The sequence below is a fragment of the Klebsiella sp. RC2 genome, from assembly GCF_014192815.1.
In the GTDB taxonomy this organism is placed as follows: Bacteria; Pseudomonadota; Gammaproteobacteria; order Enterobacterales; family Enterobacteriaceae; genus Klebsiella; species Klebsiella variicola.
The window spans coordinates 569,428-794,716 of the sequence record NZ_JACHYL010000003.1 but is presented as its reverse complement, the minus strand read 5'-3'; the positions used below and the strand labels follow the sequence as shown (position 1 = coordinate 794,716).

General features: G+C 56.4%; 224 protein-coding genes, 10 pseudogenes and 1 other annotated feature (2 of these 235 running past the window's edge). Of the genes and pseudogenes, 110 read left to right on the top strand and 124 right to left on the bottom strand.

The features are described 5' to 3' along the window. On the bottom strand, positions 1 to 259 hold the beginning of the coding sequence (locus FHW76_RS13440) for a sigma-54-dependent Fis family transcriptional regulator (RefSeq protein WP_012968554.1). It extends 1,730 nt beyond the left edge of the window; 259 of the gene's 1,989 nt are visible here — the first part of the coding sequence; it begins with the start codon at positions 257 to 259; the stop codon falls past the left edge of the window. Between the two features lie 203 nt (positions 260 to 462). Between FHW76_RS13440 and FHW76_RS13435 the strand changes: the two genes are divergently transcribed. The 4 genes from FHW76_RS13435 to iolE all read left to right on the top strand — a co-directional run bounded on the left by FHW76_RS13435 (position 463) and on the right by iolE (position 4,719). Next, positions 463 to 1,914 (top strand): sugar porter family MFS transporter, encoded by a 1,452-nt coding sequence (locus FHW76_RS13435; protein ID WP_023339910.1) that lies wholly within the window; start codon positions 463 to 465, stop codon positions 1,912 to 1,914. A gap of 32 nt (positions 1,915 to 1,946) precedes the next feature. Continuing rightward, positions 1,947 to 2,954, top strand: a complete 1,008-nt coding sequence (locus FHW76_RS13430; protein WP_012968552.1) for a Gfo/Idh/MocA family oxidoreductase — start codon at positions 1,947 to 1,949, stop codon at positions 2,952 to 2,954. A 10-nt stretch (positions 2,955 to 2,964) separates the two neighbouring features. Continuing rightward, positions 2,965 to 3,744, top strand: a complete 780-nt coding sequence (locus tag FHW76_RS13425; protein WP_012968551.1) for a TIM barrel protein — start codon at positions 2,965 to 2,967, stop codon at positions 3,742 to 3,744. A gap of 78 nt (positions 3,745 to 3,822) precedes the next feature. Next, entirely contained in the window at positions 3,823 to 4,719 is an 897-nt protein-coding gene (gene iolE / locus FHW76_RS13420; RefSeq protein ID WP_012968550.1) for a myo-inosose-2 dehydratase, read from the top strand. 94 nt (positions 4,720 to 4,813) lie between these two features. Here iolE and FHW76_RS13415 read toward each other — a convergent pair whose 3' ends face one another. Beyond that, positions 4,814 to 5,467, bottom strand: coding sequence for a GntR family transcriptional regulator (locus tag FHW76_RS13415; protein ID WP_012968549.1), 654 nt, complete (start codon positions 5,465 to 5,467; stop codon positions 4,814 to 4,816). An 84-nt stretch (positions 5,468 to 5,551) separates the two neighbouring features. Here FHW76_RS13415 and FHW76_RS13410 point away from each other — a divergent pair, with 84 nt between their 5' ends. The 5 genes and pseudogenes from FHW76_RS13410 to FHW76_RS13390 form a co-directional block, all read left to right on the top strand. After that, on the top strand, positions 5,552 to 6,754 hold the full coding sequence (locus tag FHW76_RS13410; protein WP_012968548.1) for an MFS transporter: 1,203 nt from the start codon (positions 5,552 to 5,554) through the stop codon (positions 6,752 to 6,754). An 87-nt stretch (positions 6,755 to 6,841) separates the two neighbouring features. Next, positions 6,842 to 7,454: pseudogene (locus FHW76_RS13405) on the top strand (isochorismatase family cysteine hydrolase). 56 nt (positions 7,455 to 7,510) lie between these two features. Next, positions 7,511 to 7,778 (top strand): annotated as a pseudogene (locus FHW76_RS13400) (DUF4113 domain-containing protein); the annotation flags it as partial. Between the two features lie 326 nt (positions 7,779 to 8,104). Next, positions 8,105 to 9,655: an amidase gene (locus tag FHW76_RS13395; protein ID WP_100751354.1), complete on the top strand. Its 1,551-nt coding sequence runs from the start codon at positions 8,105 to 8,107 to the stop codon at positions 9,653 to 9,655. 66 nt (positions 9,656 to 9,721) lie between these two features. Further along, positions 9,722 to 10,214 (top strand): annotated as a pseudogene (locus tag FHW76_RS13390) (helix-turn-helix domain-containing protein); the annotation flags it as partial. A gap of 30 nt (positions 10,215 to 10,244) precedes the next feature. On the opposite strand, the pseudogene FHW76_RS13385 reads toward FHW76_RS13390, so the two are convergent. Next, a pseudogene (locus FHW76_RS13385) lies at positions 10,245 to 10,532 on the bottom strand (SOS response-associated peptidase family protein); the annotation flags it as partial. Here FHW76_RS13385 and FHW76_RS26680 point away from each other — a divergent pair. Continuing rightward, positions 10,532 to 10,633 (top strand): annotated as a pseudogene (locus tag FHW76_RS26680) (hypothetical protein); the annotation flags it as partial. The pseudogenes FHW76_RS13385 and FHW76_RS26680 overlap by 1 nt on opposite strands. 465 nt (positions 10,634 to 11,098) lie before the next feature. Then, a pseudogene (locus FHW76_RS13380) lies at positions 11,099 to 11,538 on the top strand (GNAT family N-acetyltransferase). A 116-nt stretch (positions 11,539 to 11,654) separates the two neighbouring features. On the opposite strand, the gene FHW76_RS13375 reads toward FHW76_RS13380, so the two are convergent. The 4 genes from FHW76_RS13375 to FHW76_RS13360 all read right to left on the bottom strand — a co-directional run bounded on the left by FHW76_RS13375 (position 11,655) and on the right by FHW76_RS13360 (position 13,761). Continuing rightward, on the bottom strand, positions 11,655 to 12,368 hold the full coding sequence (locus tag FHW76_RS13375; RefSeq protein ID WP_012968544.1) for a helix-turn-helix transcriptional regulator: 714 nt from the start codon (positions 12,366 to 12,368) through the stop codon (positions 11,655 to 11,657). Next, entirely contained in the window at positions 12,365 to 12,757 is a 393-nt protein-coding gene (locus tag FHW76_RS13370) for an amino acid-binding protein (protein ID WP_012542152.1), read from the bottom strand. Before FHW76_RS13370 ends, FHW76_RS13375 begins: the two co-directional genes overlap by 4 nt. Beyond that, entirely contained in the window at positions 12,750 to 13,073 is a 324-nt protein-coding gene (locus FHW76_RS13365; RefSeq protein WP_008807712.1) for an antibiotic biosynthesis monooxygenase, read from the bottom strand. The genes FHW76_RS13370 and FHW76_RS13365 overlap by 8 nt, the downstream gene beginning before the upstream one ends. A gap of 256 nt (positions 13,074 to 13,329) precedes the next feature. Beyond that, positions 13,330 to 13,761, bottom strand: coding sequence for a VOC family protein (locus tag FHW76_RS13360; protein WP_012968543.1), 432 nt, complete (start codon positions 13,759 to 13,761; stop codon positions 13,330 to 13,332). A gap of 97 nt (positions 13,762 to 13,858) precedes the next feature. Here FHW76_RS13360 and FHW76_RS13355 point away from each other — a divergent pair, with 97 nt between their 5' ends. Then, positions 13,859 to 14,476, top strand: coding sequence for a TetR/AcrR family transcriptional regulator (locus FHW76_RS13355; protein WP_197735273.1), 618 nt, complete (start codon positions 13,859 to 13,861; stop codon positions 14,474 to 14,476). A 117-nt stretch (positions 14,477 to 14,593) separates the two neighbouring features. On the opposite strand, the gene FHW76_RS13350 is transcribed toward FHW76_RS13355, so the two are convergent. Next, the gene (locus FHW76_RS13350) at positions 14,594 to 15,067 is read right to left on the bottom strand and encodes an OsmC family protein (protein ID WP_012968541.1); all 474 of its coding nucleotides are present in this window, start codon (positions 15,065 to 15,067) and stop codon (positions 14,594 to 14,596) included. Positions 15,068 to 15,389: 322 nt separating this feature from the next. Here FHW76_RS13350 and FHW76_RS13345 point away from each other — a divergent pair, with 322 nt between their 5' ends. Continuing rightward, complete coding sequence (locus FHW76_RS13345) at positions 15,390 to 15,935, top strand: cysteine hydrolase family protein (RefSeq protein WP_012968540.1); 546 nt, start codon at positions 15,390 to 15,392, stop codon at positions 15,933 to 15,935. A gap of 54 nt (positions 15,936 to 15,989) precedes the next feature. Here the strand turns inward: FHW76_RS13345 and FHW76_RS13340 are convergent, their stop codons facing one another. Together FHW76_RS13340 and FHW76_RS13335 are read right to left on the bottom strand one after the other, a co-directional pair. Then, positions 15,990 to 16,217: a DUF1272 domain-containing protein gene (locus FHW76_RS13340; RefSeq protein WP_012542149.1), complete on the bottom strand. Its 228-nt coding sequence runs from the start codon at positions 16,215 to 16,217 to the stop codon at positions 15,990 to 15,992. A 107-nt stretch (positions 16,218 to 16,324) separates the two neighbouring features. Next, positions 16,325 to 17,518 (bottom strand): zinc-dependent alcohol dehydrogenase, encoded by a 1,194-nt coding sequence (locus FHW76_RS13335; RefSeq protein WP_008807708.1) that lies wholly within the window; start codon positions 17,516 to 17,518, stop codon positions 16,325 to 16,327. A gap of 611 nt (positions 17,519 to 18,129) precedes the next feature. Here FHW76_RS13335 and FHW76_RS13330 point away from each other — a divergent pair. The 6 genes from FHW76_RS13330 (at position 18,130) to cydB (ending at position 22,805) form a co-directional block, all read left to right on the top strand. Then, positions 18,130 to 18,315 (top strand): general stress protein, encoded by a 186-nt coding sequence (locus FHW76_RS13330; protein WP_004150795.1) that lies wholly within the window; start codon positions 18,130 to 18,132, stop codon positions 18,313 to 18,315. 89 nt (positions 18,316 to 18,404) lie between these two features. Then, the gene (locus tag FHW76_RS13325; protein WP_008807707.1) at positions 18,405 to 18,899 is read left to right on the top strand and encodes a ferritin-like domain-containing protein; all 495 of its coding nucleotides are present in this window, start codon (positions 18,405 to 18,407) and stop codon (positions 18,897 to 18,899) included. A 26-nt stretch (positions 18,900 to 18,925) separates the two neighbouring features. Continuing rightward, positions 18,926 to 19,432, top strand: coding sequence for a ferritin-like domain-containing protein (locus tag FHW76_RS13320; protein ID WP_008807706.1), 507 nt, complete (start codon positions 18,926 to 18,928; stop codon positions 19,430 to 19,432). Positions 19,433 to 19,448: 16 nt separating this feature from the next. Further along, positions 19,449 to 20,336 (top strand): manganese catalase family protein, encoded by an 888-nt coding sequence (locus FHW76_RS13315; RefSeq protein WP_012542146.1) that lies wholly within the window; start codon positions 19,449 to 19,451, stop codon positions 20,334 to 20,336. A gap of 55 nt (positions 20,337 to 20,391) precedes the next feature. Further along, positions 20,392 to 21,798, top strand: coding sequence for a cytochrome ubiquinol oxidase subunit I (locus tag FHW76_RS13310; protein ID WP_012542145.1), 1,407 nt, complete (start codon positions 20,392 to 20,394; stop codon positions 21,796 to 21,798). After that, on the top strand, positions 21,795 to 22,805 hold the full coding sequence (gene cydB, locus FHW76_RS13305; RefSeq protein ID WP_008807703.1) for a cytochrome d ubiquinol oxidase subunit II: 1,011 nt from the start codon (positions 21,795 to 21,797) through the stop codon (positions 22,803 to 22,805). Before FHW76_RS13310 ends, cydB begins: the two co-directional genes overlap by 4 nt. Here the strand turns inward: cydB and FHW76_RS13300 are convergent. Genes FHW76_RS13300 through FHW76_RS13290 form a run of 3 tightly spaced genes read right to left on the bottom strand, consistent with a single transcriptional unit; the run spans position 22,799 to position 25,972 of the window. Beyond that, positions 22,799 to 23,719, bottom strand: coding sequence for an HlyD family secretion protein (locus FHW76_RS13300; protein ID WP_022066226.1), 921 nt, complete (start codon positions 23,717 to 23,719; stop codon positions 22,799 to 22,801). The genes cydB and FHW76_RS13300 overlap by 7 nt on opposite strands. Continuing rightward, positions 23,716 to 23,928, bottom strand: a complete 213-nt coding sequence (locus FHW76_RS13295; RefSeq protein ID WP_012968537.1) for a DUF1656 domain-containing protein — start codon at positions 23,926 to 23,928, stop codon at positions 23,716 to 23,718. The genes FHW76_RS13300 and FHW76_RS13295 overlap by 4 nt, the downstream gene beginning before the upstream one ends. Beyond that, positions 23,921 to 25,972 (bottom strand): FUSC family protein, encoded by a 2,052-nt coding sequence (locus FHW76_RS13290; protein WP_155011867.1) that lies wholly within the window; start codon positions 25,970 to 25,972, stop codon positions 23,921 to 23,923. Before FHW76_RS13290 ends, FHW76_RS13295 begins: the two co-directional genes overlap by 8 nt. A gap of 77 nt (positions 25,973 to 26,049) precedes the next feature. Between FHW76_RS13290 and FHW76_RS13285 the strand changes: the two genes are divergently transcribed. Further along, entirely contained in the window at positions 26,050 to 26,844 is a 795-nt protein-coding gene (locus FHW76_RS13285; RefSeq protein ID WP_049138997.1) for a helix-turn-helix domain-containing protein, read from the top strand. 58 nt (positions 26,845 to 26,902) lie between these two features. Here the strand turns inward: FHW76_RS13285 and FHW76_RS13280 are convergent, their stop codons facing one another. Then, positions 26,903 to 27,100, bottom strand: coding sequence for a hypothetical protein (locus FHW76_RS13280; protein ID WP_004140506.1), 198 nt, complete (start codon positions 27,098 to 27,100; stop codon positions 26,903 to 26,905). A 572-nt stretch (positions 27,101 to 27,672) separates the two neighbouring features. Here FHW76_RS13280 and FHW76_RS13275 point away from each other — a divergent pair. Then, positions 27,673 to 28,305: a helix-turn-helix domain-containing protein gene (locus tag FHW76_RS13275; protein ID WP_012542137.1), complete on the top strand. Its 633-nt coding sequence runs from the start codon at positions 27,673 to 27,675 to the stop codon at positions 28,303 to 28,305. Here the strand turns inward: FHW76_RS13275 and FHW76_RS13270 are convergent. After that, positions 28,284 to 28,472 carry a hypothetical protein gene (locus FHW76_RS13270; protein WP_032691162.1) on the bottom strand — a complete coding sequence of 63 codons (189 nt, stop codon included), beginning with the start codon at positions 28,470 to 28,472 and terminating at the stop codon, positions 28,284 to 28,286. The genes FHW76_RS13275 and FHW76_RS13270 overlap by 22 nt on opposite strands. Before the next feature lie 467 nt (positions 28,473 to 28,939). Between FHW76_RS13270 and FHW76_RS13265 the strand changes: the two genes are divergently transcribed. Together FHW76_RS13265 and FHW76_RS13260 are read left to right on the top strand one after the other, a co-directional pair. Beyond that, positions 28,940 to 29,626, top strand: coding sequence for an EAL domain-containing protein (locus FHW76_RS13265; protein ID WP_080928812.1), 687 nt, complete (start codon positions 28,940 to 28,942; stop codon positions 29,624 to 29,626). Positions 29,627 to 29,755: 129 nt separating this feature from the next. Continuing rightward, complete coding sequence (locus tag FHW76_RS13260; protein ID WP_012542134.1) at positions 29,756 to 30,166, top strand: Spy/CpxP family protein refolding chaperone; 411 nt, start codon at positions 29,756 to 29,758, stop codon at positions 30,164 to 30,166. Positions 30,167 to 30,241: 75 nt separating this feature from the next. Here the strand turns inward: FHW76_RS13260 and FHW76_RS13255 are convergent, their stop codons facing one another. Further along, the gene (locus tag FHW76_RS13255; RefSeq protein WP_012542133.1) at positions 30,242 to 31,744 is read right to left on the bottom strand and encodes a UbiD family decarboxylase; all 1,503 of its coding nucleotides are present in this window, start codon (positions 31,742 to 31,744) and stop codon (positions 30,242 to 30,244) included. Between the two features lie 120 nt (positions 31,745 to 31,864). Between FHW76_RS13255 and FHW76_RS13250 the strand changes: the two genes are divergently transcribed. After that, positions 31,865 to 32,755, top strand: coding sequence for a LysR substrate-binding domain-containing protein (locus FHW76_RS13250; RefSeq protein ID WP_008807694.1), 891 nt, complete (start codon positions 31,865 to 31,867; stop codon positions 32,753 to 32,755). A gap of 6 nt (positions 32,756 to 32,761) precedes the next feature. Here FHW76_RS13250 and FHW76_RS13245 read toward each other — a convergent pair whose 3' ends face one another. Then, positions 32,762 to 34,546, bottom strand: coding sequence for a sensor domain-containing diguanylate cyclase (locus FHW76_RS13245; protein WP_060619136.1), 1,785 nt, complete (start codon positions 34,544 to 34,546; stop codon positions 32,762 to 32,764). A 73-nt stretch (positions 34,547 to 34,619) separates the two neighbouring features. Continuing rightward, positions 34,620 to 35,828: an HD domain-containing phosphohydrolase gene (locus FHW76_RS13240; RefSeq protein WP_032730065.1), complete on the bottom strand. Its 1,209-nt coding sequence runs from the start codon at positions 35,826 to 35,828 to the stop codon at positions 34,620 to 34,622. Positions 35,829 to 36,136: 308 nt separating this feature from the next. On the opposite strand from FHW76_RS13240, the gene fraE reads away from it, so the two are divergent. From fraE to FHW76_RS13220, 4 genes are all read left to right on the top strand, one after another. Next, on the top strand, positions 36,137 to 37,180 hold the full coding sequence (gene fraE / locus FHW76_RS13235; protein WP_012542131.1) for a fructose-asparagine asparaginase: 1,044 nt from the start codon (positions 36,137 to 36,139) through the stop codon (positions 37,178 to 37,180). A gap of 658 nt (positions 37,181 to 37,838) precedes the next feature. Next, a complete protein-coding gene (gene lpxP, locus FHW76_RS13230) occupies positions 37,839 to 38,753 on the top strand; it encodes a kdo(2)-lipid IV(A) palmitoleoyltransferase (protein WP_008807690.1) in 915 nt (304 codons plus the stop codon). Positions 38,754 to 38,842: 89 nt separating this feature from the next. Beyond that, positions 38,843 to 39,481 carry a leucine efflux protein LeuE gene (gene leuE, locus FHW76_RS13225; RefSeq protein WP_004203730.1) on the top strand — a complete coding sequence of 213 codons (639 nt, stop codon included), beginning with the start codon at positions 38,843 to 38,845 and terminating at the stop codon, positions 39,479 to 39,481. A 130-nt stretch (positions 39,482 to 39,611) separates the two neighbouring features. Further along, on the top strand, positions 39,612 to 39,875 hold the full coding sequence (locus FHW76_RS13220) for a DUF2534 family protein (protein WP_004203731.1): 264 nt from the start codon (positions 39,612 to 39,614) through the stop codon (positions 39,873 to 39,875). A gap of 59 nt (positions 39,876 to 39,934) precedes the next feature. Here FHW76_RS13220 and FHW76_RS13215 read toward each other — a convergent pair whose 3' ends face one another. From FHW76_RS13215 to FHW76_RS13195, 6 genes and pseudogenes are all read right to left on the bottom strand, one after another. Next, on the bottom strand, positions 39,935 to 40,060 hold the full coding sequence (locus FHW76_RS13215; RefSeq protein ID WP_012542130.1) for a hypothetical protein: 126 nt from the start codon (positions 40,058 to 40,060) through the stop codon (positions 39,935 to 39,937). A 119-nt stretch (positions 40,061 to 40,179) separates the two neighbouring features. Then, positions 40,180 to 40,254 carry a protein YoaJ gene (gene yoaJ, locus FHW76_RS26675; protein ID WP_004892898.1) on the bottom strand — a complete coding sequence of 25 codons (75 nt, stop codon included), beginning with the start codon at positions 40,252 to 40,254 and terminating at the stop codon, positions 40,180 to 40,182. Further along, positions 40,254 to 40,355 (bottom strand): YoaK family small membrane protein, encoded by a 102-nt coding sequence (locus FHW76_RS13205; protein WP_004150782.1) that lies wholly within the window; start codon positions 40,353 to 40,355, stop codon positions 40,254 to 40,256. Before FHW76_RS13205 ends, yoaJ begins: the two co-directional genes overlap by 1 nt. Positions 40,356 to 40,412: 57 nt before the next feature. Continuing rightward, a complete protein-coding gene (locus tag FHW76_RS13200) occupies positions 40,413 to 41,426 on the bottom strand; it encodes a diguanylate cyclase (RefSeq protein ID WP_023322387.1) in 1,014 nt (337 codons plus the stop codon). A gap of 268 nt (positions 41,427 to 41,694) precedes the next feature. Continuing rightward, a pseudogene (locus FHW76_RS26670) lies at positions 41,695 to 41,837 on the bottom strand (site-specific integrase); the annotation flags it as partial. A 197-nt stretch (positions 41,838 to 42,034) separates the two neighbouring features. Then, entirely contained in the window at positions 42,035 to 44,644 is a 2,610-nt protein-coding gene (locus tag FHW76_RS13195; RefSeq protein ID WP_064176534.1) for an SIR2 family protein, read from the bottom strand. Positions 44,645 to 45,255: 611 nt separating this feature from the next. On the opposite strand from FHW76_RS13195, the gene FHW76_RS13190 reads away from it, so the two are divergent. The 3 genes from FHW76_RS13190 to FHW76_RS13180 all read left to right on the top strand — a co-directional run bounded on the left by FHW76_RS13190 (position 45,256) and on the right by FHW76_RS13180 (position 47,160). Beyond that, positions 45,256 to 46,050, top strand: coding sequence for a competence protein CoiA family protein (locus tag FHW76_RS13190; RefSeq protein WP_141651187.1), 795 nt, complete (start codon positions 45,256 to 45,258; stop codon positions 46,048 to 46,050). Between the two features lie 353 nt (positions 46,051 to 46,403). Then, positions 46,404 to 46,655, top strand: a complete 252-nt coding sequence (locus FHW76_RS13185) for an ogr/Delta-like zinc finger family protein (protein ID WP_072045770.1) — start codon at positions 46,404 to 46,406, stop codon at positions 46,653 to 46,655. Between the two features lie 265 nt (positions 46,656 to 46,920). Further along, a complete protein-coding gene (locus FHW76_RS13180; RefSeq protein ID WP_016160701.1) occupies positions 46,921 to 47,160 on the top strand; it encodes a DUF333 domain-containing protein in 240 nt (79 codons plus the stop codon). Here FHW76_RS13180 and FHW76_RS13175 read toward each other — a convergent pair. Next, positions 47,150 to 47,488, bottom strand: coding sequence for a DUF488 domain-containing protein (locus FHW76_RS13175; RefSeq protein WP_075203370.1), 339 nt, complete (start codon positions 47,486 to 47,488; stop codon positions 47,150 to 47,152). The two genes, FHW76_RS13180 and FHW76_RS13175, sit on opposite strands and share 11 nt — an antisense overlap. 4 nt (positions 47,489 to 47,492) lie before the next feature. Next, the gene (locus tag FHW76_RS13170) at positions 47,493 to 48,002 is read right to left on the bottom strand and encodes a DUF523 domain-containing protein (protein ID WP_012968516.1); all 510 of its coding nucleotides are present in this window, start codon (positions 48,000 to 48,002) and stop codon (positions 47,493 to 47,495) included. Positions 48,003 to 48,147: 145 nt separating this feature from the next. Between FHW76_RS13170 and FHW76_RS13165 the strand changes: the two genes are divergently transcribed. After that, positions 48,148 to 48,840 (top strand): CTP synthase, encoded by a 693-nt coding sequence (locus FHW76_RS13165; protein ID WP_110209394.1) that lies wholly within the window; start codon positions 48,148 to 48,150, stop codon positions 48,838 to 48,840. A 31-nt stretch (positions 48,841 to 48,871) separates the two neighbouring features. On the opposite strand, the gene FHW76_RS13160 is transcribed toward FHW76_RS13165, so the two are convergent. Further along, complete coding sequence (locus FHW76_RS13160) at positions 48,872 to 50,047, bottom strand: CynX/NimT family MFS transporter (protein ID WP_180254808.1); 1,176 nt, start codon at positions 50,045 to 50,047, stop codon at positions 48,872 to 48,874. Between the two features lie 106 nt (positions 50,048 to 50,153). Between FHW76_RS13160 and FHW76_RS13155 the strand changes: the two genes are divergently transcribed. After that, the gene (locus FHW76_RS13155; protein ID WP_008807682.1) at positions 50,154 to 50,948 is read left to right on the top strand and encodes a helix-turn-helix domain-containing protein; all 795 of its coding nucleotides are present in this window, start codon (positions 50,154 to 50,156) and stop codon (positions 50,946 to 50,948) included. Here the strand turns inward: FHW76_RS13155 and FHW76_RS13150 are convergent. The 3 genes and pseudogenes from FHW76_RS13150 to FHW76_RS26460 form a co-directional block, all read right to left on the bottom strand. Next, entirely contained in the window at positions 50,932 to 51,378 is a 447-nt protein-coding gene (locus FHW76_RS13150; RefSeq protein WP_012968512.1) for a DUF441 domain-containing protein, read from the bottom strand. The genes FHW76_RS13155 and FHW76_RS13150 overlap by 17 nt on opposite strands. A 117-nt stretch (positions 51,379 to 51,495) precedes the next feature. Next, positions 51,496 to 51,996, bottom strand: coding sequence for a YbaK/prolyl-tRNA synthetase associated domain-containing protein (locus FHW76_RS13145; protein ID WP_008807680.1), 501 nt, complete (start codon positions 51,994 to 51,996; stop codon positions 51,496 to 51,498). Positions 51,997 to 52,091: 95 nt separating this feature from the next. Next, positions 52,092 to 52,251 (bottom strand): annotated as a pseudogene (locus tag FHW76_RS26460) (hypothetical protein). On the opposite strand from FHW76_RS26460, the gene FHW76_RS13140 reads away from it, so the two are divergent. Beyond that, complete coding sequence (locus FHW76_RS13140) at positions 52,246 to 53,382, top strand: glycosyltransferase family 9 protein (protein ID WP_180254809.1); 1,137 nt, start codon at positions 52,246 to 52,248, stop codon at positions 53,380 to 53,382. The pseudogene FHW76_RS26460 and the gene FHW76_RS13140 overlap by 6 nt on opposite strands. A 171-nt stretch (positions 53,383 to 53,553) precedes the next feature. On the opposite strand, the gene FHW76_RS13135 is transcribed toward FHW76_RS13140, so the two are convergent. The 3 genes from FHW76_RS13135 to umuD form a co-directional block, all read right to left on the bottom strand. After that, positions 53,554 to 53,796 carry a DinI family protein gene (locus FHW76_RS13135; RefSeq protein ID WP_004203750.1) on the bottom strand — a complete coding sequence of 81 codons (243 nt, stop codon included), beginning with the start codon at positions 53,794 to 53,796 and terminating at the stop codon, positions 53,554 to 53,556. A 263-nt stretch (positions 53,797 to 54,059) separates the two neighbouring features. Next, positions 54,060 to 55,322, bottom strand: coding sequence for a translesion error-prone DNA polymerase V subunit UmuC (umuC, locus tag FHW76_RS13130; RefSeq protein WP_183476765.1), 1,263 nt, complete (start codon positions 55,320 to 55,322; stop codon positions 54,060 to 54,062). Between the two features lie 2 nt (positions 55,323 to 55,324). After that, positions 55,325 to 55,744 (bottom strand): translesion error-prone DNA polymerase V autoproteolytic subunit, encoded by a 420-nt coding sequence (umuD, locus tag FHW76_RS13125; protein ID WP_008807676.1) that lies wholly within the window; start codon positions 55,742 to 55,744, stop codon positions 55,325 to 55,327. Positions 55,745 to 56,237: 493 nt separating this feature from the next. On the opposite strand from umuD, the gene FHW76_RS13120 reads away from it, so the two are divergent. Then, positions 56,238 to 57,014, top strand: coding sequence for a BPL-N domain-containing protein (locus FHW76_RS13120; protein WP_016160704.1), 777 nt, complete (start codon positions 56,238 to 56,240; stop codon positions 57,012 to 57,014). Between the two features lie 26 nt (positions 57,015 to 57,040). On the opposite strand, the gene FHW76_RS13115 is transcribed toward FHW76_RS13120, so the two are convergent. Further along, positions 57,041 to 57,628 carry a TetR/AcrR family transcriptional regulator gene (locus FHW76_RS13115; RefSeq protein ID WP_022065835.1) on the bottom strand — a complete coding sequence of 196 codons (588 nt, stop codon included), beginning with the start codon at positions 57,626 to 57,628 and terminating at the stop codon, positions 57,041 to 57,043. A gap of 386 nt (positions 57,629 to 58,014) precedes the next feature. Next, entirely contained in the window at positions 58,015 to 59,223 is a 1,209-nt protein-coding gene (locus FHW76_RS13110) for a pyridoxal phosphate-dependent aminotransferase (protein ID WP_044612786.1), read from the bottom strand. 68 nt (positions 59,224 to 59,291) lie between these two features. Here FHW76_RS13110 and FHW76_RS26595 point away from each other — a divergent pair, with 68 nt between their 5' ends. Further along, entirely contained in the window at positions 59,292 to 60,389 is a 1,098-nt protein-coding gene (locus FHW76_RS26595; RefSeq protein ID WP_023322392.1) for a glutamine amidotransferase-related protein, read from the top strand. Here FHW76_RS26595 and FHW76_RS13100 read toward each other — a convergent pair. The 7 genes from FHW76_RS13100 to FHW76_RS13070 are packed head-to-tail and all read right to left on the bottom strand — an operon-like array spanning position 60,373 to position 67,051. Further along, entirely contained in the window at positions 60,373 to 61,296 is a 924-nt protein-coding gene (locus tag FHW76_RS13100) for a dihydrodipicolinate synthase family protein (RefSeq protein WP_023297410.1), read from the bottom strand. The genes FHW76_RS26595 and FHW76_RS13100 overlap by 17 nt on opposite strands. A gap of 10 nt (positions 61,297 to 61,306) precedes the next feature. Next, positions 61,307 to 62,476: a Xaa-Pro peptidase family protein gene (locus FHW76_RS13095; RefSeq protein ID WP_032732796.1), complete on the bottom strand. Its 1,170-nt coding sequence runs from the start codon at positions 62,474 to 62,476 to the stop codon at positions 61,307 to 61,309. After that, positions 62,463 to 63,563 (bottom strand): mandelate racemase/muconate lactonizing enzyme family protein, encoded by a 1,101-nt coding sequence (locus FHW76_RS13090; protein ID WP_023297412.1) that lies wholly within the window; start codon positions 63,561 to 63,563, stop codon positions 62,463 to 62,465. Before FHW76_RS13090 ends, FHW76_RS13095 begins: the two co-directional genes overlap by 14 nt. After that, the gene (locus FHW76_RS13085) at positions 63,560 to 64,735 is read right to left on the bottom strand and encodes a M20 family metallopeptidase (protein ID WP_008807667.1); all 1,176 of its coding nucleotides are present in this window, start codon (positions 64,733 to 64,735) and stop codon (positions 63,560 to 63,562) included. Before FHW76_RS13085 ends, FHW76_RS13090 begins: the two co-directional genes overlap by 4 nt. A gap of 13 nt (positions 64,736 to 64,748) precedes the next feature. Next, on the bottom strand, positions 64,749 to 65,489 hold the full coding sequence (locus FHW76_RS13080; protein ID WP_064171146.1) for an amino acid ABC transporter ATP-binding protein: 741 nt from the start codon (positions 65,487 to 65,489) through the stop codon (positions 64,749 to 64,751). Beyond that, positions 65,486 to 66,211: an amino acid ABC transporter permease gene (locus FHW76_RS13075; RefSeq protein WP_008807665.1), complete on the bottom strand. Its 726-nt coding sequence runs from the start codon at positions 66,209 to 66,211 to the stop codon at positions 65,486 to 65,488. The genes FHW76_RS13080 and FHW76_RS13075 overlap by 4 nt, the downstream gene beginning before the upstream one ends. Before the next feature lie 27 nt (positions 66,212 to 66,238). Continuing rightward, complete coding sequence (locus tag FHW76_RS13070) at positions 66,239 to 67,051, bottom strand: ABC transporter substrate-binding protein (protein WP_012968501.1); 813 nt, start codon at positions 67,049 to 67,051, stop codon at positions 66,239 to 66,241. Positions 67,052 to 67,243: 192 nt separating this feature from the next. On the opposite strand from FHW76_RS13070, the gene FHW76_RS13065 reads away from it, so the two are divergent. Beyond that, on the top strand, positions 67,244 to 68,140 hold the full coding sequence (locus FHW76_RS13065) for a GntR family transcriptional regulator (protein WP_012542124.1): 897 nt from the start codon (positions 67,244 to 67,246) through the stop codon (positions 68,138 to 68,140). Between the two features lie 51 nt (positions 68,141 to 68,191). Further along, the gene (locus FHW76_RS13060; RefSeq protein ID WP_012968500.1) at positions 68,192 to 68,977 is read left to right on the top strand and encodes an SDR family oxidoreductase; all 786 of its coding nucleotides are present in this window, start codon (positions 68,192 to 68,194) and stop codon (positions 68,975 to 68,977) included. Positions 68,978 to 69,099: 122 nt separating this feature from the next. On the opposite strand, the gene FHW76_RS13055 is transcribed toward FHW76_RS13060, so the two are convergent. After that, complete coding sequence (locus tag FHW76_RS13055) at positions 69,100 to 70,542, bottom strand: DHA2 family efflux MFS transporter permease subunit (protein ID WP_183476758.1); 1,443 nt, start codon at positions 70,540 to 70,542, stop codon at positions 69,100 to 69,102. Between the two features lie 165 nt (positions 70,543 to 70,707). Here FHW76_RS13055 and FHW76_RS13050 point away from each other — a divergent pair, with 165 nt between their 5' ends. After that, positions 70,708 to 71,295: a TetR/AcrR family transcriptional regulator C-terminal domain-containing protein gene (locus FHW76_RS13050; protein ID WP_012542120.1), complete on the top strand. Its 588-nt coding sequence runs from the start codon at positions 70,708 to 70,710 to the stop codon at positions 71,293 to 71,295. A gap of 143 nt (positions 71,296 to 71,438) precedes the next feature. Here the strand turns inward: FHW76_RS13050 and FHW76_RS13045 are convergent, their stop codons facing one another. From FHW76_RS13045 to FHW76_RS13015, 7 genes are all read right to left on the bottom strand, one after another. Further along, entirely contained in the window at positions 71,439 to 72,572 is a 1,134-nt protein-coding gene (locus FHW76_RS13045; RefSeq protein ID WP_183476755.1) for an NAD(P)/FAD-dependent oxidoreductase, read from the bottom strand. Between the two features lie 325 nt (positions 72,573 to 72,897). Beyond that, entirely contained in the window at positions 72,898 to 73,242 is a 345-nt protein-coding gene (locus FHW76_RS13040; protein ID WP_060619130.1) for an SLOG family protein, read from the bottom strand. Between the two features lie 65 nt (positions 73,243 to 73,307). Further along, a complete protein-coding gene (locus FHW76_RS13035) occupies positions 73,308 to 74,960 on the bottom strand; it encodes a Na/Pi cotransporter family protein (RefSeq protein WP_072122599.1) in 1,653 nt (550 codons plus the stop codon). Between the two features lie 14 nt (positions 74,961 to 74,974). After that, the gene (locus FHW76_RS13030) at positions 74,975 to 75,199 is read right to left on the bottom strand and encodes a hypothetical protein (RefSeq protein ID WP_012968495.1); all 225 of its coding nucleotides are present in this window, start codon (positions 75,197 to 75,199) and stop codon (positions 74,975 to 74,977) included. A gap of 75 nt (positions 75,200 to 75,274) precedes the next feature. Then, complete coding sequence (gene mgtA, locus FHW76_RS13025; RefSeq protein WP_012968494.1) at positions 75,275 to 77,968, bottom strand: magnesium-translocating P-type ATPase; 2,694 nt, start codon at positions 77,966 to 77,968, stop codon at positions 75,275 to 75,277. Positions 77,969 to 78,285: 317 nt separating this feature from the next. After that, positions 78,286 to 78,531 (bottom strand): hypothetical protein, encoded by a 246-nt coding sequence (locus FHW76_RS13020; RefSeq protein WP_012968493.1) that lies wholly within the window; start codon positions 78,529 to 78,531, stop codon positions 78,286 to 78,288. Between the two features lie 400 nt (positions 78,532 to 78,931). Beyond that, positions 78,932 to 79,837, bottom strand: coding sequence for a LysR family transcriptional regulator (locus FHW76_RS13015; protein WP_155011863.1), 906 nt, complete (start codon positions 79,835 to 79,837; stop codon positions 78,932 to 78,934). A gap of 167 nt (positions 79,838 to 80,004) precedes the next feature. On the opposite strand from FHW76_RS13015, the gene FHW76_RS13010 reads away from it, so the two are divergent. After that, on the top strand, positions 80,005 to 80,754 hold the full coding sequence (locus FHW76_RS13010) for an SDR family oxidoreductase (RefSeq protein ID WP_012968491.1): 750 nt from the start codon (positions 80,005 to 80,007) through the stop codon (positions 80,752 to 80,754). Positions 80,755 to 80,843: 89 nt separating this feature from the next. Here the strand turns inward: FHW76_RS13010 and FHW76_RS13005 are convergent, their stop codons facing one another. Both FHW76_RS13005 and FHW76_RS13000 read right to left on the bottom strand, forming a co-directional pair. Next, positions 80,844 to 81,437 (bottom strand): ester cyclase, encoded by a 594-nt coding sequence (locus tag FHW76_RS13005; RefSeq protein ID WP_012968490.1) that lies wholly within the window; start codon positions 81,435 to 81,437, stop codon positions 80,844 to 80,846. 2 nt (positions 81,438 to 81,439) lie between these two features. Then, entirely contained in the window at positions 81,440 to 82,549 is a 1,110-nt protein-coding gene (locus FHW76_RS13000) for an alkene reductase (protein ID WP_012968489.1), read from the bottom strand. 100 nt (positions 82,550 to 82,649) lie between these two features. On the opposite strand from FHW76_RS13000, the gene FHW76_RS12995 reads away from it, so the two are divergent. After that, a complete protein-coding gene (locus tag FHW76_RS12995; RefSeq protein ID WP_012968488.1) occupies positions 82,650 to 83,585 on the top strand; it encodes a LysR family transcriptional regulator in 936 nt (311 codons plus the stop codon). Between the two features lie 13 nt (positions 83,586 to 83,598). Here FHW76_RS12995 and FHW76_RS12990 read toward each other — a convergent pair whose 3' ends face one another. Beyond that, positions 83,599 to 84,429, bottom strand: a complete 831-nt coding sequence (locus tag FHW76_RS12990) for an oxidoreductase (RefSeq protein ID WP_012968487.1) — start codon at positions 84,427 to 84,429, stop codon at positions 83,599 to 83,601. A gap of 102 nt (positions 84,430 to 84,531) precedes the next feature. Then, complete coding sequence (locus FHW76_RS12985) at positions 84,532 to 85,539, bottom strand: AraC family transcriptional regulator (protein WP_012968486.1); 1,008 nt, start codon at positions 85,537 to 85,539, stop codon at positions 84,532 to 84,534. 226 nt (positions 85,540 to 85,765) lie between these two features. On the opposite strand from FHW76_RS12985, the gene FHW76_RS12980 reads away from it, so the two are divergent. The 7 genes from FHW76_RS12980 (at position 85,766) to FHW76_RS12950 (ending at position 91,982) form a co-directional block, all read left to right on the top strand. Beyond that, a complete protein-coding gene (locus FHW76_RS12980; protein ID WP_008807647.1) occupies positions 85,766 to 86,623 on the top strand; it encodes a MurR/RpiR family transcriptional regulator in 858 nt (285 codons plus the stop codon). A gap of 128 nt (positions 86,624 to 86,751) precedes the next feature. Continuing rightward, positions 86,752 to 88,080: an aspartate aminotransferase family protein gene (locus FHW76_RS12975; protein WP_012968485.1), complete on the top strand. Its 1,329-nt coding sequence runs from the start codon at positions 86,752 to 86,754 to the stop codon at positions 88,078 to 88,080. Further along, complete coding sequence (locus tag FHW76_RS12970) at positions 88,077 to 88,631, top strand: carboxymuconolactone decarboxylase family protein (protein ID WP_012968484.1); 555 nt, start codon at positions 88,077 to 88,079, stop codon at positions 88,629 to 88,631. The genes FHW76_RS12975 and FHW76_RS12970 overlap by 4 nt, the downstream gene beginning before the upstream one ends. Before the next feature lie 127 nt (positions 88,632 to 88,758). Then, positions 88,759 to 89,511 carry a glutamine ABC transporter substrate-binding protein GlnH gene (gene glnH / locus FHW76_RS12965; RefSeq protein WP_008807644.1) on the top strand — a complete coding sequence of 251 codons (753 nt, stop codon included), beginning with the start codon at positions 88,759 to 88,761 and terminating at the stop codon, positions 89,509 to 89,511. Between the two features lie 51 nt (positions 89,512 to 89,562). Further along, positions 89,563 to 90,219 (top strand): glutamine ABC transporter permease GlnP, encoded by a 657-nt coding sequence (gene glnP, locus FHW76_RS12960; RefSeq protein ID WP_012542106.1) that lies wholly within the window; start codon positions 89,563 to 89,565, stop codon positions 90,217 to 90,219. 2 nt (positions 90,220 to 90,221) lie between these two features. Beyond that, on the top strand, positions 90,222 to 90,944 hold the full coding sequence (gene glnQ / locus FHW76_RS12955; protein ID WP_012542105.1) for a glutamine ABC transporter ATP-binding protein GlnQ: 723 nt from the start codon (positions 90,222 to 90,224) through the stop codon (positions 90,942 to 90,944). Between the two features lie 21 nt (positions 90,945 to 90,965). After that, positions 90,966 to 91,982 (top strand): C45 family peptidase, encoded by a 1,017-nt coding sequence (locus FHW76_RS12950; protein ID WP_109956229.1) that lies wholly within the window; start codon positions 90,966 to 90,968, stop codon positions 91,980 to 91,982. Here FHW76_RS12950 and FHW76_RS12945 read toward each other — a convergent pair. Beyond that, positions 91,979 to 93,169 carry an MFS transporter gene (locus tag FHW76_RS12945; protein ID WP_109956230.1) on the bottom strand — a complete coding sequence of 397 codons (1,191 nt, stop codon included), beginning with the start codon at positions 93,167 to 93,169 and terminating at the stop codon, positions 91,979 to 91,981. The two genes, FHW76_RS12950 and FHW76_RS12945, sit on opposite strands and share 4 nt — an antisense overlap. Before the next feature lie 175 nt (positions 93,170 to 93,344). Here FHW76_RS12945 and FHW76_RS12940 point away from each other — a divergent pair, with 175 nt between their 5' ends. Next, complete coding sequence (locus FHW76_RS12940; protein ID WP_032739609.1) at positions 93,345 to 94,226, top strand: LysR family transcriptional regulator; 882 nt, start codon at positions 93,345 to 93,347, stop codon at positions 94,224 to 94,226. A gap of 9 nt (positions 94,227 to 94,235) precedes the next feature. On the opposite strand, the gene FHW76_RS12935 is transcribed toward FHW76_RS12940, so the two are convergent. Next, complete coding sequence (locus FHW76_RS12935; RefSeq protein ID WP_016160734.1) at positions 94,236 to 95,288, bottom strand: SDR family oxidoreductase; 1,053 nt, start codon at positions 95,286 to 95,288, stop codon at positions 94,236 to 94,238. Between the two features lie 97 nt (positions 95,289 to 95,385). Here FHW76_RS12935 and FHW76_RS12930 point away from each other — a divergent pair, with 97 nt between their 5' ends. Both FHW76_RS12930 and FHW76_RS12925 read left to right on the top strand, forming a co-directional pair. Then, positions 95,386 to 96,273 (top strand): LysR family transcriptional regulator, encoded by an 888-nt coding sequence (locus FHW76_RS12930; protein WP_050887687.1) that lies wholly within the window; start codon positions 95,386 to 95,388, stop codon positions 96,271 to 96,273. A gap of 105 nt (positions 96,274 to 96,378) precedes the next feature. After that, positions 96,379 to 96,690: a hypothetical protein gene (locus FHW76_RS12925; protein ID WP_012968478.1), complete on the top strand. Its 312-nt coding sequence runs from the start codon at positions 96,379 to 96,381 to the stop codon at positions 96,688 to 96,690. Positions 96,691 to 96,811: 121 nt separating this feature from the next. Here the strand turns inward: FHW76_RS12925 and FHW76_RS12920 are convergent, their stop codons facing one another. Then, positions 96,812 to 97,294 (bottom strand): glutathione peroxidase, encoded by a 483-nt coding sequence (locus FHW76_RS12920; protein WP_012542099.1) that lies wholly within the window; start codon positions 97,292 to 97,294, stop codon positions 96,812 to 96,814. A 158-nt stretch (positions 97,295 to 97,452) separates the two neighbouring features. Here FHW76_RS12920 and FHW76_RS12915 point away from each other — a divergent pair, with 158 nt between their 5' ends. Then, positions 97,453 to 98,016, top strand: coding sequence for a hypothetical protein (locus FHW76_RS12915; protein ID WP_008807634.1), 564 nt, complete (start codon positions 97,453 to 97,455; stop codon positions 98,014 to 98,016). A 45-nt stretch (positions 98,017 to 98,061) separates the two neighbouring features. Here the strand turns inward: FHW76_RS12915 and FHW76_RS12910 are convergent, their stop codons facing one another. Together FHW76_RS12910 and yeaG are read right to left on the bottom strand one after the other, a co-directional pair. Continuing rightward, positions 98,062 to 99,345, bottom strand: coding sequence for a YeaH/YhbH family protein (locus FHW76_RS12910; RefSeq protein ID WP_012968476.1), 1,284 nt, complete (start codon positions 99,343 to 99,345; stop codon positions 98,062 to 98,064). 85 nt (positions 99,346 to 99,430) lie between these two features. After that, positions 99,431 to 101,365, bottom strand: a complete 1,935-nt coding sequence (yeaG, locus tag FHW76_RS12905) for a protein kinase YeaG (protein ID WP_008807632.1) — start codon at positions 101,363 to 101,365, stop codon at positions 99,431 to 99,433. Between the two features lie 416 nt (positions 101,366 to 101,781). On the opposite strand from yeaG, the gene FHW76_RS12900 reads away from it, so the two are divergent. Then, the gene (locus tag FHW76_RS12900) at positions 101,782 to 102,528 is read left to right on the top strand and encodes a MipA/OmpV family protein (protein WP_008807631.1); all 747 of its coding nucleotides are present in this window, start codon (positions 101,782 to 101,784) and stop codon (positions 102,526 to 102,528) included. A 94-nt stretch (positions 102,529 to 102,622) separates the two neighbouring features. Further along, the gene (locus tag FHW76_RS12895) at positions 102,623 to 103,474 is read left to right on the top strand and encodes an aldo/keto reductase (protein ID WP_369823078.1); all 852 of its coding nucleotides are present in this window, start codon (positions 102,623 to 102,625) and stop codon (positions 103,472 to 103,474) included. 55 nt (positions 103,475 to 103,529) lie between these two features. Here the strand turns inward: FHW76_RS12895 and FHW76_RS12890 are convergent, their stop codons facing one another. Both FHW76_RS12890 and gapA read right to left on the bottom strand, forming a co-directional pair. Then, a complete protein-coding gene (locus tag FHW76_RS12890; protein WP_110209401.1) occupies positions 103,530 to 104,414 on the bottom strand; it encodes a D-hexose-6-phosphate mutarotase in 885 nt (294 codons plus the stop codon). 74 nt (positions 104,415 to 104,488) lie between these two features. Then, a complete protein-coding gene (gene gapA, locus FHW76_RS12885) occupies positions 104,489 to 105,484 on the bottom strand; it encodes a glyceraldehyde-3-phosphate dehydrogenase (protein ID WP_008807628.1) in 996 nt (331 codons plus the stop codon). A 337-nt stretch (positions 105,485 to 105,821) separates the two neighbouring features. Here gapA and msrB point away from each other — a divergent pair, with 337 nt between their 5' ends. Next, a complete protein-coding gene (gene msrB, locus FHW76_RS12880) occupies positions 105,822 to 106,235 on the top strand; it encodes a peptide-methionine (R)-S-oxide reductase MsrB (RefSeq protein ID WP_008807627.1) in 414 nt (137 codons plus the stop codon). Between the two features lie 43 nt (positions 106,236 to 106,278). Next, entirely contained in the window at positions 106,279 to 106,557 is a 279-nt protein-coding gene (locus FHW76_RS12875; protein WP_004203787.1) for a YeaC family protein, read from the top strand. 96 nt (positions 106,558 to 106,653) lie between these two features. Here the strand turns inward: FHW76_RS12875 and yajD are convergent, their stop codons facing one another. The 5 genes from yajD to sppA all read right to left on the bottom strand — a co-directional run bounded on the left by yajD (position 106,654) and on the right by sppA (position 112,232). Beyond that, positions 106,654 to 106,998, bottom strand: coding sequence for an HNH nuclease YajD (yajD, locus tag FHW76_RS12870; protein ID WP_002901254.1), 345 nt, complete (start codon positions 106,996 to 106,998; stop codon positions 106,654 to 106,656). 147 nt (positions 106,999 to 107,145) lie between these two features. Beyond that, positions 107,146 to 108,399 (bottom strand): glycoside hydrolase family 18 protein, encoded by a 1,254-nt coding sequence (locus FHW76_RS12865; protein WP_008807626.1) that lies wholly within the window; start codon positions 108,397 to 108,399, stop codon positions 107,146 to 107,148. 170 nt (positions 108,400 to 108,569) lie between these two features. After that, the gene (gene pncA / locus FHW76_RS12860) at positions 108,570 to 109,211 is read right to left on the bottom strand and encodes a bifunctional nicotinamidase/pyrazinamidase (RefSeq protein WP_012968473.1); all 642 of its coding nucleotides are present in this window, start codon (positions 109,209 to 109,211) and stop codon (positions 108,570 to 108,572) included. Between the two features lie 9 nt (positions 109,212 to 109,220). Next, complete coding sequence (gene ansA / locus FHW76_RS12855; protein ID WP_008807624.1) at positions 109,221 to 110,240, bottom strand: asparaginase; 1,020 nt, start codon at positions 110,238 to 110,240, stop codon at positions 109,221 to 109,223. 138 nt (positions 110,241 to 110,378) lie between these two features. Beyond that, positions 110,379 to 112,232, bottom strand: coding sequence for a signal peptide peptidase SppA (sppA, locus tag FHW76_RS12850; protein WP_008807623.1), 1,854 nt, complete (start codon positions 112,230 to 112,232; stop codon positions 110,379 to 110,381). Between the two features lie 165 nt (positions 112,233 to 112,397). On the opposite strand from sppA, the gene FHW76_RS12845 reads away from it, so the two are divergent. Continuing rightward, positions 112,398 to 112,949, top strand: a complete 552-nt coding sequence (locus FHW76_RS12845) for an NAD(P)H nitroreductase (RefSeq protein WP_008807622.1) — start codon at positions 112,398 to 112,400, stop codon at positions 112,947 to 112,949. Between the two features lie 735 nt (positions 112,950 to 113,684). Here the strand turns inward: FHW76_RS12845 and phoC are convergent. Beyond that, a complete protein-coding gene (gene phoC, locus FHW76_RS12840; RefSeq protein WP_008807621.1) occupies positions 113,685 to 114,431 on the bottom strand; it encodes an acid phosphatase PhoC in 747 nt (248 codons plus the stop codon). Positions 114,432 to 114,656: 225 nt separating this feature from the next. Here phoC and selD point away from each other — a divergent pair, with 225 nt between their 5' ends. The 3 genes from selD (at position 114,657) to FHW76_RS12825 (ending at position 118,802) form a co-directional block, all read left to right on the top strand. Then, complete coding sequence (gene selD / locus FHW76_RS12835; RefSeq protein WP_012542093.1) at positions 114,657 to 115,700, top strand: selenide, water dikinase SelD; 1,044 nt, start codon at positions 114,657 to 114,659, stop codon at positions 115,698 to 115,700. Between the two features lie 4 nt (positions 115,701 to 115,704). After that, positions 115,705 to 117,651: a DNA topoisomerase III gene (locus tag FHW76_RS12830; RefSeq protein ID WP_023297427.1), complete on the top strand. Its 1,947-nt coding sequence runs from the start codon at positions 115,705 to 115,707 to the stop codon at positions 117,649 to 117,651. Between the two features lie 170 nt (positions 117,652 to 117,821). Continuing rightward, positions 117,822 to 118,802, top strand: a complete 981-nt coding sequence (locus tag FHW76_RS12825; protein WP_012968472.1) for an NAD(P)H-quinone oxidoreductase — start codon at positions 117,822 to 117,824, stop codon at positions 118,800 to 118,802. A 43-nt stretch (positions 118,803 to 118,845) separates the two neighbouring features. Here FHW76_RS12825 and gdhA read toward each other — a convergent pair whose 3' ends face one another. Then, positions 118,846 to 120,189 (bottom strand): NADP-specific glutamate dehydrogenase, encoded by a 1,344-nt coding sequence (gdhA, locus tag FHW76_RS12820; protein ID WP_008807617.1) that lies wholly within the window; start codon positions 120,187 to 120,189, stop codon positions 118,846 to 118,848. Positions 120,190 to 120,371: 182 nt separating this feature from the next. Beyond that, a complete protein-coding gene (locus FHW76_RS12815; RefSeq protein ID WP_016160747.1) occupies positions 120,372 to 120,782 on the bottom strand; it encodes a pyrimidine (deoxy)nucleoside triphosphate diphosphatase in 411 nt (136 codons plus the stop codon). Positions 120,783 to 120,868: 86 nt separating this feature from the next. Here FHW76_RS12815 and FHW76_RS12810 point away from each other — a divergent pair, with 86 nt between their 5' ends. Beyond that, complete coding sequence (locus tag FHW76_RS12810) at positions 120,869 to 121,483, top strand: CDP-alcohol phosphatidyltransferase family protein (protein ID WP_032735328.1); 615 nt, start codon at positions 120,869 to 120,871, stop codon at positions 121,481 to 121,483. Positions 121,484 to 121,534: 51 nt separating this feature from the next. Here the strand turns inward: FHW76_RS12810 and FHW76_RS12805 are convergent, their stop codons facing one another. From FHW76_RS12805 to xthA, 8 genes and pseudogenes are all read right to left on the bottom strand, one after another. Next, entirely contained in the window at positions 121,535 to 122,842 is a 1,308-nt protein-coding gene (locus tag FHW76_RS12805; protein ID WP_183476753.1) for a sulfurtransferase, read from the bottom strand. 93 nt (positions 122,843 to 122,935) lie between these two features. Then, on the bottom strand, positions 122,936 to 123,568 hold the full coding sequence (locus tag FHW76_RS12800) for an ATP-binding cassette domain-containing protein (protein ID WP_032735332.1): 633 nt from the start codon (positions 123,566 to 123,568) through the stop codon (positions 122,936 to 122,938). Continuing rightward, a pseudogene (locus tag FHW76_RS12795) lies at positions 123,568 to 125,110 on the bottom strand (ABC transporter permease subunit). Before FHW76_RS12795 ends, FHW76_RS12800 begins: the two are co-directional and overlap by 1 nt. Then, entirely contained in the window at positions 125,083 to 126,261 is a 1,179-nt protein-coding gene (locus tag FHW76_RS12790; RefSeq protein WP_012542085.1) for an ABC transporter substrate-binding protein, read from the bottom strand. Before FHW76_RS12790 ends, FHW76_RS12795 begins: the two are co-directional and overlap by 28 nt. A 2-nt stretch (positions 126,262 to 126,263) precedes the next feature. Next, positions 126,264 to 126,824, bottom strand: a complete 561-nt coding sequence (locus FHW76_RS12785; RefSeq protein WP_008807736.1) for a carboxymuconolactone decarboxylase family protein — start codon at positions 126,822 to 126,824, stop codon at positions 126,264 to 126,266. After that, positions 126,821 to 127,531, bottom strand: a complete 711-nt coding sequence (locus tag FHW76_RS12780) for a TVP38/TMEM64 family protein (protein ID WP_055323424.1) — start codon at positions 127,529 to 127,531, stop codon at positions 126,821 to 126,823. The genes FHW76_RS12785 and FHW76_RS12780 overlap by 4 nt, the downstream gene beginning before the upstream one ends. Next, the gene (locus FHW76_RS12775; RefSeq protein ID WP_016160754.1) at positions 127,518 to 128,174 is read right to left on the bottom strand and encodes a TVP38/TMEM64 family protein; all 657 of its coding nucleotides are present in this window, start codon (positions 128,172 to 128,174) and stop codon (positions 127,518 to 127,520) included. Before FHW76_RS12775 ends, FHW76_RS12780 begins: the two co-directional genes overlap by 14 nt. A gap of 213 nt (positions 128,175 to 128,387) precedes the next feature. Continuing rightward, positions 128,388 to 129,194 carry an exodeoxyribonuclease III gene (xthA, locus tag FHW76_RS12770; protein ID WP_012542081.1) on the bottom strand — a complete coding sequence of 269 codons (807 nt, stop codon included), beginning with the start codon at positions 129,192 to 129,194 and terminating at the stop codon, positions 128,388 to 128,390. 438 nt (positions 129,195 to 129,632) lie between these two features. Here xthA and FHW76_RS12765 point away from each other — a divergent pair, with 438 nt between their 5' ends. The 6 genes from FHW76_RS12765 (at position 129,633) to spy (ending at position 136,485) form a co-directional block, all read left to right on the top strand. Further along, the gene (locus tag FHW76_RS12765; protein ID WP_008807740.1) at positions 129,633 to 130,853 is read left to right on the top strand and encodes an aspartate aminotransferase family protein; all 1,221 of its coding nucleotides are present in this window, start codon (positions 129,633 to 129,635) and stop codon (positions 130,851 to 130,853) included. After that, a complete protein-coding gene (gene astA / locus FHW76_RS12760) occupies positions 130,850 to 131,884 on the top strand; it encodes an arginine N-succinyltransferase (RefSeq protein WP_002901491.1) in 1,035 nt (344 codons plus the stop codon). Before FHW76_RS12765 ends, astA begins: the two co-directional genes overlap by 4 nt. Then, complete coding sequence (gene astD / locus FHW76_RS12755) at positions 131,881 to 133,359, top strand: succinylglutamate-semialdehyde dehydrogenase (RefSeq protein ID WP_012968462.1); 1,479 nt, start codon at positions 131,881 to 131,883, stop codon at positions 133,357 to 133,359. Before astA ends, astD begins: the two co-directional genes overlap by 4 nt. Then, positions 133,356 to 134,681, top strand: coding sequence for an N-succinylarginine dihydrolase (gene astB, locus FHW76_RS12750; protein ID WP_183476751.1), 1,326 nt, complete (start codon positions 133,356 to 133,358; stop codon positions 134,679 to 134,681). Before astD ends, astB begins: the two co-directional genes overlap by 4 nt. A 9-nt stretch (positions 134,682 to 134,690) precedes the next feature. Continuing rightward, positions 134,691 to 135,656, top strand: coding sequence for a succinylglutamate desuccinylase (gene astE, locus FHW76_RS12745; RefSeq protein WP_022065123.1), 966 nt, complete (start codon positions 134,691 to 134,693; stop codon positions 135,654 to 135,656). Between the two features lie 343 nt (positions 135,657 to 135,999). Then, positions 136,000 to 136,485: an ATP-independent periplasmic protein-refolding chaperone Spy gene (gene spy, locus FHW76_RS12740; protein ID WP_008807744.1), complete on the top strand. Its 486-nt coding sequence runs from the start codon at positions 136,000 to 136,002 to the stop codon at positions 136,483 to 136,485. An 88-nt stretch (positions 136,486 to 136,573) separates the two neighbouring features. On the opposite strand, the gene cho is transcribed toward spy, so the two are convergent. Next, positions 136,574 to 137,437, bottom strand: a complete 864-nt coding sequence (gene cho / locus FHW76_RS12735) for an excinuclease Cho (RefSeq protein WP_022065122.1) — start codon at positions 137,435 to 137,437, stop codon at positions 136,574 to 136,576. A 98-nt stretch (positions 137,438 to 137,535) separates the two neighbouring features. Next, positions 137,536 to 138,363: an ammonia-dependent NAD(+) synthetase gene (nadE, locus tag FHW76_RS12730; RefSeq protein ID WP_008807746.1), complete on the bottom strand. Its 828-nt coding sequence runs from the start codon at positions 138,361 to 138,363 to the stop codon at positions 137,536 to 137,538. A 282-nt stretch (positions 138,364 to 138,645) separates the two neighbouring features. Between nadE and osmE the strand changes: the two genes are divergently transcribed. From osmE to chbG, 8 genes are all read left to right on the top strand, one after another. Further along, positions 138,646 to 138,984: an osmotically-inducible lipoprotein OsmE gene (osmE, locus tag FHW76_RS12725; RefSeq protein ID WP_008807747.1), complete on the top strand. Its 339-nt coding sequence runs from the start codon at positions 138,646 to 138,648 to the stop codon at positions 138,982 to 138,984. A gap of 278 nt (positions 138,985 to 139,262) precedes the next feature. Continuing rightward, on the top strand, positions 139,263 to 139,583 hold the full coding sequence (gene chbB, locus FHW76_RS12720; protein ID WP_002901547.1) for a PTS N,N'-diacetylchitobiose transporter subunit IIB: 321 nt from the start codon (positions 139,263 to 139,265) through the stop codon (positions 139,581 to 139,583). A gap of 19 nt (positions 139,584 to 139,602) precedes the next feature. Then, positions 139,603 to 139,719 carry a hypothetical protein gene (locus tag FHW76_RS12715; protein ID WP_012542074.1) on the top strand — a complete coding sequence of 39 codons (117 nt, stop codon included), beginning with the start codon at positions 139,603 to 139,605 and terminating at the stop codon, positions 139,717 to 139,719. 11 nt (positions 139,720 to 139,730) lie between these two features. After that, complete coding sequence (gene chbC, locus FHW76_RS12710; protein WP_008807749.1) at positions 139,731 to 141,089, top strand: PTS N,N'-diacetylchitobiose transporter subunit IIC; 1,359 nt, start codon at positions 139,731 to 139,733, stop codon at positions 141,087 to 141,089. A 53-nt stretch (positions 141,090 to 141,142) separates the two neighbouring features. Then, entirely contained in the window at positions 141,143 to 141,490 is a 348-nt protein-coding gene (gene chbA / locus FHW76_RS12705; protein ID WP_183476749.1) for a PTS N,N'-diacetylchitobiose transporter subunit IIA, read from the top strand. Between the two features lie 27 nt (positions 141,491 to 141,517). Next, a complete protein-coding gene (chbR, locus tag FHW76_RS12700; protein WP_012968458.1) occupies positions 141,518 to 142,342 on the top strand; it encodes a transcriptional regulator ChbR in 825 nt (274 codons plus the stop codon). Positions 142,343 to 142,452: 110 nt separating this feature from the next. After that, positions 142,453 to 143,799, top strand: coding sequence for a 6-phospho-beta-glucosidase (locus FHW76_RS12695; protein ID WP_008807751.1), 1,347 nt, complete (start codon positions 142,453 to 142,455; stop codon positions 143,797 to 143,799). A gap of 12 nt (positions 143,800 to 143,811) precedes the next feature. After that, entirely contained in the window at positions 143,812 to 144,570 is a 759-nt protein-coding gene (gene chbG, locus FHW76_RS12690) for a chitin disaccharide deacetylase (protein ID WP_012542072.1), read from the top strand. Positions 144,571 to 144,627: 57 nt separating this feature from the next. Here chbG and katE read toward each other — a convergent pair whose 3' ends face one another. Continuing rightward, positions 144,628 to 146,886 (bottom strand): catalase HPII, encoded by a 2,259-nt coding sequence (gene katE, locus FHW76_RS12685; protein WP_183476747.1) that lies wholly within the window; start codon positions 146,884 to 146,886, stop codon positions 144,628 to 144,630. Between the two features lie 205 nt (positions 146,887 to 147,091). On the opposite strand from katE, the gene cedA reads away from it, so the two are divergent. Continuing rightward, positions 147,092 to 147,331, top strand: coding sequence for a cell division activator CedA (gene cedA / locus FHW76_RS12680; RefSeq protein WP_004151919.1), 240 nt, complete (start codon positions 147,092 to 147,094; stop codon positions 147,329 to 147,331). 57 nt (positions 147,332 to 147,388) lie between these two features. Here the strand turns inward: cedA and FHW76_RS12675 are convergent, their stop codons facing one another. The 4 genes from FHW76_RS12675 to hxpB form a co-directional block, all read right to left on the bottom strand. Next, a complete protein-coding gene (locus FHW76_RS12675) occupies positions 147,389 to 148,780 on the bottom strand; it encodes an L-cystine transporter (RefSeq protein ID WP_008807755.1) in 1,392 nt (463 codons plus the stop codon). A 135-nt stretch (positions 148,781 to 148,915) separates the two neighbouring features. Further along, the gene (locus tag FHW76_RS12670; RefSeq protein WP_002901611.1) at positions 148,916 to 149,506 is read right to left on the bottom strand and encodes a metal-dependent hydrolase; all 591 of its coding nucleotides are present in this window, start codon (positions 149,504 to 149,506) and stop codon (positions 148,916 to 148,918) included. A gap of 91 nt (positions 149,507 to 149,597) precedes the next feature. Beyond that, a complete protein-coding gene (kduD, locus tag FHW76_RS12665; protein ID WP_022065120.1) occupies positions 149,598 to 150,359 on the bottom strand; it encodes a 2-dehydro-3-deoxy-D-gluconate 5-dehydrogenase KduD in 762 nt (253 codons plus the stop codon). Positions 150,360 to 150,508: 149 nt separating this feature from the next. Further along, on the bottom strand, positions 150,509 to 151,177 hold the full coding sequence (hxpB, locus tag FHW76_RS12660; protein ID WP_012968454.1) for a hexitol phosphatase HxpB: 669 nt from the start codon (positions 151,175 to 151,177) through the stop codon (positions 150,509 to 150,511). A 188-nt stretch (positions 151,178 to 151,365) separates the two neighbouring features. Here hxpB and FHW76_RS12655 point away from each other — a divergent pair, with 188 nt between their 5' ends. Continuing rightward, positions 151,366 to 151,902, top strand: a complete 537-nt coding sequence (locus FHW76_RS12655; RefSeq protein WP_008807758.1) for a YniB family protein — start codon at positions 151,366 to 151,368, stop codon at positions 151,900 to 151,902. Positions 151,903 to 151,931: 29 nt separating this feature from the next. Here FHW76_RS12655 and yciA read toward each other — a convergent pair whose 3' ends face one another. The 5 genes from yciA to FHW76_RS12630 all read right to left on the bottom strand — a co-directional run bounded on the left by yciA (position 151,932) and on the right by FHW76_RS12630 (position 156,661). Continuing rightward, the gene (gene yciA, locus FHW76_RS12650) at positions 151,932 to 152,330 is read right to left on the bottom strand and encodes an acyl-CoA thioester hydrolase YciA (RefSeq protein WP_008807759.1); all 399 of its coding nucleotides are present in this window, start codon (positions 152,328 to 152,330) and stop codon (positions 151,932 to 151,934) included. 99 nt (positions 152,331 to 152,429) lie between these two features. Continuing rightward, positions 152,430 to 154,613: a TonB-dependent siderophore receptor gene (locus tag FHW76_RS12645; protein WP_048965033.1), complete on the bottom strand. Its 2,184-nt coding sequence runs from the start codon at positions 154,611 to 154,613 to the stop codon at positions 152,430 to 152,432. 271 nt (positions 154,614 to 154,884) lie between these two features. Further along, complete coding sequence (locus FHW76_RS12640; RefSeq protein ID WP_008807761.1) at positions 154,885 to 155,424, bottom strand: septation protein A; 540 nt, start codon at positions 155,422 to 155,424, stop codon at positions 154,885 to 154,887. Between the two features lie 54 nt (positions 155,425 to 155,478). Beyond that, a complete protein-coding gene (locus tag FHW76_RS12635; protein WP_008807762.1) occupies positions 155,479 to 156,222 on the bottom strand; it encodes a YciC family protein in 744 nt (247 codons plus the stop codon). Positions 156,223 to 156,247: 25 nt separating this feature from the next. Beyond that, a complete protein-coding gene (locus FHW76_RS12630; RefSeq protein ID WP_110216884.1) occupies positions 156,248 to 156,661 on the bottom strand; it encodes a YkgJ family cysteine cluster protein in 414 nt (137 codons plus the stop codon). A 268-nt stretch (positions 156,662 to 156,929) separates the two neighbouring features. Between FHW76_RS12630 and ompW the strand changes: the two genes are divergently transcribed. Continuing rightward, positions 156,930 to 157,568 (top strand): outer membrane protein OmpW, encoded by a 639-nt coding sequence (gene ompW / locus FHW76_RS12625; protein ID WP_012542066.1) that lies wholly within the window; start codon positions 156,930 to 156,932, stop codon positions 157,566 to 157,568. Between the two features lie 84 nt (positions 157,569 to 157,652). Here the strand turns inward: ompW and ybiX are convergent, their stop codons facing one another. The 3 genes from ybiX to FHW76_RS12610 form a co-directional block, all read right to left on the bottom strand. Beyond that, positions 157,653 to 158,330 (bottom strand): PKHD-type hydroxylase YbiX, encoded by a 678-nt coding sequence (ybiX, locus tag FHW76_RS12620; protein WP_008807765.1) that lies wholly within the window; start codon positions 158,328 to 158,330, stop codon positions 157,653 to 157,655. Positions 158,331 to 158,378: 48 nt separating this feature from the next. Then, the gene (locus FHW76_RS12615; protein WP_407043409.1) at positions 158,379 to 160,697 is read right to left on the bottom strand and encodes a catecholate siderophore receptor Fiu; all 2,319 of its coding nucleotides are present in this window, start codon (positions 160,695 to 160,697) and stop codon (positions 158,379 to 158,381) included. Positions 160,698 to 161,365: 668 nt separating this feature from the next. Then, on the bottom strand, positions 161,366 to 162,313 hold the full coding sequence (locus tag FHW76_RS12610; protein WP_008807768.1) for a zinc-binding alcohol dehydrogenase family protein: 948 nt from the start codon (positions 162,311 to 162,313) through the stop codon (positions 161,366 to 161,368). 74 nt (positions 162,314 to 162,387) lie between these two features. On the opposite strand from FHW76_RS12610, the gene FHW76_RS12605 reads away from it, so the two are divergent. Next, positions 162,388 to 162,846 carry a MarR family winged helix-turn-helix transcriptional regulator gene (locus FHW76_RS12605; protein ID WP_040975836.1) on the top strand — a complete coding sequence of 153 codons (459 nt, stop codon included), beginning with the start codon at positions 162,388 to 162,390 and terminating at the stop codon, positions 162,844 to 162,846. 43 nt (positions 162,847 to 162,889) lie between these two features. Here the strand turns inward: FHW76_RS12605 and FHW76_RS12600 are convergent, their stop codons facing one another. Then, positions 162,890 to 163,798 (bottom strand): LysR family transcriptional regulator, encoded by a 909-nt coding sequence (locus tag FHW76_RS12600; RefSeq protein ID WP_012542062.1) that lies wholly within the window; start codon positions 163,796 to 163,798, stop codon positions 162,890 to 162,892. Positions 163,799 to 163,926: 128 nt separating this feature from the next. Between FHW76_RS12600 and FHW76_RS12595 the strand changes: the two genes are divergently transcribed. The 3 genes from FHW76_RS12595 to FHW76_RS12585 are packed head-to-tail and all read left to right on the top strand — an operon-like array spanning position 163,927 to position 167,602. After that, a complete protein-coding gene (locus FHW76_RS12595) occupies positions 163,927 to 165,237 on the top strand; it encodes an MFS transporter (RefSeq protein ID WP_032701181.1) in 1,311 nt (436 codons plus the stop codon). A 14-nt stretch (positions 165,238 to 165,251) separates the two neighbouring features. Continuing rightward, complete coding sequence (locus tag FHW76_RS12590; RefSeq protein ID WP_064170172.1) at positions 165,252 to 166,340, top strand: tartrate dehydrogenase; 1,089 nt, start codon at positions 165,252 to 165,254, stop codon at positions 166,338 to 166,340. Between the two features lie 2 nt (positions 166,341 to 166,342). Then, a complete protein-coding gene (locus FHW76_RS12585; protein WP_023339993.1) occupies positions 166,343 to 167,602 on the top strand; it encodes a glycerate kinase in 1,260 nt (419 codons plus the stop codon). Between the two features lie 218 nt (positions 167,603 to 167,820). On the opposite strand, the gene trpA is transcribed toward FHW76_RS12585, so the two are convergent. The 5 genes from trpA to FHW76_RS12560 are packed head-to-tail and all read right to left on the bottom strand — an operon-like array spanning position 167,821 to position 174,352. Further along, the gene (gene trpA, locus FHW76_RS12580; RefSeq protein ID WP_002901728.1) at positions 167,821 to 168,630 is read right to left on the bottom strand and encodes a tryptophan synthase subunit alpha; all 810 of its coding nucleotides are present in this window, start codon (positions 168,628 to 168,630) and stop codon (positions 167,821 to 167,823) included. Continuing rightward, a complete protein-coding gene (gene trpB / locus FHW76_RS12575; protein ID WP_012542059.1) occupies positions 168,630 to 169,823 on the bottom strand; it encodes a tryptophan synthase subunit beta in 1,194 nt (397 codons plus the stop codon). The genes trpA and trpB overlap by 1 nt, the downstream gene beginning before the upstream one ends. Before the next feature lie 9 nt (positions 169,824 to 169,832). Continuing rightward, complete coding sequence (trpCF, locus tag FHW76_RS12570; RefSeq protein ID WP_012968448.1) at positions 169,833 to 171,191, bottom strand: bifunctional indole-3-glycerol-phosphate synthase TrpC/phosphoribosylanthranilate isomerase TrpF; 1,359 nt, start codon at positions 171,189 to 171,191, stop codon at positions 169,833 to 169,835. A gap of 3 nt (positions 171,192 to 171,194) precedes the next feature. Beyond that, on the bottom strand, positions 171,195 to 172,790 hold the full coding sequence (gene trpD / locus FHW76_RS12565; protein WP_110209407.1) for a bifunctional anthranilate synthase glutamate amidotransferase component TrpG/anthranilate phosphoribosyltransferase TrpD: 1,596 nt from the start codon (positions 172,788 to 172,790) through the stop codon (positions 171,195 to 171,197). Then, complete coding sequence (locus FHW76_RS12560; RefSeq protein ID WP_012542057.1) at positions 172,790 to 174,352, bottom strand: anthranilate synthase component 1; 1,563 nt, start codon at positions 174,350 to 174,352, stop codon at positions 172,790 to 172,792. The genes trpD and FHW76_RS12560 overlap by 1 nt, the downstream gene beginning before the upstream one ends. Positions 174,353 to 174,386: 34 nt before the next feature. Beyond that, positions 174,387 to 174,482 (bottom strand) — a sequence feature (Trp leader region). 159 nt (positions 174,483 to 174,641) lie between these two features. On the opposite strand from FHW76_RS12560, the gene rnm reads away from it, so the two are divergent. Then, positions 174,642 to 175,505: an RNase RNM gene (gene rnm / locus FHW76_RS12555; protein WP_110209408.1), complete on the top strand. Its 864-nt coding sequence runs from the start codon at positions 174,642 to 174,644 to the stop codon at positions 175,503 to 175,505. A 16-nt stretch (positions 175,506 to 175,521) separates the two neighbouring features. Next, positions 175,522 to 176,142, top strand: coding sequence for an L-threonylcarbamoyladenylate synthase (locus FHW76_RS12550; RefSeq protein WP_008807778.1), 621 nt, complete (start codon positions 175,522 to 175,524; stop codon positions 176,140 to 176,142). A 21-nt stretch (positions 176,143 to 176,163) separates the two neighbouring features. On the opposite strand, the gene FHW76_RS12545 is transcribed toward FHW76_RS12550, so the two are convergent. After that, a complete protein-coding gene (locus FHW76_RS12545; protein WP_023339994.1) occupies positions 176,164 to 177,072 on the bottom strand; it encodes a DMT family transporter in 909 nt (302 codons plus the stop codon). 111 nt (positions 177,073 to 177,183) lie between these two features. On the opposite strand from FHW76_RS12545, the gene gcvA reads away from it, so the two are divergent. After that, on the top strand, positions 177,184 to 178,083 hold the full coding sequence (gene gcvA / locus FHW76_RS12540; protein WP_183476777.1) for a transcriptional regulator GcvA: 900 nt from the start codon (positions 177,184 to 177,186) through the stop codon (positions 178,081 to 178,083). 929 nt (positions 178,084 to 179,012) lie between these two features. On the opposite strand, the gene FHW76_RS12535 is transcribed toward gcvA, so the two are convergent. From FHW76_RS12535 to FHW76_RS26450, 3 genes are all read right to left on the bottom strand, one after another. Further along, on the bottom strand, positions 179,013 to 180,389 hold the full coding sequence (locus FHW76_RS12535) for a PAAR domain-containing protein (protein WP_040167183.1): 1,377 nt from the start codon (positions 180,387 to 180,389) through the stop codon (positions 179,013 to 179,015). Then, positions 180,389 to 180,895, bottom strand: a complete 507-nt coding sequence (locus tag FHW76_RS12530; RefSeq protein WP_004190748.1) for a PAAR domain-containing protein — start codon at positions 180,893 to 180,895, stop codon at positions 180,389 to 180,391. Before FHW76_RS12530 ends, FHW76_RS12535 begins: the two co-directional genes overlap by 1 nt. 102 nt (positions 180,896 to 180,997) lie before the next feature. Next, entirely contained in the window at positions 180,998 to 181,231 is a 234-nt protein-coding gene (locus tag FHW76_RS26450; RefSeq protein WP_071527864.1) for a hypothetical protein, read from the bottom strand. A gap of 147 nt (positions 181,232 to 181,378) precedes the next feature. Between FHW76_RS26450 and rluB the strand changes: the two genes are divergently transcribed. Beyond that, the gene (gene rluB, locus FHW76_RS12525; protein WP_008807781.1) at positions 181,379 to 182,281 is read left to right on the top strand and encodes a 23S rRNA pseudouridine(2605) synthase RluB; all 903 of its coding nucleotides are present in this window, start codon (positions 181,379 to 181,381) and stop codon (positions 182,279 to 182,281) included. A 60-nt stretch (positions 182,282 to 182,341) separates the two neighbouring features. On the opposite strand, the gene cobO is transcribed toward rluB, so the two are convergent. Together cobO and FHW76_RS12515 are read right to left on the bottom strand one after the other, a co-directional pair. Next, entirely contained in the window at positions 182,342 to 182,932 is a 591-nt protein-coding gene (gene cobO / locus FHW76_RS12520) for a cob(I)yrinic acid a,c-diamide adenosyltransferase (RefSeq protein WP_002901749.1), read from the bottom strand. Beyond that, positions 182,929 to 183,690 (bottom strand): YciK family oxidoreductase, encoded by a 762-nt coding sequence (locus FHW76_RS12515; protein WP_012542052.1) that lies wholly within the window; start codon positions 183,688 to 183,690, stop codon positions 182,929 to 182,931. The genes cobO and FHW76_RS12515 overlap by 4 nt, the downstream gene beginning before the upstream one ends. A 255-nt stretch (positions 183,691 to 183,945) precedes the next feature. Here FHW76_RS12515 and sohB point away from each other — a divergent pair, with 255 nt between their 5' ends. Continuing rightward, positions 183,946 to 184,992 (top strand): protease SohB, encoded by a 1,047-nt coding sequence (sohB, locus tag FHW76_RS12510; protein ID WP_008807783.1) that lies wholly within the window; start codon positions 183,946 to 183,948, stop codon positions 184,990 to 184,992. 47 nt (positions 184,993 to 185,039) lie between these two features. On the opposite strand, the gene FHW76_RS12505 is transcribed toward sohB, so the two are convergent. Further along, positions 185,040 to 185,291 (bottom strand): YciN family protein, encoded by a 252-nt coding sequence (locus tag FHW76_RS12505; protein ID WP_002901761.1) that lies wholly within the window; start codon positions 185,289 to 185,291, stop codon positions 185,040 to 185,042. A 406-nt stretch (positions 185,292 to 185,697) separates the two neighbouring features. On the opposite strand from FHW76_RS12505, the gene topA reads away from it, so the two are divergent. From topA to acnA, 4 genes are all read left to right on the top strand, one after another. Next, complete coding sequence (gene topA / locus FHW76_RS12500; protein WP_008807785.1) at positions 185,698 to 188,295, top strand: type I DNA topoisomerase; 2,598 nt, start codon at positions 185,698 to 185,700, stop codon at positions 188,293 to 188,295. Positions 188,296 to 188,636: 341 nt separating this feature from the next. Then, a complete protein-coding gene (cysB, locus tag FHW76_RS12495) occupies positions 188,637 to 189,611 on the top strand; it encodes an HTH-type transcriptional regulator CysB (RefSeq protein ID WP_008807786.1) in 975 nt (324 codons plus the stop codon). A 245-nt stretch (positions 189,612 to 189,856) separates the two neighbouring features. After that, on the top strand, positions 189,857 to 190,024 hold the full coding sequence (locus FHW76_RS12490; protein ID WP_002901776.1) for a YmiA family putative membrane protein: 168 nt from the start codon (positions 189,857 to 189,859) through the stop codon (positions 190,022 to 190,024). A 390-nt stretch (positions 190,025 to 190,414) separates the two neighbouring features. Further along, positions 190,415 to 193,087, top strand: coding sequence for an aconitate hydratase AcnA (acnA, locus tag FHW76_RS12485; protein ID WP_022065863.1), 2,673 nt, complete (start codon positions 190,415 to 190,417; stop codon positions 193,085 to 193,087). A gap of 46 nt (positions 193,088 to 193,133) precedes the next feature. Here the strand turns inward: acnA and ribA are convergent, their stop codons facing one another. Then, positions 193,134 to 193,736 carry a GTP cyclohydrolase II gene (gene ribA / locus FHW76_RS12480; RefSeq protein WP_008807788.1) on the bottom strand — a complete coding sequence of 201 codons (603 nt, stop codon included), beginning with the start codon at positions 193,734 to 193,736 and terminating at the stop codon, positions 193,134 to 193,136. A 163-nt stretch (positions 193,737 to 193,899) separates the two neighbouring features. On the opposite strand from ribA, the gene pgpB reads away from it, so the two are divergent. The 5 genes from pgpB to yciH all read left to right on the top strand — a co-directional run bounded on the left by pgpB (position 193,900) and on the right by yciH (position 197,543). Continuing rightward, complete coding sequence (pgpB, locus tag FHW76_RS12475; RefSeq protein ID WP_008807789.1) at positions 193,900 to 194,667, top strand: phosphatidylglycerophosphatase B; 768 nt, start codon at positions 193,900 to 193,902, stop codon at positions 194,665 to 194,667. Positions 194,668 to 194,803: 136 nt separating this feature from the next. Next, a complete protein-coding gene (locus FHW76_RS12470; protein ID WP_012542047.1) occupies positions 194,804 to 195,112 on the top strand; it encodes a LapA family protein in 309 nt (102 codons plus the stop codon). Positions 195,113 to 195,118: 6 nt separating this feature from the next. Beyond that, positions 195,119 to 196,288 (top strand): lipopolysaccharide assembly protein LapB, encoded by a 1,170-nt coding sequence (gene lapB / locus FHW76_RS12465; protein WP_012968442.1) that lies wholly within the window; start codon positions 195,119 to 195,121, stop codon positions 196,286 to 196,288. Positions 196,289 to 196,479: 191 nt separating this feature from the next. After that, complete coding sequence (gene pyrF, locus FHW76_RS12460; RefSeq protein WP_023297452.1) at positions 196,480 to 197,217, top strand: orotidine-5'-phosphate decarboxylase; 738 nt, start codon at positions 196,480 to 196,482, stop codon at positions 197,215 to 197,217. Continuing rightward, the gene (gene yciH, locus FHW76_RS12455; protein ID WP_008807792.1) at positions 197,217 to 197,543 is read left to right on the top strand and encodes a stress response translation initiation inhibitor YciH; all 327 of its coding nucleotides are present in this window, start codon (positions 197,217 to 197,219) and stop codon (positions 197,541 to 197,543) included. Before pyrF ends, yciH begins: the two co-directional genes overlap by 1 nt. Before the next feature lie 129 nt (positions 197,544 to 197,672). Here the strand turns inward: yciH and osmB are convergent, their stop codons facing one another. The 7 genes from osmB to FHW76_RS12420 all read right to left on the bottom strand — a co-directional run bounded on the left by osmB (position 197,673) and on the right by FHW76_RS12420 (position 204,218). Next, positions 197,673 to 197,891: an osmotically-inducible lipoprotein OsmB gene (gene osmB, locus FHW76_RS12450; RefSeq protein ID WP_002901783.1), complete on the bottom strand. Its 219-nt coding sequence runs from the start codon at positions 197,889 to 197,891 to the stop codon at positions 197,673 to 197,675. 273 nt (positions 197,892 to 198,164) lie between these two features. Beyond that, positions 198,165 to 198,914: a DNA-binding transcriptional regulator YciT gene (locus FHW76_RS12445; RefSeq protein WP_008807793.1), complete on the bottom strand. Its 750-nt coding sequence runs from the start codon at positions 198,912 to 198,914 to the stop codon at positions 198,165 to 198,167. Positions 198,915 to 198,985: 71 nt separating this feature from the next. Next, positions 198,986 to 199,165, bottom strand: coding sequence for a hypothetical protein (locus FHW76_RS12440; protein ID WP_012542045.1), 180 nt, complete (start codon positions 199,163 to 199,165; stop codon positions 198,986 to 198,988). Positions 199,166 to 199,323: 158 nt separating this feature from the next. Continuing rightward, positions 199,324 to 201,258 (bottom strand): exoribonuclease II, encoded by a 1,935-nt coding sequence (locus FHW76_RS12435; protein ID WP_040975845.1) that lies wholly within the window; start codon positions 201,256 to 201,258, stop codon positions 199,324 to 199,326. An 81-nt stretch (positions 201,259 to 201,339) separates the two neighbouring features. Then, the gene (locus FHW76_RS12430) at positions 201,340 to 202,497 is read right to left on the bottom strand and encodes a carboxymuconolactone decarboxylase family protein (RefSeq protein ID WP_012542042.1); all 1,158 of its coding nucleotides are present in this window, start codon (positions 202,495 to 202,497) and stop codon (positions 201,340 to 201,342) included. A gap of 190 nt (positions 202,498 to 202,687) precedes the next feature. After that, complete coding sequence (fabI, locus tag FHW76_RS12425; RefSeq protein ID WP_008807797.1) at positions 202,688 to 203,476, bottom strand: enoyl-ACP reductase FabI; 789 nt, start codon at positions 203,474 to 203,476, stop codon at positions 202,688 to 202,690. Between the two features lie 199 nt (positions 203,477 to 203,675). After that, positions 203,676 to 204,218 carry a HutD family protein gene (locus FHW76_RS12420; RefSeq protein ID WP_110209410.1) on the bottom strand — a complete coding sequence of 181 codons (543 nt, stop codon included), beginning with the start codon at positions 204,216 to 204,218 and terminating at the stop codon, positions 203,676 to 203,678. Positions 204,219 to 204,428: 210 nt separating this feature from the next. On the opposite strand from FHW76_RS12420, the gene FHW76_RS12415 reads away from it, so the two are divergent. Genes FHW76_RS12415 through hutH form a run of 5 tightly spaced genes read left to right on the top strand, consistent with a single transcriptional unit; the run spans position 204,429 to position 209,038 of the window. Further along, positions 204,429 to 205,274 carry a transporter substrate-binding domain-containing protein gene (locus tag FHW76_RS12415; RefSeq protein ID WP_023322435.1) on the top strand — a complete coding sequence of 282 codons (846 nt, stop codon included), beginning with the start codon at positions 204,429 to 204,431 and terminating at the stop codon, positions 205,272 to 205,274. Between the two features lie 11 nt (positions 205,275 to 205,285). Further along, positions 205,286 to 206,005 carry an ABC transporter permease gene (locus FHW76_RS12410; protein ID WP_008807800.1) on the top strand — a complete coding sequence of 240 codons (720 nt, stop codon included), beginning with the start codon at positions 205,286 to 205,288 and terminating at the stop codon, positions 206,003 to 206,005. Between the two features lie 9 nt (positions 206,006 to 206,014). Further along, positions 206,015 to 206,746, top strand: a complete 732-nt coding sequence (locus tag FHW76_RS12405) for an ABC transporter permease (RefSeq protein WP_008807801.1) — start codon at positions 206,015 to 206,017, stop codon at positions 206,744 to 206,746. Position 206,747: 1 nt separating this feature from the next. After that, a complete protein-coding gene (locus tag FHW76_RS12400) occupies positions 206,748 to 207,542 on the top strand; it encodes an ABC transporter ATP-binding protein (protein WP_008807802.1) in 795 nt (264 codons plus the stop codon). Next, on the top strand, positions 207,539 to 209,038 hold the full coding sequence (gene hutH / locus FHW76_RS12395) for a histidine ammonia-lyase (protein ID WP_129765976.1): 1,500 nt from the start codon (positions 207,539 to 207,541) through the stop codon (positions 209,036 to 209,038). The genes FHW76_RS12400 and hutH overlap by 4 nt, the downstream gene beginning before the upstream one ends. Positions 209,039 to 209,066: 28 nt before the next feature. Here the strand turns inward: hutH and sapF are convergent, their stop codons facing one another. The 3 genes from sapF to sapC are packed head-to-tail and all read right to left on the bottom strand — an operon-like array spanning position 209,067 to position 211,760. Then, a complete protein-coding gene (gene sapF / locus FHW76_RS12390) occupies positions 209,067 to 209,876 on the bottom strand; it encodes a putrescine export ABC transporter ATP-binding protein SapF (protein WP_004140269.1) in 810 nt (269 codons plus the stop codon). 1 nt (position 209,877) lies between these two features. After that, positions 209,878 to 210,870 (bottom strand): putrescine export ABC transporter ATP-binding protein SapD, encoded by a 993-nt coding sequence (gene sapD / locus FHW76_RS12385; protein WP_008807804.1) that lies wholly within the window; start codon positions 210,868 to 210,870, stop codon positions 209,878 to 209,880. Then, complete coding sequence (sapC, locus tag FHW76_RS12380) at positions 210,870 to 211,760, bottom strand: putrescine export ABC transporter permease SapC (protein ID WP_008807805.1); 891 nt, start codon at positions 211,758 to 211,760, stop codon at positions 210,870 to 210,872. The genes sapD and sapC overlap by 1 nt, the downstream gene beginning before the upstream one ends. 146 nt (positions 211,761 to 211,906) lie before the next feature. On the opposite strand from sapC, the gene FHW76_RS12375 reads away from it, so the two are divergent. Then, positions 211,907 to 213,124 carry a site-specific integrase gene (locus tag FHW76_RS12375; protein ID WP_183476745.1) on the top strand — a complete coding sequence of 406 codons (1,218 nt, stop codon included), beginning with the start codon at positions 211,907 to 211,909 and terminating at the stop codon, positions 213,122 to 213,124. A 220-nt stretch (positions 213,125 to 213,344) separates the two neighbouring features. Here the strand turns inward: FHW76_RS12375 and FHW76_RS12370 are convergent, their stop codons facing one another. The 8 genes and pseudogenes from FHW76_RS12370 to FHW76_RS12335 form a co-directional block, all read right to left on the bottom strand. Further along, a complete protein-coding gene (locus FHW76_RS12370; RefSeq protein ID WP_022631172.1) occupies positions 213,345 to 213,584 on the bottom strand; it encodes a DUF4060 family protein in 240 nt (79 codons plus the stop codon). A gap of 40 nt (positions 213,585 to 213,624) precedes the next feature. After that, a pseudogene (locus tag FHW76_RS12365) lies at positions 213,625 to 214,784 on the bottom strand (RecT family recombinase). Beyond that, a complete protein-coding gene (locus tag FHW76_RS12360; protein ID WP_183476743.1) occupies positions 214,747 to 217,788 on the bottom strand; it encodes a RecE family exodeoxyribonuclease in 3,042 nt (1,013 codons plus the stop codon). Before FHW76_RS12360 ends, FHW76_RS12365 begins: the two are co-directional and overlap by 38 nt. Positions 217,789 to 217,925: 137 nt before the next feature. Next, entirely contained in the window at positions 217,926 to 218,081 is a 156-nt protein-coding gene (locus FHW76_RS12355; RefSeq protein ID WP_023282477.1) for a YdaE family protein, read from the bottom strand. Positions 218,082 to 218,089: 8 nt separating this feature from the next. After that, entirely contained in the window at positions 218,090 to 218,281 is a 192-nt protein-coding gene (locus tag FHW76_RS12350; RefSeq protein ID WP_040217592.1) for a YebW family protein, read from the bottom strand. A gap of 679 nt (positions 218,282 to 218,960) precedes the next feature. After that, a complete protein-coding gene (locus FHW76_RS12345; RefSeq protein ID WP_225540979.1) occupies positions 218,961 to 219,716 on the bottom strand; it encodes a DUF1828 domain-containing protein in 756 nt (251 codons plus the stop codon). Next, the gene (locus tag FHW76_RS12340) at positions 219,716 to 220,252 is read right to left on the bottom strand and encodes a hypothetical protein (RefSeq protein WP_071995244.1); all 537 of its coding nucleotides are present in this window, start codon (positions 220,250 to 220,252) and stop codon (positions 219,716 to 219,718) included. The genes FHW76_RS12345 and FHW76_RS12340 overlap by 1 nt, the downstream gene beginning before the upstream one ends. Before the next feature lie 129 nt (positions 220,253 to 220,381). Then, on the bottom strand, positions 220,382 to 220,777 hold the full coding sequence (locus FHW76_RS12335; protein ID WP_032421495.1) for a helix-turn-helix transcriptional regulator: 396 nt from the start codon (positions 220,775 to 220,777) through the stop codon (positions 220,382 to 220,384). A 104-nt stretch (positions 220,778 to 220,881) separates the two neighbouring features. On the opposite strand from FHW76_RS12335, the gene FHW76_RS12330 reads away from it, so the two are divergent. The 8 genes from FHW76_RS12330 to FHW76_RS12295 form a co-directional block, all read left to right on the top strand. Next, on the top strand, positions 220,882 to 221,109 hold the full coding sequence (locus FHW76_RS12330) for a YdaS family helix-turn-helix protein (RefSeq protein ID WP_071582752.1): 228 nt from the start codon (positions 220,882 to 220,884) through the stop codon (positions 221,107 to 221,109). A 2-nt stretch (positions 221,110 to 221,111) separates the two neighbouring features. After that, the gene (locus tag FHW76_RS12325; RefSeq protein ID WP_126315460.1) at positions 221,112 to 221,648 is read left to right on the top strand and encodes a toxin YdaT domain-containing protein; all 537 of its coding nucleotides are present in this window, start codon (positions 221,112 to 221,114) and stop codon (positions 221,646 to 221,648) included. 128 nt (positions 221,649 to 221,776) lie between these two features. After that, the gene (locus FHW76_RS12320; RefSeq protein WP_065806072.1) at positions 221,777 to 222,571 is read left to right on the top strand and encodes a ParB/RepB/Spo0J family partition protein; all 795 of its coding nucleotides are present in this window, start codon (positions 221,777 to 221,779) and stop codon (positions 222,569 to 222,571) included. Between the two features lie 17 nt (positions 222,572 to 222,588). Beyond that, a complete protein-coding gene (locus FHW76_RS12315; protein ID WP_183476741.1) occupies positions 222,589 to 223,476 on the top strand; it encodes a hypothetical protein in 888 nt (295 codons plus the stop codon). Between the two features lie 2 nt (positions 223,477 to 223,478). Further along, entirely contained in the window at positions 223,479 to 224,228 is a 750-nt protein-coding gene (locus FHW76_RS12310; protein ID WP_126315459.1) for an ATP-binding protein, read from the top strand. Positions 224,229 to 224,235: 7 nt separating this feature from the next. Then, positions 224,236 to 224,604, top strand: a complete 369-nt coding sequence (locus tag FHW76_RS12305) for a DUF977 family protein (RefSeq protein ID WP_053810491.1) — start codon at positions 224,236 to 224,238, stop codon at positions 224,602 to 224,604. After that, positions 224,604 to 224,861, top strand: a complete 258-nt coding sequence (locus FHW76_RS12300; RefSeq protein ID WP_108433268.1) for a hypothetical protein — start codon at positions 224,604 to 224,606, stop codon at positions 224,859 to 224,861. Before FHW76_RS12305 ends, FHW76_RS12300 begins: the two co-directional genes overlap by 1 nt. Further along, on the top strand, positions 224,858 to 225,289 hold the 5' end (the start) of the coding sequence (locus FHW76_RS12295) for a DNA cytosine methyltransferase (protein WP_126315458.1). Its footprint extends 1,422 nt past the window's final position; only the first 432 of its 1,854 coding nucleotides appear in the window; its start codon is at positions 224,858 to 224,860; its stop codon lies off the right edge, out of view. The genes FHW76_RS12300 and FHW76_RS12295 overlap by 4 nt, the downstream gene beginning before the upstream one ends.

Sequence of the window (225,289 nt, the reverse complement as noted above, 5' to 3'; positions counted from 1 at the left end):
AATTTCTCGCCATGATTCGGCGCAGTTCCCCCTGTTCGCAAAATTGATATTCGAAGTGATAAGCATCTATGCCATTGGTATGGCTTCGTAGCCATGATGCATGAACAACAGAGCGTAATCCTTCAGGTTTTTCCCCCTTTTCGAACTCTGCCCAGGCTCTATCCAGTTCATCGGTGTACTGCGCAAAACCTTGTTCATGGTTAAGCCGGGCAATCCGCTCGCATTCTTCATCCCAGATATCACTGATGCTATGGCTCATCTGTTTCATTCTCTATGCATTTTAATATGTTCATTCTATATACATGTTGTGTCATTGTGTCTTTTTTATGAACACATTGTGATCGTTATCTATTTTTATTTCTTTATGAAACATCGAGATGCGATTTGGCACATCTGTTGCTATTAGAACAGTGTCTCCCTACAAAGACATAAACTAGAAAAATCAATATGGAGTAAAATGAAATGTCTACACGAAAGCACAACGTGCCTTACCTCATATTCATATGTGCCATTGCATCTATTAGCGGGATCATCCTCGGTTACGATGCTTCCGTTATTTCTGGCGTCATAGATCCGCTTACTGAACATTTGTCACTCTCACCAGCGGAAAGCGGATGGGCAGTTTCAAACGTCATTCTGGGTTGTATTGCGGGTGCCTGGGGGGTCGGACGTTTCACTGACCGTTTTGGCCGCAAAGTAACCTTGATCGTCACAGCTATTCTGTTCACCATTTCCGCTATCGGGTCGGCATTAGCCAATGATCTCACCTGGTTTGTTATCTACCGTATGATTGGCGGATTGGCCGTGGGTATGGCATCAGCTGTTACCCCCCTCTATATCGCGGAAGTATCCCCGAAAGACCTTCGCGGGCGGATGCTGGGAATGCAGCAGATGCTGATGGTAGGCGGTCAATTAGTGGTTTACATCGTAAATTACCTGATTGCCAGAGGAATGGCGCATGAATGGGTAGTGTCTATGGGCTGGCGTTGGATGCTGGCATCTGCACTCATTCCCTGTGTGCTATTCCTTGTGATGGCTTTCTTTATGCCAGAATCGCCACGCTGGTATGCGATGCGCAACCAGAGAGAAAAGTCACTGAAGGTACTGACCTCGCTGTCCAACCCAGGACATGCCGAGCGCTTATATGCTGAAATTCGTACCTCCATCGCCACCGATTCTGCTTTGCAGAGTACACCCACATCTCATGGCATTCTGCGGGATAAAAAATCGTCTTACATCCTGTGGATAGGCTGCGCTATCGCCGTCTTACAGCAGGTCTCCGGCATCAATATCCTGATGTACTTTGCGCCTTCACTTCTACAAAACGTTACCGGAAACACACAGGATTCCCTCTTTCAGAGTATTTTCCTTGGCCTCGCACTATTGGCTGGAGTGAGCATTGCGCTGGTGGCCTTTGACCGCGTCGGACGAATCCCGTTGCTGCGCTGGGGGGCATTGGGCTGTGCTGCCTTCCTGTTATTCACCTCATGGGCCTTTATGAGTGAAGCAAAAGGGTATCTCCCGGTCGTCGGCTTAGTCGGATTTATTTTTGTGTTTGGTATGTCCTGGAGCCTCGGAGCCTGGTTGCTGATTTCTGAGATCTTCCCTAATCGCATGCGGGCCGTTGCCATGGGTTATGCGTTTTGCTCCCTGTGGATTTCGAACTTCATCGTTACTCAGAGCTTCCCGATGATGAACCGCAATCCTGTATTGATGGAGCACTTCCATGGGGCATTCCCTCTGCTGTTATGCAGCGGATTCAGCATTATCGCTTTCTGGTTTGTTGGCCGTTTTCTGCCGGAAACCAAGGGTGTTTCGCTGGAACATATCGAACCGTTAATGCTTTCAAAATCCCGTCGATTTGGTGGCGAGCAGGAGATGTTCGTCACGCCAAAATCTGTTTCGCAAAAATAATTAACCAATATCCTATATCTAAGGAGAATGAGATGTCAGTTAAAAACATTGTACGCATCGGTCTTATTGGCGCAGGTCGTATGGGCAGCTTTCATGGTGAAACTGTTGCTCAACGTGTACCGTGCGCAACTCTGATTGCCGTTGCCGATCCGGTTCCTGGCGCAGCCGAAAAACTAGCCGCCAGACTGGGAGCAAAAAAATCTTATACGGATCCACAGGATCTGCTGAACGATCCTGAAATCGATGCCGTTGTGATCGCTTCCCCGGCACGCACCCACGCTGAACTGGTCGTCGCCGCAGCCAAAGCGGGAAAAGGCGTATTTTGTGAGAAGCCAATGGCCGTCACCCTGGAAGATGCAGATAAAGCCATTAATGCGGCTAAAACAGCCGGAGTTGCTCTACAGGTAGGTTTCAACCGTCGATTCGTGAATGGTTTTGCTGCAGCGTATGAAGAGATAAAAGCGGGTAAAATTGGCGTGCCACAACTGTTGCGTTCAACGACTCGCGATCCTGGTTTGGGCGATCCTACGCCAATCCCACATTGGACCATTTTCCTTGAAACACTGATCCACGATTTTGACATCCTGCTGCACCTTAATCCGGGCGCGAAACCCACCCGTGTTTATGCGGTAGCCGATGCATTAGTGCGCCCCGATTTTAAGGATCGTGGCCTGCTGGACACCGCAGTCGTGAATATTTGCTTCGACAATGGCGCGTTCGCCACTGCTGAAGCTAACTTCCAGGCAGTGTATGGCTATGACGTTCGTGGTGAGGTTTTCGGTAGTAAAGGCATGCTACAGGCAGGAAATATCAATGTGAACAACTGCGTGCGTTACACCGCTGACGGTATCTCTATTGACACAGCACGTCGTGATACTGACCTACTTCATGATGCCTATGTTGCAGAAGTGACCGACTTCGTACATTGCGTTGCAACGGGCGCCACGCCGAAAGCAACCGGTGAAGATGCACGTAATGCATTAGAAGTCGCGCTGGCATGTATCGCATCTGTTCAACAGTCTCAGCCGATTAAGCTCTAAGGATTAAAATATGCCTACTTACTCACTGTCGGTCTGCGCTGAAATGGTATTCCTTGATCTGCCATTTATTGAGCGCGTTGAACGCATTCACGCTATGGGCTTTGGCGTGGAGATTTGGGACTGGACCCAAAAAGATATTGATGCGCTGGTGAAAACCGGTGCCCGCTTTACCTCAATGACAGGCTACATCTCTGGCAACCTGACCGATGATGAAGAAATTGATCACCTGCTTTCCAGCGCCAGTCAGTCACTCGAGGCCGCTCGACGCCTTGGATGCCCGTCTCTCAACTTGCACGGTACAGGACTGAACAATGTTGGTCTGCCGGTGAAGCCTGTTGAAATTGTAACGGGTGAAATGTGGCTGAAAGCGAAAAAGACGCTGGATGCCCTTGCCGCTATGGGGGAGAAAGCAGGCAAGGTATTCACTTTGGAAAACCTAAATACCGCCGTTGATCATCCGGGAACACCTTTCGCTAAAGCAGAGGATACTATGGCCCTGGTGTGCGCAGTGAACAGCCCATACCTGAAAATGAATCTGGATATTTATCACGCGCAGATCGGTGAAGGTAACCTGGTCGAGCTTATCCGCAAATGTGAAAAACATATCGGTGAAATTCAGGTTGCCGATGTGCCGGGCCGTAAAGAGCCGGGTACCGGTGAGATCAACTATAAGGCTGTAGCCCGCGCATTGAAAGGGATTAACTATCAAGGCGTGGTCGCGATGGAAGGTTGGGCATCAGGTGATTCCATCGTCGCACTTGAAGCCTTCCGCGAAGCGTTCACGCTATAAGAGTTAACATCTTTAGGCGCTCATTTTGCATCGCTTCTAAGCTAAGGAAGCGATGCATTTATTGTAAAGGATAGAACGATGAACGTATCAACACGTATTCATGTTGGCGTTAGCCCGCTCTCCTGGACTAACGATGTACTCGAAGATCTGGGTGGCGATATCCCATTGGAAACCTGTCTGGCAGAAGCGGCGGTGGCTGGCTACGAAGGAATTGAACTTGGCCGAAAGTTTCCGCGATCCATCGACACACTTGAGCCATTACTGAATCAAGCTAAGCTGAAGCTTGCCTCTGGTTGGTATAATGGCCTGATGGCTGAACGAAGTTTTGAGGATGAGTTAGCAGCGGTACACGATCATGCCATGTTATTGAAATCACTGGGTGCAAAAGTCATGGTATATGGTGAGTGCGGCGCAATGCCCGGACTCACGCCACTCGATGAGCCCCTGTCGAAATCTCCTGCCTTAGGACATATTGATCTGCCTCAGTACGCAGAAAAAGTGAATAAGTTGGCCGTCTCTTTATTGAAGAACTATGGTTTACGTCTGGCTTATCATCACCATTTGATGATGGTTGTTGAAACCGACGACGAGCTGAAAGCCTTCCTGAAAGCGACTCATGACTTGGTCGGCATCGTCCTGGACTGTGGGCATGCAACCGCGGCAGGCGTAGATATCGAATGGGTACTTGAAAATTATGGCAACCGTGTGGCACATGTCCATCTAAAAGATGTTCGTGGTGAAGTACTCGATAACGTCATTAACAATAACCTGAGCTTCAATGATGCAGTAAGAGCCGGTCTTTTTACTGTGCCAGGCGAGGGGGTAGTTAATTACGCTCCGGTTATTCATTTTCTTAAAAACTCAACCTACGAAGGCTGGATTATCATAGAAGCCGAACAGGATCCTGAAAAAGCACCACCTTTAGAGACAGTAAAAAAAGCGCGCGCATGGGTTAAATGCGAGCTGGGTATTTAGCATTTGAACAGGTTTGCTGTAGGTTTTTGGCGCTCGTTGAGCGCCTTTTTTGACCTTTGGCCGCACCCACCCGTATTTCATTGTGTTGAACCGACTAGTTTGTAATAACGATCCCACTGGCCCGGAGGCTGCGACGGGTTGAATTAATTGATTCCAGAAGACGCTTACGACTGTCGCTCAGATGTCGGGAAAGTAATGCTGCCGCTTTATCTGTTTCCCGATCCCTGAGGGCGCTAACAATCTCTACGTGCTCTTTCCAGGCTGGGTTAGTGGGCTCTTTATCCAACCAGCGCGCGCGGGATAATCGTCTAAGGGAATCCTCAATACCTTCTATGATAAAGGTATTACCGCAGAAACCTGCCAGTTGTAGGTGAAACTGACTTCCAGCGTCATTGAGATCCTTTTCCGAATCATCTTGATCGCAATCCACGAACAGTGCTTCCAAACTGTCCAGGTGCTCTTTGGATATCAGGTTAGCCGACAGGCGAACGGCAGCCACTTCTAGCACCTCACGGTAAATACACAATTGTTCCACCTCTTTTACATCAATGGGCGCCACTATCCAACGCAATCCTTCCCGGCAGACAAGTCCCTCTGATTCTAATTTTTGTAATGCAGCACGAACAGGGGTTCGCGATGCGTTAAAACTAGCCTCTGCCCATCGTTCAGTCAGTCTTTCTCCGGGTCCTAAATCCATTCTGAGGATCATTTTTCTTAGCTGGCTTTCGACCTCTGATGCTTGACTCATGGTGGCAATACTCTCCTGGCAATTGACAGTAAATGGGGGAATCCGTATGGTATACCAAAGCGGTGTACCAATGAAGGCTTTCATATGACACAATCATACAACAGTTACTGGCAACGTAATCTGCTGGTCTGTTTTATCGGCTCCTTCTCAACCGTCTTTGCAATGACCCTGATGCTCCCCTTCCTACCACTCTATGTTGAAGAGCTCGGAGTTCATGGGCACTCAGAGGTAGTTCAATGGTCTGGCGTGGCATTCAGCGCAACATTTATTACTGCCGGATTGATCGCCCCAGTCTGGGGGAAACTGGGGGACAGGTATGGGCGCAAATCTATGCTTGTAAGAGCCAGTCTTGGTATGGCAATTACTGTTTCACTTATGGGTTTGGTGACAAATATCTGGCAACTTGTCGGTTTGAGATTGTTAGTTGGCCTGGCTGGCGGTTATTCCTCCGGCGCAACCATTCTTATAGCGGTCCAGGCACCCAGAGAGCGTGCCGCTTGGGCGCTTGGGATCGTTTCATCCGGTGTTATGGCAGGTAATCTGGTTGGCCCACTTGCCGGCGGTTGGTTGCCTGCTCTGATTGGTATTCGGTCCACGTTTTTTTTCGCAGGCGCGCTAATATTTCTGGCTTTTATCATGACCCTCACTCTCATCCGGGAAGAGGTGCAACCGAATACAGATGCTGCGGCGAAAAAGCGAGTGAGTTGGTCTCAGTTACCTCACCGTTCTGTGATTGTCTGCATGCTTTGTACCGGTCTGCTACTGATGCTGGCCAATATGTCGATAGAACCCATTATCACGGTCTATGTGCGCACCCTCGTCAGCGAGGCTTCTCAGATAACGAAAGTCGCGGGATATGTGATGGCTGCAGCGGCGCTGGGCAGCATTATTTCTGCCTCATGGCTCGGAAAACTGGCGGACAGGTTAGGACATTTACGCATTATCACGCTGGCGCTGACTGCGGCCGGCTTACTGCTGATCCCTCAGGCATTTGTCACTTCCGGGTGGCAACTGATCGCCCTGCGTTTCCTTATGGGCCTGGCGCTTGGAGGCTTATTGCCTTGTATTGCAGCAGTGATACGACACCGCGTACCAGAAGGCACGGTGGGCAGCATTCTTGGCTATTCCGTCGCAGCGCAGTTCGCTGGCCAGTTCATTGGGCCGCTGATTGGAGGCTTTGTCGGCGGGCATATCGGTATGCCCGCCGTCTTCCTGGCAACCAGCTGCATCCTGCTAGCCGGAGCTGCCTGGAATTTAAAAATACATCGCCAGTCAGCAACGCGCTGACTGACTTCATTACCTTTGAACTACACATAAGGAAATTTTATGTCTAATCAACTCAGTAACATCAGTAAAAACAGCGCCCTACTGGTTATGGATTTTCAGACGATTATCCTTAACAATTTCCTCCCGCAAGAAAGCGCTGGAAACGTTATCCGCAATACCGCATCACTGATAGCCGCTGCGCGCGCTGTAGGCGTACCGGTCATTTATGTCAGTGTCGGATTCCGCAAAGGATATCCCGAGGTCAGCAAAAACAACACTATCTTCTCTTCGATTAAAGAGAATGGAATTTTTATGGCTGACAATGAGAGCACAGCTATTCATCCCCATGTAGCTCCGGCAGAAAATGAGACCGTCATCGTTAAACGCAGAATCGGCGCATTCTCGTTTACCGAACTTGAGATGATCCTTCGTGCTCAAGGCATCGAAAACCTGATCCTTACCGGTGTGACGACCAGTGGAGTTGTGCTTTCTACGGTCGGGCAAGCGTTTGACCTGGATTACCGCCTTATCATTGTGAAGGATTGCTGCGCAGATCCAGATCATGAAACCAATGTGTTTTTGCTTGAAAAAATTCTACCTCAACATGCTTTTGTTACCAGTTCATCTGAAATATCAAAAGCCTGGGCATAAGATACTTAAATCTCCCGCAATGTGGGCGATTTGTGTATGGTTGTCCCTTTTGAGCGATGAGCAGACGTAGCCGCAGTTACCGGCTACACACTAATAAAGTAACCGGAAGTAAGTTTTTAGCCTTACTGGCGAGACGGGCATCGTTACCAGAAAGCAGGAGTAATGCTGGAAGAATTCTACAGCCAGGGCGTGGCTCAACTAAATCTGTTCGATGACAATGCAACGCGGCAGAATAGTGCCAAACTGATGGAAGTCTCGACCATCTCAATGCGAAAAACGGAAGAGGAACTCTGTATTTTGCAGGGCAGGGGATCCAGACTGCCTGGCAGATGAAGCGAGAAATGCTTTCGCCTCGCTATACTCGAGGTTCTGTGACCTGCTCAAAGTCAGGTGACTCAGCCATTAACATTAGTGATTGTGCTACTACAGTCCGCTTAAAGCGAGGAGCGGAAGTAGCCTGGCCAAATACGTGGCGGTCGTCCTACAGATATTTCGACATGAAAGTAATTCATACTGCCTTAGATATAATAAGAATAAGGCTAATACCCCTCAATGCCAGTGTTTGCCCTAATTTAGGGCGAGTGCTTATTTTTTAGTGCAAAATGCTTTTAAAAATCATTGATAACACACATTAAAGCCGTTCAACGCTCGTTATTTTGTTTTGTTTTTTGGCGCGAAAATTGCTTGAGCTATGGACCCTTATTATTCTTTGGATAGAAAATGTTTAGAAAAAATTTATTGATTTCTGCAATTATTCTTGGTTTTTCAGGTGGTTCATTTGCTGCGTCAACGCTAAGTGATTCTCAAATTACCAAAATGAACTTATCGGAACTACGTAGTGCTCTGGATAAAAAAGATATTACTTCAGAGCAGATTGTCAGTGCCTATATGGCTGCGATTAATAAAGACGATCGTCAAGGTAAAAAAATCAAAGCATTGATAACACTGAATCCTGATGCACTGTCACAGGCAAAAGCGTGGGATGAAGCTGATCATGGAGGTAAGGCAAACGCTCCCTTGGCTGGTATTCCTTTCATCGCCAAAGATAACTTCGATACTAAAGACATTCTTACCACCGGTGGAAACCTTGCCCTTGAGACTAACAAACCCGCTAAGAATGCTTTTGTCATAGAGAAGTTACTCAATGAAGGAGCAATTCTTATTGGTAAAGCCAACATGTCAGAACTGGCGGCATCTTATGGATGGATGGGATACAGTTCAGTCGGTGGGCAAACAGTTAACCCTTATAATCCTCTTCGTGATACATCCGGTTCGAGCAGTGGTTCTGCTGCAGCAGTTGCTGCCGGGTTTGCGCCTTTTGCTCTGGGCACAGACACCAGTGGTTCAATTCGTGGGCCCGCAAGTGTGACCGGAACGGTTGGCCTTAGACCCACTCTCGGATTAACCAGTCGTTCCGGGGTTATTCCACTGTCTCTGACAGCGGACAATGTAGGGGCAATTACCCGTACAGTCAGTGATCAGGCTATTGTGCTTGATGCTATTCGCGGAATGGATCCGAATGACAGAGCCACTGAATTTGTGAAGCAGCCAGTAGATAACTTCAGCCACTCTGTTGCTTCCGGCAGTCTTAAAGGGAAAAAATTTGCTGTGCTGGATAACTTTGACGGAGGGAATCCAGATGTAGACCGTATTAAAAATGAAGCGGTAAATCAGCTAATACACGATGGTGCATCAGTTACGCATATACATCTGCCTGCGGAGTTTGAGAACCTATGGAGCCTGGTTTTAGGGCCGGTAGGTACAGCTGAATTCCGTCCTCAGTTTGATGCTTATCTTGCTACGCTGGGTAATGATCAGCCTAAAAACAGTACTGAATTTTTATCCGTACTTAATAAATTGACCGATAATGGCAAAAAAACAATAAATCCAGGTCGTTATAAAGGGCTTATTGAAAGTATTGGCACTACCACAACAGACTCACCTGAATATATTGGAATTCTTACTCAAAGAATTCCACACCTTCGCAGTGAACTGTTAAAAATAGTGCAAGAGGGTGGATATGATGCCATCATTTTTCCAACAATGAGTTGTCCTGCCTCTGTGATTCACGGTAAAAGTGATAAAGATTATATCTGCAAGTCTGTTGATAGCTATGCAGCTTCATATATAGCCTCTTCAACTGGATTCCCTGAGATTACAGTTCCGGCCGGGAAAGCTGTCGGAAACGTCCCCGTTGGTTTTTCATTTATGGGGAAAGCTGGAGACGACCTGAAAATTATGCAGTTTGCTTATCAGTTTGAGAAAAAATAATTGCGAGCTAAAAGTCTCAATAGTTATACAGGCTATTTATGATGAGTAGCCTGGGTTTGCTCTCTACCCGTGCGAAAGCGGCACCGATTAGCGCTTTCGCTTGATGAAAGCGAGGATATATCCAGAGGACTGGTAGCAAACCTCAGTATCACGGACATCGCTGCCAAATTATTAAGAGCACTATCAACGATTAGCCGCGAGATCAAAAGGTACGGTTGTGCAAAACAATACCGTGCAGCAAAAGCCGATGCAGCTGCGTGGGGAAATGTGTGGAGACCAAAACCTTGCAAGCTAATTTAATGCTCAACATTGTGTAAAATCATTGCATAGAAGTTGCATCAGGACAGTCTCAGGGGGCATAAAAAAAGAGCTGGAGCAATGCCTCAGAAGCGGAAGAAAATTACTCAGATAGTATTTTCCAAAAGAAACTGACTTATCAGTTCACAGCCAACAAAGACTAAACAGTGTCGACAGACAGTTCAACGAGAGGCCGAGAAAAACGCTAGACTATGAATCACCCGCAGAGCGGTTCAATCAATGTGTTGCATCCATCGGTTGAACTCACAGCACATTTCGGACGTCATCAAAGCTATAGGCTTTTGATAGTCTCAATCAATTCAGGCCCCTGATTCTTGACATTACCCACGGCCCGCGTCACGGCGTGCCAGATAAACTTGTCGGCGGGCACTGCTCCGTCGGCTGCTATCATTTCTGCTTCCTTCCCTCCTATATCGTGGCGCATCCATTCGCGTGCTGCCTCCGGTGACAAAACCAGTGGCCGGCGGTCGTGAATGTCTACGAGTCCTTGATCAGCTGCAGAGGTCACAATCAAAAAACCTTCGGCTTCGTCTCTGCGTTCAAATGGTGTGCTTCCTAATCGCCGCTAAGACCGTGACCTATGACTTTGAACGTCTGATGGAAGGCGCTAAACCGCTGAAATGTAGTGAGTTTGGTGACGCGATTATCGCGAATATGTAATCTGGCCCCCAGATTATGTCAAAACGGGAACCTTGTGGTTCCCGTTTTTGTTATTAGTTTTTGAACGGCTATCAAAACGCCCTCCCGAAAAACCTCATAAACCACTTTTGTTCACCCCATCCTTGATGATCATGGTACCTTTTTGGCTGTGAGTTCAATGGGCCACTTTAAGCGAAATGCGGGATCCTCTCTAATACTGCCGTAAAAATAAAAAAACACGCAAAAGTGGTGTGTTTTACATTATAAATTGATTTTAAAATCTTATTTTAAACTAAATAAAAGAGTTCAAATGCCCCCATAAATATTATGTTTGGCTACGCATGACTTTATGCGAGATAGTTTATTTTCTTTAATGAATTTATGATGCCTGTAAATCCAACAGTCAAATCTTTCGTCCCCTAAAGGGACAGACAATCGGGATTATTTGTAATACAATTAATCGCGTAATTGTTATGAGGTTTTTGTATGAAAATTTATCAAGCCCAACCACATGATGTGGATACCCTCCTTCTCTGTATCTCGGTTATCGTCGTTTCTACGAGGTCGAAGAAAACGCATCGCAAGCCAGAGATTTTATTCTCAAGCGCCTGCAGCTTAATGAATCCGTGATTTTTTACGCCGAGGTTGATGGAAAAGCGGTAGGCTTTACGCAACTCTATCCTTTGTTTTGCTCTCTCGAGATGAAGCGTATCTGGTTACTTTATGATCTGTTTGTTGATGAATCCGCTCGCAAGCTCGGTGTCGCACAGACGTTAATCTCCCGGGCGGAGCAACTGGCGAAGGAGAGCGATTCGGCATTTATTATGCTTAGTACCGCGACAGATAATACCCGAGCACAAGCGCTGTATGAGCGTAATGGCTTTGTACGGGATACTCAATTTTACGTCTATAACAAGCTGCTGTAGTTTGCCTGCGCTATAACGCGTTAAGTGATATTGCATGATTGATTTTGCAGGCATGATGGCAGAGCAAACGCCAGGGATATTATTCGTTTTCTGCTAAGGAGCGAGAATGGCTTTGGCTATCCGCTCACCTTCAGATTAAACAGCCGGGACAGCGCCGCTCTGCCGCTATCCGTCACTTGCACTTCCCGATATCCCGGCGTGCGGGTTATCCATCCTTTCTGCTCAAACAGTGCCATCAGCGACGAACCGGCGTCACCTCCCAGATGAAAACGTCTTTCGCTCCAGTCAAGACAGGGGCAGCAAGGCTTACGTCGTGGGCGGGTGTTCAGTACTGCGCCAAGGCGTTCAAGCTGGGCTTTACCGGCTGATGTCAGGGCCAGTCCATCAGCCGCCAGCCATTTTTCCCGCAGCATAAACTCATAAATATTCACCGCCAGCTCGCCAGCCAGATGGTCGTAGCAGGTGCGTGCGTAACGAAGATTAACCGGCGTGCTGGGGAGAAGCGTCTTATGCGCCTGCATAGAGACGCCCATCAGGTTTTCCAGCAGCGCGGCGATATGCGCGCCCGCCAGGCGGTAATAGCGGTGACGCCCCTGCGCGAGACACACCACCAGCCCGTTGCTGAGCAGTCGGGCAAGATGCCCGCTGGTGGTGGAGGCAGACACCTCGGCAACCGTACTGAGTTCGGTTGCTGTCCATGCGCGCCCATCCATCAGCGCGCACAGAATACTGACCCTTGAGGGGTCAGAGAGGGCGGAGGCCACCATCGCCATAGCGGTTTCCAGCGCCTCCTCTGGCTCACTGTCTTGCTGCGTTTTCAGGAGATTCATTCAGAGAGTATGGCCCATTTTTTGGTCACTTCCGCTGCCCGGGTGTCATCATCGGTAATGAGAATGAGCCGGTTACGGTGGTCGCTGTACTGTACCAGAATATTAATGCCATTGCGGGCCAGGGTGTCTGCGATGTCTCCCAGTTCCCCAGGTCGTTCCTGAGGTAACTTTCTGATCAGAGGTCGGCATACGCTGCTGACGGCAAAACCGGCCTCGGTCAGTACCCTGCGGGCTTTCTCACCGTCTTCCACCAGAAAATGCGCATGTCCGGCATCAGGCGTGGTGAATACGCCACCGCCTTCGAGCCCCACGCCGTTGTTACCCAGCGCCATACCCATTGCGCCAAGCGAGCCCGGCGTGTTGCTGAGAATCACGTGAATGTCATACATCTGACTGTGCTCCCCGATCCGATGCGTAATCCCGGAACACGCGGGCGACGCGTATTCTGTAGTATGAAAAAATCGATGCTTTGCCTTCGCGCTGGGCAGCCAGATGCCGCTCATTTTGCTGCCAGTTGGCCACCGATGCTTCATCTTCCCACCAGGATAGCGAGAGGATTTTGCCGGGCGTACTCAGGCTCTGAAAGCGCTCAATGGCAATAAACCCCGGCGTGTCTGAAAGCAAAGGCGTCAGCCCGGCCGCAAGCTGTAAATATCTTTCCTGTGCTTCAGGTAAGGCGTCGGCCTCAAAAAGTACTGCAATCATCAGTCTGCTCCGTGGTGAATTTCCCCGCAGTCTACTGACGGCCAGAGCAGAATGCTTCGGTCTGCAGCGAAGTATCCCTGTTAGGGCAAAAAAGTGGTCGTGGCAGTGGGTACCACTATCCGATAGGCCTTTTTCATTATCAGACCGGCCTCTGACGCACGGTTAACGAGCGTCAGGCTGCAGTAAGCTACGGCAGGGCGGACGATGGCGACAGGCGGGAAGCAGGACAGGAGGGCCATCACCGCCCGACGTTATCTCACACTGGCTTATCGCCACAGTGGCTGGTATAGACGCTCACGCCATGGCCATCAGGATCCAGCATTGAGAAGTAATCATGCCCATACAGCGGTGCTTCGGCAATATCCGCAGGGGAGTAGCCGTTAGCCATTAATTCGGCACGATATTTTTCGAGATCGGCTCTGGTGTGTCCGGCGATCATCAGATCAATCTTTTCGCTAATAAAATCAGGACGCTGGCCAACGCGGCTGGCGTGAAGCGCACCCGCCATGGGATCGTCTTTCGCGGCTAACAGGAGATGGGTGCCGCCGCGAAGCTCAATGATTGCCATTTCCGGAAATTTGTCGATACCGCGTAGTCCGAGCCCCTGGTAAAAGGCATAACTCGACTCAATGTCTTTCACCTTCATAACAAAATGTGCGATGGCTGCAGATGGTACAAATTCTTCCATTTCATTGCCTTATAAATATGTTGTAGTGGAAAAATGCAGTAGCAATCTTGTTGCTACCGGGTCGCAGTGCTAATCTGACTGGCCAGTCGAAAATATTATGCGACTGATCAGTCGAAAAAGCCAAGGGGAAGTTGTGACGCGTAAAAAAGAGATCGATAAAGAAAAGGTGTTGGATGCCGCGGAAAGCCTGATTCTTGAGTCGGGTGGCCGATTATTCACCCTGGATGCTGTCGCCGAGCGTGCCGGTATCAGTAAAGGTGGCCTGGTGTATACCTTTTCTTCCAAGGACGGTCTGATCCACGCTGTCCTGGAGCGTGAAGTGGCCCGTTTTCAGGAGGCAGTCCGGCAGCGTCTTCCTGCCGCTCCGGTGGGACCGATCGAACTCGTACTCGCGCATATCGAAGAGGCTTTGGCAGAAGAGGACGTATCCACCCAAATGGCGGCGTTTCTTATCACCGCGCTCGTTCATGCTCCCGGCATGCTGGAGCCAGTCCGAAGTCTTTACCGATCACTCCTCGATCCGCTTCGTTCGGTGAGCGGGGAGTACGTTGCCGTGCGCCACGCGCTTCTTGCCGTGGAAGGCGCTTTTTTGCTCCGTGGGTTTGGCCTGGCAGATATCTCTGCCGACGAGATAAAATCAGTATTACGCTATGCCCATACCCAGGTTTTGTCAGCCTTAGCGGCATCCACCGGCAAGGCCTCGCACGCTTCCTGATTAACCCGGGCGCTGACAGACCGATGGATGGCACCACGTGGCTGTTGCGGTCCGGTGCCATCTGATCTGTCCGAGCGGCACCGCGCCTGCGCACCGAATTACCGTCCCAGAAACGCGTTACTCTGCGTTAAAAATAATAAATTCAGGCTGGTAACTGACCGGGAAATTGACCGAACGGGCGATAAAACAGACGTGATGGATCTGCTGATGAATGGCCGTGGCGGCGTCGAGATCGGTACCTGGTAGTACGGTGATTTTCGGCCTGAGGGTGGCAGAAATAAAGCGACCCGCGCCCCCTTTTAATACTTCACCCATTGCCACCGGCGAGTCCTGATATTCCATGACCGTAATGCCGGTATCGGAGGCCAGATGTAAGTACCACAGCATGTGACAGGCTGAAAGAGAAGAGAGCAGGAGATCTTCCGGGTTCATTTTGCCGGGGTCGCCGCCCAGTAATGGATCATTTGAACAATGAATGGGTTCTTTTCCCTTTACCGCGATATCCCAGGTCCGGGCATAAGCCTTGTAACCCGAAGTACCCGTGCCCTGATTGCCGGTCCATGTGATATGGCTGGTATAAGCATGTTGCATAGATTTGCCTTTTCTCTGTGGAGGGGGAGATTTATGTGCTGGCGGCTGCGTTGTTCGCGCATAAATTGCCATCCGTATCTGCTCAATGCTATAAGAAAAGAGCCGTTTTAATCGTGCTTATGTTTTATCGGTAAGGAATCAGTGAAGGTCAGATAATGATTACGTCAGTTCAGCCTACCACCACCGTTACCACCACCACGACCGTAACCTGCGGTGGTGTGGGCGTATCTGTGACCGGCTCCTGACAAACAGATCCTCACTCCCCGCCAATGTGGACGGGGAGAGACCTCTCCGTTCGTGACACACTGAATGGAGACCCATCATGATTTCATCTGAGCATGCCCTTTTAATTATCGATATGCAGCAGGGGCTTTTCCATGGCCCGGTTTCTCCGTATCAGGCCGATGCGCTTCTGGCGAACGTTTGCCTGCTGATTGAAAAAGCGAGACAGGCTGAGGTGCCCGTCTTCTTTGCCCGCCATACCGGGCCGGACGATTCTCCGTTCTCAGCACAAAGTCCATTAACCCAACTGCTGCCTGAGATGGGTGTTAACGGCGAGCGGGATATCGTCTTTATTAAAAGGTACCCCTCCTGTTTCCAGCACACTGACCTTGCGCATCGGCTCGCTCAGGCCGGCGTAAAACAGCTGGTTATTGCCGGGATGAAAACCGAATTCTGCGTGGACACGACCTGCCGTGCGGCATCGGCGCTGGGATGGCGGACGGTGCTGATCTCGGATGCGCACTCAACCATGGATAACGAACGGTTGTCAGCGCCTGACATTATCGGCCATCACAATATCACGCTTGCCGGGCCATTTGTGACGCTATCGACCGCCGCAGAGTGGCACTTTTCTGCAGAGAAATAAGGGTGAAGAAAGGGAGCTCGATGGCTCCCGTTTGCCACGCCAGTTCATCCGGTTTTACTGTGCATGGCGGCGCAGGGTGGAGGCGGGGTGCCGCCGCAGCGCCTCTTCGGGACGCACAGGGCGCCGCACCAGTTCGCCGCCACAGTTTGGGCAACGACCGTGCAGCCGCGCCGTCATGCAGTCCCGGCAAAAAGTACACTCGAACGAGCAGATAAACGCCTCGGGTGAGTCTGGCGGCAGATCTTTATCACAGCATTCGCAATTCGGGCGTAACTCGAGCATTAACTTCTCCTGTGGTTAACGGCTGTATCAGCGACGGCGGGTCAACGCATGCTGTTTTTATATCACGGCCCGGACTGGCTGCCGAGAAGGGCGGATTAACTTCCGCCTCAAAGCGTTGCCTTCCCGGGCTGCATCCCCGGCACAAGGATGACTTTGCGGCATGCCTCTTCGCGTTTCTCAAAGATCTGATAGCCGCGCGCGGCCTCCTCCAGCGGCATATGGTGAGTGACGATCTCCTCCGGGGTGAGCAGCCCTTGCTCAATTAGCGCCAGCAGGTCCGGCAGCCAGGCATGGACGTGGGTTTGCCCCATCCTGAAGGTCAGCCCCTTATCAAAGGCATCACCAAACATAAACCCATGAATGAAACCGGCGTAAACCCCGGGCACGCTGACGATACCGCCGCGGCGCACGGCGGCGATGCACTGGCGCAGGGCTTTTCCGCTGCTGCCCTCGATTTTCAGGTTGCTGAGGACGGTTTCCGTGAGGCTGCCTTTCGCCTCGAAGCCCACGGCGTCAATCACCGCGTCGACGCCGCGATGTCCCGGCGTGTTATCGATAATCCACTGCGCCGGGTCGTCATGGGTGTCGAAGTTTATCGGGATCGCGCCATAGCGTTGCTGCGCGAAATCGAGTCGGTAATCGTTATGATCGATGATAAATATCTGCTCTGCGCCATTGAGCCTGGCGCAGGAGGCGCACAGCAGCCCTACCGGGCCGGCGCCAAAAATAGCCACGCTGCTGCCGGGTTTGACCTCGGCGTTTTTTACAGCCTGCCAGGCGGTGGGCAGAATATCTGACAGAAACAGCACCTTTTCATCGGGTAAGGTGTCAGGCACTTTAAATGGACCGGTATTGGCTTTGGGGACCCGTACATATTCTGCCTGGCCGCCCGGGATGCCGCCGTACAAATCGCTATAGCCAAACAGGGCCGCCGGTGGCGAAATGCCTTTTCGGTTGAGTGTCGCCCCCTGGCCGCTATTGGTGCTTTCGCAGGCGGCATACTGCTGCAGGCGACAAAAGAAGCAGTCTCCGCAGGCGATCACAAACGGGATAACCACCCGGTCGCCTTTGCGGACCGCGGTGACCTCGGAACCCGCTTCCACCACTTCCCCCATAAATTCATGGCCGAAAATATCGCCGTGGTGCGTGCCGGGGATCTTTCCGCGGTAAAGATGGAGATCGGAACCGCAAATCGCCGTCGCGGTGACGCGCAGTATAATATCGTCCGGCGCTTCAAGGGCCGGGTCGGGCATGGTGTCGACGCTGACATGATGGGGACCATGATAAGTGAGTGCTTTCATTGCATATTCTCCTGGAGAGAACGGCTGACCGCATCAGGCGCAAAGGCATATTGACCTGACGCGATGGCCACCGATAAACCACCGTAAAAATAAAGCGCAGAGTACAAGTAATGGAACTGCGTGATATTTCAGTTGTTGGGTGTGTTTTACGTTTCGCTTATTTCACGTTTGATTTGTTGGGTTATTTGCATATTCGGATGAAGAAGGCTAGCCTTAATCAGGCATGATATTCGCTCTATTTTTTTATTTGATAGCCGCTCCCCCAGCGGCTTTTTTTTATTAGTTATATTTAGAAAAGTTCTGAATTTCATGCCGACGAAGCCTCGCCGCGCCGCTTCGTTATATACCTCAACAGGAGTACTCCGATTGTATCGATAATACGAGGGCTGCAGGTATTATTCCCCTGCACACAGTAAGTTAGCGGTGATGTGCCGTCTGGTTATTTTTAATGTGTGTTGTAGAATTATTCCGAATTACTACTGAAAGACGTCGGGAAAACGGAATAATAATTTGACTAACCAGCATTACCCGCTAGAGTTAAATATCGAACGACGAGTGATACGGAATATTTTCGTATCGTACTGACATAACCGATATACATGAGGTGAAATATGGCAGAGCATCGTGGTGGTTCCGGTAATTTTGCTGAAGACCGTGAAAAAGCTTCTGAAGCAGGTCGTAAAGGTGGTCAGCACAGCGGCGGGAACTTTAAAAATGATCCGCAGCGTGCGTCCGAAGCGGGTAAAAAAGGCGGACAAAACAGCCACGGCGGTGGCCGCAAGTCCGATAATTCCTGATTATCCTTTTCCTTGCACCCTGAAGTGAAAGTATCTCCTGCGAGTCTGTATAGACTCGCAGTTATTTTCTGACTCCAGAAGGTATTTCTATGAATATGAAAAGCATTGAAGATGTATTTATCCACCTGCTCTCAGATACCTACAGCGCAGAGAAACAATTAACCCGCGGGCTGGCTAAACTGGCCAGAGCGGCGTCCAGTGAAAAACTCAGCGCGGCGTTCAATGCTCATCTCGAAGAAACCCAGGGCCAGATTGAACGTATTGACCAAATTATTGAGCAGGAATCCGGCCTGAAAATCAAACGCATGAAATGCGTGGCCATGGAAGGATTAATCGAAGAGGCCAATGAAGTCGTTGAGAGCACGGAAAAAAATGAGGTACGAGATGCTGCGCTAATTGCCGCTGCGCAAAAGGTCGAGCATTACGAAATTGCCAGTTACGGCACCCTGGTCACCCTGGCAGAACAGCTGGGCTATAAAAAAGCGGTCAAATTGCTGGCCGAAACGCTGGAAGAAGAAAAGCAAACCGACGTTAAATTAACCGATTTGGCGGTAGGTAACATTAATAAAAAAGCGGAAAAATAAACGCTCCCTGACACGAGGAAATGACCATGAATCACGTTGAACATTATCATGACTGGCTACGCGATGCGCATGCCATGGAAAAGCAGGCAGAATCCATGCTGGAATCGATGGCTGGCCGTATCGATAATTATCCGGATCTCCGTGCCAGAATTGAACAGCATATTAATGAGACCAAACGGCAAATTACCGTGCTGGAAGAGATCCTCGACCGCAACGACATTTCGCGCTCGGTGATTAAAGATTCGATGAGTAAAATGGCGGCTCTCGGCCAGTCCATCGGCGGAATGTTTCCTTCCGATGAAATCGTCAAAGGCTCGATCAGCGGGTACGTCTTCGAGCAATTTGAGATTGCCTGCTACACCTCTCTGCTGGCGGCGGCTGAAAAAGCGGGCGACACCGCCTCCATCCCGGCTATTGAGGCTATCCTGGCGGAAGAGCGGGAAATGGCCGACTGGCTGATCAAACATATTCCTCAGACCACGGAGCAGTTTCTCCTGCGTTCAGATGCTGACGGCGTAGAAGCGAAAAAATAACCCAGGAGGCAGGCCTATGTTTCGTCATGTGAAACAACTGCAGTATACCGTGCGCGTTGCTGAACCCAATCCGGGGCTCGCGAATTTACTGCTCGAACAGTTTGGCGGCCCTCAGGGCGAGCTGGCCGCCGCGTGTCGTTATTTCACCCAGGGATTAAGCGATGACGATCCTGGCCGCAAAGATATGCTAATGGATATCGCGACAGAGGAGCTGAGCCATCTGGAGATCATTGGCACCCTGGTCGGCATGCTGAATAAAGGCGCCAAAGGAGCCCTGGCGGAGGGCACCGAGAGCGAGGCGGAACTCTATCGTTCGCTCACCGCCAACGGTAATGACAGCCATATTACCTCGCTGCTGTACGGCGGCGGTCCCCCGCTGACCAACTCGGCGGGCGTGCCGTGGACGGCGGCCTATATTGATACTATCGGTGAACCCACCGCCGACCTGCGGTCGAATGTCGCCGCGGAGGCGAGGGCGAAGATCGTCTATGAACGCCTGATCAACGTGACCGACGATCCCGGAGTGAAAGACGCGCTGGCGTTCCTGATGACCCGCGAAGCGGCGCATCAGCTCTCTTTTGAGAAGGCGCTGCAGTCGATTCGCAACAACTATCCACCGGGCAAACTGCCGCCCATTAGCGAGTACGCTAACACCTACTACAATATGTCTGAAGGTGGAGAAGTACGCGGCAGCTGGAACAGTGACAAACACTTCGATTATGTCAAGGATCCGCAGCCGGCCGTGGATGGCGGAGATGGCAGCGCTACTGTCGGCCTGACGCCAGAGCAGGAAGCGCTGTGCAAAGCGATGCTGAAGCGAACGCAGTCTGACCCGCAGGGCGATCCTTTGACCGGCGCCGAACTCGGCGCCGGTAAGCAAAACACTTCCTCATCGGCTAAGTGATGTTCGCATGAGCCCCGGCTGCGGCCGGGGCGATTCACAATGATGGGTGTGGAATATGTTTGAATTCGACGCGTTTCATCTGGCCCGATTGCAATTCGCCTTTACCGTTTCCTTCCATATCCTCTTTCCGGCCATCACCATCGGCCTCGCCAGCTACCTTGTGGTGCTTGAGGGGATGTGGCTGCGAACCCGGGATAACGTCTGGCGCTCACTCTACAATTTCTGGCTGAAAATTTTCGCCGTCAATTTTGGGATGGGCGTGGTCTCCGGATTAGTCATGTCCTATCAGTTCGGCACCAACTGGAGCGGATTTTCCCAGTTTGCTGGCAGCATTACCGGTCCGCTGCTGCTGTACGAAGTGCTGACCGCCTTTTTCCTCGAAGCGGGATTCCTCGGGGTAATGCTATTTGGCTGGAATAAAGTGCCGCCGGCGCTGCATTTTTTTACTACCTGCATGGTGGCGCTTGGCACCCTGGTCTCCACTTTCTGGATCCTCGCCTCCAACAGCTGGATGCAGACACCGCAGGGTTTTACCATCGAAAATGGCCATCTCATTCCGCAGGACTGGCTGGCGATTATCTTTAACCCCTCGTTCCCGTATCGTTTGTTTCATATGGCGATAGCCGCGTTTCTCAGCAGCGCCATGTTCGTCGGGGCCTCTGCCGCGTGGCATCTTCTGCGCGGCAACGACTCGCCGGCCATCCGCAAAATGCTGTCGATGGCGATGTGGATGGCGCTGCTGGTAGCGCCAATCCAGGCGGTGGTGGGGGATATGCATGGTCTTAATACCCTTGAGCATCAGCCAGCGAAGATCGCCGCCATCGAGGGGCACTGGGAAAACCGACCCGGCGAGGCCACGCCGCTGCTGCTGTTTGGCCTGCCGGATATGGAACAGGAGCGCACCCGCTATGGCCTCGAGATCCCCGCTCTCGGCAGCCTGATCCTCACTCACAGTCTGCATAAGCAGGTGCCGGCGCTGAAAGACTTCCCGAAAGAGGACCGACCCTATTCGCCCGCCGTTTTCTGGTCGTTTCGCATCATGGTTGGGATGGGCGTATTGATGATCGCCTTAGGGATCTGCAGCGCCTGGCTGCGCTATCGGCGGCGACTGTATCACTCGCGTCCCTTTCAGTGGTTTGCGCTCTGCATGGGGCCTGCCGGCCTTATTGCCCTGGTCGCCGGGTGGGTGACTACCGAGATGGGCCGCCAGCCGTGGGTGATCTACGGCTTGCTGCGCACCCGGGATGCGGTGTCGTTGCACAGCACGCTGCAGATGGCCATCAGTCTGCTGGTGTTTATCGTGGTCTACTGCGCGGTATTTGGCGTGGGGTATTACTATATTTTCCGGCTGATTAAAAAAGGGCCGCAACCGGTGACGGAGCTGACCTCGCAAACCGCAGGCACCCCGGCGCGTCCGCTCTCGGCGGCAGAGCCGGTGCGTGATGAGGAGAACGCATCATGAGCATCGATATCTCGGTGATTTGGTTTGTCATCATCGTCTTCGCCACGCTGATGTATATCGTGATGGATGGTTTCGATTTAGGTATTGGGATGCTGTTCAGCGTGGTGCATGATGGCGAAGAGCGCGATGTGATGGTCAACAGCGTGGCGCCCGTCTGGGATGGAAATGAAACCTGGCTGGTACTCGGCGGGGCAGGGCTGTTCGGCGCCTTTCCGCTGGCCTATGCGGTGATCACCGATGCGCTGGTCATCCCGCTGACGGCGATGCTCATCGGTCTGATTTTTCGCGGCGTGGCGTTTGAATTTCGTTTTAAAGCGGTTCCCTCGCATCGTACCTTTTGGGATTATGCCTTCGCCGGCGGCTCGCTGCTGGCGACTTTCAGCCAGGGGATTGTCGTCGGCGCGTTTATCAACGGCTTTGCGGTGGCTGACCGCCGCTTCGCCGGTTCGACGCTGGACTGGCTTACCCCCTTTAACCTGTTCTGCGGCCTGGGGCTGGTGGTGGCCTATCTGCTGCTCGGCACCACGTGGTTGATCATGAAAAGCGAAGGCGCGCTGCAGCAGCGGATGCGCGAGCTGACCCGCAAGGTGCTACTGGCGCTGATGGTGGTGATCGCGGTGGTCAGCGTCTGGACGCCGTTGGGCTGGCGCTACGTGGCGGAGCGTTGGTTCACGCTGCCCAATTTCTTCTGGTTCCTGCCGGTACCTATCCTGGTGTTGGCGCTGAGCCTGTGGATCTGGCGCCTGAGCGCGCGCCCCGCCAGCCACGCCCGCCCATTTATCCTGACGCTGGGCCTGATTTTCCTCGGCTTCAGCGGGTTGGGGATCAGCGTCTGGCCGAACATTATCCCACCGAATATCTCCCTGTGGGATGCCGCCGCGCCGCCCTCCAGCCAGGTGTTTATGCTGCCGGGGGCGCTGCTCATTATCCCGGTGATCCTGATGTATACCGCCTGGAGCTATTACGTCTTTCGCGGCAAAGTCTCCGGCAGCGAGGGCTATCACTGAGCCTGATTCGCGCCGGCAGGTGAGGATTTGCCGGCGCGTCGCGCCAACCGCGCGGGAATGACCGAGACAGTCGCGGACAAGCCGGCGACCCGTTCCACCCCCTCGGGCAGGGTATCGATATGGATGCGCACTGGTACACGCTGCGCCAGCCGCACCCAGCTGAAGGTCGGCTCGACCTCCGGCAGGCCCAGGGCGCCGGTCTCATCATTGGTATCGCCGATCCCGTGTCCGATACTCTCGACATGGCCGGTAATGACCGGATCATACCCCATCAGCGTGATATGTGCGGTATCGCCAACGTGGATGTGGCGCAGACGGGTCTCTTCAAAATACCCCACCACCCAGAAACGCTGGCCATCGATAATGGCCACTTTCGTCACTCCGGCGGTGGCATAGTCGCCCGGGCGTAGCCGCAGATGGGTGACGTACCCGGCCACCGGCGTCCGCACGGTGGCATGCGCTAAATTCAGTTGCGCCAGCGCCAGTGCCGCCAGCGCGCCCTGGTAGTTAGCGGCCGCGACGCTGGCCGCGCTGTTGGTCTGTTTCAGATCTTCGCTGGAGATGACGCCCTGGATCTGCGCCCGTCGTCTGGCGGCATCCTGGCGCATCGCCATCTCCTGGCGTCGGGCTTCCACCTCCGCCTGGGCGCTACTGACCGCCAGCTTCAGCCAGCGCGGATCGATGGAATAGAGCACATCTCCCCGATTGACCCACTGGTTGTCTTTTACCGCCACGCTGGCCACCGGTCCCGAGACATCGGGAGCGATCTGCACCACGTCGGCCCGTACCCGACCATCGCGGGTCCAGGGCGTTTGCGCCTCCTGTTTCCAGAGAATGAAAGCCAGTAGCGCGGCGGCGGCAACGGCGCCTAAGGTCAGGGCGTAGCGGCCCAGAAGAGTGAGATAGACTGTCATACGGCAAACCCCAGCGTGTTAACCTCCTGCAGGAGCAGGAAAAAGAGTGCGATATAGAGGGAAAGCCCCCACAGCGGGCGGCAGGGCAAGCGGCCCAGGCCCCGGACGGAGAAAATAAGCGGTTGCAGCAGCAGCGTCGCGAGCAGGGCGACAAGGCCGACAACCAGCAGGCCGGGGAAAAATACCCCGCCCATCGCGAGATCACGCATGGTTTTGGCTCTCCTCAGGCCGGTGTAAGGCGCAATACAGGGAAATGAGCGCTTCCGCGCGCTCATGTGAGGCGGCATCAGCCGGTAAACCGTGGGCTAACAGCGCGTCAACAGGCTGCGCGAGGGCCTCTATGTCCGGCTCCTGTCTAAGGGCGTCAAGCAGCGTCTGCACAGCGGTAGCCGCTTCTCGATCCACCGGCTGATAGATACGGCGCAGGTGGATCACCGCCAGGCCGGTACGAATATCGTGCAGCATCTTGTCCAGTAGCTGACCTGCGGCAGGCCCGCTCTGCGGTAGCCGCGGCAGCAGTAAAGCGGTCCGGTCGATCATAAGATTGGTCCAGCGGTGGGCATTCTGCGCCAGTCGGCCCGGCGCGGCGCGGCGGATATCGCGACGGCACAGCGTCAGCAGACGATGGACAGCGGCATCGGCCTGCACGGTTTGCAGCAGGCGCATACCAAACGCGGCATAGCCGATGGCGACAAACAGCGCGATAGAGGTATTCATCGCCGTCGCGAAATCCCCCTGATAACTGGGGCCCAGTTCGCACAATATCGGCAGCGTCAGGGTGATGCCCATCGCCATAAAGGTGGTCGGCGGCCGCGCCTGCAGCGAACCGGCCAGCAGATAGACCGGGGCGAGCATCGCCGCCAGCAGGACAAATTCGCTCACCTGCGGCAGCAGGGCGAAGCTATACAGCAGGCTGAACAGCACGCCCCACACGCAGCCGATCAGGTATTTCACCAGCTGCGCCGCCGGCGCATCGAAGCTGGCGAACAGGCTACAGCAGACCCCGAGGATCGAGACCGCAGTGCCGCCATCGGGCCAGGCAGAGCCTATCCAGATCAGGCAGCCGCTGAGGATGATGACGAAGGCGCCGAAGGCGGTCCGCAGGGCGCTGAGCGGATCGCGATGGAAAACATAGCCCTTTGCCGCGTGGGCGTCAGGGGGCAGGGTTGGCGATCGGCGGTGATAAATCGCCTTCGCCAGCCGTTCGCTCTGCTGCAGGAGACGGATGGTTTCCGCCAGGTGGCGCACCAGGCTAACGCGCAGCGCCTCGTTCAGCGTCTGCGCAGGGGCGCACCGGTTGATGAGCTGCTCGCAGCGGGAGAGTAGTCCGTCGGCGGAGAGCGCCGTTCTGTGGGCTTCCGGACCTCTCAGCCAGACCTCTGCCTCCGTTAGCAGCGTCTGCAGGTCGTCAGGTGGCTGCCCGCACCTCTGTAAACGGTCATACAATTCGCCATTGACGATCAACAGTCGTGCCAGCCGGTCGTGGATCGCTTTTCTGACCTCGCGGTGGGGAACAGAGAGACCGTCATCCCAGGGAAGATGGTGGTTGATGCCCTGCAAAAACTGCAGGCTCAGCGCCAGCCGCAGGGTTTCCGCCGCCACCGGCTTACCGGCCAGCGTATCGGCGATCCGTTGCCGGGCGGTTGCCAGCGTCTGTGCCAGCGTGCTGTTAAACCGCCCGGCGATGCGCACCGGCAGCACGAAGCGGTGAATCAATCCGGCGCACAAGATACCGATGGCGATCTCTTCCACCCGAATGACCGCGAGGTCAAAGATGGTCCCGGGCACGGAGACGGCGGGGAAACCAATCAGGCTCGCGGTGTAGCCCGCCAGCAAAAAAGCGTATCCGCGCGGCGTGCGCTCAAGCAGCGACAGACACAGGCAACCCGCGATCCACAGGGCCAGCATGGCACTACACAGGATCGGCTGGTTAACGAAGGTGGGCACGATGAAGACGGTGGCCGCCGCGCCGACGAGGGTCCCGACCAGGCGATAGACGCTGCGGCTTAGCGATGCGCCCACCGAGGTCTGCGACACGATATAGACAGTGATGATGGCCCACGAAGGCCTTTGCAGACCGATGGATAGCGCAAGATAGTACGCCAGCATCGCCGCGGCGAAACTCTTTGCGGAAAAGAGTATTGCCTGGGCATCACTGCGCAGGACGGTTGACGTCGATTGCGGCATGAAAGGGCGCGCGACGGCGCCTGCGGCACGCAGCCAGGAGGCCTGGCGAAAGCGGTTAATGTTCATGCCGCGGATTATGGCTGACTTGCGCTTGCGGCGAAATACTCTATTCTGTCAAAAAATACCTGAATCTGGCCAATCGTATGCCATCACCTTTTGCCAATACGCTGTACGATCCGGACGCCGCGTCCTGCCCGGCCATCGCCTGTCATCTTGATTTTGTCGAATATGAAGCGGAAGTGCCGGTGCATACCCATCGCAAAGGGCAGTTGATTATTGTGCTGTATGGTGCAGTGAGTTGTCGGGCGGAAAATAACCTGTGGATTGTGCCGCCTCGCTGCGCGGTATGGATCCCGGGCGGTATTCCGCACAGTGTGTCCGCCACCTGGAACGCGCGCCTCAATTATCTGTTTATTGAACCCGGCGCTGCCGCGCTGCCTGGCAGCTGCTGCACTTTGGCGCTCTCTCCCCTGATCCACGAGCTGGTGGAGCGACTCACTCGTGAGGGGGCGGATTATGTGGCGGATAGCCATGCCGGGAGACTCACCCGAGTGACCCTTGACGAACTGGCGACCATGCCGGCGCAGCGCCTGAATCTGCCCGTCTCAGCACATCCCAAAATTCGGGCGATGGCCGACCGGCTGGTCAGCCATCCTGACGATCGCAGCACCCTGTCGGTGTGGGCGAAGCGTCTGGCGCTGAGTGAGCGCTCGCTGGCCCGGGTGATGCTGCGGGAGACCGGCCTGACCTTCGGGCGCTGGCGCCAGCAGCTGCATTTGATTATTGCCCTGCAGGAGCTGGCCAGCGGCGTTTCGGTACAAAACGTGGCGGCTAAGCTGGGGTATGAATCGGTAAATGCCTTTATTACCATGTTCAAAAAAACGATGGGGACGACACCGGCGCACTATTTTGCCGAGCGTCAGACCGCGGCTCGTTAAGAAAACCTTGTCGGGCCGCGACGGCTGGCGTGGCACCCAACAAGGCGGCAGGGGGTGCTTACGCTTTCGGCGGCTTGATCTTAATAATAAATCGTTCGTTAACCCGGGTGATCCTCGCGCCAATATCGCCAAACTCGGTGGCGATTTTAAAAAAATCGTCCGCGGCGACATCAAAATCGAGTTCAATTTTCGGGTGTTGTCCTGTCGCCAGTAATTCATAGAAATGGTCAAGGCTGCGGGCTTTTTCGCTGGGCATCTTATTTCTCCATGGTAAACCAATCAGCAGGGCGTTTATTGTTTAAAGCGTTTTCCGGATTATTCAGCAGGATGACAGTGGCGCCTGATATAAGATGATGCAATGTCATTAAGGATACGGTGGGGCGATATTATTCCATGTTGTTAAACCTGTGGCCGCGCGTTTCCCCAGGATGCTATGAGGCGCGGGACAACCCTGCGGCGCGGGTTGATGATAGACATTTTATGATGACAAATTGATGACAGTAAAATGAACGTACAATGGCGCCGGGCTTTCTTTTGACTAAATAAATTTATTTGGTGGCTGTTAAGGCAGAACTTAACTACTTTATGGTGAGAGGCGTCATTCGGCGATGGCTAACAGTGAGGGAGCAACGATGCAATTACTTGATTTATTCGCAGGTTTATTGTGGTTAAGCAGCGTTATTTTCCTGCTGTATCTCCTCGATGTGGTCATCACCCGTTATCTGTATCGTAAATAACCGGGAAGGGGATGCGCGAGGACGCTCGGCATAGGGTACTGCGCCAGAGGATGTTATTATGACGCCGGACTGATTCAGAAAGGAATGCGCGGTGGCCGGGAGAATTGATTACGATATTGAAAAATACCAGTTTACCGAAGCCGGTGAGTCGCCACGGCTCAGAGCGCAGTGGCGTGAGGTCTATCTGGAGTGTCGTCAGCAGCAGGCCGGGGCTGAGGAGCGTCTGCGCATTGCGCTATTGAATGTCGACTATGTCACCAGCTTCGAATTGCCTTTTCGCCTGCTGCTGGTGCGGGCGCCGCAGCTGATCGCCGACGTGCGCGATCAGCTGCAGCTCAATCGTAAAGCCGCCGTTTTCAACGGCAAACGTTACGGTTGTGTCTACAGTCTGAAGCAGGATTTACAGCCGATTCCGGAGTCCTTCCATTACCACCTGTCAAACCGTATCCGTCGCGTCGATCCGCAGGGACCGACGGCAGCCCCGTACCAGCAGATTGCCCGCGAGATAAAGCCGGCCCGGGAGCGGCTTCGCCATGCGTTACTTGCCGGCTTGCCGGTTACCGCGCTTGATGCGCTGTTCTGGTTCGGCAGTCAGCGGGTGGCGGCGGACATTGCGCAATTGCGCCGGTCCGGCATGGAAATTGTCACCGAAGAGGTGGAAGCCAGCGATAATCTGTTCAACACCACCCGGCGAGTACCGGTTTATCGTCTGACCAGTAAATGATGCGGCGAGCCTTCGCCCAGTCGTTGCTTCGGCAGGCAGCTCACCATTGCCCCGTCAAACCAAACGCACTGCATGCTGCCGGTGTGCCGCGGCGCAGGGCCCAGCCATGCGCTGGCGATGAGCATGAATAGCATCAGCCCCAGCGGAATCACGTTTATTTTTTTCACTGCCTGTCATCCACTTCACTCTTCTTCGCTGCAGGATAGCGGGAAAATATGACGTTTTGTCGACTGAGTCACACTTTTTTGTTGAGGACTCATGGCATGCCAGGCGAAGCGGCGCCTCAGGACGCAGCGTTATTCATATTCGGCATAATGATATGACTAAAACTGGCGGCTTGTATTTTTCATTTTTATTACCCCTCTCTTTTTTTACCTGGCAGCACAAAGCGTGAGACGACCAGGCTTTACGCAGAATACTCTGGTAACTGGCTGGTTTGAAACAATATTTTAATTGACTTTTCAGAGGGAGTTACAGCAGTGGCTAATTTATATTAATTCAATTTACCGATCAATAAATTATATCTTGATAGTTTTTAACTATCGAATGATTATTATCGATCACTTTAAACTATTTTTGTTGGCGGAAAATATATGACATGCTTTAACCCTTTCTTATTTTTGGTATTTTTTAAATGGTTGAAGAAAACGTGAAAAATACCTCTTATCGCTTCGTTCTGGAGCCCGCTATTAGCGATGACGGCAGCTACCACTCGTGGGAGTTGCTTACTAAAGATATTATAGTACCCGCACAAAATACCACCTCTGCGTCGACGTTTTCTTTCTCCACGCTTACCGAACGCGATAAGCTTGCTCTATTTATTCGGCAAATCGAGTTACTTTCTGTATTTGATTTCGCCCGGGTCGATAATAAACCGATATCGCTGAATATTGATGATTTATTAAGCCACTTTATTCTGACGGATCGCTATCTCTGTGATTTCCTGCGCTCCTGTAAACACATTGCTCTGGAAATAAATGAGAACTTTCACGAGTTTATCGCCGGACGTGAGCTGACGGCGCTGAGCACGCTGGCGGCGCTTTGCCCGGTCTGGCTGGATGATTTTGGCCGCGGACGGACGTCCTTCCCGCTGCTGGAGCGCTTCCGCTTCGATTGCGTCAAAGTGGATAAAGATTACTTCTGGGATAAAGAAAACGACCCCGCTTTTCCCGGGCTGTTGCAATCTATTCATACCCTGACCAGCCATGTGATCGTTGAGGGGATTGAAACCGAAAAGCAAAAACAGTTAATCAGCGCCGCCGGGGATATCATTGGACAGGGCCGTTACTGGAAGGATGAATATATCTTTCTGTGCTGCTGACCCGGGATCTGATTTCTGTTTCTTACCATCCTTTTTTTATCCAGTTTTAAATTAACTCTTTGTTACAGATAGTCTTTATTAGCGCAGTGATAATCGCCTCTCATTTTCTTTTCTGAAGGATCATTCACTGTGAATACTCGCTTGCGTAACACCCTGCTCGCCATTGCGCTGACCACCTGCTTTACGGCAGCCAGCCAGGCGTCGACCTCCGCCGATATACCGTCTGTCTCGCAGGATCCGGTCGTCCAGCACCTGAAGCTGAGTGAAGAGCAGGTCGCCAAAATCCAGGCGCTGCGTCAGGGATTCGAAAACAATGTAAGCCAGATTAAAATCAGCGGCTATCAGGATGGTGCCCTGGCAGACGTTATTCACTCCGGGAAATGGGATGACGCTAAGGTCAAACAGCAGCTGGCCGCCTTTGGCCAGCTGGACCAGCAGGTGCGGTATTATCGTGTGAAATACTACTTCGACGTGAGCCAGGTGTTGACCCCCGAGCAGCGTGAGCAGGTGAAAAAAGACCTCTCCGCCGCGATCAACTAACCCTGCGTCAGCCACCCGCTGCAGGTGATGCTGGCCCGGAAGATGCCGCCGTGCTCCGGCGGATACCACCTGATTTTACTGACCGTGGTTTTTTTCCAGCCGGGCAAAATACTCTGGCGCAAACGGACGCGGATCGACATCGGCAAACGGTGCGCGCTCGAAGTGTGATTTCAGCGCCCACGGCACCGTGCAATCGAAGATTGTCTTGCAACTGATACCCTCTCCGCGGATCGACGGGCTGTATGCCGGGGTCTGGGAAGGATCCAGCTGGTGACCACGGATGCCGGGGATTGTCGTGATGCTGACATCCCCCTGCATACGGGTGGTCATCGCCCACAGGATATCGTCGCTGTCAAAGATATCCACATCTTCATCGACCAGAATGATATTTTTCAGCTCGGAATAGGTCGCCAGCGCCAGCAACGCGGCCTGCCCCTGACGCCCTTCGTCGGCGGGCTGGCGTTTTTTCACCTGCAGGATCCCGAGGAATTTACCGCCGCCCGCGGTGTGGGCGTAGACATTTTGTAAAAAGCCCGGGATAGCAGCCTCGACAGCATTCCAGATACTGGCTTCCGTTGGCAGCCCGGCGAGGGTGGTATGCTCTTCGCCCGGCCCTACCAGCGTCTGCAGAATCGCATTGTTTCGCATGGTCACCGCTTTGACTTTAATGACCGGCAGCGACGGATTGGCGCCGCCGCAGTAACCAGGAAATTCCGGCATCGCATGGCCGCTGTTGGTGTGCTGATCTTCTCTGACGCGTACCCCCGGCAGCAGTTCCCCTTCGATAACGATCTCGGCGCGAGCGATGGCTTTCTCCGGGACGCTGACGCCCTGTACCAGCTCTACCGGACGCTGACGCAGCGCACCGGCGACGCCCAGTTCGTTATAGCCAAACGGTGTGGTTGGCGCTTCAAAGCAGGCGCCGATATAGATAGCCGGATCGAGTCCCATATTGATGGTTATCGGCAGCGGTTTGCCGGCGGCCTCGGCTTTCTGGCGAAACACTTCGATATGGCGGCCAGCGGCGAGAAACATCGACAGCTCATCCCGGCCCTGGACGCACAAGCGGTGGATGGTGACGTCGGTGAGCGAGGCGTCGTCGGGATCGCTGGCCAGCGCCAGGCCCAGGCAGAAGAAGGGACCGGCGTCGATCGGGGTGTTGGTGGGCGCCGGGAGCAGGGTGCGCAAATCAAAATCCGGATCGTCGGCCAGAAAGACCTGTTCCTGACAGGGGGCGCTGCTGGCCGGAACGACCACCGGCGCGACCGGTTTTTTCACCGCTTTGCCTACCTCCAGCGCCAGCTGTGAGGCTTCGCAGCCCAGCAGCAGTGCGGCCCGCTGGCGGCTGGCGTGCATGCCCACCAGAATGCGCGAATGCGGATAGCCCTTAATATTGTTAAACATCATCGCCGGGCCGATGCGCGTGGGGCGCTTCACGGTGCCGCCCGCGCCGATGTGGCGATAGACGCCGGCCAGCTCGGCATTAGGGTCAACCGGATGATCGGTTTCGAGGTACTGATTGTCATGCTGTTGCAGCAGCGCGATGGCGTCGCGCAGATCCTGAATCGGTGCGGTCATGATGTTCTCCTTAGCGTGTCGATGCGCACAGTATGCTTCGCAGGCTAATGGTTATCAATTGCATCATTCATGCGTTATTGATAAGATTTTTATTATCAATTTACTTCGCGGAGTTCGGCCATGTCCTTGCGAGCGTTACGCCATTTTGTGGTCGTTGCTGAAGAATTACATATGCATCGGGCGGCGGAGCGGTTACATATCGCCCAGCCCGCCCTCAGCCAGCAGATTAAACAACTCGAGCAGCGCCTGGGCGTGGTGCTCTTCTCCCGCGCTAACCGGCGCCTGACCCTCACCGCCGCGGGCGAGGCCTTTTTACAGAAGACGCGGCTGGCGCTGGAGATGGCCGATCAGGCGGTCCTGGACGCCCAGCGCACCGCACGAGGCGAGCAGGGGCGATTGCATCTGGGCTATGTCTCCAGTGCGATGTATGACAGCAAACTGCCGGGGCTCCTGCGCGAGCTGCGCGCTGACTGGCCGGGGATTGAGCTGTCGCTGGTGCAGGGGGATGTGCAAATGCTCTACGAAGCGCTGCTGGATCTGCGTCTGGATATCGCCATCATCCGCGCGCCGCTGGCGTCACCGCCGGACGCGCTGGTGGTCAGGCCATTTGTGCGGGAAAAACTTTGCCTGGCGCTTTATCAACAGCATCCGCTGGCAGGCGTGGGGGCGCTCAATCTGGCCTCGTTGCGCACTGACAACTGGATCTCGCTTGACGATCCGCAGGGCACCGGACTGGAGCAGGTATTTATTGACGCCTGTCGCGTCGCGGGTTTTACGCCGCAGGTGGTGCAGCGAATTAACGATGTCACCTCGATGATTAGCCTGGTCTCCGCCGGGGTGGGGGTGGCGCTGGTGCCGGTCTCGGCGCGGGCCTTACGCCTTGATAACGTGGTGTATATCGATCTCCAGGATCGGCTGGCGGAGAGTGAGCTGAGCATGGTTTACCACCGCCATTTCCGTTCGGCGGTGGTGCGGAAAGTTATCTCGCTGCTTAATGCCGCTGAGCAATAATCCCGCTTAGCGGGTCTTCAGGCGGCCAAAGCTGACAATCCTTGAACGGCCCAGCTCTTTCGCCCGGTACAGCGCGGCGTCCGCTGCGCGCAGCAGGCTGTCGCTTTGGGTGTGCTGCGGGTAGCTGGCGATGCCAATCGACACATCCACCTGGCCTATCTCGGTCAGGCCATCGCGCAGCGTCATATTGTGCACCTGGGTGTAGATCTCGCTGGCGCACTGGTGCGCCCCGGCTTCGTCAATGCCGGGGAGCAGCACTAAAAACTCCTCGCCGCCGTAGCGGAAAGCCATGCCGATATCGCGCACCGCGCGCTGCACAATGGTCGCGACGCTCTTAATCACCAGATCCCCGGCTTCATGGCCGTAGCGGTCATTGATGGCTTTGAAGTGATCGATGTCGATCATCAGGCAGCTCAGCGGGGTGTGGGTATGGACCGCCAGCGCCATCTGCGAGTGCAGCGCTTCATCAAGATGATGGCGGTTACGCAGGCCGGTCAGCGAATCGAACAACGCTTTTTCCAGCAGGGCGCTGCGTAAACGCTGATTGGCGAGCGCCAGCCCCAGCGCTTCGGCCATCAGCTCCAGGTAAGCCCGGGAAGGGGCGTCACTGGCGGTGACGTTCTGAAAGCTCAGCAGACCGATCGCTTCGCCCTGGGCGATGAGCGGTACGCAGAGCGACTGGCCGGCGTGCGCCTCCGGCAGATGATAGCAGGTGATATCGGGCTCACCCTGCACCGGCGGATGGCTGAGTCCCCGCCGTATCGCCCAGCAGTCGTCGGGAGCAAAGGACGTCGTCTCCCCGGCGGGCGACAGCCACTGCGCCACGCAGCGCATCTGCCACGGATCGGTATCCAGAATATACAGTTTACCGGGGATCGTCGGGGCGATGTTCGGCGCGAACAGCTCCGCCACCTTAATCACATCCTCTATGGTTTCACAGCCCTGCAGACGCTGGGTCATACGCGCCAGCAGTTCACGGATCGCCCAGTCGGCGTCGCGCTGCTTCTCCAGCTGCTGGCGGGCCAGGCCGTTCTCGCGAAAAATGCGGATCGCCTGGGCCATATCGCCAATCTCATCCACCTGGGTGAAGTGCGGCGTCTCCACCGCATAGTCCTGGGAGGCGAGACGCTGCACCACGTCGCTCAGACGGACCACCGGGTACAGCACCCGGCGTTTGAGAATGAAGCCGAGGACAAACAAAAACATCAGGGCGGTCAGGCCGACCATGATTTCCGACAGCGTACGCCAGATCCGCGAGCGCTCGGTGGCCTGGTCGATAGCGATGGCGGCGCGATGCTCAAGCATCTGACGGAAGCGATCGATCTGCGTCTGCATGCGCTCCAGTTCGGTCTCATACGCTTTGCCGTACAGCACCGCGATGGCCGCTGGCGCATCGCCGCGGGCGACATGCGTCAGGGCCGCCTGCTGTTCATCCTGAAGCTCATCGGCGATCCGCAGACCATCCTGGAGTAGCGCCAGCTCCTCGCGGCTGGCGCCGTTATCTTTCAGTCCGGCCAGCCGCTGCTCAATGCTTTTGTCGGTCTGCTGCAGTTGCTGATACTGCGTAAGCGTCTCCGGCGAAGGCTTAACCACGTACAGCCGGGCGAGGTCAGACAGCGCCCAGGCGTCGTTTTCCACCTCGTCGGAGAGGGTATCAAAGACCTGGCGCTGTTGTACCGCCTGGCGTTCGACGCGGTCGGCGCTGGAGGCCATAAGCATGGCGCTGCCGGATGCCAGCGTCAGGCCGACGGTGATCCCGTAAGCCCAGTTGGTGATGGTGGCGATTCTCACCCTGTATTTCCTTGCATGCAGATGAAGCTGTTTTAATTATAGAACTCGCCCCCCGCCATGACGGCGGCCTGCCTCAGGGGCGGTGCTCGCTGCGGGGGTGTTCGAGGGTCTGAAGAATGATGGCGTGCAGCGTTTCCGCATGGTGGCGCAAAACGAGAAAGACATCGCTATCCAGAGCGCCATTTATAACATCCGCTTCCATAATCTGTAAGGCCTCCTGCCAGGCCATTCCTTTACGATAAGGGCGATCTTCGGTCAGCGCGGTGAAAATATCGGCGATAGAGATAATACGGTCGGCGAGGGTCAGATGATCTTTTTCGAGATGCAGAGGGTAGCCGCTGCCGTCCAGTTTTTCATGGTGATTCGACGCCCAGTTAATGATGTCGCCGAGCTCGCTGTAGTCGCTGAGGATCTCGCCGGTCATATAGCTGTGCTCGCGCACCTGGTTCAGTTCGTCCTCATCCAGTTCACCCTCTTTTTCGAGGATGGAGAGCGGGATAGAGATCTTGCCGATATCGTGCAGATAGCCGGCAATCTGAATTTGCTGGCAGATGGGCTCCGGCAGTTGCATCCAGCGGGCAAGCTGGCGGGCGATTTCCCCCACCATGATGCTATGGGTGGCGGTAAAGCTGCTGTAGGTGTCGACTATTTTGGCAATCAGCAGGCAGATATCTTTCAGACCATGAATATCCAGATACAGCGTGTTGATGGGACCAATAATTTCCAGCAGCCGTTGAATATGGCCGGGATGAAGGTGCTGCCAGAAGTTCGCATTTTCAGCGACCTCGCACAGCATATCGCACAGCGGCGGATCGATCTCCCGGTGCAGGGAGACGAACTGTTCCACCACCGCCCGTGTGGGCCAGCCGGCCACGTGACTCCCGGCAGGCAGCAGCCGTTCAAAGGCATCGGCGAAATAGACAATATGCTGTTCGCGGCTACCCCGGTGGCCCGGGCTAAAATGGTGATCGCGAATGAAGGGGACAATGGGCAGAAAGGTCACTAACCCTTCCAGCATCGCCGCCCCCTGGCGCTGATGCGGATCGTGGATGTTATCGATGGCATCCAGCGAATGAATGGTGCGTTTATCTCCCAGCACGCCGATATCGTGCAGCAGCGCGGCGCAAAAAATGGTCTGCTGCCGCTCGGCAGGCAGCCCCAGCCTTTGCGCCAGCGTCAGGGCGATTAAGGCCGTTCGTTGCATGTGCCGGTGCAGTTCAGGGTTAATGATCTGAATGACTCTGGTCGTCAGCATTAGCGCTGATTTCAGGGCAATACGCATTTCTGTTCTCCGTACGCGTTACCTGGCGGGCAAAAATGACCTCGCGGGTGACGGAAGTGTCGATAATCTGATCGCAATGCGTGTTGTGTAGTTGGCTGCTGAACAGGTTAATACCCAGAATGTATCAGGTTCATAGCGCTGCCCGATTCAGAGCCTGCCGTGCACCAGATTTGGGCGATGTTGATGCGAGAACCTTATTATTGTCTGATAGTTAACCATTTCCCCCCCAAAAAATAAATAAATTCTGGCAAGCCCTTTGCATTAAGCAAGCGTTAGTTTGATTAATGTCTATGAAGGGAGTGACCTGTATGAATTTTAGAGCATTACTTACCATTGCGTTACTGACGATGAGCAGTCTGGCATTTAGCGAGACGCGTCTACCGCATATCGTTATTTTAGCCACCGGCGGGACGATTGCCGGTTCGGCTGCCAGCAATACCCAGACAACTGGTTATAAAGCCGGGGCGATTGGGGTGCAGACGCTGATTAACGCCGTGCCGGAAATGAGTAAAATCGCTCATGTCGAGGGCGAGCAGGTGGCGAATATCGGCAGTGAGAATATGACCAGCGACATTATCCTGGAACTCTCGAAGCGGGTGAATGCGTTATTGGCCCGGGATGATGTCGATGGCGTGGTGATCACCCACGGCACGGACACCCTCGATGAAACCCCTTATTTCCTCAATCTGACGGTCAAAAGCAACAAGCCGGTGGTCTTTACCGCGGCGATGCGTCCGGCGACGGCGATCAGCGCCGACGGGCCGATGAACCTGCTGGAAGCGGTCACAGTCGCCGCCGATCCTGATGCCCGGGGTCGCGGGGTGATGGTGGTGCTGAACGACCGCATCGGCGCGGCGCGCTTCGTCACCAAAACCAATGCCACTTCGCTGGATACCTTCCGGGCGCCGGAGGAGGGCTACCTTGGCGTCGTGGTGGGCGGAAAACCCCAGTTCGAGACGCGCGTGGATAAAATTCACACCCTGCGCTCGGTGTTCGATGTCCGCCAGCTGAAGACCCTGCCGAAGGTGGTGATCATTTATGGTTATCAGGACGACCCGGAGTATATGTACGACGCGGCGATCGCCCATCATGCCGACGGTATTATCTACGCCGGAACCGGGGCGGGGTCGGTGTCGGTACGTAGCGCTGCGGGCATCAAAAAAGCGCAGCAGGCGGGCATCGTGGTGGTTCGCGCCTCCCGTACCGGCAGCGGCGTCGTGCCGCCGGATGACAGCCAGCCTGGGCTGGTGTCCGACTCCCTCAACCCAGCGAAAGCGCGTATTCTGTTGATGACTGCGCTGACGCAAACGAAAGATCCACAGCTGATCCAGCAATATTTCCACACCTACTGATCCTCTGCGGCCAGGGCGTCGCTCACGCCTTCGCTGCGGTTTGCCCCACAGTGACCCGATGTCGGGTCACTGTCCGCGCTAAACGCCGCGCTTTATGCGTATAAGGCGTAAAGAAATATTTTTTTTTACGGCGGGTGTGGGCGGTATTAAAGTGCAAACAACTGGCAAGACGCTTATTTTTAAAGCATCTTTAAATAAGTCTATTCTTAATTATTCCCTTAAGGCGATTTTAATATTCCTTATGCCGACGGATAAAAAATGTTTCACTCTGAAGCGGGAGTGCTTTAATTCTTTCGCGGTACAGACGACGATCTTGTGGACGCGGGCAGGCTGCGGGCCACGTGGCTGAGCGGGCTCAGTCCCCGGCAGACAAGGCGTTCTCGCGGCGGGTTTCGGTTATGCCTGTTAGTAACGCTGATGATTAGCGTGAAAATGATATGCACGATGAATATATTAAGAAGAGGATAAGATTTAAGTTTACATTTGGTAACATTTGTGCCGCAATTATGTTTTTTTGTCAGCAAGTTGTTTTTTACTTGCCGGAGGGAATTTCAGCGGATTAGTATTGTCGAACTTGCTGTACGTACCGCCTAATGATGATAAATGGATTCTGTTTTCCTTAAGCGTTACCACATAATTAATGTTTACAGGAAAAATCATGGCCTGCGTATTTAATAAACAACTTTTACACCCACGCAACTGGCTGACCTGGTTTGGGCTCGGCATCCTCTGGTTAATCGTGCAACTGCCTTATCCGCTGCTGCATTTTATTGGCACCAGCGCGGGTCGCCTCTCCCGACGCTTTCTCAAACGCCGCGAACATATCGCCCGGCGCAATATTGAGCTCTGCTTCCCGGACATGTCGCCGGCGGCGCGCGAGACCCTGATCGATCAAAACTTTATGTCGCTGGGAATGGGGCTTATCGAAACCGGCATGGCCTGGTTCTGGAGCGACGAGCGGGTCAAAAAATGGTTTGATGTCGAAGGATTTGCCAACCTTAATCATGCGCTTAGCGGCGGAAAAGGGGTGATGGTGGTCGGTGTGCACTTTATGTCGCTGGAGCTGGGCGGGCGCGCGATGGGGTTGTGCCGTCCCATGATGGCCACTTATCGTCCGCACAACAGCCCGCTGATGGAGTGGGTGCAAACCCGTGGTCGCCTGCGTTCGAACAAAGCGATGATCGATCGCAACAACCTGACCGGTCTGGTGCATGCCTTAAAATCAGGTGAAGCGGTGTGGTTTGCTCCCGACCAGGATTACGGTCCTAAGGGCAGCGTGTTTGCGCCGTTTTTCTCCGTCCCACAGGCGGCGACCACCAACGGCACCTATGTTCTGTCTCGTTTATCGGGTGCGAAAATGCTGAGTATCAGTATGGTGCGCAAGCTGGATCGCCAGGGCTACAGCCTGCATATTAGCGAAGTAATGAATGATTATCCGGGTGAAGATAAGCAGATCGCTGCCGGCTATATCAACAAGGTGATCGAGCGCGAGATTTTGCGTGCCCCCGAGCAGTATCTGTGGGTGCACCGTCGTTTTAAAACCCGCCCGCTGGGTGAACCTTCCGTCTATTAACCTTCCCGCACAGGCTGCGCTTTCAAAATCCCGACAGTTGGGGTAACGTGAGCCGGATCATGTTTTAGTCGTGCGCGAAGGAGTGCAAAGTGTTCGCTGAGTTTGGTGTTCTGAATTATTTGACCTACCTGGTCGGGGCGGTGTTTATCATCCTCGTTCCTGGCCCTAATACGTTTTTTGTGCTGAAGACGGGCATTGCCCACGGCGTGAAGAAAGGCTATCTGGCAGCGGCGGGCGTCTTTATTGGCGACGCGGTGCTGATGTTTCTGGCCTTTGCCGGCGTGGCGACGCTGATTAAGACCACGCCGGTGCTGTTTAACGTCGTCCGCTACCTCGGGGCGATCTACCTGCTGTGGCTGGGGGGTAAAATGCTCTACGCGGTGCTGACCCAGCGCGATGGCCAGGCCGACGCCAGCGCGGAGCCGGCGAGCGCGATCCTCAAGCGCTCTCTGACCCTGAGTCTGACCAATCCGAAAGCGATTCTGTTCTATGTGTCGTTTTTCGTGCAGTTTATCGATGTCAACGCCAAAGCGCCCGGCGTGGCGTTCTTTATTCTGGCGCTGACCCTCGAGGTGATTAGCTTCTGCTATATGAGCTTTTTGATCCTCTCCGGCTCGTTTGTCACCCGCTACGTTAAAACCCGCAAGAAGCTGGCCAAACTTGGCAACAGCCTGATTGGTCTGGTTTTCGTTGGGTTCGCCGCGCGCCTGGCTACCCTGCAGTCCTGATCCCCTCGGGCCGGTTACCCGCTGACCGGCCCGCCGTCTCTTATTCTGCCCTGTAACAAAAACCCTTCATTTTTTATTGCATTGGTGTTACATATACAGCCGTTTATCGCTCAGCAAAAAGGAAGCCCCGATGATTCTGCAAAAACTCCTCAGCAATAAAAACTGCAAAAAATACTGTCTGTCGCTCGCGGCGGTGTTTGCTATCGCGCTGGCGGTGGTGGGGCGGGCGACCTTCGGGGGCGTGGTGAGCGAGTACAATATGCCGTACTCAGAGTGGACGACGTCCATGTTCTTCCTGCAGGGGGCGATGGTGACGGTTTACAGCATTGTCTTTACCGCACTTTTCGCTATCCCCCTCGGCTTTATTTTCCTCGGCGACGAGCGCCAGGATTAAGCGTCAACGGGCGAACCGCGGTTCGCCCTGTCTTTTCGGCTCATCAACAGCCTGAAGGATTAATCATCGTCATGATAGTGATGATGGTGGTGATGGCGATGGGCGTGGTACCCATCGTCAATAATGCATCCCGATAACAGCGTGCACAGCGCAATAATCAACGGTAACACGATCGGTTTTTTCATCCCTTACTTCTCCCGCTATTCTGCTTTCCCCGGGGCAGAGAATGCCGCGGTGGATAACGTGAGTGTAAAGGGTTAACTTGTTGATGGGATAGGATAACTCCGCAATATCGCCGCCGCGATCACCACCAGCCGAACTGGCTGCCGGCCACCGCCACGATGGCGACAACCAGCATAATAATGGTGCTTTTTTTCATTATGCCCCACCCGGCGCCGCATAGCCGCCGACAAAAAACCAGCCGAGAAAGACGACGGCGATGATAAAGATCGCCACCGGGAAAAGAATACCCAATTTCATGATAGTGTCCCTGTACCCACGAATGATGCCCTGCATGATACTGGATATCGCGGTACTTTAGTCAATATGAATGAAATTCTCCTGACGGCGGGACTTCTTATCCTGGTACATCGCCTCATCGGCGGCGCGTAAGGCCGCTTCAACATCGATACTCTGCGGATCGCAGATGATCACCCCGAAGCTGGCGCCTTCATAGTCGATACGCTGTTCGCCGAGGAAGTAGACGCCGCACAGGGCCTGGCGCAGGATCGCGACATACGCTTGCTGCGCCGCGGGCTCCTGGGCGCTACCGACGATCAAAAACTCATCGCCGCCAAGACGACCAACGATATCCTCACGGCGCGCGACGGCGGTGAGTCGTTCGCCGACCTGCACCAGGAAGCTGTCGCCGCACGGATGACCGAACCGATCGTTAATGGCTTTAAAACCGTCGAGATCGATAAAAATCAGTGACACCTGCTGCTGCTGGGCGCGGGCGGAGGCAAAGCGTAGCGCCAGCTGCTTAAACAGCGCACGGCGATTAGGAAGCTGGGTGAGCTCATCGGTCGACGAGTGCAGCTCCAGCGCGACGTTAGCCGCCTGCAGCTGTTGCACCAGGGTGTCTTTTTCCACGTAGTGGGAAATAAGCCGGGCGAACAGCCCCATCACCTGTTCACCTTCGAGATTATAAGGTTGCTTCTGTCGGCTGGTGGCGCAGAGGGTACCGAACAGCGAGCCATCGGCCAGGCGGACGGGAATGCTTAAAAAGGTGGCGATCCCCAGCTCCTGGGCGGCGATGCAGGAGTGCCAGCGATGGGCCACGTCGTTGCTAAACGTGCACTGATCCTCAAGGGCGCGCTTGCACAGGGATTCATCCCACGGGACAGAAAAACCTTCCGGGATCTGCATTTCGCTGCTGTTATGGGCGAACATCACCTGCTGCCGCTGGGCGTTGATATCGATGCGGGTAAGATAGGTGGACTCCATTCGGGTCACCGCCTCCAGCATCTCCAGCAGCTGGCGCACCAGGGTTTCCAGGGACTGTTCCGCAGCGAGGGTTTGCGACACCCGGGCAAGAATAAAATCTGACATGAATAATACAGCTCCAGCACGCCAAACGTCACCCCAGCATAATGGGCTGCAAACGGACATCAGCGTCGAATAAACAGTGATATTTTTAAATTTATCACATCTGTTTGGGGAATACTTGTCCACGCGGCAGGAAAAAAAGCCCCGTCGGGGGGAGGTCCATCAGGAAGACATAGATTTCAACGGGATAATATGGGTTTGTGCGGCATGCAAACCCATGAAAGCCAGATTGAGGGTTATGATTTGGGCAGCTACTTCACAGTGCCCACGCTTAGTAGTTCAGCGAGATCGCATCCTGAAGGTACTCAGGCGCAAAGTGAGCATAGTCCCTAGTTTGCTCATTTCGCGTATGCCTACGGATCCTCTGCAAGGAATCATAAATGGCGTCGTGAAACTATAACTTAGTGCATTTGTTGTATGCATGTGTAAGCTCAGGCTTAACCTAACTGAGTTTTTACCGGGGGAAAGCAGTTAAATGCTGTTTGGATTTGGCGTGAGTGTTTTAGTTTTTTGTGAGTATGAGCTTTGTAGTATTTATTGGAGCTTGTCTATATCTTTTAAGATCTCACTGAAATTCCCATGAGTTTTCATGGGAATTATCACATAAGGGATTAAGCTGACAGCTTATCCCCTGCTACGCATGTGGTTTGATATTTTTCCAAATATTTATTAGGAATGACAGGCCATCTCATGAAAATATAATAATATGAGAAATCATTATTAATTATTTCGTCAAGGAGTCGTCTTGCTGGAACTTCTTCATCAAGAAGAATATGCGCCGCTACGCTGGCTGGTCCTTTTTTATCACGACCAATCACGTTCTGAAGGTCAATTCTGTTGGTCTTTGAAGTGGAGCGCTTATTAGCTAGCTCTCGATTTATTACTAATGCTTCCTTGCCTGTGCCTGGAGCTAGCTCAGATATTTCACGTGAGAGGAGGTTTAATACTTTTTGATTGGCATCTTCGTGTAAATAGATAAAAGATTTATTTATCAAATAATCATCGTAATTTAGACTGGATGATAAGGCTTTGTCTATTGCTTTATTTGCCTCCTCAAAGTCACCACGTTCAACATTAATCTGAGATAACATAAGGTAATATTTTGACTCTTTGAGTTCTGGCTTGCATTTTTCCAATAATTTAATCCCGTTATCAAAATCAGCTTGGCCATACAACAATATGTCTAGACATGGCTGCGCCCAATCACATACATCATCATACTCTATTGCTTTTAATACCGAATCCTTTGCCATTTTTAAATCACGATCATAAGATATATAGTATTCCGCTTTAAATAAATGAGGTAAAGCGCTTTCTGTTTTTTCAAATTTATCATTATAATTTTCTAAGAGTTCTTTGGCACACTCTAATGCCTTTTCTCTATTTCTAAATGAAGTCAGTTTTCTGTTTATATTTATCATTAATTCAAACAAGCCTTCCTTTTTTTTATTTGATGACGTTTTATAAAAGTCTCCTAACTCCTTAAGAAGATCAATTGCTTTTTCAATGTCAACATCTTGGATACATGCATTCATCCTCATTTCTAATGTATGTAGGTGGGTCGGGTTTCTTTTATTCATTTCTTCGACTAATTTATTTAACTCTTCCTTATATTCCTTGTTGTTGTCATTAGTGTTTTTGATGGCTTCTAACGTTTTTTGTGTTAAATCCCAAGCCCTGTTTTCGAGACTGGGATTTATAATTAAACTGGATTCAAGTTTCTTCATTAAGTTATCGAGAGAAACATCATTTTTGAAGTTTTTAGAAAGTCTATGATTTAAACTTTCAATGACAAACTGATTCTTTATTTCGTAACTATATTTAAACTTTTCTAGCAAAAGAGTTATAAATTCCATTTTGCTATTTGAGTCACGCAAGAGAGAAAGTTTCCTTAAATTGTTTTTTATACTATATTCATCCATCTCGATGGTAATATCAGCTTGCTCTAAAGCAAGATCGTATTTCTCTTGTTGATGGTAAATTTCTATTAATCGTGACAGGTAAGAGTTTTTTAAGTCATCAGAGCTACATAATGATAATGATTTTATTGCTTCCTTTTCCGCTTCGTCAAATTTTTTATTTTTCATCAACATATCTAAAGATAAAAGGTTTCTAAAGTCTACCTCTGTAAATCCTATCTTATTAATATAGTTTTCGCTAGATAGCTCATTTATCAAATTAGATATATCAAGTCTGTTTGTATGATTTTTAAGCTTATCAATATCCTGACATATATATTTGTTCTTGGATAAATTATATGAGTCTTCAATAAAGTTAGATAACATACTTTCGCGTTTCGTAGATTTAAAATTAGACTCTAAAGATAGCCCCTCTCCAATTATATGGTGATGTAATTCTGCAAGAGCTTCATCAAATCCATCGATTTCTATATAGTAGACTCTCTCTCTCTTTAGTATTTTATGCAAATCTGGATTTATTTCATCGTTCTTCCTGATGCACCAGTAAATACCATTGCCTAAAAATTCATCCTGTCTTAATAGATAGTTGATGACATCGATAATAGATCTGTCATTGCCTGCATAGCCGATGAATATAATACCGTATTTTTTAGTAAATTCTATTAGTTTTTCTCTGGTATTGATTTCAAGGGATTCAGTCTCATTAAGTGTACTTTTTATACTATCGAAAAGGTAATCACCATGAACCTTTATTATTTTTGGTCTTGAAGAGTTTACAGAAACACCTTTTATTGATGAATCATGTGCACATAAGGTTGGTCGTTCTCTTGAGAATTGATAGAAAGCCTCATTTATGAGGTCATCGAAATTCGTTGTAAAAACAGTGTCGAAATATGCACTTTGAAAAAGACTTACTAAATATGAATAGCCAATAGAAGGGAGTTTGGAATCTACCTGTTTCTCTACAAACCTCCTTCGCTGAGCAGGTAAGTCGAATTTTTTTTGAAATAAAGATGAATATTCATTTGTTGGGTCATACCAGGATGATTCTTTATCATTTAAATATTGCCGGGCAGTTTTTACGTCAGTGTAGGGAGATGAGGATGAGAGCTCGTAAATTTCCTTCCTCCATTCTTCAACTAATTGAGTACCAGAATTTATTCCTGAAGTTACCGAAGCGCCAGCGCCTAAGAATATAGAATAGTTTGGGCTATTTCCAGACTTCGTTTTAATGTAAGTCGCAAGATCTTTTAATGTTCTACGTTTTGATGGCATTTGTTCAAATAAATCTGAAGTATTCAAAGTGTACCCCCTTGCTTAGAATGGTTTTTTTCTTGCCAAACTTCGTGTAGTCAATAAAACATAAAAATATTACTGTTAATTTTTTGATGTATTAATATAAATCACCACGCCTAAAGAAGCGACCTATCAAGTTAACAGCATTACTATAAGCCTTCATACTTCATCTAAGTACTACTACTAGATTTGATTGTGTATAGTACGGGAACGATGCTTGGTCAAGTTTGAGCCAATGCAAAAAACTCTCATCATTACTCTGTTCATCGTAATCGATTATGGTTCTCATTATCTACAACGTATCAAAGGTTGTAACTCATTGGTAACGTTGTAGAATATGGACGGTACTGTCTAAGCAATTTTCTTAATGAGTGCCATCAGAGCCATTGTCGAGGAAGCTTGCAACTGTTCCCTGATAACTTTATCAAGATTATGCAACAAGAATGTGAACTCTATCTTTTTGCATTCGCGCAGAAATTGAACTTCTGTTCTGGCACAGATTCAGGAAATAACTACAAGATCATAGAAGAATGGTTTCAATGAAGTTAAAATTCACTCTATAAGACTTTACTGTATCAGCAGTGATTATATGCTCCAATATCATCCGGTAGGAATAAATGGTTAGACATGCAAAACCTTTGCTATATGGGATGCTAAATGGCAAAGCTACACATATATCAGATGTTTCTTCCGACGAAGCTTGTTGCTACCGGTGCCCTGGTTGTAATGCGCGATTGATAGCTAAAAAAGGCAAACTGAAACAGCATCACTTTGCTCATGCTGCTGGTGCTGACTGCGGTGTGGGTGTAGAAACGGCACTTCATCTTGCTGCTAAAGAGATTATTGAAGCTAAGAAATACATCTATCTTCCACCGGTTGAAGTAAAGGTTCCTCGCAGAGGTAATCCTTCGGTGCTTGATGTGCTTGCACCTGAACAAAAATACAGCTTGGACAAAATTGTATTGGAAAGACGAATTGACTCTATCATTCCCGATGTTATCGCCTATGTACGTAATAGGGCTCTTGCTATAGAAATCAAAGTGTCTCACGCTGTTAGTGAATGTAAAGCAGCTCATTTTCAGGCTATTGGAATGTCAGCCATAGAGATAGATTTATCTAATGTCGCCAGAGCATTTACCCCCGAGATGCTTGAGAGTTTTGTTATCGGGCCTGGTAAACATAAGTCTTGGATATTCAATGCCGCAGCTGCCCGGCGATGTGAGGAGATGCTTTCTAGAGGTGTACGGCGCAGTACTGTTTATCGTGGATTTGCCTGCCATGTGGATGGCTGTCCTGTTCCAGCTCGCACGTGGAAAGGGAGAGCATACGCTAATCTAACTGATGACTGTTTTTGTTGTACGCACCTTCTTGATTTTGATGAAAATTACATAATTTGCGGGATGGTTAAGTAATAACACTGACATTTATGAATGTTTGGCACTTACCTTTAGTGTCGAGAGTGTTAAAAGAAGCGCCCGATTATCGTTCATGACGGTCACTGGATTCGTCGGTATCGTATTTTTATGAGAGCTTGACGTTGTTTGCATCATGCTATGTTGGCTTACGGGGTATTAGTTCTTAGGATCTCGGATTTCTAAGTATCCCTTGGGCTGTCTTCTACGCCGTTTCTGCTCCATCTTTCAGAATTGCCATCAACTCACTTACAGAGGCGTTTTGCAACCGCTCCCGGATATCCTCATCAATCCGCCTTAATGTTGTTAAGGTCTGATATGGTCGTTCAACTCCCTATGGGAGATCATCATGTTTGTTTGTCCCTACTTACTGCGGCGCAAACGCCCGCACTCGCACCAGCCGCCGGTTAAGCGAGTTCACCATCCGGCAATACCATCAATGCCAGAATCTTGAATGCAGCGAGTCATTCACGACACTTAACACCGTAGAGCGCAGAGTAACGAAGCGCTCAACCAGCGCAGATCCTTTGCCGCCAGGATTTATCCCCGGCGATGCTTTCCCGGCTTCTCATTACGGGAACAGTCAACTTAGTCTTGCAGTATAAAAATAGCCCCCTGGAAAGGGGGCTATTCTTATCAATGTGGTCGATATGTGGACACTTTTGAAATAAATCCTTTTATTTCAATCTATTAAATCCAAAAAAAAAGCCCCGTCGGGGGCGACGGGGAAAAACTCATTGATTATGGAATGATCTGTTCTCTGGTCAGTTCGAGAACAGGGGCTACTCTACGGGGGAAAAGTGCAGGCAAGATGGAGAAAACGTGGAGATTCAGGCTAAAATCCCCGGGCATTCAGGAAAGGGAGGAACGATGAAAAAGTTACTGGCTATTCTGCCACTGGTATTAGCCGGCTGTGCCCAGCCGCAGTCCACCGCGCCGACGAAAACCATCGGCATGGCCAATCCCGCGTCGGTGTACTGTCAGCAATCCGGCGGTACCCGGGTGCCGGTGCAAACGCCGCAGGGCGTTAGCACCCAGTGCAAACTACCCAGCGGCGAAACCCTCGACGAGTGGGCGCTGTGGCGTCGGGATCATCCGACTAAATCGTAACCGGCAGGGCCGCCAGCCAGGCGGCCAGCACCCGGGCATGATTCTGCTCGGTGTTCTTCGCAGCGTACAGCAGCGTCAACGGCTGGCGCTGCGCCAGCGCCGCCAGCCGCAGGCCCGTTTCACGGTGGGCGTCGAGCTCCTGGCGATAGCGCTGGCTGAAGTGGGCGAAATCGATCGCCTCGCCGTGAAAGGCTTTTCGCAGCTCAGCGGAAGGCGTTAACGCCTTACACCACTCATCACAGGCCAGCGCCTCTTTTTTAATCCCCCGCGGCCAGAGACGGTCGACCAGCACCCGGTAGCCGTCGCTGCTTTCCTGCGGGTCATACACCCGTTTACATTGAATCATCATCCTGCTCCCTCTGTGCCATCCAGGCGAGCAACTGCGGGATTTGCCCGTCGGAAAATACCGTGATGCCGTGGGCGCGCAGCAGATCGGCCGCGACCCCGGCGCCCGCTTTGCGTCGTCCGCGAAAGGAACCGTCATAGACAAACTGGCTGCCGCAGGTAGGGCTGCCATCGGTGAGTAACGCTGCCTGACAGCCCGCTTCCCGGGCGGCGCTGAGCGCCAGCCAGGCGGCCAGCTGGTAATGTCCCGTGACGTCGCGGCCGTCGCTTTCCACGATCCGCGCCCGCCCGGCAAGGACATCTCCGCCTGCGCCGCCGACGATCTCCGCCGGCAAACGGGGCGTGGACAGACCGGCCGCCAGCTCCGGGCAGTGGATCACCAGCCGCCCCGTCTGCTGCCAGCGGGACAGCGTCGCCGCCAGCTGTGCCTTCTCGCTACCGTTATACCGCACCTGGAATCCCATCAGGCAGGCGCTGACCAAAAGCTTACTTTTCATCCTTTCTCCCTTTCACGCTTGCTCCAGTATACCTTACCCGCCGGCGGGGGCGGTGGGGCGAAAATAAGGATTGTGTTCCACTGGAGGGATCGCTATCCTGACGTGCCTTGTGCTGCTCGTCTCGTCCAGACATAAGGAACCTGCTATGAAAACCCCTTTACGCCTCGCCCTCGTCGGCGATTATCACCCCGATATTGTTGCCCATCAGGCCATTCCCCTGGCGATAGACGATGCTGCCGCCGTGCTGGAGCAGCCGGTGAAATATGACTGGCTCGCCACCCCATCGCTCGTCTCCGGCGAGGCGCTGGCCGAGTACGATGCCGTCTGGGTCGTTCCCGGTAGCCCGTATCGTCATCCGCAGGGGGCCTTTACTGCGATCCGCTACGCCCGCGAAAACGGCATCCCTTTCCTCGGCACCTGCGGCGGCTTTCAGCACGCGGTGATTGAATACGCCCGTAACGTGCTCGGCTGGCAGGATGCCGGCCATGCGGAAACTGACAGCGAAGGGCGGATGGTGATCGCTCCCCTTAGCTGTTCGCTGGTGGAGACCTCCGCCATCGTCGAGCTGCGGGCGAATACGCTGATTGCCCGCGCCTATGGCCGGGAGAGCATTGAAGAGGGCTACCACTGCCGGTACGGGGTGGACAGCGCGTTTGCCGGTGAGCTGGAACAGGGCGATCTGCGCGTCACCGGCTGGGATGAAGAGGGTGAGATCCGCGCCGTCGAGCTGGTGACGCACCCGTTTTTTGTCGCCACGTTGTTCCAGCATGAACGCCACGCGCTGGATGGGCGTCCCTCGCCGCTGGTCCAGGCGCTGATTCGCGCCGCGGCACAATAAACCCACCGGCAGCGGGCGCTGCCGGTCATCTTCAGGAATGGATTTCCCGGTCACGTCCGGCGAGGGCGCCGCAGACCGCCATCACCAGCGAAATCAGCGCCACCGCCAGCAGCGGAATATGCCAGTCGCCATTAGCATCGTGGATCTTACCCATCAGCGGCGGCCCGCAGGCGGCCAGCAGATAGCCGACGCTCTGCGCCATCCCTGACAGCGCCGCGGCCTGGTGCGCCGAGCTGGCGCGCAGGCCGATAAACGTCAGGCCGAGGATCATGGTAGCTCCGGAGCCAAAGCCGAACAGCAGCGTCCAGCCGATCGCCAGCCCTGGCAGCAGCCACAGCCCGGCGGCGCTGATGGCGCACATCAGGGCGACCAGCACCGCGATCCCACGCTGGTCGCGCAGCCGATGCAGGATCAACGGTATCGCCAGACCTGGCGCGGCGGTCGCCAGCTGCAGCAGGCCATGCAGCGAGCCGGCCTGCGCTTCGCTATAGCCCATACTCTGTAGAATCGACGGCAGCCAGCCGATAATCACGTAATAGACCAGCGAGTTGATGCCGAGGAACAGCGTCACCTGCCAGGCCAGCGCCGACCGCCAGATCCCCCGATTATGCATGGCGCCTGAGCCGGTCAATGGCGCCTCCGCCCGGCGCCGGGACTGTGGCAGCCAGCTGAGGATCGCCAGCAGCGGGAAGACCATCAGCAGCAACAGCGCGCCGCGCCAGCCGAATCCGGCCATTGCCACGGGAACCACCAGCGCCGAGCCGAGCGCCGCCGCGCCGCCCATCGTCAGGGAATAGGCGCCGGTCATCCGCGCGACATGCTGCGAGAAATCGCGTTTAATCAGTCCGGGCAGCAGCACGTTACCCAGCGCAATACCGCAGCCGATCACCGCCGTGCCGATAAACAGCAGCGCAGCGGAGGGCAGGGAGCGCAGGGCAATGCCGGCGCAGATCAGCAGCATCGCCAGCAGCAGGCTGCGTTCCATGTCGAACCGGCGGGCAACCCCTGCCGCCAGCGGCGAGACAAGGCCAAAGGCCAGCAGCGGCAGGGTGGTGAGCAGCCCGGTCTGCGCGGTGGTCAGGCCATAGTCGCTACGAATCGCGTCCAGCAGCGGCGCCGCGCCGGTAAAGACCACGCGCAGGGTGGTGGCGATGAGCAAGATACCGGCAATCAGCAGCGCGGGGCGGCGGCCGGTAGAGGAGATCACAGAAGACATATCATTCTCAAGGTAACTAACGAGGGGGTTACGATAGCGACTTTGTCCTCTGTTTAAATCAAGCTAAAATGACAGATTATCGCTAATATCGGACAACATGATGATCGGACTGGGTCTGGATGGTTATGAACCGGACAGTGGCCACGAATCGGCCATTGCCTTTCGTATTCAGGTGGTGGAGGCGGAGCAGTATATTCCGGCGCATTCTCACCGTAAGGGGCAGCTGATCCTCGCCCTGCACGGCGCCTTGACCTGCGAGGTGGAGAACGCGATGTGGATGGTGCCGCCGCAGTATGCGGTGTGGGTCCCGGGACAGCTTTCCCACAGTAACCGCGCCACCCCCGGCGCCCAGGTGTGTTTCCTGTTCATCGAGCCGGGCGCCGCGCCGATGCCGGACCGCTGCTGTACGTTAAAGATTTCCCCACTGGTGCGGGAGCTGATCCTCACCCTGGCGGAACGCGGCGGGGAGTTGCTGGCCGCCCCTGCCACGGCCCGGCTGGTGCAGGTTCTGTTTGATGAGCTGCCCCGGCAGCCGCAGGAGCACCTGCAGCTGCCGGTATCAAACCACCCGAAAATTCGTCAGATGGTGACGATGATGGCCGAGGATCCGGCGCGCTGGCAGACCCTGAGCCAGTGGGCGGCGGTGTTTGCGATGAGCGAGCGCAATCTGGCCCGCCTGGTAGTGCGCGAAACGGGGCTGAGCTTTCGCCGCTGGCGCCATCAGCTGCAGCTGATCCTCGCGCTACAGCTGCTGATCCGCGGGCAGACGGTGCAGCAAACGGCTCAGGCGCTGGGCTACGATTCCACCACCGCCTTCATCACCATGTTTAAAAAAGGGCTCGGACAGACGCCGGGCCGCTATCACGGCAGCCTGGCTACGACTTCCCAATAAACAATGAGATGATCCCGGCGGCAATCAGCGGTCCGACCGGGACGCCGCGAAACAGGGCGACGCCGAGTACCGTGCCGACCAGCAGCCCGGCCACCAGATGCGGCTGGGAGCCCATCAGGGAGACACCGCGCCCGCCGAGCCACGAAACAAACACCCCGACCGCAATCGCCAGCAGTGATTTCCAGTTCATAAAGGAGTGGATCAGCGTCGAGGGCGGCAGCGTACCGCTGGCGATAGGCGCCATCACGCCGATGGTTAAAATAATGATCCCGACGGTCAGCCCCTGTTTCTCAATCCAGGGAAAGAAGGTGTTCAGCGGTGTAACGCGCACGATAATCAGCACGAGGATAGAGATCGCTACGGTGGTGTTATGGCTGATAAAGCCGAGCGCCGCCAGACCCAGCAGGATCAACAGGGTGGTATCAAACATGTACAGAGGTCCTTGCCAAAAAAAGAAAGCCAAAAAATATCCCGCTTACTCTACGCATCGTGGCGTGAATAAACAGGATTTTTACGCCATGCGGCGAAAATCAGGGCGGATGCCCGGTTAGCTAAGGCGGCGAAAGGTCGCGATCTCCGGTCGGGCGATATGTAAATAATCCTCGGTATCGAGAATGATCGACCGATCCAGGCGTCCAGCGTTAAAGGCGATTTGTGGAAAGCGCTCAAACAGCAGCGGGTCGGCCACCAGCCGCAGCGCCGGATGGAAGCTGAAGGGGGGAATGGCGCCGAACACGCAGGCGGTGAGGGCATCCACTTCCGCCGGACTGGCCAGCGAGGCTTTGCTGCCGCCGATATGCCGGGCCAGGCTGGCGAGATCGGCCTGCTGATCGGCGGCGAGGATCGCCAGCACATGCTGGTTGACGCCGTTTCCTTTTACTTTACAGACTAGCGCTTTTGCGCCCTGGCCAAGCGCGGTGCCGCGGATCGCCGAGACGGCTTCGCACTGACCGACCGCGTCGTGCGCCATCACCCGGTAGCGCGCCTGGTGTTCGTCGAGCAGCGCGCACAGGCGCTGGTGGATATTACCTTCTACTGCTTCAAGCATAGCGTCCTCCTGACATCATCAAGCCGCCAGCTTAGCGCTGTTGCGTCAGCCTGCCAACGGTGGGCCGGGAAATTCACCATTCGCTCATTATTGCTTCACAGTGCTGTGGTGCAATCTCGCAGGCGCAGCAGATGAGTTTTGTAAATAAAAAAAAGAATGATTTTCATTTTCAATCGAACTTTTTTTATTTCGCTCAGTCTCTATCGGACGACACAGAATATTAATAATTGCCGTAATGAGGTTAGGATGATGCACGATGCAACCATGCAGGGTTCCCCACGCAAGAAGTTTAATAAAATAAGGGAGCTCAACAGACGGCGGAATTACTTTACTAAGAAAGTACGTAATGCCCTGCAGGTGGGAGTGGCGAAAGCGCTCTGGGACCGCCGACGCCGTCAGCCGGTGGATTTGTCGTCCGCGAAAACTGTCTTACTCATGCGCAATGAGGGGGCGGTCGGCGATGTGGTGGTGGATTCCGCGCTGGTAAAATGCCTGCATCAGTCAGGTTATATCGTTGATTTTCTGCTGACGACCTCTAACAGCCAGGTGATGCGCTATAACCCGCGGATCCGCCATATTTATGAAGCTGAGCCGGTCAATTCCGCTGACTTTTTGCGTAAATTTAACCATAACGTTCCCCGCGACGTCATTAATGAACTGGCTAATAATAAGTACGATATTATTATTGACCCTTCGCTGTTCGATATTCCCGTGCATCGCCTGCGGCTTTTTCGACAAATAAAAGCCAAATCAGTACTCGGGTTTAATAAATGGCCATCGATTAAACATTACTCTCACTCTTTTGATTTTGACTGCCAGCGCTGGCACGTGACGAAGACGTTCGCGTTGATCGCCGACTATCTCCAACTGGACACCCGCGCTCTGGACACTTACGACCTGGCGGTGCCCGGGCCGATTATGCAGGAGGTGGCGCAGTATCTGGCGTCGCTGAGCGGAAAAGCGGTAGTGATTAATATTTTTGCCGGCCATGCCGACCGGAGTCTCTCCCAGACGCAGCTGGCCGAACTGCTCGACAAGCTGCGGGCTCGCCATCCGGGGCTGGCGGTTATTCTGCTCGATCACCGGCGTGAGATCCGCATCTCGCTGCCGCCGGAGGTGGTGATTAATCCGTTTAACACGCTGCACCATGCGATGGCGCTGATTGCCCAGGCGGAGCTGATTATCTCTCCGGACACCTCGGTGGTGCATATGGCGGCGGCGTGGAACAAACCGCTGATCGCGGTCTATAAGGACGTTCTGCTCAATAACCGGCTGTGGGCCCCGGGCTATGACAACGCCAGGCAGATCATTGTTAAATGCGGGAAGGTCCATCAGCATCGCGAGCTGGTGGATAGAATTATAGCGGCGCTACCGGAGACGCTGTGAGGGCGATGAGGGGAGGCTGGTAGGGCTCACCTGCTGGCCGTATGCAAGAGCCAGCAGGTGAGCGAAGGTTGCATTGCCAGTCTGCAACCGCCGCTATTGTACTGTTGCCCGCTGCTCTGACACATCCGGGAAAGCTCTTAAAGAGATGGCCGCCGCCAACGACGGGCGGCATCACTCTTCAGTGAGCCACATATCCGCTTCTTCAAACATCTCCTGCACCGTACGGCTGATCAGCTCTTTTTCATGCTTGCTGGCGTCGGTGTTGATCGCCGGCAGCGTCATCATCGGCTTCACCCGCACTTCCGCTTCCGGGAAAATGCGCTGCATGCGTTTGGTCAGTTCGTTAAGAATGGTCTCTCTGGCACCCGGCAGCCCGGCAAAATTGCGCTTGTCATAAATCAGTTCCACAAACATCTTCTGTCCTCTGTATGCTGATCGCGGGCGATAGTTTTACTGTGTTAATGTACAGTGTCAAGCGAATGCCGCGGTGCTGCTCATCCGCAACCTCGTGCGGTAGACGGACTGCGCGCAAAAGCAGCACCTCGTCCGCTGGCGGTCAGGCAGGCCTCACTGACGAGCGGAGGGGATTTCCGCGCTGCAAAGGCGTTATCGCTGATTACGTAGGCCTGGTAAACGCAGTGACCTTCACCCGAAGCGATGTCATTACCTGCGTACATTCATTTCGCGACGGGCAGGTCTGAATATCGGGTGGTGTAAGCCGGGGAAAGCATTTCACGCTTCATCGCCCAGGACTTTTCGATCCCCTGACCGGCAAACCAGACCTTTCCTTTCCCGGATTGATTTAATTGGTCGATAACGTCCATTAACGCAGCACTGTTTTTGCGCGGCGCGTTATCGTCAAATAAGTTTAGCTGCGCTATGCCATTACTGAAGAAATCAGCAAGCATAACACCGGCTTTCATATATCGATAACCATCAATCCAAATTCTCTGCAGGCAGTTTGTGGCACAATTTATAATGTCACGGGTATCATTAGACGGCGTTAATAGCTTCATTGACGCTTGGTTGCCATAATATGTTTCATTAACGGCGTGCGGACTCGTCCGGACAAATACGCTAACGAAGCGGCAAAATTGATGCTCACTGCGTAATTTTTCTGCTGCTCGCTCAGCATAGGCGCAAATGGCTTGATGCATATCTGAATACTGCGTTACCCGGTTGCCAAAAGAGCGACTACAAATAATCTGTTGTTTTGTTGGGGAAAATTCTTGTAGCTCAAAACATGGCTCACCACGCAGTTCGCGAACGGTCCTTTCCAGCACCACATTGAAGTGCTTTTTTATGACCCATAATGAGCTTTCTGCCAGATCCAGAGCGGTATTAATACCCATTAAATTAAGTTTTTTACTCATTTTTCGCCCAACGCCCCAGACCTCTTCAACAGGGACAAGGGCGAGTAGCCTGCGTTGGGGCACAATATTGGATAAGTCGACAACGCCGCCCGTGCCGCGCCATGTCTTGGCGGCATGGTTAGCGAGCTTGGCTAATGTCTTGGTTTGCGCAATACCTACGCCCACCGTTAAGCCAGTATTTTTCAATACGTTAGTTCTTATTTCATGGCCGAAGGTGGATAAGGGGACGCAATTCATTACTCCGGATAAATTAATAAAGGCTTCATCGATGGAGTAGATTTCTATTGACGGAGACATTGCCGTGAGCGTTTGCATAACACGGTCACTGAGGTCGGCATAAAGCGCATAGTTAGAACTGAAAAAATGAACACTGGAATAATAAGGGTTATTTTTTATTTTAAAGAAAGGTTCGCCATTTTTTATACCGAGGGATTTTGCTTCGGCAGAGCGAGAAATAATGCAACCATCGTTATTGGACACGACCACAATAGGCTTCCCCTTTAAATCAGGGCGAAAAACCGTTTCACAAGAAGTATAGAAGTTATTGACATCGACGAGGGCAAACATAATTATTTATGCGCTTTAATGCTAAAAATGACCACGCCAAATATTTCTAACTCTTCGGCATTATGAAACGAAATGGAAGCGTAATCGCGATTGTGGGGCACTAGCTGTAAAAAAGGATGAGTGCGAAGTTCTTTCACGGTGAATTCACCTGCGATAGCCGCAATGACGATATCACCATGTACGGCAGACAGTGAGCGGTCAACCACTAAAAGGTCTCCATCACTGATGCCGGCATCACGCATAGACTCTCCGCTGACTTTGATGAAGTAGGTAGCACTCGGATGTTTTATCAATAATTTATTGAGATCCAGCCTGTCCTCAACATAATCCTGAGCGGGGCTGGGAAATCCGCAGGGCACCCTCTCGGAGAAGAGGGGGAGCATGAGTGGGGGCGAAATCTCAGTTGGCCGAGTAAACTGCATGGTATCGATCCTCGAATACTGTTTTTATATACAGTATTATTGAATGTGCTGATGGATCAAGGCGCACGTGACGTTGTTTTTATAACTGCATGAATATAATGATGATTTATGTAAAACATGCCATGTGGTGTTGTTGCTGAACTGCCATCGCTGTGTAGCGCGACCAGTACGCCAATGTTGACGTTTGCCCGGTAAGACGACCGCTGTATTACATGGAGCATGATCGACTCTTTTTTCACCCTCTCTTCAGTATTTAATATTATTGAGAAAGCGAAGGGTATGAGGATGTTTCATTGGAGGATGTTTATAAAATATTGTCACCTTTATCTTTCAGTGTGGAAAGACATTATTTATTTTAACTTAAATGGCTTGACAAATTTGATGGCAAGGATAGATTTGAGCAACTGCTCTAATTTATATTTATCATCTGCGGGATCCGAAAGTGATACGCTGTGATTAACCATGACACTACATAACCAAGGGATCTACTGACATGAAAATTTTTTTCCAGGGCACCAGACTTAAAAAAGCAAAAATACTAACGGTTGCCTTTTCTTTCGCCTTTTTCACCGCATCGGTGCAGGCAAAGTCCTCGCAATCAGAGAGTTATAATGTCGCCGTTTATCGCGGGGAGGCCGGGTGCCCGGGTTGTTCTGAAATGGTGGTAAAATCGCTGATCGCGACAGGTCTGCCTCTGCACATTTCTTATGTGGGCGAAAAAGAAAAGCTGAAATTAAATGCGCAAACACTGAAAAAATTCGATCTCTATATTCAACCTGGCGGCGGTCAGGATATACCCGGCTCTTATCAAGCCCTGGGTGATGAAGGGGCAGAGGCTATCCGCAATTTTGTGAAAAGTGGCAAATCCTTTCTTGGTCTTTGTATGGGAGCCTATCTTGCCGACAAAGACTGGATAGGGCTTATTGATGCGCCTTTAGAATCAGAGGTGGGGAGACCCGGTTCGCAGGCCGTTGATGAAGGCGATTATACCCTGCAACTGACATGGAATAATAAACAAGAGCCTTTTTACTACCAGGATGGGCCTTATCTCAACAGTAGTATCTCAAGTACTGGATTCCAGCCGATCGCTTACTACAAGAATGGAGATATCGCCATTGGTAAGTACCGGTATGGTAAGGGAAACATCATCCTGTCAGGTCCACATCCTGAAGCCGATGAGACCTGGATAGACAGCGCTGCGCCAGGGAATACGACGGCAGAAAGTAAAATGCAGCGTATTTTAAGTTATCTCAATATAAAAAAGGGTTAACTGATACGCTACCTTGCTTCACCCACTCAGAAATCTTTTTTAAGTATTTTAAAGGCAAGCTCAGATATTTCATTAAGAAAAATGCTGCGTCTGTCTTCTGAATAATCGAGGATCAGCAAGCTGGAATACCCATCAATTAATGTGTTTATTTGTCTGGCTGAGGTAGCGGCGTTTTCCGCAAGGAACTCGCCTTCCTGCATCCCTACGCTAATGATGCCTTCAAGAATAGTGATCCATTGCAGGGAGTGATCGTGCACTAATTTAGCATAATCCGCATCGCGTGCTGCCATTGGCCATAGTTCAAGGTAGAGCAGCCAGTGTGCCGAAGGTGCATCGGGTAACAGCGTTCTGATATAGAGGTTTACTCTTTCACTAGCGCTCATTTTTTCTGACGCGTTTAAAAACGCATGACATTCTTGTATGTCATTTTCAAACATATACTGAATAGTGGATTTCTTGAGCGTTTCCCAGTCTCGATAATAGTGATAGATATGACTTCTGGAAATATTCATTTTCTGCGTCAAATCACGGGTTGAGACATTGCTAAACCCTTTTTCTCTGAACAGTTGTAGCGCAGCTATTTTTATCAACTCAGAAAAATTGGCCGTTTTCAATATTTCAACCTTAATCACTATCCATTAAAGCGCGAACTATATCATAATTTCTGAAACCTTGCACGTGTTCAACATTCGGGGATAGCTGTTAGCATTGTGTTTTTTATAGCATTAACAAAATAACGAAAATCTATTTTGTGGGTCTGGTATAAATTCAGCTGCAGGGAGGTTGCTTTATTATTAGCTATGCGCAGGATGCTATTCCTGCCGCGTGCGGTAGTGGCCGCAACGGTGGAGTGGAAAACCGGGAAAGAGAACGTCGCTATTACCCGGTGAGCTATCATGATGACAACGTGCTTATCGGCAAGGTAGGCGATAAGCACGGCATTTTTCAGACCGAGCGTGGTTTGCCGCCGCGTGGGTAGCCGCTGCGCCACCACACGCTTTTAACGCAATTGCGCGCAGGCGCCCGCTATCCGCTGGCAGGCTTGGGTTAGCAGGCCATCTTCTATCGCATACGCAATACGCAAATACCCCGGCATTCCAAACGCGGAGCCGTGTAAAACGGCCACCTGGGTTTGTTCTAATAGCCAGTTCGCCAGCGCGCTGTCGTTGCGAAGGATTTCGCCGCCAGGGGTCATCCGGCCCATGAGCGCCTGGCAGTTAGCAAACACATAGAATGCCCCCTGGGGAGCGGTGGCGCTCAGGCCATCGGTGGCGGCAATCATTCCCAGCACCTGCTGGCGGCGTTTATCTAACACGTTGAGCCAGCCGTCGAAGAAATTGGCTGAGTGGTTAAGCGCTGCGACCGCCGCAGCCTGCGAAATACTGCTGGGGTTGGAGGTGCTTTGTGATTGCAGGATCTGCATGGCGGCAATCAGCCATTGCGGCCCTCCCGCATAGCCCAGACGCCAGCCGGTCATGGCGTGGCTTTTGGACACACCGTTTACCGTCAGGGTACGTGAAACCATCTGCGGGGCGGCCTGGGCAAACGTGGTAAAAGGAGTATTGTCATAGCGCAGCGGCTCGTAAATATCGTCGGCCATCACCAGCACCTGTGGGTAATCCGCCAGCACCGCAGCCAGGGCACGCAGTTCCTGCTCGCTGTAAATCGCCCCCGTCGGGTTGCCCGGCGAGTTGAGGATCAGCCAGCGCGTTGATGGGGTGAGGGCGGCGGCCAGTTGTTGTGGCGTCAGCTTCCAGCCGTTTTGTTCATCACAGGGCACAATCACCGGTTCGCCATCGGCCAGAGAGACCATATCCGGATACGAGACCCAGTAGGGGGCGGGAATGATGACCTGCTGCCCGGCGTCGAGGGTGGCCAGAAAAGCATTGAAAATAAGCTGCTTGGCGCCACTGCCTGCGATGATCTCTTGCGGACGGTAATGCAACTGATTGTCGCGAGCGAACTTGGCGGCAATGGCCTCCTTTAACGCGGCGGTGCCGGAAACGGCGGTATACTTAGTCTGATGATGCACGATCGCTTCAATGCCCGCATAGCTGATATGGGCCGGGGTAGCAAAATCCAGTTCTCCTTCGCCCAGGTTGATAACCGGCTTGCCTGCGGCTTCCAGTGCCCGTACCTGGTCAGAAATGACCGCTGTCGGTGAAGGGCGTACAGATTGCATACGACGGGCGATTTGACTGTTATTCATAAATCCTCTTTTGTATCTAATGATTCAATTAATACAATTAGGTCCCCAACCTCAGCAGGAAACTCGCCGTGTCACCGATCTTTATTCTCGATAACACCTCTGCGCCCGCTCGCTACGGTATTACCGCCAGCCTGTGGGCTAATCGTCTTGGACTACCTCTCTGGAGCCTTCGCCCCGACTTCGCCGGCGATGTTCCCGACAGCCATCAGCACGTCATTCGTGCCGGGTACTGCGTGACCAGCGGCCTCTGGCGCAGCGATACGCTGCGTGAAGAGGTGCGCGATATCGCCAGCCTGCCTGAGTCAGATGCTGTCATTGTTCTGGCGTCCTCGCAGGCAGCGCTTATCGCCGACCTGCCGGGCCAACGGCTGTTCAGCGATGACCGCAACCAGCGCCTGACGCTCAGCGACGGGCAACATACGGTGTTAGACCTCACCGCCGATCGCTATGGTCGCTGGGATGCCGGGGAGCCATCCTCTGCCGGGACGTCCTTGCGCATCGCACTGATTGGCCGTGAGTCAGACCACCGTCTGGTCTACCCCGCCACGCTTGGCTCACTGGGTGATGCCGCGGCGTCGCTGGGGCTGAACCTGGAGGTCCATTTCTTCGCGCCGGTCAGTCTGTCCCCTGGGTTACACGACCTCCACGACGTCCAGGGCGTCGTGTTGCCAGGCGGTTCCTCGATGGCCGCCGTCAAGGGACAAATCCGCGTGGCGGAAGATACGCTTGCCCGCGGACAGCCCACGCTGGGGTTATGCCTGGGAATGCAGAGCATGATGACCGCAGTCGTGCGCCGACGTCCGGGTTGCGAATCAGCCATTCCCGCCGAAGTGGCTCCGGATGAGGCTCTGCACAGCTTTGTTCCCTTTGTTGATGGCCGTCATCGCTGCGGCGTATTCCCTTTTTCCTTCGGGTTGATCCCCGGTGATATCCGCGAAATGCACTACAACCATCGCTACTGCTTTAACACCGACTTATTACCGGCGCTGGATCGCAGCGGGGTCAGCGTCAGTGCGCAAACGGACGATATCGTGGAGGCCATCTCCCAGCCGGAACTGCCGTTCTGGCATGGTGTGCAGGGGCACCCGGAACTGATGTCCCGCCCGGATGCGCCCCATCCGCTGTTCGTCGCCTTTTTACGGGCGGCGCTTAACGCGCCAGCGTAACGCCGCTACGGCTGTCGCTGGCAAGCGCCGACATGACGTGAGTCAGCTCCGCCAGCGCCGCGTCGTCGATCGGTTTTAACGGTGCGCGTACGGTGCCGCCGTTAAAACCGCGCAGCGCCATCGCCGCTTTCACCAGCTGCGGCTGACCATGTTTGCGCGCCAGCGCGCGATACGCGTACCACAGCTGATGCAGATCGCGGGCCGTGGCGGCATCGCCCTGTTCCACGGCCCGGAAGGTATTGATAATCAGCTCCGGCAGCGCGCCGCTGTTGGTGGTGCTGATGCCGTCAAACCCGGCCATCATTGGCCCGAGGAAGGCCAGATCGGAAGCACAGAACAGGCGCAGACGCCCACGCAGACGGTTGGCAATCTGGTCGATGGCGGTGGGGTTGAGATCGCCCTGTTTGATGCCGACCACGTTGGGGATCTCTGCCAGTTGTTCCAGCAGCGCCGGGGAGAGGGTGATGCCGATGCCCGGCGCGTTGTACACCAGGATGCCGGTTTTGGATAAGGGAGCCATCTCTTTGAAGTAGCTGACGATCTGTTGGTCAGTGATTTCGCTGACAAAGGGCGCGGTCACCATCGGCAGGCCGCCCAGCTCGCTTGCCAGCAGCGTCAGCTCGCGGGCATCGCGCGGGTCGGCGCTGGCGCTGCACAGCATGACCGCCACGCGGTCATCCACACAGGCCATGACTTGATGAAACAGCTCACGGCGTTCTTCGACGGTCATCACCGGGAATTCACCGTAGGTGCCGCCAATCAGCAGACCGTCATAACCCAGACCAATCACGCGTTCAATATTTTCACGTAACGCCGGAAAGTCGATCGCGCCGCTGGCGGTGAACGGGGTGACGGTGATGTTGAAAATACCGCGCAGGCGTTCACGGCATTCATTGATATCTTTCATTTTTCTTTCCTTACAGCAGTGTGAGAGGGCGAGCCAGGGAACCCAGCTGACGATATCCGGTTTCGGTCACCACCACGGTTTCACTGACGCCGACGGTAAATTGACCGTAGATCCGCAGAGCCGGTGGAATGTGGAAGGTCATTCCTGGCTGCAGCTCAGTGGTGACGCCACGATACAGACTGAGAATGCCGCCTTCGCCCCAGTCCGGCGCAAAGGCGATACCGATGGAGTAACCGGTGCGTTTTTTGAAGTTTTCGGTGAACCCGGCGCGATCAATCACCTTCTGGCAGGCCAGGTGCGGCGCTTCGCAGGTGGCGCCTGGACGAATGGCATCAAGAGAGGCCTGCAGGGCTTCCTGACACACTTTTTCCATTTCGATGGCGATAGCGGGCGGCCGCCCCAGCCAGGCGGAGCGCATCATCGCGGCGTGGTAGCGGTCGTGAGCCGCTGACATTTCCAGAAATACCGGGTCGTTATCCTGCATCACCCGACGACGCCATGTGCCATGCGGCACGCCGCTGCGTGGGCCGGTCGAGACCAGCGGTTCCATGCCGACATACTCGGAACCGGCGGCAATGGCGGCCCCCATCATCGCCGAGACCAGCGCGTTTTCGTCTGCGCCGCGGTGAATCGCCGCCATGCCCGCGCGCATGCCCGCGTCCACATAGCGCGCTGCGATGGCGATTTTTTCCACCTCCGCCGCCGACTTCACGGCGCGCAGCGGCTCGATGACGCCCGCGGTATCGGCAATGGTGCCGAGCCTGGCCTGCAGGGCTTCATACACGGCAACCGGCAGGAACCAACCGCGTTTGTCCAGCCCAATCCGTTTGTGGAGCCAGCCGCGCTGTTGCAGCATGCCCACCAGGAAATCCACCGGGTTATCGCCATCCTGGTAGATGGCGGCGTCAGAAATAAAGGTGTTGGCGATAAAGTTAAAGTATTCGAGCTGGCGAATCACAAACACCGGATCCCCTTCTACCGGCAGCAACAGCGCCTGGAAGGTGTAATAGCCCGGTGTTTGCTGACCGGTGAGCCAGAAAATGTTTTCCGGGCCGGTAACGATCATGACGTCCACGCCCGCGCGGCTTAAGCGTTCGCGGGTGCGTCGAATGCGTTGCGCATATTCATCAGCGCTAAAGGCGGACTCACTGCCCTGAATCACATTGTTAACATCTTGCATGAGTAAACTCCTGGAGTAAGTGGGCCTGCGCGGCATTAAACTGCACGCCCAGACCGGGTGAGTCATTGACGGTGACCAGGCCATTGCGGTATTCCAGCCCGCTGACGGGATCATCCGTTAAGCCATCGGCGCCATACAGCTCGGCAAATGCCGGTTGCACGACACGACACAGCTGGAGCGCGGCGGCGGTGGCAGCATGGCCTTCATTCATCTGGCCAATCATGAATGGCACGTCGGCGAGTCGCAGCCGGTTGGCGGCGGCCAGCGTCGGCGCAAGGCCACCCAGTTTCACCAGTTTGAGATGCCCCCACAGCGCACCTTTGGCGGCGATCAGCCGGGTGATGGCGGCATCACTGTTGAGGCTTTCGTCGAGCATGATCGGGATGCCGTAGGCGTACAGCTCCGCAAGCTGGCTGTCGTTTGCCGGGCTTAACGGCTGTTCGATGTAGCTGAGCTTCAGCTCGCGCAGAGACGGGAATGCCGCGTGAGCCTGCGCCAGAGACCACTGGCCGTTCACGTCAATCGCCAGCGAAATCTGCTGGCCGAACCGCTGGCGCAGCCGTTGCAGACGGGCCAGGTCGGTAGCGAAATCCGCCACGCCTGTGCGCAACTTCAGCTGGGTGAAACCGCGAACGACATAGCGTTGCGCCTGCTCCAGCATCTGTCTCTCGCTGCCCCAGAACAGGGTCTGGTTGGTGTGCCACGCAGGCAGGCCATCCCGCGCCCCCAGCCAGGCGGCAACGCTTACCCCTTGCTGACGCGCCAGCAGGTCGTGCAAGGCCATATCCAGCACCATGCGCGATGGCGGCAGGAGCGTGCAGTCTTCGTCATCTAGCGCGGCGAGTCGCGCGGCGGGCGCCTGGCGCCAGTCCCAGCGGCGAAGTATCTGAAGCAGGTTGTTCAGCACCTGCTCTTCGCGGTAGCCATGCAGGTAGCGAATGTTGAGCCGCACTTCGCCAATCCCGGTCACCCCCTGGTCTTCCAGACGCAGCCAGAGCGTGTCGAGCGCCGTCACCGGACCAGAGGCAGCGGTATGCAGCGTCACATCGGCGTAATGCAGATCTCCCCGAAAGAGCTGCGCTTTCATAAACCGGGCTCCGGCGGCAGCATGGCGAGCGCAATATCGAGATAGAGGTAGGCCGCGGCGATAAATTCATCGACAGGGACAAATTCATCGGGTTTGTGAGCCACGGCCAGCGAACCGGGGCCAATCACGACGCCTTTTGCGCCCAGCGAACGGAAATGCACCAGGTCACATCCCCCCTGAAAACCAAACGGGCCGGGTTCGCTCTGCCCATGACGGCGACAGGCAGCAAGGCTTTGCTCGACAATGGCTTCGCGGCTGTCGGTTTGCGTCGCGCCGCCGGTAGTGGGCTGCCAGGCGATAATTTCGGCTTCCACACCTGCATGTGCGTATGCGTGGTCGAGCAGTTGCTGCAGTTCGGCTTTGACGACCTCTTCGTCTTCGCCCGGAACCATGCGACGGTCAAGCAGCAGCTCACAGCTGTCTGGCACCACGTTGTCCGCATGGCCGCCGTGGATGCGGGTTACCGTCAGGCTGGCGTTGCCGACCAGATCGTGGCAGCGGCAACGCACCTGCTGGTGGTGGGCTTCTTCAATCAACCCTAACAGGCGCGCTGACTGGTAAATCGCGTTAACCCCCAGCTCCGGCGTACCGGAATGCGCGGTGACGCCTTTAACCCGCACGCGAGGACGTAAGCTGCCTTTGTGGGCGGAGAAGGTGGCATTCGAGGTCGGCTCGCCAATCACCGCGAAATCAATCGCCGGTGGATTATCGCGGACGTAGAATTTCGCCCCTTCGCTGGCGACCTCTTCATCGGCGGTGAACACCCCCATCAATGTGCCGGACCACTGCTGACGGTTGGCAGCCAGCAGACGCAGGGCTTCAACCATCGCCACCAGCGGGCCTTTGGCATCGCAGGCGCCGCGTCCATACAGGCGTCCGTCACGCTCGGTGAGCGTGAAGGGATCGCTGGCCCAGCCGCTGCCCGCCGGAACGGTGTCAAGGTGGGTGTTAAAGGCGAAACACGGCCCCGGTCCATTGTTCAGGACGGCGATAACGTTGGTCCGCCCCGGTGCGTATTCGCTAAAGGAGAGATCGAACCCGGCGGTCAGCAGCCAGCCTTCCAGACATTCGGCGGCTTCGCGCTCATGGCCCGGTGGATTCTCCGTGTTGATGGCAACCAGCGTCGCTAAGTCCTTTTTCATACGAGCGCTGTCAACCTGATAACTGGACATAGGAACTCCGTGATTAATGTAATATTTGCGTCAGGAAGCGCTGCGCGCGGTCGCTGACATGGCCGGCGAAGAAATCGCTGGTGTTGGCGCGATCGATAATTTCGCCGTCTTCCATAAACAGAATCTTGTTAGCGGCCCGACGGGCGAAGCCCATTTCGTGAGTCACCACCATGCTGGTCATGCCTTCTGCGCTAAGCTCCGCCATGACTTCCAGCACTTCACGGATCATCTCCGGGTCGAGGGCGGAAGTGGGCTCGTCGTAGAGCATCAGCTCGGGCTTCATCGCCAGCGCCCGGGCAATCGCCACGCGCTGCTGCTGTCCGCCGGAGAGCTCGTCCGGAAAATGGTCTGCACGTTCGTTGATGCGCACTTTTGCCAGCAGGTTGTCCGCCAGTTTGCGGGCATCAATACGGTTCATTCCCAACACCGTCATCGGGGCCAGCATGATGTTTTCCGCTGCGGTCAGGTGCGAGAACAGCTCGTAGTTCTGGAACACCATGCCAATGCGCTGACGCAGTTTGTGCGCCGGCACATCGCCCCGGCTGATGTGCTGGCTGGCGAAGAACACATCGCCGCTGTCGGCGGGCGAGAGCATGTTGACGCAGCGTAGCAGGGTGGATTTTCCCGAGCCGGACGGGCCAATCAGCACCACGGTTTCTCCGCGTTGCACGGTCAGAGAGCAGTTTTTGAGTACGGCCTGGCGACCAAAAGTCTTATCAATGCCGATCATCTCCAGCAGCGGTTTCTCACTCATGGTTCCTCCCGGACGGTTTTCGGTAATTTAAACAGGCGAGTCAGCCGCTTCTGGCTTTTGCTGCGGCGCTGCCTGGGATCCAGCACGCGTTCCAGCCACGACTGGAAGATCATGAACAGGCTGGTGAGCAGCAGGTAATAGATGCCCGCAGCGCAAAGCGCTTCGAAGTAACGGAAGCTGGCGCTGGCGGCCTGGTTAGCGACCAGCAGCAGTTCCTGAACGGCGATAACCGAGACCAGCGCGCTCGATTTCAGCATGCTGATCATCTGGTTACCCATCGGCGGCAGAACGATGCGTGCGGCCTGAGGCAGAACGATTTTTCGCATGATCTGGCCGTGAGTCATCCCCAGCGCCATGCCGGCGGTGCGCTGGCCGCTTTTCACCGCCTGCAGGCCAGAGCGCAGAATTTCCGCCATGTAGGCGCCTTCATTGAGCGAAAGGGCCAGCACTGCACAGGTAAACGCGGAGAAGCGTAAGCCGAAGCCTGGCAGCACGTTGTAGACAAAGATTATCTGGAACAGCACCGGCGTCCCGCGAAACAGCCACAGGTAGAAAAAGGCCAGCCCTTTCCCGGCGCGAAACGGCGCTTCCTGCAACAGCGCCAACACCAGGCCCAGCACCACGCCACACAACAGTGAGCAGAGGGTAATCAGTAGCGTCATCCACGCACCCCGAATAAATTCGGGGGAGAGGAAGTACTGCCACATTAAATCGATCGACATAGCGTTCTCCGGTTAATGGCAAACGGGTTAGAAAAGGGCAACGGAGTCTGGGAAGTTCCACTTCTTAATCAGTTGCGTGTAGGTGCCATTTTTGACGAGTCTCTGCAGACCTTGCTCCAGCAGGGCCTGGGTTGCGGTATCGCCTTTACGCACGGCAAAGGCGATGTGAGTATTCGCTTCGAACTCAGCGCCAACCGCTTCGAACATGCCGGCTTTTTCGGTAAACAGGGCGACGGTGCCCGGCGTGGAGAGGAACTCGGCATCGGCACGTCCCTGGGCGACGGCCACGGCGGAATCGGTGGCGGCGGGGAACGTCATGACGTTGATGGCCGGTTTTTTGGCCTCCACGCAGCGCTGATTGTCTGCCCGCGCCTGGCTCTCTTCGATCCCGCCGAGCGTCACGGCGATGTTTTTGCCGCAGAGGCTCAGGTCACGTCCGGTTATGTTGGCCGGGTTACCTTTGCGGACCACCACGCGGCTGCCGATTTTCAGATAGGGTACGAAGTCAACCTGCTCGGCACGGGTCGGATTGACGTACATGGCGGAGTTGATGATATCCAGACGTTTACCCTGCAGCGCCGGAATAAGCCCTTTGAATTCCATCGGCATTGGCGCTGGCGTCAGTTGGATCTCTTTGCTTAGCGCGTTGATCAGGTCGATATCGAAGCCGGTAAGCTTGCCTGCTTTCACGTATTCAAAAGGCATGAACGTCGCTGCCGTTCCATAGGTCAGTTGACCCTTGGCGATGGTTTCCACCGCCGCATGGCTGACCAGCGGCAGGGCGGTCAGCGCGAACATCAAAGTACGCACATGGCGAAACAGAAAAGAATTGCTGGACATAGTCGTCTCCTGGCTAAGGTTTAAATTGAATTTAGTGAGTCAATAAATACAATTATGTGTGTGAAAAAAATGTCTCATTCTGGTGCGTGTTGCACGTTAACCGTGCACTCTCTGCTTTACTTTGCTGCGTTTTGTTGCTCGTGATATTGTATATATCGACCACAACAATGCATTTCAGGGAATCGTGAATTCATGCAGCCTGACTCCACTGCGAGCAGTCGCCGGATAGCCCGGCAAATACTCGACCTGATATCTGAAGCAAGATTCGATCCAGGTCATCATTTACGTGAGCAACATCTTGCCGATGCGTTGGGTGTTTCGCGTACGCCGGTACGTGCCGGGCTCAAGGAACTGACCCGAATGGGGGCGGTTGAAGCGCGGCCAAACCAGGGTTTTTTCCTCCTTAAACGCAGTAATGAGCTGGATCAGCTGGAGATTGAGCAGTCCAAGAGCAATGACCAGAAGTTGTACGAGCAACTGGTCCATGACCGCATTGCAGGTATCCTGCCGGAATCCTTTACCCAGACCGAAATCAGCCAGCGCTATGATGTTGATCGCGGCGTGCTGACCCGTACACTGGTGAAGCTATCGGAGGATGGCCTGATTGCCCGCAATGCAGGGCATGGCTGGCGCTTTCTGCAAACCCTGAACTCCGATATCGCTCTGCGCAATAGCTACGGTTTTCGCCTGATGATTGAACCGATGGCGTTGCTGACGCCCAACCTGCATGTTGACCGGCAGATGCTTAAACGTCTGCGCGCCCGGCATCTGAGACTCATCACCCACCCGGACATTACGCAGGTCCCGGCCAAAGAGATTTTCGAAACCGATGCGGCGTTTCATGAGTTGCTGGCAGAGGCCAGCGGCAACCTGTTTGTATTACAGGCTATTCAGCAGCAAAACCGGCTGCGCCGCCTGCTGGAATTTGGTAGCTATCACAATAAGCGTCGCGTAAAAGAGTGGTGCGAAGAGCACGTTGCCATCATTGATGCCCTGCGAGAGAACAAACAGGAACAGGCGGCAGAGTTGATGAGAAAACACCTGCAATACGCGTTTGACCAGGTCAATGTAAAAAGCCCACGCGTATAACTGGCATCACTATTGCACATAATGCTCCTGAAAATACAATCAGGAGCATTTATGAATTTGCAGATACAACAGCGTGTGGCACTGGTTTGCGGTGCGGGAAGTGGTCTTGGACAGGCTATCGCCTGCTCGCTGGCGCAGGAAGGCGTGAAGGTCGCCGTGACAGGCCGCAACAGAGAGAAGCTGGCGCAAACGGTGGAACGCATCACTCAGCTGGGCGGTACCGCCCGCGCCTGGCCGCTGGATTTTGCCGTCCCGAAACAGTTTGATACGGTCATCGCCGATATCCGCGAGCACTGGGGCGACATCGATATTCTGGTCAATAATTCCGGTGGCCCACCGCCCACGCTGGCACAGGGGACGGACGGCGCCGTCTGGCAACAGCAATTTTCAGTGATGGTCGCCTCGTTAATCCAGCTCACCGATAAACTACTGCCCGCCATGCGCAGCCGTGGCTGGGGACGCATTATTACCTCCACCTCGTCCGGTGTGATTGCCCCGATTCCGGGTCTCGCCCTGTCGAATGCGCTGCGCATGAGCTTACTCGGCTGGTCGAAAACCCTTGCCGCTGAAGTGGCGGCCGACGGCGTCACGGTGAATGTGATGGTGCCTGGGCGCATTGCTACCGACCGGGTGGGGCAGCTGGATGCTATCAAGGCGAAACGGGAACATTCCACTGCGGAAGCGGTCGCGGAGAAGAGTCGTCTGAGCATTCCGGCGGGACGTTATGGCCACCCCCATGAGTACGGCGCTACCGCTGCCTTTTTGGCAAGCCAGCCTGCCAGCTACATTACCGGGGCGGTGATCCGGGTCGATGGCGGATTGATTGGTTCGGTTTAGTGGGGAGTCGCGTGCAATGCCAGTCGCTGGTGTCGTTGACTGGCATTCACGCCTCTCTCGCGCTCATTCAGAATGAGGTGTTAACTATTGCGTACCGGGTGCGGGACAGGACGCCAGACCGGTTATCTTGTTTCTTCCCGCGTTGATGATCCCTGATGGTTCACCATGAAAAGTGCTGAAAGGGTGAGCAGTATGGCGCCGCTGATCAGTATCCACCCGGCGTGCTGAAAGGCGGCTAAGCTACTCTGCGTATGCGCCAGTCTGACGTAGCACGCCGTCACCAGGGCCGCGCCAGCCATCGCGCCAACACGCTGCAGGATGTTGAGAATCGGTGCTGCATCAGAAACATGACGGGTACCCGCCATCGCCAGGCCTGCCGCCATCGCCGGCACTGTCGCAAGGGCTAAACCGAATCCTCTGATAGCGAGTGCGCTACCGACCAGGAGGTAGCTACTGCCCCCATCAATCATGGCCAGCGGCCATGTCGCTAACACCGAGAGCAAGCCGCCAACGATCAGCACCACGCGAGGACCCAGCCGGTCTGAGAAATAACCGGCGACCGGGAATCCTGTGGCAGAACCGATTAACTGCGGAGTAAGGAGCAAACCCACGTCAGCCAGTGCTTCATGGCAAACGTCGCGGAAATACAACGGGAGCAGGAACTGTCCACCAAAATTCACCGCACCTCCGATAGCCATCAGCAACGCCGATAATGTGAAGCCACGATGTTTGAAAAGGCTGAGATGAAGTAAAGGCGAGTCAATGCGAAAAGAGCGATAGATAAACAAGCCGATAAACAGTGCGCCCACGCTGAGTAAGATAATGTTCCCGCTATTTTCACCACTATTCAGGCTGACACCTTTAATACCCTCCATGAGCAGGGGAAGGCTACAAAGAATCAGTATTAACCCCATCCAGTCCAGGGAGAGCGGCTTATCATTTTTTATTGTCGGGCGAGGGAGTAATTTCCATCCCGCAAGCCAGGCACAGAGAGATAAGGGGACATTAATAAAAAACAAGACTCGCCATCCGCAGACCTGAAGCAGCACGGCCCCCAGAGACGTTCCTAGTAAGGGCGCAATGACGATAGCCACGCCTATCGTACCAATGATCCGCCCGAGGCGCTCACGACCGACCACCAGACCCAGGATCGTCTGCCCGGCCGGCACGAGTAACCCGCCTGCCAGACCTTGCATTATTCTGGCGGTGAGCAGCACCTCGATATTCGGGGATAACGCGCAAACTGCCGAGAAAACACCAAATAAAATAAGTGCATAGAGCCAAAGTTGGGTGGCGCCAAACCGTTTTACCGCCCATGCGCTAACCGGAACGCCTGCGGCCAGCGCCATGAGGTACGCGGTGGCTATCCACTGGATGGAGGCGTCCGTCACCCCAAGGCCGTTTGCCATGGTCGGAAGCGCAGCACTGAGCATGGTGGATGAGAGCATGGTAGCGAATGCCCCAAGGGTGATGATGGCGGCTTGCATCCACAAAACCGGCGGGATGGCATTGATGGGGCCAGCATGGTTTGTTTTCTTTACCTGCGTATCTCGATTGATATTCATGGGATGACCTTTAGGTGCGATGCGTTAAAAATCTATCATTGATCAATTTTTCTATCAATGATAGATTTATTTTCATCAATGGCGCCGGTAGGCTCCTGGTCAGGAGAAGATCTCTTTTCATCTACCACGGGCTCGGTTGGATGCATTAACAACAGGATGAACACCATGGCTAAAATTCAGCGGGATCAGGTCATTAATGCTGCATTAGCACTCTTAGATGAAGTCGGGCTGGAAGCGATAACGACGCGAAAGCTGGCGCAAAAGCTGGGGGTAGAATCCGCAACGCTGTACTGGCATTTCAGGAACAAGGCCAGCTTACTGGAAGAGATGGCCGCAACTGTTTTGGCCAGGCACCATTCGCTTCCGCTGGCTGAAGACACGGCCGAGTGGGCAGACTGGCTGGCAAATAACGCGCGCAGTTTCCGCCGCGCGCTTCTCGCTCATCGGGATGGCGCACTGCTCCATGCGGGGACAACACCGGCGCGGGTAGGAGGGGAAACGTTCTACCCAAAGGTGGCTTACCTTATGCGGGCCGGCTTTTCTGAGGCCGAAGCCGCAATGATATTACTCACTATTAGCGAATATACCCTGGGATGCGTATTAGAGGAGCAGTCTCGTACAGACAGACATGATGATGAAAGATTGTCTACACCCTCAACAGAAATCAGTCGTATCGATGCGCTTACCCACCAGCATCCCGATACCTGTTTTGAGTTCGGTCTGTCTTTGATCATGAAGGGGTTATTAAAATAACTCGTTCCAGATTTCAGCTATTGCGACAGCGTTTTAATGATTTTATATCCGGAGCGTTATTCTCCGGACATTACTGAACATTGACCTCCCGATGGCGGGAGGGTGATTTGTTCATGGCGCAAGAATCACCGCAGCGTCGGGGATCAGGATCCTGTTTTATACTGGTTAAAAAAATGCAACAACGCGCCGGGTGTCTCGTCCCCAAAGAGAATGCCTGCCATTGCCTGCGCGTCGTTGGCCGCACTTTCGACGCGGATAAACATCTGTTCTTCATAAGCGGACAGCGCGGCTTCAGGATTATCTGCATTGGCCGCAATCGCGAGTCCCAGCTCAGCGCCATCCTCTAATGCGAGATTAGCGCCTTCGCCGAAGGGCAGCACAAGATGCGCGGCGTCACCCAACAGCGTTACGCCTGCTGTTCGCGGCCATCGAAGTCCGGGAGGTAAAAAGTGAATAGGGCGCAATACGGGCTCACCATCACCCTCCGTAATCAATGTTTGCAGTGGATGTGCCCAGCCATCGAATTCATCGACTATGCGTTGCACGTCAACCTGTGCATTAGCGGACGTCACGTCAGCGAACCAGGCCTGGGGTTGGCACAGAGCAATGTAAACGTGGATCACGCCGCCAGGCTCCCGGTGCGCCATGATACCCTTGCCCGGCGAGAGCGCAAAAAATGAGCCGCGGCCTACTGCTTGCGCGCAAGCCAGATGATCAGTATCAACGTGACTAAGCCAGCGCTCGACATACGAAAATCCCGCATAGGCAGGGACAGCATCGGTGACCAGAGCGCGGACACGCGACCAGGCACCATCTGCGCCCACCACCAGGGAGACCCTGGTGGTGGCGCCATCCGTAAAGTACAAACTATGCGTGCCGTCATCATGGGGGACGATATCTGCCACTTTACGGCCCCATTGCACGGTGTCCGCAGGAAGCGACTCCAGCAGCAGCGTGCGAAGCGCGCCGCGAGAGACTTCTGGTCGGCCGCCCAAACCATCATCGAACTGCTCGAACAATACGTTGCCCTCTTTATCGAGTACGCGCGTGGATTGACCACCAGGAAGAATAAGGGCCCGGAAGGCATCGTACAGGCCTGCCGCTATCAGCGCCCACTGGCCATTATGATCGTGGATATCCAGCAAGCCACCTTGTGGGCGGGCCTCGGGAGAGGCTTCAGCTTCGTAGACCACAGAGGAAATGCCGTGAACATGTAAAACACGTGCGAGCATGAGGCCGCCGAGTCCTGCTCCGACGATGGCAATGGATGAGGTCATTTTTTCGCTCCAGGTAAGGTATGGCGGGTGTCGTTGTCCGGCTGTTCCTGGTTTCGATACCGCACGAATAAGGGGAGTGGACGTGAAATCTCATCCCGTGGACCAACGGAAGCCTGAGGGTATGCTGAGCGGTATTGCCCATATTGTTCCCGGACAATTGGGGGCCGGGACCCCCGCCTGACTCTCCTCTCTGCGCTCAGCTTACACTTAGACGAGTAAGGTTCTCTATATTGACCATTGCTGGTTAATCGTCAAGGCCGTCATTCAATACCCCTTCAGCGGACGCCAGCCTGTGGCCATGGTCACCGAACTTCACCCACTCAGGTTAAACGACGTCGATGACGCGGATCCCTCTGTGTTTCGCCATCTTTATGCACTCCGCCGTATCTTCTCCGCCAGGAAATGCCAGCAGTACGTCAGGGCGGCTATCTTCCAGCATAAACAAATTGCGCCTTGTCTCCGCATATTTTCCGTGCAGCGCCCAGTTTGCCGGGTAGCGGATCACGTGAACGTCGATCCCGCGCGCCCAGTTTTCTATCGCGCCGCCCAGCGCCTGGTGCCCTCCGTGAATCAACACGTTAATTATCTGTGTACGGGCATAGAGATCCAGCACATGGGTGATGGTATGGGTGTCGGCATAAAACCGACCCGAGCAGATTAACACTCGCATTTTTTGTACCTTAACGTTGCTTGCCTTGAAAAGGATCTCGTCCGCGCGCTGGCGGTTATTGTTTTTTAAACATCCGGCGGCGTTTCAATAAACCGCAGCGAGGTATCGCCCAGGCGGTCAATGACCGGGTAGGCGACGGCGGCGATATGGTGATGCACGCGGCGGTAGTCCCGTAGCACCCGCTGGAAAATGTCGCCGGATTCCGCCCAGGCATTCTTGTCCTCCCGCAGTTTTTTGAAGTGCTCGCGGCTGGCGGAGGCCTCCAGCTGGCGGATGGTTTCTTTGCGCTGCACCAGCTGGTGGGCAGCAGACAAGTCTTCACGCAGGAATGCCGCTATTCCTAAGTTCAGGCTGGTGAGGAGCTCCGCATGCAGCAGGCGAATATGGTGTAATTCAAAGTCGTTAAAATGTTCTCCCCGGCGTGCGCGGCGCGTGGCCAGCTGGGTCAGATTGCTGGAGAGAATGTCGCCCGCGTGCTCAACATTGATGATGAACATCAGGATTTCCTGGGCACGATCGGCATCTGCATCATTCAGCCCGTCCTGACCAATGTCGGCGAGGTAGGCGCGAACTGCCGCGCTCAGCAGATCGACCGACTGCTCCAGCTGGCGGATGTCATCGGCAGCCTGTTTTTCCTGGGTCACAAACAGCACCAGCAGTCGGTCCAGCATGATGGTTAGCATGTCGGCGGCGCGCAGCGATTCGCGAACCGAATTGGACAGGCCGATATAAGCCACTTCCAGACCCGCATCGTCGAGATACATCGGCATACCCGGGTCGCCTACGCGCTCTTCTTCCGGAAACAGTCGCTCCAGGAAGCGAGCCATTGGCACGTTCAGGCCGATAAACAGCAGCGCGAGCACCACGCTAAAGGCGGTATGAAACCACACCACCAGCTGCGGCGTGTTCAGCCCGGATTTACGGGCGATCGCCATCAGCAACGGCAGAAGCAGTAACGCCAGCACGCAGCCGGACAGGCGGACCATCAGGTTGCCAACCGGCAGGCGGCGGGCCACCGCGGACCCGGCGTTTAACACCGGCGGTAACGCGCCGCCGATGTTGGCGCCAAGCACCAGCACCAGGGCCGTAGCCGGGGTCAGCGTGCCGGTACCGGCGAGGGAGGCGATCAGCAAAATCATCGCCACGCTGGAGTGGCACAGGAGCGTCAGGAGCGCCGCCACCAGCAGGGCAATGAAAATATCGCCCTGTAGCCCCTGCATCACGGCATGAAACACCGGCGTGACCTCAATGTCCTGCAGCGTGCCGCCCAGTAAATGCAGCGCCAGCAGCATCAGGCCGAGGCCAATCAGGGCGCAGCCCACGCTTTCAAAGCTGGAATGGTCGCGTAGCTTGAAAACCACAAACCCGGCCAGCAGAAGCAGCGGAATGGCGATTTCCATGTTAAAGCTCATCAGCTGGACCACCAGCGTGGAGCCGATGTTGGCGCCGAGCATCACCGCAAGCGCGGGGGCAAGGCTTAGCGTACCTGCGGCGGTAAATGACGTCGCCATCATACTGACCGCCGTGCTGCTTTGCAGAATGCCGGTAATGCCAATGCCGGAGAGCAGGGCGGTCCAGCGGTTAGTGAGGTGGCGTCCCATCCAGTTGCGCAGCGGCGTGCCGAAGCCGCGCTGCAGCGCCGTTGAAATCATATGGCTGCCCCAGAGCAGCAATGCGATGGCGCCAGCCAGGTGAATTAACAGAGTGGTTCCGGACATTATGAATTCCCCCTCTACAGGGCGGGTAGTGAAATAAAACGCAGTAACCTGATCGAAAAACGATGTATGGCGCTGGCGAGGTTCAGTAATGCTTTAGTGTGTTGATAGTTAATCTTCCCTCCGGCGTACCATGCCAGGGCACGGACGCGAAGGGTGCGGGTTATTTTCATTAAAAATAAGACAATCAACGCGATGGACTTATTTTTAATCAGGAAAATGAGGGAATGTCGCTTTTCCATAATGCTTCCAGCCCGTGTGGCCTGCCTGAAAGGTGCCGCCGAAGCGGCACGTGAATCACCGTCTTTAACGCAGAATTAGTGCCACTGCCTGAAGCGACGGATGTAGAACGTTTTCATGCCCTGCGCCACGCAGCAGTAGGCGAGCAGGGTGCCGACCAGCCACGGGAAGTACTGCCACGGCAGCGCCTGCAGCCCAACCAACGGCCCGAGCGGAGAGAACGGCACGTAAATTCCAATAGCCATAATCAGACCGGTCATCATCAGTACCGGCCAGGCGGCGGTGCTCTGAATGAACGGAATTTTCTGGGTACGCAGCATGTGCACCACCAGCGTCTGCGACAGCAGGCCTTCAACGAACCAGCCGGACTGGAACAGGGTCTGCATGTGTTCGCTGTTGGCGCTGAACACAAACCACATCAGCGCAAAGGTCGTCATGTCAAAAATGGACGAGGTCGGGCCAATCCAGACCATAAAGCGGCCGATGTTTCTTGCATCCCACTTGCGCGGTTTGCTCAGGAACTCTTTGTCCGTTTTGTCCCACGGCAGCGCGAGCTGGGAGATGTCGTACATCAGGTTTTGCAGCAGCAACTGGATCGCGAGCATCGGCAGGAACGGAATGAACGCGCTGGCCACCAGTACCGAGAACACGTTGCCAAAGTTGGAGCTGGCGGTCATGTTCAGGTACTTCATAATGTTGCCAAAGGTCTCGCGGCCTTTGATGACGCCTTCTTCCAGCACCATCAGGCTCTTTTCCAGCAAGATGATGTCGGCCGATTCCTTGGCGATATCGGTGCCACTGTCGACCGAGATACCCACGTCGGCATCGCGCAGAGCAGGGGCATCGTTAATGCCGTCACCAAGAAAGCCCACCGTATGACCGTTGGCCTGCAGCGCCTTCAGCACGCGTGATTTCTGCAGCGGCGTTAGCTTGGCGAACACCGTGCGCTCTTCCACCAACTGCTGCAGGGCCGTGTCGCTCAACGCCTCAATCTGCGGGCCGAGTACCGGTTCGCCTGGATCCAGTCCCACCTGGCGGCAAATCCGCGTAGTGACAATCGCGTTATCGCCGGTCAGCACTTTGACTGCGACGCCAATATCCATCAGGGCAGCAATCGCCGGACCCGCGCTCTCCTTAGGTGGATCGAGGAAGGTGAGGAAGCCGCGGATAATCAGATCGTGCTCATCAGCGGTGCTGTACAGTCTTTTTGCTTCGGCTTTCGGAATGTCGCGCGTAGCGACCACCAGAACGCGGAAGCCGTCTTTGTTGTAGTCGTTCGCCATCGCCAGCATGGCGTCACGGCGCTGATCGTCGAGGGGGATAACCTTGCCATTCTCTTCCATGTGGGTGGCGATGCTCAGCATCTCCTCCACGGCGCCTTTGCACACCAGCAGATGATTGCTCTGGCTGTCTTTCACCACAATCGACAGGCGACGGCGCACGAAGTCGAACGGCATCTCATCGACTTTGCTGTACCCCTGAGGTTGCACAAAGCCCGACTCATTTTCAGAGAAGTAAATGACCGCCTGGTCCATCAGGTTTTTGATGCCGCTTTGATAGTGGCTGTTGAGCCAGGCCAGCGCCAGCACGGACTGATTTTTCTGACCGTGCGTGTCGACGTGGTGCTCAAGGATGATCTTATCCTGCGTCAGGGTGCCGGTTTTGTCGGTGCACAGCACGTCCATCGCGCCCAGGTTCTGAATCGCGTTAAGGCGCTTAACCACGACTTTACGCTTCGCCATGGCCACCGCGCCCTTGGCGAGGTTGGCGCTGACGATCATTGGCAGCATTTCTGGCGTCAGGCCTACGGCGACGGCCAGAGCAAACAGCAGGGCATCCCACCATTCGCCCTTCATCAGGCCGTTAATCAGGAACACCACCGGCACCATCACTAGCATAAAGCGGATCAACAGCCAGCTGACGCTGTTCACCCCGCGGTCAAACGCCGTTTGCGCCCGGGTGCCGACAATCGCTTTTGCCAGTGAGCCAAAGTAGGTCCTTGGCCCGGTCGCCACCACGACCGCCTGAGCGGTGCCGCTGACAACGTTGGTCCCCATGAAGCAGATGTTTGGCATATCCAACAGATTTTCGTTGTCAACCGCCTTGTCGTGCGCGGATTTCTGCGCCACGTCGCCAAGGGTGTCGTACTTCTCAATCGGCAGCGCTTCGCCGGTCAGGACGGCCTGACTGATAAACAGGTCGCGTGATTCGATCAAACGGACGTCGGCCGGGATCATGTCGCCCGCATAGAGCTGCACGATATCGCCCACCACCAGCTCGCGCATCGGGATTTCACGTGGCGTTCCTTTTTGCCCGGCGTGTTCGCGACGAACGACCGTCGCGGTGGTGCGAACCATCGCTTTCAGCGCTTCGGCCGATTTAGCCGAGCGGTGTTCCTGCCAGAAGCGCACCAGTCCGCTGAGGGCAACCATGGTGCCGATGATTATCACCGTCGTCAGGTCGCCGTCTTCGCCATGGCTGGTGGGCAGCCAGTAGTCGGTGAAGAAGCTGATCCCGGCGAGAATGGCGAGCACATAAATAAACGGGTTGTTAAACGCCATCAGCAGCTGGATCAGCGCATGCGGCGGCTTGTCATGAGTCACTTCGTTCAGGCCATCCCGCTCCAGCCGGGCATTTGCCTGGGCTTCCTGCAGCCCTTCCCGGGTAGTGTTGAGGTTGACCAGGGTTTCTGCGATACCGTTTTGGGCTTCCTGGGCGGCACGCATAGACAGCGTGCTTTTTTTATTTCGGTTCTTGATTTGTACAGTCATAGTGCTGCTCCTGTCGCCGGACGGCAGCAGGCTTTTTACGGTAAGACCCGGATTAAGGGCGGCCGAAAATAGCCCGATGTCGCATCAGCGATCGGTTTTAATTAATTTCGCACAGGGCTTCCCGCTGTTTATTATTAAAAAAATAAACAGGCGTGAAGTTTATATTTTGTTTTATTTGGACGTGATTATTCCTGCCGATGTACAAGTATGAATACATCAGTGAATAAACAGGTACCAGCAGTGACTTAACTCAGCGTGACGCACGAAAACGGGCTGCGGCATAGCGCGCAGACACGGCCTACGGCGTAACGGCTGAATCAGGCGACGAAGGGGCGACTTTGTGGGTCTTCGCCATCAGAGAAGCGGCAACGACGCTCCAGCTGGCCGGTGACAGGACTGACGCGCCAGTTAGTAATGCGTTGATTCAACTCGCTGATTTTCGAAGAGAATATAGAGCTTTGCTGTTTTTTGCGCGCAGACGACACCCGATCGCGGGGCGGCCGGACACGCAGCGTTGATGTCATGGTTTTGACACCAGGAAAAAGGGTAAATTTGAAGTTCATAACACACCTCGGGACCGTGAAAACTCTGGTCGAGGTGGGACAACACGAGAGCATCAGGCTCCGGCGAGACACACCAAAACGAAGAAGTGATCACAATCGATTTTATGTTTACTTGTCCGAATAACCGTTAAGGCCATATTCGGACCGCTACTAAATTCAGTATCCATTAGTCTCTTATGTCAGATTAGGAAAGGCCACAACTTAGGCCCATGAAATCTACCCATAGCCAATGTTATTGTCAACCCATTCATATCAATTTAAATCTTCGTTTATATTTTGTGTAGAAACATCAAATCGTAGATTTAATCATTGGTGTTTTTCGGACGGTCGTAAAAAGGAAAAATAGCGATCAGTGCGTTCAATTGTGGACCACCCTCGGCGCTGCGTCAGATAACGCGCTTTATCCCTGCACCGCAGCCGGAAAAACCGCCGCCAGCCATTCAATAAAGACGCGGAGCCGGGGCGGCACGTGCCGGTGCCGGGCATAGACGACGTGAAAGGGATAGGGGGCCGGGCGCCAGGCGCTGAGGATCTCCACCAGCTTGCCGCTTGCCAGCGCGGGTTTTAGCGAATAGGTAAAGGTCTGCACAATGCCTAAGCCCGCCTCGCCGGCGGCAATATGCGCGTTGCTCTCATTGATGCCGAGATGGGGCTCTGTCTTGAGCTCGGTACTGACGCCGTGACGCGTAAAGCGAAACGGAAACGCTCTGCCGCTGGCCGGCGACAGATAGCTGATGAGCTGGTGGCCATGATGGAGTTCATCCGGCGAGGCGGGCGTGCCGCAGCGTTGAAGATAGCCAGGGGTGGCGCAGGTGACCAGCGTCGCCTCGCCGATTTTACGGGCGATCAGCGTCGAGTCTTCCATCGGCCCGCCGCGGATGGCGCAGTCAATATTGCCGCTGATGAGGTCCGCGGGTTTATCGGCCACCTGCAAATCAATACGGATATCCGGCCAGGCGGTCATAAATTCCGCCAGCAGCGGGATCAGCACATCGCACGCGGTCGACCCACCGATGGCGATCCGTAGATGGCCCTTCGGCTTATTGTGGGCGGTATTGAAGGAGGCGTCGATCTCTTCCAGGTCTTCCAGCAGGCAGCGAGCTTTTTCATAGTACTCCCGTCCTTCCGGCGTCACGGTAATACGCCGGGTGGTGCGCTGCAGGAGGGAAACCCCCAGGTGCGCTTCCAGTTGCTTGATGGTTTTGCTGAGCGTGGCGTTGGGCATATCCAGCGAGTCCGCGGCGCGGGTAAAGCTGCCGGCTTCGACAACGCGGGTGAAGGCTTTGAGGGCTGAAAATCGGTCCATTATTCGCAGTATCCTGGTTAGTGGGCGTCCATTATCCACGGAGGGGAAAAGTGTTTTTCAGATTAGGCCATTTTTCCGCCTCTCTGAGGCGATTACAGTGCTTTCCATACCCGGCGGGGCGCTTTCGCGAGCCTGGCCTGTTTATACTCTAACCAAGGAAATGCACCATGAGCAAAAAACTTGCGGATAAAGTGGCGTTAGTGACCGGCGGCAGCACCGGGATTGGCCTGGCGTCGGCGAAAGCGCTGGCGGAGCAGGGCGCGAAGGTGTATATCACCGGCCGCCGACAGGAGGAGCTGGATGCGGCGGTAAGATTCATCGGGCCCGCCGCCCGCGGGATCCGCGCCGACGCCGCCGTGTTAAGCGACCTTGACGCGGTATTTGCGACCATTGCCGACGAGTCCGGCCGCCTGGATGTGCTGTTCGCCAATGCTGGCGGCGGGGATATGCTGCCACTCAGCGCCATCACCGAAGCGCACATCGAGCGGATATTCGCCACCAACGTGCGCGGGGTGGTGTTCACCGTCCAGAAAGCGCTGCCGCTGCTCACCGACGGCGCCTCGGTGATTTTGACCGGCTCTACGGCGGCGGTCAAAGGGACGGCGAACTTCAGCATCTATAGCGCCAGTAAAGCGGCGGTACGCAGCCTGGCGCGCTCCTGGGCGCTGGAGGTGAACGATCGCGGGATCCGCATCAATGTCGTCAGCCCGGGGCCGGTGCGTACCCCGGGTCTGGGAGGACTGGTTGCGGAGGCGGACCGTCAGGGCTTGTTCGACGCCCTGGCCGCCAGCGTACCGCTCGGGCGGCTGGGCGAGCCGGAGGAGATTGGCAGGGCGGTGGTATTTTTAGCGTCTGACGAGTCGAGCTTTATTAACGCCGCAGAGATCTATGTCGACGGTGGCATGGCGCAAATCTAAGCACAGTCTGTCGCCAGGCGAGCCGCCCCGGCGGATACCGGGGGGCTCGTGGTTATGGCGATCGCTTACTCACCGCTCGGGTGGGCAGCTTATTGCGCGCCCAGCTGTTTCATCAGCGTCAGGTTATCTTCAATATGCCAGTTGGCGGCAATTTTACCGCCGCTGATCTGATAGATATCGGTGGCGATAAAATCGATATTTTGTCCCTTACCCTTCCGGGTGCCGAAGGTCCCGGTAAAGTGGCCATGAAAATGTAAGTGTGAGACCACCCGGTCACCGGCCACAATCATTTGTTCGACATCACAACGTAAATCCGGCACCGCCTGACGAAACGCTCTGGAGGCGAGGATCGCGCCTTCCGGCCCTTGTCGGCGCCCTTCCGGGGGCGTTTTATCGATAAAATTCCCCGCCAGCGCCGCCCGGGCCAGCGCTTCATCACCGGTATTCCAGAACGTGGCGTATTGCCTGGCGACATATTCATTGGCGGCGCGTGTGGCAGGGGGAAGGCCGCTGTCAACGATGAGCTGGGCTGGCTTCAGCAAACCCTGCGGGGCTGAAAACGCGGAGCCGGATATCCCGGCAAGCAGCAGCGCGGTGGCGCAGCGCCGCAGCGTGATGCCGCGTCTGGCCTGCGTACAGACAACAGCGAAACTACGGCTGGCAGGTAACATTTTGCGGGTCATTTTCACTCTTTATGCTCCGTATAGAAGGGATAGTCGGTATAGCCCACCTCTGTCCCGCCAAACAGCGTGGCGGGATCGCTGACGGTCGCCAGCGGCCAGCGGTGCTGAAGCCGCTGCGGCAGGTCAGGATTAGCAATAAACGGCCGGCCGAAAGCCACCAGGTCGGCGAAACCGGCGGTGAGGATACGTTCCGCCTTTTGCTGATCGTAATTGCCGGCCACGATCAGGGTGCCGCTGAAGGTCGCGCGCAGCGTGTCACGAAAGTGCTGGGGAACGGCTGGCGCATCGTCCCAGTCCGCCTCCGCCAGGTGGATAAAGGCGATACCCTGCTGTTCGCACCAGGCCGCCAGGGCAAGGATGGCGTCGATCACCTGCGGGTCGTTCATCCCGCGCTGGGTAATGAAGGGGGAAAGGCGGATGCCCGTCCGCTCGCGGCCAATGACGTCGCCGATGGCGGTCAGCACCTCCTGGGCAAAACGGATCCGGTTGCTCAGGCTACCGCCGTACTCATCAGTACGCTGGTTGGCGGTACGCCGCAGGAACTGGTCGATCAGATAGCCATTGCCGCCGTGCACTTCCACGCCGTCAAACCCCGCCGCTATCGCATTGCGCGCCGCCTGACGGTAATCGGCGACAATACGCTGAATATCCGATCGGGAGAGCGCCCGCGGCGGTGGGCAGTCCACCATCTGGCCCCGGCCTTGCTCATCCACCACCCAGACCTGGGCGTCCGGCGCCAGCGCCGACGGGGCCACGGGGTGCCCATCCGCATGAAAACGAGCGTGCGACATCCGGCCCACGTGCCAGAGCTGAGAAAAAATAACGCCGCCAGCATGGTGAACGGCCCCGGTCGTCAGCTGCCAGCCGGCAATCTGCTCAGCGGAATGCAGGCCAGGCGTCCAGGAGTATCCCTGTCCCTCAGGAGATATTTGCGTCGCCTCCGTGACGATCAATCCGGCGCTGGCGCGCTGGCGGTAATATTCTGCCATCAGCGCGGAGGGGATATTTCCGGGCTGCAGGGCGCGCGCCCGGGTCATGGGAGCCATGACGATGCGGTTTTTCAACGGCAGCGTGCCGATGCGGTAACGATCGAAAAGTGAGAGGCTGTTCATACGGGTGTCCCTTGCGAGTGGAATGAAAATCACTTTACAGTCGGGATCTGATTTTGATAATTAGGCTAAAATCAGATTCACTTTTCAGGAAATACGAAAAATGGGCAAGCTGGAAGATATGGCGCTGCTGGTGGCTGTCGCCGAGGCGGGGGGACTCTCCGCCGCTGGCAGACGGTTATCGCTCTCACCGGCCACCATGACGGCCCGTCTGAAGGCGATGGAGGAGCGCTACCAGACCCGCCTGTTCCATCGTTCCACGCGCGCGATCACCCTGACCAGGGCGGGGGAAGATTTTTATCATGCCGCGCGGCGCGTACTGGAGGAGGCCCGTCACGCCGAATCGTTGCTGACGCAAAAGGAAGGGGTGCTGAGCGGCAATATTCGTCTTTCCGCCCCCTCCGACTTTGGCCGACAGTATCTTAGCCCGGCCATCGTCGACTTTTCCCGCCGTCACCCGGAGGTCACGTTTTCCGTGTTCTTAGGTGAGCGCGTGGAGGATCTGGTCGCCAACCGGCTGGATATGAGCATTCGCGTCGGTAACCTGCCAGACAGTAGTTTGGCGATCCGCCATATCCGCCCCAACCACCGGGTGCTGGTGGCTTCGGAGGCTTATCTTGCCACTCACGGAACGCCTGCCGCCCTCGACGAGTTGCACCATCACCGCTGCCTGGCGCTGGAGCGGCACGGTGTGGTGATGAATGAATGGCGCTTCGAGGAGGCGGGAAAGGAGCGCGTGGTGCGGGTGACGCCGGCGATGGTCTGCGACGATGGGGCACTGCTGCGGCAGTGGGCGCTCAGCGGGGCGGGGATCGCCGGTAAATCATGGTGGGATGTGAAGAGGGATGTCGAGGAGGGACGGCTTCAGGTGCTATTTGCCGAGCGCTTCACCGGATTCAGCCCCTTAGACCGCAAGGAGGTTGGGCTGCAGTTTGTCTTTCCCCAGCGAAAGCTGCAGCCGCCACAGGTGTCGGCGTTTATGGCGTTTTTTATCGACTGGCTGGGAGAGTCATCCCCCTCCAGCGCGAGGCGAAGGTGAGCAGAACATGACCTCAGCGCATCTGGCTGAGGATAATACGATCGAAAAGACGGTCGCCCAGCCAGACACGCATCCGGATAAGCAGCTTGGCATACTTACCGACGGCATAACGGGGGCGTGGATTTGAGGCCTTCACCGCAACCAGGACCACCTCGGCGATCGTCTGCGGGTCGCTGCCGGTGCCATGGCCGTACGTTTTTTGGATCGACAGGGCGACCCCTTTTACCAACTGACCATACGGTCCTGTGGCCGAACGTTTGACAATACTTTCACTGGCCGCATCGCCGAAGCCGGTTTCAATCACTCCAGGTTCGATGATAACCACCTTGATGCCGAAGTCGGCAACTTCCAGCCGCAGGCAGTCTGACCACCCCTCAAGTGCATGTTTGGTGGCGTGGTACCATGCGCCGAGGACGCTATACATCTTCCCGCCCATGGAAGAGATATTGACAATATATCCGCGACGGCGGGCGCGCATTGCGGGAAGCAGTAGTTGCGTGAGATGCGCCGCGCCGAAGAGATTGACCTCAAACTGGTAGCGAGCCTCATCGATACCGATCTCTTCGACCGGGCCATACAGGCCAAAACCGGCATTATTGACCAGTACATCGACCCCTCCGGTCTGAGACAGAATGGTGTTCACGACCGCCAGCCGATCGTCCTGTCGTGAGAGATCCATCTGCAGGCATTGGGCCCCTAGCGAAGCCAGATCGTCCATTTTCCCGAGCTGCCGGGCAGCAACGTAAACCTGGTAACCCTCCTGGATAAGACGACGGGCAATGGCTTTCCCCATCCCTGACGATGCGCCGGTGACCAGCGCGGTTTTCTTTTCCTGAATAAACATAAGCACCTCGGCAAGTAGACTGCGCTGAGTGTGCCTGCTGTCAGGCGCGGTGTCGCTGGCACGGTGCGCCACAATACTGGCAAAGCGCGCCATGACGCGCGCTTAGTTGAGGCGCATCATGTCTCTGAGGGTTTCTGGCGTCTGGCCGGTCCACGCCATAAAAGCCCGATAGAAGGAATTCGGATCTTCAAAACCGAGCAGAAAGGCGATCTCATAACCGGAAAGCGTGGTATTGAGAAGATAGTGGCGAGCCAGCGCTTCGCGACAAGCGTGAACAAGGGCGCGATAATTCTCTCCCTCCTGCTTCAGCCTGCGCTGCAGGGTGCGTTTGCTCATTCCCAGACGTTGCGCCGTATTGTCGATAGAGGCGTCGTTGCCCGGCAGAAGCTCCAGCAGGACTGCATGAACACGTTCAGCCGTTGAGGCCTGATCGCTAAGCTGGCTGAGACGACGCTGCAGCTCCGGCTCAAAGACCTGCCACATACCCTCGTTCACCGTCAAAAAGGGGCGCAGGGCATCAGCGGCGGCAAAGCTGATGGTCGCCCGCTTTCCACGCTGTATGGTCGTGCCGAAGAAGGCTGAAAAGTGGTGGGTCTGCTGGCGGGTGAGGGGCTGTGAGAGCGTTACTTTCACGGCCTGAACCGGTTCGCGGGTGGCCAGTCGGTTCAGACGAAGTAAAAATGCCAGCTCTGCCACTTCCAGAGAGGCAGGGATTTCTGTTGCTCCCAGCCAGCGCGGAGACACTGTCAGCGTGCCGTTCTGCACGACCGTCGTCTCCAGCACCATGGGGGCAATAAGCAGTTTATACTTGGCCAGCCGCTGGACCGCCTGCATCATGTGGGTACTACACAAGGCGGCGAACAGCGGGGGATCAAACACTTCCGCAGAGACCCTTTCTACAAAGGGCAAAGGAAAGGCCTGATCGTCGCTTTCTTTTTCCAGCACGCGCCAGAAACGCAGATACTCATCGGTAGTCAGACCGCGATTGATGTCTGAAAAGGTGTCGTCCGGCAAACCGGCCTGGCGGAGGAGATGTTCAGGCTCCATCCCTGCGTCTTTGAGCAGCGCTCGCCAACGGAGATTGAGAGAAAAAGTGCGGTTGCGTGCCATGGTGAGATTTCCAGCAGTGAACAGGGCTTTGATGTGCAACGCCCCCTGATAAGAGCATACCTTTTCCCACCCGCCAGTGACATTCCTCTTGCGCCATATTTGAAGTAAAGCACGCCAGCAATGAGAAGGGGGAACGGATGTGACCCGCGGGGTCGTTAGCCACCTATAGAGTCTTGATCTCAAATATGATTAGATAGCTTTCACTTAAAACCAGTAAGTAGCTGCCATGAATCTCAGGGAAAAAATCATTAATGAATTCGGCGGGTTGTCGCCCGAGCTGCAACGCGCCGCCGAGTTCTCACTGCAAAATGCCAGCCAACTGGTGGTGTTATCGATGCGTGCCTTCGCGGCGGAAGCCGGGGTAAAACCGGCGACGCTGCTGCGTCTGGCGCAGCGGCTGGGTTACCGCGGCTGGAGCGAGCTGAAAAGCGATTTCATTGACGACCTGGGGCTGCGCAATGATACGTACGTATCAAAAGCGGAAAAAATGATGGCCCGCGGCACGCAAACGCAGCTGTATAAAGAGGTTTTTCAGGCGCATCAGGCGAATCTGACCTTTACGCAAAACGAAAATGCGCAGGAGATGGAGCAGGCGGTGACCTTGCTCGATAGCGCGGAGAATGTCTATATCTGCGGATTCCGCGCCAGCTTTCCAATCGCGTGGTCGCTGTTTTATGTCTATCGACTGTTCAACCGGCAGGTATCGTTAATCGATGGCCTGGCCAGCAATATCGAAGTTTTCACCCGCGAACTGACCAACCGGGATTGCGTCTTACTCACCAGTTTTGCGCCCTATTCACGCGAATCACTGGATGTTTTACGGGCAGCCCGACAGGCAGGGGCGAAGATCCTCGCCATTACCGACTCGCCGGTTTCCCCCTTAGCGCAGGCGGCAGACTGCACGCTGCTGTTTTCCATCGACAGTCCGTCATTTTTCCCTTCCGTGGTCTCGGGCATGGGGCTGGCGGAGTGTTTACTGGCGATGCTGGTGGTGCGCCACGGCCGGGAGGCGGTGAGTAAAATTGAAAGTGCCGAGCGCTATCTTATCGATTCTGGCGTCTATGTGATCCCCGGTAAATCCTGATAAATGATTCAAATGTATCTGGTATAAGAATTATGGATGCATTTATATCTTTATTTCGTTGACGTGATCCAAATGGATCCTGCAAGATACGCTCAATTAATGTAGCGGATTCAGGAGCAGAACCCAGTATGAGTCATGTCATTCACCGCAGCCTGCGTAGCACGCCGATCGTGGCCTCACGTGCCCAGGGGGCCTATATCTTTGATGCCCAGGGAAAGCCGTATCTTGATGCCTGCGGCGGGGCGGCGGTTTCCTGCCTCGGACACGCACACCCTGATGTGCTGGCGGCGATGCACCGCCAGATCGATCAGCTGGCCTATGCGCATACCAGTTTTTTTACCAGTGATGTCGTGGAACAGCTGGCCGAACATCTCACCCGCACGGCGCCCGGCGAGCTTAACTATGCCTACTTTGTCTCGGGCGGATCCGAAGCAATAGAGACGGCGCTGAAGATGGCGCGGCAGTACTTTGTGGAGATCGGCCAGCCATCGCGCACCCGATTTATCGCCCGTAAACAGAGCTATCACGGCAATACGCTGGGCGCGCTGGCGGTGGGCGGTAACGAATGGCGCCGTCGCCAGTTTGCCCCCTTATTAATGGATGTTATCCGCGTCTCAGCCTGCAATGAGTACCGCGATCGCCGGGCTGACGAGACCCAGCAACAGTATACCGAACGTCTGCTTAATGAGCTGGAGCAAGCCATTCTTGAGGCCGGCCCGGAAACGATTATCGGTTTCTGTGCGGAAACGGTGGTGGGGGCGACGACGGGGGCCACGCCGCCGACGCCGGGCTATCTGAAGGGGGTGCGCCGCCTGTGCGATAAATACGGCATCCTCTATATCGCCGATGAGGTGATGTGCGGTATGGGGCGTACCGGGACGCTGCACGCGTTTGAACAAGAGGACGTGGTGCCTGATTTAGTAACCATCGCCAAGGGACTCGGCGGGGGTTATCAGCCGATTGGGGCGGTACTGGCGAGTGAGACCATTGTTTCCGCGCTGAAGGCGGGCAGCGGGTTGTTCCAGCATGGCCACACTTACATTTGTCATGCTACCGCCGCGTCGGCAGCGCTGGCGGTGCAGCAGGTGATTGCGCGCGATAATTTACTGGCTGCCGTCAAACAGCAGGGCGCCTATCTGCAACAGGCCCTGCGCGAGGTGTTGGGTGAGTTACCGCATGTCGGCGATACGCGCGGACGCGGCCTGTTTGCCGGCGTCGAGCTGGTGCGCGATAAAGACAACAAAACCCCGTTCGATCCTGCCCTGAAGCTGCATGCTGCGATCAAAGCAAATTGTATGGCGCGTGGGTTGATGGTCTACCCCATGGGCGGCACGATCGATGGTCAGTATGGCGATCACATCCTGATCGCGCCGCCGTTTATCATCACCCCGGCGCAGATCGACTTTGTGGTCGATACGCTGAACAGCGTGATCCGCGAAGAGACGGGAAAATTATGATCAATCGTTTACCGCCCCTGGCGGAACAGGAATGGGACGAGCGGCAACGTCAGTTAGCGGAAGAGATCATCAATGGGCCGCGCGGCGCCTTACTGCCGCCTTTTGAGCCGCTGCTGCGTAGTCCCGAGCTGATGGCGCATGCCCAGCGTATGGGGGAGTATTTACGTTATCGCAGCGCGCTGGGTCAGCGTCTTTCTGAACTGGCGATTTTGCTGACAGCACGGCACTGGTCACAGCCGGTAGAGTGGGCGATCCATGCGCCAATAGCACGTGAGAAGGGCATCTCTGCCGCGGCGGTGCGGGCGATTAAGCAACGGCGCCCGCCAGACGATCTCCGGCCCGATGAGCAGGTGATCTATGACTTCTGTCAGCAACTGCATCAGCAGCAAAAGGTGAGTGATAGCACCTGGCAACAAGCCGTTGATTTATGGGGTGAGAAGGGCGTGGTGGATCTGATTGGGATAAACGGTTATTACAGTTTTCTCTCCATGGTGATGAACAGCGCCCAGACGCCCGTACCGGATACCACCGACTCTCTATTTTCTGAATAAGTTAGCCTTTTCATTCGGGCGCATAATAATGCGCCCTGCATATCAAGTGTTGTTATTGGTTCTTCCGGCGATATATATCGCAGGCTGATATTCATTGCATGCCATTTCATTGACGCTGAGGGTAATTATGACTGGACTATTTAATAAATTAAAACTGACGCTGGCTTTGGTTATTTGTTCTGCCAGTTTTGTGACAGCAGCCCAGGACAAAATAACAGTGGGCGTGGATACCGCTTTTGTCCCTTTTGAATTTAAACAAGGTGATAAATATGTCGGCTTTGATATCGATTTGTGGGACGCTATCGCAAAGAAAATGCATATCAGCTACGAATTAAGGCCGATGGATTTCGGCGGCCTCATCCCCGGACTGCAGTCGCGTAATCTGGACGTGGCGATGGCCGGCATAACCATTACCGATGCGCGTAAACAGGTCGTGGATTTCAGTGATGGGTATTATAATGCCGACCTGTTAATAGCCGTGAAAAGTACTGATAATTCCATTGCCAAATTCAGTGATTTGACCGGGAAAAAAGTTGGCCTTAAGCAGGGGACGGCGGCGGCCAGCTTTATGAAAAGCAAATATAAAGCGAATTATATCGAGTTTCCGAATATCGATAACGCCTACCTTGACCTTCAGGCCGGCAATCTCGATGCCGTCGTTCACGATTCGCCAAATGTCCTTTACTACGTGAAGACGGCGGGTAATGGCAAGGTCAAATCCACCGGGGAGACGGACAGCATTCTGCCACAGCAATATGGCTTTGCGATGCAGAAAAACAGCAGCCTGACGCCAAAAGTGAACCAGGCTCTGCAGGCCCTGCGTGCCGATGGCACCTACGACAAGATTTACGTTAAGTGGTTTGCTAAACAGCCGAAATAACCCTGCCAGGTCGGAGCGATCCGACCTCATTTCTTCTTGACGGGTAGAATGATGAATTTTGACAGTCGCTATATTTGGGATGCTTTACCGCTGCTGATGCAGGGCTTGCAGCTGACGCTGATTATCTCTTTGTCCGGTTTGTTAGGTGGGTTAATCATTGGCTTGCTGGCGGGAACCTGCCGCGCATTAGGCGGAACAATATCAAAAACGGTATCGCTGGTGTTTGTGGAATTAATCCGTGGAACGCCGATCATGGTGCAGGTGATGTTTATCTACTTCGCCCTGCCGATGGTGTTGCCAGTGCGTATTGACCCGGTTCCTGCCGCAATTATTACCATTGTGATTAACTCCGGCGCTTATATAGCGGAGATCACCCGGGGCGCGATTCTGTCGATCAATAAAGGTTTTAAAGAAGCCAGCCTGGCGATGGGGTTATCGCCACGCAGCACCTTATTACATGTCATTATGCCGCTGGCTTTTCGGCGAATGATCCCGGCATTAGGCAATCAGTGGATTATCAGTATAAAAGATACCTCGCTCTTTATTGTGATTGGCGTGGCAGAATTAACCCGCCAGGGACAAGAGATTATTGCCGGTAACTTTCGGGCGCTGGAGGTGTGGACGGCGGTGGCGATGATTTATCTGTTTTTGACATTGTGCCTGAGCTTCCTGCTGAAACAACTTGAGAAAAGGATCCATATTTTATGAGCATGGTTGAATTTAGCGCGGTAGCGAAAAACTTCGGCGCCACTCAGGTGCTGCACGATATCAATTTAAAGATTGAAGCGGGCGAGGTGGTGGTGATCATTGGCCCGTCCGGCTCGGGAAAATCGACCCTGTTGCGCTGCATTAACAAGCTGGAGGAGATCTCTTCGGGAACGCTGCTGGTGGCGGGCATGCATATTACGGATCCGCACGCGAATGAGTGTGATATTCGCCGCGAAGCCGGTATGGTGTTTCAACAGTTTCATTTGTTCCCGCATCTGACCGCCCTTGAGAATGTCATGTTCGGTCCGGTTCGCGTGCGTAAGCAGAGTAAGGCCGCGGCGCGGGAGCAGGCGCTGGCGTTGCTGGACCGCGTGGGTCTGCGCGAACGCGCCAACCACTATCCGGCAGAGCTCTCGGGGGGGCAGCAGCAACGCGTGGCGATAGCTCGTGCCCTGGCGGTAAAACCCAAAATGATGTTATTTGATGAGCCAACATCCGCTCTCGATCCCGAACTGCGGCATGAGGTGTTAAAGGTCATGCGCTCGCTGGCCGAAGAGGGCATGACGATGGTGATTGTGACCCATGAGATTGGCTTTGCCAGAGAGGTGGCTTCCCGGTTGATCTTTATTGATGGCGGCACCATTGCCGAAGATGGTTCACCTGAGGTGCTGCTCACTGCCAGCAGCAATCCGCGTCTGCAAGAGTTTTTGCAACACGTATCCTGAACATAAGTGAATGATGACAATATGAAAACAATCGCAATCCGTGGTTCCGCCTATGCGGTCGGTCAGCAGCTTGGCGCGTTTGGTCGTGAGGCCTGGCATACTAAAATCAGGCAAACAGCGCTGTGGCAAACCGTAACCGCCCTGAAAACGGCGGAGCAAACCCAGCGCATGCGCGCAACCGTCCAGGCTCAGTTTCCGCTGATCTGGCAGGAGCTGGAGGGCATGGCGGAGGGGCTGCAGGCGCCGGTGGATGAGGTGTTTGCCTGGAACTGTCGCGGCGATCTGGTGCGTTCGACGTCGGATGGCTGCACTACCCTGGCGGGGAAAAGCGCTGAGGGCGAGTTAATTATTGCGCACAACGAAGACGGTTTCCCGCAGCTGCGCGGTGACTGCGCCATCGTCCACGTGACACCGGATGTGGGCCTCGCCTTCACCAGCTTCGCCTACCCCGGCTCCCTGTGCGGGCACACCTTCGCGGTGAATGAGAAAGGGATAGTCAATACGGTCAACAATATTCGTGCTGTGCATCGTCCGGAGGGGATGCCGCGCCAGATACTGGCCCGCGCATCGCTGAATGCCACCACGTTAGATGAGGCCATTACCCTGCTGACCGCGACACCGCGCGCGGGCGCGTTTCACCACACGCTGGGTCAAATGGGCGATAGCCGTCTGTTTAGCGTGGAAGCTACCGGCTCCGGCAGCTCAGTGCGCCAGCTGACCGCCACCTTTGGGCATGCCAACCATCTGATCCATCCCCAGCTTGCGACCATTGAACAGATCGTGACCGGGAGTTCCGGCTCACGCCAGCAGCGCCTGGACGCGTGGCTGGCGACGAACCCGTCGCTGGATGGGGTAACAGCGAAAGCGATGCTCTCCGACCAGCAGGATCCGCTGTTACCGATTTACCGGCTGTCTGCGGAAGATCCGGATGACGAAAATACGCTGGCGACGGCCATTTTTACCCTGAGCGCGACCCGGGTCGCATGGCAGGTCTTCACCCTGGATCGTGAAAACGCGGTTTTGCAGGGTAGCCTTTAGCCGGCTGAGGGCGTTTTCAGCAGGGCGATCAGCAGCGTACTACACGCCATGATCCCCGCCGCCAGCCACACCATGCCTGACAAGCCCGCAGTGGCGATCAGCTGGCCGCCGACAAGCGCCCCGGTGCCGATGGCGGCATTAAAAATAGCCACGTAAATGGCTGACGCCGGCTGGGCGACCGCGCCTGCGCTGCGCAGCAGCCAGGTCTGTAAGCCGACGAACACGATCGCGATACCGGCGCCCCACAGGGCTAACAGCAGCCCGCTAAAACAGAAAGGCAGGGGCGCAAGCCGTCCGGTGCCGAGGAGCGCCAGCGCGCCCCCGCTCAGCAGCAGTGAAGCAAAAATCAGCTCCTTCAGATGACGGTCGATAAGCTTACCCGCGATAACGTTACCCACCAGCCCGGAAACCCCTGACAACAGCAGCAGGCCGGAGAGGGCGGTCGCCGGTACTCCCTGCAGTGTTATCAGCAGCGGTTCAACGTAGGTGAAGGCGGCAAAGTGAGCGGTAATGATGCAGGCCGTGGCGCCATACAGGCCGCAGAGCAGCGGATTACGGAAGATATCGCGATAAACACCCAGCCTGACGGGGGTGGACGCGGCCAGCGCAGGCAGCGTCGAGCATAGCACTGCCGCTGCGGCCAGTGACAACAGGGCCACCGCCAAAAACGCGTGTCGCCAGCCCGCCAGGGTGGCGATAAAGCTCGCCAGCGGTACCCCCACTACGCTTGCCGCCGACACGCCGCCAAAAATGATTGCCGTAGCCAGCCCCAGCCGGTGCGGCGGGACCAGCTGCGCGGCGACGATGCCAATTAAGGCCCAGAAGGCGCCATGCGCCAGGGCGCCAATCATGCGGGCGCTCATCAGGGCGAACATGGAATAAGACCGGGTCGCGGCGAGGCAGGAAAGCGCCAGGGTCAGCATCAGCCCGACCAGCAGCGCCTTGCGTGAAATACGCGCCGGCATCGCGCCGGAAAGCAGGGCCGCCAGGGCGCCCACCCAGCCGTAGGCGGTGACGGCAAGCCCCATACCGGATTCCGTCTGGTGAAAATCCGCCGCCAGGGCGCTGAGCATGCCCACCGGCGCCAGTTCGCTGGTGACGATCGAAAAGGCGCAGATCCCGAGCGCAATGACGGCTATCCAGACGCGAGCCGGGGTTGGGTTAAGGGGTAAAGCAATCTCTTTCATGTCAGGCGTATCCTAAGAAGAGGGAAGTCGCGCATGGTGCACGGACGTTCAGGTGAGGAGAGAACCGGCGATCGGATAGCCTGTTTGTCTCCGCGAGTGGCGTGCAGTATCATCCCTGCGAAAATGATAAAAAAGAGCAGAAAACGGAGAACCGTTTTCCATAAATGGAAAAGAGATGACGGCAGAGTTTAACTGGGATGATGCGCGCATCTTCCTCGCCATCGCCCGGGCGGGAACGCTAAGCGGCGCCGCCGACAAGATGAACATGGGGATTGCCACGGTGTCCCGCAGGCTGGATCGGCTGGAACAGTCGCTGAAAGTCCCGCTTTTTAGCCGCCATCAGAGCGGCTATCGCCTGACCGACGATGGCGAAGCCCTGCTCGCGCGGGCGGAGGCGCTGGAATACGCAGGCCTGGCGTTCGGCGAGGCGGCGCAACTGCAGGGGCATGTCGCCGGGGTTGTCCGCCTGGCTACCTCGGACAACCTGGCCACGCATTTTATTCTGCCCTCCCTGAAAGGGCTCCTGGACCACTATCCTGACCTGCGGGTGGAGGTGCTGAGCGGCGTGCAGCCGGTGAACCTGCATCGTCGGGATGCCGATCTGGCGATCCGCATGGTCAAGCCTGACGCCGGGCATTTGACCTTAAAGCGGCTGGGGACGGTGGGGTTTGGCGTCTATGGCGCCGCCAGCTATCTGGCCGGCGCGGACGGCCTGTCGCTGAGCGAGGCGGACTTTGTGGGGTGGCCGGAGACTCACCAGCACCTGCCGGCCGCCCAATGGATCACGCGCACCCTGCGAGGGCGACCGTGTAAAGTCGAAGCCAATACGCTCGTGGCCCAGGTTTCCGCGGTATCAGCGGGGCTTGGGCTGGGCGTCCTGCCGCACTTTATGGCGCGGGCCAACGGGCTGCAGTGCCTGCAGCCGGAGATCGGCGCGGATCAGACGTTATGGTTAGTGATGCATTCCGACCTGGCCGGGTCCAGACGCGTGCGGGTTATCGCCGACCATCTCATCACCCTCTTTGCGGACCATCAAGACCGGCTGGCGTTGCCCTGACGCTAACGCTCAGGGGATCACCCGCGCCGTTCTCAGCTGCGAAAACAGGCTGAAAAACATCTCGTCTGTGGCCTGCATCCGCTGGAAGCCAGCCCGGCGCAGTTTACTGCCATCGCCAAACATATCGTACTGCCAGCCGAACACGAAATCGGCAAACTGACCGTCGCTCAGACGCAGAATGTCCGCTTCCACCAGCCGCTCTCCGGCCAGCTCGTGCCAGACGGCACGATAGTCATTGAATAGCTGATGAAATGAGAGCCTGACGGGCGGGGCGCATTCCAGTTCAAACCACTGCGCGATGCGCGGCCACAGCTCGCACCAGCGCCAGATATCACCATTATTGACGTTGAAGGCCTCGTTTTCCCCCGCCGGTGAGGTGGCGGCCCACAGCGTGGCCTCCGCCAGCAGGTCGGCGTCAGTATGATCGACAATGCTGTGCCAGGTGGTTAACGTGCCGGGAAAGCGCAGCGGTAAACCCAGGGCTTTGCACAGTGACGCATACAGCGCGATGCTCAACGCAAGATTCATGGCATTACCCGGCACCGGGCTGCCCACCACACCGGGCCTGATAGCGCTCCAGTGCCAGGTTTTGCCTTGTTGAAAGTGGCGGAGCCACGCAAGTTGAGCGGCGTTAAATTCAGCCCCGGGTACGCCGGGGTCGCTTTCCCGCGCCGGGGTTTTAAAGGGGCCAAGATGGGCGCCATACACTTTATACCCCTGCATCAGGCTGACCGCCTGCAGCGGGGCGTTTTGTTCGACGTGGCTGACCAGATTACGCAGCATGCTAACGTTCGGCTCCACCATCTCGCTCCAGTTTCCGGCATTCATCCAGGCACTGTAAAAAATGTGGGTCACGGTGGACAGCGGCTGGAGCGCTTGCGCACTGTGCCGGGCATCGCGTAAATCGACGTGAATCATCGGGATCGCCCCCGGTTGCGACAGGGCGCGGTGGCTGAGGCCGATAACCTCCCATCCACGATGTAACAGGGTGTTGACCAGCTGGCGGCCAACGATGCCGCTGCTGCCAGCGACCAGTGCGACCTGAGAGGATGTCTTGTTCATGGTGTTTCTCCTGGGAAGGTGACCGACACAGTGTGCTAGATTATTTTTTTGCCACCTATCCCATGAAACGGATGACACTTATCAGCAGAATCATGAAATGAATAATAAGCTCACCGCCATCGCCACCTTTCTGCGCGTTGCCGAAGCCGGCTCATTTTCCGCAGCCGCCCGGCAGCTCGGGATGAAGCAATCTGCCGTCAGTCAGCAGATCGCCGCGCTCGAACAGGAGCTTGGCGTGGTGTTACTCCATCGTACGACGCGGGCCATGATGCTTACCGAGCAGGGGGAGCATTACCGGCGTGATATGCAGCGGGTGCTGAACGCCATGCAGGAGGCGGAAAGGCGGCTCAACCCGGCGGAGCCTCAGTTTCAGGGACGAGTGCATGTCCAGCTGCCAAGCGGTCTCGGCAGTCTTCTGCTGCCGCATCTGCTGGCGCTGCAGAAACAGTATCCTGAACTGCACCTGATGCTGTCGCTCGACGATCGGATCGCCGATCTGGTTACCGAAGGGGTGGATGTGGCGCTGCGTCTCGGCCATGAGCCGCCGCCATCCCATGCTGCGCGGGTTCTGGCGCGGATTGAAACGGCGCTCTTTGCGGCACCAGGTCATTACGCCGTCCAGTCCGTGGACGACCTGGCGGCTTGTCCACACGTTCGGTTTAGCGGCCTCCCGCTTGATGCTCCGCTGCGGATAATTTCCGCAGACGAGACGAGAGACGTGCAGGTTAAGACCGTTTTTCGGGCCAACACCAGCGATGCGCTGTTGCAGGCGCTGGAATCCGGTATCGGCATCGGAGGGATGCAGCGACCGCTGGCGGCCAGGGCCCTCAGGGCTGGAAGGCTGGTGCCGATCCTGGCTGACTGGCGATTACCGGACCGTTTCCTGTATGCCGTCTATCCCGATGCCCGTTTTATTCCGCCGCGGGTCAGAAGCGTGATCGCCTTGATTGAGGCGCGACTGCCTGAGCTCGCTGTGGGGAGCTGAGGGTAAGGCGCTCCCCCATTCAGAACCGTGCGCGGTATCGTGCCGCTCCCCAACAGGTGGTTTCTGATGTTAAGGTGAGACGTTTATCACCACAGGAGAACGCAAATGATTGTCAGGACCTGGCACGGCTGTGTGCCATTGCAACATGCCGAGGGGTTTGCCCGCCACCTTGAGCAGACCGGCGTGGATCACGCCCGGGGTATCCCCGGCAACAGAGGCGCGCTGGTGCGCCAGGAAAACCAGGGCGAATGGGCGCATTTTTTTCTCGCCACCTACTGGCAGGATCTTGCGGCGGTCAAAGCCTTCGCAGGCGAAGATTATCACGTCGCGGTCACCTATCCGGACGACGACGCATTCGAACTCCTCTCCGACCCCTACGTGTTTCAGCATGAAGTTGAGGCCGTGTCGCCACTGTAGGCTGATGACCGGGCAGGTGGAAGATCGGCCAGCAACAGACGGTTGCTGGCCGCGTGAGAGCGACATCTACCTTGTATGGGCAGCCAGCCGCCGCTGGGTGAACGTGGCATGACGGGAACACTCAGCGCGTGAGGGCCGCGACAATGGAGGCCTCCATTTTCTCCGGCGTCGTCAACGGCGCAAAACGCGTGAGGGGTGTGCCGTCGCGAGCGATGAGGAACTTGGTGAAATTCCACTTGATCCGTCCGCCGAGTACGCCGGGCAACGCTTGTTTCAGATAACGAAACAGCGGGTGTGCGGCGGGGCCGTTGACGTCCACTTTCTCAAACATCGGGAAGCTCACGCCGTAGTTAACGTGACAGGTCTGCTCGATTTCATCCGCACCGCCGGGTTCCTGCTTACCAAACTGGTTGCACGGGAAACCAAGCACTACCAGCCCCTGAGCCGCGTACTTTTTGTAGAGCGCTTCCAGGCCAGCGTATTGCGGTGTGAAGCCACAATGGCTGGCCGTATTCACCACCAGAACCACCTTGCCAGCATAGTCAGACATTGAGAGGGGCTGGCCGCGCAGGCGGGTAGCCGTCAATTGATAAAAAGGGGTCATAGCAGGCTCCTGAGAGTAGAAACAGTTCAACGCTGACGATCGCGCGAATGTTTGAAGCAGATTAGGCAGTTATGATACACAGGGTTAGGGATTTGTACCTGGAGTGTTAAAAAAACGCCAGATGTCATAGAGAAAATCGCGAACAGGAACGGCTGAAAATGATGAAATATGTCTTATCGCTGGTGGTGGTAGCGATACTCGCAGGATGTACCAGCACGCCAAACTTGCCGCCTCGGGATACCATTGTGGCGATGAAACCCACAGAGTCCGGTATTGTCGCCAGCTCAGCGAAATACAGTTACCGCTTTGTCCGTGACGGTGTGCCTCAGGAATATCAGCGTTATAAGACCTTTTATGAACGCTTTCATCAACAGGCTTCCGGCGTGCGGGTTAACTTTGTCGTGGAACAACATGAGGTGACGGCGGAATATCTGGTGGTGATGGATCAGCGCAAACTGGATGCCGGGCAGCATAGCGAGCTGGTGAATCAGTATCATGCGGTGCAAATTGATAACGATCGCCTCGGGGTGTTGTTTAAAGCGACAGGATTTTGGACTGCATCGGACGCGTCAGATCTGGCCGCCGCCTACCAGTTAGCGCACCCCGTTGTGGTATCAATCAATGATAAGACTAAAACGATTAGCTCGCTTGGCGCCGTCGCCATGGCCCCGTTGTTTCCATTTTACATGATGTATGGATGTGCCATCGGGCCTTGTGTCTGAGGAAAACAGCCAGCAAGTCACTCGACTCACTGGCTGAGTATTTAATTAAGCTTCACTTTTAGATGACTGCTTGTGAAACAGTTCGCGGAATACCGGGTAGATATCTTCCTGGTCGCGGATATGCTGCATGGCGAAATTATCAAAGGTCGCCTGCAGATGTTCATACTCACGCCACAGGGTTTGATGCGCCCGGCGGGTAATTTCGATGTAGCTGTAATAACGCACCACCGGCAGGATTTTCTTCGCCAGCAGTTCGTGGCACAGCGGGGAGTCATCGGCCCAGTTGTCGCCATCCGACGCCTGGGCGGCGTAGATGTTCCACTGCGCCGGGTCATAACGGGCCTGCACCACTTCATCCATCAGCTTCAGGGCGCTGGAGACGATGGTGCCGCCGGTTTCCTGAGAATAGAAAAATTCGTGTTCATCCACCTCTTTTGCCTGGGTATGGTGGCGGATATAGACCACATCGACGTTTTTATAGGTCCGGCTGAGGAACAGATACAGCAGGATATAAAAGCGCTTGGCCATGTCTTTGGTGGCCTGGTCCATCGAGCCTGAGACGTCCATCAGGCAGAACATCACTGCCTGGCTGGAGGGCTCCGGCCGTTTTTCATAATTTTTGTAGCGCAAGTCAAAGGTGTCGATAAACGGCACCCGTTCAATTTTGGCGCGCAGCTCAGCAATCTCTTTGCGCAGGCGTTCCTCCTCCAGCAGCTGCACCGGTTCGCTGCGGCTGATGGTCTCCAGATCCTCCTCCAGGGCGCGCAGTTCACGGCGCTTGCCAGCGGTCATCGCCGTACGCCGGGCCAGCGAGTTCTGCAGCGAACGCACCACGCTGATGTTGGCTGGCACCCCATTCGAGGTAAAGCCCGCGCGATGGGTTTTAAACTCGTTCAACTGCCGGTGCTGATTCTTCTTCAGGTTCGGCAGGGCGAGATCTTCAAATAACAGATCCAGGTACTCATCTTTCGAAATCTGGAAGACAAACTCATCCTTCCCTTCGCCGTCGGCGCTGGCTTGCCCCTGACCGCCGCCACCGCCGCCGCCACCGCCCTGCGGGCGCTCAATCCGGTCGTTTTGCACAAAATGATCGTTGCCCGGGTGGACGCGGTTGCGCAGGCCGCCGCGACCCTGATGAAACATCGGCTCGTTGATATCGTCCGTCGGGATCGAGACGGATTCTCCGCTCTCAATATCGGTGACCGAGCGCTTGTTGATAGCCTCGGAAATCGACTGTTTAATCTGCGCCTTATAACGGCGCAAAAAGCGCTGGCGATTGACGGCGCTTTTGTTTTTCCCGTTCAGGCGTCGGTCTATGAACCAGGTCATATGCCCTCCTGTACTGCATTAGCCAACTTTGCTTATCATCATTCAGCTGCAGTTGACCCGGCGGCGTGCCGCCGGGCTTGACGCATCAGGACGATTTACGAACCCGCAGGTACCACTCGCAGAGCAGGCGAACCTGTTTGCGGGTGTAGCCTTTTTCCATCATGCGGTCGACAAAGTCGTCGTGTTTTTTCTGCTCATCGGTTGATGTTTTGGCATTAAACGAAATGACCGGCAACAGCTCCTCGGTATTAGAGAACATTTTCTTCTCGATAACCGTGCGCAGTTTCTCGTAGCTGGTCCAGTTCGGATTACGTCCGCTGTTGTTGGCTCTGGCGCGCAGCACAAAGTTGACGATTTCGTTACGGAAGTCTTTCGGGTTGCTGATCCCGGCCGGCTTCTCAATTTTCTCCAGCTCAGCATTCAACGACTCACGGTCAAACAGCTGACCGGTGTCCGGATCGCGATACTCCTGATCCTGGATCCAGAAGTCGGCGTAGGTGACATAGCGATCGAAAATGTTCTGCCCGTACTCGGAGTAGGATTCCAGATAAGCGGTCTGGATCTCTTTGCCGATAAACTCGGCGTATTTCGGGATCAGATAGCCTTTGAGGAATTCCAGGTAGCGCTCGGCGTTCTCCTGTGGGAACTGTTCGCGCTCAATCTGCTGCTCCAGGACATAGAACAGATGCACCGGGTTGGCGGCCACCTCGACATGGTCGAAGTTAAACACCCGTGACAGGATCTTAAAGGCAAAGCGGGTGGAGAGCCCGTTCATCCCTTCATCCACCCCGGCGTAATCGCGATACTCCTGATAGGATTTCGCTTTCGGGTCGGTATCTTTCAGGCTTTCGCCATCATAGACCCGCATTTTCGAGTAGATGCTTGAGTTTTCCGGCTCTTTCAGGCGCGACAGAATCGAGAAGCGCGCCAACGTTTCCAGGGTGCCCGGGGCGCACGGCGCGTGGGTCAGCTCGCTGCTGTTGAGCAATTTTTCATAGATGCGGATCTCTTCGGAGATACGCAGGCAATAAGGCACCTTGACGATATAGACGCGGTCGAGGAAGGCCTCATTGTTCTTGTTATTACGGAAGGTCACCCATTCCGATTCGTTGGAGTGGGCGAGGATTATCCCGTTAAACGGCAGGGCAGAGATCCCTTCGGTCCCGTTGTAGTTCCCTTCCTGGGTGGCGGTCAGCAGCGGATGTAGCACCTTAATCGGCGCTTTAAACATCTCGACGAATTCCATAATCCCCTGGTTGGCACGGCACAACGCACCGGAGTAGCCATAAGCGTCCGGGTCGTTTTGCGCATAGTGTTCCAGTTTACGGATATCCACTTTACCCACCAGCGCCGAAATATCCTGGTTGTTTTCATCACCGGGTTCGGTTTTGGCGATGGCGACCTGCTCAAGAATCGATGGCCAGACTTTGACCACGCGGAATTTAGTAATATCGCCGCCAAACTCGTGCAGGCGCTTGGCCGCCCACGGCGACATGATGGTGCCGAGGTAGCGGGTGGGCACGCCATACTCTTTCTGAAGGATCTGGGCATCCTCCTGCGGATTAAACAGGCACAGCGGGTGATCGTTGACCGGGCTACGCTCGCCGTTGGCGCTCAGCACATAGATGGGCACGCGCTGCATCAACGCTTTCAGCCGTTCAGCCAGCGACGATTTACCACCGCCCACCGGCCCCAGCAGATAGAGGATCTGTTTCTTCTCTTCCAGCCCCTGGGCGGCATGCTTGAGATAGGAAACGATCTGCTCAATGGCGTCTTCCATACCGTAAAACTCTTCAAAGGCCGGATAGCGTGCGATGACCCGGTTTGAAAAGAGACGGGATAGCCGCGGCTCGAGAGCCGTATCAACCATGACGGGTTCACCAATGGCCATCAACAGACGTTCTGCCGCATTGGCATAGGCACTGCGATCTTGCCGGCAGATGGTAAGAAACTCCTGCAGTGTGAACTCTTCGTCCTTGGCAGCTTCATAGCGCTGGCGATAGTGATCGAATATATTCATGGCATGCCGTCCTTTCGTTTTTTAGCACAGGTTGAGAGCCGTTCATATGAGTAGTGGGGGCCCCCGGAAGACATAAGCTGAACGTCGCTCTCCAGATATCCAGCAACCCTTATGCCAGGTTGCGGGTGGAGTAGCGTGAATGTGCCCTGCAATTACACCTTCTAAATTTAAGCGTAGATGCATTTAGAAATCTTGCATGCCGCAGAAAATCAATTTCAATGACATATCAATAACTCATCCTGAAAATGACGCTTTTTGACACGCCAGGACGCGAAGCTGTCACCGGGCTGTCACCTCATGGTAAGAGAAGGGTGGGAAAGTGAACGATTTGTGTCATGTCGGGTAAAGAATTTGAGGCATGAGGCCTACGACGGTAAACTGCACGGGCTGATAATTTGACAACGGGAATATGGATTGTGACTAAAATCAAACTTCTGGCACTCGGCGTGCTGATTGCGACGTCCGCCAGCGCGGCGCATGCCGACGGGAAGTTCACTCTTGGGGCTGGCGTAGGCATCGTCGAGCATCCGTATAAGCAATATGATGCGGATGTCTACCCGGTGCCGGTCATTAGTTATGAGAGCGATAACTTCTGGTTCCACGGTCTGGGCGGGGGCTACTACCTGTGGAACGACACCAACGATAAGCTGTCAATAACGGCCTACTGGTCGCCGATGTACTTCAAGCCGGGCGACAGCGACAGCGCGCAAATGCGTCAACTGGATAAACGTAAATCGACCGTGATGGCCGGTCTGTCTTATGTCCACAACACGCCCTATGGTTTCCTGCGCACGACGATTGCAGGCGATACGCTGGATAACAGTAATGGTATCAACTGGGATCTCGCCTGGCTGTACCGCTACACCAACGGTAACCTGACGCTGACGCCGGGTATTGGCGTGGAGTGGAACAGCGACAATCAGAACGAATACTACTATGGTGTCTCGCAGCATGAGTCCCGTCGCAGCGGCATGCGCAGCTACGATCCGGACAGCAGCTGGAACCCGTATCTGGAGCTGTCGGCTAACTATCGCTTCCTCGGCGACTGGAGCGTATACGGCATTGCACGCTATACACGTCTGTCGGATGAAATTACCGACAGCCCGATGGTGGACAAATCCTGGAGCGGCCTGATCTCAACCGGGATCACCTACACCTTCTGATTGTGCATCATTACAGTGCACTTTATGCATCAAAACAGGGCTTCACGCCCTGTTTTGCTTTATGGTGGTGCAGAAAGCTAAAGAGGAGGAGACGGTGAAAAAAACAGTACGCTTTGGCGAGCAGGCGGCGGTTCCGGCCATCGGGCTGGGCACGTGGTATATGGGCGAAAATGCGGCGCAGCGTCCGCAGGAAGTGGCTGCACTGCGCGCGGGCATCGACCACGGACTGACGGTGATCGATACGGCGGAAATGTATGCCGACGGTGGGGCGGAAGAGGTCGTCGGGCAGGCGATCCGCGGCCTGCGCGATCGCGTGGTGCTGGTGTCCAAAGTCTATCCCTGGCACGCCGGCGGAACGGCGATGCGCCGCGCCTGTGAAAACAGCCTGCGCCGGCTGCAGACCGACTATCTCGATATGTATCTCCTGCACTGGCGCGGGGATATCCCACTGCAGGAGACGGTCGAGGCGATGGAGAGGCTGGTGGCCGAGGGCAAGATCCGCCGCTGGGGCGTCTCTAATCTGGACACCGACGATATGCAGGCGCTGTGGCGGACGGCGGATGGCGAACGCTGCGCGACCAACCAGGTGCTCTATCATCTCGCATCGCGGGGCATTGAATACGATCTCCTGCCCTGGTGCCAGCAGCACACTCTGCCGGTGATGGCCTACTGCCCGCTGGCGCAGGCGGGGCGCTTACGCGATGGACTTTTTCAGCATACCGATATCATTAATATGGCTAACGCGCGGGGGGTGACAGTCGCACAGCTGCTGCTCGCCTGGGTGATTCGTCATCCGGGAGTGCTGGCGATCCCGAAAGCGGCCAGTATTGAGCATGTGGTGCAGAATGCTGCCGCGCTCGATATCGTCCTCAGTGCGGAAGAGCTCGCGCAGCTGGATCGCCTCTATCCACCACCGCAGCGAAAAACCCGGCTGGATATGGTTTAATCAGCACCTCAGCCAGCGGAGAAAAAAGCCCCGTCGTAAACGGGGCTTTTTGCTGTTAGCGTTTTTTCAGGCTGATGGTCTGCGCCAGGCGAGAGGGGGTCTCTTCGCTGGCTTTCTGCGGCTGGGTCACGCAGCAGGTTTCGACGCAAACGAAGGTTTTGTAACCATCGTCCGGCATGTCGCCCATGCTGACGGACAGCGCCGGGCCCGGGTTCCAGGCCACCACGTTGTGCTGGTGATGGTGCACGACGTCGATAGTGCGGTTAAGCGCATCGTCATGGATCACGCTGCAGCTGTCGGCGTTGAGGTAGACGCGGTCGGTGCGGTCCGGGAAGGTCTGCACGCCGTTGCTCAGGACGCCTGCTTCGGCATTCTTCACTTTATCGATATAGCGCTCGCCAAGACCACTCACTTTCACCGCCGCGATATCGCCGACGTTGAAGTAGGTATGCAGGGCAGAGGTGGTCTCGAATTCACCGTGGGCTTCCAGCTCGATTTCACAGGTCTTGCCCAGCTTAAAGCGGGCATAGAGGGTGAATTCGTGCGGCCAGAGCTTCATGGTTTCGGCGCTGTGCTGGAGCGCAAAGGTCAACATGACGCCGCTGTCGTCTTCGTCATGACCTTCCAGGGTCCATGGCAGATTGCGGGCAAAGCCGTGCGACGGCAGACCCTGCTGCGCGGAAGGGCCAAACCAGGGCCAGCAAATCGGCACGCCGCCGCGCAGGGCGACGCCCTGTTTAAATGGGGTGTTGTTGCTCAGCCACAAGACTTCTTCTTCACCGGCGGGTTTCCAGGAGAGCAGGTGCGCTCCCTGCAGCGCCACAGAGGCTTTCACCTGCGGATGGTCGATGACAATCAGCTCCAGGTCGTCCAGCTGGCGACGGGAGATCTCGGGAGAAATGGTTTCATTCACCGGGAGAGCAAAAATTTTATTTATCATTGTGCAATCCTATCTCTGCAGACAAAAAAAAGAGCGACCGAAGTCGCTCTTACAGATTACTTTTTCATCTCAACTTATTTGGAGATGTGAGCAATCAGGTCCAGAACTTTGTTGGAGTAGCCAGTTTCGTTGTCGTACCAGGAAACCAGTTTCACGAAGTTGTCGTTCAGTGCGATACCTGCTTTAGCATCGAACACGGAAGTGCAAACTTCGCCGTTGAAGTCGGTAGAAACAACGTCGTCTTCGGTGTAACCCAGAACGCCTTTCATTGCGCCTTCAGAAGCGGCTTTGATGGCTTTCTTGATTTCTTCGTAGGACGCTGCTTTTTCCAGACGAACGGTCAGGTCAACAACGGATACGTTCGGAGTCGGAACGCGGAACGCCATACCGGTCAGTTTGCCGTTCAGTTCTGGCAGTACTTTACCTACTGCTTTAGCAGCACCGGTAGAGGACGGGATGATGTTCTGAGCTGCGCCGCGGCCGCCGCGCCAGTCTTTGTGAGACGGGCCATCAACGGTTTTCTGAGTCGCGGTGGTCGCGTGGACGGTGGTCATCAGGCCTTCAACGATACCGAAGTTGTCGTTGATAACTTTAGCCAGCGGTGCCAGGCAGTTGGTGGTGCAGGAAGCGTTGGAAACGATGTCCTGGCCAGCGTAAGTTTCGAAGTTAGCGCCGCGAACGAACATCGGGGTGTTGTCTTTGGACGGGCCAGTCAGAACGACTTTTTTCGCGCCAGCGGTGATGTGTTTACGAGCGGTTTCGTCGGTCAGGAAGATACCGGTTGCTTCAGCAACAACGTCAACACCAACTTCGTCCCACTTCAGGTTAGCCGGGTCACGTTCAGCGGTAACACGGATTTTTTTACCGTTAACGACCAGATGACCGTCTTTCACTTCAACGGTACCGTCGAAACGACCGTGAGTGGAGTCATACTTCAGCATGTAAGCCATGTACTCTGCGTCTAACAGGTCGTTGATTGCAACGATCTCGATGTCAGAACGTTTCTGAGCAGCACGGAAAACAATGCGACCGATACGGCCAAAACCGTTGATACCTACTTTGATAGTCATATATTCCACCAGCTATTTGTTAGTGAATAAAAGGTTGCCTGTAAAATTACAAAAACCTTACGCAGCGTCAAGCGGAATCGTGTCAATCATTGCGACAAATCAATCCTGAGCACACCTTGCGCGATTGATTTGCCTCACTCTCCCTTTGAGCCCAATTCCATATGGGGGCTGCGCGCGGAATTTTAAAGGGCATTTAAGATAAAAACGTGATTTAAGTCACAATTATCTGGCTGCCTGTTGGCACCGCATAAGTTTAGAACAAAAGTGCACGCTTCATTGTTAATGTTTTGTTAGAATTGGAGCGAAAGTTGTCCATTGCAAAGCGAGATGTAAGCCCATGGCGAATAAACCCTCCCCGGAAGAGCTGAAAAACGGCTTAAGCGAAATGCAGTTTTACGTGACGCAGCATCACGGCACCGAACCGCCTTTCACCGGACGGCTGCTGCACAACAAGAAAAATGGCGTGTATCACTGCCTGGTGTGCGATGCGCCGCTGTTTAACTCCCAAACCAAATACGACTCCGGTTGCGGCTGGCCGAGCTTCTATGAGCCGGTGAGCGATGAGGCCATTCGCTATCTGACCGACAATTCGCACGGCATGCAGCGCATTGAAATCCGTTGTGGAAATTGTGACGCCCATCTCGGCCACGTGTTTCCGGATGGCCCACAGCCGACCGGCGAGCGCTATTGTGTGAATTCGGCGTCGCTGAGCTTCACTGATGAGCAGAATGGCGAGCAGATTAAGGGTTGAAGAAACGATTCAGCAAATTATTCCAAGCGGAGTGGAGCGGAAGATGGATATTGAGCAAATTATCGACAGTATGACGCCGGAAGTTTACCAGCGTCTGGCGACGGCGGTGGAGCTGGGAAAATGGCCGGATGGCGTGGCGCTGACGCCGGAGCAAAAGGAAAATAGCCTGCAGCTGGTGATGCTGTGGCAGGCCCGGTATAACACCGACGCCCAGCACATGACCATCGACACCCGCGGGCAGATGGTGATGAAGAGTAAACAGCAGCTGAAGGAAGATTTCGGCATCGTGCCAAAGCCGATCGCCACCGTTAAGCTGCAATAAAGCGCCAGCCGGCGGCGCGTGGTTCCGGCGTCGGGGTCACCCCGCGCCGGACAGCATCAGCGTGAACGACCGCGCGCAGCGGCCAGATCGGCATGCTTACTTTTTGTTCATCATCGCTTTCAGATCGGCAAACGGGTTGTAGGTGGCCTCACCGACGCTCTTTTGCGCATCTTCGCCCGCCACCACCGTGGAGCCATACTGATCGGCTTCGGTGTACTTGGAATGTTCGTGATCGTGACAATACAGGCACAACATCTCCCAGTTACTCCCATCTTCCGGGTTATTGGAGTGGTCGTGATCGATGTGGTGCACCGTCAGTTCGCGTAGATTTGAATAGACAAACTCCCGTGAGCAGCGTCCGCACACCCAGGGAAAAAGCTTGAGCGCCTTTTCGCGGTAACCCACTTCCAGACGCGCGTAATTTTTGGGGATATAGGCCATGGCCCCCTGCCTCCTGTCAAACGGTTAAGCTGCGCCAGCGCGTGGCGCAGCGGATAACTGGCATCATAACCTATCCCGGGCTGCGCGATATACCTGCATTGCAGGCGATGCTGTCTGCGTCACGCAGCCCGAGGGGAAGGGGCGTGACTAGTGTTTGATCCCCAGCGATTCCGCCAGCTGACGGGCCAGCTGATTCTGGTCATCGGCGCCATATTCCCAGAACATGGCCCCGGCGAGGCCCTTCGCCTTGATATAGTCCGCCTTAATGGCCACCGATCGCGGGTTCTCATACGACAGGGCGAACAGCGGCTTGCCCTCCGCGGACTGCACTGACAGCCACGGAACCTTCGCTTCATCGTCCCAGTGCTCGGTAAAACGTTTTTGCGGATCGTTGAGCAGTTTGCCCACGATATCGTTGTATTTTACGTAGGTGTCTTTGCTCAGGTCATAACCCAGTGAGGCAAACAGCGCGACCTCCTGTGGCCCAAAATAGGGCTGGGTGACCGGATTGTTTTGCGCATCCGCTTTCGTCCAGTCAATCCCCGGTTCAACTGCCCGTTTCGGTACCCGGCCATAAAAACCAATCCCGAGGTTCATCTGGCTGGGTTTAAGCCCGGCGGCCAGGTAATTGTTGACCACAAAATCGGCGCTGTATTTATCCGCCGCGGCGACCGTTGGCCAGTGGCTGGAGTCATACAGGTTCGAGTTGAAGTACTGCGTGCCGTAGGCCATGTCGTAGGTCATCAGGTTGATGTAGTCGAGCGATGGCGCAATCGCTTTAACGTCCACCCAACTTTTCGGACTTTCTGCGTTAGCCCCCACGGCAATAGTCACCAGTTTCCTGGTACCAAACGCTGCGCGCAGCTCTTTTAACAGCGCGGTAAAGTTATCGCGATCGGCCGGTTGGCTAGCAACCAGCCCCCAGGCGCCGTTGACCGGAAACTCCCAGTCGAGGTCAATCCCATCCAGACCATATTTTTCAACAATTTCCTGCGCAGACTGAATAAACACCTTACGGGTTTCTTTGCTTGCCGCCGCGCCGGAGAAACCGCGCCCCCCCCAGCCGCCGACCGACAGCAGGACCTTGAGGTCCGGGTTCTGTTTACGCAGGGCCGGGAGCTTTTGCAGATCCGCCTGCACCTTCGGCGACAGCCAGATCTCGTGCAGATGAGCAGGATCCTTCAGGGCCGCATTAGTCTCGTCTTTTTCATCGTTATAGATAAGACCAAACGAGTAGTTGAGATGGGTGATCTGCCGGACGTCCAGCTTATCGATATCGCCGCCGGGCCCGGCAGTGACGTCGCCGCCGCCGTTAAAATAGCCGACGGACATCAGGGGTTGGGCAGAGAGCGCAGAAGCGCAAAGCAAGGGCAAGGCTGCCAGCAAGGGCAAACGTTTCATAGTGGTTCCTCTTTGACATAAAAAATAACCACGCCACGGAAATGGCGTGGCGAAAAAACAGCCTTGCCAGACTACCAGCAATAACCTGTTGAAACTGCGAGAGAGTTCAATTTATGGACGATAGCGAGGCGGCAGAAGAAGACCCGGCGCGAGGGCGCCGGGGGGAGGGATCAGGCCTGAGATTCCCGCCAGTCATCGAGGGTATACAGCGTGGCGCCCGCGGCGGCCATCTCCATAAACGCCTGGCTGCTGTCCTGCGGCTGCAGGTTAACGCCGCGACAGCCGTCGATGATGACATTGACCGTATAGCCCAGCGCCAGGGCATCCAGCACGGTGAATTTGACGCAGTAATCGGTGGCGAGGCCGAGGACGGTCAGTTCCACGATGCCCTGGCCGCGCAGCCAGCCGTCCAGTTCAGTTTTCTGCCGGTGACCGTTGTCAAAAAAAGCGCTGTAGCTGTCAATGACCCGGTTTTGCCCCTTATGGAACACGGCGTTGATCGCCTGCTGTTTGAGCAGCGGATGCAGCGCCGCGCCTTCGCTGTGCTGCACGCAGTGATCCGGCCAGAAGGTCTGCGCCAGGCCGTCGAGTTCGCCCTGGGTGTAGGGTGCCACCTGGTGCTGGCTGGCGAAGCTGCCATGATCCGCCGGGTGCCAGTCCTGGCTGGCGACGATGGGCTCGCCGCGCGCCAGGCTCCAGTCGATAAGCGCATTAGCCACCTCGACGGTACTGTCGCCTTCAGGAACCGCCAGCGCGCCGCCGGCGCAAAAGTCGTTCTGCAAATCAACCAGTAACAGCGCTCGATGTGCCATACGTCCTCCTTAAGCCTCGTCGGGGGTGAGTTCGCCACGCAGATTTTGCTGCATCGCCGCGCGAATGGCGTCAACATCCAGCTGCTGGCTAAGCAGATAGTGTAGCTTGGTCAGCGTCGCTTCCACCGTCATATCGAAACCACTGATGACCCCCGCCTGGGCGAGGGCGTTGCCGGTGGCATAGCCGCCCATGTTCACTTTCCCGGACATGCATTGCGTCAGATTGACCACCACAATACCGCGCTGGCTGGCTTCCGCCAGCACCTGAATAAACTCGCCATTCTGTGGGGCATTGCCGACGCCATAGGAGCGGAGGATCAGCGCTTTCACCGGCTGGCGCAGGAAATTGCGTACCACGTCGGCGGAGATGCCGGGGTAAATCGTCACCACGCCAATCGGCTGCGGGGTGATGGGGTGCACGATAAGCTCTCCGCGGCCCTGCGGCGCCGGCGGGGTACCGAGACGGCGAATATGGATCCCGGCTTCCAGCAGCGGCGCGAGGTTTGGCGAGGCGAAAGCGTCGAAGCCGTCGGCGTGGGCTTTAGTGGTGCGGTTGCCGCGAAACAGTCGATTGTTGAAGAACAGCGCCACTTCGTTAATCGGATAGTTGGCGGCGACGTAGAGGGCGTTGAGCAGGTTAATCTGACCATCAGAACGCAGCTCGGCCAGCGGGATTTGTGACCCTGTCACAATGACCGGCTTGCCAAGGTTTTCCAGCATGAACGACAGCGCCGAAGCGGTAAACGCCATGGTGTCGGTACCATGGAGGATCACAAAGCCATCATACTCATCGTAATGGCTGCGGATATCGTCGGCGATGTGCTGCCAGTCCTCGGGGGTCATATCGGATGAATCCATCAGCGGATGGTATTCATGGATCGTGAAGTCCGGCATCTCCGGACGATGGAATTCAGGCATCAGCGCCAGCTGACGCTGCAGATGGCCGGAAACGGGTACATAGCCGTGTTCAGAGCGCTGCATACCGATGGTCCCACCGGTGTAGGCAACGTAAATCGATTTTTTTTGCATAGCATCGCTTAGGTTGGTCGTAGACAGGCGCAGTATAAAGAGACGCGGGAAAAAATACAGTGTTGGCCGCTCGCTTTGTGGCGGCGCTGGCAGGTGCGGGAAAAAGGCTGCCCCGGGAGACGGGGCAGCCGCTGCGTACTAACGGATGTTGGCGCAGGTCAGGCAGAAGGCATAGCGGTTCTGCGGGTCGTTAAACGCCGCCAGCTTGTCGCTCTCCGCTTTCACCGTCTCGGCCGCCGCGGCGACCGGTGCAGGCAGCCAGGCCTGAATGGCCGCCGGCAGCGAGGCGCGTACCGAGCCGGTCAGGCTATCCAGCACCATCGAGAAGAAGGTCGGCTCTTCCTGATAGTAGTTGAGGTGCCAGGTTTTCAGCTTCGCCAGCTCGGCGGCTTTAGCCACCGCATCGTCGAAGTCGCCGAGGCTGTCGACCAGGCCGTTGGCTTTGGCATCTTCCCCGGTCCAGACGTGTCCCTGGGCAATCTGGTCGATTTTCTCCGGCGTGCTCTTACGGGCGTTAGCCACCAGGGTGATAAAGCGCTGATAGCCATTCTCAATGCTCAACTGCATCAGCTGCTGCACTTCCGGCGGCAGCGCTTTGGTGCTGGAGACATCCGCCAGCGGCGACGTGGCGACGCCGTCGGTATGGACGCCAATCGACCCGAGGGTATTTTCCACGGTGTTGATTACGCCAAAGATGCCGATGGAGCCGGTGAGGGTGCTCGGGTTCGCGACGATGTAATCCGCTGGGGTGGAGATCCAGTAGCCGCCAGATGCAGCCATGCCGCCCATCGAGACCACTACCGGTTTACCGGCGGCTTTGGCTGCAGCCAGCTCTTCACGGATAATTTCTGAGGCGGTCACGCTACCGCCCGGGCTGTTAACGCGCAGAACGATGGCCTTAATTTTCGGGTCGAGGCGCGCATCGCGAATTTGCGCCGCCGTGGTATCGCCACCAACGTTGCCCGGGGTCTCCTCGCCATCCATGATGGCGCCGTTGGCAAAGATCACCGCAATGGCGGAACCTTCGTCAGACGGTGTCTTCACGTTGTAGTCGTAATAGCTGATCGCCCGGTAATTGTTATCCGTTTTGCTCCAGCCAAACTGTTTGGTCAGCGCCTTTTCCACTTCCGTGGAGGTCGCCAGCTCATCCACCAGCTTATTGTCCAGCGCATATTTTGCCGTATCGCCGCCCACTTTACGCAGGCCATCGATAATGCCCTGGGCGCCCGGGAATAGCTGCTGGGCGGTGATCTGGCGGTTGGCGGCAATGGTGTTGAGGTAGTTCTGCCACAGTTCGCCAATCCAGCGGCTGTCCGCCTCGCGGGCGGCAGGGGACATATCATCGCGAATGAAAGGCTCGACGGCGGATTTATAGGTGCCGACGCGGAAGACATGGGTGGAGACCTTCAGCTTATCCAGCAGTGATTTGTAGTACAGCCCATTGGTGGCGAAGCCGTGCAGGTCAACCTCGCCCTGTGGTGAGAGCCAGATTTTGTTGGCAAAGCTCGCCAGGTAGTACTGGCCCTGGCTGTAGCTGCTGCCGACGGCATAGACCGGTTTGCCGCTGTCGCGGAACTCACGCAGCGCTTTACCTATGTACTGCATGGACGGCTGATCGCCGCCAACGAAGTTTTTCAGATCCAGCACAATACCGGTGATATTGCGGTCATCTTTCGCCTGGCGAATGGTCTGCACGATATCGAACAGAGAGTTCTCCTGCAGACGGTCCGAGCTGGCGCCAAACAGCTGGCGGCCAATTACGCCGAGCTTGCTGCTGGCGGAAGGTTTATCCACCACCACGCCGGTAATATCCAGCAACAGCGCGCCGCGCGCGGCATGTTCGCTGGTAGTGGTGCTGAACTGGCTCCAGATACCGATACACACCAGCACCAGCACCAGGAAGATCGCATTCAGAGCCAGTTTGCGAATAAAGTTGAGTATCCGCCACGTCCATTTAAAAAAGCTGGCAATCAGTCGCCAAAGGGTTCGCATGTCTTCTCCCTAACGTTATCTAAAAAGGGCAGGCCGCAGGGGCCGCCGCGTCTGGCTATCCTAAAGAGTGAGCCGTCGGTTGTCAGCAGGAATCACCGACCACGCTGTAACAAAATCCTTGTGCATGTTAATTTTATGAAAAATGACATCACAGGAGTTATACAGATGGATGCTCTCGATCTACTGCTTAATCGCCGGAGCGCTTCTCGCCTGGCGGAACCTGCCCCGGCTGGCGAACAGCTGGAAAACATTCTGCGCGCCGGGCTGCGCGCCCCGGATCATGGCACCCTGCAGCCGTGGCGCTTTTTTATTATCGCCGATGACGGCCGCGAGCGCTTCAGCCAGCTGCTGGAAAAAGGGGCCACAGAGGCCGGCCAGGATGAGAAGGGAATAGAGAAAGCCCGCAATGCGCCGTTCCGCGCGCCGCTGATCATTACCGTAGTCGCGCGCTGTGAAGACCACCCGAAGGTGCCGCGCTGGGAGCAGGAGATGTCCGCTGGCTGTGCGGTGATGGCGATGCAGATGGCGGCCCTGGCCCAGGGATTCAATGGAATCTGGCGCAGCGGAGCATTGACCGAGAGCCCGGTGGTGCGGGCCGGCTTCGCGTGCCGCGAGCAGGATAAAATTGTCGGCTTCCTCTATCTGGGGACGCCGCAGCTAAAAGCCTCAACCACCATTGCCCTGCCGGATACCGCGCCGTTTGTGACGCGCTTCTGAGTCGGTGCTTGTGATGCCGGGTGGCGGCTGCGCCTTACCCGGCCAACGCATCCGGCTCTGACTGTCTGTAGGCCCGCGCAAGCGCAGCGCCGCCGGGCAAGGACAGCGGGCACGGAGCCGATTTTGTGCCGGGTGGCGGCTCGCGCCTGACCCGGCCTACGTTCGTACGACCTGTCGTTAATTTATTCACTTTTCTTGCTGAAACTGCCGGTGCTGACGGCCTCAAAATCGCTGAGACGTTCCCGGCAGGCCGGGGCAGCCCGCATGGATGCGGGCTGAGGGCCGTGTTTTGCAGGGACGCTGCCTCGGCCCGACCCGAAGCCTGCAGGGATAAGTCGAAGGGACCGCGCAGCGGCGATTTTGCTGGCCGGAGCCCGGGGGTACAGGGGGGGGCGGCGACTGGCCGCCCCCTGTGCGCTCCCGGCGCCATGAGTGACATAACGCAGACGATTAACCGGGAGCGCAAACTACGCTGAAGCCACAGATAACATAAACAACCACACTGCAGTGCTTCCCCTCACCCTGGCCCTCTCCCGGAGGGAGAGGGAACCGTCCGGCTGGCCGCGCAAGCGCAGCGCCGCCGGGCGATGGAAGCAGGCTCGGAGCCGCATCTATGCCGGGTGGCAGCTCGCGCCTGACCCGGCCTACAACCCCTACCATTCGAATCAATCGCGGTTTTTGTCGCCCGGACAAGGCGCGCCAGGCGCCGCATCCGGGAGTTCAACGGCGATGACGTTACTTCTGCGTTTTGGCGAATTCGTCTTTGGCTTTCTGCAACTGCTGCTGGAAGGCCGGGTTGGTGTGCAGCGTAGCGACCACCGCGGAGCCGACGATGCGCGCCGCATCGACATCGCTCTGCCAGTGATAGCCGCAGATCACCCGGCTCTCGCCGAGCTCATAGCCGCGCTTCAAAATTTCATTTTGCCGCTGCGGGTTGATCTCCGCCAGCACCAGGGCGGTGGCCCAGCCGATAGAGGTATGCCCGGACGGGTAAGAGCCGTTTTTCGACAGCTTGTCCTGCTCGGTGGTGTTGCAGGTGGAGACGCCATAGAACGCAAACGGGCGAATGCGCATGTATTTCTCTTTCGCGCCGCGGGTCGCCAGATCGCCGGCGTCTTCAATCATATTGGTCAGCAGTTTGTGGAGCTGAGGCGCGTCTTTCTCGGTGATTGGGGAACCAAAGGCGCTGGAGAAGGCATTGGCCACGCCGCCCGCGCTGAGGTTGGCATCCTCTGCCGCCAGCTTCCCGCGCTCGGTATTGCGCAGCAGACGCCCCTGCTCATACATCGCCTGATCGTTTAAAAACGCGATACTGCCCACCGCCGGCGGCGGCGGCAACAGCGCCAGGCTGTCGATGGCCTGGGCATTGGTCAGATAGTAGAGATCGGGCTTGGTGGTGACATCGTTCCCGGGGGGAACCAGAGCAAAGGCGTTAACGGAGAAGAAACTGGCCAGGCAAAGGGCAAGAACACGCTTTTTCATTAGAATTTCCTTACGTCATAATCATTCCAGAGAAGACAGTTCTGTGTTGTCACATTTCTGTCATCTTTAAGTAAAAGTGAAAATGGTCGGGAAAAAATTGCCGTGTCTCGCAAAAACGGCTTTTTGTCTGCTTAATGAGCAACCATACGCGATTTCAGACTGTCGTACTTACCACCCTGGCGTTTGGGCGCTAACATAGCGGGATTGCAATGACAGGAGATGTCCATGAGCGAGCAAGCCATTCGTTTAACGCAATACAGCCACGGAGCCGGTTGTGGTTGTAAAATTTCCCCGAAGGTGCTGGAAACCATCCTGCATAGCGAGCAGGCGAAGTTTGTCGATCCGAACCTGCTTGTCGGCAACGAAACCAGCGACGATGCTGCCGTCTATGATCTTGGTAACGGCACGTCAATCGTTAGCACCACCGATTTCTTTATGCCGATTGTCGATAATCCGTTCGACTTTGGCCGCATCGCCGCCACCAACGCCATCAGCGATATTTTCGCCATGGGCGGGAAACCGATTATGGCGATTGCCATCCTTGGCTGGCCGATCAACACCCTGGCGCCGGAAATTGCCCGTGAAGTGGTGGAGGGCGGGCGCTTTGCCTGCCAGCAGGCCGGGATCGCGCTGGCGGGCGGCCATTCCATTGACGCTCCGGAGCCGATCTTCGGTCTGGCGGTCACCGGCGTGGTGCCCACCGAGCGCATCAAGAAAAACAGCACTGCGCAGGCGGGTTGCAAACTGTATCTCACCAAACCGCTGGGGATCGGTGTGCTGACCACCGCGGAGAAAAAATCGCTGCTCAAGCCAGAGCATCAGGGACTGGCGACTGAAACCATGTGCCAGATGAACCTCGCCGGCGCCGCGTTTGCCGCCATCGACGGGGTGAAGGCGATGACCGACGTCACCGGCTTTGGCCTGCTCGGCCATCTTAGCGAGGTGTGCCGCGGGGCCGGCGTGCAGGCGCAGCTGCGCTATGCCGATATCCCAAAACTGCCGGGGGTGGAAGGCTATATTGCCGCCGGCGCGGTGCCGGGCGGCACCGGGCGCAACTTTGCCAGCTACGGCCATCTGATGGGCGAGATGCCGGCGGAGTGGCGGGACCTGTTGTGCGATCCGCAGACCTCCGGCGGCCTGCTGCTGGCGGTGACTCCGGAAGCGGAAGCCGAAGTCCAGGCCGCTGCGGCGGAGTTCGGCATTAAGCTGGCCGCCATCGGCGAGCTGGTCACCGCCCGCGGCGGACGACCCATGATCGAGATCCGTTGATTCGATGCGGTTGTTTATTGCGGAAAAACCGAGTCTCGGTCGGGCTATCGCCGATGTGTTGCCTAAACCGCACCGCAAAGGCGATGGCTATATTGAGTGCGGCAACGGGCAGGTGGTCACCTGGTGTATCGGCCATCTGCTGGAGCAGGCGCAGCCGGACGTCTATGACAGCCGCTATGCCCGCTGGAATCTCACCGACCTGCCGATTGTGCCGGAGAAATGGCAGCTACAACCCAAACCCTCGGTCACCAAACAGCTCAATGTGATCAAGCGTCTGCTTGGCGAGGCGCAGGAAGTGATCCATGCCGGCGACCCCGACCGTGAGGGGCAGCTGCTGGTGGACGAAGTACTCGATTACCTGCAGCTGGCGCCGGAGAAGCGTCAGCAGGTGCAGCGCTGTCTGATTAACGATCTCAACCCGCAGGCGGTGGAGCGGGCGATCAATCGCCTGCGCGCCAACAGCGAGTTCGTGCCGCTCTGCGTGTCGGCGCTGGCGCGGGCGCGTGCCGACTGGCTGTACGGCATCAATATGACCCGCGCCTATACTCTGCTGGGGCGCAACGCCGGCTATCAGGGGGTACTGTCCGTGGGGCGGGTGCAGACCCCGGTACTTGGCCTGGTGGTTCGCCGTGATGAAGAGATTGAAAACTTCGTCGCCAAAGACTTCTTCGACGTGAAGGCGCATATCGTCACGCCGCAGGAGGAACGTTTTGTCGCCACCTGGGTGCCAAGCGAAGCCTGCGAACCTTATCAGGATGAAGAAGGGCGTCTGCTGCATCGTCCACTGGCTGAGCACGTGGTTAAGCGCATCGAAGGCCAGCCGGCGCTGGTGACCGGCTATAACGATAAGCGCGATTCCGAACCCGCGCCGCTGCCGTTCTCGCTGTCGGCGCTACAGATTGAGGCGGCCAAACGTTTCGGCTTCAGCGCGCAAAACGTGCTGGATATCTGCCAGAAGCTGTACGAAACCCACAAGCTCATTACCTACCCGCGTTCGGATAGCCGCTACCTGCCGGAAGAGCACTTCGCCGGCCGTCATGCGGTGCTGAATGCGATTGCCGTCCATGCGGCGGACCTGCTGCCGCAGCCGGTGATGGATCCGGAGATCCGCAACCGCTGCTGGGATGATAAAAAGGTCGATGCGCACCATGCGATTATCCCGACCGCCCGCAGCAGCCAGGTCAAGCTCACCGATAACGAAGCGAAGGTCTACCACCTGATCGCCCGGCAGTATCTGATGCAGTTCTGCCCGGACGCGGTGTTCCGCAAATGCCAGATTGACCTCGAGATCGCTAACGGCAAGTTTGTCGCCAAGGCGCGTTTTCTGGCAGAGGCTGGCTGGCGGACGCTGTTGGGCAGCAAAGAGCGCGATGAAGAGAACGACGGCACGCCGCTGCCGGTGGTGGCCAAAGACGATGAACTGCTGTGCGAGAAGGGCGAAGTGGTGGAGCGTCAGACGCAGCCGCCGCGCCACTTCACCGACGCCACGCTGCTGTCGGCGATGACCGGGATTGCCCGTTTCGTGCAGGATAAAGATCTGAAGAAGATCCTCCGCGCCACCGACGGTCTCGGCACAGAAGCGACCCGTGCCGGGATTATCGAGCTGCTGTTCAAGCGCGGTTTCCTGACCAAAAAGGGGCGTTATATCCACTCCTCGGACGCTGGCCGGGCGCTGATTCACTCCCTGCCGGAGATGGCCGCGCGTCCGGATATGACCGCCCACTGGGAATCGGTCCTGACGCAGATCAGCGAAAAGCAGTGCCGCTATCAGGACTTTATGCAGCCGCTGGTGGGGACGCTGTTCCAGCTGATCGATCAGGCGCGGAGCACGCCAGTGCGCCAGTTCCGCGGCCTGGCCGCGCCAGCCGGGGCGAAAAAATCCTTCACTAAAGGTAAAGGCAAGCCGAAAGGGAAAAAAGCGGCAGACGATGCTGCGCCGCCGCCGCAGTAACCCGCCGGTGGTCGCGAGGATGCGAATCCCCGCGGCCACCGCTTCTCCGCCAGCCAGGTCAATGGTCTACACTAAACAGCCGGGCAGGGCTTGACGACTTCCCCCCTGAATGCGTCTTCGCGCTTGCCGATAATGTTGCTCATTTCTCTCACCGGCGATAAGGAGGACCCGTGAAATATATCGCTATTAGCCAACCGGGCGGCCCGGAGGTATTGCAGATCCGCGAAGGAGAAATCCCTGCTATTGGGGAGAATGAGGTGCTCATTGAGGTGAAAGCCGCCGGCGTCAACCGGCCGGATATCCTGCAGCGCCAGGGGCTGTACCCTATGCCCAAGGGCGTCACCCCCGTACCTGGCCTGGAGGTGGCGGGCGTTGTGGTTGAGGTCGGCGCGCAGGTCACAGCGTTTACGCCCGGCGATCGCGTTTGTGCGCTCACCAACGGCGGCGGCTATGCCGAATACTGCGCCGTGCCGGCAGGCCAGACGCTGCCGATCCCGGCGGGCCTCAGCTTTAGCGAAGCGGCCGCCATTCCGGAAACGTTCTTCACCGTCTGGGCGAATGTCTTCCAGCTGGGTAAGCTGCAGCCTGGCGAAAGCATCCTGATCCACGGCGGCGCCAGCGGGATTGGCACCACCGCGGTCCTGCTGTGCCACGCGCTGGGGATGACCGTCTATGCCACCGTTGGCCAGGACGAAAAAATCGCTGCCCTACGTCCCTATGCTACGGCGATTAACTACAAAACCGATGATTTTGCGGAAAAAATCGGCCAGCTGACCCACGATGAAGGCGTGGATGTCATTCTGGATATCGTTGGCGGCCCTTACTTTAACCGCAACCTTGGGATACTGAAAAAGGATGGACGGCTGGTGATCATCGGCTTTATGGGCGGACGAATCGCTCATGAGGTTGATATTCAGACCCTGATGCTCAAGCGAGCCACCATCACCGGCTCAACCATGCGCGGCCGGACGGCGGCGGAGAAACAGGAGATTGCCGAGGCGCTGCGGCGCCACGTCTGGCCGCTGCTTGAGGCAGGGAAATGCAAGCCGATGATCTACGCCAGCTACCCGATGGCGGAGGTTGCCGAGGCCCATGCTTGTCTGGACAGTGGTCAGCATCTGGGGAAAGTGGTGATCACGATGACGTCGTGAGACGCATCCCGGCGGGCAGCCGCCGGGATGGAGTCAGGGGAAGTTAAATCACGCCCTGGGCCAGCATGGCATCCGCGACTTTCACGAAACCGGCGATATTCGCACCGCGCACGTAGTTGGTCTGCTTCGCTTCGCCGCCGTACTGCACGCAAGCGTGGTGGATATCCAGCATGATGTGATGCAGACGGGCATCCACTTTTTCCGCTTTCCAGCCCATGCGCGCGGCGTTCTGCGCCATCTCCAGACCGGAAGTCGCCACGCCGCCGGCGTTGGCCGCTTTGCCCGGGGCAAACAGCACGTCAGCTTCCAGGAACAGGTCGGTTGCGGCGATGGTGGTCGGCATGTTGGCGCCTTCCGCCACGGCCTTCACGCCATTGGCAATCAGCTGGCGGGCGGCATCGACGTCCAGTTCGTTCTGGGTCGCGCAAGGCAGGGCGATATCCACCGGCACTGACCACGGCTGCTGGCCTTCAAGATAGGTGAGGCCAAATTCGCGGGCGTAGTCGGCCACGCGGCCATGGGCACGCTCTTTAATGTCGATCAGGCGGGCCAGTTTTTCTTTGGTGAAGCCCGCTTCGTCAACGACGGTGCCGTTGGAGTCGGAGGCGGTGACCACCCGCGCGCCAAGCTCCATCGCTTTCTCAATGGCGTATTGCGCGACGTTGCCGGAGCCGGAAACCGCCACGCGAGCGCCTTCGAAGCCGAGACCGTGACGTTTGAGCATCGCTTCGGTGAAGTAGATCAGACCGTAACCGGTGGCTTCCGGACGGATCAGGCTGCCGCCAAAGGAGAGGCCTTTACCAGTAAAGACGCAGGCGCTGTTGTTGGAGAGCTTGCGCATCATCCCGGCCATAAAGCCGACTTCGCGGCCGCCGACGCCGATATCGCCCGCCGGTACGTCGGTATCCGGGCCAAGGTGGCGATAGAGCTCGGTCATCAGCGCCTGGCAGAAGCGCATCACTTCGCCATCGCTCTTGCCTTTAGGATCGAAATCGCTGCCGCCTTTCCCGCCGCCCATCGGCAGGGTGGTCAGGGCGTTTTTGAAGGTCTGCTCGAAGCCAAGGAATTTGAGAATCGACAGGTTAACCGACGGGTGGAAACGCATCCCGCCTTTATACGGGCCGATGGCCGAGTTGAACTGCACGCGCCACGCGCGGTTGACCTGGACCTGATTGCGGTCATCCACCCACACCACGCGGAACTGGATCACGCGCTCCGGTTCCACCAGACGTTCCAGCAAAGCAAGCTGACGATAGCGCGGATTTTCCTCAAGGAAAGGCCACAGGGTGGTCATCACCTCCCGGACGGCTTGAGCAAATTCGGTTTGATGAGGATCGCGCTGTTGAACGCGGGTGAGAAAGCCTTCCAGAGTGCACGTCTGATCCATAGATATAAGTTCCCCTTATGGTTGTGGTTGCATGTATTTATTATGATTCGGTCCTTGAAAAAACCGATTTTCCGACTATAACACCGCTAATCCTTAGGCAAGCAAGGAAAAATTAAGCCGACAACAAAATTTATAATTGTCCGCCCGTCATAACTAAAAACGATGACGAGGCGGCGGGCGGATCAGCGGCCGGAAAGGGTCGGGCGCTGGGCGATAAAGGCATGCAGCAGAGGAATATCGGCCGGGGCGAGATCGAGGGTTAAGGCGTCAGCGGGCAGGCACCAGCGCAGCTGAGTGTGATAGTGGGCCAGCGGTATGCCCTGAAAGTGCGGCACCCACCAGGCGTGCAGATGGATCTGGCGGCCGGAGACTTCCCGCTGATGGCTGGCGATATAGCATGCCGGGTGGGCGATGATGCCCATCTCCTCCTGTAGCTCGCGGGCCAGCGCCTGCGGCTGGCTTTCACCAGGCTCCACTTTGCCGCCAGCGAACTCCCACATCCCCGGCTGGTCGGCGTGGGGCGGACGCTGCGCCAGCAGAATCTGGCCATCCTGTTCAATAATGGCTGCGACAACATCAATCATTTTTAGCATAAGCATCAAGGTGAATAAGACGAATCTGGCCTATTATCACCGCCATAGACCTTGACTGACAACCGCCAACCCTGCTGGAGACCTCCGTGCTTGATAGCCACCTGCATCCGCGCCTCAAACCCCTGCTTAATGCTGTCGCCGGCGCGCTTGACCGCCCGGGTATTTCACCGGACGGGCTGACGCTCCTCGGTTTTGCCATCGGCGTGCTGGCTCTACCCTTTCTGGCGCTGGGGTGGTATAGCGCGGCGCTGGTCGCTATTCTCTTCAACCGCCTGCTGGATGGTCTGGACGGCGCTCTGGCGCGGCGGCGCGGGCTCACGGACGCGGGGGGCTTTCTCGATATCGCACTGGATTTTCTCTTCTACGCCCTGGTGCCGTTCGGCTTTATTCTGGCAGATCCGCTGAACAATGCCCTGGCGGGGGCCTGGCTGCTGTTTGCCTTTATCGGCACCGGCAGCAGCTTTCTCGCTTTTGCCGCACTGGCGGCCAGGCATCAGATCGCCAATCCCGGCTACGCCCATAAATCGCTGTACTATCTTGGGGGCCTGACGGAGGGGACGGAGACCATCCTGTTGTTTGTCCTCGGCTGCCTGTTTCCGGCGCATTTCGCCTGGCTGGCGTGGCTGTTTGGCGCGCTGTGCTGGCTGACGACGGCGACGCGCATCTGCAGTGGCTACCAGACCTTAAAGCGGGTGGTGTGAGCGGGAAAGCGCGCGTCGCCGGCTGGGGGCGACGCGCTGAGGCGGGGCGAGTTACTGACTGCTTTCCGGGCCGCGCGCTCCGCGGGCGACCGGATTGTGCGGGTTGCTGCTCCATTCGTACCAGCCGCCGTCGTACACCGCGACGTGCGGCCAGCCCATGGCGCGGGCATACATAAAGGTTTCCGAGGCCCGCCAGCCGGTCCCGCAATAGAACGCCACCTGCTGGCTCGGCAGAATGTTCCACTGGCGCCACAGCGTAGCGATATCGTCAGCGCTGCGCATGGTGCCGTCCGGGTTATGGAAGTCTTCCATGTGCGTGGAGTCGCTCCCGGCGTGGCCCCAGCGGGCGCCAGCGATGTCACCCTTCGGCTTGATATAGCTGTAGCCGCTGGTGGTGCCGATAAACTCCGGCCACGAGCGGACGCTGACCAGCGAGGCGTCCTGACGATGCAGCAGCCCGCGGGCTTGTTCGGTATCCAGCATCAGCTGCGGCTGGCCGGGGATCGGCGCGCCGAAGTCCTGCGCCGGCTGCTGCGCCGGCGGCATGCCGCGCTCGACCGGCAGCCCGGCGTCGGACCAGGTCTGCCAGCCGCCGTCAAGCAGGCGCACGTCTTTGACCCCGGCGTACAGCATGATCTGCGCCACCCGCGCTGCGGCGTAGACGTCGCGACCGTAGAGGATCACCGTGGTGTCATGCCGGATGCCGTGCTTCGCCAGCATCGCTTTCAGCTGTGCGTCGGACACTTTATTCCACAGCGGTTCGCTTTCCACCTCATTGGTATCGATATAGCCCGCACCAGGGATATGGCTCAGCAGATAGAGTTTCGGCGCTCCCCATGCGGCTTCGAACACTTTCCAGTCGCCGGTCGGGGCGGCGGCTACGCGTTTTCCCTGCTGCAGGTCGTGCAGCCACTGGGGGTAGACCAGCTGTTCAAAGTGCGTCAGCTTTTGCAGGCGGTCGGTCTGGCTCAGCGCATCGCTCAGGGTGCTGAGCCGGGTGAAGCCCGCTTGTTTCAGCCGCGCCGCGACGCTGGCATTATCTTCCGGGTTGCCGTACAGCGCGACGGGGGTATCCGGCTGGATCTGGTGCTGCTTAGCCCAGGCGCGGAGCTGATCGTCGCTCATGGCGCCGAGCCAGCGGGCGGAAAGATTCAGGGCCTGCGGCTCATGACCTTCGGGGCCGTTGGCGCGCTGCGGCCAGCCGTTGTAATAAGCGCTCAGGCGGGTGTCAATGGCCACGCCGTGCTGCTGTTGCAGGTGGGAGAGAGTGAGCGCTGGCATGGTTTCAGCGGCGCAGGTGGTGGAAGCAGCAAGCCCCATAAGCAGGGCGAGTGCGGTCAATTGAGAAACACGTTTCATCGAAATGCCCGACGGTAAAAAGTGGAGGGCGTATTCTCCGCTCGCCAGGCGCCGATTTCTTTGCGGTAACGCAGGTTTGCACGCTATTGCTCTTCATTGCCAGGTCTCCATCGCCAGGCAGCGTCCCGCCGGCGGACCGTCCTCGCGATCGTGGGTCACCAGGATCGCCGGAATGGCCTGGCAGGCCAGTTCCTCAAAAACCCAGCGGCGGAACGCGGCGCGCAGGGTGGCATCCAGACGGCTGAAGGGTTCATCGAGCAGCAGCGCCTCGGGGCGCGCCAGCAGGGCGCGCAGCAGGCTCACCCGCGCCCGCTGCCCGCCGGAGAGCGTGGCCGGGTCGCGTGGGGCGAAGCCATGCAGCCCGGCGCGGCTGAGCGCTTGCTCCACTGCGGCTTTTCGCGCCTCGCCGCGCACACTCTCCGGCAGCGCCAGCTGTAAATTTTGCCCGACGCTGAAATGGTCGAACAGTAACGGGTCCTGAAACAGGATGCCGATGCGTCGATGCTCCGTCGGCAGCGTATCGCAGCGACGTCCATTGAGCCACAGCTCGCCCTCGGCGCGGAAGTCGCCGGCCAGGGCGCCAATCATCCAGGCAAACAGCGTCGATTTTCCGCTACCGGAGGGGCCCATCAGCGTCAGCACTTCTCCAGGCGCCACCGAAAAGGCGACCTCCCGCAGCAGCGGCTGACGTTTCACGCTCAGGGTCAGATGGTTTACGGTTAGCACTAGCGAAGTCCTCGCCGATAGCGGCCCGCCAGCCAGGCGAGAAGGGCCGTCAGGGTAAAGCATACCGCCGGCAGCAGTAATTGCCACAGCGCCTGGGCGGCGAGCGTCTGCACCTCGCCGCCGCTGCTGAGCGCCACCGCCTGACTGGTGAGCGTCGGGATACGGCCTGCCCCCAGCCATAGCGTCGGCAGATACTGCGCGATGCTCACGGAAAAGCCCACCGCCAGCGCGGTCAGCAGCGGGCGGGTCAGCGAGGGCAGGGTCAGCAGCCAGAAAATACGCGTGGGCCCCCAGCCGAGCGTGCGGGCGATTACCGCCATCCGCGGGTCGCGCTGGCGCCAGGCCGGGCGCAAAATAAACAGCATCCATGGCACCACCCACAGCAGATGGCCCCACAGGACGGTCCACCATTCGCCGTCTAGCCAGGCGTACAGCGCCAGCCGGTACTGGCCAGCGGCCAGCGGCCAGCGGCAGGGCCGGGAGGACCAGCGGCAGCCAGACCCAGCCATCTCCCCGCGTCGGGCCGCAGGCCAGCCACAGCAGGCAGACAGCCGCGCCGAGGGCGCAGGCCGCCAGCGCCAGGCCAAGGCTGTTGCCGAGGGCATCCATCTGCGGTGGCGCTGAGCGCGCCAGCCCCGCCAGCAATAGCGCGCCCAGCAGACCGCTCAGCGGCAGCAGCGCCGCCAGCAGGCGGCCGGGCAGGGCATGAGGATGAGGGTGACGAATACCGCGCAGATTGGGCTGGTACTGGCGCTGTATCCGCCACCCTCCCCAGGCCACCAGCGCCAGCCCGCCGAGGATCGTCATCAGTAACAGGCTGGCCAGCGCCCCTTTGGCCTGCTGCAGGTCATCGCCCTGGCTTAACCACTGCCACGCCAGCACGGCGAGAGTGGGCGGATTGCCGGGCCCCAGCACCAGGGCGACATCGACCGCCGACAGACTCCAGGCGGTGGCGGCCAGCAGCACCATGCCGAGGGCGGGCAGCAGGGCGGGCAGCACCAGCCAGCGCAGGCACTGCCAGCGGCCGTAGCCGAGGCTCTTCAGCGCGGTCGCCTGGTCGGCGAGGCGTTTCTCCCCCAGCAGGCCATAGATCACCCACAGCACAAAGGCGCTCTCTTTCAGGGCCATCGTCAGGCCAAGCCCGATGCCATACCGGTCGACCGGCGGCGTCAGAAGCGGCAGCCACTGCCAGATCCAACCCCCTTCGGCGAACAGCAGCAGCGCCGCCGTCGCCAGGGCAAGATGGGGTACCGCCAGCAGCAGCGGCAGACGGGAAGCCAGTCGCCGCCAGCGGAGCGAGGGCCAGAGGGCAGCGACGACGGTCAGGGCGATCAGCAGCGCGCCGCCGACGGACAGCAGCGTCGAGACGAGCGTGGCGGCCAGCGCCTGGCCCAGCTGCGGGTCGGCGAACAGCGCCCGCCAGTGGGCCGGGGAGCGCGCAGCGCCCACCAGTTCCCCGGCGGCGGGGAGCAACGGCAGATAGATCGCCGCCATCGTCCCCCAGGCCAGCAGGATCAGTGGGTACCGTAGCGGCGCAGCCATTCCTGCTCCAGCGCGTCAACCCATGCCGCGTGCGGCTCGGCAAGCACCGGCGGTAGATCCTGCGGCACGGTAGCCGCCAGCGCCTGACGCTGGCCGTCAGGCAGACGCTGCGGGTCCAGTACGCTCGGATCGCCCCAGACGGCGGCATCGGCCTTGCGCAGCTGCGCTTCAGGCGAGAGCAGGAAATTGGCCACCACTTTGGCGCCAGCGACGGCGCGGGCGTTAGCCGGGATGGTAACGAAATGGACGTTGCCGAGGGTCCCCGCGGTGAAGCCGAAGCTGTAGCTGTCCGTCGGTAATTCGCCGCTGGCGGCTTTCTGCCGGGCGTGCAGCGGGTTAAACGTGAGTGATAAGCGGAGGGTGCCATTGTTGAGCATGGTATCCATCCGTGCCGGCGACGCCGGGAAATCCTTGCCCGCCCGCCACAGGGCCGGGTGCAGCGCATCGAGATAGCGCCACAGCGGGGCCGTGACCGCCGCGAAGGTCGCCGTCTGCGGCGGCTGGCGCAGGGCGGCCGGCTGGTCGGTGAGGGCGATCAGCAGTTGCTCCAGCAGGGCGGTGCCGGTGAAGTCCGGCGGCCGCGGGTAGGTCACGCTGCCGGGATGGGCTCTGGCGAAGGCCAGCAGCGCCTGCGGGCTGGTGGGCGGCTGCGGCGTTTGCCCGCGGCGGGCGATAAACGTCAGCTGGGCGCTGCCCCACGGCGACTCCGTACCGTCGGTGGCGACAGAAAAGTCCTCCCGAACCGGCTTTTGCAGATCGACAAAGCGCCAGTTGGGCAGCGATTCGGCCCAGCCGGTGAGCAGCAGGTTGGCCTGCTTAAGCGTGCGAAAGTTTTCGCCGTTGATCCACAGCAGATCCACCGACCCGCCCCGGCGACGGCCGGCCTGCGCCTCGCTCTGGATGCGTTTCACTGCGTCGGCGGCGTCGGCGATGGGGACAATACGCAGGTCGATCGCGTAGTGGCGTTTGACCTCCTCGCTGACCCACGCCAGATAGCGGTTGACGGCCGGGTCCCCGCCCCAGGCGTTAAACCAGACGGTCTGCCCGCGGGCTTCCGTTTGGATCTGCCGCCAGCTGTCGTTGGCATTAACCGCCAGCGGCCAGAGCAGCAGCAGGCACAGACAGAGGCTGAAATCACGCAAACGGCGCATCGTTACTCCTTATTCTGCGGGGAAGAGGTGGGCATCTGACACAACCCCTGGGCCGGGATCGCCATCGCGGCATTGAACCGCGCTGATAAATTTTGCAGGCCGATCAGGGCGGTCAGCTCGGTGAGCGCCCTGGCGTCAAAATGCGCGGCCATCGCGCTGCGCAGGGCATCATCCACCTCCGGCGGCGTCTGGGTGGCGGCTTCGGCATAGGCCAGCGCCAGACGCTCTTTTTCGCTGAACAGCGTACTGCTGCGCCAGTCGGCGACCGCCAGCAGCTTGTCCTGGCTGCCGCTCCGCGCCGCGAGGGTCATGCTGGTGATATCGATACAGAATTCACAGTGGCACAGTTGGGCGATGCGGGCGCTGACCAGCGACCGCAGCACCGGATCCAGCGGCGAGCGGCGGCGTTCAATGTAGCCCACGAACAGCGAAACCAGGTAAAACAGCCATGGGATCCGTCCCCACCAGCGAATGGGGCTCAGCACCTGGCCGTAATGCCGGCGGTGCAGCCAGGCCTGCGGACGAAGGATCAGGGGGACAGAATCCAGCGGGGGTAAGCTCATGGCGACGATCTCTTATGACGTTCACGGTAAATATTTTTGGCGATAGAGATGACCACCGCCAGGGTAAAAAGCAGCGAAAGCCCGGTGGCCAGCCAGAAGGTGCCCCCGGTGAGCAGACTCCCGGCCCAGGAATAAACGATAGTCGCCGGCAGCTGGCCCACGCCGGTGGCCAGCATAAAGGGCCAGAAGCGCAGCGAGGTTAGTCCGGCGGCATAGCTGACCGGGTCAAACGGCACAAACGGCAGCAGGCGGCAGACCAGGATCGTCTGCGGGCCAAAGCGAGTGAAATAGCCGTCGACGCTGCGCAGCACCGCGCGGCCGGTGAGTTTTTCCACCACTTCGCGCCCCAGCGCTCTGGCGATGCAGAAGCAGAGCCCGGCCCCGACCATGGCGCTGAACCACGACAGCGCACCGCCCCAGAAGGCGCCGAACAGGGCGGCGTTCGCCAGGGTAATCAGGAAAGCCGGCAGCGGAGCGACGATCGCCTGGAGGATCATCAGCGCAAATGAGACCAGCGCGGCCTGCGGCCCCCAGGCGGCGATAAACCCTCTGACCTGCTGCGGATCCAGGGAGGCTAACGCCGTCAGACTCTGCTGCAGAAAGGCACGCCCGCCGGGGAACCACCACCAGGCGGCCAGCCCGGCGACGGCCACCACGGCAAGGGCCAGCCGGGCGCGGCGCAGGTGACGGCGATCAGGTTGGGTCATGGCGTACCTCCTCGCCGGGCGTTGCCATACGGCGGGCGCGGGCAAACCGTTTGCCCATCTGCACCAGGGCAAACAGCAGCCCGCCGGCGAGGCTCAGTTTGAGCGCGAAGGCGAGAGTTACGCCCTCGCGGGCCAGCTCGCTGGCCATTACCGAATAGATGACCAGGCCCGGCAGGGTGGTCACGGCGGAGATCAGGGTAAAGAGCCAGAAAGGGATCGCCGTCAGGCCGTAGGCGTAATTCTGAATGTTGTAGGGAAAGAGCGGCACCAGGCGGGTGAGGATCAGGAAATCGCAGCCGCTGCGGGCGATACCGCGCTCAATCGCCTGAAAGGCTGCGGTATGGCCCACATAGCGCTGCAGCAGGTCACGCCCAAGCCAGCGGGCGATTAAAAACGACAGCGCGGAGGCGAGGGTGGCGGCGGCAAACGAGAGCAGGGAGCCTGTCAGCGGGCCGAAGAGCATCCCGCCGGCGATCACCAGCAGGCTGCCGGGGATCAGACACAGGGTGGCAATGATAAACAGCGCGACATAGACCAGATATCCCCAGGCGCCCTGATGGCGCAGGGTGTCCTGAAGCAGATGAAGGTGAGTCAGCAGATCGTGGAGACCGACGCGATGGCTGATAACGGCCAGCGTGGCCACCAGCGCGAGAAGTCCCAGCCCTTTACCAATGGCCGGATGACGGCTTCTTTTGCATGAGGGGTGCTCCTGTACAGTCTGGACGCAGTGGACATCAAAAAGTGCGCGCGACAGTATCCTGTTCCGACGACCGTCACAATGGTTTACCGTCGCTTTGTTGATTTTGCTCAGGAAATTCTGCCCCCCGCACCGCGGGAGGCGAGAGAAGGGCGTAAATTATGGCCGGAAGGTGGCCCACACCGGCGCGTGGTCGGACGGTTTTTCCATTCCGCGGATCTCATAATCGATTCCGGTCTCCACGCAGCGCTGGGCCAGAGGCTGGCTGGCCAGCAGCAGGTCGATGCGCAGCCCGCGGTTATCGTCGAAGCCTTTGGAGCGGTAATCGAACCACGAGAAGTGCTCCTGATTGTCCGGATTAGCCTGACGCCAGGTATCCACCAGGCCCCAGCCCAGCAGGCGATCCATCCACTCCCGCTCTTCCGGCAGGAAGGAACATTTGCCGGTACGCAGCCAGCGTTTGCGGTTCTCTTCACCAATACCGATATCGAGATCGGTGGGACTGATGTTCATATCGCCCATGATCAGCACCGGATTCTCTTTGTTGAGTTCGGTCTCCAGATAGTTCTGCAGATTCTGATAGAACGCCGCTTTGGCCGGGAATTTGGTTTCATGATCGCGGCTTTCACCCTGTGGGAAATAACCGTTAATCACCGTGACGTTGCCGAAAGGCGACGGGATCTCCGCCATGATGATGCGGCGCTGAGCCTCTTCGCCATCGTCCGGGAAACCGCGGCGGACGGCAATCGGCGTCTCTTTGGTCAGCAGCGCGACGCCATAATGGCCTTTTTGTCCATGATAAAAGACGTTATAGCCGAGTTTGGCGACCTCTTCGAGAGGGAACATATCGTCGTGAACTTTGGTTTCCTGCAGGCCAATCACGTCCGGCTGGTGTTTTTCGACGATGGCGGCCAGTTGGTGTGGGCGGGCGCGCAGGCCGTTGATATTAAAAGAGACGAATTTCATAGTCGCTGCCACTGTGCAAGGTGAATAGTGCAGGGATGGTAGCAGAAATTCGCCTGGCTGGCTGCCACCGGATGCGTCATTCTGCCAATCGCTGCGCATGAGCGTGCCGTAGTTGCCCCTTTTACGGGCATGCCGCGCCAAAAAAGGGCAAATATCTACGATAAATTTCGCAGAGGATCACAATTACAGAATTATATCTTACCGTTGCATAACTTATCTTCTTTAATCACTGTTTATCCCCCTTTATCGGATACTTATTCACTAAATATGCATTTTATGTGAATGGCATTCGGCTGTAACTCCTTGATTCTGCGTTATCTCAACCGGTTTATGCATTTTTATCGCTGGCTGGCACGAACCGTGCAATCTACATTTACAGCGTAATAACTCATATTTATTAACATTATTGCTACTTTTAATTTACCGGAAGAGGTCGATATGTCTCAGTCAATTACGCGTAACCACTTTGATGAATGGATGATGCCGGTCTACGCGCCAGCGGCGTTTATTCCGGTGCGGGGCGCCGGGTCGCGGCTGTGGGATCAGCAGGGCAAAGAGTATATCGATTTTGCCGGCGGCATCGCCGTGAACGCGCTGGGGCACGCCCATCCGCGTCTGGTGCAAGCCCTGACTGACCAGGCCAGCAAATTCTGGCATACCGGCAACGGCTACACCAATGAGCCGATCCTGCGTCTGGCCAAAATGCTTATCGATGCCACCTTCGCCGACCGGGTCTTCTTCTGTAACTCCGGCGCTGAGGCCAATGAGGCGGCGCTCAAGCTGGCGCGTAAATATGCCCACGATCGCTTTGGCAGTGAGAAAAGCGGCATCGTCGCTTTCCAGAACGCCTTCCACGGGCGGACGCTGTTCACCGTTTCGGCGGGCGGTCAGCCGGCCTACTCCCGGGATTTTGCCCCGCTGCCGCCACAGATCCAGCATGCGGTGTTTAACGATCTCGAGTCGGCAAAGGCCTTAATCAATGACCAAACCTGCGCGGTGATCGTCGAGCCGGTGCAGGGCGAAGGGGGCGTGGTGCCGGCCAGCGGCGAGTTTTTACGCGGCCTGCGCCAGCTTTGCGACCAGCACAACGCTCTGCTGATTTTCGATGAAGTGCAGACCGGGGTCGGGCGCACCGGCGAGCTGTATGCCTATATGCACTACGGCGTGACGCCCGATGTGCTGACCACCGCCAAAGCGCTGGGCGGCGGTTTCCCTATCGGCGCGCTGCTGGCGACAGAGGCCTGCGCCAGCGTGATGACCGTCGGTACCCACGGCACCACCTACGGCGGCAACCCGCTGGCCGGGGCGGTGGCCGGCGAGCTGCTGTCGATCGTCAACACCCCGGAAGTCCTCTCCGGCGTCAGACAGCGCCACCAGTGGTTTTGCGAGCGTCTGCAGGCGATCAACGCCCGCTATGGTCTGTTCAAGGAGATCCGCGGCCTGGGACTGCTGCTCGGCTGCGTACTGAACGACGCCTGGGCCGGGAAGGCGAAAACGCTCAGCAACCTGGCGGCGGAAGAGGGGGTGATGATCCTGATCGCCGGCGCTAATGTGGTGCGTTTTGCGCCGGCGCTGAACGTCAGTGAAGAAGAGGTGAATAGCGGGCTGGATCGCGTCGAGCGGGCCTGCGCGCGTTTCGTGGCAGGAGTCTCATCATGATGGTTATTCGACCGGTGGAGCCGGGCGATTTGCCCGGGCTGCTGAAGCTGGCAGCGGAGACCGGCGGCGGGCTGACCTCGCTGCCGGTGGATGAAGCGACCCTCGCGGCGCGGATCGCCCGCTCGCAGCAGACCTGGCGCGGCGAGCTACCGAAAAGCGAGCAGGGCTATGTCTTTGTGCTGGAGGAGAGCGAAAGCGGCGCGGTGGTGGGCATCTGCGCGATCGAGGTGGCGGTGGGGCTCAACGATCCCTGGTATAACTACCGGGTCGGCACCCAGGTCCATGCCTCGAAGGAGCTCAACGTCTATCAGGCGTTGCCGACGCTGTTTCTCAGCAACGACCATACCGGCAGCAGTGAGCTGTGTACCCTGTTCCTCGACCCGCAGTGGCGCAAAGAGGGCAATGGCTATCTGCTGTCGAAATCGCGCTTCTTATTTATGGCCGCCTTTCGCGAGCGCTTCAATGAGAAGGTGGTCGCCGAGATGCGCGGGGTGATTGACGAGCAGGGCTACTCGCCGTTCTGGGAGAGCCTGGGCAAACGCTTTTTCGCCATGGAGTTTTCCCGCGCCGACTACCTGTGCGGCACCGGACAGAAGGCTTTCATTGCCGCCCTGATGCCCAAGCATCCGCTGTATATCGATTTCCTTTCCCCTGAGGCGCAGGCGGTGATCGGCAAGGTTCATCCGCAGACCGCCCCGGCCCGGACGGTGCTGGAGAAAGAGGGGTTCCGCTACCTGAACTACATCGATATTTTCGACGGCGGCCCGACTCTGGAGTGCGACATCGACCGGGTGCGGGCGATCCGCAAAAGCCGTCTGGTGACCACCGAGGCCGGTGAAACCCCACCCGGTGACTGGCCGCTATGCCTGGTGGCGAATGAACAGTATCACCAGTTCCGCGCTCTGCTGGTGCATGCCGACCCGGATGGCGACACCCTGACCCTCAGCGCCCGCGAACTGGATATGCTGAAGTGTCATGCCGGCGACCAGGTGCGCATGGTGCGCCTGATCCCTGAGGAGAAAACCGCATGAGTCTGTGGATTAATGGCGAGTGGCGACCCGGTCGTGGGCCAGGTTTCAGTAAACAGGATCCGGTTAACCTGAAGGTTGTGTGGCAGGGCGAAGCGGCGGATGCCGGGCAGGTTGCTGAGGCGGTGGCGGCTGCCCGCCAGGCGTTCCCGGCCTGGGCGCGGCTGCCGTTTGCCGCCCGTCAGGCGATCGTTGAAAAGTTTGCCGCCCTGCTGGAGGCCAGTAAGGCGGAGCTGACGGCGATGATCGGCGCCGAGACCGGAAAGCCGCGCTGGGAGGCGGCCGGGGAAGTGACGGCGATGATCAACAAGGTGGCGATCTCGGTGAAGGCCTACCACGTCCGCACCGGCGAACAGCACAGCGATCTGCCCGACGGCGCCGCCACGCTGCGTCACCGGCCGCACGGCGTGCTGGCGGTGTTTGGCCCCTATAACTTTCCCGGCCATCTGCCGAACGGGCACATCGTACCGGCGCTGCTGGCGGGCAATACTGTGGTCTTTAAACCCAGCGAACTCACCCCGTGCAGCGGCGAAGCGGTGGTGAAACTATGGCAGCAGGCCGGCCTGCCCGCCGGGGTGCTCAACCTGGTGCAGGGCGGTCGGGAAACCGGCGAGGCGCTCAGCGGTCAGGCGGATATCGACGGGCTGCTGTTTACCGGCAGCTCAACCACCGGTTTTCATCTGCATCGCCAGCTGGCCGGGCAGCCGCAGAAGATCCTCGCGCTGGAGATGGGCGGCAATAACCCGCTGATCGTCGACGATCCGCGGGACGTGGATGCCGCGGTGCATCTGACCATCCAGTCCGCCTTTATTACCGCCGGCCAGCGCTGCACCTGCGCCCGCCGTCTGCTGGTCCGGCGCGGCGAGGCGGGCGATGCCTTCCTCTCCCGGCTGGTGACGGTGAGCCAGCGGCTGATCCCGGCGGCGTGGGACGCCGAGCCGCAGCCGTTTCTCGGCGGGCTCATCTCTGAACCGGCTGCGCAGAAAGTGCATCAGGCCTGGCTGCAGCGGGTCGCCGCTGGCGCGGTCACGCTGCTGGAGCCACGTTTATTGCAGGCCGGAACGTCGCTGCTAACGCCGGGGATTGTCGACATGAGCGACGTGGCCAATGTTGAAGATGAAGAGGTGTTTGGCCCGCTGCTTGGCGTCTGGCGCTACGACACGTTCGAGGAGGCGATTGCCTTAGCCAACGCCACCCGCTTCGGCCTCTCCTGTGGGTTAATCTCTCCGGAACGGGAGAAGTTTGATCGACTGCTGCTCGAGGCGCGGGCAGGGATAGTCAACTGGAACAAACCGCTGACCGGGGCGGCGAGTACCGCGCCGTTCGGCGGCACCGGGGCGTCCGGTAACCATCGTCCGGGGGCCTGGTATGCCGCCGATTATTGCGCCTGGCCGATGGCCAGCCTTGAATCGCCGACCCTGACGCTGCCCGCCAGCCTGAACCCGGGGCTCGACTTTCTGGCCGGGGAGGCGTCATGACCGCCCGCGAAGTCAACTTTGACGGTCTGCCCGGGCTGACCCATCACTACGCCGGGCTCTCCTTTGGCAACGAGGCTTCCACCCGGCACCGCCACCGGGTGTCGAACCCGCAGCTGGCGGCAAAGCAAGGGCTGAAAAAAATGAAAGCCCTCGCCGACGCCGGCTACCCGCAGGCAGTGATCCCGCCGCACGAGCGACCGAACGTGCCGCTCCTGCGCCAGCTGGGCTTTAGCGGCGGCGATGAGCAGGTGGTGGCCCGGGCGGCGCAGCAGGATCCGGATCTGCTGTCGGCGGTAAGTTCGGCCTCGGCGATGTGGGTGGCGAACGCGGCGACGGTCTGTCCCTCCGCCGATTCGCTGGATGGCCTGGTGCACCTGACGGTGGCAAATCTGCAGGATAAATTCCACCGCGCCAGCGAAGCACCGACCACAGAGGCGCTGCTGCAGGCGATATTCCCCGACCGCACGCGATTTGCCATCCACCCGGCGCTGCCCGCCTCGGCCTGGTTTGGCGACGAAGGGGCGGCGAACCATAACCGTCTCGGCGGCGAGTATGGCGCCCCCGGCGTCCAGCTCTTTGTCTGTGGCCGCCGCCGGGGGAGCGAGGAGGCCCCGCGTCGCTATCCGGCGCGGCAAACCCTTGAGGCCAGCCAGGCGGTAGCGCGCCTCAATCAGGTCAATCCCCGTCAGCTGATCTTCGCCCGCCAGCATCCGACGGCGATCGACACGGGGGTTTTTCATAACGATGTTATCGCGGTGAGCAACCGTCAGGTCCTGTTCTGCCATGAGCAGGCCTTTGCCGACCAGACCGCGCTTCTCCAGCAGCTGGCACAGCGGGTGCCGGATTTTACGCCGCTGGTGGTCCCCGCCAGTCGGGTCACGGTGGCAGAGGCGGTTGCCACCTATCTGTTCAACAGCCAGCTGCTGAGCCGGGCGGATGGCAGCATGGCGCTGATCCTGCCCCACGAAGCGCAGGAGCATGCCGGCGTCTGGGAATACCTCAATGAGCTGCTGGCCGGGGACAACCCCATCGCCGCGCTACAGGTGTTCGATCTGCGCGAGAGTATGGCCAACGGCGGCGGTCCGGCGTGCCTGCGCCTGCGGGTGGTGTTGACGGCCGAGGAGTATCAGGCGGTCAATCCGCACGTCCTGATGAACGATACGCTGTTTGCCACCCTCAATGACTGGGTGGATCGCTACTATCGCGATCGCCTTACCCAGGCCGACCTCGCCGACCCGCAACTGCTGCGGGAAGGGCGTGACGCGCTGGATCGGTTGACCCAGATCCTGCAGCTCGGTTCGGTTTATCCATTTCAGCAATAAGGGGGCGCGGTGGAACATTTTCTGGCATTAACCCTGGCGGGGCGTTTGCCCCACCATTTTCACGGCGAGACGGCGCACTTTCGCTGGCACTGGTTGGGAGAAGGGATCCTCGAGCTGACGCCGCATGCGCGCTGCGAGCGCGGGCTGGTACTCTCCTGCGCCATTCATGGCAACGAAACGGCACCGGTGGAGATAGTCGACCACCTGGTGCAGCGACTGGTCCGGGAGGCACTCCCGCTGCGCTGGCGGTTGCTGGTGATCGTTGGCAACCCACCGGCGCTGCGGGCGAATAAGCGCTATCTGCACAGTGATATGAACCGGATGTTTGGCGAGCGCTGGCGGCAGTTTCCGCTCAGTGAGGAGACGCAGCGGGCGCAGCGGCTGGAGCAGGCGGTGGCCCGCTTCTATCGCGACCACGATGGTCCTCGTTGGCACCTCGATCTGCATACCGCGATCCGCGGGTCGCTACATCCGCGCTTCGGCGTGCTCCCGGCCCGCGATACGCCGTGGGAGGAGGATTTTCTTCACTGGCTGGGCGGCGCCGGGCTGGAGGCGCTGGTGTTTCATCGTCAGCCAGGCGGGACCTTTACCCACTTCAGCTGCGAACGGTTCGCGGCGCTGGCCTGCACCCTTGAGCTGGGCAAAGCGCTGCCGTTGGGTGAAAACGATCTGACGCAGTTTGCCGCCGCCGAAGGCGCGCTTTCCCGGCTGCTGGTGGGGGATCTGGCCATTGCCGACGCCCCGGCGCCGCTGCGCTACCGGGTGGTACAGCAGATCACCCGCCATAGCGATGATTTCCACTTGCATATGGCGGATCAGACGCTGAACTTCACCCCCTTCGAACCCGGCACGCTGCTGGCGGAGGAGGGCGAGACGCGGTATGTGGTGGGGCCTGAGCCGGAGTATGTCCTGTTTCCCAATCCGACGGTGGCTAAGGGACTGCGCGCCGGCCTGATGCTGGAGAAATTATCCTGAGGGCAAGCCGTCCGCCGGGCGGCCTGCTTTATTTCGCGCGTCTTTTTTCACCATCTTATTTTTTCGTGCGCCAGTGTAAATTTGCAGATTATTCCTGGTAAAATGCTTTGTTTTTAATCTCCCCTCCTTTATACTCTCCATAATTTCTCTGAAAAACAGTAGGTTATTTATTTTTTATTGCAATTCTTCGGCTAAATTCCTTATTTTCTCCATAATTGGCGAGAAACTGTTTTTTACACTTTCATTGTTTTACTCTTGCTCTGACTAATTGACGATTAACGTCGTAAAGTTAATCTCGTCAACACGGCAACGCGCCGTAAGAATAACGTAAAGTAAGGATTGAATGATGAAGAAACTCACTGCACTGTTTGTTGCCTCTACTCTGGCTCTGGGCGCGGCTAACCTGGCACACGCCGCCGATACCACCACCGCGCCGAGCGACAGCAAGCCGATGATGATGCATCATAAAGGCGGCCCGGGTCAGCATGACATGATGTTTAAAGGCCTGAACCTGACCGATGCGCAGAAGCAACAGATCCGCGACATCATGAAGAGCCAGCGTGAGAACATGAAGCGTCCGTCCCTCGACGAACGCCGCGCGATGCACGATCTGATCGCCAGCGACACCTTCGATAAGGCGAAAGCGGAAGCGCAGATCGATAAGATGGAAGCGCAGCATAAAGCGATGGCGCTGTCCCGCCTGGAAACGCAGAACAAGATCTACAACATTCTGACTCCAGAGCAGAAAAAACAGTTCAATGCTAATTTTGAGAAGCATCTGACAGAACGCAACGCGCCGGCAGGTAAAATGCCTGCACCTGCTGAATAATGTAGCGAACTGAATCAAGACCGCCGGTCTTGCCCAATAATGCCATCAGGCGTTGGGCAGGGCCGGCGGTTTTTTTATTGGTGGTTTCTCAGCCAAGCGGGTGCAGCGGGTAGTTGCCGCTGAGCAGGGGCTTACAGAGGATCTTGTAACCATCCTGGTCGAATCCGGCGGGCAGACGGGTCAACTCCGCGGCCTGGTCGAGCGAGTCGACGGCGCCCAGCCACAGCCAGTTATGAATGACGTGATACTGCGTCATATCCGGGCCGCGCTCCTCCAGCGCCACTGGCCCCGCCCACGGCCAGCACACCAGCTGCAGTTTACTCATCTGCGCCAGCAGGCGCTCGCTGTGCGCCTCCACGCTCTCCTTTCCACAGCAGGCGCCGGCGCAGCGGCCCAGCGCGGAGCGAAAGCAGGCGCGGCCGCGGCTGAGCGGTTCCAGACCAAGCAGGCCATAACAGAGGCGCTGTTCGTCGGCAAGGCTCTGCAGCATCTGCAGCGCCGCCCGCCGGTTGGCGAACAGGCCATAGAGATGCTGCTGGTGCGAGAAATCAACCTCGCGGGCATAGACAATCTGCGGCCGGTGGTCCGCAAGTCGCCAGGCGCAGAGCTGCTTGTTACGCCGTAGCCGCTTGTTAAACAGCGGCTGCTGCTCTTTAATCAGCCGCGCCTCCAGCAGCAGCGCTCCCAGCTCGCCTGCGGTGCGCTGCCAGGTGATACGCCGCGACTGACGCAGCATCGCGGCCTCTTCGGGCGTGCGCAGGTGAGATAACACACGGCTGCGAAGGTTGACGCTCTTACCGATATAGAGCGGCATTGTGTCGCTGTCGCCGTGAAACTGATAGACGCCCGGCAGCTTTGGCAGCGCCTCCAGCCACGGGCGAAGATGTTCGGGATATTCATAGATCGCCGCCGCTTCAAACTCCAGACGCGGGGCAGATTGCTTTCTGGCCACAATAACTCCTGATACTGTCTATCTATCCAGTATAGCAGGCGGTTTTTGCGGCGAAAAGCGCAAAAAATAACCCCGGCGCGGGCCGGGGCGGGGAGGGACTATTTTTTCCAGAAATCGTCAAAGACGGTGATCGGTGGCCGACGCTTGTGTTCGGTTTTCAGATACCAGCCTTCGATCGTTTTGGCGATACTAGGATCCAGCGTTTTGCCTTCCAGATAATCGTCGATGTTCTCGTAGGTGACACCCAGGGCCACTTCATCCGGCAGGGAGGGGCGATCGTCTTCCAGGTCGGCGGTCGGCAGCTTCTTATACAGATGTTCCGGGCAGCCGAGATGGGCCAGCAGCTGTTTGCCCTGACGTTTGTTCAGGCGGAAAATTGGGTTGATGTCGGTGCCGCCGTCGCCATATTTGGTGAAGAAGCCGGTAATCGCTTCCGCCGCATGGTCGGTGCCGACCACCACCCCTTTGGTCATTCCGGCGATGCTGTACTGGGCCTTCATCCGCTCACGGGCTTTTTCGTTACCGCGAACAAAGTCGCTCAGTTCGATCCCCGCTTCGCGGAGCGCCTGTTCACTGGCCAGTACCGAGGCTTTGATATTCACCGTCAGCACCCGGTCAGGCTGGATAAAGGCGATGGCGTCCTGGCAGTCCTGCTCATCCGCCTGCACGCCATAGGGCAACCGAACGGCAATAAACTGCAGGCTGCTGTCGCCCGTTTCGGCACGCAGTTCATTAATCGCCATCTGGCACAGTTTCCCCGTCAGGGTGGAGTCCTGGCCGCCGCTGATACCCAGCACCAGCGATTTAATAAACGGGTAGGTCTGCAGGTAGGACTTCAGGAAATCGACGCTGCGGCGGATCTCGCCGGCGACATCAATCTGCGGCTTTGCGCCCAGCGCCTGAATAATCTCTTGTTGTAGCGTCATCGCGCCCTCCGAAAGTGAATCTGTTTGGCAAGCTGTTGGCTTAAAGCTACCTCTTTGCCGCTGAAACGACAAGGACCGGGGTTTTGACTGCCGGAAAAGAAGGCAATCAATGACATAGGATTTCATTATAGATGCCACTGCGCGGGAGAAACCGCCGGTCGGCAGCGGCGCGTCAATCCTGTTTACGCAATAACACAATCAGACATGATTTCGCTGTTCGGCTTGAAAAATAACACTATTTATTCCAGGCTTATCGTTACACAGTAGAAAAGAGGAACCAAAATGAACAAAAGCTTAGCAGGAATACTGGGCGTCACCGTCGCGTTAACCTTACTGGCGGGCTGTACCGCTTACGATCGTACCAAAGACCAGTTTACCCAGCCGGTGGTGAAAGATGTGAAGAAAGGGATGTCGCGTCAGCAGGTGATGCAGATCGCTGGGAAACCTTCAACGGAAGTGACCATGGTTCATGCCCGCGGCACCTGCCAGACCTACATCCTCGGTCAACGGGATGGTAAAGTAGAGACCTACTTTGTGGCCCTCGACGACACCGGCCATGTGATTAACTCCGGCTACCAGACCTGCGCCGAGTATGATACTGACCCGCGCAACGCCAAGTAAGCTTCCTACTGTTTACTGAGCCCTACGTAAGCCCGACCACTGGTCGGGCTTTTTTGTGAGTACTGATGCTTATTTAATTGCGCGAATTATTTGGGTGAAAATGTGAGGGTAGTCAAAACCAGAGGTCAATGAGAGACAATTCTGTTCAACAGCGAATTATCCTGGCGGCTCAGCTTGCCGTATACTCAACCCATAAACAGAATTAACCGGATGTTACCAGTCTTACCGGCTCTCAGCGGTTGCTGAAGGCCCTGGTCTCACACATTGAGGAAGCGTTCATGGAAAAGAAACACATTTATCTCTTCTGCTCGGCAGGCATGTCTACATCACTGCTGGTCTCCAAAATGCGCGCGCAGGCAGAAAAATACGAAGTCCCGGTCATTATTGAAGCCTATCCCGAAACCCTGGCAGGTGAAAAGGGACCGGAAGCCGACGTGGTATTATTAGGACCACAAATTGCGTATATGTTACCGGAAATTCAGCGCCTGCTGCCGAATAAACCGGTAGAAGTCATCGATTCTCTTCTGTATGGCAAGGTGGATGGTTTAGGTGTATTGAAAGCCGCCGTCGCGGCCATTAAGAAAGCTGCAGCACAATAATTTTAACTTTTAAAACTCGATGTATTTTGACGCCTGGCGGCACCCTGTTGCCGGACGTCAAAAAATAAAGAGTTTATTTTCCCGTCAAAGAGTAATTTCATACATCATCGCCGTAATAGTTTATTGCGGCTTTTAAGGGTATTGACTATGAGTAAAGTGATCGACTCGCTTGAAAAGGTACTCCTTCCTTTTGCAGTGAAAATAGGAAAGCAGCCGCATATTAATGCGATTAAAAACGGATTTATTAAGTTAATGCCGTTGACCCTCGCCGGGGCCATGTTTGTATTAATTAACAACGTTTTTCTGAGCTTCGGCGAAGGCTCTTTCTTTTATTCTATGGGCATTCGACTGGATGCCTCCACCATTGAAACCTTAAACGGCTTTAAGGCTATCGGCGGGAACGTCTATAACGGTACCCTCGGCATTATGTCGCTGATGGCGCCGTTCTTTATCGGCTCCGCGCTGGCGGAAGAGCGCAAAGTCGACCCGATGGCCGCGGGCCTGCTGGCGGTGGCGGCCTTCATGACCGTGACCCCGTATAGCGTGGGCGAAGCCTATGCGGTGGGCGCCAACTGGCTGGGCGGGCAGAACATCATCTCCGGGATGATTATCGGTCTGGTTGTCGCGGAACTGTTTACCTTCGTGATCCGTCGTAACTGGGTGATCAGACTGCCGGACAGCGTGCCAGGGTCAGTATCGCGCTCTTTCTCCGCGCTGATCCCGGGCTTCTTGATCCTCTCTATCTTCGGCATTATCTCGTGGGCCCTGTCGAGCTACGGCAGCAACTTCCACCAGATCATCATGGACTCGATCTCCACGCCGCTGGCGGCGATGGGCAGCGTGGTCGGCTGGGCATACGTTATCTTTAACTCCCTGCTGTGGTTCTTCGGTGTGCACGGTTCCCTGGCGCTGACGGCGCTGGATAACGGCATCATGACCCCGTGGGCGCTGGAAAACATCGCGCTGTACAACCAGTACGGCTCGGTTGATGCGGCTATCGAAGCAGGCAAACAGTTCCACTTCTGGGCCAAGCCGATGCTCGACTCCTATATCCTGCTGGGTGGCTCCGGGGCAACGTTGGGTCTGATTATCGCCATCTTTATCGCTTCCCGTCGCGCTGACCATCGTCAGGTGGCGAAGCTGGCACTGCCGTCAGGCATCTTCCAGATTAACGAACCGATTCTGTTTGGTCTGCCGATCATTATGAACCCGGTGATGTTTATCCCCTTCGTGCTGGTCCAGCCGATTCTGGCAGCCATTACGCTGGCGGCTTATAGCCTGGGGATTATCCCTCCGGTGACCAACCTGGCGCCGTGGACCATGCCGACCGGTCTGGGAGCGTTCTTTAACAGTAACGGCAGCGTGGCCGCCCTGCTGGTAGCCCTGTTCAACCTTGGCGTCGCGACTCTGGTCTACCTGCCGTTTGTGGTGCTGTCGAATAAAGCGCAGACCGTCATCGAGCAGGAAGAGAGCGAAGAAGACATCGCTAACGCACTGAAATTCTGATACCGCGCGGTACGGGCAGTGCCCCGTACCGCCTGATAAATGAGGGAAATATTATGTTTGATCTGGACAACATCGACGCGGTAGAAACCCCGGAAAATGACCTCGAAGAGGTGGTGATGGGGTTGATTATCAACTCCGGACAGGCCCGCAGCCTGGCCTATGGCGCGCTGAAGCAGGCGAAGCAGGGCGATTTTGCCGCGGCGAAAGCGATGATGGAGCAGTCGCGCCAGGCGCTGAGCGAGGCGCATCGCGTGCAGACCCAGCTTATCGAAAGCGATGAAGGCGAAGGAAAAATGAAGGTCAACCTGGTGCTGGTGCATGCTCAGGACCATCTGATGACCTCGATGCTGGCCCGTGAGCTGGTCGCCGAATTGATTGAGCTGCACGAGAAGGTACAATAGGCCATCGCGACGATGAGGCAGCCCAGGATGATGACCACCGAGATCAGTACCGCCAGAGAACAACAGCTGTTCAACGGGAAGAACTTTCATGTGGTCATCTATAACAAAACGGAAAGCGTGAGCGGGCTTCACCAGCATGATTACTACGAATTTACCGTGGTATTAACCGGGCGCTATTACCAGGAGATCAATGGCAAACGGGTGCTGCTGGAGCGCGGGGATTTCGTCTTTATCCCGATGGGGTCGCACCACCAGAGCTTTTACGAATTTGGGGCGACGCGCATCCTTAACGTCGGCATCAGCAGACGCTTCTTTGAGAAACATTATCTGCCGCTGCTGCCGTTTGGCCTGGTGGCCTCACAGGTTTACGCCGTGCAGAGCGCTTTTCTCGGCTACGTTGAGTCGGTTATCGCCTCACTCAATTTTCGCGAAACGGAATTTGACGAATTTATCGAGCTGGTTTCCTTTTATGTCATTAACCGTTTACGCCACTATCGCGAAGAGCCGGTTGCCGATGTTATTCCGCAATGGCTAAAAAATACCGTTGAGGCCATGCACGATAAGCTGAAATTCGGTGAGGGCGCGCTCGAGAATATGGTTCGTCTCTCGGGAAAAACGCAGGAATATTTAACCCGGGCGACCCAGCGCTATTATGGTAAAACGCCGATGCAGATAATTAATGATATCCGTATTAACTTTGCCAAAAAGCAGCTGGAAATTACCAACTATTCGGTGACGGATATTGCGTATGAATCCGGGTACAGTAGCCCGAGCCTGTTTATTAAAACCTTTAAAAAACTGACGTCGTTTACGCCGAGCAGTTATCGCAAACATTTGACCAGTATTAATTAAACCCGCGCGGTTTTATCCGCCAGGTTTATACCGTAAATCATTCAAATTAACTGTCCGCATTGTTGCGGAGAGCGGCCTGCGTCCAGGCGTAGCGCCCAAGGGAGAAAAAGATGAGCCAGAAATTAAAAGTAGTCACTATTGGCGGCGGCAGCAGCTATACCCCGGAATTACTGGAAGGCTTTCTGAAACGTTACCATGAACTGCCGGTCACTGAACTGTGGCTGGTGGATGTGGAAGAGGGCCAGGAGAAGCTCGATATTATCCATGCGCTGTGCGAGCGGATGGTGGAAAAAGCCGGCGTGCCGATGAAGGTCTATAAAACGCTGGATCGCCGTGCGGCGCTGCAGGGCGCGGATTTTGTCACCACCCAGCTGCGCGTGGGCCAGCTGAAGGCGCGTGAAAAAGATGAGCGTATTCCGCTGAGCCACGGCTACCTGGGCCAGGAGACCAACGGGGCGGGTGGGCTGTTTAAAGGGCTGCGCACCATCCCGGTGATTTTTGATATCGTAAAAGATGTGCAGGAGATTTGCCCGGACGCGTGGATCATCAACTTCACCAACCCGGCGGGCATGGTCACCGAGGCGGTCTATCGCCACACCAGTTTCAAACGCTTTATCGGCGTGTGCAACATTCCTATCGGCATGAAGATGTTCATCACCGACGTGCTGCAGCTCAGCCCGAGCGATGAGCTGAATATCGACCTGTTCGGTCTGAATCATCTGGTGTTCGTCCGCGACGTGCTGGTTAACGGCGTCTCGCGCTTCGATGAACTGCTGGACGGCGTGGCCTCTGGCCGCCTGACCGCGAACTCGGTGAAAAATATTTTCGACCTGCCGTTTAGCGAGGGGCTGATCCGCTCCCTGCGCCTGATCCCATGCTCCTATCTGCTCTACTACTTTAAGCCAAAAGAGATGCTGGCGATTGAGATGGGCGAGTACTATAAGGGCGGCGCGCGCGCCCAGGTGGTGCAGAAGGTGGAGAAACAGCTGTTCGAGCTGTATAAAAATCCGGATCTCAAGGTCAAGCCGAAGGAGCTGGAGCAGCGCGGCGGCGCCTACTACTCCGATGCCGCTTGCGAAGTGATCAACGCTATCTATAACGACAAGCAGACTGAGCACTATGTGAATATCCCGCATCATGGCCACGTGGATAATATCCCGGCGGACTGGGCGGTCGAGATGAGCTGCACCTTAGGTCGCGACGGCGCGAAGCCGACGCCGCGCATCACCCATTTCGATGAGAAGGTACTGGGGCTTATCTACACCATCAAGGGGTTCGAAGTGGCGGCCAGCCAGGCGGCGATCAGCGGCGAGCTGAATGATGTGCTGCTGGCGCTGAACTTAAGCCCGCTGATCCATTCCGATCGTGACGCCGAGCAGCTGGCGCGGGAGATGATTCTGGCGCATGAAAAATGGCTGCCGAACTTTGCGGCGACTATCGAAAAACTGAAATCTTAACAGGAGCGGCCAATGGAACGCGTATTGATCGTCAATGCCGACGACTTCGGCCTCAGTAAAGGGCAGAACTACGGCATTATCGAGGCCTGCCGCAACGGCGTGGTGACATCGACCACGGCGCTGGTCAACGGCGCGGCCATTGACCACGCCGCCCAGCTAAGCCGCAGTACCCCGGAGCTGGCGGTCGGCATGCACTTTGTGCTGACGCTGGGCGAGCCGCTGTCGGCCATGCCGGGATTAACCCGCGAAGGCCGGCTGGGCAAATGGATCTGGCAGCAGGCAGAAGAAGGTCGCCTGCCGCTGGAGGAGATCGCCCACGAGCTGGCGTGTCAGTACCGTCGTTTTGTCGATCTCTTCGGTCATGAGCCGACGCATCTCGACAGCCACCACCATGTGCATATGATCGCCCCGATCTATCCCATCGTGGCGGCCTTTGCCCGCGAGAAGGGTATCGCGTTACGTATTGACCGCCAGGTGGCGGCGCAGAGTGGGCTCGATCAACAGGCGGCGCGCAGCAGCGCAGGCTTCAGCAGCGAGTTTTACGGCGAAGCTGTCTCTGAGGAACTGTTTCTGCAGACGCTGGATGCCTCAATCGCCCGCGGGGAGCGTTCCCTGGAGGTGATGTGTCATCCGGCTTTTGTCGATCAGACCATTATGGGCAGCGCCTACTGCTACCCGCGGCTGGGTGAGCTTGATGTGCTGACGTCTGCCGCGCTGAAAGCGGCGGTAGCCGACCGGGGTTATCGTCTGGGAACCTACCGCGACGTGTAAGCCCGATGGGGGAAAGGGAAAGTGAATCAAGCCCGGCACCGTGTGCCGGGCTTTTTACTACGCCGGAATAGCGGCGATTTTTGGACTTCTCGACCACACGCGATGCGCCGTCATCAGGGCGAGCAGTGTGTCCGCCGCTGGCGTGTCGAGAGCATCGGTGACGATGACCCCCTCTTCACCCTGGGCTGGGACCTGCAGAACGGACGTCAGCTGTCGCGCATCCCCTGCCAGCAGGATCGGCTTCAGATGCTTATAGGCTTCCAGCAGGTAATAGCGCGCGTCGCCGCTCTGGCTCAGGGCGCTGAGGTCGCCGCCAGGCACCACTACCGCATCCACCGTCAGCGATGGGGAACCGGCGAAGGTGCCGGCGATCGGCAGGGGAGAGCCATCGTCGGCGATGACTTCGCCCATCCGCGAGTAGAGCAGCTTGCTGTGCACGCCCTGGGCCTGCAGCGCCTGCAGGAGATGGACCAGATCCTGCGCCGAGGTGCGTTCGTTGAGCAGGACGGCCACTACACGGCCTTTCACATCCCCTTCGGCGTCGGCGTAGAGGCTGAGGCTGGGGTCTTTCTCCACGCCGTTGACCGGGGAAGGCAGGGTAATGTTACGCTGATCGTCGCTCAGTTCGATACCTAAGTTCGCCCCGATCGCTTCCGCCAGCTTAGTATCAATGTGGGCCAGATGATCGACCACCCGCTCGCGGATCCAGGTGCGGACCACTTTGCTGAGTTCAAAGCTGAAACCATCGATAATATGCTGCTGCTCAATCGGCGTCTGGCTCAGCCAGAACAGACGCGGCTGGGCGTAATATTCGCCGAACGAAGGGCTGCGCTGGCGGATTTTTTCGCCGTCGACGCGCTCGGCGAGGGACTCAAAGCCGCCGCGTTTGGCCGCTGGCGGCGTCTCGCGCGGCCAGTTGTCGTTAATGGAGTTGGGCTCATAGTTGGCCGGATTGGTGTCAATGTCCATCCGGTGCATCCCGTCGCGCTGGAAATTGTGATACGGGCAGGTTGGACGGTTGATGGGGATTTCATGGAAGTTCGGCCCACCCAGGCGGCTAATTTGCGTGTCGGTGTAAGAGAAGAGGCGCCCCTGCAGCAGCGGATCGTTGCTGAAATCAATGCCCGGTACGATATGCCCGGGATGAAAGGCCGCCTGTTCGTTTTCGGCAAAGAAGTTGTCCGGATTGCGGTTGAGGACCATCTTGCCAACCCGTAAGACCGGCACCAGCGCCTCGGGGATCAGCTTGGTGGGATCGAGCAGATCGAAGTCAAAATCAAACTCGTTCTCCTCGGGGATGAGCTGCAGGCCAAGCTCAAATTCCGGGTAGTCCCCGGCTTCGATGGCCTCCCACAGGTCGCGGCGATGAAAATCGGGGTCGCGACCGGTCAGCTTCTGCGCTTCATCCCACACCAGCGACGCCTTGCCGGCGACGGGTTTCCAGTGGAAGCGAACGAAGGTGGCTTTGCCCTCGGCGTTGATCAGACGGAAAGTGTGGATCCCAAAGCCTTCCATGGTGCGATAGCTGCGCGGGATGCCGCGATCCGACATCGCCCACATCACATTGTGCAGCGTTTCCGGTTGCAGGGAGACATAGTCCCAGAAAGTATCGTGGGCGCTCTGTCCCTGCGGGATGGCCCAGTGGGGCTCAGGCTTCACGGCGTGGACAAAATCGGGGAACTTTATCGCGTCCTGGATGAAGAAGACCGGTGTGTTGTTGCCGACCAGGTCAAAAATCCCTTCGTCAGTGTAAAACTTGGTAGCGAAGCCGCGAATATCGCGGACGGTGTCCGCCGACCCCGCGCCGCCCTGCACGGTGGAGAAGCGCACAAAGACCGGGGTGATCTTATCGGCTGCCGAGAGAAAATCGGCTTTGGTCAACGCTGTCAGGCTTTTGTAGGGCTGGAAGTAACCGTGGGCGGCAGAGCCGCGGGCATGAACGATACGCTCCGGAATTCGCTCATGGTCAAAGTGGGTAATCTTCTCCCGCAGAATGAAATCTTCCAGCAGCGTTGGGCCGCGGGCGCCGGCGCGTAGCGAATTCTGATCGTCGGCAATACGTACGCCCTGGTTGGTGGTCAGCGGATAGTCTTCTCCGCCTTTACGCTGCGGCTCCAGGGCGTCAAGTTTGCTGCTGTGGGTATCAGGCGCTTTCAGGCTACCAGGGGCGGTCGGTTCGGCGCCTGGGGCGGTGGGTTTCGGCGTGGGGCGCCACTCCTGGTCATCCGGCGCCAGCGAGTCGAGCCCCGGTTTCGCTTCTTCGCTGTCGTGGACCGGTGCCTGCTGGTGGTGAGGGTTTGGGTGCTTATCAGACATTACTCGTCTCCTGCTTTCATTGCTAAAAGTGGTCGTTGATAAACCAAAACCCTTCTAACTATAGAACATTACGCTGCCTGCGCTCGGCGCAGGGGCAGGGAGTTATCCTAAAATGCGCATCGGCGGCAGGGGGGCGACGAACGGGCCCACAATCGGCTATGATAGAGGTTTCTGTTTCCCGCTCTGTTTAGTGAATCCATTTGTTATGAAACCATTGCGCCAACAAAATCGCCCTGTCATTAGCTACGTGCCGCGCGTGGAGCCTGCGCCTCCGGAACATGCCGTGAAAATGGACCATTTTCGCGATGTCTGGATTTTGCGCGGGAAGTATGTCGCCTTTCTGCTGATGGGGGAGCATTTTCGCCGCTCGCCAGCGTTCAGCGTGCCGGAGTCGGCCCAGCGCTGGGCTAACCAGGTGCGTCAGGAAGGTGAGATTGAAGCCTGAGTCTGCTGCAGAAATAAAAAAACCGCTGATAATCAGCGGTTTTTTTGTGCTTACCGTTTAGCGATGCGCCAGCTCGGCCTCTTCTTCGCTATCGAAAATCGACTTGTCGGTCTGGCGCAGCCACTGGCTGGTCAGGGTCCCGGCGGTCATTGAGCCGTTAACGTTCAGCGCGGTACGCCCCATGTCGATCAGCGGTTCGACGGAGATCAGCAGCGCTACCAGGGTCACCGGCAGGCCCATCGCCGGCAGAACGATTAGCGCGGCGAAGGTGGCCCCGCCGCCCACCCCGGCGACGCCCGCCGAGCTGACGGTGACGATGCCCACGAGGGTGGCAATCCACATCGGATCCAGCGGGTTAATGCCCACGGTCGGCGCGACCATGACTGCCAGCATGGCCGGGTAGATACCGGCGCAGCCGTTCTGACCGATGGTGGCGCCAAAGGAGGCGGAGAAGCTGGCAATTGACTCCGGTACGCCCAGGCGTCGGGTCTGCGCTTCCACGTTCAGCGGAATCGACGCGGCGCTGGAGCGGCTGGTGAAGGCGAAGGTGATCACCGGCCAGACTTTACGGAAGTACTTCAGCGGGCTGATGCCGTTAATCGCCAGCAGCAGGCCGTGGACGACAAACATAATGCCCAGCGCAATGTACGAAGCTACCACGAAGCCGCCAAGTTTGATGATGTCCTGCAGATTCGACCCGGCAACCACTTTGGTCATCAGGGCCAGTACGCCGTAAGGGGTCAGCTGCATCACCAGACGAACCAGCTTCATCACCCAGCCCTGCAGGGTATCGATGGCCGTCAGCACGCGCTGGCCTTTTTCCACATCCTCTTTCAGCAGCTTAAGCGCTGCCACGCCGAGGAATGCCGAGAAAATGACGATACTGATGATGGAGGTCGGGTTAGCCCCGGTCAGGTCAGCAAACGGGTTCTTCGGCACAAAGGAAAGGATCAGCTGCGGTACGCTGAGATCGGCCACTTTTCCCACATAGTTGCTCTGGATGGCGTTCAGACGGGCTGTTTCTGCGCTGCCCTGAACCAGACCCTCGGCGGTGAGGCCGAACATATTGGTCACCAGCACGCCAACCAGCGCAGCGATAAGCGTGGTGAACAGCAGAGTGCCGATGCTCAGGAAGCTGATTTTTCCCAGCTGAGAGGCATTATGCAGCCTGGCCACCGCGCTCAGGATCGAGGCGAAGACCAGCGGCATCACAATCATTTGCAGCAGCTGGACATAGCCATTACCGACGATATTGAACCACTGGATGGAATCCTTCAGCACCTGGCTGTCAGACCCGTAGATCAGCTGCAGCGCCAGACCAAAGACCACACCAATGGCCAGACCAACCAGCACTTTCCTGGCCAGGCTCCACTGTTTATGGCGAGTTTGCCCCAGCGCAAACAGTAATACGGCGAACACGACTACGTTCGCTATTAATGGAAAGTTCATCCCCGTTCTCCTGATATTTTTATAACCTGGGCTGGTGGATAACCAGCTCTTATGACGGCAAGGTTAGCAGAAGGCGTTATCAAGGACTTATATTCAAATGGAATGGGTTATAACCAAATGGTGTTTTCCGGCGGTTTATCGGCCACTCTGATGACTAATGAAGCGATTGAAGGTGATTTGCAGGGAATTGATCACTCCGGAAGACCAGCGTATTGCGCTGTTGTCCGCCAGCGTCTGCGGCATCCAGACGGCATAGACGAACAGCGCCATGCATAAAGCGCGCTCCAGTTGGTTACCCTTGCGCGGCGCGAGGATCGGCAGCCGGAAGCGCCAGCGGCAGGGCCACAGCAACGGCACCCCGGCGGGGGTGAGCATATCGGCGAGGATGTGGCTGAGATAGCCCAGCACCAGGCCCTGGAGGGCGTCCGCCGGGACAATCCAGCTGTCAGGCACCTTGAGGTAGAATAGCGTCAGCGCGCCAAAGACGGCCAGCAGGCTGTGGGTGAAGCCGCGGTGGCCAAAGGCCCGCGCCACGGGCTTTGAGATCCAGCTCAGTCGTTGGCCGAGAAATGACTTAGGGTGATCGATGTCCGGCAGCAGGCAGGTCAATACCGCAGAGGGCACAATATGCCACCAGTCGCCCTGCGCCAGCACCGGCGTTAACTCTGCGTTTTTGGCAAATACTGCGCAGGCGATTGAAAAGAAGAGATGGCCTTCCGCCGTCATGATAAAACACCCTAAACTGTCGATTCATACAGTATAGGGTTTTTATACAGTGTACGGAAGAGGTGACGGTGTAACTCTTTGTCACAAATTCTCAGCGTGCCAGCCATCCGCCATCGACGGCCAGGGTATAGCCGTTAATATAGTCGGCGGCGGCCGAGGCGAGAAACACCACCGGCCCCTGCAGGTCTTTGGGTTCTCCCCAGCGACCGGCGGGAATGCGCTCGAGGATCGCCTGGTTACGTTCTTCATCTTCGCGCAGCGCCTGGGTGTTATTGGTGGCCATATATCCTGGCGCAATGGCGTTGACGTTGATGCGTTGGCCGGCCCATTCGTTGGCCAGCAGACGGGTCAAACCCAGCACGCCGCTTTTCGAGGCGGTGTAGGAGGGGACGCGGATCCCACCCTGAAACGAGAGCATCGAGGCGATGTTAATGATTTTGCCGCCATCGCCCTGGCGAATGAACTGCCTGGCGACCGCCTGGCTGAGAAAGAAAACCGCTTTTAGATTCAGATCGATCACCGCGTCCCAGTCGCTTTCCGTGAAGGTCAGGGCATCATGGCGGCGGATAATCCCGGCGTTATTGACCAGAATATCGACCCGACCCATCGCCGCGACCGCCTGGTCGACCAGCACGCTCATCTCATCCTGAAGGCTGAGATCCGCCTGAATGGCATGAAAGCGGCGACCCAGCGCCTGAACCTGTGCTGCCGTGTCATGGGGAATTTTACGGTTGATGCCGACGATATCGCACCCGGCCTGCGCCAGGCCCAGCGTCATTCCCTGTCCCAGTCCGGTATCGCAACCGGTCACGATGGCGACCTTACCCGTCAGGTCGAAGGCGTTCATTACCATATTCACCTCTGTCAGCTGATCTTCAGGCGTACGATGACGCCACCTGTGACCAGCATAGAGGCAGGAAAACAAAATTACAATAAAAATGAAACGACGTTTTGATTTTATTGCCGGCGGCGTGACAGCGATCGCGTCACCCGCCAGCGTCCTTACCCGAGCAGGGCTTCGGCAGTCAGGGCCTGCAGTGACGGGAGCTTGACGTCCGCCAGCACGAAGCGCGGGTCGCGGCTGTTCTCCGCTTCCGGTACCACGATAGCGCGCATGCGCGCGGCTTTGCTGGCGATCATGCCGTTGACCGAATCCTCCAGCGCGACGCAGCGCTGCGGGTCGACTCCCAGGGCAGCGGCGCAGTTGAGGTATACCTGCGGGTGCGGTTTGCTCCAGGGCAGATGTTCCGCGGAGGCGAGCGCATCAAACTGGTCACGCAGTTCGAACATGTTGAGCACTTTCTCCAGCATCACCAGCGGCGAGGCCGAGGCCAGGCCCACCTTCAAGCCCTGCGCTTTACACAGGGCCACCGCCTCGCGTACGCCCGGTAGCAGCGGGCGTGAGGCTTCCACCAGCTCGATGGCCCGGCGGATAATGCGCGCGGTGGCTTCTGCGCGATCGACGCCGTGCCACGGCTGCTGGGCATACCACAGATCCACCACAAGGTCGATTCGCAGACCAAGCAGGTCGGGCAGTTCATCGCGGCGGCGGGTATCCACCCCCAGGCTTTCCATGACCTCGACCTCCGCCTGATCCCAGAGCGGCTCAGAGTCAATCAGCAACCCGTCCATATCAAAAATCGCGGCCTCAATGCGGCGCTTCGCTGACATATGTCCTTCTCCTGTTGCGTAATCAGATAAACGAATCGGCATTCATGGTATATCATACCGCGCGTTATTGGGCGAAATTCGCCGTGGAAGATAGACTTATACCCGACACATTCGGGTCAGCGAGGAGCGCCTGCGCCACGCAACAGGCGGCAGGCGAATCACCAACGCGTCTTTAACAAGGGGAACTCATGACGTACCAACAAGCTGGACGCATAGCGGTTATCAAACGCATTTTGGGATGGGTCATCTTTATTCCCGCCGTGCTGTCGACGCTGATTTCTGTCCTCAAATTTATGTATGAGCACAGTGAAAAGAAACCCGGCATTGACGCGGTAATGATGGATTTTGCGCATGTCATGATTGAGATGATGCGCTTTAACACGCCGTTCCTGAACTTTTTCTGGTACAACTCGCCGCTGCCGGATTTCCACCACAGCCTGAACATCGGCTTCTGGATCATCTTCATTCTGGTTTTTGTCGGCATGGCGCTGCAGGCCTCCGGCGCGCGGATGGCGAGGCAGGCGAAATTTCTTCGCGAGGGGATTGAGGATCAGCTGATCCTCGAGCAGGCCAAAGGCGCAGAAGGGTTATCCCGTGAGCAGCTCGCTGAGCGGATCGTGGTACCACGCCATACCATCCTGGTGCAATATTTCCCGCTGTATGTGCTGCCGGTGATCGTGATTATTATCGGCTACTTCTTCTTCTCGCTGCTGGGCTTTCTGTAAGCCAGGTGCCCGGTTAGCCGGGCACCATATTATTCTGCCGGCAGAGCCCGCGGTTTACCCTGATTATCGACGGCAACGTAGATAAACAGCGCTTCCGTCGCCTTATAGCGCTGGCCAATCGGTTCAGAAGAGACTTTTTTCACCCACACTTCGATGTTAATCGTCACCGAGGTGTTGCCGCGCTTCACGCAGCGGGCGTAGCAGCACACCACGTCGCCGACGGCGACCGGGCGTAAAAAGGTCATCCCATCCACGCGCACGGTCACCACGCGACCCTGAGCGATCTCTTTGGCCATGATGGCGCCCCCGATATCCATCTGCGACATCAGCCAGCCGCCAAAAATATCCCCGTTGGCATTGGTATCCGCCGGCATCGCCAGGGTGCGTAAAACCATTTCGCCCTTCGGGGCAAGATCTGTAGTTGTCATGCTCTACTCTGTTGTGGTCAAAGACGATCAGCGGGATGCTACTATGAAAACGGGGCGGAGAGAATAGGGGAAAGCGCCCGCAGAGGCGGGCGCGGTGGTTCAGAAGGAGAGGGTAACGCCGGCGTAATACGCGCGGCCAGGCTCATTGTAGGTCGAGGCGCCGGCGTTTTCGCGATACAGTTGCTTATCAAACAGATTACTTATTCCGGCGTTCAGGCGAATATCCCGGTTTAGCTGATACTGGGTACCGATCCCCACGATGGAATAGGCACCTACCTCGGTGGTGGCAAGGGTCCCGGTTTCGTTGCGAATTTCCGCATACTGACGCGGCTGCTGACGGCCATAAAGCGTCCAGTTCACATTCGCAGACAGGGCACCGTTTACCTGCCAGTCGAGCATCGTGTTAATGGTATATTTCGGGATCACCGACAGCGGATTGCCTGTCTCTTTACTTTCTGATTTGAGCATCCAGGTGGCATTGGTCCGCCAGCTTAGGACATCTCTCAGCACCGGGATCAGCAGATTTCCTTCCAGCCCCTCGACCACGGCTTTGCCGCCGTTCTGCCACTGCAGAATATTATTGCCGCTGGAGGTATAGCCCAGCACCTCGGTTCCGGAGACGATTTTGTTTTTGTAATCGTTGCGGAACCAGGTAACCCCGGCAGCGTAACCATTAATGTTGAATTCGATACCGATCTCTTTGTTAATACTGATCTCCGGATCGAGGTCAGGGTTGCCCAGCAGATAGCAGCTGCCTTCAGCTATAGTGTTCGGACAACCGTTGCCGCGGGTGGAGAGCAAATAGCCTTCACTGGATTGATAGAGGTTAGGCGCTTTAAACACGCGCGCGATACCGGCCTTCAGCGTGAACATATCGCTCAGCTCCTGAGACAGATTGAGGCTTGGGCTCCAGTTGCTGCCAAACTGATTATGATAATCGAAGCGGATGCCGGGGATCAGGTTGGTGCCAGGCACGGCTTCGATATTATCTTCCAGATAGATACCGGTGAGGGTGGCGCTGTTTTTGGTACTACGTTGCGTAGGGTCGCCCGAGGTCCCAGGGATAGTCTCGCCGTTGCTGTTAGTGGCCTGCATTGATGCCGGGTCGTCGAGCTGATCATGGTTCCATTCCATTCCCAGCGTCAGCGTCTGGTCCGCCAGCCAGAAGAAAGGCACATTGAATTCCGAGGTAGTACGCCAGGATTCCAGACGGCTGGTGGCATAATCCTCACTGTTGATCATGCCCTCGACGCGGCCGGTGGAGCCTTCCTGCAGGCGGGTATTGTTGGTTTTCTCGTAGTAAACACCGGCTTTGGACTGGCCCCAATCCCATAGACCGTTGTAGGTCAGTCCCCAGGACTGGCGATAGAGGCGATTAGTTTCGTGGCCGTACAGGGAGTCCACCAGCCCGTTCGGGCTAAGATTGCCGTTGCTGTACTGGGTATCACCAGCATAGATATTCCCCTGGCGACTATAGGCATAGCTGAAATCGAGGATCTGTTGCGGGGTCATTTTCCATGACAGCAAGGCGTTAATATCTTTATTGCGTACCCCTTCGCGCCCCGCAGCGTAAGAGCCGTTTTGCGCATGGTTAATATCCCAGGCGTCGGGTTCCGTTTTATTGATATTGCCATACAGGCGCATCGTCAGCGCTTCGCCGGCCAGTGGGCCGCTGAGATTGAAGTTAGCGCGATTGGTCGTGCCTTCCTTGTTGTTTTCCGGCTGGTTGGTAAAGAAAGACAGCGAACCGTGCCAGTTGTTGGTCGGGCGTTTGGTAATGATATTGACCACTCCGCCCGCCGCGCCGGAACCATAGCGCGCGGCTGCCGGACCGCGGAGAACTTCAATCCGTTCGACCATCTCTGCAGGTACCCAGTTGCTGTCGCCCCGGGTATCGCGTTCACCGCGCCAGCTATAGCGAACCGCGTTACGTGACGTGACCGGTACCCCATCTATCAGGATCAGGGTGTTCTCCGGCCCCATGCCACGGATATCAATCTGGCGGTTGTTGCCCCGACTGCCGCTGGCGCTGTTGCCGGTCAAGTTCACCCCGGGCATTTTACGGATGATGTCTGAGAGATCGTTGACCGGCGGCTGCTTAGCAATATCATCTGCCGTGATAATCGACACCCCGGGCTGTTGCTTAAGCACCTCTTCCGCCGTACTGCGCACAATCATCGTTTCGGTATCTTGTTCTAATTCTTCAGCAAAGGCGTTAGGGGCGAGGAGACTGGATATGACCAGCGCCAGGGTCGTGGGGACAGAATATTGCGGCGATCTCATGTAAATATCCTTTTCAAAGCAATGCAAAATGAGATCGAGAATATTAATGATAGCCATTATCATTACAATGTAACGAGATGAATCTCCATAAAATCCTCACAATTACCGCAACTTTTTATGCAGTTGAGAGAAATCGTGAAGAGAGCCTGCACAGTGTGACCGGAAAGCTGTCAGCGTATGCCCTGAGGTTGTGTGGCTGCAGGGAATGTTTGCCAGCGCAGTGAGATTATAGGGGGCGAGCGCGGCGCGCGATGGCGCGCCGGCGGAGGAGTTAGTGGTGGTCGTCCTGCGGCATATGGCGGTAGATGTAGATCCCGCTCAGCAGGGTAAAGACCAGCGTGAGGGCGGTTAAGCCAAAGACCTTGAAGTTCACCCAGATATTCTGCGGCAGCCAGAAGGCGATATAGATATTGGCCAGCCCGCAAAGGATAAAGAACACCGCCCAGGCCAGGTTAAGCCGCGACCAGACCTGCTGCGGCAGGGCCAGCTCTTTGCCCAGCATGCGCTGGATCAACGGCTTTTTCATCACCCACTGGCTGAACAGCAGCGCGCCAGCGAACAGGGCATAGATCACCGTCACCTTCCATTTAATAAACTCATCATTGTGGAAGAAGAGAGTTAACCCGCCGAAGACGGCCACCAGCACAAAGGTGATCAGCGCCATTTTTTCGACTTTACGGTAGCGTACCCAGCTGTAGATCAGCACGATAGCGGTCGCGACGATCAGCGCGGTGGTGGCGGCGTAGATATCGTAAAGCTTATAGAAGGCAAAGAAGACCACCAGCGGTAAAAAATCCAGAAACTGCTTCATACATCGATCCCGTCTTTCAGGACGGACCGGGGAAGACCCCGATCCTGGTTAAGATTAGTTGCGGATAAGCATATACACGCGGAATAAATAGATCAGCAACAGGGCGGATATCAGGTTGCTGATGGTATTGATGACCACCGCGCCGACGTTTGGCGTCAGGACAGCAAAGCTGGAAGCGAACAGTAACAGCAGGGTTTTTGCCACCAGCCAGCCAATGATAGCCGGCGCCACCAGCCGCAGATTGGCCCACGCCAGACGCATGCTGCTGCGCATGGCGCTGAGGATACCCATTTTGTCCTGCACCAGCATGATCGGCGCAAAGGCCAGCACGATGGCCAGCAGCACGCCGGGCACCAGGACCAGCATCATCCCCATCTGCACCAGGAAGGTAGTGAAGAGGATCAACAGCAGCAGCTTCGGCAGCACCGGGGCTGAGGCGCCGATGGCACGCAGGGCGCTAACGCGATGACCGGCGGAGACCAGCTGGATCAGCAGCAGAACGCCGCCGGCGAGGATCGCATTGCCCACCAGACCCGAGAAGGTTGATGCCGCCGAGGCGCGCAGCAGAACCTGCTGCTGCTCCGGCGTCATGTTCTGCACCAGCTCAAACAGCCCGGCGCTACCGGCGAGGTTATCGCCTTCGCTGAGTATCGACAGCTGCTCGTCACTGGGTGAAAAGGCATGGCCAAGTACTACCGTAATAAACGCGCACAACAGCGCAATCAGCAAAATGGTAATGAACTGATTACGAAAAAAATTCCCGGTGTCACGGTAGACGGACTTCGCCGTGATAGACATGCATTCTCCTTGAGTGTCGCAGGTGTTAACTAGCCGGCGATTGTACCGCAAATCGTTCCCTCGTAGCACTCTCTGCACCATTCAGGGCAGGTATATCTTTGTAAAGAGGCCGCAATGGCGGTAGGCCATAGCGCGCCCGCGCCCGGTTGCAGGCGTCATTTTCCTCACCATTCTCACCGGACATGGCGAATTCGCGGCACGGTGAGGGACGGTTGTCATAAATAGTGCAGTGGACGGCGTCACCGATGTCGCCTGACAGCGCCGCGCAGCGGCTCTGGCGCTGGTTGGTGCCGCTCATGCAGCGCAGGAAAGGGGTCAGCGGCTCGGTCAGCGCGGAAGGCACCAGGCCACCCGCGTCGTCGGCTTCCGCCCAGTAGAAAGAGACACGAAAATACGCACAACAGGCACCGCACGTCATGCACGGGTTGATTTCACTCATAATTACACCTGAAAAAAACGCATCAACACAGATTGTCGGCAGTTAACTTATCCAGCCGCTTTTGCGGCGGCAAGAGGGGGAGAAATATTTTTTTCACGGAAAGTGAAAATTGATGTGAGAAGGATTCAGGGTGTTTCGATCGGTAGCAAAAATTAATCTGGATCAATAAATGTTAAATCTAAGGTTTTAGTGTGATCTAAAACAGATCAAACGTAACTCGTTATAGGTATATTTGGCCGCGCTGAAAAACCATAATGAGGAAGTGGATATGAAGAAGTTAGCAGCGGCGGCATTAATTCTTAGCACGCTTTCCACCGGCAGCGTCTGGGCGCATGAAGCGGGTGAATTTTTCATTCGTGCCGGGACCGCCACCGTCCGACCGACGGAGGGCTCTGACAATGTGTTAGGCAGCCTTGGCAGTTTCAACGTCAGTAACAACACCCAACTGGGTTTAACCTTTACCTATATGGCCACCGATAACATCGGCGTGGAGCTGCTGGCGGCAACGCCGTTCCGCCATAAGGTCGGCACCGGGCCAACCGGGACTATCGCCACCGTCCATCAGTTGCCACCCACCCTGATGGCGCAGTGGTACTTTGGCGATGCGCAAAGCAAGGTGCGCCCGTACGTGGGGGCGGGTATTAACTACACCACCTTCTTTAATGAAGACTTTAACGATACCGGCAAGGCGGCCGGGCTTTCCGATCTGAGCCTGAAGGACTCCTGGGGCGCGGCGGGGCAGGTCGGCCTCGATTATCTGATTAACCGTGACTGGCTGCTGAATATGTCGGTGTGGTACATGGATATCGATACCGATGTGAAATTCAAAGCCGGCGGCGTGGACCAGAAAGTCAGCACCCGTCTGGATCCGTGGGTGTTTATGTTCTCCGCGGGTTATCGATTTTAAATCCTGCTGAAAACTGGCCAACGGATGGCCAGTTCATTGTCACGTCACACCTGTCTGCCGCAAGCCTTCGCCATCGATAGCGGATCACACTTCCGTCCACTGGCGCAGCAGGTTGTGATACATGTTGAGCAGGGAGAGGACCTCTTCTCCGTCGCCAAAGCGGGCCTTCAGAGACTGGATGGTACGGTCCAGGTCGTAAAGCATTGCGCGCTGCTTATCGTCGCGGACCATCGACTGGATCCACAGGAAAGAGGCCTGACGTACGCCGCGGGTGACCGGGGTGACGCAGTGCAGGCTGCTGGCGGGATAGAGCACCAGATGCCCGGCCGGGAGCTTCACCCGGTGCTGGCCATAGGTGTCTTCAATCACCAGTTCACCGCCCTCATAGCTCTCCGGCTCGCAAAGAAACAGCGTCGCTGACAGGTCAGTGCGCATCCAGCCCGCCTCGCCGTTCTGGCGAACGGCGCCATCGACATGAAAACCGTAGGTCTCCCCTGGCCCATAGCGGTTAAACAACGGTGCGGAAATCGTCCGCGGCAGCGCGGCGGAAAAAAACTGCGGGTGGCCGCGCAGCGCGTCGAGCACGGCGGCTTGCAGGCGGGCATACAGCGGCGTACGGGTATCGATCTGCTGGTTCTGTTTGACGGCCGCCCCCTGGCTGCCCACCGTAACCCGTCCGTCGACCCACTCGGCCTGCGCCAGCTGCCGGGTAAATTCCGCCACCTGGTCTGCCGATAGCACGTCAGGAATGTGATACATCATCGCGGTGTTCTCTCTAAAAGGTGGGGCGCAACGGCCCCACGCACAGACTCAGAAGTGGACGTTCGCCGTCAGCATAAAGGTACGGGGTTCGCCCGGATGATAGCGATAGCCGCTCTTGTTGATGGAGGCCACGTAATCGGTATCAAACAGGTTGTACATATTGAGCTGCAGATCGAGGTTGCTGTTGACCCGATAGCCCAGTTTGGCGTCGGCGACCCAGTAGCCCTCGGTGTGATCCGGGGTACCGACCGCGCCATCGCTGCCCCGGCGCAGGCTTCCGACATAGCGCACACCGCCGCCGACGGACAGATCGCTGGTGGCCTGATACTGCGTCCACAGCGTAAAGGCATGTTTCGGGGTGTAGGCCAGGGCGGAAGATCCATCCTGCGCTACGTTCTGTCCCTCCGTCACTGCCGCATGCTGCTGAGTGTAGCCGGCGATGATCGTCCAGTCCGGGGTCAGGTTTCCGGTTGCGGAGAGTTCATACCCCTCCACGCGCTTTTTGCCGTACTGCGACCAGGTTCCGTCATCGTTGGCGGCCACTTCGTTTTCAATATCGGTACGGAATAACGCCGCGCTGAGCAGCAGACGGTTGTCGAAGATTTGCCACTTGGTGCCCAGCTCGCTGGATTTCGCCTTCTGCGGCTTAAAGTCGGTTCGGTTGGCGCTGTTGCCGCTACCGCTGGCGGCCAGGGCGAAACTGCTGCCCCCCGGCGGCTGCTGTGAGATGGCGTAGTTGACGTAGACATTGCCCTGCTCGGTTAAGCGGTACAGCGCCCCGGCTTTCCAGTTAACCAGATTGCCGGATTTGGCGGTATCCACGGTGGTGACCGGGCTGCCCGTCGACTGGCCGGGCGGGCAGGCGATAGCCCCGCGTCCGCTGCCGCCGCAGGCGGTGGCGCTGTCATATTTAGTATGATAATTGTCGAGACGTAGCCCGCCGTTGACCTCAATCCGTTCGGTCAGCGTCAGCGTATCGAAGGCATAAATCCCGAAGGTATCAGTCTGGCCGTTGGCATTCGCTCCGTTTCTGTCCAGCCCGCCAATCGACAGGTTGCTCACCGGATGGTAGAGATTCACCGCCGGCGCGGTCATGGCGTTAACGCCATAGTTGGTCTGGTTTTCCCGGGTAAACTCCACGCCGGCGCTGACGTCATGGCCTATCGAGCCGGTATTGAAGGTCGAGGTGATATTGGTCTGGTTGGTCAGAATGCGGTTGCTGACATCTTTGGTATTAACCAGACGCGACCAGCTCCAGGTGTTGACGTCATTGATATCGGGGGCGGTGATATTGCTCGCGCCGCCCATCACCGCGGTCAAAAGATACTCCTGTTTCACCCGCGACCAGCGGGTGGTATTGCGCACGGTGGTATTGTCCGTCAGATCGTGTTCGAAGCGTAGGGTGCCGCTGTCGGTGGTGGATTTATCATAATCGGAGTCGGTGCCATAGAAATTGTTGGTATCCACCTTCCCGGCGGAATTGAGCGCGGCATATTTCGGCGAAGGTGCCGAATAGCCCGGCAGGCCGACGGTGGGGATCCCGCCATCCGGGGTGTTGTTCTGCCGGACATGCAGATAGTTCAGATACAGACGAGTTGGGGTATCGAGGCCGAAGGCCAGCGATGGCGCGATGCCATAGCGTTCGTTTTCAATGCTATCCCGACCGGCGTCATGGGTTTTTTCCCCCATCAGGTTCAGACGGAACGCGGCGCTGTCGCTAAACGCCTGGTTCAGGTCGAGCGTTCCCCGACGCGACCAGGCGCTGCCGATGCTGGCCGAACCGTCGATCCCGGAGTCAAGGCGCGGCTGCTTGCTGATCATATTGATCGATCCTGAGGGCGCGCTGCGGCCATAGTCCGTGCCGGCGGGTCCTTTGATGACTTCCACCTGCTGGGTGTTGAAGGTATCGCGCGTCACGCTGCCGATGTCGCGGATGCCGTCCACATAGATGCTGTTAGAGGTATCCACGCCGCGCATGTAGATGGCATCCCCGGTGGTTGAACTGCCATTCTCGCCGGCATAAAACGCCCCGACGCCGGGGACGTTTTTGAGGGCGTCAGTCAGGTTGGTGACGCCCTGATCTTTAATCACCTGTTCCGGGATCACGGTGATGGTGCGGGTGGTATCGACCAGCGGTTTATTGAACTTGGGATCGCCGGAGGCGCCGGGAGAGTAGAGTGAGGGCGGAGTGGCTTCCACCACCAGCGTCTCTTCACTATTTTTGACTGATTTTTCCGCTGCGATGCCCGTTGCCGGTGAGGCCCCCAGACACAGACCCGTAAACAATGCCAATGAGTTGAAACTGCCAAACGGCAGAGAAGCGTTTTTTTCCATGATAAATGCAGGCTTATTTTTTGTTATGAGCACATACCACACCGCGCAAAAGCGACATTTTTCGTCGTCTGGCTTGCGCTGACCCGGTGTGATTCTATAAATGATAAAAAGAATAGTTATCATTCGCCTTAATATTTACATAGAAATGTTGACGTTTAAACATATTTCTTCATCGCGATTTACATAGTTCATAAATTTTGAACGAAAAGGGCGGGATTGAAGCGAAAGGGCGGCTGGAAGAGGCCGGTGACAGGCCGCGCCGCGAGGTGACAGGCGCCAGGGCTAACCCGGCGCTTCGTGGTTTTTGGCATAAAAGATGCCCTCCTTCTGCGCGAGGAGAACGCCGTTCTGGAAATTGGTGTAATGAAAAATAGCGGCCCACCGATCCCTCTGCAGGCACTGTTCCGCGACCGCGTTATTGGGGGGACGACCAGCGAGCGTTCTCCCGCCGCGTGACGGAGAACAATGCCGCGCCGTATGTCGTCTGGAGCAGGCGGCGGGCCACTGCTGGCTGCGGCAACTGGTGCGTGAGGTGTGTCGCGAGTAAAAAAAAGCCCGCACAAGTGCGGGCAAAAATACTGGAAGCAATGTGAGCAATGTCGTACTGAATACCTGAGTTATTTACTCAACTATTCAGTAATGAGAAAGATAATGTTTCTCATTTAAGATATCAACCCCATCTTTTGTGCGGAAGCGATTTTTTATCCGAGGGTGAAAACCGTACGCTTCTGACTGTCGTCCCGCGGCCAGGCCGCCGCGATCTCCTGCAGCGGCCGCGGGGTGGTGGCGATGGTGAATTTACCCGGCACCGCCGCCTGCAGCATTTCACCCGTCGCCGCCAGCAGCTGCGGCATCGACAGGCTACCGATACCGCTGCCCATCAGCACGAGCGGTGCGGAACGCAGAACTGCGCCATTTAACGCAATATCGGCGCCAGCCAGGGACCCCACCTGCACATAGCGCACCGGTCTGCCGGCTGGGGTATATTTCGCCAGGGCCGGCAATAACACTTCCGCGCTGTGTCCCCACAGGTAATCGATGACCACGTCAATCTGCGCAGCGCTGGTCGCTGAAAATTGCCCGCTCAAGGTTTTATCATCAGCGGTTAAGTGAATACACTCATCGGCGTCCAGCGCCGCCAGCGTCTGCGCATTCCGTCCGGTTGCAATGATTTTTTTCGCTCCCAGATAGCGGGCAATCTGCACCGCCAGCTGACCGGCGCTGCCGGTGGCGCCGTTAATCAGCACCGTTTCACCGGCCTGGATCTGGGCGCGAGTCACCAGAGACGCCCACGCGGACATGCCGGGATTGGCCATCGCCGCGGCGCTAACATCATCGAGCGCATCCGGCACCGGCAGGCAACTCTGCAGGGCAACCGGCGCCTGCTGCGCCATACTGCCGAAGGGGGCGGTGGGGAAGGCGAAATAGACGCGCTGGCCCTGAGGTGTGGTGCCGACGCCATCGATACCGGGCACAAAGGGCAGATTGCCGTCGAAGCTGTAATGGCGTCCGGATGCGCGGGCCTTAACCACATGGCTCAGCGCGGCGGCGCGGACGTCAATGATCGTCTGGCCGGGCGCGGGCTGCGGGTCGATAAAATCGGCCCAAACCGGGCCTTCTGCGAGGTCAAAAACCACGGCTGCTTTCATAAATTATCTCCTGTCGGGAATTATGTGTAAAATACACATATTGTTTTGCAGCACTATACGCGGAAAATTAATATATGCAAGATGCACATAATGACTACGACATTACCGACTTTCACGGCGCGCTACTGGATATCATCAGCGTGATGAACCAGCCGCTGCGCGACGAGCAAATCCTCCAGGCGGCCGGCGTCCAGCTGGAACAGATGCTGTTTCCGCTGCTGGTGGCGGTAGGACGCCATGGCCCGGTGGGAGTTGTTGAGCTGGCGGATCATTTAGGGCGCGATTACACCACCGTCAGCCGCCAGGTGAAAAAACTGGAAGCCCAGGGACTCGCCTGTAAGCAATCTAACCGTCATGACCGACGGATCAGCGAAGTGACGCTTAGCGCCAGCGGACAACAGATGATCGACAGTATTGCGGTAGCGCGGCGGCGGTTAATGAATCAGGTGCTGGCGCAGTGGCCGGAAGAGGAGGTGCAAGCGCTGTTTCGCTTAACGCGCAAATACGCCGACAGTTTGCAGCAACCGAGCTAAATTCTCGCGTGCTGCCGCCCTGGCGCAACAATCATCTTGTTCGTCACAAATCACGGGTCAGCTCGTCGATGTTGTCGGAAAGTATCTCCAGCAGGGATCGTACATAGATATTGTTATTTCCCTGATGCCACATCGCGCTGAGGGGAAGGCCTTCGATATGTTTTTTGGGCGTGAGCGCAAGGTATTTCACGCCGTCCGCATTCATGTCTTTATAGGACGCAGGCACCAGAGCAATGCCGAGTCCTGCGGCAACAAAACTCAGGATAGTCTGCTTCTCTTCAGCATACTGCGCGATAACAGGCATGCTGCCACCTTCCTTGAAAATATTCATTGTCAGGTCATGACTGTGACGCCGGGTGCGTCTTTCCGGCAAGATAACCGGCTCGTGTCGGAAATCATCGATACTGACTTCATCATAACTGACCAGCCGGTGGTTAGTGGGCACGGCGAGCACGCAAGTTTCATTGGCGATAAATCGCGTTGTCAGCATGGCATCAATGTGTTCCGGCGGGCGCACAAAAACCACATCCAGCCACCCTGAAATGAGTCGGGGGATAAGTTTGTGAGATTTATCTTCTGTAAGATGAATATCTGCTTCAGGAAAACGCCTGACGAAAAGATTAAGCAATTCAGGAAGTAATCCTTTGGCTGCGCTGTCGATAGCCCCGATCCGCAACGTTCTTTTCTGCAACAGGCTATTTTTCCGGAATCGCTGCCGTAGCGCATCGAAATCAGCAATGACCGTTTTGGCCTCATTTAAAAAGGCGGCGCCTTCAGGTGTTAGCGACACGTTGCGGGTCGATCGATTCAGTAGCCTGATCCCCAAATCATCTTCCAGTAGCTTAATAAAGCGACTCAGTGACGCAGGCATCATTTCGAGTTTACGGGCAGCCCGGCCAAAGTGAAGCTCATCACCTAATACCACAAAGCAACGTAGCTGATTTATATCCATTTTTTCACCAAAACCTGATTATACAAATTATTTATATAAAGCCGTGCCGATGATAAAGCGGTTCAAAACTTCATACTGGGATTATTACAAAACGATAACAACCCTACATCACTATGGAGCATCCCGTCATGAAAAACGACCTCGAAAAGAAGGTGATGCGTAAGGTTACCCTGCGCATTATTCCTTTCATCATGCTGCTGTACTTCATTGCCTTCCTTGACCGCGTCAACATTGGCTTTGCCGCCCTGACCATGAATCAGGATCTGGGATTTTCACCCACCGTTTTTGGTCTGGGCGCTGGCATTTTCTTCCTGGGTTATTTTCTGTTTGAGGTACCGTCAAACTTAATTCTTCATAAAGTGGGCGCCCGCATCTGGATCGCCCGCGTCATGATCACCTGGGGATTCGTCTCTGGCTGCATGGCTTTTGTGCAGGGCACGACGAGCTTCTACATTCTGCGTTTTCTGCTCGGCGTGGCGGAAGCCGGTTTCTTCCCGGGTATCATTCTCTATCTCAGCTACTGGTTTCCTGCCGCCAGGCGTGCGCAGGTCACTGCCATCTTTATGGCCGCAGCTCCCCTGTCGACAGCACTGGGATCGCCGGTTTCGGCCGCACTGCTGGAGATGCATGGCTTCCTTGGCTACGCCGGCTGGCAGTGGATGTTTGTACTGGAAGCTTTGCCGGCGCTGGTGCTCGGTGTTGTGGTTCTGTTCTTCCTGACGGATCGTCCGGCCAAGGCCAAATGGCTAACTGATCAAGAGCGTGCCTGGCTGGAAAACACCATGCATGCCGAGGAGCTGGCGCGGGCGGCAAAACAGAGCCATTCCAGCGCATGGCGGGGACTGGCGGATATACGCGTCCTGGCGCTGGCGCTGGTCTATTTCGGTACCTCCGCCGGGCTGTATACGCTTGGCATCTGGTCCCCGCAAATTATTCGCAGTTTCGGTGCTTCCTCGCTGGAGATTGGTTTCCTGAACGCTTTTCCGGCGGTGATCGGCGTCATCGCCATGATCCTCTGGGCGCGTCATTCCGATCGAACCAAAGAGCGCAGCTGGCACGTCATTGGCGCCTGCCTGCTGGCGGCGGCCGGACTGATATACGCCGGTAACGTCAGCACATTGTTTACCGTGATGCTTGCCTTAACGCTGGTCACTGTGGGGATTAGCGCATCAAAACCCCCTCTGTGGAGCATGCCAACCCTGTTCCTCAGCGGCCCGGCTGCGGCCGCTGGCATTGCCGCTATCAACTCCATCGGCAACCTCGGCGGTTTCGTCGGCCCGATGATGATTGGCGTGATCCGCGAGCAAACCGGTAGCTACAGCTGGGGCCTGTATTTTGTCGCCGGATTGCTGGCGCTCTCGGCCCTCGTGGTCGTGATTCTTTCTGCCAGAGCGAACAAATCGCCGACGGCAGAGCTTCCACATCCTCATACTCATTAACTGGAGAAGTAACGATGCGTCACTACAAAATTGCTGCCATCCCTGCGGACGGTATCGGACCGGAAGTCATTTCGGCAGGTATTGAAGTCTTGCACGCGCTGGCGCGCCACGATCCGCAACTGAAATTTGATATAGAGACCTTTGACTGGGGGTCAGACTATTACAAAAAACATGGCGTGATGATGCCGGAAGAAGGGCTGAACATGCTGAAAGCATTCGATGCCATTTACTTCGGCGCGGTGGGGGCACCGGATGTCCCTGACCACATCACACTCTGGGGCCTGCGGCTGCCTATTTGCCAGGGCTTTGACCAGTACGCCAATGTGCGACCCACCAAAATTCTGCCGGGCGTCACCTCACCGCTGCGCAACCGCGGGCCTGGCGATCTTGACTGGGTCATCGTGCGCGAAAACTCCGAAGGTGAATATTCTGGTAACGGCGGCCGTACGCACCGTGGTTTACCTGAAGAAGTCGGTACCGAAGTGGCAATCTTTACCCGTGTTGGGGTGACACGCATTATGCGCTATGCCTTCAGACTGGCGCAGTCCCGTCCACGTAAGCTGCTGACCGTGGTGACCAAATCCAACGCCCAGCGCCATGGTATGGTGATGTGGGATGAGATTGCCGCTGAAGTGGCGCAGGAATTCCCGGATGTGCAGTGGGACAAAATGTTGGTCGATGCCATGACGCACCGTATGACGTTGCATCCCCAGACCCTGGATACCATCGTTGCCACCAATCTGCACGCCGATATCCTTTCCGATCTGGCTGGCGCGCTGGCGGGTAGTCTGGGCGTAGCGCCGACCGCGAATATTGATCCTGAACGCCGCTTCCCTTCCATGTTCGAACCGATCCATGGTTCCGCATTCGATATCACCGGCAAAGGGATTGCGAACCCCATTGCCACTTTCTGGACCGCGGTACAGATGCTTGAACATCTGGGCGAACGCCATGCCGCTGCGCTGATTATGGAAAGCATTGAGTATGTGTGTGAAAAAGGCATTCTGACGCCAGATGTCGGTGGCTCAGCCAATACCGCGGAGGTGACACGCGCCGTGGTGCACTACATTGACGCTAAAGCTGACATTGCCGAGACCGCATAACCATGAATAACGAACAGGCTGCAGAGATCCTGCAGGATATCTTTCAACATGCGGTCAACAGTGCCCGCGCCGGGCCGGTGACCCTGGCTAACCTGCCGGAAAAACCTCGCGGCCGTTGTGTGGTGATCGGTGCGGGTAAAGCGTCCGCGGCAATGGCGGCTGCCGTGGATGCGGCCTGGCCGGATGTGGCGGTGTCGGGCGTGGTGGTGACGCGTTACGGTTACGCGGTTCCTGCGGGCCGCATCCGCATTATTGAGGCGGCTCATCCCGTATCAGATGCCATGAGCGAGGTTGCCGCAATGCTGATTGTGGAGACGCTGCGCGGTTTAACTGCCGATGATCTGGTGCTGGCATTGATTTCAGGGGGAGGATCGGCGCTGATGGCGCTGCCCGCCCCGGGGTTAACGCTGGCAGATAAGCAGACCATCACCCGGGCCCTGCTCCATAGCGGGGCCAGCATCAAAGAGATGAATCTGGTACGTCGTCATCTCTCAGCGGTGAAAGGCGGAAAGCTGGCGACCATGGCGCAACCAGCGCGCATCGTATCACTGATTATCAGCGATGTGCCTGGCGATGATCCGACGGACGTAGCGTCTGGCCCCACCGTTGCCGATAACAGCGCACCACGTGATGCGCTCCGGGTACTGCAGCGGTATGGCATTGCGATCCCGAAGCCCGTTAGCGAACGGCTAAACCAGCCGGCCGGCCCGATGGAAAATGCCGCGACAGGCGAGGTCAGGCTTATCGCCACGCCGGCGATGGCGTTAGCGGCGGCGGGGCTGGCCGCACGACAACATGGGCTCACCCCCCTTATTTTGGGGGATGCGATAGAAGGTGAAAGCAGGGAAGTGGCGGTGGTCATGGCCGGTATGGCGAAATCGGCGAAGCAGTATGGTCACCCGATTTCAGGGCCTGCTGTACTGTTGTCAGGTGGCGAAACCACGGTGACAGTAAACAACACTCAGCCTGGAAAAGGGGGCCGCAATACCGAGTTTTTACTCAGTCTGGCCTGTGCGCTCCAGGGGGAACACGGTATCTGGGCCATGGCGGGAGATAGCGATGGTATTGATGGCACAGAAGATGCCGCAGGTGCGATCGTCTTCCCGGATACGCTTGCGCGCGGCAAGCTGAGCGGTCTTAATGCAGTGCAATATCTGGATGGCCATGATAGTTACTGCTATTTTCACGCGCTTAATGATTTGCTGATCACCGGCCCGACGTTAACCAACGTCAATGATATTCGGGCAATATTGATTGCCTGACTGTATCGCTCTCCTGTGCCAGGGAGAGCGATATTTTTCCCTTTCTACATTGTTCAAATCTTCGGTATCCGCCCGCCATCCATTTCCACGCTAAAGCGCATCGCCTGGCGCCAAGGTGTCGATCATCGTTCCGTCTGATGTGTTGGCGTGCAAGATGACATGGAGGGGAAGGTAACGCGAGGAAATCGCCGCCTGGCGCGATACCAGGCGGCTGATGGTCAGGCGGTTTTGGTCGCCGCCTTCAGGCTCTGGACGAAGGCTTTCAGTTCGTCGAGCATGGTCTGCGGCTCATCGAGGTGGCGTTCGATGATTTTGACGATGGCGGAACCGGAGATAGCCCCGGCGGCTCCGGCGTCAATGGCGGCGCTCACCTGCTCCGGCGCGGAGATACCAAAGCCCTGCAGCGGCGGCGCGGCGTGATATTCCGCCAGCTTCTCCACCAGGTGGTGCAGCGGCAGTGCGGCGCGATTTTCCGCACCCGTCACCCCGGCGCGCGACAGCAGATAGGTGTAGCCGCGGCCATAAGAGGCAATCTGGCGCAGTAAATCGTCATCCGCATTGGGCGGGCAGATGAAAATCGGCGCGATGTTATGGCGCATCGCCGCCTGGCGGAACGGGGCGGACTCTTCCACCGGCACGTCGGCTACCAGCACCGAGTCGACGCCGACGCGGGCGCACTGGGCATAGAACGCATCGATGCCCGGGCTGAAGACGAGGTTGGCGTACATCAGCAGGCCGATTGGGATGGTCGGATGCTTCTGGCGGATCGCCGCCAGCATCTCAAAGCACTGCGCCGGGGTCACTCCCGCGGCGAAGGCGCGCAGGGCCGCGCCCTGGATGGTCGGGCCGTCCGCCAGCGGGTCGGAGAAAGGGATCCCCAGCTCAAGGGCATCGGCGCCGCCTTCGATCAGCGCATCGATAATTTTGAGCGACTGCTCCGGTCCCGGATCGCCGAGGGTGACAAAGGGAACGAAGGCGCCTTCCTGGCGATTTTTCAGTTGGGCAAACAGCGTCTCATAGCGTTCCATCAGATTTCCCCTCGCGCTTTCAGGATGTCATGTACGGTGAAAATGTCTTTGTCGCCGCGACCGGAGAGGTTAACCACCAGCAGCTGCTCTTTTTCCGGGTTCTCGCGCATCATCTTCAGCGCGTGGGCCAGAGCGTGAGAGGACTCCAGCGCCGGGATAATCCCTTCGTGGCGGGAGAGCGCTTTAAACGCGTCCAGCGCTTCGTCGTCGGTGATCGACACATAGTCAGCGCGACCGGTGCTGTTCAGAAACGCGTGCTGCGGCCCAACGGACGGGAAGTCCAGCCCGGCGGAAATGGAGTAAGACTCTTCGATCTGGCCGTCGGCGGTTTGCATCATCGGCGACTTCATACCGAAGTAGATCCCCACGCGGCCATGCTTCAGCGGCGCGCCGTGCTCGCCGCTTTCGATACCGTGCCCGGCCGGTTCCACGCCGATCAGGCCGACGTTGGTTTCATCAATAAAGTCGGCAAACATGCCGATGGCGTTTGACCCACCGCCAACGCAGGCGATCACCGCGTCCGGCAGACGTCCCTCTTTTTCGAGGATCTGCGCTTTGGTCTCTTCGCCAATCATGCGCTGGAATTCACGTACAATGGTCGGGAACGGATGCGGACCGGCGGCGGTGCCCAGCATATAGTGCGCCTTCTCGTAGCTACCAGACCAGTCGCGCAGCGCCTCATTACAGGCATCTTTCAGCGTGGCGGAGCCGCTGTGCACCGGGATCACCTCGGCACCCATCAGGCGCATACGGAAGACGTTCGGCGACTGGCGCTCGACGTCCTTGGCCCCCATGTAGATACGGCATTTCAGGCCGAGCAGGGCGCTGGCCAGCGCTGAGGCGACCCCGTGCTGACCGGCGCCGGTCTCGGCGATAATTTCGGTTTTACCCATCCGTTTGGCCAGCAGGGCCTGGCCCAGCACCTGGTTGGTTTTGTGCGCGCCGCCGTGCAGCAGATCTTCGCGTTTCAGGTACAGGGTGGTGCGAGTACCTTCGGTCAGATTCCGGCATTTGGTCAGGGCCGTCGGACGCCCGGCGTAGTTTTTCAGCAGGTCGGTGAATTCCGCCTGAAAGGCCGGGTCCTTCTGCGCGCTGACAAAGGCTTCTTCCAGCTGGCGCAGGGCGGGCATCAGGATCTGCGGCACATACATGCCGCCGAATTCGCCGAAGTAGGGGTTCAGTAAAGTGCTCATTATTGCTCCTTAATATGCGCGCAGCGTCTGGAATACGGAGGCCAGCTTGCTGGCGTCTTTCATCCCGGGTTGCGACTCTACGCCTGAATTGAAATCGAGTCCGGCACAGCCGCTTTTGGCCGCTTCCACACAGTTATCGGCACCCAGGCCACCCGCCAGCATGACGTTGCGCAGATCCTGGCCCTGCAGCAGGCTCCAGTCAAAGCGCTGACCGCTGCCGCCCTGGCCGTTGTCGAACAGGTACTTGTCGACATGGCGGAGCGTACGGGCCGGGAGGGTTTCACCAACGCTCAGCGCTTTCCAGATACGGACGTTGTCCGCGAGGGCGTCGCGCAGCGCGTCGATATAGGCCTGGTCCTCATCACCGTGCAGCTGCACGGCGGCCAGCCCCAGAGCCTGCGCGCGGGCGACCACCTCGTCCAGCGGCGCATTGCGAAACACGCCGACGTACTGCAGCGGCGCAGCGGCGATCACCGCTTTGGCCTGGGCGTCATTCACGGCCCGCGGCGAAGTCGGGACGAAAATCAGTCCACCGTAGATGGCGCCAGACTCCCAGGCCACCTGGGCATCCTGCGGCCGCGTCAGGCCGCACACTTTATTCTCGCCGAGCAGCACGCGTTTAACCGCCGCTTCCAGATCCGCCTGTTCCATCAGGGCGGAGCCGATCAGGAAGCCGTTGGCGAAGTGGCTCAGCTCGCGCACTTCAGCATAGGTATGGATGCCGGATTCGCTGATCACCGTGACATCCGGGCCGAGACGCGCCGCCAGCTGACGGGTGCGGTTAAGGTCAATCGACATATCGCGCAGGTCGCGGTTGTTAATGCCCACCACCTTCGCCTTCAGGGCGATGGCGCGCTCCAGCTCCTCTTCATTGCTGACTTCGGTCAGCACACCCATATTCAGGCTGTGCGCCACCGCGGAGAGCTGGCGGTACTGCTCATCGTCGAGCACCGAGAGCATCAGCAGGCAGGCATCGGCCTGATAGTAGCGCGCCAGGTAGATCTGGTAAGGGTCGATGGTGAAGTCCTTACACAGGATCGGCTGCGGCGCGACCTTGCTGACGATCGGCAGAAAATCGAAACTGCCCTGGAAATATTTCTCATCACACAGCACTGAGATCGCCGAGGCGTAGTGTTTGTAGATGCTGGCAATCGCCGCCGGATCGAAATCTTCGCGAATCAACCCCTTCGACGGCGAGGCCTTTTTGCACTCGAGAATAAACGCGGTGCGGGTGCCGGCCAGCGCGTCATAGAAATTGCGCTGCGTCGGGACCACTTCATTCTGAAAACTGGCTAACGGTTGTTGTTGTTTGCGGGCTTCTACCCAAATCGCTTTGTCGGCAACGATTTTTGCTAAAACGGTCTGCATTCTTTACCCTCTTGCCGCTAAGGCGGTCACTCTGTCATAGGCCGCGCCGCTGTGCAGCACATCCAGTACCTGCTGAGCGTTAGCTTTCAGATCTTCATGCCCGTGTAAACGCATCAACATGGCGACGTTGGCGGCGACGGCGGCTTCGTGAGCGGCTTCACCTTTACCTTGTAGCAAGCGCGTCAGAATGTCACGATTTTCTTCCGGCGTGCCGCCCGCCAGCTGCGCCTGATGGTAAGGCGTCAGGCCGAAGTCGTCAGCGGTCAGCTGATAGCTTTTGATTTCCCCGTTATGCAGTTCGGCCACCACCGTGGGCGCATGCAGCGAGACTTCATCCATCCCGCCGCTGTGCACCACCGCCGCGCGCTGATAGCCCAGCACGCGCAGGGTCTCGGCGATCGGCAACACCAGTTCCGGGCTGTAGACGCCAATCAGCGCCAGCGGCGGATGCGCCGGGTTGATCAGCGGCCCCAGCACGTTAAACAGGGTGCGGGTCTTCAACTGCTGACGGACCGGCATCGCATGGCGGAAACCGGTGTGGTATTTCGGCGCGAACAGGAAGCAAACCCCCAGCTCATCGAGCGCCGCGCGGGATTTATCGGCGTTCATATCGAGATTGATGCCGAAGGCCGCCAGCAGGTCAGAAGAGCCTGATTTACTGGAGACGCTGCGGTTACCGTGTTTCGCCACTTTCAATCCACAGGCCGCAGCGACAAAGGCGCTGGTGGTGGAGATATTGATGCTGTTGCTGCCGTCGCCACCGGTGCCGACGATGTCAGCAAACAGGTAGTCCGGGCGCGGGAACGGCGCGGCGTTTTCCAGCAGCGCGGTGGCGGCGCCGGCAATTTCCTGTGGCTGCTCGCCGCGCACTTTCATACTGACCAGCGCGGCGGCCAGTTGCTCAGGCTTCACTTCACCGCGCACGACGGCGGAGAACAGCTGGTGGCTCTCCTGCTGGCTCAGGGTTTCCGCCTGGTACAGCTTCTCAAGGATCGGCTGGAGGGTGTTAGTGTGCTCCAGCTTCTGCAGCGCCCAGGCCAAGGTCTGCTCCAGCAGCCGTGCGCCCTGAGTGGTAAGGATCGATTCCGGATGGAACTGGAAGCCGCACACCCGGTCCGCATCGTGACGCACCGCCATCACCATACCGTTGAAATTGGCGTTAATCGTCAGCCCGGCGGGAATATTGCTGCCAACCAGCGAGTGGTAACGCGCCACCGGCAGTGGGTTAGCCAGACCGGCAAACATGGCCTGGCCGTCGTGCTCAATGCTGGATGCTTTGCCATGGAGGATCTCGCCCGCCTGGCCGACATAGCCGCCGTAGGCTTCGACAATGGCCTGATGACCGAGGCAGATGCCGATGATCGGCAGCTTGCCACGCATACGGGTCAGCAGTTCCGGCATGCAGCCAGCTTCGCTCGGCGTACCCGGGCCCGGGGAGAGCATCAGCACCGGGTTGTCCATGGTGCCCAGACGCTCAATCAGCGCCTGCGCCGGGACGGAGTTACGGTAAATCACCACGTTATGACCATTGGCCCGCAGCTGGTCTGCCAGGTTATAGGTGAAAGAATCGATATTATCGAGCAGCAGAATGTCAGCCATCAGAAAATCTCCTTCGCGTGATGGGCCTGGGCAATGGCGCGCAGCACCGCGCGGGCTTTATTTCGGGTCTCATCCGCTTCCGACTGGGGAACCGAGTCGAGCACAATGCCGGCTCCGGCCTGGACGGTAGCGATACCCTCCTGCACGTAGGCGGAACGGATGACGATGCAGGTGTCGAGGTCGCCGTGGGCGGTGAAATAGCCCACCGCGCCGCCGTAGCTGCCGCGGCGTTTACCTTCGGCGGCGGCAATCAGCTGCATGGCGCGGACCTTCGGTGCGCCGCTGAGGGTGCCCATGTTCATGCAGGCGCGGTAGGCGTGCAGCACATCGAGGTCCTGACGCAGTTCGCCGACCACGCGGGAGACCAGATGCATCACGAAGGAGTAACGGTCAACCTTCGTTAAATCGGCGACATAGCGGCTGCCCGGGGTACAGATGCGGGCCAGGTCATTACGCGCCAGATCCACCAGCATCAGGTGTTCGGAAAGCTCTTTATGGTCGGTGCGCATTTCCAGTTCGATGCGGCTGTCAAGATCGCGATCCAGCGAACCGTCGGCGCGGCGGCCGCGTGGCCGGGTGCCGGCGATAGGGTAGATCTCAATCTGACGGCTGACGGCGTCATATTTCAGCGAACTCTCCGGCGAGGCGCCGAATAGGGTGAAATCGTTGTCCTGCATAAAGAACATGTACGGGCTGGGGTTGCTCTTCTTCAGCACATCATAAGCGGCCAGCGGCGACGGGCAGGGCAGCGAGAAGCGACGGGAAGGAACCACCTGGAAGATTTCCCCGGCGCGGATCGCGCGCTGCATTTTGCGCACCACCGCACCGTACTCTTCATCGCTCTGGTCAACGTCGCACTGCATTTCGGCCACAGTGGTAACCGGCAGCGGCGCCGGCGGCTCGTTCAGTTGCTGACGCAGCTGGCTCAGGCGCTGCTCCAGGCGCTGTTTTTCACTCTCCAGCGGGGTGAACAGGCTGGCCTGAATGCGGGTATGCTTGGTCTGATGGTCGATGACCAGCAGAGTTTCAGCCAGATAGAAGCAGTAGTCCGGGCAGGCGGTGTCGCTCTGCAGCGGTGGAAGATCTTCAAAGCCGGCGACCAGGTCATAGGCGAACAGGCCGCCGAAGAACATCGCTTCACGCTCGTTGGCCGGGACGGTCACCAGCTCCTGCAGGAGACGGAAGGCGTCAAACACCGACAGTGAGCAGAGGCGGGCGTCTTCATCGAGCAGGGTGCTGACCGCGGGGAAGGTCAGGATGCGGCCGTTGGGCTGGCGCTGATTGGCGATCCCGGAGGGCAGCGCGCCGTCCAGCAGTTCCAGCAGCGCGGCGCCGTTAGCGGAAAGTGCCTGAATAGTGACAGTGTCACCAAGAGCGGTGATGCGCAGCGCGCTGTCGACCAGCAGCAGGCTTTTTAAGTCATCTTTGCTGTCGATATCAGCGGATTCCAGCAGCAGCGTGGCCGGACGGGCGCCACACAGTTGGTGGAATAACGCCGTCGGGTTCTCCCGGTAGATGGCGTCGCTGGTGAGAAGCTCGAGTGCCGGTTTGGATGTTTGCATTATTGTTCTCGCCTGTTCGTATTATTTTTTGTCCAATAAAAAGCCCGCTCATTGGCGGGCCGGGTATCTGTATGCTGAATGCAAAACGCGATCACGCCGCCCGTTATCAGGAGGTGCGCCACCAGCTGTGCAGAGTGATAAAGTGCATTTTCATCGTGATACCCCTTCATGTGAACTTGCGTACTAGTTAACTAGTTCAATGGAATAAAGTCAACCCTTGTTTGCAGATTTTCTCTGCCTGTCGGTATGATAATGCGCTTATTTACGTTGATGTCCAGCAGGAGTCCTTTTGAGCGACAGCCAATACGCAGTGATTTACGATCTGCACAGCCATACCACCGCCTCTGACGGGCGGCTGACTCCGCAGGAACTGGTCCATCGCGCCCATGAGATGCGCGTAGGCACCCTGGCGATCACCGACCATGACAGCGTGGCGGCGATCCCGGCCGCCCGGGAAGAGATCGCCTGTGCCGGATTACCCTTAACGCTGGTAAACGGCGTCGAGATTTCGACGCTTTGGGAGAATCACGAAATACATATCGTGGGTCTGAATATTGATATTGCGCACCCGACGATGACCGCGCTGCTGGAGGAGCAGAAAGCGCGACGCCAGCTGCGGGGCCAGATGATTGCCGAGCGTCTGGAGAAGGCGCGCATCCCTGGCGCCTGGGAAGGGGCGCTGCGGCTGGCGGACGGTGGCGCCGTCACCCGCGGCCATTTTGCCCGTTTTCTGGTGGAGGCTGGCCATGCGAAAAACATGGCGGAGGTCTTCAAAAAATACCTTGCCCGCGGGAAAACCGGTTACGTGCCGCCGCAGTGGTGTACAATAAAACAAGCGATTGATGTCATTCATCATTCTGGCGGCAAGGCGGTGATAGCCCATCCCGGGCGCTACGATCTCTCCGCCAAGTGGTTGAAGCGGCTGTTGGCCCACTTTAGCGAGCAGGGCGGTGATGCCATGGAAGTGGCCCAGTGTCAGCAGGCGCCCCATGAACGCGCCCAGCTGGCCACCCTGGCCGTGCAGTTTGGTCTGCTGGCGTCACAGGGCTCCGATTTTCATCAGCCCTGTGCGTGGATCGAGCTTGGCCGTAAGCTCTGGCTTCCTGCCGGCGTGGAAGGCGTCTGGCACAGCTGGGAAGCGGCCGCCGAATAAAAATTGAGAGGGAAGTATGAGCCAGTTTTTTTATATCCATCCGGATAACCCGCAGGCGCGGTTGATTAACCAGGCGGTGGAGATTGTGCGTAAGGGCGGGGTGATCGTTTATCCGACCGACTCCGGCTACGCCCTGGGCTGCAAAATTGAAGACAAGGGCGCGATGGAGCGGATCTGCCGTATCCGTCAGTTGCCGGACGGCCACAATTTTACCCTGATGTGCCGCGATCTGTCCGAGCTGTCAACCTACGCTTTTGTCGACAACGTGGCGTTTCGTCTGATGAAAAACAACACGCCGGGCAACTACACCTTTATCCTCAAGGGGACCAAAGAAGTACCGCGCCGGCTGCTGCAGGAGAAACGTAAAACCATCGGCATGCGCGTCCCGTCTAACCCTATTGCTCAGGCGTTGCTCGAGACTTTAGGCGAACCGATGCTGTCCACGTCGCTGATGCTGCCTGGCAGCGACTTTACCGAGTCCGACCCGGAAGAGATCAAAGATCGTCTGGAGAAAGTGGTGGACCTCATCATTCACGGCGGTTTCCTCGGGCAGCAGCCGACCACGGTTATCGACCTGACGGAAGATACCCCGGTTGTGCTGCGCGAAGGCGTCGGCGACGTGAAGCCTTTCCTCTGATCGTCATCGTCGGGCGGTGGTTCATGCTCCGCCCGGCACCCCGCGTTTCCTTCCTGACGGCACGACAATCAACCACAGCGCCAGACCGATCAGCAGTGCGCCGAGAATCAGCCCTTTTTGTATGGTTTCTCCGAGGCACAAATAGCCCCACAGCGCCGCAAAAGGTGGGATCAAAAAGGTCACGGACAGCGAACGCAGCGGTCCTATATCAGCAATCAGGCGAAAATAGAGAATATACCCTGCTGCTGTACAGACCACGCCCAGCATGGCTATCGCTATCCACGGCAGGCTCTGTCGCCAGTCTATGACCGGACCATACCAGCCTGACCAGAGAAAGAAAGGCAACAGAAACAGCGTGGCGCCGACCTGGCTGCCCAACGCAACGCGCTCAGCCTCAAGGCCGCCCCGCTGCTGGATCCAACTGCGGGTCAGGAAGCCGGCCAGACCGTAACAGGCGGTCGCGATCAGGCAGGCCCCGATCCCCGGCAGCAGGAGGGCGGCGCTGAGGCTGGAGGTTGGGCTCGCAATGACTGCCACGCCAATGGCGCCCAGTAACGCGCCGCCGCCTTTGCGCAGGGTTAACGGTTCCGCAAAGCATAACGCGCCGATAAGCATTCCCATCATCGGCGCCGTGGCGTTGAGCGTGGCGGAGTACCCTGCCGGCAGCCACTGTGCGGCAAGGCAGTACATCAGAAAAGGAAGGCCTGAATTAATGACCCCCAGCTTCAGAGTGGATATGAATTTTCCCTGATACCCGCTCCATTTACCCTGCACGCCGAGTAACAGCCCGAGCGCGATAGCGGCAAACAGTACGCGAAGAAAAGCGCTGGTCATCGCCCCGAAGGCCGGGGTGGTGATGCGCATAAACAAAAAACTGGCGCCCCAGAGAGCGGCGAGCAGCAGCAGGCGGCCATAGTCGATAACACGCATGATTGACTCCTTGTATTCACGAAGGAAGTCAACTGTAGAACTCACGTGCAGCGTCCGACAAACGCGTTATGCTTACATGATTAAGTTATTCTTAACTGAGATGCCATGTCGATGAAACTTCCACCGCTGAATGCGCTGCGCTGCTTTGAAGCGGCGGCACGGCTGCTTAGTCTGAAGCAGGCCGCCAGTGAGCTTTGCGTTACGGCAAGCGCCGTCAGCCAGCAAATTGCCCGCCTCGAGGAAGCGCTGAATACCCCGCTTTTTATTCGTACTCCCCGACAGTTACAGTTAACGGAGGTGGGGGAGATCTACCTGCGGGCCGTTCAGCCCGCCTTTCTCCAGATAGCCGCCGCCACCCAGCGCCTGCAGGTGCCCGCGGGGCCAGAAAAGGTGACGCTCAGCTGTACCAGCGGCTTCGCCATTCAGTGGCTGCTGCCGCGGCTGGCTGATTTTGAACGACGTTATCCAAAGATTGAGATCCAGATCGGCACCACCAACCGGCGAGTAGATTTGCTGAGTGAAGGGATCGATTTTGCCGTGCGTCATGGTGTCGGCGGCTGGCCGGAACTGCAGGCTTACCGCCTGCTGGATGACGACCTTATCCCGGTCTGCAGTCCGCAACTGATTGCTCCGCGCCGGTCCCTCGCCGGTGCGGGCGATCTGCTGCAGTATCCGCTGCTGCACGATGAGCATCGTGAAGACTGGGCGCTGTGGTGTGAGGCTGTGGGGCTGGAGCCGGACCGCACGCGCCGCGGTCCGGTGTTCACTGATTCCAACGGCGTGACGGAGGCGGCGTTCGCTGGTATGGGGATGGCATTACTGCGACGTTCATTCATAGCGTCTGCGCTGACGCAGGGGCGGCTGGTTAATCCTCTGGCGCAGCCCATCGCCTGTCCGCTGGCCTATCATCTGGTTTACCACGAGACCGCGCTGCTGGCGCCTGCCAACCGCTGTTTTCGCGACTGGCTGCTCGGCCAGCGCCCGGCTGTTGTTGAGGAGGGCGCGCAGTGAGGGGGGCGCTGTCCGATAAAGATCCGTATGCGTGAATGGGCACAGGAGAATGAGGAAAATCTGTTCCATACTAAAGACGGGGCGCGGCGAACAGAAGCTTTCCCGACGAAGTTTTTCTTTTTACAGCGTACAGGTCGCGGAGAAGCGCTTTTTGTTGATAAATGAGAGCACCGTAACAGCTATACCGCAGATGAGGCTTAATCTTCCTAACCCGCAGATGATCAGTTCTGCTAAATTAATCATTTATCGACCCAAAGACAGATACCACCAATTAGTAGGGCAATAAAACCTACCAATGAACACAACAATTCGGCGATAAACCAGTATTTGATGTTTGCAGGTAGCTCCCGTATATAATCGACATCATCATTTTTTCTCTGAATAGACTTTTTGCCAAAGATCAATATGAGGGATCGCTATGCGCTAATTGCATACGTTTCCCTTATCCTCAGTTTCTTATGTAATTGATGATACTGATTGGGAGTGAATAAAATAGCCAAGTTTTGCTCTTGGCTATTTATTTCAATTAAATGAATAATGGTAAATAGAAAACTGATAACATCATGAATAGAAAAATAATACCGACCACGCAAAATCGTACTTTTACACGTAACCAATCGGTATACTGATTAGGAAGTTCTTTAATGAATCGAATTTGTTCATTATCCATTCCTCGCGTATGAAATGAGTTTTCTTTAAAATATAATGCTTTAATAAAAAATGCATCACGCATAAACGAGAAAAAGAACCCCCCATCCTGATAAATTAAAGCCTCTACTGGTCTTGCGTCAAATTTTTCAACAAATAGCGAACAGAGAGTAATGAATTTATTTTTCGAAATGCGATCGTAAATAATTGAAATAACCCCCGTAAGTATTAGGCATAGACACAATACCAATCCAATCGAGTTACGATGCATAATTATAAAATTAATTACCGAAAGTTTCATACAGCTGCTCTCCACCCCATTCACCGAATGCGCCACCTGCACTACTACCGACATAGCCTAAACCAGCCCCAGCAATCACAGAGCAAGCAAGCCCTCCGACACCAGCAGTACCAACACCGATAGCGATACAAAGAGGTATTGCTAAATAGCCACCAGCAACACCAACCCCCGTACCTACAGCAAAGCTACCAATCTCAGTATACTTTTTCTTGGTACATTCAGCTTCGCGACCAACAGAACAAGCCTCATTTATTTCATTTAGTGAATGCAGTCCGCTAAAACCAATGCCTAAATAACCAGTGTAACGCATTGCTTTTACGTATTTAGCTGCCCGTTCGATGTGGGTAGCATAGCCTTCAATGTCACTGATCCCCGTTTCATTCCATTTGTGGGTAATAGAACTGCTGGATAGGCCAAGTGCTTTTTTTATTTTTGTATACTCTCCGAATTTCATAGCCTTATTCAGGAATCTGACTTTAAGTATTGATTCAAGCTCTTTAAACAACAGGCTACGTTGAATGTAAAATTGTTCTCCTATCAACGAGCCTCTCGTTATGTAGGTATTCTTATACGTTTCTTGAATCTCTCTGAGTATTTTTTCGATACTCTCAAAGTATTTTCCAACAGGATCAGCAGCAAGGCCAATTCCTGTATCAGCGTAGCTGGTGAAATTAGCTATGGTTGCGTAGTGTTTGTGCAGCAAGTTAGCTTCCTGGATTGTCAGCGGTTCTAACGCCGCATCAACTCGCGCTTTCGCGGCTTTCATGTGGGCAATCTGCTCGTCGTCCTGTTTCTCTGGATCAACCAGAAGCATAATCGAACCAGCTTTGTATCTTTCATCCGGGCCGTTCAGAATAGAGAATAGCTCTTTTGCCCCTGCTGGTGGGTTTTCAGTGAATAACAGACGTTGCCACGCTTCCGTAGTACCGCCATAAGTGATAACGGCAAAACCTGCATCTATACCTGTTTTCTTTTTTGCTGTTTGGGCGTTCTGTTCCGGTTCTGACTCAATCGGCCCTGGAAGTTCAGGCATCTTGACGAGGTGAGGTAGATCAGTGTGCGTTACCGTTGCTTCTCCACCAAGTTCGTAATCATCATCCCAGTTTGAATTGATGAATTTGGATTTACAGGGGCAGGAGCTATAACTGTGTAGTGTTCCGGCAATCCTTTTGCCGTGTATGTCATCATCAAGCCCACCACAAATACGGTAAAGCCCTGGATGTTTACCACAAGTTACTTTATGCCCTTCACAGGACATATCTCTGTCAAAATGCTGGTGGTCGCTCCATCCTTCAGTGATAACGCCACCACATCGTGTCTTATCACCTCTGAATAAATAGTATCCCTTAACGCCCATCAGTGCTTACTCCCTGACACGGTCAAGAATCCTTCCGGGAGTTCGCGGCCTTCACGAAAAACCAGTTTGCTGCACGATTGTGGGGTAGAGATTATTTCATCACCATTATCAAGCATACTGCCAACGAGTGCAGCGGATGCGCCCTGCATGATTCGGGCCTTGCCAGCACCGGAAATAATAGTGGACTCGCTGCCATCAGCATATACAACCTTGTCACCTACCCGAGCAACTTGTAATCCTCCGGTAGTCGCACCGCCTGAAGCATGGCGAATGACTCCACCGCGACGGGTCAGACTTCCAACGACTGCAAACCGGAAAATGTGAGCTAACGGGCGGCTTAGATGCTGTTTTTTAATTTCCTCAAGTTCTTTCCGGGTTTTGTCATCGCAGAGTGACAAAAGCTCTTCGTCGTAAGGCGGTTGTGATTGGGCCTCATTAATTTCGGGTGTGATTTCGTTGGTATATTGCTGCATAAGTCCCTCTGCTTGTTGTGAATTAATCTTCATACGTAATTCATTGTACAAATAACACCCATGTGCCGGAAGTTGTTTTTCATAAAAATGAAACTGCGTTTTAAAATATTTATTTTGTGAATGTTATGGCGCGATTCATTTACTATCGACTATGTCGAAGCTTTTGCTGTACGGGCAATGCTGCGACTCCGTGACGAAGGTAAATGTGTAGATACTGTTGGAGTAGACACACAGCGTTTTCCCGTTCGCTGTGCTTGACTGTTCCGGATTGCTCATCGTTATACGTCCAAGTTCAGAAAGACTCAGGCGCACAAAACTTGTTGAATCATTTAGTCTAAAATTCGTGTAGTATGTGCGCCCACGAATCATTGTGTGACAGCTTGTGTGATACGTTGTTTGCCATGCTGTGTGCCATGAAATATTTACAGATCAGTGAGTTAAGTTGAGTTTTAGGCTAACTCGTTGTTTTTGAAAGCATACCAGACGCCTGGGAAGGCGACACCTTAAGGAAGCTCAATGAGCGAGAAACTGCAAAAAGTGCTGGCCCGCGCCGGCCACGGCTCCCGCCGTGAAATTGAAGCGAAAATCGAAGCTGGCCGCGTCAGCGTCGACGGAAAAATCGCCACCCTCGGCGATCGTGTGGAAATCGTCCCCGGTTTAAAAATTCGTATCGATGGTCATCTGATCTCGGTGAAAGAGTCTGCTGAGCAGATCTGTCGCGTGCTGGCTTACTATAAGCCGGAAGGCGAGCTGTGCACCCGTAACGATCCGGAAGGGCGCCCGACGGTGTTTGATCGCCTGCCAAAACTGCGCGGCGCGCGCTGGATTGCCGTTGGCCGTCTGGACGTGAACACCTGTGGCCTGCTGCTGTTCACCACCGATGGCGAACTGGCAAACCGCCTGATGCATCCGAGCCGTGAAGTCGAGCGTGAGTACGCCGTTCGCGTTTTCGGCCAGGTGGATGATGATAAGCTGCGTCAGCTGTCTCGCGGCGTGCAGTTAGAAGATGGTCCGGCAGCATTTAAAACCATCAAATTCACCGGCGGTGAAGGGATTAACCAGTGGTACAACGTCACCCTGACCGAAGGGCGTAACCGCGAAGTGCGTCGCCTGTGGGAAGCGGTCGGCGTGCAGGTCAGCCGTCTGATCCGCGTGCGCTATGGCGATATTCTGCTGCCGAAAGGCCTGCCGCGCGGCGGCTATACCGAACTGGACCTGGCGCAGACCAACTACCTGCGCGAGCTGGTGGAGCTGACGCCGGAAACCAGTTCTAAAGTTGCCGTCGAGAAAGACCGTCGCCGGATGAAAGCCAATCAGATCCGTCGGGCGGTGAAGCGTCACAGCCAGACCAGCGCTAACCCGCGCCAGGGTAACAACAGCAACCGTCGTTCCAGTACTCGCAATAAGACCAACGGTTAATGTTGTGCGTTCCGGTGGATTGCCGCCGGAACGCGTACTGCCTTTCGCCGTATCAGGCCCTCAGTAGTCAATTCCCATCTGCGCTTTAATCCCGGCATCAAACGCATGCTTGACCGGACGCAGTTCGCTGACGGTATCCGCCAGTTCAATAATATCGCGATGGCAGCCGCGGCCGGTAATGATCACCGACTGATGGGCAGGACGCTCACGCAGGGCGCTTAGCACCGACTCCAGCGGCAGGTAATCGTACGCCACCATGTAAGTCAGCTCATCCAGCAGCACCAGATCGAGCTGGTCGTCAGCCAGCATACGGCGGGCATGCTCCCAGACCGCCAGACAGGCGGCGGTGTCGCTGTCGCGATCCTGGGTGTTCCAGGTGAAGCCTGTCGCCATCACCTGAAATTCGACGCCGTGGGGTTCCAGCAGGTTACGCTCACCGTTAGGCCAGGTCCCCTTAATAAACTGGATCACGCCGACTTTTTTGCCGTGGCCGACGGCGCGGGTCGCGGTGCCAAAGGCGGCGGTGGTTTTGCCTTTGCCGTTGCCGGTAAAGACCATCACAATGCCGCGTTCGTCCTGGGCTGCCGCCACCCGGGCGTCAACTTTATCTTTCAGCCGCTGCTGGCGTTCGCGGTAGCGTTCATCACTCATTGGGCAATTCCTGGCTTACGGCCCGGTTGGGCGTCAAAGGTCATTCCCGTCTTGCGGCGACTGTCGTCACCCATCAGCCATAGATAGACGGGCATAATGTCAGCGGGGGTCTTCAGTTTTAGCGGATCTTCCGTCGGGAAGGCGCTGGCGCGCATCCCGGTGCGGGTGCCGCCGGGGTTGATGCAGTTCACCCGCAGATGACGGCTTTGGTACTCGTCGGCCAGCACCTGCATCATCCCTTCGGTGGCGAATTTGGAGACCGCATAGGCGCCCCAGTTGGCGCGGCCCTGACGGCCAACGCTGGACGAGGTGAAGACCAGCGAGCCCGCATCCGAACGGAGTAATAAAGGAAGAAGCGCCTGGGTCAGCATAAAAGTGCCATTGACGTTCACCTGCATCACCTGCTGCCAGACCTCCGGCTTCTGCTCGTCCATGGGGCAGATGTCGCCGAGCAGGCCGGCGTTGTGCAGCACGCCGTCAAGACGGGGATAGTGCATACTTATCTGCTGCGCCAGCTGCTGGCACGCCTGCGGCGTGCAGGTTAGCAGGTCGAGGGTAAACCAGCGGGCGGGAATGCCGCCCTCGCGTTCAATCTCCTGGGCGACGGCGCGCAGTTTTTCGTCGTTGCGGCCAAGCAGAATCACGCTGGCGCTATAGCGCGCGTAGGTCAGGGCCGCTTCACGACCAATCCCGTCGCTGGCGCCGGTGACCAGGATGATGCGATCTTTCAGCAAGTGGCGTTGCGGTTGATAATGCACGGCGACTCCTTGGGCGATCGGTTCCCGATCGCGCTTCATCTTTGGTATCTCACTTTTGCGCTGTTATGCCTGAAAGTGCTCGCCATTGCAATCGGCGAAGCGGAAAGTATTCAGAAAATTAATATCTTGCAACGATTTCAGCCTCGCTGAAAAAAAACGGAATCCGCTGCGCACAAGACACAAAGCACAAAGACTTCTCGCCAGGGGCTGATGTACACTGTGCAGCAACGTCAGTGCTTTACACAAGGTGAAAACGTGGAATTACTTGCTCAGTACGGCTTATTTTTAGCCAAGATCGCGACGGTTGTCGTCGCTATCGCGGTGATTGCCGCTATTATCGTCAACCTGGCCCAGCGTAAGAAGCAGCGCGGCGAACTGCGGGTGACCAATCTTAGCGAGCATTACAAAGAGATGAAGGAATCGCTGGCGGTGGCGCTGCTTGACGGCCCGCAGCAGAAACAGTGGCATAAAGCGCAGAAGAAAAAGCAAAAACAAGAGGCGAAGGCCGCGAAAGCGCGGGCGAAGCTGGGTAACGTGGAGCCGGAAGGCAAGCCGCGCGCCTGGGTGCTGGATTTCAAAGGCAGCATGGATGCCCATGAGGTCAACAGCCTGCGGGAAGAGATCACGGCGGTACTGGCGGCGGCGAAAGCGCGTGACCAGGTGGTGATTCGTCTGGAAAGCCCCGGCGGGGTGGTGCACGGTTACGGGCTGGCAGCCTCTCAGCTGCAGCGGTTGCGCGACAAACAGATCCCGCTGACGGTGGCGGTTGACAAAGTGGCGGCCAGCGGCGGCTATATGATGGCTTGCGTGGCCAACAAAATTGTGTCGGCGCCGTTTGCGATCCTTGGCTCCATTGGTGTGGTGGCGCAGATCCCTAACCTCCATCGCTTCCTGAAGAACAAAGATATTGATATCGAACTGCATACCGCCGGGCAGTACAAACGGACGCTCACTATGCTGGGCGAAAATACCGAAGAAGGGCGGCGCAAGTTCCGTGAGGATCTCAATGAGACGCACCATCTGTTCAAGGATTTCGTCCATCGGATGCGTCCTGGACTTGATATTGAGCAGGTAGCTACCGGCGAGCACTGGTACGGGGTGCAGGCGCTGGAAAAAGGGCTGGTGGATGCGGTTGAAACCAGCGATGAGCTGTTGCTGGGGCTCATGGAGAGCCACGAGGTGATCGGGGTGCGTTATCAACAGCGTAAGAAAATGCTCGACCGCTTCACCGGTAGCGCCGCGGAGAGCGCCGATCGACTTCTGCTGCGCTGGTGGCAGCGCGGTCAGAAACCGCTGATGTAAACAACATAACGCGAGGCCAGGGCCTCGCGTTATCGTTTCCACCGGCCTTAATCGACCAGGTGATACTTGTCCGACAGCTCGTGGGCGAGGTACTTAAACATGTTAAATACCGCCGTACTCTTCGGCGTCGGTAAACCCTGCTCGTCAAGATAAAACTCACCGCTAAACACCAGGACATTGTTGCGCTGAACGACGTCGGTGGCTTCGATACCGGCTAACGTATCCTCATGTTCGCGAATAAGTTTGTTGGCTTTTTCGAGCAGCGTCTGGCGATCGATAGGTTGGGTTGTACCTTGCATAACGGACTCCTCTTTTTCTCCGCGCGTAGTTTACGCCGCGCGGCGGCGTGGGGCAAATTTTCCATGGACAAAACAGGGTTAATCGTAACCAGTGGAGAAACAGCCGTTTACTGGCGGGTTTCGCTTTTGCATGCTAATAAAGTTGCGTAACGAATTTTATCAGGTACAGTGTGACGCTTTCGGCGATCTGGCAACAGATTTGCTTGACATTCGGCCAAAAATTCTTCGTGCTATGTCACCTGACGAAAAAAAGTCAGCAAACTCAAACGCCTGGTTTTACGGAGATGAAGCGGGTGTTCAGGGTTGATATTCACCGACGGTGCCGCAACATATGAGGCAGTCGCCAGTGGAGGGTGTATGAATGTGCGATGTATTCCTGGATGAATCAAATTAGGTAAAGGTGAATATGGGTAAAGCTCTCGTTATCGTTGAGTCCCCGGCAAAAGCCAAAACGATCAATAAGTATCTGGGTAATGACTACGTGGTGAAATCCAGCGTCGGTCATATCCGCGATTTGCCGACCAGTGGATCAGCTTCCAAAAAGAGCACCGACTCTACCGCCACCAAAGGGGCTAAAAAGCCTAAAAAGGACGAACGTGGTGCTCTGGTTAACCGCATGGGCGTGGACCCATGGCATGACTGGAATGCGCACTATGAAGTACTTCCGGGTAAAGAAAAGGTAGTTTCAGAACTCAAACAGTTGGCGGAAAAAGCTGACCACATCTATCTCGCAACCGACCTTGACCGCGAAGGGGAAGCCATTGCCTGGCACCTGCGGGAAGTGATCGGCGGCGATGAACAGCGTTACAGCCGCGTGGTGTTCAATGAGATCACCAAAAACGCTATTCGTCAGGCCTTCGAAAAGCCGGGCGAACTGAATATCGATCGGGTTAACGCCCAGCAGGCGCGCCGCTTTATGGACCGCGTGGTGGGCTATATGGTCTCGCCGCTGCTGTGGAAGAAAATTGCCCGTGGTCTTTCTGCCGGGCGCGTGCAGTCCGTTGCGGTCCGCCTGGTGGTGGAACGTGAGCGTGAAATCAAAGCCTTCGTCCCGGAAGAGTACTGGGAAGTTGATGCCAGCACCACCACGCCGGGCGGCGACGCGCTGCCTCTGCAGGTGACTCATAAAGACGATAAGCCGTTCCGTCCGGTCAGCCGTGATGAGACCATGGCGGCGGTATCGCTGCTGGAAAAAGCCAGCTACAGCGTGCTGGAGCGAGAAGACAAGCCGACCAGCAGCAAGCCGGGCGCGCCGTTCATCACCTCCACGCTGCAGCAGGCGGCCAGCACCCGTCTCGGCTTCGGCGTGAAAAAGACCATGATGATGGCTCAACGTCTCTATGAGGCGGGGCACATCACCTATATGCGTACCGACTCCACCAACCTGAGTCAGGACGCGCTGAACATGGTTCGCGGTTATATCAGCGACAACTTTGGCAAAAAATATCTGCCGGAGAGCGCTAACCAGTACGCCAGCAAAGAAAACTCGCAGGAAGCGCACGAAGCGATTCGTCCTTCTGATGTGAGCGTGCTGGCGGAAACGCTGAAAGATATGGAAGCCGATGCGCAGAAGCTCTATCAGCTGATCTGGCGCCAGTTTGTCGCCTGTCAGATGACGCCGGCGCAATACGATTCCACCACGTTGACCGTGGCGGCGGGCGATTTCAAACTGAAAGCGCGCGGTCGTACCTTACGTTTCGACGGCTGGACCAAAGTGATGCCGGCGCTGCGCAAGGGCGATGAAGACCGGACGCTGCCGGTGGTTAAACAGGGCGACCGCCTGAGCCTGGTGGAGCTGACGCCTGCGCAGCACTTTACCAAGCCGCCGGCGCGCTTCAGCGAAGCTTCGCTGGTCAAAGAGCTGGAAAAACGCGGTATCGGCCGTCCTTCCACCTACGCTTCGATCATCTCGACCATTCAGGATCGCGGCTACGTGCGGGTGGAAAACCGTCGTTTCTATGCGGAGAAAATGGGCGAAATCGTCACCGATCGGCTGGAAGAAAACTTCCGCGATCTGATGAACTACGACTTCACCGCGCAGATGGAAGATCGTCTCGACCAGGTGGCCAACCACCAGGCCGAGTGGAAAGAGGTACTGAACCACTTCTTCGGCGATTTTACCACTCAGCTGGAGACCGCAGAGAAAGATCCGGAAGAGGGCGGCATGCAGCCGAACCCGATGGTGCTTACCAGCATCGACTGCCCGACCTGTGGACGTAAAATGGGCATCCGTACCGCCAGCACCGGTGTTTTCCTCGGCTGTTCGGGCTATGCTCTGCCGCCGAAAGAGCGTTGCAAAACCACCATCAACCTGGTGCCGGAAAACGAAGTCCTCAACGTGCTGGAAGGCGATGACGCGGAAACCAACGCGCTGCGTGCCAAACGTCGCTGTCAGAAGTGCGGGACCGCAATGGACAGCTACCTTATCGATCCTAAGCGTAAACTGCACGTGTGTGGTAATAACCCGACCTGTGACGGCTATGAGATTGAAGAGGGCGAGTTCCGCATCAAGGGCTATGACGGTCCGGTAGTGGAGTGCGAGAAGTGCGGTTCTGAAATGCACCTGAAAATGGGGCGTTTCGGCAAGTACATGGCCTGTACCAACGACGAGTGTAAGAACACGCGTAAGATCCTGCGCAACGGCGAAGTGGCTCCGCCGAAGGAAGATCCGGTGCCCCTGCCGGAGCTGCCGTGCGAGAAGTCTGACGCGTACTTTGTGTTGCGCGACGGGGCGGCGGGTGTCTTCCTGGCGGCCAACACCTTCCCGAAATCACGGGAAACGCGTGCGCCGCTGGTGGAAGAGCTGTACCGCTTCCGCGATCGTCTGCCGGAAAAACTGCGCTATCTCGCCGATGCGCCGCAGCAGGATCCGGAAGGTAATAAAACGCTGGTGCGCTTTAGCCGTAAAACGAAACAGCAGTATGTGGCTTCCGAAAAAGAGGGCAAAGCGACCGGCTGGTCAGCCTTCTTTATTGACGGTAAATGGACTGAAGCCAAAAAGTAATCGTGCAGTATCAGGCAGGAAAAGCGCGCTTTTCCTGCACTAACGACCGGCAGAGGCAGTGGATGCCTCTGCCGCGTCGTTTCCCCTTCTGGATGATCTTTTCTTCCCCTTATAACCACCTATATTATTTTTCGTTAGTATCTATACACTGTTGATATAAATGATATAGTGGTTATAGCTAATCCCTTTTTTATTATTAAAACGTCTTATACATCATCGCTTTCAGGATGCGTTGCGGCGCCACTACGGCCAACTGCCGGGAGGCTGGCCTCACGGTCGACAAGTTGCCTGAACGTAAAGTGTATTAAGCGGCTTCATTTTACGCGCAAACGGATATCAGCATGAAACTACAACAGCTTCGCTACATCGTAGAGGTGGTGAACCATAACCTGAATGTTTCATCCACCGCCGAAGGGCTTTATACCTCCCAGCCGGGCATCAGTAAGCAGGTCCGCATGCTGGAAGATGAGCTGGGCATCCAGATTTTCGCCCGCAGCGGCAAACATTTAACTCAGGTGACACCAGCCGGGCAGGAGATCATCCGTATCGCCCGCGAGGTATTATCGAAAGTCGATGCGATTAAATCTGTCGCCGGGGAGCATACCTGGCCTGATAAAGGGTCGTTATATGTGGCGACGACCCATACTCAGGCGCGCTATGCGTTACCGGGGGTCATCAAGGGCTTTATTGAACGCTACCCGCGCGTGTCGCTGCATATGCATCAGGGCTCGCCAACCCAGATTGCAGAAGCCGTATCGAAAGGCAACGCCGACTTCGCCATCGCCACCGAGGCGCTGCATCTGTATGACGATCTGGTGATGTTGCCATGCTATCACTGGAACCGGTCGATTGTGGTGACGCCTGAGCATCCTCTGGCCGCGAAGGGCTCGGTTTCCATTGAAGAGCTGGCGCAGTACCCGCTGGTGACCTATACCTTTGGCTTTACCGGCCGTTCGGAACTGGATACCGCGTTTAACCGAGCGGGTCTGACGCCGCGCATTGTCTTCACCGCCACTGACGCCGACGTGATCAAAACCTATGTTCGCCTGGGGCTTGGGGTCGGGGTGATAGCCAGCATGGCAGTCGATCCGGTCTCTGACCCGGACCTGGTGAAGCTGGATGCGAACGGCATATTCAGCCACAGCACCACCAAAATTGGTTTCCGCCGTAGCACCTTCTTACGAAGCTACATGTATGATTTTATTCAACGTTTTGCACCCCATCTGACCCGGGATGTCGTGGATACCGCGGTGGCTTTGCGGTCAAATGAAGATATTGAAGCGATGTTTAAAGATATAAAACTTCCGGAAAAATAACCCTTAAAAAAATAATGGCATTCCCTGTGGGGAGTGCCATTGACTATCATGGTCCTAATTTAACATCTTAAACCTCGAACCAATCACAAAATTAATAATTTCTGGCAACACGTTTGTCATTATGCCCGCCGCGATCAAATAACCGGTTAAATATATTCCATCAGGCCTAAATTCACTGGATTAATCTTTTATCCATAATTAAGATTTATCTGTACCTGATGATTTGAGCAATTGGTGGTGACAATATGATAAGTAATATCGATTACATGAAACTGGCGATGTCATACGAGAATGACAAAACCGAAATCGATCCCGTTCTGCGTAGTCGCGTATGGGGCGTAGTGTTGGTAGGGCTGGCGATGTTCTGGAGCATCATCGCGCTTACCATCTGCAACATCTGGATTGTCAGCTAAAGCTGTAGGTCATCGTTGTAGATACATGTCATTTTTATGACAGTGAAAGGAAACTGTAATATAAAATCAGTGACCGGCAATACAGGGAGAATATATTTTGCCGCTGGATTCATCCAATCTGAAATCACTCACAAGAGCTAATCATAGCCAGCTGGCCGATTAGCTCTTTTTTTGTCCTCGTGTACTAATACAATATCGTCTTAATCATCGCTTCTGCACTATTTTGGTGCTATTTCTCCGATTCCAGGATAATTCCCGATTAATCACTGTCGACCTCGGCGCATTTAGCAATTTGGGTTGTTATCAAAGTGTTATGCTCGGTATGTGTTATCTTTAATGGAGACCCTGAGGAGAATCAGGGTATGCCATCCCTGAGATAAAGGAGGAGCTATGTCGTCAACCCTACGAGAAGCCAGTAAGGACACGCTGCTGGTCAACGAGAAAACCTGGCATTACTACAGTCTGCCGCTGGCAGAGAAACAGCTGGGCGATCTCAGTCGACTGCCTAAGTCGCTGAAGGTGCTGATGGAGAACCTGCTGCGCTGGCAGGACGGTGACTCGGTGACAGAAGAAGATATTCGTGCCCTGGCCGGCTGGCTGCAACAGGCCCATGCCGACCGGGAGATCGCCTACCGTCCCGCGCGCGTCCTGATGCAGGACTTTACCGGCGTGCCGGCAGTCGTGGATCTGGCCGCCATGCGCGAGGCGGTGAAGCGCCTGGGCGGCGACACCGCGAAAGTGAATCCGCTGTCGCCCGTCGATCTGGTTATCGACCACTCGGTCACCGTCGACCGTTTCGGCGATGACGAGGCCTTCGAAGATAACGTCCGTCTGGAAATGGAGCGTAACCACGAACGTTACGCTTTTCTACGCTGGGGACAACAGGCCTTCAGCCGCTTCAGCGTAGTGCCGCCGGGCACCGGTATTTGTCACCAGGTCAACCTGGAATACCTCGGTCGGGCCGTCTGGAGCGAAGAGGTGAATGGGAAGTGGATGGCGTGGCCGGATACCCTGGTGGGCACCGACTCTCATACCACCATGATTAACGGTCTCGGCGTACTGGGCTGGGGCGTGGGCGGGATTGAAGCGGAAGCCGCCATGCTGGGTCAGCCGGTGTCGATGCTGATCCCGGATGTCGTGGGCTTTAAGCTCAGCGGCAAACTGCGCGAAGGCATCACCGCCACCGATCTGGTGCTGACGGTCACCCAGATGCTGCGCCAGCACGGTGTCGTCGGCAAGTTTGTTGAATTCTACGGCGATGGCCTGGATACCTTACCCCTGGCCGATCGCGCCACTATCGCCAATATGGCCCCGGAATATGGCGCCACCTGTGGTTTCTTCCCGATCGATGATGTGACGCTTAGCTATATGCGTCTGAGCGGCCGTAGCGAAGAACAGGTCGCCCTGGTGGAAGCCTATGCCAAAGCGCAGGGCATGTGGCGCCAGCCGGGCGATGAGCCGGTCTTTACCAGCACCCTGGCGCTGGACATGGGCAGCGTTGAGGCAAGCCTTGCCGGGCCGAAACGGCCGCAGGATCGCGTGGCGCTCGGCGATGTGCCGAAAGCCTTTGCTGCCAGCGGCGAGCTGGAAGTTAACCATCCTCAGCGTCAGCGCCAGCCGGTGGATTATACGCTGAACGGGCATCACTATTCGCTACCGGACGGCGCCGTGGCCATTGCGGCTATTACTTCCTGTACCAATACCTCCAACCCCAGCGTGCTGATGGCCGCCGGTCTGCTGGCGAAAAAAGCCGTCGAGCGTGGCCTGCAGCCGCAGCCGTGGGTAAAAGCTTCCCTGGCGCCAGGCTCGAAAGTGGTGTCGGATTATCTGGCTCATGCCGGCCTGACGCCTTACCTCGACCAGCTCGGCTTCAATCTGGTGGGATATGGCTGTACCACCTGTATCGGTAACTCCGGTCCGTTGCCGGAACCTATTGAAGAGGCGATCAAAAAGGGCGATCTGACCGTCGGGGCGGTGCTTTCCGGTAACCGTAACTTCGAAGGGCGTATCCATCCGCTGGTGAAAACCAACTGGCTGGCCTCGCCGCCGCTGGTCGTCGCTTACGCCCTGGCGGGGAACATGAATATCGATCTCACCCGCGAGCCGTTGGGGCAGGGCAGCGATGGCGAACCGGTTTATCTGAAAGATATCTGGCCGAGTGGGGAGGAGATTGCCCGTGCGGTGGAACAGGTCTCCACTGAGATGTTCCGCAAAGAGTACGCGGAAGTGTTTTCCGGTACCGAGGAGTGGAAAGCAATCAAGGTGGAGGCGTCAGATACCTATGACTGGCAGGAGGACTCGACTTATATTCGCCTGTCGCCGTTCTTTGACGAGATGGGCGTCGAACCGCTGCCGGTAGAGGATATTCATGGCGCGCGGATCCTCGCCATGCTGGGCGATTCAGTGACCACTGACCACATTTCGCCGGCGGGGAGCATCAAAGCCGATAGCCCGGCAGGCCGCTATCTGCAGGAGCATGGGGTTGCCCGGCGCGACTTTAACTCCTATGGTTCCCGTCGCGGTAACCATGAGGTGATGATGCGCGGCACCTTCGCCAATATCCGTATTCGTAACGAAATGGTACCGGGAGTGGAAGGCGGTATGACCCGACATCTGCCGGACCGCGAACCGGTGGCGATCTACGATGCGGCGATGCAGTATAAAGCGGAAGGCATACCGCTGGCGGTGATTGCCGGTAAGGAGTATGGCTCAGGTTCCAGCCGCGACTGGGCGGCGAAGGGGCCGCGCCTGCTGGGGATCCGGGTGGTGATCGCCGAGTCCTTCGAACGTATCCACCGTTCCAACCTGATCGGGATGGGGATTTTGCCGCTGGAGTTCCCGCAGGGCGTCACCCGTAAAACGCTGCAGTTGACCGGGGAAGAGCGGATTGATATCAGCAATCTGCAGTCGCTTCAGCCTGGCGCTACGGTGCCGGTGACCCTGACTCGCCCTGACGGCTCGCAGGAAGTGATCCCTTGTCGGTGCCGTATCGACACCGCGACCGAGCTCACCTACTACCGCAACGACGGCATCCTGCACTACGTTATCCGCAATATGCTGTAAAACAAAGGGCCAGCATCGCTGGCCCTTTCTCTTTTATTCAATCGGTTTATTCCGCCGGCTTGCTGTTCAGCAAATGGCCCATTTTGGCGGCTTTAGTATCCAGGTAGTGAGCATTTTTCGGGTTACGCCCGACGATCAACGGTACCCGCTCCACAATGTTGATCCCGGCTTCGGTAAGAATTTCCACTTTTTTCGGGTTATTGGTTAATAACCGAACCTGCTCAACGTTGAGCAGTTTGAACATATCGGCGCACAGGGTGAAGTCGCGCTCATCGGCGGCGAAGCCCAGCTGATGGTTCGCCTCAACGGTGTCGTAGCCCTGATCCTGCAGCGCGTAGGCGCGGATTTTATTCAATAAACCAATGTTGCGTCCTTCCTGGCGGTGATAGAGCAGGATCCCCCGACCTTCTTCGGCGATATGCGACAGGGCCGCTTCCAGCTGAAAGCCGCAATCACAGCGCAGGCTAAACAGGGCATCGCCCGTCAAACACTCTGAATGGACGCGGGCCAGGACCGGCGACTGCCCCGAGATATCGCCATACACCAGCGCGACATGATCTTGTCCGGTTGCCAGTTCTTCAAAACCCACCATCAGGAAATCGCCCCATGGGGTTGGCAGTTTGGCTTCTGCCACACGTTTAAGCTGCATGTGATTCTCCAGATTCTGTCAGCACCTGAATGTGCTTTCTGTTTGCCGCTATTTTGCCACAAGGCCGGGACGTTCTCCTAATCGCGAACGGTTAGCCGCGTGGAAAGCGCACAAACGAACTACTTTCCGCTATGATGTTCATCTACAAGGAGAAGGAGAGAAAATGCTGTTGATTGCCCGACGAACCGCTCTCGCGGCGGCGCTGCTGCTTGTTATGCCTGTTACGGTCTGGCTGTCTGGTTGGCTGTGGCAGCCAGGACTGCCGGTTGCTATGTTGAAAACCCTCTGGTGGGTGACGGAAACGGTGACGCAGCCGTGGGGAATTATCACGCATGTTGCACTGTGCGGCTGGTTTCTCTGGTGTCTTCGCTACCGGCTGCGCGCGGCACTGATCCTGTTCCTGATTCTTGCCGCCGCCATCCTGGTGGGACAGGGGGTTAAATCCTGGGTCAAAGCGCGGGTTCAGGAGCCGAGACCCTTTGTCATCTGGCTGGAAAACTCAAGACAGGTGCCGGTGACGCAATTCTATGCGTTGAAGCGTAAAGAACGCGCTAAACTGGTGCATGCCCAGCTGGCGCAGGCGCAGGACATTCCGCCGTTTTTACGCAAGCACTGGCAGAAAGAGACAGGCTTTGCTTTCCCGTCGGGTCACACGATGTTCGCCGCCAGCTGGGCGCTGCTGGCCGCCGGGCTGCTGTGGCCGCGTCGGCGTTGGGGCACGGTCGCCGTGCTGCTGGTATGGGCGACGGCGGTGATGGGCAGTCGCCTGGCGCTGGGCATGCACTGGCCGCTGGATCTCATTGTCGCCACGCTGATCTCCTGGCTGTTGGTCACGGTGGCCTGCTGGTTGACGCAGCGCCTGTGCGGGCCGCTCTCGCCGCCGGGAGAAGAGGCGCAGGATATTAAAAAACGGATGCCCGAAGCAGAATAATGTTGATTTTAGCGGCATCCGACCGCATATCCTGTACAGTTGCCATGCTTTTTCATTCCACCGCTGCGGCGAAAATGATACTTTATAGGGCTGAAAGCGGGCTTTTTTTCGCGCAACCCACATAACGGGAAGTCATGTGAAATATTTACTCATTTTCTTACTGGTGCTAGCAATCTTCGTCATTTCAGTGACGCTGGGGGCGCAGAATGACCAACAGGTCACGTTCAACTATTTACTCGCGCAGGGTGAATTCCGCATTTCGACACTGCTGGCGGTGCTGTTCGCCGCAGGCTTTGCCATTGGCTGGCTGATCTGCGGCTTGTTCTGGCTGCGGGTGCGTGTCTCGCTGGCGCGCGCGGAGCGAAAAATTAAGCGCCTTGAGCACCAGATTGCCCCCGTCAGCCCGGTCGCTGTCGACGCAGGCGTGCCTGCCGTGAAGGAATAACCTCTTATGCTGGAGTTGTTGTTTCTGCTTTTACCCGTTGCCGCCGCCTACGGCTGGTACATGGGGCGCAGAAGTGCACAACAGTCCAAACAGGACGATGCCAACCGCCTGTCACGGGATTACGTGGCGGGGGTTAACTTCCTGCTCAGCAACCAGCAGGATAAAGCCGTCGATCTGTTCCTTGATATGTTGAAAGAGGATACCGGCACCGTTGAGGCCCACCTGACGCTCGGTAACCTGTTCCGCTCGCGCGGCGAGGTTGACCGCGCGATCCGTATCCATCAGAGCCTGATGGAAAGCGCATCGTTAACCTACGATCAGCGCCTGCTGGCCGTCCAGCAGCTGGGGCGCGACTATATGGCCGCCGGGTTGTACGATCGTGCGGAAGATATGTTCAAACAGCTGGTGGATGAGACCGATTTCCGCCTGAGCGCTCTGCAGCAGCTGCTGCAGATCTACCAGGCGACCAGCGACTGGCAGTCAGCGATCGAAGTCGCTGAACGGCTGGTGAAGCTGGGTAAAGAGAAACATCGTGGCGAAATAGCCAACTTTTGGTGTGAGCTGGCCCTGCAGCAGATGGCGGCCAACGATCTGGATAAAGCGATGGCGCTGCTGAAGAAAGGCGCCGCAGCAGACCGCAACAGCGCCCGGGTCTCAATAATGATGGGCCGGGTGTGGATGGAAAAGGGTGATTACGCCAAAGCGGTAGAGAGCCTTGAGCGGGTTATCGATCAGGATAAAGAGCTGGTCGGTGAGACGCTGGAGATGCTGCAGACCTGCTACCAGCAACTGGGTAAAGCCGAAGAGTGGGAGATTTTCCTGCGCCGTTGTGTGGATGAGAACACCGGGGCCACCGCTGAACTGATGCTGGCGCAGATCCTCGAGCAACGGGAAGGGGTCGAAGCCGCGCAAAACTACGTTACCCGGCAGCTGGAACGTCACCCGACCATGCGCGTCTTCCATAAGCTGATGGACTACCATCTCAACGAAGCGGAAGAAGGGCGCGCGAAAGAAAGCCTCGGGGTGCTAAGAAACATGGTCGGCGAGCAGGTGCGCAGCAAACCGCGCTATCGCTGCCAGAAATGCGGCTTTACTGCTCATACGCTCTACTGGCACTGCCCTTCCTGCCGCTCGTGGGCCACCATCAAACCCATTCGCGGTCTCGACGGCCAATAAAGTCAAAAAAAATCCCTCCATTAGTTACAACATACTCATCGTTTTTCTCCTCTCCAGGCGCGGCCCCGGCAGCGCCATCGTCCGGCCAGCGCTACTACAGCAGTCTGTTATTTTGTTAGCATCACAGGTAGAATGCTGCCCGTTTACCTTTTTTGCGCCGCCCTGGCGCCCATCAACACTAAGGTCTGGTCATGACGTCTACAGCTATCACATCTTCCCGCGCTGTCACATCCTCTCCCGTTGTGGTTGCGCTCGACTATGATAATCGCGATAAAGCGCTGGCATTTGTCGACCGCATCGACCCGCGAGACTGCCGCCTGAAGGTGGGCAAAGAGATGTTCACCCTGTTGGGCCCGCAGTTTGTTCGCGATCTGCACCAGCGCGGGTTTGAGGTGTTCCTTGACCTTAAGTTTCACGATATCCCCAATACCACGGCCCGCGCGGTGGCGGCGGCGGCCGAACTCGGCGTATGGATGGTGAATGTCCATGCCTCCGGCGGCGCGCGGATGATGACCGCCGCGCGTGAAGCGCTGTTGCCGTTTGGCAAAGACGCTCCGCTGCTGATCGCCGTCACCGTGCTCACCAGCATGGAGGCCAGCGACCTGCAGGATCTGGGCATTACCTTATCCCCGGCTGATTACGCGGCGAAGCTGGCAGCGCTGACCCAACGCTGTGGTCTTGACGGGGTCGTGTGCTCAGCTCAGGAGGCGGTACGCTTCAAACAGGAGCTGGGGCAGGCGTTTAAGCTGGTGACCCCGGGGATCCGTCCGCAGGGGAGCGAGGCCGGGGATCAGCGGCGGATTATGACCCCCGAGCAGGCCCAGGCGGCGGGGGTGGATTATATGGTTATTGGTCGCCCGGTCACTCAGTCGGCCGATCCTGCCGCAACGCTGCGGGCAATCAACGTCTCGTTGTCAAAGGAGGCATAATGAGCGATTCCAATAGCCGCCTGGTCTACTCCACGGAAACCGGGCGTATCGACGAAGCGAAACCGGCGCCGGTGCGGCCTAAAGGCGATGGTATTGTTCGTATTCAGCGCCAGACCAGCGGTCGCAAGGGCAAAGGCGTGTGCCTGATTAGCGGCATCGATGCTGACGATGCCGCGCTGAACGCCCTGGCTGCAGAGCTGAAAAAGAAATGTGGCTGCGGCGGTGCGGTGAAAGATGGCGTGATCGAGATCCAGGGTGACAAACGGGATTTGCTCAAATCGCTGCTCGAGGCGAAAGGAATGAAGGTTAAGTTAGCCGGTGGCTGAGTGCTATTTCGGCAATAATTAAAGTAATGCTGAAATAACAAGGCCGCGGTGAATGCCGCGGCCTTGAATGATTTAACGTGCGTAAGTCAATTCGTGTGAATTATTCTTTTATTTCGTCAGGTAATTATATTATTTGCCAACCTGGTGACCAATAATACCACCGACCGCCGCGCCACCCAGGGTTCCGAGTGCGCTACCGTCAGTTAACACCGCACCACCGATGGCGCCGGCGCCAGCACCGATAGCGGTGTTACGGTCGCGTTTAGACATGTTAGAACAAGCGCTCAGAGACATTGCTACAGTGACAGCCAGAACGACGGCAGCCATTTTTTTGCTCGTTGAAGTCATCATTTTTTTCTCCTGAATAATCTATTCATGGACACTACGCTCCTTTAAGCATAGCCTGAAATAGCAGCTTTAGGGCAATTCCATGAAGTTAGGGTGCGCAGGTGTCACGAAAATCACGCAGGTGATAGTCACTTCCTGTTATATCGCTAATAATAATTTTACTTTTTTTTAAATGTATCGTCAGGTAAAAAATCTTAATTAGCAGCTCGGAATACTCTCAGAGCGTAATATCGCCCCGAATGGCGCATTGGCATGGCTCGGGGCGGGTAAAGATCAGACGTATGGCACGATATCGACGGTCAGGCCGCTGTGCAGTAACTGGTCGCGGCAGGCGGCCGGCAGGCGATCGTCGGTAATAACGCGGTTAAAGCGCCCGGCGGGACCGAGGGGATAGGGATGAACCGCGCTGAATTTCGAGCTGTCGCTGAGAATAATCGCTTCACAGTGCTTTTCCAGCACGGCGTTAACCACATCCGCACGCATCATATCGCGACCGGTAAAGCCGGTTTCTGCCTGCCAGCCATCGATCCCGATGAAGGCTTTGCTGAAATGCACCTGCTGGATGAACTGGCGGGTCAGCGGGCCCACCATGCTTTCACTGCGTTTCTGGTAAATCCCGCCCAGCAGGATCACCTCTCCCGGCGTCTCTTTCAGCAGATGGGCGATATAGCTGCTGACGGTTATGATGGTGATATCGCCGCGTTCGGCGAGGGTGCGCGCCAGCAGGGCGTTGCTGCTGCCGTTTTCGATGAATACCGTTTCGCCGGCGCTTACCAGCGCCGCCGCCCGGCTGGCCAGTTCACGTTTAATGGCGAAATGGGTCATCATGCGGGTTTCAACATCTTCACTGTCCAGTGGGACTGCATAGCCATGGGTGCGGCGCAAATAGCTCTGCTTTTCCAGCAGATTCAGATCCTGGCGAATGGTGACCTCTGAGACACCGGTCATCTTCGCCAGATCGGCGACGCTCATCCGGCCTTTATCAATGACCACTTGCAAAATACTTTGTTGTCGGGCGTTCATAGCAACATCACTGTTAGGGGGCTATATGGCGAGCAACCGGTATGAGTCACCGGTTGCGGCATGGGCGATAATCAGATTTCCCAGGGAGCCTTGGGCTGGTTTTTTTGCTCAGCGTCGTCCGCCGCCAGTGCCAGCAGCTCCGCTTTGAGGATTTCCAGATTATGGATCGCAGAGTGGTAATCACCGGCAACCAGAATATCCAGCACGGTATCGATACGTTGGGCGAGCAGGTGGGCATTCACATCTGACATGGCATTATCCTGGTAACAAAAACGAATGAAATCAATGATGCTAAAAATGGATGAAAAAGAGAAGCGAAAAAAACGCACAACCTTAATCGGTGCGACGGAAATAGCAGGATGGAGAGGAAAGAAGCAGCGGTTCCCGGAGGAACCGCTGTGAAGAGGCGTCAGACTGCCGGACGCGCAATAATGCTGCGGGTTTCCATGCGGACTTCGGCGATGGTGACATCGATAACGTCAGTCACTTTGTAGACCACCTCGCCCTTGATCTGCACGGTGCCGTTCTCCTGGCTGCACACCAGTTCGTCGCGAACGGCGTGGAGGAAGGGGGCCGGAATAAAGGCGACCGCGCCATTGTCCACCAGGCGCACGCGCATCCCGCCGCGGCTGATGTCGATGATCTCCGCCGCAAAACGGGTATCGGTCCCGGCTTTATCGTTGAGGAAACGGGCATACAGCCAGTCGGCGACGTCGCGCTCTGCCATCCGGTTAAGACGACGGCGCTCCGCCATCTGTACGGTGGCATCATCCTGCGGGCGCGCAATGGTCTCGCCTTTGATGATGGCCTTCAGCAGACGGTGGTTGATCATGTCGCCATATTTACGGATCGGCGAGGTCCAGGTGGCATAGGCCTCAAGGCCGAGGCCAAAGTGCGGGCCTGGCTCGGTGCTGATTTCCGCAAACGACTGGAAGCGGCGGATGCGGCTGTCGAGGAATCCGGTCGGCTGGGCGTCCAGTTCCCGGCGCAGCTTGCAGAACCCTTCCAGCGTCAGCACCTCCGTCGGGTCGACGTGCACGTCGTGGGTTTTCAGCAGCGCCGCCAGCTGTTCGGTATTCGCCGGGTCGAAGCCGGTATGGACGTTATAAACGCCGAAGCCGAGCTTGTCGCGCAGAACGCGGGCGGCACAGATGTTGGCGGCGATCATCGACTCTTCGACAATACGGTTGGCAATGCGACGTGGTTCCGCGACGATATCCAGCACTTCGCCTTTTTCGCCAAGAACGAAACGGTAGTCCGGACGGTCTTTGAACACCAGCGCATGGGTTTGACGCCATTCGCTACGACGCTGGCACACGTCCTTCAACAGTGTAATTTGCTGCGCGATCGCGTCGCTGCCCGGCTGCCAGCTGCCGCGGCCTTCCAGCCAGTCAGAGACATCGTCATAGGCCAGCTTGGCTTTCGACTCGATGGTGGCGGCAAAGAACTCGATGTTGTCTTCGATGGTGCCATCGGCCGCCAGAGTCATCTGGCAGGCCAGCACCGGGCGCACTTCGTTAGCGCGCAGGGAGCACAGGTCGTCTGACAGCTCGCGGGGCAGCATCGGAATATTGAAGCCCGGCAGATAGTTGGTAAAGGCGCGCACTTTTGCGGCCTTATCCAGCTTGCTACCTTCGGCAATCCAGGCGGTCGGGTCAGCAATGGCGACCGTCAGCAGCAGTTTGCCATCAGCAGTGGATTCGACGTACAACGCATCGTCCATATCTTCGGTGCTGGCGCTGTCGATAGTGACGAAGTCGAGAGCGGTTAAATCGCGGCGCGTCAGCCCTTCATCGAGCATTTCCGTGGCCACGCCGTCCGGCGCTTCTTTTTCGAGGTTATGGCGCGCCAGGGTTACCCACCAGGGGACGAAGTGATCGTCGCTGAAGGTGATGAACTGGGTCAGCTCCGCGTAAAACCCGCGGTCGCCTTTTAACGGATGACGGCGCATCTCGGCGACGGCCCAGTCACCCTGTTTGAAATCATGCTCAACGCCACGGGCGGCGCGGCAGGGAATGGCATCTTTCAGCAGCGGATGGTCAGGAACGATAGCGAGGCGATCGTCTTTCTTCTGGACTTTACCGACGAAACGGGTCAGGAACGGCTCAACCAGGGTTTCTGGTTCGGCGCTTTCGCGATCTTTTTCAGAATGGATCACCGCGACGATACGGTCGCCATGCATCACTTTTTTCATCTGCGGCGGCGGAATGAAGTAGCTCTTCTGAGCGTCCACTTCGAGGAAGCCAAAGCCCTTTTCCGTGCCCTTAACGACCCCTTCCGCGCGCGGCGTCTGGGAATGCAGTTGCTGTTTAAGCTGCGCTAGCAGCGGGTTATCCTGAAACATAATTAGGTATTTTCGTGGCTAAAAGAGCGGCTGACATTTTTACGCGAATATGCCTGCCGCAGCAAGCGCTGTTTCAGCAATTTACGTCTGCTGACGCACATTGCCGAGGGCGATTTTCAGACGATTCATCCATCCGCACAGCCCGCTCCAGGTCAACAGATCGATCGCTTGTTCCGCAGAGAGTCCATATTCCGCGAGGGGCGTTAACTGGGCGGCGCTAAACCGGTCCGGCGAGCGGGTTAACAGCTGCACCGCGGTCACGAGAGACCGGGACTGAGGATGCTGCTGGAGCCAGTGATGGAGGGCCTGGTCGCCCTCCCGCAGATGGCTGGCGAACTCCTCTTCACCCTGCCAGTGGGGGAGCCAGGCGTCAAAACAGGTGGGGCTGCCATTGGTGCGCGCCGCGAGTAAGGCGACCTGCGGGCCAAAGGTATCATCCGTGCTGAGCTGGCGGATCAAGGTCTCCAGAGGCGTGAACAACGGTGGGTCGCAGGCCAGCAGTGGGGCCAGCTCACCCAGACCGGGCAGCGACTGCCAGCCGGCGATGCGCCGCTGGCGCTCATCATCGGCATACTGCAGATCGGGATCCTCAAGGTCGCTCTGCCACTCTCCTGGTGGCGCGGTGAACAGTTCGGCAGGGGCCTCCTCTTGCTGAGGCATGCCGGGGATCCAGCGCACCGGATAGCCCAGCGCCGCCTGCAGGACGGCAATCGCCCGGGCCTGGAAGCCCACGAAACCGATAATCTGGTTGATCAGGATAATATCCCGGCTGGTTAAACCCACTTCGTCCAGCTGGCTGCGCGAGAGGGCGTTAATGACGGAGGGCGAACTGGCGAGCTGACGAGCATACTGAGTGATCTGCGCCAGGCGACGGTTGCTCTCGCGCGAAGAGTCAGGGCCAGGGAGGGGAGCCAGGCGGGCGGCATAGTGGTTACACAACCGCTGGACACCATAAACCTGGGCGACAGTCAGCGCGGTGCTCAGGCGATCGTAGGCGGTAAAGGTCTGCAGGCGACTCACCGCCACCTGGTCGGGAAACAACCGCTCTGCCAGCTGGCGAGCGGGGTGCAGCCAGCCTGCGTGGATGTGTAGCCAGGCTTCCGGCAGCGTCAGGTCCAGCAAAAAGCGGTCTTCAACATGGGCGGCTTCAGGGACAAGCGGTAGAACATCCACCGGGCAGATTGTTGACTGGGTTTCGTGATACCAGTGGTTTTTGCCATTCACGCGGCGTGGCTCCATGGGCTTTCCTTGTTCGGTATGTGGCGAACCGCCGTTCCGCGGATCGTTTATGCAGAACTATCCTGGCGTAACCCGGAAGCAGGAGAAAATATTGATACGTGCTAACAAATAGCCGATTGGAATAACAGGGGGAGCGTAAGGGATGGGGGGAAGGAAGAACCCTCCTCACCGGGGTGAGGAGGGAAAGAACTTACTTCAGTTCCAGCTCGTTCATGGCGGCGATATTGAACCCGCCGTCAACGTGAACGACTTCACCGGAGATACCCGCGGACAGGTTAGAGCACAGGAAGGCTGCGCTGTTGCCCACATCTTCAATGGTGACGGTGCGACGGATCGGGGTGACCGCTTCGCAGTGCGCCAGCATTTTACGGAAATCTTTAATGCCAGAAGCAGCCAGCGTACGGATCGGACCGGCAGAGATGGCGTTAACGCGAACGCCTTCCGGACCCATGGCGTTAGCCATATAGCGGACGTTAGCTTCCAGAGAGGCTTTGGCCAGACCCATTACGTTGTAGTTCGGGATCGCGCGCTCTGCGCCCAGGTAGGAGAGCGTCAGCAGAGCAGAGCCCGGGTTCAGCATGCTGCGGCAGGCTTTGGCCATCGCCACGAAGCTGTAGGCGCTGATGTCGTGCGCGATTTTAAAGCCGTCGCGGGTGACAACGTCAACGTAGTCGCCGTCTAACTGGTCAGCCGGGGCAAAACCGATAGAGTGGACGAAACCATCGAATTTCGGCCAGACTTTTTCCAGCTCGGTGAACAGCGCGGTGATGCTCTCATCTTCAGCAACGTCGCACGGCAGCACAATGTCAGAACCCAGCGCGGCAGCAAATTCTTCTACGCGACCTTTCAGTTTTTCATTCTGATAGGTGAATGCCAGTTCCGCGCCTTCGCGGTGCATTGCTTGCGCAATACCGTAGGCGATGGACAGTTTGCTGGCGACGCCAGTGATCAAAATGCGCTTACCGGAAAGAAAACCCATAGCTTTAATCCTTATCGTTATTGCTTATTTTTACTTTAACAATCATAACGTTAACATTGTTATTTCAAAATAACTCAAATTTAGCCGGGAATTATATCCCACTGACGACCCCTTGTGTCACGATATTTTTCAGCCGCGCCCGCGGCGTGCGGAGCAAAAGCGTATCGCGATAGCTCCAGTATACTCTCTCTTCTGATGATTATTTGAGCGCGATCTCCGCCAGCAGCAGACACCCGTTGGCACTGAGGGGCTGCAGCTCGCCAGGGGATTCACCGCGCCAGCAGAGACCGCTGCCGGCCGCGCTTCGCTGCCCGGCCAGATCCCACTCGCCCTGAAGAGCATAAGCGACTCCCTCAGTAGCAGGGCGTTGCTGGTCGTTTATCACCTTTACTCTCGCCGAGGCACGTCCGCGCTGGGTCATGATATTGAAGTCCAGCCCTGGCTCAACGATCCCGACGCTGGACAGCGCCCATTCGCCGGGGAACGCCCACGGCTGCCAGAGCGTCAGCGGATGGTCGATGTCCCCGCCGCACAGTCGTAGCGGTTGTCCCGCCAGCAGGGTGATCACCCGATCGACGCCGGGGAAGGGGGAAAAAGGACCATCCGCCTGCAGAGTGGCGATGCTGGCTCGCCAGAGAAAGGGGGCGTCTGTGGAAGGAACGGCGATAATTTCCCGGGTGGCACCGGCACCGTTCTTCCACGGCGTGATGGGTAAGGTGGCGATATCAAAAAAAAAGATCATGGTCTGCTCGGCGGAATTCAGAGGGTGGATGGTTTTTGTTACAAGCGTGTCGCAACATGCTTACAAATTATTTACAACAGGGCTCACAAATCCATCATCGAGCGCGTGTGTGGGTTTGTCAATGCTTGTATATACATGAGCAGTCATCTACGAATTATCTTATCGCAGTGACCAGAGCCATCATGACAAAACGCGATCGGGAGAATAAAAATGCAACAGCGTATTACTTTCCGCCAGGCCTGCCTGGTCACCCTGTTTTCGGGGCTACTGCTGTCTGGTGGCTCAACATACGCTAAAGAGTGGAAATCAATCACCATCGCTACGGAAGGCGGCTATGAACCCTGGAACCTGACGCTTCCCGGAGGGAAGTTGAGCGGCTTCGAACCTGAGCTCATGGCGAATTTATGCCAGCGGATGCAGATCGAATGCAAGCTGGTGGTACAGAACTGGGATGGCATGATTGCCGGACTTAACGCCGGAAAATATGACGTGATCATGGACGCTATTGTCGTCACCCCGGAGCGATCGAAGGTCGTGGCGTTTACCCAGGCCTACGCTGCCACGCCGGCCTCTTTCATTGCGGTAAAAGGGTCGCTGCTCCCTCCGTCTCCGACGGTCAAGCTTCATGATGATGAGAAAGAGATTCAGGCGGCGATTGCGCCTCTGCGCGCGGCGTTGAAAGGGAAAACTATCGGCATCGCTTCTGGCACCGTGTACACCCCGTTTATTGATAAGTATTTCAAGGATATCGCTGACATCAGGGAATATAACAACTCAGCGGATGCGATCCTCGACCTGCAGGCTGAGCGCATCGATGCGGTGTTTGATGATATTACCTTTGCCAACACCACCCTGTCGCGACCGGAGAATAACAATCTGGCATTGAGCGGTCCGCTGATGAGCGGGCCGATCTGGGGAGGCGGTGAGGCGATGGGCGTGCGCCTCACCGATACCGATCTCAAAGCGAAACTGGATAGCGCCATTCAGGCGGCGCTGGCCGATGGGACGGTAAAAAAACTGAGCGAGAAATGGTTTAAAAGCGACGTTACCCCCTGAGTGAGGCTCTCATGTTGAATCTTCTGAGTTTTGGTGAAAACGGGTGGGGGACGCTGATCCTCAGTGCCACGCTGACCACGTTGCTGCTGTCGCTCGCCGCGCTGGCCGTCGGTGCCGGGGTAGGCGGCGTCATTGCCGCCGCAAAGCTGTCCCGGCATGCGCCAGCGCGCTGGTTTGGCGCCGCCTGGTCGGTGGTATTCCGCGGTATCCCTGAGTTACTGGTGATCTACCTGTTCTATTTTGGCGGCTCAGGGATGATTTCATGGGTGGGGCGACTGTTTGGCGCTGACGGTTTTATTGAGGTTCCGCCCTTTCTGATTGGCGCCCTGGCGATTGGTTTGATCTCCTCCTCGTATCAGGCGGAAGTCTACCGTGCTGCTCGCCTGGCGCTGATGCCCGGTGAAGTGGAGGCGGCTACCGCTATCGGCATGCCGCGCTGGCGGATCCTGCAGCGCATTCTGTTGCCGCAGATTATCCGTTATTCGCTGCCTGGGTTATCCAACGTGTGGCAAATGAGCCTCAAAGATTCGGCGCTGGTATCGGTGACCGGCATCGTTGAGCTGATGCGCGCCAGCCAGATTGCCGCTGGCTCGACCCGCGATTATTTCCTGTTCTATCTGATCGGCGGCGGCTGTTATCTGATCCTGACGCTGCTCTCTAACCGCGCATTTACCCGGGCGGAGAGCCATCTCAACCGCGCCTGGCTGCGTCGCAGCGCCGCGCAGGCGTAAGGAGCCCGTATGTTTATCGATTTTGCCTTCCTCGGTGAGACGTTGTTAAAGCTCGGCGCGGCGCTGCCGGTGACGCTGGGGCTCTTTATTTGCTCTTTTATCCTCGGCGGCGCACTGGCCCTCGGCGTTCTGGCGCTGCGAATGAGCCACTGGCCGCTGGCTAGCGGTTTCGCCAAAGGCTATATCCTGATCTTTCGTGGTTCACCACTGCTGATCCAGCTGTTTCTCATTTATTACGGGCTGGGTCAGTTTGGGGTGATCCGTCACAGTTTCCTGTGGCCGCTGCTGCGCGAACCCTTTATCTGCGCCGTTCTGGCGCTGGCGCTCTGTACGGCGGCCTACACCGCGGAAATTCTGCGCGGCGGGTTGCTGGCGATACCGCCGGGGCAGATTGAAGCCGGTCAGGCTTGCGGCATGTCGCGCTGGCTGCTGCTGCGGCGGATCATTGCCCCGGTGATGCTACGTTATGCGCTGCCAGCCTACTCCACGGAGGCTATTCTGCTGGTCAAGTCTACGGCGCTGGCAAGCCTGGTGACCGTCTGGGACGTCACCGGGGTGGCGCAACAGATTATTCAGCGTACCTACCGGACGATGGAGGTATTCCTCTGCGCGGCGGCCATCTATTTGCTGCTTAATTTCATCATTGTGCAGCTGTACGCCCTGCTAGAACGGCGATTAACGCCGCATACCCGGCAAAACCCGGCGACCGTGTCGCTTAAGCCGATAACCAAAGGAGAGTAAGATGCTCGATTCACGTCCGGTGACCTTATCGGTCAGCGATATTCATAAGTCCTTTGGCTCCCTGGATGTCCTGAAGGGGATCACCATCCAGGCCCGGCAGGGCGATGTCATTTCGATCCTCGGCGCCAGCGGCTCCGGTAAAAGTACGCTGCTGCGCTGCATTAATCTGCTGGAAACGCCCGATGCCGGGGTGGTCAGCGTCGGTGGCGAGACGATTGAAATGAAGCACCACGCCCGCGGGCATCGGCTGGCGGCGAATCCCCGGCAGATAGAGCGCCTGCGTTCGCGGCTGGGGATGGTCTTTCAAAGTTTTAACCTGTGGTCGCATATGACGGTCCTGCAGAATGTCATTGAGGGGCCGCATTATGTGCTCAAACGGGATAAACGGACCTGCATTGAACAGGCTGAGCAACTGCTGGAGCGGGTGGGGATGTTGAACCGAAAGGATTTCTATCCGGCACAGCTCTCCGGCGGCCAACAGCAGCGCGTGGCAATAGCCCGCGCGCTGGCGATGGAGCCAGACGTCATGCTCTTTGATGAACCCACCTCAGCGCTGGATCCCGAACTGGTCGGCGAGGTGTTAAAGGTCATGCGCAGCCTGGCGGAAGAGGGGCGGACGATGCTGGTGGTCACCCACGAACTGGGATTCGCCCGCCATGTCTCCAACCGGGTGGTATTTATGCACCAGGGGACGATTGACTGCGACGGTGCGCCTGAGGCGCTATTTGGCACTCAGGGTTCCGCGCGCTTTAAGCAATTTATCTCCAGCCATCAACAGCCAGGACAGGTCGTATGAATATGATCCAGTGGGGCGATGCACCGATACGCTGGCAGGAGGTGGCTTGTGTCGCCCGGGGCGAGGCGATCTTGAGCCTCAGCGAAAGCGCCTGGGCGCGTATCGAGCAGGGGCGGGCGATTGTCCAGCATATCGTTAGCGCCGGTCAGGTGGCCTATGGGATCAACACCGGGCTGGGGGCGCTGTGCAACATTACGCTGCCGGAAGCGCAGTTACACCAGTTGTCGCGCAATACGCTGCTCAGTCATGCCTGCGGGGTGGGGCCGCTGCTGGAGGTCGCCCCAACCCGGGCCATTATGTGCGCCGCGGTGGCCAATTTCAGCCACGGTAAATCCGGTATTTCCGCCGGGATAGTGCAGCAACTGCTGATGTTCTTGCAGCATGGCGTCACCCCCCAGGTGCCCTCTCAGGGGTCGGTTGGCTATTTAACGCATATGGCGCACATTGGCCTGGCCCTGATGGGAGTCGGCGATGTGCTATGGCAAGGACGAACGTGGTCTGCGGCAGAGGTCCTGTCGCAGTTGAATCTGCAGCCCATCGCGCCGGGAGCGAAAGAGGGGCTCAGTCTGGTCAACGGTACGCCGTGCATGACCGGCCTGGCTTGCCTGGCCTTAGACGACGCCGAGCGCTTAATGAACTGGGCCGATGTGACCGGGGCGATGAGCTTTGAAGCGCTGCGCGGCCAGCTTGTGGCGTTTGATGCCGAGATCCTGGCGCTGAAAGCCAGTCCCGGGATCCAGACCAGCGGCCAGCGGCTGCGTGAGCTGCTGGCGGGTAGCCGTCTGCTGGCCGAAAGCGAAGGTCTTCGCACCCAGGATGCGCTGAGTCTCCGCTCGATGCCTCAGGTGCATGGCGCCTGCCGCGATCAGTTTAGCCATGCGCAGACGCAGATAAATATCGAACTTAACGCCTGTACCGATAATCCCCTAATCCTGGGCACCCTTGAGCAGTGGCGGGTGGTGTCCCAGGCGCATCCCCATGGTGAATCGGTGGCAATGGCCTGCGATTTGCTGGCTATTGCCATGGCTGAGCTGGGCGCTATCGCCGAACGACGTCTTGACCGGCTGGTGAATCCTCTGGTGAGCGGCTTGCCAGCGTTTCTGGTCGCCCTACCCGGGGTGAATTCAGGCATGATGATTGCCCAGTACGTCGCCGCGTCGCTGTGCGCGGAAAATAAGCAGCTGGCGCAGCCGGCGGTGCTGGATAATTTTGTTACCTCCGCTTTGCAGGAGGATCATTTAAGCCTGGGTACCAGTGCTGCGCTGAAACTACAGCGCCTGCTCGGCAACCTCTATCAGATCCTGGGTATCGAATATTTACTCGCGGCCCAGGGGCTCGATTTTCACGAGCCGCAGACGCTGGCGGCGGGTACACGTCGGGCGCGCGATCTGCTGCGCCAAAGCGTGCCTGGCTGGGAGGAGGATCGCTGGCTGGCGCCAGACATCGCCAGCGCAGTGGCTATCCTCAAGCGGAACGCTGGCCACGCGCCGGCGTGACGTCACCAGCGAGGTAAGTGAGACGGGGCTATTTCCCGTCTTTGCGCCAGGCGTCGGCGGTGAGAGCTTCACCGAAGTGGCCGGCGATCAGGCGTCGGGTCAGGTCGTGCAGGGGCGAGGCCAGCACATCGGCAGTGCTGCCGCGCTCGACCACTTCGCCGTTATGCATCACCAGCACTTGATCGCTGATGTGCTTCATCATTCCCAGGTGCTGAGTGACATAGATATAGGAGATGCCCTGTTTCTCCTGCAGCTCCAGCATCAGATTGATGAGCTGGGAGCGCATCGACATATCCAGCGAGGCCAACGCCTCATCGCAGACGATGACCTTCGGGCGCAGGATCAGCGCCCTGGCGAGGCCGAGACGCTGCTTCTGACCGGGCGCCAACATATGGGGGTAATAGCTGACGTGGTCCGGCAGCAGACCAACCATGCGCAGCGTGTCGATAATCTGCTTTTGCCGCGCCTCGGCGTCGAGGTCGGTATTCAGCCGCAGCGGAAAATCGAGGATCTGCGAGATGCGCTGGCGCGGGTTCAGTGAGGTCGACGGATCCTGAAAGATCATACGAATCTTCTGGCTGCGGTAGGAGTAGTCCCCGAAAGTCAGCGGATGGTCGTCGATCAACAGCTCGCCGCTGGTGGGTTCCACCATGCCCGCCAGCATCTTGGCGAGGGTGGATTTCCCGGAGCCGTTCTCGCCGATAATCGCCAGCGTCTGCCGTTCACGCAGGGTAAAACTCAGCGGCTTGACGGCCTCCACCGTCTGGCGGTGAAACCAGCCGGTGCGGTAGCGAAAGGTCTTACTGAGTTGGCGAACTTCCAGCAATGTTTCGACCATTTCACTCTTTCTCCATGTTCAGCGGGAAATGACAGGCGTACAGATGGTTGCGCGCCCCGGTAAGACGCGGCGTTTCGATACACTCGCGCTGGGCGTAAGGGCAGCGCGGCCCCAGACGGCAGCCGATGGGCAGCTGCTCCAGCAGAGGGATCGCCCCTGGCAGGGTGTTGAGGCGGCTTTTATGCGGCATGGCGCTGCCAAAATCCGGGATCGCGCGGATTAACGCCTGGGTATAGGGGTGATGCGGCAGGGTGACCAGCTCTTCGCTGGGCCCGCTCTCCACCGTCTGCCCGCAGTACATGACGTTGATTTTATCCGCCCATTTGCTGAGCATCTGCAGATCGTGGCTGATCAGCAAAATGGTGGTGTTGTTGTTCTGATTGAGCCGCGTCAGCAGGCGGATAATCTGCGCCTGAGTCGTTGGCTCCATGGCGTTGGTCGGTTCATCGGCGATCAGTAGGCGCGGCTGGTTGGCCAGGGCGATGGCAATCATCACCTTCTGGCACTCGCCCTCGGTCAACTGATAGGGGAAACTGCGCATGGCATCTTTGTGATCTTTAATGCCGACGCGGTGCAACAGCTCGATGGCCCGGCGCTTACGCCAGCCCAGCCGTTGCCACCAGCGCCCCTTGTAGGTCCAGCCGGGGATACTCTGAATCAGCTGTTGGCCGATGCGCTCAGAGGGATCAAGACAGGACTGCGGCTCCTGAAAAATCATCGACACGTTATGGCCGATCAGTTTCCGCCGCTCGCGGTTCGACAGTCGCAGCAGGTCGATGTCATCGAAGCGCATGCGGTCGGCGGTGACCCGCCAGTTGTCTTTGGTCACCCCGCAGATAGCTTTGGCAATAAGGCTTTTCCCGGAGCCGGATTCGCCCACCAGGCCGCGGATCTCGCCTTCAGTCAGGGTCAGACTGACGCGATCGACGGCTTTCACCCAACCTTCGTTGGTTCTAAATTCGATAGTTAAGTGACGAATATCGAGTAACGGCATTATTGTACCCCGGCAATGATCGCCCGGCGAATACCGTCGCCCAGCAGGTTGACCAGCAGTACGCTGAGCATAATTGCCGCCCCGGGGAGCATCACGGTCCACGGTGCGACATAGATAAGCTCCAGCGCATCGCCCAGCATGGCTCCCCATTCCGGTGAAGGCAGCTGGGCGCCGAGATCAAGAAAGCCCAGCGCGGCAATATCCAGAATGGCCATCGACAGGGCGCGGGTGATCTCGGTCACCAGACCGGAGGCGATATTGGGCAGGATGGCGAACAGCAGAATGTTCAGCGTCGAGGCTCCATCGAGGCGGGCGGCGATGATGTACTCTTTCTCCAGCTCATCGTGGACCAGGCTGTAGACGGAACGTACCATGCGCGGGAGCAGCGCCAGCCAGACGGCGAACATCGCATGGCTGAGGTGCGGCCCGGCAAAGGCGACGACGATAATCGCCAGCAGCAGCGAGGGAATAGAGAGCAGGGTATCCAGGATATGGTTCATCACTGCCGAGCGCAGGCCGTGAGTCGACCCGGCAATCACGCCCAGCACCAGGCCAAACAGCGTCGCACCGAGGGTGACGACAAAAGCCCCGCCGACGGTCGGCGCCGCGCCGCTCAGCAGCCGGCTCAGCACATCGCGGCCCAGGTCATCGGTTCCCAGGAAGAAGGACACTTCGCCATAGCGCGACCAGGACGGCGGCAGCAACTGATAGCCAAGGAACTGCTGATCAATACCATAGGGGGCGAACCAGCCGCCGAAGACGCAGAGCAGCAACAGGCCCGCGCAGCCGTACAGGCCGATCATCGCCGTGGTGTCACCATAGAATTTACGCCATACGGTGCGCAGCGCGCCGGGCGGACGCTTTTCCAGATAAACGCTATCGTAGGGCATATGAATCCGTTTTAAGTTTGTTAGTCATGCTTTAAGTCTTTTCAAAAATCCCGCTAATAACAACATCTTGCCAGCATAGAGTGCTTTAATTTTGTGTGTTCTGCATTGATTTGAAGGTTATCAATTTAAGTAAAATGTGTACACTGATGTGTATATCGTCTTCCGGAGTGTACACATTGCTTACCGACACAAAATTAAGAAAAGCTCTTGGCAAAAAGAGAGACCAGATCGAGATCATTTCGGACGCTCATGGTCTGAATGTCCGGTTGTCTACTTCCGGCAGTATAACATTCTTTTACCGCTACAGATGGAACGGGAAAGCCGCTCAGCTAACGATTGGCGATTATCCCACCACCTCCTTATCTCAAGCTCGCGAACGTAGACAGCAGTTCAGGGCGTGGTTGACAGAAGGACTCGATCCGAGACGGCAAACAGTTCTGGAGAAACAGAAAAAAGTCGAAGCGCTCACCGTTAAAGAGGCTTTCGATTACTGGGAAAAGTATTACTGCATCCCTGAAGGTCTTGTGAAAATCAAGGTTAACCGACGGGACTTCAATAACCATATAGCGCCTGTGCTGGGGAACATGATTGTTGATCAGACCACTAAAGCGCACTGGCTTAACCTTTTTGATGGCATGGGGCGAAGAGTTGTCACTGGTCAGATGCTTGGACTGATGCAGCGTACGTTCCGTTTCTGCTCCAATCGAGGGGTCATTAATGTGAACCCAATTGAGAGCCTTAGGCGCTCTGACGTAGGTCTCACAGCATCCGTAAAAGATCGCAGATTGAGTGATGAGGAAATCAAAACGGTTTGGAACATCCTTCCTGAATTGAAGTACAGACAACAGCTGATAATGAAGTTTCTCATCATGACTGGCTGTCGGAGTACAGAGATCAGAACAGCAAGATGGGAGTGGTTCGATTTCCATGAGCAAACGTGGACCATTCCGTCAAGCGATTATAAAACCGGGAAATCGGTCAGAAGGGCACTTCCCGAGGCAGTAGTAAGAATGATGTTAGCAGAGAAGGAAACGTCAGTTTCAAAACACGTTGTGACACTGTCACGTTACAGGGGGCCAGAAGATGACAGACCGCCACTACAACCAAACGTCGCTCTGTTTTCTGCTCAGATTATAGCTAAAACAGGCATGAAACCCTGGTCTCTCCATGACCTCAGGCGAACAGTGGCGACACGCCTTTCTGAATTAGGTGCGCCGCCACATGTTGTGGAAAAACTGCTTGGCCATCATATGGCAGGTGTCATGGCACGTTATAACCTGCATGATTATCTGGATGATCAGCGTCACTGGCTTGCTGTTTGGCAGGATCATCTTGAGAAGCTGGTTGGTCAGTCTCTGGTTTGATCCCCACGTTATCTTCCCAGGCCAGCAAGTCTGAAAGTCTCCACCTTTTAGGGCTGCCATTTATTTTAGGCTGCGGGAATGGCTGAGCAAAGTAAGAGGGCATCCGGGATGGGGTGCTCCAGAAATAGAGTGTGCTGCGCGATATTTTGTATCTGGACAGAACGTCATCGGTTATCAAAATTTCATCTGATTTATGAGATGTATTAGTCATAAAAACCCCTTAGTTACATTGTCCAGGCAGATGGTGTAGCCGGCGTGCGCAGCTCATGGCTGTGGCCACATAGCTACTTTTTCTGTTAACAACTTCTACAGTGATCTTTGAGCCTTGAACCACCACCGTATAAGTTCTCTTCGTTTTCTGTCGCCCGTAAGCTCCATAAAGCTCAACGTGTTTTGCCAGCGCGGCATCGCACGCCTGGCGGCCCAGAGGGGAGTGTCTGCTTCGGTTAATCAATCGCATATACATTCCTTTATCGGGAAAGTTTCCTCTCCCGATCTGGTTAGCCCACGTATTCCGGTTTCATGTCGTCCAGGGTGATGCGGAACTGGTCATACAGTTCATCACCGAGGTGGCGTTTCGCGCCGTTGAGAATGCCTTCAGCTTTAGCAAACAGTTCGACGGCTTCCGGTTCTCCGGGATTAGGTAGAGAGTTGATCGCGGCCTCAACTTTGTTTCTGGCGTCAACCATGAAAAAACGCTGCACGGCTTTACCTTTCAGCTCGGTGAAGAGAACAGTGCCCAGCACAGCTTTCTCTTTATCCAGATCCGCCCTGATGGCTTTTGCTGCATCTACCGATTCGGCGCGCTCAATGCGGTCACGGAAATCATCTGCCAGGGAATCAATATTGAGAGCTGAATCCTGCGCGCTGGTGGTGATGTCTGTTCCGCTGGTGATCTCTGCCACAGACATTCTTTGCGCCGGCGTCGGGTTTATTTCTCGCTCGGTCCTTTGTTCAACCTCATCCGGGCTGTAAACACCCAGGATGACTTCCGGGCAATACAGCCGCGCCCAGTATTTGACGCCCAGATAAGCGATTTGCTGTTTCGGGTTAGAAACCCACAAAGGAGAATTACGTGTGACGACTCCAGAGAGATAAAGTGGCTCCCCCCAGGTGATTTCCGATTCACCGCGCAGAATCGCGCCGACCTGGACGAATAACCCGATTTCGTCCTCATCTGTCCAGCCTCGTACACGCTCGGTGACATTGTATTTCCCGTTTTTGCCGTGCTTTTCCCGGGTGACCTCTTGAGTCCTGGTGCAGCGCTCCCAGTCGCCTCCGTAACGATAGTGAAAGCGGCCATGAATGGCGCTTGAGCTGGCGATTACCGCATTGACCAATTGGGCTTCATACCCAAGCACACCGTTTACCAGATGCGTTTTTTGCGCTACTGCGTAGGGATTCATGCCCCATTGCATTGCCTGCATAACGATCGCCATGCAATCGGCTGGTTTACCCGCGAGGTGTGCAGGTACCGTCACCTGAGAATCTGCCATCAGGTTTGCAAATGCCGTTAGCTGGCCGAGCGCCTGCACGTTGAAGATGGCGTTACTGGCAGAAATGGTATTTGGAGCCTGTTGCTCAGTGGTAACAATATTGGTGTTTTCCATCGTCATATCCCCTTATGCCTGTACGCGCAGCGCTTCGAGACGGCGCAAATCAAAATCGTTGAGTTCTTCGGCGTAATCCTCAGTGATTGGCGCCGGCCATTCGCCAGTGTCGAAACCGTTCGCGATCGCGCGCATAGCTTTGCGGTATTCCAGCATGCCGAGTTCCAGCAGTTCTTCGGATGCCTCGATGATGGCGATCCAGTGGTAGTTCTCGTCTTTGTTGACGAATATCCAGAAGAACTGGTCAAGGGCTGCTGTTTCGCAGTACATAGCCGCGCTGAGGTGGTAATCCCGCTCGATGATTTCCCGGTGCAGTTTCGCGCGCAGGCCTTCCTGCTTGATGTTCCACATGCTGATGGTTTTAAGGTCCGCACCGATGCGCAGGCCGCCCATGTCTATCTCAAGGTCAGGGCGCACGCGAATTTCCAGCCCGGTTTCCTCATCAATGCCGAAATAGCTCACCTCGACGGCACGGCCCGGGTGCGTCAATAACTTGCTGGCGGTCGGGTGATTTAACAGCGCTTTCTGAATGGCCAGTGCCGTAGCCAGCTGCTGGCGGGTAACCAGCACTTTTCCTTCCGGGTTCTCGCGCCATGCATCCAGCAGCTCGTCGGCAAACACGGCATCTGGTTTTACCGATTTCACGGCCTGAATGAGATCGGCCTTTGTGCCAGAGACTTTCAGGGGCTGCGCCTTCTGTGCTTCCTGAGCAACCATGTCAGGATTGATAATCGCCAGTTGCTCCAGTAAGGCATCGCGGCTGCCGCTGGTTTTCACCTGGGCGGGCAGGGTAGCGTTGTATTCCTTGATACAGGCCTTCATTTTGGCTGCGGTAACTTTCTGGCCTTCTTCGACGCGCTGAAATTCAGAAGGTAAGGCCATGTAGTTTTCACCTGTTTGGGTCACGTCATCACCCATCGGAACCGGCTGCGGCTGTGTGGCGTTGTGCGCTTCAAGCAGCGCCTTGATATCGTCAGCACTCAACAGCGGCGGAAGCCCGGCGTTGTACTCGTCGATAAACGAGCGGATCGTCGCAGTCGTGGTGAACGCACCTTCAGGTATTTCTGGCTCGACGCTGAACTCTTTATCCATGTCGTCGGGCTGCAGAGCCAGTGCATGCACCAGATTGCCCATATCCAGAACAGGGGAGCGTACCTTCTGGATAGTTTTGGATACGTGGCGCGCCTCGAAATACATCAGCGATACCCGGGCATCTTTAACCATTGTGGAGCTGATGCCGTTAGCGGCGTGGTAGACCTCATTTGGCACGCCTTCATATCGACCAGGCTCGAAATACTCCGGCCATGCTGGCGCTGCTTGTTCAGCCTCTTCCTCTTCATCGCTGTGAGCACTCCCGGAAACCTGGCTATTCAGCACTGCGGCTGTGAGATCCGGGCAGCGTTCAGCCAGTATTTCGCTCATGTTCACGGCAGTTGTTTGCGCAGGAGGCTCATCAGCGCCTTTGCCTGCTGATACCGCATTATCATTTTCGTCTTTGACTGACTGAGCCGCTTCCATCTGCACATTGCTGGTGGTTCCTTCTTCGGTGGCAGGAGTAGCCGGTGAAGCCATAAGGCCTTCAATTGAAAACATTCCGCCGCCGAGATTGGCAATTTCCGGGGATCGGGGTTTGGTCAGGTCTTCGGTTATCCACTTCGGATCCGTGGGGTCACTGATACCTTCGACATATTCGCCACGTTCGGCTGCCAGAACCTGATTAGCGTCAGGACGTTTCCTTTGGGTTTCTTTCACCAGTTCGGTGCCAATTACCTGAAAGTCAGTGGAGAGATGTTCCAGGTCAGGCGCACCTTCTTCTCCGTTGATAGCCTTTTTCACCGCGTCCAGAGCGACGGCGGCAGATGAAACATGACCTGCTTTCTCAAGCGTTTCAGCAGAAGGGGCGTCATGTTTATGCTCTGTCAGGTTCGCATTGATATAGGTCTGCAGACTTACCGGGAAATGGTGAACATCGCTGGTGGCGCCACGGATAAGGGCAAAAATCGCTGCGCGGGAATAATCCAGGATGCCAGCGACCTTGCGCAGCGCTGCCGACCATTCCTTGAACGGACTTTCTTTCTTCTGGACGATCTCTTTGGCCCGGCGGTGAATTGATGCCGGGAAATTGTAGATATCGAAATCCATTGGCATTGTGGCCAGGGCTATTTCTACATCGAGCGTATCAAGGGTATGGGTGTAGTCAGGATTGCGATCGGTTTTATTACCGCCGCCAGCATTCGTACCTGCATCAGTTTTCATAACCGAAGAAATGCAGTTACCGGCAGCCCATTCCCTGGTGAGAATGCCGCGGTCGATCGCGTTAGTAGCGAACCACAGCTTTGCAAACTGGATACGCTTGCCGAGCTCATGCCGTTTCCCTTCCGGGAAGATTTTTTTATTGGCACTGGTGAATTTCCAGAGCGCCGGCATATCGTATTTTTTGATTTCAGGGATATTCTCGGCGGCCAGAATCAGATCCTGGACGGCTGCGTTATCAGTGTCCATTTCAAGAACTGACAGCTCCTGCCGGTGAGGCATGCTGATATGATAAACGTGGCGTTCTTCGGCCATATACTGCGCCAGCAGCTGAGCGCGAAAGGGGAGTTCTGCCACGTTAAAAAGCGCGCTCGAATCGTCCTGGTATTCATCGCTACCGAAAGTTTCCACGGTCTCACCTTGTGCCGCGTCGCCAGTAGTATTGGCATCAACCAGCTCGCCAGTGACGGCCTCAGAGGATACTCCGGCATTATCGCCGTGATGAACATCAGCAGGCGCCTGTCCTGGCTTAAGAGTCCAGGTGCGGCCATCGTCGCCGAGCTGGTAGCGTTCGCACCATGAGTAATCGAGAACACCCTCCGCTGGCAGGTCATTGAATACCGGGAAATCGGTGCGAATAGGTTTTTGATAGTCTTTGCCGCGGCCTGTTTCGATCCCAGCGTCTTCCAGATCAACGTCGAGCTGCAGTAGAGCGCGGGCTTCTGATTTATTAGTGCGCCAGATTACGGCATCAGCTTTACCCGATTTTTGAGTCGCTTTTATCAGATAAAAATATTCCATGTGATAGCCTCTATTTTGGATGTAGAATCCCCCGGGCCATTGGTAGCGCCCATTCAGGGTGGTCATTGGTTTTGGTAATTTCCGGTGTAACTTTGGTCGGTGGCACCGGACGTACAGCCCGCTTCGGCGGGTTTACGTTAGCCCTCGTGAGCCATCTGGTCGTGAGAGGCGCAACGTTCTGAGCAATACTCTTTTTCTTTCCGTGCGAGCTGGTTCCCCTGGAGGTACAACAGGGTGCTTACCACTGGTTTTCCCTCGATTGCTTTACGGCAGTAACCGCATTTCTTCTGCATTCCTCCCCCTACATTTGCACCGTGAACCCGGCTGGATGCTCGTCCAGTACACCTTTCAGCGGATAACATTCGGCTTTCACGTGTTGCTCTTCTGCAGCTGCCTTGCAGTCATTCTCACTGTCGTAAACGCCGAGCAGGACATCCTGATTACCGCCCGTCAGCATGCTGACGGTGAGAACCAGGGCAAACATCGTGCTCATGAAGGGTCTCCTTTTTGCGCGAGCATGTAGCACACCCGGCGGATGAAAGCTGACAGCGGACTTAAACGAACAGCCTGCTGACGAGCGGGTTTGCGTGCGAAATCAATCATAGAAATAACTCCCGCAGCGCGCTGAAGAGCGCAATCCAGATGAAGAGTCCAATTACTGCCGAAATGACCATGGCAATGATGCCTTGCTTACTCATTTCAACCTCAGCCATTACGTGGCCAGCGGAACGTTTGAACCTACTGCGCGTTGATCTCTCCACCTCATCCGGTGATTCGTATGCCGCCGGCAGCTACTTCGTGGGCTCCATGCCTGGGTGGTTCGTTGCTACGAGATAATTAAACACTTTGTTTATTATTGTGTCAACTAAATGAGTTTGTAGATATAAACAAAAAGTTTAATTTTGTATGTGTATAGGCTTTTACAGTATCTTTTTAAAGCAGTTGGCGGTTAGAAAATCATCAGTAAGTGGAGGGTATGGATTACGATGAGGATAAGGCGGGGCTGATACTGATGCATTTAGGATGGTTGTGGTGGATCTGGTAGTGGATGGTCACTTGGTCAAACAACATGTGGGAAATCGGGAACGCTATACATAGAGAAGAGGGCTAACAGGGACGCGGCATAACTGTTGTGGAAAGGGCAATAAAAACCCGGCGCGGTGGCCGGGTTGTTAGGCGGCTAACTTAGGTAGCCATACGCTTCTGCTTACGAAAGGGAGAACATTACTTACGTCATTGAAAAGCAAAATCAGCTGCTGCATTTGATGTCCGATGGATTCATCATCGACAACGACATATCGATTGTTGATGGTGTTGTTTGCCTGGTAAAGATCCATTAACTTGCCAAGCAATGAGTAGGCACTATTCCAAGATCCACCCTCTTTGATACTTGAGGTAAATATGTATTTCGGCGTTGCAGTTTTGATAGTCACAGGAACTACGATATTGTGACCGCTCATGCCACTAACCTCCTCTCGCAACGCTATTAGGCTAGAAAGTGAGCTTTTAGACAGAAAATCAATAACATCTGCTTCAAAACGTTTGGACTGGATAGGTGAATACCAATCGATAGACATTGCTGAAGCAAGGATTCCAGCACGGATAACGTCTGATGTGACCTTGCCAAGTTCATTTTCGTTTTGTGCCCACTTAAGGATTTCACCTCTTTCATTAAGCTCAGCACCCTCGCGAGAAAGAAGTTGGCGAAGTGAATCCAGCCGACTTTGATTAAGGGAAATCCCCCGCGCCTCCATGTTCATGAGGGCATCACATCGGTCAGTGACTTTGTAAATTCCATTGATTTGCTGAACGAACGCACCAACGTGCTCCCCATCATCGCAGTAGGGAAACGGACTGATTATTCGCAAGGACTCTTCGCCTATAGGAAGGCATTCATATCCGAGCCTGGAAATTATCGTTGAGCACATCATAGCAATTGAATTTGTCCAGAATCTTCTTGGGTTGGCAAAGGAAGGGTTCCTATGCATGTCACATTTAGTTTAGAGCAGAAAAAACTCCAATGCCCTAATACGTCACTGGGGGCAATCTTATCTCGAATGATAAGACCTATTTCATACGGCAACGCTGATTCAAAGTAAAGGTGATAGTGTGGGCCAAGAATGCTTTCTGCGTAGTCTGGGTGTAACACTTCCACACGGTTCGTATGCCTGTCATATGGGTACGAATCCACACCAAAAACTCTACGCCCAAAATATAGGGCAGCCATTTGAATTTTAGGATAATCACCGTATTCATCAGCAGGACGCCATTGTAAAACGAACTTCATCCCTGGCAATGGTGACCCAGATTCATAGGGAGTGATAGCAGTCTGGAGCCACATCGGCGATCGCCCTGGTGGTGGCTTTTTCACCCATTTAATGCTGGTAACGTCCACTGTTTTATTGGAGTAAAGGACGCTATCAACATCTAGCTGTAGTAAGGAGCTTTCGTTTTTCTTTGCCACTAGATATCCGTTTGCCTTTCCATTTCAGCCTATAAAATATCAAATGAACTTACACTTAAACTCGCTATCACCAAAACCCTTCACCAGGCAACAACTGGCTACCCATGCTTCCTGTACGTCAGCGTCGTGTTACTCCGAATCGCCCTTAATCCGCCGCCCCATGTACTTGGCATACAACTCGTCGAGCTCCTTGAGGCGCAGTGACACGACTCGCAACATGTTCTGTTGTTCTTCTTCGTTTGGCAGTTGGTTGTAAAGCTCAAGCAACCTTCGTTCGTCAGGTCTCAACCCGTCTTTAGAGCCCACATCTTGGCCTAAAACCCACTCAAGGCTGACACCAAGCGCATCGGCAAGTTTGATGGCGGAGCTTTTTCCTATGGCACCGCGCACAAACCAGTTGTTAACAGACTGAGAGCTCACACCGCAAATCCTCGCGATATCCGCTTTAGATATGCGCTTCTTCTCAATGATTTCGTTAAGCCGCTGAACCTGCGGGTTATCTGCTTGGTGCGTATTTTTTCTCATATATCACGATTTTAAACTAAATGTTTACGCCAACAACATTCATAAAGTTGACATTAAAATAAACATAATGTTTAATTTGGCTCGTAACTTATAGGGAGTCACTTATGAATGCATTAGAGAAAGCCATAAAAAATGCCGGTAACGCAAAAAAGTTGGCTGAAAAATTGGACGTATCCTCAATGACAATTAGTCATTGGAAAAAACGTTGTGGAGGGCTTGTACCTCAGGGTCGTATTTCCTCTATTTTTCAGGCTACAGGCGTTACTCCCCACGAATTGCGCCCAGATCTCTATCCAAATCCAACAGACGGCCTGCCGAAACAGGAAGGCTGACCATGCAAATAATTTCCTTTCAACAAAATACCGGATTCAAGACTGGCGCTTTGATAAAGCGAAATCAGCCGATAGTGACAGAGCACGACAACATTCGCTCAGCCGTTCGCGCCTGGGCAGCAGCTGAAGGTCAGGATGTTGTGTCGGCACACATCATCGGTGAATGGCGGCAGCAGGGCGGCGGGGATATCGCCTTTCCTGACGACATCAGCCGTGCCCGACAGAAGCTTTTTCGCTACCTAGACAACCCGGCCGAGTCTGAGCGCTATCGCGAGTACGTTCGCCTTCTTACACCGGCGATCATGGCCGTTCTTCCTCTGGAATACCGTCACCGCCTATTGCCCGAAGAGAGTTTTATGTCCCGACTGGCTCGTCTGGAGAAAGAAACCAGCGAAGCAAAGATTGCCGTTGCTGTGGGGGCTCCACGCCATCAAAAGCTGAAAGAACTGAGCGAGGGAATTGTCGAGATGTTCCGGATAGACCCTGAGTTAACGGCGCCGCTGATGGCCATTGTCACTTCAATGCTAGGAGTGACGTGATGCTGGAACTCAGAAAGGTGAAGGCCGCGGTGCTGCAACACCTACGGCTTTCGTTGCGAATTAACTGGATCAATTCACAGGGGAAATTATGAACACGAACCAACTGAATATCAATAATGGGGGCGCCCATGGCTAAAAATTCTATCGACGCATACGGCGCCAGCGGCAAAAGCAATGTTCTTTTTTTCGAACCGGAAAGTTTGCATCTGGTTACCGATACAACACATCCGCTTTACGACGAACGAGTACACCTACCGCTTAATGAAGCTGTGATCCTCAACATCATGGAACTTGGGGTACTCGAACCGATTATCGTGTGGAAGGACCCAGAGACAGGGAAAACCTGTGTGGTGGCAGGTCGGCAGCGCGTAAAGAACGCTAAGGAAGCAAACGCCAGGAGAAAGCGGGCAGGGCTGGAACCCTGGCCTATACCCGGTATAGCTAAGCGCGGCTCAGCAATTCAAATGGCCAAATACATGGTCAGCGAAAACGAGATAACCCAACCAGATACCCCACTGGGCCGGGCCAAAAAAATGGTTCAGCAGATGGAATATGGTCATGACGAAAATGACATTGCCCTGCTTTTTGGCTGCAGCGTAAAAACGGTCCAGGCAACCGTGGCTCTACTGGATGCTACGCAGGCCGTCCAGGCGGCGGTTGAGGCTGGAAAAGTCACTGTCACTCAAGCGCGTCAACTGGTCGATATGCCACCGGAAAAGCAACGGGAAACGGTCAAACAGTTAGAGGCAGCGGCAGAGGGTGTAACTGGCCACGAGAAAGCTCGTCGCCAGCGCGCTGTTCTCGGTGACACAAAGCCGCGTCTTAAATCCCGTAAGGAAATTACCCAGCAACTTCAAACCGCCAGCGGCGAATACGCAGCGGCTTTGCGGTGGGTGCTTGGTGATGAAAACACACCAGTTTAAGCAACAACGGGGTCTCTATGCGTGATTACGGCAAGGTGCATACATCATTTTGGATAAGCGATGGAATGCGCCGGGTATCGGATGATGCCAGGTTGCTGGCGCTGTACCTGCTCACCGGGCAACACACAAACATGATCGGATGCTTCAGGCTGCCTGATGGATACGTTTCGGAAGACCTTGCCTGGACTCCTGAAAGGGTTTCGAAAGGGTTTGATGAGCTATCGGCTAACGGTTTCGCAACGCGTGATTCGTCATCGAAATGGGTGCTAATTCGTAACTTTCTGACCTGGAATTCAGTTGAAAACCCAAACCAGGGAATTGCAGCACTTCGTTTGTTTGATCAGGTCCCGGACAAATCTACGGTGAAGCTAGAGCTGGCGCGGGTTTTAGCCTCGGCAATATCCCACATTGGTATCGCAAAACTAAAGGGTTCCGAAAGGGTTCTCGAACCGTTCCTTAACCAGGAACAGGATCAGGAGCAGGAACAGGATCAGGAGGAAGATAGTTCGGGGCATGGCTCCGCCACACCCCCTGACGATCAGAATCAGGACGAAGGCGATAAACCTGAACCTCAAAAAATATACCCGAATGAGTTCGAGCAGGTCTGGTCGGTTTATCCCAAGCGGGCAGGGGGTAACAGCAAATCCGATGCCTTCAAAGCCTGGAATGCCCGAATCAGGGATGGAACCACTACGGCGGAAATCTTCGCAGGAGTGGTGCGTTACGCGGCTTTCGTTAAAGCCGAGGGAATCCTCAACACACAGTACGTGAAACAGGCGAAAACGTTTTTTGGCCCTGGTATGCATTTCAGCGAACCGTGGGCGATTCAGCAGGCGCCAGGCGCACGAGATCCCAATCAGATTTCGGAACCTGACAAAACCATCCCATCGGGATTCAGGGGGTAGCGATGAAAAACATGATTGGTACCGGGAATGCACTGGAGCGACTGAAAAAACTCATTCCCCCTGGCGTTCAGCCAAAATTCGGCAGCGTTGATGAATGGCGTGCCTGGCAAGTCGAAGAAGGCCGTAAGCGCTGTGAGGAACTGGAAAAACAAAACCAGCGTGCACGTGCAGAGAAAATCTTTGGACGTGCAGGAATTCAGGATCTGCACCGCGGCTGCACATTCGCGAACTATCAGGTTGAGTCGGATGGCCAGCGTCGGGCGCTCTCGATGGCGAAAAGTTACGCGCAGCAATTCGGCTTAGGGTTTGCGAGCTTCGTATTCAGCGGAGCGCCAGGCACCGGGAAAAACCATCTGGCGGCCGCAATCGGAAATCACCTGCTGGCTGGTGGTCGTTCTGTGCTGGTGGTAACCATTCCGGATCTCATGCTGCGTGTTCGGGAATGTTACGACGGCGGGCAGTCAGAGGCGTCATTGCTGGACGATTTGTGCCATGTGGACCTGCTCATTCTGGATGAGGTGGGTATTCAGCGCGGAAGCAGCGGTGAAAAAGTCATCCTGAATCAGGTTATCGATCGCCGGCTGTCCTCCATGCGACCTGTCGGCATCCTAACCAACCTGAACTATGAATCGCTGAAGGAAACACTGGGCATGCGGATCCTTGACCGTCTCCAGATGGACGGCGGTATGTGGGTGAATTTTGAATGGGACAGCTATCGCAAAAACGTGCGCCATTTGCGCGTCGTTAAGTGAGGTATGTATGGCAAGAGCATTGTCAGCAGTTGAGCGCAGAGAGTACGTCCGCGCAGTGATTCGGATCACCAGACATCAGGGGCGACTCACGACCGCCGAGGCAATGAAAAAACTTGGGCTGAGCCGCGCTACTGTCCAGCGGTATTTTTCCGAAGCAGAAGCGACTGGCGAGGTTGTCCGGCATGGTCGTCTGGGATTGTTCCGCGATCAGCGCGCCGTGATCGATTTTGACATGAAACGGCTTGGGATGGTGCCAAAGGCCGCTACCGGGATGAATTACAGCCTGCTTGGCAGCCCTGTATTTCAGCGTGTTTTGGATGTGCAAGAAGTAATTTCTGCGGGTAAACCGATAGCCGCCCCGCAGGAGGTGAAATAGTGGATCCTTCACTGGAATATGCCTGTAAGCGAATTCTGGAGCTGGAGCAGTTGTTGCTGGTGGATGTTCCTGAAACCGTTTGGCCCGCCGAGGTTGCAATGGTTCTGTCTCAAGTAGAAAGCGCCGGGGTTCTCCATGCGCACCACAAGCAACGACTGCAGCACCATATCAACAGAATGTGGCTCGAAAAAATGCCGGTACCGTCAATTATCGCCGCGGCCCGTTCGCTGGCCAGCACCATGGAGAAATACGTGTGAGAGAGAGCGAAATCATCGTTGATAACTTTGCCGGCGGCGGCGGGGCGAGTACGGGCATCGAGATGGCGATTGGGCGTAGCGTGGACATCGCGATAAACCACGACCCAAACGCTGTAGCTATGCATACCACCAATCATCCGGGAACTCTGCACTATTGCGAGTCTGTTTATTCAGTGCGTCCAAAAGTAGCGACTGCCGGCCGCAATGTTGGTTTGGCCTGGTTCTCGCCGGACTGCCGCCACTTTTCCAAAGCAAAAGGGGCTAAACCAGTTGAAAAAGCGATTCGTGGGCTGGCGTGGATCGTTATCCGCTGGGCGCTGGATGTTGGTCCGCGGGTAATGATGCTGGAGAACGTTGAAGAGTTTAAAACGTGGGGTCCACTACTGGCGGCGGAAATGCGTCCGGATCCGGACCGTGTTGGCGAAACG

Coding starts and splice junctions, on each gene's coding strand:
- FHW76_RS12305 (WP_053810491.1), top strand. CDS start 224,236: ATGGCAAGAGCATTGTCAGCAGTTGAGCGCAGAGAGTACGTCCGCGCA.
- selD (WP_012542093.1), top strand. CDS start 114,657: ATGAGCGAGCAAGCCATTCGTTTAACGCAATACAGCCACGGAGCCGGT.
- FHW76_RS13050 (WP_012542120.1), top strand. CDS start 70,708: ATGGCTAAAATTCAGCGGGATCAGGTCATTAATGCTGCATTAGCACTC.
- cedA (WP_004151919.1), top strand. CDS start 147,092: ATGAAACCATTGCGCCAACAAAATCGCCCTGTCATTAGCTACGTGCCG.
- cobO (WP_002901749.1), bottom strand. CDS start 182,932: ATGAGTGATGAACGCTACCGCGAACGCCAGCAGCGGCTGAAAGATAAA.
- FHW76_RS12400 (WP_008807802.1), top strand. CDS start 206,748: ATGCTCGATTCACGTCCGGTGACCTTATCGGTCAGCGATATTCATAAG.
- chbA (WP_183476749.1), top strand. CDS start 141,143: ATGTTTGATCTGGACAACATCGACGCGGTAGAAACCCCGGAAAATGAC.
- FHW76_RS12605 (WP_040975836.1), top strand. CDS start 162,388: ATGCAAGATGCACATAATGACTACGACATTACCGACTTTCACGGCGCG.
- cysB (WP_008807786.1), top strand. CDS start 188,637: ATGAAACTACAACAGCTTCGCTACATCGTAGAGGTGGTGAACCATAAC.
- FHW76_RS13110 (WP_044612786.1), bottom strand. CDS start 59,223: ATGAATAACAGTCAAATCGCCCGTCGTATGCAATCTGTACGCCCTTCA.
- FHW76_RS12320 (WP_065806072.1), top strand. CDS start 221,777: ATGGCTAAAAATTCTATCGACGCATACGGCGCCAGCGGCAAAAGCAAT.
- FHW76_RS13345 (WP_012968540.1), top strand. CDS start 15,390: ATGATTTCATCTGAGCATGCCCTTTTAATTATCGATATGCAGCAGGGG.
- trpCF (WP_012968448.1), bottom strand. CDS start 171,191: ATGCAGACCGTTTTAGCAAAAATCGTTGCCGACAAAGCGATTTGGGTA.
- FHW76_RS13180 (WP_016160701.1), top strand. CDS start 46,921: ATGAAAAAGTTACTGGCTATTCTGCCACTGGTATTAGCCGGCTGTGCC.
- FHW76_RS12445 (WP_008807793.1), bottom strand. CDS start 198,914: ATGAACGCCCGACAACAAAGTATTTTGCAAGTGGTCATTGATAAAGGC.
- xthA (WP_012542081.1), bottom strand. CDS start 129,194: ATGAAATTCGTCTCTTTTAATATCAACGGCCTGCGCGCCCGCCCACAC.
- ybiX (WP_008807765.1), bottom strand. CDS start 158,330: ATGATGTATCACATTCCTGACGTGCTATCGGCAGACCAGGTGGCGGAA.
- FHW76_RS13085 (WP_008807667.1), bottom strand. CDS start 64,735: ATGTCCAGTTATCAGGTTGACAGCGCTCGTATGAAAAAGGACTTAGCG.
- trpA (WP_002901728.1), bottom strand. CDS start 168,630: ATGGAACGCTATGAGACGCTGTTTGCCCAACTGAAAAATCGCCAGGAA.
- glnH (WP_008807644.1), top strand. CDS start 88,759: ATGACTGGACTATTTAATAAATTAAAACTGACGCTGGCTTTGGTTATT.
- FHW76_RS12375 (WP_183476745.1), top strand. CDS start 211,907: ATGTGTATATCGTCTTCCGGAGTGTACACATTGCTTACCGACACAAAA.
- FHW76_RS13140 (WP_180254809.1), top strand. CDS start 52,246: ATGCACGATGCAACCATGCAGGGTTCCCCACGCAAGAAGTTTAATAAA.
- FHW76_RS13285 (WP_049138997.1), top strand. CDS start 26,050: ATGCCATCACCTTTTGCCAATACGCTGTACGATCCGGACGCCGCGTCC.
- sapF (WP_004140269.1), bottom strand. CDS start 209,876: ATGGTCGAAACATTGCTGGAAGTTCGCCAACTCAGTAAGACCTTTCGC.
- FHW76_RS13150 (WP_012968512.1), bottom strand. CDS start 51,378: ATGTTTGATACCACCCTGTTGATCCTGCTGGGTCTGGCGGCGCTCGGC.
- FHW76_RS12610 (WP_008807768.1), bottom strand. CDS start 162,313: ATGAAAGCAGCCGTGGTTTTTGACCTCGCAGAAGGCCCGGTTTGGGCC.
- FHW76_RS12355 (WP_023282477.1), bottom strand. CDS start 218,081: ATGCAGAAGAAATGCGGTTACTGCCGTAAAGCAATCGAGGGAAAACCA.
- FHW76_RS13280 (WP_004140506.1), bottom strand. CDS start 27,100: ATGCCCAGCGAAAAAGCCCGCAGCCTTGACCATTTCTATGAATTACTG.
- FHW76_RS12350 (WP_040217592.1), bottom strand. CDS start 218,281: ATGAGCACGATGTTTGCCCTGGTTCTCACCGTCAGCATGCTGACGGGC.
- sppA (WP_008807623.1), bottom strand. CDS start 112,232: ATGCGAACCCTTTGGCGACTGATTGCCAGCTTTTTTAAATGGACGTGG.
- FHW76_RS12535 (WP_040167183.1), bottom strand. CDS start 180,389: ATGGGCGTTAAGGGATACTATTTATTCAGAGGTGATAAGACACGATGT.
- rluB (WP_008807781.1), top strand. CDS start 181,379: ATGAGCGAGAAACTGCAAAAAGTGCTGGCCCGCGCCGGCCACGGCTCC.
- FHW76_RS12630 (WP_110216884.1), bottom strand. CDS start 156,661: ATGAGTGAAATCAACCCGTGCATGACGTGCGGTGCCTGTTGTGCGTAT.
- FHW76_RS12435 (WP_040975845.1), bottom strand. CDS start 201,258: ATGTTTCAGGATAACCCGCTGCTAGCGCAGCTTAAACAGCAACTGCAT.
- FHW76_RS12560 (WP_012542057.1), bottom strand. CDS start 174,352: ATGCAAACATCCAAACCGGCACTCGAGCTTCTCACCAGCGACGCCATC.
- FHW76_RS12325 (WP_126315460.1), top strand. CDS start 221,112: ATGCAAATAATTTCCTTTCAACAAAATACCGGATTCAAGACTGGCGCT.
- FHW76_RS13325 (WP_008807707.1), top strand. CDS start 18,405: ATGAATATGAAAAGCATTGAAGATGTATTTATCCACCTGCTCTCAGAT.
- fraE (WP_012542131.1), top strand. CDS start 36,137: ATGAATTTTAGAGCATTACTTACCATTGCGTTACTGACGATGAGCAGT.
- osmB (WP_002901783.1), bottom strand. CDS start 197,891: ATGACTTCAACGAGCAAAAAAATGGCTGCCGTCGTTCTGGCTGTCACT.
- nadE (WP_008807746.1), bottom strand. CDS start 138,363: ATGACGCTACAACAAGAGATTATTCAGGCGCTGGGCGCAAAGCCGCAG.
- FHW76_RS12765 (WP_008807740.1), top strand. CDS start 129,633: ATGTCTCAGTCAATTACGCGTAACCACTTTGATGAATGGATGATGCCG.
- spy (WP_008807744.1), top strand. CDS start 136,000: ATGATGAAGAAACTCACTGCACTGTTTGTTGCCTCTACTCTGGCTCTG.
- FHW76_RS12785 (WP_008807736.1), bottom strand. CDS start 126,824: ATGAGCTTACCCCCGCTGGATTCTGTCCCCCTGATCCTTCGTCCGCAG.
- FHW76_RS13265 (WP_080928812.1), top strand. CDS start 28,940: ATGGTTGAAGAAAACGTGAAAAATACCTCTTATCGCTTCGTTCTGGAG.
- FHW76_RS12410 (WP_008807800.1), top strand. CDS start 205,286: ATGTTGAATCTTCTGAGTTTTGGTGAAAACGGGTGGGGGACGCTGATC.
- FHW76_RS12930 (WP_050887687.1), top strand. CDS start 95,386: ATGAATAATAAGCTCACCGCCATCGCCACCTTTCTGCGCGTTGCCGAA.
- FHW76_RS13075 (WP_008807665.1), bottom strand. CDS start 66,211: ATGTCGATCGATTTAATGTGGCAGTACTTCCTCTCCCCCGAATTTATT.
- chbR (WP_012968458.1), top strand. CDS start 141,518: ATGATGACCACCGAGATCAGTACCGCCAGAGAACAACAGCTGTTCAAC.
- katE (WP_183476747.1), bottom strand. CDS start 146,886: ATGTCTGATAAGCACCCAAACCCTCACCACCAGCAGGCACCGGTCCAC.
- FHW76_RS13095 (WP_032732796.1), bottom strand. CDS start 62,476: ATGCAAGATGTTAACAATGTGATTCAGGGCAGTGAGTCCGCCTTTAGC.
- FHW76_RS12845 (WP_008807622.1), top strand. CDS start 112,398: ATGGATGCTCTCGATCTACTGCTTAATCGCCGGAGCGCTTCTCGCCTG.
- FHW76_RS12975 (WP_012968485.1), top strand. CDS start 86,752: ATGAGTCATGTCATTCACCGCAGCCTGCGTAGCACGCCGATCGTGGCC.
- hxpB (WP_012968454.1), bottom strand. CDS start 151,177: ATGTCAGCGAAGCGCCGCATTGAGGCCGCGATTTTTGATATGGACGGG.
- lapB (WP_012968442.1), top strand. CDS start 195,119: ATGCTGGAGTTGTTGTTTCTGCTTTTACCCGTTGCCGCCGCCTACGGC.
- FHW76_RS12315 (WP_183476741.1), top strand. CDS start 222,589: ATGCGTGATTACGGCAAGGTGCATACATCATTTTGGATAAGCGATGGA.
- yciH (WP_008807792.1), top strand. CDS start 197,217: ATGAGCGATTCCAATAGCCGCCTGGTCTACTCCACGGAAACCGGGCGT.
- FHW76_RS12985 (WP_012968486.1), bottom strand. CDS start 85,539: ATGGCACGCAACCGCACTTTTTCTCTCAATCTCCGTTGGCGAGCGCTG.
- pgpB (WP_008807789.1), top strand. CDS start 193,900: ATGCTGTTGATTGCCCGACGAACCGCTCTCGCGGCGGCGCTGCTGCTT.
- FHW76_RS13000 (WP_012968489.1), bottom strand. CDS start 82,549: ATGAACAGCCTCTCACTTTTCGATCGTTACCGCATCGGCACGCTGCCG.
- yciA (WP_008807759.1), bottom strand. CDS start 152,330: ATGACAACTACAGATCTTGCCCCGAAGGGCGAAATGGTTTTACGCACC.
- FHW76_RS13120 (WP_016160704.1), top strand. CDS start 56,238: ATGAAAATTTTTTTCCAGGGCACCAGACTTAAAAAAGCAAAAATACTA.
- FHW76_RS13395 (WP_100751354.1), top strand. CDS start 8,105: ATGTTTAGAAAAAATTTATTGATTTCTGCAATTATTCTTGGTTTTTCA.
- FHW76_RS13415 (WP_012968549.1), bottom strand. CDS start 5,467: ATGAGTCAAGCATCAGAGGTCGAAAGCCAGCTAAGAAAAATGATCCTC.
- FHW76_RS13060 (WP_012968500.1), top strand. CDS start 68,192: ATGAATTTGCAGATACAACAGCGTGTGGCACTGGTTTGCGGTGCGGGA.
- umuC (WP_183476765.1), bottom strand. CDS start 55,322: ATGTTTGCCCTCGTCGATGTCAATAACTTCTATACTTCTTGTGAAACG.
- FHW76_RS12345 (WP_225540979.1), bottom strand. CDS start 219,716: ATGTGCTCAACGATAATTTCCAGGCTCGGATATGAATGCCTTCCTATA.
- FHW76_RS12655 (WP_008807758.1), top strand. CDS start 151,366: ATGACGTACCAACAAGCTGGACGCATAGCGGTTATCAAACGCATTTTG.
- FHW76_RS13435 (WP_023339910.1), top strand. CDS start 463: ATGTCTACACGAAAGCACAACGTGCCTTACCTCATATTCATATGTGCC.
- FHW76_RS13045 (WP_183476755.1), bottom strand. CDS start 72,572: ATGACCTCATCCATTGCCATCGTCGGAGCAGGACTCGGCGGCCTCATG.
- FHW76_RS13090 (WP_023297412.1), bottom strand. CDS start 63,563: ATGAAAGCGCAGCTCTTTCGGGGAGATCTGCATTACGCCGATGTGACG.
- FHW76_RS13425 (WP_012968551.1), top strand. CDS start 2,965: ATGCCTACTTACTCACTGTCGGTCTGCGCTGAAATGGTATTCCTTGAT.
- FHW76_RS12980 (WP_008807647.1), top strand. CDS start 85,766: ATGAATCTCAGGGAAAAAATCATTAATGAATTCGGCGGGTTGTCGCCC.
- astA (WP_002901491.1), top strand. CDS start 130,850: ATGATGGTTATTCGACCGGTGGAGCCGGGCGATTTGCCCGGGCTGCTG.
- FHW76_RS12695 (WP_008807751.1), top strand. CDS start 142,453: ATGAGCCAGAAATTAAAAGTAGTCACTATTGGCGGCGGCAGCAGCTAT.
- FHW76_RS12970 (WP_012968484.1), top strand. CDS start 88,077: ATGATCAATCGTTTACCGCCCCTGGCGGAACAGGAATGGGACGAGCGG.
- FHW76_RS12330 (WP_071582752.1), top strand. CDS start 220,882: ATGAATGCATTAGAGAAAGCCATAAAAAATGCCGGTAACGCAAAAAAG.
- chbG (WP_012542072.1), top strand. CDS start 143,812: ATGGAACGCGTATTGATCGTCAATGCCGACGACTTCGGCCTCAGTAAA.
- FHW76_RS13330 (WP_004150795.1), top strand. CDS start 18,130: ATGGCAGAGCATCGTGGTGGTTCCGGTAATTTTGCTGAAGACCGTGAA.
- FHW76_RS13240 (WP_032730065.1), bottom strand. CDS start 35,828: ATGCGTATTGCCCTGAAATCAGCGCTAATGCTGACGACCAGAGTCATT.
- FHW76_RS13145 (WP_008807680.1), bottom strand. CDS start 51,996: ATGCTTGAAGCAGTAGAAGGTAATATCCACCAGCGCCTGTGCGCGCTG.
- ribA (WP_008807788.1), bottom strand. CDS start 193,736: ATGCAGCTTAAACGTGTGGCAGAAGCCAAACTGCCAACCCCATGGGGC.
- FHW76_RS13430 (WP_012968552.1), top strand. CDS start 1,947: ATGTCAGTTAAAAACATTGTACGCATCGGTCTTATTGGCGCAGGTCGT.
- FHW76_RS13015 (WP_155011863.1), bottom strand. CDS start 79,837: ATGGACCGATTTTCAGCCCTCAAAGCCTTCACCCGCGTTGTCGAAGCC.
- ompW (WP_012542066.1), top strand. CDS start 156,930: ATGAAGAAGTTAGCAGCGGCGGCATTAATTCTTAGCACGCTTTCCACC.
- kduD (WP_022065120.1), bottom strand. CDS start 150,359: ATGGTAATGAACGCCTTCGACCTGACGGGTAAGGTCGCCATCGTGACC.
- FHW76_RS12790 (WP_012542085.1), bottom strand. CDS start 126,261: ATGCGCCGTTTGCGTGATTTCAGCCTCTGTCTGTGCCTGCTGCTGCTC.
- FHW76_RS13320 (WP_008807706.1), top strand. CDS start 18,926: ATGAATCACGTTGAACATTATCATGACTGGCTACGCGATGCGCATGCC.
- FHW76_RS13040 (WP_060619130.1), bottom strand. CDS start 73,242: ATGCGAGTGTTAATCTGCTCGGGTCGGTTTTATGCCGACACCCATACC.
- FHW76_RS12915 (WP_008807634.1), top strand. CDS start 97,453: ATGATGAAATATGTCTTATCGCTGGTGGTGGTAGCGATACTCGCAGGA.
- astD (WP_012968462.1), top strand. CDS start 131,881: ATGAGTCTGTGGATTAATGGCGAGTGGCGACCCGGTCGTGGGCCAGGT.
- FHW76_RS13055 (WP_183476758.1), bottom strand. CDS start 70,542: ATGAATATCAATCGAGATACGCAGGTAAAGAAAACAAACCATGCTGGC.
- FHW76_RS13255 (WP_012542133.1), bottom strand. CDS start 31,744: ATGACCGCACCGATTCAGGATCTGCGCGACGCCATCGCGCTGCTGCAA.
- acnA (WP_022065863.1), top strand. CDS start 190,415: ATGTCGTCAACCCTACGAGAAGCCAGTAAGGACACGCTGCTGGTCAAC.
- FHW76_RS13340 (WP_012542149.1), bottom strand. CDS start 16,217: ATGCTCGAGTTACGCCCGAATTGCGAATGCTGTGATAAAGATCTGCCG.
- glnQ (WP_012542105.1), top strand. CDS start 90,222: ATGGTTGAATTTAGCGCGGTAGCGAAAAACTTCGGCGCCACTCAGGTG.
- phoC (WP_008807621.1), bottom strand. CDS start 114,431: ATGAAAAAGCGTGTTCTTGCCCTTTGCCTGGCCAGTTTCTTCTCCGTT.
- gdhA (WP_008807617.1), bottom strand. CDS start 120,189: ATGGATCAGACGTGCACTCTGGAAGGCTTTCTCACCCGCGTTCAACAG.
- FHW76_RS12430 (WP_012542042.1), bottom strand. CDS start 202,497: ATGGAGCCACGCCGCGTGAATGGCAAAAACCACTGGTATCACGAAACC.
- FHW76_RS13370 (WP_012542152.1), bottom strand. CDS start 12,757: ATGTATGACATTCACGTGATTCTCAGCAACACGCCGGGCTCGCTTGGC.
- FHW76_RS12865 (WP_008807626.1), bottom strand. CDS start 108,399: ATGAAACGTTTGCCCTTGCTGGCAGCCTTGCCCTTGCTTTGCGCTTCT.
- FHW76_RS13135 (WP_004203750.1), bottom strand. CDS start 53,796: ATGTTTGTGGAACTGATTTATGACAAGCGCAATTTTGCCGGGCTGCCG.
- FHW76_RS12600 (WP_012542062.1), bottom strand. CDS start 163,798: ATGGATATAAATCAGCTACGTTGCTTTGTGGTATTAGGTGATGAGCTT.
- FHW76_RS12505 (WP_002901761.1), bottom strand. CDS start 185,291: ATGCAAGGTACAACCCAACCTATCGATCGCCAGACGCTGCTCGAAAAA.
- ansA (WP_008807624.1), bottom strand. CDS start 110,240: ATGCAAAAAAAATCGATTTACGTTGCCTACACCGGTGGGACCATCGGT.
- FHW76_RS13410 (WP_012968548.1), top strand. CDS start 5,552: ATGACACAATCATACAACAGTTACTGGCAACGTAATCTGCTGGTCTGT.
- FHW76_RS13165 (WP_110209394.1), top strand. CDS start 48,148: ATGAAAACCCCTTTACGCCTCGCCCTCGTCGGCGATTATCACCCCGAT.
- FHW76_RS13035 (WP_072122599.1), bottom strand. CDS start 74,960: ATGTCCGGAACCACTCTGTTAATTCACCTGGCTGGCGCCATCGCATTG.
- FHW76_RS13290 (WP_155011867.1), bottom strand. CDS start 25,972: ATGAACATTAACCGCTTTCGCCAGGCCTCCTGGCTGCGTGCCGCAGGC.
- FHW76_RS12950 (WP_109956229.1), top strand. CDS start 90,966: ATGAAAACAATCGCAATCCGTGGTTCCGCCTATGCGGTCGGTCAGCAG.
- FHW76_RS12550 (WP_008807778.1), top strand. CDS start 175,522: ATGAGCCAGTTTTTTTATATCCATCCGGATAACCCGCAGGCGCGGTTG.
- FHW76_RS12830 (WP_023297427.1), top strand. CDS start 115,705: ATGCGGTTGTTTATTGCGGAAAAACCGAGTCTCGGTCGGGCTATCGCC.
- FHW76_RS12910 (WP_012968476.1), bottom strand. CDS start 99,345: ATGACCTGGTTCATAGACCGACGCCTGAACGGGAAAAACAAAAGCGCC.
- FHW76_RS13190 (WP_141651187.1), top strand. CDS start 45,256: ATGGTTAGACATGCAAAACCTTTGCTATATGGGATGCTAAATGGCAAA.
- FHW76_RS13310 (WP_012542145.1), top strand. CDS start 20,392: ATGTTTGAATTCGACGCGTTTCATCTGGCCCGATTGCAATTCGCCTTT.
- FHW76_RS13295 (WP_012968537.1), bottom strand. CDS start 23,928: ATGCGTGATCTCGCGATGGGCGGGGTATTTTTCCCCGGCCTGCTGGTT.
- FHW76_RS13170 (WP_012968516.1), bottom strand. CDS start 48,002: ATGAAAAGTAAGCTTTTGGTCAGCGCCTGCCTGATGGGATTCCAGGTG.
- hutH (WP_129765976.1), top strand. CDS start 207,539: ATGAATATGATCCAGTGGGGCGATGCACCGATACGCTGGCAGGAGGTG.
- FHW76_RS12530 (WP_004190748.1), bottom strand. CDS start 180,895: ATGAAGATTAATTCACAACAAGCAGAGGGACTTATGCAGCAATATACC.
- FHW76_RS13360 (WP_012968543.1), bottom strand. CDS start 13,761: ATGGAAGAATTTGTACCATCTGCAGCCATCGCACATTTTGTTATGAAG.
- chbC (WP_008807749.1), top strand. CDS start 139,731: ATGAGTAAAGTGATCGACTCGCTTGAAAAGGTACTCCTTCCTTTTGCA.
- FHW76_RS12545 (WP_023339994.1), bottom strand. CDS start 177,072: ATGCGTGTTATCGACTATGGCCGCCTGCTGCTGCTCGCCGCTCTCTGG.
- lpxP (WP_008807690.1), top strand. CDS start 37,839: ATGGCCTGCGTATTTAATAAACAACTTTTACACCCACGCAACTGGCTG.
- cydB (WP_008807703.1), top strand. CDS start 21,795: ATGAGCATCGATATCTCGGTGATTTGGTTTGTCATCATCGTCTTCGCC.
- FHW76_RS12310 (WP_126315459.1), top strand. CDS start 223,479: ATGAAAAACATGATTGGTACCGGGAATGCACTGGAGCGACTGAAAAAA.
- FHW76_RS12640 (WP_008807761.1), bottom strand. CDS start 155,424: ATGAAGCAGTTTCTGGATTTTTTACCGCTGGTGGTCTTCTTTGCCTTC.
- pncA (WP_012968473.1), bottom strand. CDS start 109,211: ATGGCACATCGAGCGCTGTTACTGGTTGATTTGCAGAACGACTTTTGC.
- FHW76_RS13155 (WP_008807682.1), top strand. CDS start 50,154: ATGATGATCGGACTGGGTCTGGATGGTTATGAACCGGACAGTGGCCAC.
- FHW76_RS13300 (WP_022066226.1), bottom strand. CDS start 23,719: ATGACAGTCTATCTCACTCTTCTGGGCCGCTACGCCCTGACCTTAGGC.
- umuD (WP_008807676.1), bottom strand. CDS start 55,744: ATGCAGTTTACTCGGCCAACTGAGATTTCGCCCCCACTCATGCTCCCC.
- FHW76_RS12335 (WP_032421495.1), bottom strand. CDS start 220,777: ATGAGAAAAAATACGCACCAAGCAGATAACCCGCAGGTTCAGCGGCTT.
- FHW76_RS13375 (WP_012968544.1), bottom strand. CDS start 12,368: ATGAATCTCCTGAAAACGCAGCAAGACAGTGAGCCAGAGGAGGCGCTG.
- FHW76_RS13200 (WP_023322387.1), bottom strand. CDS start 41,426: ATGTCAGATTTTATTCTTGCCCGGGTGTCGCAAACCCTCGCTGCGGAA.
- FHW76_RS26450 (WP_071527864.1), bottom strand. CDS start 181,231: ATGATTCGTGGGCGCACATACTACACGAATTTTAGACTAAATGATTCA.
- fabI (WP_008807797.1), bottom strand. CDS start 203,476: ATGGGTTTTCTTTCCGGTAAGCGCATTTTGATCACTGGCGTCGCCAGC.
- topA (WP_008807785.1), top strand. CDS start 185,698: ATGGGTAAAGCTCTCGTTATCGTTGAGTCCCCGGCAAAAGCCAAAACG.
- sapC (WP_008807805.1), bottom strand. CDS start 211,760: ATGCCCTACGATAGCGTTTATCTGGAAAAGCGTCCGCCCGGCGCGCTG.
- osmE (WP_008807747.1), top strand. CDS start 138,646: ATGAACAAAAGCTTAGCAGGAATACTGGGCGTCACCGTCGCGTTAACC.
- FHW76_RS12995 (WP_012968488.1), top strand. CDS start 82,650: ATGGGCAAGCTGGAAGATATGGCGCTGCTGGTGGCTGTCGCCGAGGCG.
- FHW76_RS12635 (WP_008807762.1), bottom strand. CDS start 156,222: ATGTCTATCACGGCGAAGTCCGTCTACCGTGACACCGGGAATTTTTTT.
- FHW76_RS13020 (WP_012968493.1), bottom strand. CDS start 78,531: ATGAACTTCAAATTTACCCTTTTTCCTGGTGTCAAAACCATGACATCA.
- FHW76_RS12805 (WP_183476753.1), bottom strand. CDS start 122,842: ATGAAACGTGTTTCTCAATTGACCGCACTCGCCCTGCTTATGGGGCTT.
- FHW76_RS12415 (WP_023322435.1), top strand. CDS start 204,429: ATGCAACAGCGTATTACTTTCCGCCAGGCCTGCCTGGTCACCCTGTTT.
- FHW76_RS13335 (WP_008807708.1), bottom strand. CDS start 17,518: ATGAAAGCACTCACTTATCATGGTCCCCATCATGTCAGCGTCGACACC.
- FHW76_RS12490 (WP_002901776.1), top strand. CDS start 189,857: ATGATAAGTAATATCGATTACATGAAACTGGCGATGTCATACGAGAAT.
- FHW76_RS12815 (WP_016160747.1), bottom strand. CDS start 120,782: ATGCTAAAAATGATTGATGTTGTCGCAGCCATTATTGAACAGGATGGC.
- astB (WP_183476751.1), top strand. CDS start 133,356: ATGACCGCCCGCGAAGTCAACTTTGACGGTCTGCCCGGGCTGACCCAT.
- FHW76_RS12925 (WP_012968478.1), top strand. CDS start 96,379: ATGATTGTCAGGACCTGGCACGGCTGTGTGCCATTGCAACATGCCGAG.
- glnP (WP_012542106.1), top strand. CDS start 89,563: ATGAATTTTGACAGTCGCTATATTTGGGATGCTTTACCGCTGCTGATG.
- FHW76_RS12890 (WP_110209401.1), bottom strand. CDS start 104,414: ATGATAAATAAAATTTTTGCTCTCCCGGTGAATGAAACCATTTCTCCC.
- FHW76_RS13215 (WP_012542130.1), bottom strand. CDS start 40,060: ATGAAAAAACCGATCGTGTTACCGTTGATTATTGCGCTGTGCACGCTG.
- FHW76_RS13205 (WP_004150782.1), bottom strand. CDS start 40,355: ATGAAATTGGGTATTCTTTTCCCGGTGGCGATCTTTATCATCGCCGTC.
- FHW76_RS13250 (WP_008807694.1), top strand. CDS start 31,865: ATGTCCTTGCGAGCGTTACGCCATTTTGTGGTCGTTGCTGAAGAATTA.
- chbB (WP_002901547.1), top strand. CDS start 139,263: ATGGAAAAGAAACACATTTATCTCTTCTGCTCGGCAGGCATGTCTACA.
- FHW76_RS12645 (WP_048965033.1), bottom strand. CDS start 154,613: ATGAGATCGCCGCAATATTCTGTCCCCACGACCCTGGCGCTGGTCATA.
- FHW76_RS12990 (WP_012968487.1), bottom strand. CDS start 84,429: ATGTTTATTCAGGAAAAGAAAACCGCGCTGGTCACCGGCGCATCGTCA.
- pyrF (WP_023297452.1), top strand. CDS start 196,480: ATGACGTCTACAGCTATCACATCTTCCCGCGCTGTCACATCCTCTCCC.
- FHW76_RS12935 (WP_016160734.1), bottom strand. CDS start 95,288: ATGAACAAGACATCCTCTCAGGTCGCACTGGTCGCTGGCAGCAGCGGC.
- sapD (WP_008807804.1), bottom strand. CDS start 210,870: ATGCCGTTACTCGATATTCGTCACTTAACTATCGAATTTAGAACCAAC.
- yajD (WP_002901254.1), bottom strand. CDS start 106,998: ATGGCCTATATCCCCAAAAATTACGCGCGTCTGGAAGTGGGTTACCGC.
- FHW76_RS13010 (WP_012968491.1), top strand. CDS start 80,005: ATGAGCAAAAAACTTGCGGATAAAGTGGCGTTAGTGACCGGCGGCAGC.
- mgtA (WP_012968494.1), bottom strand. CDS start 77,968: ATGACTGTACAAATCAAGAACCGAAATAAAAAAAGCACGCTGTCTATG.
- FHW76_RS13355 (WP_197735273.1), top strand. CDS start 13,859: ATGCGACTGATCAGTCGAAAAAGCCAAGGGGAAGTTGTGACGCGTAAA.
- gcvA (WP_183476777.1), top strand. CDS start 177,184: ATGAAACTTCCACCGCTGAATGCGCTGCGCTGCTTTGAAGCGGCGGCA.
- FHW76_RS13030 (WP_012968495.1), bottom strand. CDS start 75,199: ATGGAAAAGCGACATTCCCTCATTTTCCTGATTAAAAATAAGTCCATC.
- FHW76_RS13100 (WP_023297410.1), bottom strand. CDS start 61,296: ATGAAAGATATCAATGAATGCCGTGAACGCCTGCGCGGTATTTTCAAC.
- FHW76_RS13315 (WP_012542146.1), top strand. CDS start 19,449: ATGTTTCGTCATGTGAAACAACTGCAGTATACCGTGCGCGTTGCTGAA.
- iolE (WP_012968550.1), top strand. CDS start 3,823: ATGAACGTATCAACACGTATTCATGTTGGCGTTAGCCCGCTCTCCTGG.
- FHW76_RS13350 (WP_012968541.1), bottom strand. CDS start 15,067: ATGCAACATGCTTATACCAGCCATATCACATGGACCGGCAATCAGGGC.
- FHW76_RS13070 (WP_012968501.1), bottom strand. CDS start 67,051: ATGTCCAGCAATTCTTTTCTGTTTCGCCATGTGCGTACTTTGATGTTC.
- FHW76_RS12370 (WP_022631172.1), bottom strand. CDS start 213,584: ATGCGATTGATTAACCGAAGCAGACACTCCCCTCTGGGCCGCCAGGCG.
- gapA (WP_008807628.1), bottom strand. CDS start 105,484: ATGACTATCAAAGTAGGTATCAACGGTTTTGGCCGTATCGGTCGCATT.
- FHW76_RS12440 (WP_012542045.1), bottom strand. CDS start 199,165: ATGTCAGATGTGAATGCCCACCTGCTCGCCCAACGTATCGATACCGTG.
- FHW76_RS13220 (WP_004203731.1), top strand. CDS start 39,612: ATGATTCTGCAAAAACTCCTCAGCAATAAAAACTGCAAAAAATACTGT.
- FHW76_RS12405 (WP_008807801.1), top strand. CDS start 206,015: ATGTTTATCGATTTTGCCTTCCTCGGTGAGACGTTGTTAAAGCTCGGC.
- trpB (WP_012542059.1), bottom strand. CDS start 169,823: ATGAGCACTTTACTGAACCCCTACTTCGGCGAATTCGGCGGCATGTAT.
- FHW76_RS12670 (WP_002901611.1), bottom strand. CDS start 149,506: ATGACGGCGGAAGGCCATCTCTTCTTTTCAATCGCCTGCGCAGTATTT.
- FHW76_RS12590 (WP_064170172.1), top strand. CDS start 165,252: ATGCGTCACTACAAAATTGCTGCCATCCCTGCGGACGGTATCGGACCG.
- FHW76_RS12920 (WP_012542099.1), bottom strand. CDS start 97,294: ATGACCCCTTTTTATCAATTGACGGCTACCCGCCTGCGCGGCCAGCCC.
- FHW76_RS12675 (WP_008807755.1), bottom strand. CDS start 148,780: ATGAACTTTCCATTAATAGCGAACGTAGTCGTGTTCGCCGTATTACTG.
- trpD (WP_110209407.1), bottom strand. CDS start 172,790: ATGGCTGACATTCTGCTGCTCGATAATATCGATTCTTTCACCTATAAC.
- FHW76_RS13005 (WP_012968490.1), bottom strand. CDS start 81,437: ATGACCCGCAAAATGTTACCTGCCAGCCGTAGTTTCGCTGTTGTCTGT.
- FHW76_RS12360 (WP_183476743.1), bottom strand. CDS start 217,788: ATGGAATATTTTTATCTGATAAAAGCGACTCAAAAATCGGGTAAAGCT.
- FHW76_RS13065 (WP_012542124.1), top strand. CDS start 67,244: ATGCAGCCTGACTCCACTGCGAGCAGTCGCCGGATAGCCCGGCAAATA.
- FHW76_RS12420 (WP_110209410.1), bottom strand. CDS start 204,218: ATGATCTTTTTTTTTGATATCGCCACCTTACCCATCACGCCGTGGAAG.
- FHW76_RS12715 (WP_012542074.1), top strand. CDS start 139,603: ATGTATTTTGACGCCTGGCGGCACCCTGTTGCCGGACGTCAAAAAATA.
- FHW76_RS13365 (WP_008807712.1), bottom strand. CDS start 13,073: ATGATTGCAGTACTTTTTGAGGCCGACGCCTTACCTGAAGCACAGGAA.
- FHW76_RS12940 (WP_032739609.1), top strand. CDS start 93,345: ATGACGGCAGAGTTTAACTGGGATGATGCGCGCATCTTCCTCGCCATC.
- FHW76_RS12595 (WP_032701181.1), top strand. CDS start 163,927: ATGAAAAACGACCTCGAAAAGAAGGTGATGCGTAAGGTTACCCTGCGC.
- FHW76_RS12945 (WP_109956230.1), bottom strand. CDS start 93,169: ATGAAAGAGATTGCTTTACCCCTTAACCCAACCCCGGCTCGCGTCTGG.
- FHW76_RS13080 (WP_064171146.1), bottom strand. CDS start 65,489: ATGAGTGAGAAACCGCTGCTGGAGATGATCGGCATTGATAAGACTTTT.
- FHW76_RS12875 (WP_004203787.1), top strand. CDS start 106,279: ATGGATATTGAGCAAATTATCGACAGTATGACGCCGGAAGTTTACCAG.
- yeaG (WP_008807632.1), bottom strand. CDS start 101,365: ATGAATATATTCGATCACTATCGCCAGCGCTATGAAGCTGCCAAGGAC.
- FHW76_RS12585 (WP_023339993.1), top strand. CDS start 166,343: ATGAATAACGAACAGGCTGCAGAGATCCTGCAGGATATCTTTCAACAT.
- msrB (WP_008807627.1), top strand. CDS start 105,822: ATGGCGAATAAACCCTCCCCGGAAGAGCTGAAAAACGGCTTAAGCGAA.
- FHW76_RS12780 (WP_055323424.1), bottom strand. CDS start 127,531: ATGACCCAACCTGATCGCCGTCACCTGCGCCGCGCCCGGCTGGCCCTT.